222 protein-coding genes and 3 tRNA genes (2 of these 225 only partly in view) are annotated in these 230,686 nt (G+C 40.9%); 108 read left to right on the forward strand and 117 right to left on the reverse strand.

Features of this window, described 5'->3' with window-relative positions; translation table 11 throughout:
• The 9 genes from L0657_RS07250 to L0657_RS07290 form a co-directional block, all read left to right on the forward strand.
• Nucleotides 1–975, forward strand: partial view of a TldD/PmbA family protein gene (locus L0657_RS07250; RefSeq protein ID WP_235149762.1) — the 3' portion only. 363 nt of this gene lie to the left of the window's left edge; only the last 975 of its 1,338 coding nucleotides appear in the window; its start codon lies beyond the left edge, outside the window; the stop codon is at nucleotides 973–975.
• Between the two features lie 54 nt (nucleotides 976–1,029).
• Nucleotides 1,030–1,647 carry a DUF4159 domain-containing protein gene (locus tag L0657_RS07255; RefSeq protein ID WP_235149764.1) on the forward strand — a complete coding sequence of 206 codons (618 nt, stop codon included), beginning with the start codon at nucleotides 1,030–1,032 and terminating at the stop codon, nucleotides 1,645–1,647.
• 3 nt (nucleotides 1,648–1,650) lie between these two features.
• Nucleotides 1,651–2,634, forward strand: a complete 984-nt coding sequence (locus L0657_RS07260) for a MoxR family ATPase (protein WP_235149765.1) — start codon at nucleotides 1,651–1,653, stop codon at nucleotides 2,632–2,634.
• 237 nt (nucleotides 2,635–2,871) lie between these two features.
• Entirely contained in the window at nucleotides 2,872–3,780 is a 909-nt protein-coding gene (locus L0657_RS07265; RefSeq protein WP_235149766.1) for a DUF58 domain-containing protein, read from the forward strand.
• Nucleotides 3,780–4,997, forward strand: a complete 1,218-nt coding sequence (locus L0657_RS07270; protein WP_235149768.1) for a BatA domain-containing protein — start codon at nucleotides 3,780–3,782, stop codon at nucleotides 4,995–4,997. Before L0657_RS07265 ends, L0657_RS07270 begins: the two co-directional genes overlap by 1 nt.
• Nucleotides 4,990–7,206 carry a hypothetical protein gene (locus tag L0657_RS07275; protein WP_235149770.1) on the forward strand — a complete coding sequence of 739 codons (2,217 nt, stop codon included), beginning with the start codon at nucleotides 4,990–4,992 and terminating at the stop codon, nucleotides 7,204–7,206. Before L0657_RS07270 ends, L0657_RS07275 begins: the two co-directional genes overlap by 8 nt.
• A 29-nt stretch (nucleotides 7,207–7,235) precedes the next feature.
• Nucleotides 7,236–8,906 (forward strand): hypothetical protein, encoded by a 1,671-nt coding sequence (locus L0657_RS07280; protein WP_235149771.1) that lies wholly within the window; start codon nucleotides 7,236–7,238, stop codon nucleotides 8,904–8,906.
• Between the two features lie 206 nt (nucleotides 8,907–9,112).
• Complete coding sequence (locus L0657_RS07285; protein WP_235149773.1) at nucleotides 9,113–9,910, forward strand: HipA family kinase; 798 nt, start codon at nucleotides 9,113–9,115, stop codon at nucleotides 9,908–9,910.
• Entirely contained in the window at nucleotides 9,888–10,271 is a 384-nt protein-coding gene (locus L0657_RS07290) for a DUF3037 domain-containing protein (protein WP_235149775.1), read from the forward strand. Before L0657_RS07285 ends, L0657_RS07290 begins: the two co-directional genes overlap by 23 nt.
• A gap of 110 nt (nucleotides 10,272–10,381) precedes the next feature.
• Here L0657_RS07290 and L0657_RS07295 read toward each other — a convergent pair whose 3' ends face one another.
• Together L0657_RS07295 and L0657_RS28145 are read right to left on the reverse strand one after the other, a co-directional pair.
• Nucleotides 10,382–10,867, reverse strand: coding sequence for a thioredoxin fold domain-containing protein (locus L0657_RS07295; protein ID WP_235149776.1), 486 nt, complete (start codon nucleotides 10,865–10,867; stop codon nucleotides 10,382–10,384).
• A gap of 114 nt (nucleotides 10,868–10,981) precedes the next feature.
• Nucleotides 10,982–11,275: a putative toxin-antitoxin system toxin component, PIN family gene (locus L0657_RS28145; RefSeq protein ID WP_409015026.1), complete on the reverse strand. Its 294-nt coding sequence runs from the start codon at nucleotides 11,273–11,275 to the stop codon at nucleotides 10,982–10,984.
• A gap of 553 nt (nucleotides 11,276–11,828) precedes the next feature.
• Here L0657_RS28145 and L0657_RS07300 point away from each other — a divergent pair.
• The 3 genes from L0657_RS07300 to L0657_RS07310 are packed head-to-tail and all read left to right on the forward strand — an operon-like array spanning nucleotide 11,829 to nucleotide 13,417.
• A complete protein-coding gene (locus L0657_RS07300) occupies nucleotides 11,829–12,002 on the forward strand; it encodes a hypothetical protein (RefSeq protein WP_235149778.1) in 174 nt (57 codons plus the stop codon).
• Nucleotides 12,003–12,017: 15 nt separating this feature from the next.
• Nucleotides 12,018–12,476 (forward strand): hypothetical protein, encoded by a 459-nt coding sequence (locus L0657_RS07305; protein ID WP_235149780.1) that lies wholly within the window; start codon nucleotides 12,018–12,020, stop codon nucleotides 12,474–12,476.
• Between the two features lie 41 nt (nucleotides 12,477–12,517).
• Entirely contained in the window at nucleotides 12,518–13,417 is a 900-nt protein-coding gene (locus L0657_RS07310) for a helix-turn-helix domain-containing protein (protein ID WP_235149781.1), read from the forward strand.
• A 58-nt stretch (nucleotides 13,418–13,475) separates the two neighbouring features.
• Here L0657_RS07310 and L0657_RS07315 read toward each other — a convergent pair whose 3' ends face one another.
• Nucleotides 13,476–15,191: a GMC oxidoreductase gene (locus L0657_RS07315; RefSeq protein ID WP_235149783.1), complete on the reverse strand. Its 1,716-nt coding sequence runs from the start codon at nucleotides 15,189–15,191 to the stop codon at nucleotides 13,476–13,478.
• A 12-nt stretch (nucleotides 15,192–15,203) separates the two neighbouring features.
• Entirely contained in the window at nucleotides 15,204–15,812 is a 609-nt protein-coding gene (locus L0657_RS07320) for a gluconate 2-dehydrogenase subunit 3 family protein (protein WP_235149784.1), read from the reverse strand.
• Between the two features lie 343 nt (nucleotides 15,813–16,155).
• On the opposite strand from L0657_RS07320, the gene ytxJ reads away from it, so the two are divergent.
• Both ytxJ and L0657_RS07330 read left to right on the forward strand, forming a co-directional pair.
• Nucleotides 16,156–16,497, forward strand: a complete 342-nt coding sequence (ytxJ, locus tag L0657_RS07325; protein ID WP_235149788.1) for a bacillithiol system redox-active protein YtxJ — start codon at nucleotides 16,156–16,158, stop codon at nucleotides 16,495–16,497.
• A 43-nt stretch (nucleotides 16,498–16,540) separates the two neighbouring features.
• Nucleotides 16,541–17,104 carry a DUF4468 domain-containing protein gene (locus tag L0657_RS07330; protein WP_235149789.1) on the forward strand — a complete coding sequence of 188 codons (564 nt, stop codon included), beginning with the start codon at nucleotides 16,541–16,543 and terminating at the stop codon, nucleotides 17,102–17,104.
• 12 nt (nucleotides 17,105–17,116) lie between these two features.
• Here the strand turns inward: L0657_RS07330 and L0657_RS07335 are convergent, their stop codons facing one another.
• Nucleotides 17,117–19,474 carry a mechanosensitive ion channel family protein gene (locus L0657_RS07335; RefSeq protein ID WP_235149793.1) on the reverse strand — a complete coding sequence of 786 codons (2,358 nt, stop codon included), beginning with the start codon at nucleotides 19,472–19,474 and terminating at the stop codon, nucleotides 17,117–17,119.
• Nucleotides 19,475–19,748: 274 nt separating this feature from the next.
• Between L0657_RS07335 and L0657_RS07340 the strand changes: the two genes are divergently transcribed.
• From L0657_RS07340 to L0657_RS07365, 6 genes are all read left to right on the forward strand, one after another.
• Complete coding sequence (locus L0657_RS07340; protein ID WP_235149795.1) at nucleotides 19,749–20,189, forward strand: N-acetyltransferase; 441 nt, start codon at nucleotides 19,749–19,751, stop codon at nucleotides 20,187–20,189.
• A 114-nt stretch (nucleotides 20,190–20,303) separates the two neighbouring features.
• Nucleotides 20,304–21,830: a SulP family inorganic anion transporter gene (locus tag L0657_RS07345; RefSeq protein WP_235149797.1), complete on the forward strand. Its 1,527-nt coding sequence runs from the start codon at nucleotides 20,304–20,306 to the stop codon at nucleotides 21,828–21,830.
• Between the two features lie 125 nt (nucleotides 21,831–21,955).
• Nucleotides 21,956–22,987, forward strand: coding sequence for an aldo/keto reductase (locus L0657_RS07350; protein WP_235149799.1), 1,032 nt, complete (start codon nucleotides 21,956–21,958; stop codon nucleotides 22,985–22,987).
• A 202-nt stretch (nucleotides 22,988–23,189) separates the two neighbouring features.
• Nucleotides 23,190–23,756: a TetR/AcrR family transcriptional regulator gene (locus tag L0657_RS07355; RefSeq protein WP_235149801.1), complete on the forward strand. Its 567-nt coding sequence runs from the start codon at nucleotides 23,190–23,192 to the stop codon at nucleotides 23,754–23,756.
• Between the two features lie 72 nt (nucleotides 23,757–23,828).
• Nucleotides 23,829–24,581 (forward strand): SDR family oxidoreductase, encoded by a 753-nt coding sequence (locus tag L0657_RS07360; RefSeq protein WP_235149802.1) that lies wholly within the window; start codon nucleotides 23,829–23,831, stop codon nucleotides 24,579–24,581.
• Between the two features lie 192 nt (nucleotides 24,582–24,773).
• Nucleotides 24,774–25,508, forward strand: coding sequence for a TlpA disulfide reductase family protein (locus L0657_RS07365; protein ID WP_235149804.1), 735 nt, complete (start codon nucleotides 24,774–24,776; stop codon nucleotides 25,506–25,508).
• Between the two features lie 80 nt (nucleotides 25,509–25,588).
• On the opposite strand, the gene L0657_RS07370 is transcribed toward L0657_RS07365, so the two are convergent.
• Nucleotides 25,589–26,530, reverse strand: a complete 942-nt coding sequence (locus L0657_RS07370) for an NADP-dependent oxidoreductase (RefSeq protein ID WP_235149807.1) — start codon at nucleotides 26,528–26,530, stop codon at nucleotides 25,589–25,591.
• A 103-nt stretch (nucleotides 26,531–26,633) separates the two neighbouring features.
• Here L0657_RS07370 and L0657_RS07375 point away from each other — a divergent pair, with 103 nt between their 5' ends.
• The 5 genes from L0657_RS07375 (at nucleotide 26,634) to L0657_RS07395 (ending at nucleotide 32,316) form a co-directional block, all read left to right on the forward strand.
• Nucleotides 26,634–27,494: an AraC family transcriptional regulator gene (locus L0657_RS07375; protein ID WP_235149809.1), complete on the forward strand. Its 861-nt coding sequence runs from the start codon at nucleotides 26,634–26,636 to the stop codon at nucleotides 27,492–27,494.
• 113 nt (nucleotides 27,495–27,607) lie between these two features.
• Complete coding sequence (locus tag L0657_RS07380; protein WP_235149815.1) at nucleotides 27,608–28,768, forward strand: DUF3095 family protein; 1,161 nt, start codon at nucleotides 27,608–27,610, stop codon at nucleotides 28,766–28,768.
• 172 nt (nucleotides 28,769–28,940) lie between these two features.
• Nucleotides 28,941–29,402, forward strand: coding sequence for a (2Fe-2S)-binding protein (locus L0657_RS07385; protein ID WP_235149817.1), 462 nt, complete (start codon nucleotides 28,941–28,943; stop codon nucleotides 29,400–29,402).
• Between the two features lie 2 nt (nucleotides 29,403–29,404).
• Complete coding sequence (locus L0657_RS07390; protein ID WP_235149824.1) at nucleotides 29,405–31,549, forward strand: molybdopterin cofactor-binding domain-containing protein; 2,145 nt, start codon at nucleotides 29,405–29,407, stop codon at nucleotides 31,547–31,549.
• Nucleotides 31,550–31,713: 164 nt separating this feature from the next.
• Complete coding sequence (locus L0657_RS07395; protein ID WP_235149826.1) at nucleotides 31,714–32,316, forward strand: NTP transferase domain-containing protein; 603 nt, start codon at nucleotides 31,714–31,716, stop codon at nucleotides 32,314–32,316.
• Between the two features lie 16 nt (nucleotides 32,317–32,332).
• On the opposite strand, the gene L0657_RS07400 is transcribed toward L0657_RS07395, so the two are convergent.
• Nucleotides 32,333–32,689 carry a hypothetical protein gene (locus tag L0657_RS07400; protein ID WP_235149828.1) on the reverse strand — a complete coding sequence of 119 codons (357 nt, stop codon included), beginning with the start codon at nucleotides 32,687–32,689 and terminating at the stop codon, nucleotides 32,333–32,335.
• Between the two features lie 134 nt (nucleotides 32,690–32,823).
• Between L0657_RS07400 and L0657_RS07405 the strand changes: the two genes are divergently transcribed.
• Complete coding sequence (locus L0657_RS07405; protein WP_235149830.1) at nucleotides 32,824–33,006, forward strand: hypothetical protein; 183 nt, start codon at nucleotides 32,824–32,826, stop codon at nucleotides 33,004–33,006.
• Between the two features lie 122 nt (nucleotides 33,007–33,128).
• Here the strand turns inward: L0657_RS07405 and L0657_RS07410 are convergent, their stop codons facing one another.
• Together L0657_RS07410 and L0657_RS07415 are read right to left on the reverse strand one after the other, a co-directional pair.
• Nucleotides 33,129–34,352 (reverse strand): XdhC family protein, encoded by a 1,224-nt coding sequence (locus tag L0657_RS07410; RefSeq protein ID WP_235149831.1) that lies wholly within the window; start codon nucleotides 34,350–34,352, stop codon nucleotides 33,129–33,131.
• A complete protein-coding gene (locus L0657_RS07415; protein ID WP_235149833.1) occupies nucleotides 34,353–35,528 on the reverse strand; it encodes a cysteine desulfurase family protein in 1,176 nt (391 codons plus the stop codon). It abuts the gene before it with no gap.
• Between the two features lie 184 nt (nucleotides 35,529–35,712).
• On the opposite strand from L0657_RS07415, the gene L0657_RS07420 reads away from it, so the two are divergent.
• Both L0657_RS07420 and L0657_RS07425 read left to right on the forward strand, forming a co-directional pair.
• Nucleotides 35,713–36,690 (forward strand): hypothetical protein, encoded by a 978-nt coding sequence (locus L0657_RS07420; protein ID WP_235149835.1) that lies wholly within the window; start codon nucleotides 35,713–35,715, stop codon nucleotides 36,688–36,690.
• Between the two features lie 82 nt (nucleotides 36,691–36,772).
• On the forward strand, nucleotides 36,773–37,423 hold the full coding sequence (locus L0657_RS07425; protein ID WP_235149837.1) for a bifunctional 4-hydroxy-2-oxoglutarate aldolase/2-dehydro-3-deoxy-phosphogluconate aldolase: 651 nt from the start codon (nucleotides 36,773–36,775) through the stop codon (nucleotides 37,421–37,423).
• 47 nt (nucleotides 37,424–37,470) lie between these two features.
• Here L0657_RS07425 and L0657_RS07430 read toward each other — a convergent pair whose 3' ends face one another.
• Nucleotides 37,471–38,430 (reverse strand): EamA family transporter, encoded by a 960-nt coding sequence (locus tag L0657_RS07430; protein WP_235149841.1) that lies wholly within the window; start codon nucleotides 38,428–38,430, stop codon nucleotides 37,471–37,473.
• Between the two features lie 5 nt (nucleotides 38,431–38,435).
• Entirely contained in the window at nucleotides 38,436–38,912 is a 477-nt protein-coding gene (locus tag L0657_RS07435) for an Lrp/AsnC family transcriptional regulator (protein ID WP_235149843.1), read from the reverse strand.
• Between the two features lie 186 nt (nucleotides 38,913–39,098).
• Between L0657_RS07435 and L0657_RS07440 the strand changes: the two genes are divergently transcribed.
• The 4 genes from L0657_RS07440 to L0657_RS07455 all read left to right on the forward strand — a co-directional run bounded on the left by L0657_RS07440 (nucleotide 39,099) and on the right by L0657_RS07455 (nucleotide 45,662).
• A complete protein-coding gene (locus L0657_RS07440; RefSeq protein ID WP_235149845.1) occupies nucleotides 39,099–40,283 on the forward strand; it encodes a putative sensor domain DACNV-containing protein in 1,185 nt (394 codons plus the stop codon).
• A 262-nt stretch (nucleotides 40,284–40,545) separates the two neighbouring features.
• On the forward strand, nucleotides 40,546–41,109 hold the full coding sequence (locus tag L0657_RS07445; protein WP_235149846.1) for an RNA polymerase sigma factor: 564 nt from the start codon (nucleotides 40,546–40,548) through the stop codon (nucleotides 41,107–41,109).
• A 12-nt stretch (nucleotides 41,110–41,121) separates the two neighbouring features.
• Nucleotides 41,122–41,457, forward strand: coding sequence for a hypothetical protein (locus tag L0657_RS07450; protein WP_235149848.1), 336 nt, complete (start codon nucleotides 41,122–41,124; stop codon nucleotides 41,455–41,457).
• Between the two features lie 323 nt (nucleotides 41,458–41,780).
• The gene (locus tag L0657_RS07455; protein ID WP_235149851.1) at nucleotides 41,781–45,662 is read left to right on the forward strand and encodes a PAS domain S-box protein; all 3,882 of its coding nucleotides are present in this window, start codon (nucleotides 41,781–41,783) and stop codon (nucleotides 45,660–45,662) included.
• 21 nt (nucleotides 45,663–45,683) lie between these two features.
• Here L0657_RS07455 and L0657_RS07460 read toward each other — a convergent pair whose 3' ends face one another.
• On the reverse strand, nucleotides 45,684–46,598 hold the full coding sequence (locus L0657_RS07460) for an AraC family transcriptional regulator (RefSeq protein ID WP_235149854.1): 915 nt from the start codon (nucleotides 46,596–46,598) through the stop codon (nucleotides 45,684–45,686).
• A gap of 315 nt (nucleotides 46,599–46,913) precedes the next feature.
• Here L0657_RS07460 and L0657_RS07465 point away from each other — a divergent pair, with 315 nt between their 5' ends.
• The 3 genes from L0657_RS07465 (at nucleotide 46,914) to L0657_RS07475 (ending at nucleotide 51,217) form a co-directional block, all read left to right on the forward strand.
• Nucleotides 46,914–48,023, forward strand: a complete 1,110-nt coding sequence (locus L0657_RS07465) for a glycoside hydrolase family 26 protein (protein WP_235149855.1) — start codon at nucleotides 46,914–46,916, stop codon at nucleotides 48,021–48,023.
• A 112-nt stretch (nucleotides 48,024–48,135) separates the two neighbouring features.
• Nucleotides 48,136–49,086, forward strand: coding sequence for a GTP-binding protein (locus tag L0657_RS07470; RefSeq protein ID WP_235149857.1), 951 nt, complete (start codon nucleotides 48,136–48,138; stop codon nucleotides 49,084–49,086).
• Nucleotides 49,087–49,309: 223 nt separating this feature from the next.
• A complete protein-coding gene (locus L0657_RS07475; RefSeq protein ID WP_235149859.1) occupies nucleotides 49,310–51,217 on the forward strand; it encodes a CocE/NonD family hydrolase in 1,908 nt (635 codons plus the stop codon).
• Nucleotides 51,218–51,293: 76 nt separating this feature from the next.
• On the opposite strand, the gene L0657_RS07480 is transcribed toward L0657_RS07475, so the two are convergent.
• On the reverse strand, nucleotides 51,294–51,569 hold the full coding sequence (locus L0657_RS07480) for a hypothetical protein (RefSeq protein ID WP_235149860.1): 276 nt from the start codon (nucleotides 51,567–51,569) through the stop codon (nucleotides 51,294–51,296).
• Between the two features lie 280 nt (nucleotides 51,570–51,849).
• Here L0657_RS07480 and L0657_RS07485 point away from each other — a divergent pair, with 280 nt between their 5' ends.
• The gene (locus tag L0657_RS07485) at nucleotides 51,850–52,221 is read left to right on the forward strand and encodes a hypothetical protein (protein WP_235149861.1); all 372 of its coding nucleotides are present in this window, start codon (nucleotides 51,850–51,852) and stop codon (nucleotides 52,219–52,221) included.
• On the opposite strand, the gene L0657_RS07490 is transcribed toward L0657_RS07485, so the two are convergent.
• Nucleotides 52,184–52,981, reverse strand: coding sequence for a TSUP family transporter (locus L0657_RS07490; protein ID WP_235149862.1), 798 nt, complete (start codon nucleotides 52,979–52,981; stop codon nucleotides 52,184–52,186). The genes L0657_RS07485 and L0657_RS07490 overlap by 38 nt on opposite strands.
• A gap of 107 nt (nucleotides 52,982–53,088) precedes the next feature.
• Entirely contained in the window at nucleotides 53,089–53,322 is a 234-nt protein-coding gene (locus tag L0657_RS07495; protein WP_235149863.1) for a hypothetical protein, read from the reverse strand.
• 258 nt (nucleotides 53,323–53,580) lie between these two features.
• On the opposite strand from L0657_RS07495, the gene L0657_RS07500 reads away from it, so the two are divergent.
• Entirely contained in the window at nucleotides 53,581–54,795 is a 1,215-nt protein-coding gene (locus L0657_RS07500) for an MFS transporter (RefSeq protein ID WP_235149864.1), read from the forward strand.
• Nucleotides 54,796–54,798: 3 nt separating this feature from the next.
• Here L0657_RS07500 and L0657_RS07505 read toward each other — a convergent pair whose 3' ends face one another.
• Nucleotides 54,799–55,152, reverse strand: a complete 354-nt coding sequence (locus L0657_RS07505) for a hypothetical protein (RefSeq protein WP_235149865.1) — start codon at nucleotides 55,150–55,152, stop codon at nucleotides 54,799–54,801.
• 253 nt (nucleotides 55,153–55,405) lie between these two features.
• Between L0657_RS07505 and L0657_RS07510 the strand changes: the two genes are divergently transcribed.
• From L0657_RS07510 to L0657_RS07525, 4 genes are read left to right on the forward strand one after another with little or no spacing between them, the layout of a single operon-like run.
• Nucleotides 55,406–56,281 carry a UbiA family prenyltransferase gene (locus L0657_RS07510; protein WP_235149866.1) on the forward strand — a complete coding sequence of 292 codons (876 nt, stop codon included), beginning with the start codon at nucleotides 55,406–55,408 and terminating at the stop codon, nucleotides 56,279–56,281.
• Nucleotides 56,282–56,337: 56 nt separating this feature from the next.
• On the forward strand, nucleotides 56,338–57,360 hold the full coding sequence (locus L0657_RS07515) for a type III polyketide synthase (RefSeq protein WP_235150432.1): 1,023 nt from the start codon (nucleotides 56,338–56,340) through the stop codon (nucleotides 57,358–57,360).
• Entirely contained in the window at nucleotides 57,353–58,048 is a 696-nt protein-coding gene (locus L0657_RS07520) for a methyltransferase domain-containing protein (RefSeq protein ID WP_235149868.1), read from the forward strand. Before L0657_RS07515 ends, L0657_RS07520 begins: the two co-directional genes overlap by 8 nt.
• Nucleotides 58,041–59,177, forward strand: a complete 1,137-nt coding sequence (locus L0657_RS07525) for an NAD(P)/FAD-dependent oxidoreductase (RefSeq protein ID WP_235149875.1) — start codon at nucleotides 58,041–58,043, stop codon at nucleotides 59,175–59,177. The genes L0657_RS07520 and L0657_RS07525 overlap by 8 nt, the downstream gene beginning before the upstream one ends.
• On the opposite strand, the gene L0657_RS07530 is transcribed toward L0657_RS07525, so the two are convergent.
• The 5 genes from L0657_RS07530 to L0657_RS07550 form a co-directional block, all read right to left on the reverse strand.
• Complete coding sequence (locus tag L0657_RS07530; RefSeq protein ID WP_235149879.1) at nucleotides 59,174–59,680, reverse strand: sterol desaturase family protein; 507 nt, start codon at nucleotides 59,678–59,680, stop codon at nucleotides 59,174–59,176. The genes L0657_RS07525 and L0657_RS07530 overlap by 4 nt on opposite strands.
• Before the next feature lie 8 nt (nucleotides 59,681–59,688).
• Nucleotides 59,689–60,204: an isopentenyl-diphosphate Delta-isomerase gene (gene idi / locus L0657_RS07535; protein WP_235149880.1), complete on the reverse strand. Its 516-nt coding sequence runs from the start codon at nucleotides 60,202–60,204 to the stop codon at nucleotides 59,689–59,691.
• An 81-nt stretch (nucleotides 60,205–60,285) separates the two neighbouring features.
• Nucleotides 60,286–61,122, reverse strand: coding sequence for a phytoene/squalene synthase family protein (locus L0657_RS07540; RefSeq protein ID WP_235149881.1), 837 nt, complete (start codon nucleotides 61,120–61,122; stop codon nucleotides 60,286–60,288).
• 2 nt (nucleotides 61,123–61,124) lie between these two features.
• Nucleotides 61,125–62,633 (reverse strand): NAD(P)/FAD-dependent oxidoreductase, encoded by a 1,509-nt coding sequence (locus L0657_RS07545; RefSeq protein WP_235149883.1) that lies wholly within the window; start codon nucleotides 62,631–62,633, stop codon nucleotides 61,125–61,127.
• On the reverse strand, nucleotides 62,617–63,522 hold the full coding sequence (locus L0657_RS07550) for a MerR family transcriptional regulator (RefSeq protein WP_235149885.1): 906 nt from the start codon (nucleotides 63,520–63,522) through the stop codon (nucleotides 62,617–62,619). Before L0657_RS07550 ends, L0657_RS07545 begins: the two co-directional genes overlap by 17 nt.
• A 252-nt stretch (nucleotides 63,523–63,774) precedes the next feature.
• Between L0657_RS07550 and L0657_RS07555 the strand changes: the two genes are divergently transcribed.
• Nucleotides 63,775–64,578, forward strand: coding sequence for a helix-turn-helix domain-containing protein (locus L0657_RS07555; RefSeq protein WP_235149893.1), 804 nt, complete (start codon nucleotides 63,775–63,777; stop codon nucleotides 64,576–64,578).
• A 62-nt stretch (nucleotides 64,579–64,640) separates the two neighbouring features.
• On the opposite strand, the gene L0657_RS07560 is transcribed toward L0657_RS07555, so the two are convergent.
• From L0657_RS07560 to L0657_RS07600, 9 genes are all read right to left on the reverse strand, one after another.
• Entirely contained in the window at nucleotides 64,641–66,059 is a 1,419-nt protein-coding gene (locus L0657_RS07560) for an SDR family oxidoreductase (RefSeq protein WP_235149900.1), read from the reverse strand.
• A gap of 607 nt (nucleotides 66,060–66,666) precedes the next feature.
• Complete coding sequence (locus L0657_RS07565; protein WP_235149902.1) at nucleotides 66,667–67,089, reverse strand: hypothetical protein; 423 nt, start codon at nucleotides 67,087–67,089, stop codon at nucleotides 66,667–66,669.
• A 426-nt stretch (nucleotides 67,090–67,515) separates the two neighbouring features.
• Nucleotides 67,516–69,141 carry an NADP-dependent glyceraldehyde-3-phosphate dehydrogenase gene (locus tag L0657_RS07570; protein WP_235149904.1) on the reverse strand — a complete coding sequence of 542 codons (1,626 nt, stop codon included), beginning with the start codon at nucleotides 69,139–69,141 and terminating at the stop codon, nucleotides 67,516–67,518.
• 192 nt (nucleotides 69,142–69,333) lie between these two features.
• Complete coding sequence (locus L0657_RS07575; protein ID WP_235149906.1) at nucleotides 69,334–69,918, reverse strand: chemotaxis protein CheB; 585 nt, start codon at nucleotides 69,916–69,918, stop codon at nucleotides 69,334–69,336.
• Entirely contained in the window at nucleotides 69,900–70,712 is an 813-nt protein-coding gene (locus L0657_RS07580) for a protein-glutamate O-methyltransferase CheR (RefSeq protein ID WP_235149908.1), read from the reverse strand. Before L0657_RS07580 ends, L0657_RS07575 begins: the two co-directional genes overlap by 19 nt.
• 1 nt (nucleotide 70,713) lies before the next feature.
• Nucleotides 70,714–71,079 (reverse strand): response regulator, encoded by a 366-nt coding sequence (locus L0657_RS07585; RefSeq protein ID WP_235149909.1) that lies wholly within the window; start codon nucleotides 71,077–71,079, stop codon nucleotides 70,714–70,716.
• 49 nt (nucleotides 71,080–71,128) lie between these two features.
• Nucleotides 71,129–74,734, reverse strand: coding sequence for a response regulator (locus L0657_RS07590; protein ID WP_235149913.1), 3,606 nt, complete (start codon nucleotides 74,732–74,734; stop codon nucleotides 71,129–71,131).
• A 4-nt stretch (nucleotides 74,735–74,738) separates the two neighbouring features.
• A complete protein-coding gene (locus L0657_RS07595) occupies nucleotides 74,739–76,346 on the reverse strand; it encodes a response regulator (RefSeq protein WP_235149916.1) in 1,608 nt (535 codons plus the stop codon).
• Nucleotides 76,347–76,546: 200 nt separating this feature from the next.
• Complete coding sequence (locus L0657_RS07600) at nucleotides 76,547–76,915, reverse strand: hypothetical protein (protein ID WP_235149918.1); 369 nt, start codon at nucleotides 76,913–76,915, stop codon at nucleotides 76,547–76,549.
• A 211-nt stretch (nucleotides 76,916–77,126) separates the two neighbouring features.
• Here L0657_RS07600 and L0657_RS07605 point away from each other — a divergent pair, with 211 nt between their 5' ends.
• A complete protein-coding gene (locus L0657_RS07605) occupies nucleotides 77,127–77,396 on the forward strand; it encodes a hypothetical protein (RefSeq protein WP_235149920.1) in 270 nt (89 codons plus the stop codon).
• Nucleotides 77,397–77,560: 164 nt separating this feature from the next.
• On the opposite strand, the gene L0657_RS07610 is transcribed toward L0657_RS07605, so the two are convergent.
• Both L0657_RS07610 and L0657_RS07615 read right to left on the reverse strand, forming a co-directional pair.
• Nucleotides 77,561–78,136 carry a hypothetical protein gene (locus L0657_RS07610; protein WP_235149921.1) on the reverse strand — a complete coding sequence of 192 codons (576 nt, stop codon included), beginning with the start codon at nucleotides 78,134–78,136 and terminating at the stop codon, nucleotides 77,561–77,563.
• 97 nt (nucleotides 78,137–78,233) lie between these two features.
• Nucleotides 78,234–79,421: a class I SAM-dependent RNA methyltransferase gene (locus L0657_RS07615; RefSeq protein ID WP_235149924.1), complete on the reverse strand. Its 1,188-nt coding sequence runs from the start codon at nucleotides 79,419–79,421 to the stop codon at nucleotides 78,234–78,236.
• 199 nt (nucleotides 79,422–79,620) lie between these two features.
• On the opposite strand from L0657_RS07615, the gene L0657_RS07620 reads away from it, so the two are divergent.
• The gene (locus L0657_RS07620) at nucleotides 79,621–80,199 is read left to right on the forward strand and encodes an O-methyltransferase (RefSeq protein ID WP_235149925.1); all 579 of its coding nucleotides are present in this window, start codon (nucleotides 79,621–79,623) and stop codon (nucleotides 80,197–80,199) included.
• Nucleotides 80,200–80,269: 70 nt separating this feature from the next.
• Here L0657_RS07620 and L0657_RS07625 read toward each other — a convergent pair whose 3' ends face one another.
• From L0657_RS07625 to surE (L0657_RS07635), 3 genes are all read right to left on the reverse strand, one after another.
• On the reverse strand, nucleotides 80,270–82,591 hold the full coding sequence (locus L0657_RS07625) for a c-type cytochrome (protein ID WP_235149930.1): 2,322 nt from the start codon (nucleotides 82,589–82,591) through the stop codon (nucleotides 80,270–80,272).
• Between the two features lie 90 nt (nucleotides 82,592–82,681).
• Entirely contained in the window at nucleotides 82,682–83,983 is a 1,302-nt protein-coding gene (locus L0657_RS07630) for an MFS transporter (protein ID WP_235149933.1), read from the reverse strand.
• A gap of 248 nt (nucleotides 83,984–84,231) precedes the next feature.
• On the reverse strand, nucleotides 84,232–84,969 hold the full coding sequence (gene surE, locus L0657_RS07635; RefSeq protein ID WP_235149937.1) for a 5'/3'-nucleotidase SurE: 738 nt from the start codon (nucleotides 84,967–84,969) through the stop codon (nucleotides 84,232–84,234).
• Between the two features lie 83 nt (nucleotides 84,970–85,052).
• Here surE (L0657_RS07635) and L0657_RS07640 point away from each other — a divergent pair, with 83 nt between their 5' ends.
• Nucleotides 85,053–85,952: a diacylglycerol kinase family protein gene (locus L0657_RS07640; RefSeq protein WP_235149939.1), complete on the forward strand. Its 900-nt coding sequence runs from the start codon at nucleotides 85,053–85,055 to the stop codon at nucleotides 85,950–85,952.
• A gap of 68 nt (nucleotides 85,953–86,020) precedes the next feature.
• Here L0657_RS07640 and L0657_RS07645 read toward each other — a convergent pair whose 3' ends face one another.
• Nucleotides 86,021–86,590 carry a helix-turn-helix domain-containing protein gene (locus L0657_RS07645; RefSeq protein WP_235149941.1) on the reverse strand — a complete coding sequence of 190 codons (570 nt, stop codon included), beginning with the start codon at nucleotides 86,588–86,590 and terminating at the stop codon, nucleotides 86,021–86,023.
• Between the two features lie 141 nt (nucleotides 86,591–86,731).
• Nucleotides 86,732–87,424 (reverse strand): SGNH/GDSL hydrolase family protein, encoded by a 693-nt coding sequence (locus L0657_RS07650; RefSeq protein ID WP_235149942.1) that lies wholly within the window; start codon nucleotides 87,422–87,424, stop codon nucleotides 86,732–86,734.
• Between the two features lie 325 nt (nucleotides 87,425–87,749).
• Between L0657_RS07650 and L0657_RS07655 the strand changes: the two genes are divergently transcribed.
• Complete coding sequence (locus tag L0657_RS07655; RefSeq protein WP_235149944.1) at nucleotides 87,750–89,327, forward strand: glycoside hydrolase family 32 protein; 1,578 nt, start codon at nucleotides 87,750–87,752, stop codon at nucleotides 89,325–89,327.
• Nucleotides 89,328–89,389: 62 nt separating this feature from the next.
• Here the strand turns inward: L0657_RS07655 and L0657_RS07660 are convergent, their stop codons facing one another.
• Both L0657_RS07660 and L0657_RS07665 read right to left on the reverse strand, forming a co-directional pair.
• Nucleotides 89,390–89,941 carry a DUF2911 domain-containing protein gene (locus L0657_RS07660; protein WP_235149946.1) on the reverse strand — a complete coding sequence of 184 codons (552 nt, stop codon included), beginning with the start codon at nucleotides 89,939–89,941 and terminating at the stop codon, nucleotides 89,390–89,392.
• Between the two features lie 54 nt (nucleotides 89,942–89,995).
• Entirely contained in the window at nucleotides 89,996–90,460 is a 465-nt protein-coding gene (locus tag L0657_RS07665; RefSeq protein ID WP_235149948.1) for a nuclear transport factor 2 family protein, read from the reverse strand.
• Nucleotides 90,461–90,698: 238 nt separating this feature from the next.
• Between L0657_RS07665 and L0657_RS07670 the strand changes: the two genes are divergently transcribed.
• Complete coding sequence (locus L0657_RS07670) at nucleotides 90,699–91,433, forward strand: peptidase (RefSeq protein WP_235149950.1); 735 nt, start codon at nucleotides 90,699–90,701, stop codon at nucleotides 91,431–91,433.
• A gap of 77 nt (nucleotides 91,434–91,510) precedes the next feature.
• Here the strand turns inward: L0657_RS07670 and L0657_RS07675 are convergent, their stop codons facing one another.
• The 7 genes from L0657_RS07675 to pdxA form a co-directional block, all read right to left on the reverse strand.
• A complete protein-coding gene (locus L0657_RS07675) occupies nucleotides 91,511–92,896 on the reverse strand; it encodes a M28 family peptidase (RefSeq protein ID WP_235149957.1) in 1,386 nt (461 codons plus the stop codon).
• A 46-nt stretch (nucleotides 92,897–92,942) separates the two neighbouring features.
• A complete protein-coding gene (locus L0657_RS07680; RefSeq protein WP_235149962.1) occupies nucleotides 92,943–95,267 on the reverse strand; it encodes an RND family transporter in 2,325 nt (774 codons plus the stop codon).
• Nucleotides 95,268–95,441: 174 nt separating this feature from the next.
• Nucleotides 95,442–96,626, reverse strand: a complete 1,185-nt coding sequence (locus tag L0657_RS07685; protein WP_235149964.1) for an SAM-dependent methyltransferase — start codon at nucleotides 96,624–96,626, stop codon at nucleotides 95,442–95,444.
• Nucleotides 96,627–96,744: 118 nt separating this feature from the next.
• The gene (locus L0657_RS07690; RefSeq protein WP_235149965.1) at nucleotides 96,745–98,538 is read right to left on the reverse strand and encodes a sensor histidine kinase; all 1,794 of its coding nucleotides are present in this window, start codon (nucleotides 98,536–98,538) and stop codon (nucleotides 96,745–96,747) included.
• 188 nt (nucleotides 98,539–98,726) lie between these two features.
• On the reverse strand, nucleotides 98,727–99,350 hold the full coding sequence (locus tag L0657_RS07695) for a DNA-3-methyladenine glycosylase (RefSeq protein WP_235149967.1): 624 nt from the start codon (nucleotides 99,348–99,350) through the stop codon (nucleotides 98,727–98,729).
• Entirely contained in the window at nucleotides 99,351–100,238 is an 888-nt protein-coding gene (locus L0657_RS07700; protein WP_235149968.1) for a YicC/YloC family endoribonuclease, read from the reverse strand. It abuts the gene before it with no gap.
• Between the two features lie 68 nt (nucleotides 100,239–100,306).
• Nucleotides 100,307–101,413, reverse strand: a complete 1,107-nt coding sequence (pdxA, locus tag L0657_RS07705; RefSeq protein WP_235149969.1) for a 4-hydroxythreonine-4-phosphate dehydrogenase PdxA — start codon at nucleotides 101,411–101,413, stop codon at nucleotides 100,307–100,309.
• Nucleotides 101,414–101,618: 205 nt separating this feature from the next.
• Between pdxA and L0657_RS07710 the strand changes: the two genes are divergently transcribed.
• Entirely contained in the window at nucleotides 101,619–102,554 is a 936-nt protein-coding gene (locus tag L0657_RS07710; protein ID WP_235149970.1) for an NAD(P)-dependent oxidoreductase, read from the forward strand.
• Here the strand turns inward: L0657_RS07710 and L0657_RS07715 are convergent, their stop codons facing one another.
• The 7 genes from L0657_RS07715 to L0657_RS07745 all read right to left on the reverse strand — a co-directional run bounded on the left by L0657_RS07715 (nucleotide 102,555) and on the right by L0657_RS07745 (nucleotide 106,869).
• Complete coding sequence (locus L0657_RS07715; RefSeq protein ID WP_235149971.1) at nucleotides 102,555–102,941, reverse strand: DUF421 domain-containing protein; 387 nt, start codon at nucleotides 102,939–102,941, stop codon at nucleotides 102,555–102,557.
• Nucleotides 102,942–103,171: 230 nt separating this feature from the next.
• Nucleotides 103,172–103,738 carry a 50S ribosomal protein L25/general stress protein Ctc gene (locus tag L0657_RS07720; protein ID WP_235149972.1) on the reverse strand — a complete coding sequence of 189 codons (567 nt, stop codon included), beginning with the start codon at nucleotides 103,736–103,738 and terminating at the stop codon, nucleotides 103,172–103,174.
• Between the two features lie 34 nt (nucleotides 103,739–103,772).
• The gene (locus L0657_RS07725; protein WP_090338211.1) at nucleotides 103,773–104,717 is read right to left on the reverse strand and encodes a ribose-phosphate pyrophosphokinase; all 945 of its coding nucleotides are present in this window, start codon (nucleotides 104,715–104,717) and stop codon (nucleotides 103,773–103,775) included.
• Nucleotides 104,718–104,755: 38 nt separating this feature from the next.
• Entirely contained in the window at nucleotides 104,756–105,331 is a 576-nt protein-coding gene (locus L0657_RS07730) for a phosphatase PAP2 family protein (RefSeq protein ID WP_235149973.1), read from the reverse strand.
• Nucleotides 105,328–106,305: a tryptophan--tRNA ligase gene (gene trpS, locus L0657_RS07735; protein ID WP_235149974.1), complete on the reverse strand. Its 978-nt coding sequence runs from the start codon at nucleotides 106,303–106,305 to the stop codon at nucleotides 105,328–105,330. Before trpS ends, L0657_RS07730 begins: the two co-directional genes overlap by 4 nt.
• A 52-nt stretch (nucleotides 106,306–106,357) precedes the next feature.
• Nucleotides 106,358–106,645, reverse strand: a complete 288-nt coding sequence (locus tag L0657_RS07740) for a type II toxin-antitoxin system RelE/ParE family toxin (RefSeq protein ID WP_235149975.1) — start codon at nucleotides 106,643–106,645, stop codon at nucleotides 106,358–106,360.
• The gene (locus L0657_RS07745; protein WP_235149976.1) at nucleotides 106,642–106,869 is read right to left on the reverse strand and encodes a hypothetical protein; all 228 of its coding nucleotides are present in this window, start codon (nucleotides 106,867–106,869) and stop codon (nucleotides 106,642–106,644) included. Before L0657_RS07745 ends, L0657_RS07740 begins: the two co-directional genes overlap by 4 nt.
• Nucleotides 106,870–107,024: 155 nt before the next feature.
• Here L0657_RS07745 and L0657_RS07750 point away from each other — a divergent pair, with 155 nt between their 5' ends.
• The 4 genes from L0657_RS07750 to L0657_RS07765 all read left to right on the forward strand — a co-directional run bounded on the left by L0657_RS07750 (nucleotide 107,025) and on the right by L0657_RS07765 (nucleotide 112,360).
• Nucleotides 107,025–107,714 carry a DUF2461 domain-containing protein gene (locus tag L0657_RS07750; protein ID WP_235149979.1) on the forward strand — a complete coding sequence of 230 codons (690 nt, stop codon included), beginning with the start codon at nucleotides 107,025–107,027 and terminating at the stop codon, nucleotides 107,712–107,714.
• A 57-nt stretch (nucleotides 107,715–107,771) separates the two neighbouring features.
• On the forward strand, nucleotides 107,772–111,410 hold the full coding sequence (gene dnaE, locus L0657_RS07755; protein ID WP_235149981.1) for a DNA polymerase III subunit alpha: 3,639 nt from the start codon (nucleotides 107,772–107,774) through the stop codon (nucleotides 111,408–111,410).
• Nucleotides 111,411–111,499: 89 nt separating this feature from the next.
• Complete coding sequence (gene trxA / locus L0657_RS07760; protein WP_235149984.1) at nucleotides 111,500–111,832, forward strand: thioredoxin; 333 nt, start codon at nucleotides 111,500–111,502, stop codon at nucleotides 111,830–111,832.
• 315 nt (nucleotides 111,833–112,147) lie between these two features.
• On the forward strand, nucleotides 112,148–112,360 hold the full coding sequence (locus L0657_RS07765) for a HigA family addiction module antitoxin (RefSeq protein ID WP_255717802.1): 213 nt from the start codon (nucleotides 112,148–112,150) through the stop codon (nucleotides 112,358–112,360).
• A 19-nt stretch (nucleotides 112,361–112,379) separates the two neighbouring features.
• On the opposite strand, the gene L0657_RS07770 is transcribed toward L0657_RS07765, so the two are convergent.
• The 8 genes from L0657_RS07770 to L0657_RS07805 all read right to left on the reverse strand — a co-directional run bounded on the left by L0657_RS07770 (nucleotide 112,380) and on the right by L0657_RS07805 (nucleotide 120,928).
• On the reverse strand, nucleotides 112,380–113,270 hold the full coding sequence (locus tag L0657_RS07770) for a serine hydrolase (RefSeq protein ID WP_235149990.1): 891 nt from the start codon (nucleotides 113,268–113,270) through the stop codon (nucleotides 112,380–112,382).
• A gap of 3 nt (nucleotides 113,271–113,273) precedes the next feature.
• Nucleotides 113,274–114,149 (reverse strand): aldose 1-epimerase family protein, encoded by an 876-nt coding sequence (locus tag L0657_RS07775; protein WP_235149992.1) that lies wholly within the window; start codon nucleotides 114,147–114,149, stop codon nucleotides 113,274–113,276.
• A 48-nt stretch (nucleotides 114,150–114,197) separates the two neighbouring features.
• Nucleotides 114,198–115,406 carry an aspartate aminotransferase family protein gene (locus L0657_RS07780; RefSeq protein ID WP_235149996.1) on the reverse strand — a complete coding sequence of 403 codons (1,209 nt, stop codon included), beginning with the start codon at nucleotides 115,404–115,406 and terminating at the stop codon, nucleotides 114,198–114,200.
• Between the two features lie 68 nt (nucleotides 115,407–115,474).
• Nucleotides 115,475–116,668, reverse strand: a complete 1,194-nt coding sequence (locus tag L0657_RS07785) for a hypothetical protein (protein WP_235149997.1) — start codon at nucleotides 116,666–116,668, stop codon at nucleotides 115,475–115,477.
• A gap of 45 nt (nucleotides 116,669–116,713) precedes the next feature.
• Nucleotides 116,714–117,562 (reverse strand): type 1 glutamine amidotransferase, encoded by an 849-nt coding sequence (locus tag L0657_RS07790; RefSeq protein WP_235149998.1) that lies wholly within the window; start codon nucleotides 117,560–117,562, stop codon nucleotides 116,714–116,716.
• 164 nt (nucleotides 117,563–117,726) lie between these two features.
• Entirely contained in the window at nucleotides 117,727–118,827 is a 1,101-nt protein-coding gene (locus tag L0657_RS07795; RefSeq protein WP_235150000.1) for a carboxylate-amine ligase, read from the reverse strand.
• 29 nt (nucleotides 118,828–118,856) lie between these two features.
• Nucleotides 118,857–120,182 carry a glutathione synthase gene (locus L0657_RS07800; protein ID WP_310588263.1) on the reverse strand — a complete coding sequence of 442 codons (1,326 nt, stop codon included), beginning with the start codon at nucleotides 120,180–120,182 and terminating at the stop codon, nucleotides 118,857–118,859.
• A gap of 38 nt (nucleotides 120,183–120,220) precedes the next feature.
• Nucleotides 120,221–120,928, reverse strand: a complete 708-nt coding sequence (locus L0657_RS07805) for an esterase family protein (protein WP_235150003.1) — start codon at nucleotides 120,926–120,928, stop codon at nucleotides 120,221–120,223.
• 209 nt (nucleotides 120,929–121,137) lie between these two features.
• On the opposite strand from L0657_RS07805, the gene L0657_RS07810 reads away from it, so the two are divergent.
• Entirely contained in the window at nucleotides 121,138–122,019 is an 882-nt protein-coding gene (locus L0657_RS07810; protein WP_235150005.1) for an esterase family protein, read from the forward strand.
• Nucleotides 122,020–122,057: 38 nt separating this feature from the next.
• On the opposite strand, the gene L0657_RS07815 is transcribed toward L0657_RS07810, so the two are convergent.
• The gene (locus L0657_RS07815) at nucleotides 122,058–123,077 is read right to left on the reverse strand and encodes an acyl-CoA reductase (protein ID WP_235150007.1); all 1,020 of its coding nucleotides are present in this window, start codon (nucleotides 123,075–123,077) and stop codon (nucleotides 122,058–122,060) included.
• 132 nt (nucleotides 123,078–123,209) lie between these two features.
• Between L0657_RS07815 and L0657_RS07820 the strand changes: the two genes are divergently transcribed.
• The 3 genes from L0657_RS07820 (at nucleotide 123,210) to L0657_RS07830 (ending at nucleotide 126,522) form a co-directional block, all read left to right on the forward strand.
• Nucleotides 123,210–123,557 (forward strand): 4Fe-4S binding protein, encoded by a 348-nt coding sequence (locus tag L0657_RS07820; protein ID WP_235150010.1) that lies wholly within the window; start codon nucleotides 123,210–123,212, stop codon nucleotides 123,555–123,557.
• A gap of 349 nt (nucleotides 123,558–123,906) precedes the next feature.
• Nucleotides 123,907–125,154, forward strand: a complete 1,248-nt coding sequence (locus L0657_RS07825) for a porin (protein WP_235150012.1) — start codon at nucleotides 123,907–123,909, stop codon at nucleotides 125,152–125,154.
• Between the two features lie 48 nt (nucleotides 125,155–125,202).
• Nucleotides 125,203–126,522, forward strand: coding sequence for an ammonium transporter (locus L0657_RS07830; RefSeq protein ID WP_235150014.1), 1,320 nt, complete (start codon nucleotides 125,203–125,205; stop codon nucleotides 126,520–126,522).
• Between the two features lie 84 nt (nucleotides 126,523–126,606).
• Here L0657_RS07830 and mtaB read toward each other — a convergent pair whose 3' ends face one another.
• Together mtaB and L0657_RS07840 are read right to left on the reverse strand one after the other, a co-directional pair.
• Nucleotides 126,607–127,935 (reverse strand): tRNA (N(6)-L-threonylcarbamoyladenosine(37)-C(2))-methylthiotransferase MtaB, encoded by a 1,329-nt coding sequence (gene mtaB, locus L0657_RS07835; RefSeq protein ID WP_235150018.1) that lies wholly within the window; start codon nucleotides 127,933–127,935, stop codon nucleotides 126,607–126,609.
• A 39-nt stretch (nucleotides 127,936–127,974) separates the two neighbouring features.
• Nucleotides 127,975–129,813 (reverse strand): LTA synthase family protein, encoded by a 1,839-nt coding sequence (locus L0657_RS07840; RefSeq protein WP_235150020.1) that lies wholly within the window; start codon nucleotides 129,811–129,813, stop codon nucleotides 127,975–127,977.
• Nucleotides 129,814–129,972: 159 nt separating this feature from the next.
• Between L0657_RS07840 and L0657_RS07845 the strand changes: the two genes are divergently transcribed.
• The gene (locus L0657_RS07845) at nucleotides 129,973–132,159 is read left to right on the forward strand and encodes a glutamine synthetase III (RefSeq protein ID WP_235150021.1); all 2,187 of its coding nucleotides are present in this window, start codon (nucleotides 129,973–129,975) and stop codon (nucleotides 132,157–132,159) included.
• A gap of 42 nt (nucleotides 132,160–132,201) precedes the next feature.
• The gene (locus L0657_RS07850; RefSeq protein WP_235150022.1) at nucleotides 132,202–132,750 is read left to right on the forward strand and encodes a hypothetical protein; all 549 of its coding nucleotides are present in this window, start codon (nucleotides 132,202–132,204) and stop codon (nucleotides 132,748–132,750) included.
• Between the two features lie 73 nt (nucleotides 132,751–132,823).
• On the opposite strand, the gene L0657_RS07855 is transcribed toward L0657_RS07850, so the two are convergent.
• Nucleotides 132,824–133,834: a glutamine synthetase beta-grasp domain-containing protein gene (locus tag L0657_RS07855; protein WP_235150023.1), complete on the reverse strand. Its 1,011-nt coding sequence runs from the start codon at nucleotides 133,832–133,834 to the stop codon at nucleotides 132,824–132,826.
• Between the two features lie 397 nt (nucleotides 133,835–134,231).
• Between L0657_RS07855 and L0657_RS07860 the strand changes: the two genes are divergently transcribed.
• From L0657_RS07860 to L0657_RS07870, 3 genes are all read left to right on the forward strand, one after another.
• A complete protein-coding gene (locus L0657_RS07860; RefSeq protein WP_235150024.1) occupies nucleotides 134,232–134,939 on the forward strand; it encodes a 16S rRNA (uracil(1498)-N(3))-methyltransferase in 708 nt (235 codons plus the stop codon).
• Between the two features lie 71 nt (nucleotides 134,940–135,010).
• A complete protein-coding gene (locus L0657_RS07865; protein ID WP_235150433.1) occupies nucleotides 135,011–135,640 on the forward strand; it encodes a DUF4159 domain-containing protein in 630 nt (209 codons plus the stop codon).
• A gap of 141 nt (nucleotides 135,641–135,781) precedes the next feature.
• Nucleotides 135,782–136,528 (forward strand): acyl-CoA desaturase, encoded by a 747-nt coding sequence (locus L0657_RS07870; protein ID WP_235150026.1) that lies wholly within the window; start codon nucleotides 135,782–135,784, stop codon nucleotides 136,526–136,528.
• Nucleotides 136,529–136,833: 305 nt separating this feature from the next.
• Here the strand turns inward: L0657_RS07870 and L0657_RS07875 are convergent, their stop codons facing one another.
• From L0657_RS07875 to L0657_RS07895, 5 genes are all read right to left on the reverse strand, one after another.
• Complete coding sequence (locus tag L0657_RS07875) at nucleotides 136,834–138,207, reverse strand: HAMP domain-containing sensor histidine kinase (RefSeq protein ID WP_235150028.1); 1,374 nt, start codon at nucleotides 138,205–138,207, stop codon at nucleotides 136,834–136,836.
• 3 nt (nucleotides 138,208–138,210) lie between these two features.
• On the reverse strand, nucleotides 138,211–138,888 hold the full coding sequence (locus tag L0657_RS07880) for a response regulator (protein ID WP_235150034.1): 678 nt from the start codon (nucleotides 138,886–138,888) through the stop codon (nucleotides 138,211–138,213).
• Nucleotides 138,885–139,418: a 5' nucleotidase, NT5C type gene (locus tag L0657_RS07885; RefSeq protein ID WP_235150035.1), complete on the reverse strand. Its 534-nt coding sequence runs from the start codon at nucleotides 139,416–139,418 to the stop codon at nucleotides 138,885–138,887. Before L0657_RS07885 ends, L0657_RS07880 begins: the two co-directional genes overlap by 4 nt.
• Nucleotides 139,418–140,713, reverse strand: coding sequence for a dihydrolipoamide acetyltransferase family protein (locus tag L0657_RS07890; RefSeq protein WP_235150036.1), 1,296 nt, complete (start codon nucleotides 140,711–140,713; stop codon nucleotides 139,418–139,420). The genes L0657_RS07885 and L0657_RS07890 overlap by 1 nt, the downstream gene beginning before the upstream one ends.
• Nucleotides 140,714–140,785: 72 nt before the next feature.
• Nucleotides 140,786–142,054, reverse strand: a complete 1,269-nt coding sequence (locus tag L0657_RS07895; RefSeq protein WP_235150037.1) for a competence/damage-inducible protein A — start codon at nucleotides 142,052–142,054, stop codon at nucleotides 140,786–140,788.
• A gap of 164 nt (nucleotides 142,055–142,218) precedes the next feature.
• On the opposite strand from L0657_RS07895, the gene L0657_RS07900 reads away from it, so the two are divergent.
• Both L0657_RS07900 and gldC read left to right on the forward strand, forming a co-directional pair.
• A complete protein-coding gene (locus tag L0657_RS07900) occupies nucleotides 142,219–142,893 on the forward strand; it encodes a DUF4197 domain-containing protein (RefSeq protein WP_235150038.1) in 675 nt (224 codons plus the stop codon).
• 63 nt (nucleotides 142,894–142,956) lie between these two features.
• Nucleotides 142,957–143,298, forward strand: a complete 342-nt coding sequence (gldC, locus tag L0657_RS07905) for a gliding motility protein GldC (RefSeq protein ID WP_090338242.1) — start codon at nucleotides 142,957–142,959, stop codon at nucleotides 143,296–143,298.
• Between the two features lie 61 nt (nucleotides 143,299–143,359).
• Here the strand turns inward: gldC and L0657_RS07910 are convergent, their stop codons facing one another.
• The 6 genes from L0657_RS07910 to L0657_RS07935 form a co-directional block, all read right to left on the reverse strand.
• Nucleotides 143,360–143,716, reverse strand: a complete 357-nt coding sequence (locus L0657_RS07910; RefSeq protein WP_235150039.1) for an MmcQ/YjbR family DNA-binding protein — start codon at nucleotides 143,714–143,716, stop codon at nucleotides 143,360–143,362.
• Complete coding sequence (locus L0657_RS07915) at nucleotides 143,713–143,892, reverse strand: DUF6728 family protein (protein WP_235150040.1); 180 nt, start codon at nucleotides 143,890–143,892, stop codon at nucleotides 143,713–143,715. The genes L0657_RS07910 and L0657_RS07915 overlap by 4 nt, the downstream gene beginning before the upstream one ends.
• Nucleotides 143,893–143,920: 28 nt before the next feature.
• A complete protein-coding gene (ispG, locus tag L0657_RS07920) occupies nucleotides 143,921–145,936 on the reverse strand; it encodes a (E)-4-hydroxy-3-methylbut-2-enyl-diphosphate synthase (protein WP_235150042.1) in 2,016 nt (671 codons plus the stop codon).
• 227 nt (nucleotides 145,937–146,163) lie between these two features.
• Nucleotides 146,164–147,249, reverse strand: coding sequence for a galactokinase family protein (locus L0657_RS07925; protein ID WP_235150046.1), 1,086 nt, complete (start codon nucleotides 147,247–147,249; stop codon nucleotides 146,164–146,166).
• A 3-nt stretch (nucleotides 147,250–147,252) separates the two neighbouring features.
• Nucleotides 147,253–148,506, reverse strand: a complete 1,254-nt coding sequence (locus L0657_RS07930; protein ID WP_235150047.1) for a sugar MFS transporter — start codon at nucleotides 148,504–148,506, stop codon at nucleotides 147,253–147,255.
• 34 nt (nucleotides 148,507–148,540) lie between these two features.
• On the reverse strand, nucleotides 148,541–149,899 hold the full coding sequence (locus L0657_RS07935) for a Gfo/Idh/MocA family protein (protein WP_235150048.1): 1,359 nt from the start codon (nucleotides 149,897–149,899) through the stop codon (nucleotides 148,541–148,543).
• A gap of 294 nt (nucleotides 149,900–150,193) precedes the next feature.
• Between L0657_RS07935 and L0657_RS07940 the strand changes: the two genes are divergently transcribed.
• Together L0657_RS07940 and folE are read left to right on the forward strand one after the other, a co-directional pair.
• Nucleotides 150,194–150,610, forward strand: a complete 417-nt coding sequence (locus tag L0657_RS07940; RefSeq protein WP_235150049.1) for a 6-carboxytetrahydropterin synthase — start codon at nucleotides 150,194–150,196, stop codon at nucleotides 150,608–150,610.
• Nucleotides 150,570–151,259 carry a GTP cyclohydrolase I FolE gene (gene folE / locus L0657_RS07945; RefSeq protein WP_235150050.1) on the forward strand — a complete coding sequence of 230 codons (690 nt, stop codon included), beginning with the start codon at nucleotides 150,570–150,572 and terminating at the stop codon, nucleotides 151,257–151,259. The genes L0657_RS07940 and folE overlap by 41 nt, the downstream gene beginning before the upstream one ends.
• Nucleotides 151,260–151,347: 88 nt before the next feature.
• Here the strand turns inward: folE and L0657_RS07950 are convergent, their stop codons facing one another.
• Nucleotides 151,348–152,277 (reverse strand): sugar phosphate isomerase/epimerase, encoded by a 930-nt coding sequence (locus tag L0657_RS07950; protein WP_235150051.1) that lies wholly within the window; start codon nucleotides 152,275–152,277, stop codon nucleotides 151,348–151,350.
• A 43-nt stretch (nucleotides 152,278–152,320) separates the two neighbouring features.
• Complete coding sequence (locus tag L0657_RS07955) at nucleotides 152,321–153,334, reverse strand: cation diffusion facilitator family transporter (protein WP_235150052.1); 1,014 nt, start codon at nucleotides 153,332–153,334, stop codon at nucleotides 152,321–152,323.
• 38 nt (nucleotides 153,335–153,372) lie between these two features.
• Between L0657_RS07955 and L0657_RS07960 the strand changes: the two genes are divergently transcribed.
• Both L0657_RS07960 and L0657_RS07965 read left to right on the forward strand, forming a co-directional pair.
• On the forward strand, nucleotides 153,373–153,927 hold the full coding sequence (locus tag L0657_RS07960) for an NUDIX hydrolase (protein ID WP_235150053.1): 555 nt from the start codon (nucleotides 153,373–153,375) through the stop codon (nucleotides 153,925–153,927).
• Nucleotide 153,928: 1 nt separating this feature from the next.
• Nucleotides 153,929–154,543: a LysE family translocator gene (locus L0657_RS07965; protein WP_235150054.1), complete on the forward strand. Its 615-nt coding sequence runs from the start codon at nucleotides 153,929–153,931 to the stop codon at nucleotides 154,541–154,543.
• 68 nt (nucleotides 154,544–154,611) lie between these two features.
• On the opposite strand, the gene L0657_RS07970 is transcribed toward L0657_RS07965, so the two are convergent.
• From L0657_RS07970 to surE (L0657_RS07985), 4 genes are all read right to left on the reverse strand, one after another.
• Nucleotides 154,612–154,869 carry a Txe/YoeB family addiction module toxin gene (locus L0657_RS07970; protein ID WP_255717759.1) on the reverse strand — a complete coding sequence of 86 codons (258 nt, stop codon included), beginning with the start codon at nucleotides 154,867–154,869 and terminating at the stop codon, nucleotides 154,612–154,614.
• Complete coding sequence (locus L0657_RS07975) at nucleotides 154,860–155,069, reverse strand: DUF2683 family protein (RefSeq protein ID WP_235150056.1); 210 nt, start codon at nucleotides 155,067–155,069, stop codon at nucleotides 154,860–154,862. The genes L0657_RS07970 and L0657_RS07975 overlap by 10 nt, the downstream gene beginning before the upstream one ends.
• Nucleotides 155,070–155,134: 65 nt before the next feature.
• Nucleotides 155,135–156,718, reverse strand: coding sequence for a GH3 auxin-responsive promoter family protein (locus L0657_RS07980; protein WP_235150057.1), 1,584 nt, complete (start codon nucleotides 156,716–156,718; stop codon nucleotides 155,135–155,137).
• A gap of 22 nt (nucleotides 156,719–156,740) precedes the next feature.
• A complete protein-coding gene (gene surE, locus L0657_RS07985; RefSeq protein WP_235150058.1) occupies nucleotides 156,741–157,508 on the reverse strand; it encodes a 5'/3'-nucleotidase SurE in 768 nt (255 codons plus the stop codon).
• A gap of 130 nt (nucleotides 157,509–157,638) precedes the next feature.
• On the opposite strand from surE (L0657_RS07985), the gene L0657_RS07990 reads away from it, so the two are divergent.
• On the forward strand, nucleotides 157,639–158,139 hold the full coding sequence (locus tag L0657_RS07990; protein ID WP_235150059.1) for a GNAT family N-acetyltransferase: 501 nt from the start codon (nucleotides 157,639–157,641) through the stop codon (nucleotides 158,137–158,139).
• Nucleotides 158,140–158,147: 8 nt separating this feature from the next.
• Here L0657_RS07990 and L0657_RS07995 read toward each other — a convergent pair whose 3' ends face one another.
• Nucleotides 158,148–159,125 (reverse strand): rhodanese-related sulfurtransferase, encoded by a 978-nt coding sequence (locus L0657_RS07995; RefSeq protein WP_235150060.1) that lies wholly within the window; start codon nucleotides 159,123–159,125, stop codon nucleotides 158,148–158,150.
• Between the two features lie 205 nt (nucleotides 159,126–159,330).
• Between L0657_RS07995 and L0657_RS08000 the strand changes: the two genes are divergently transcribed.
• The gene (locus L0657_RS08000) at nucleotides 159,331–159,945 is read left to right on the forward strand and encodes a deoxynucleoside kinase (protein ID WP_235150061.1); all 615 of its coding nucleotides are present in this window, start codon (nucleotides 159,331–159,333) and stop codon (nucleotides 159,943–159,945) included.
• A 67-nt stretch (nucleotides 159,946–160,012) separates the two neighbouring features.
• Here the strand turns inward: L0657_RS08000 and L0657_RS08005 are convergent, their stop codons facing one another.
• From L0657_RS08005 to L0657_RS08020, 4 genes are all read right to left on the reverse strand, one after another.
• Nucleotides 160,013–160,366: a hypothetical protein gene (locus L0657_RS08005; RefSeq protein WP_235150062.1), complete on the reverse strand. Its 354-nt coding sequence runs from the start codon at nucleotides 160,364–160,366 to the stop codon at nucleotides 160,013–160,015.
• Nucleotides 160,367–160,441: 75 nt separating this feature from the next.
• Nucleotides 160,442–160,514, reverse strand: a tRNA-Thr gene (locus L0657_RS08010).
• Nucleotides 160,515–160,889: 375 nt separating this feature from the next.
• Nucleotides 160,890–160,962: transfer RNA gene (locus L0657_RS08015), tRNA-Thr, on the reverse strand.
• Between the two features lie 112 nt (nucleotides 160,963–161,074).
• Nucleotides 161,075–162,979 carry a DUF349 domain-containing protein gene (locus L0657_RS08020; protein ID WP_235150063.1) on the reverse strand — a complete coding sequence of 635 codons (1,905 nt, stop codon included), beginning with the start codon at nucleotides 162,977–162,979 and terminating at the stop codon, nucleotides 161,075–161,077.
• 105 nt (nucleotides 162,980–163,084) lie between these two features.
• Here L0657_RS08020 and pdxH point away from each other — a divergent pair, with 105 nt between their 5' ends.
• A complete protein-coding gene (gene pdxH / locus L0657_RS08025; protein WP_235150064.1) occupies nucleotides 163,085–163,726 on the forward strand; it encodes a pyridoxamine 5'-phosphate oxidase in 642 nt (213 codons plus the stop codon).
• A gap of 70 nt (nucleotides 163,727–163,796) precedes the next feature.
• Here the strand turns inward: pdxH and L0657_RS08030 are convergent, their stop codons facing one another.
• The 6 genes from L0657_RS08030 to L0657_RS08055 all read right to left on the reverse strand — a co-directional run bounded on the left by L0657_RS08030 (nucleotide 163,797) and on the right by L0657_RS08055 (nucleotide 169,594).
• Nucleotides 163,797–165,080, reverse strand: coding sequence for a citrate synthase (locus L0657_RS08030; protein ID WP_235150065.1), 1,284 nt, complete (start codon nucleotides 165,078–165,080; stop codon nucleotides 163,797–163,799).
• 334 nt (nucleotides 165,081–165,414) lie between these two features.
• Nucleotides 165,415–165,861: a hypothetical protein gene (locus L0657_RS08035; RefSeq protein ID WP_235150066.1), complete on the reverse strand. Its 447-nt coding sequence runs from the start codon at nucleotides 165,859–165,861 to the stop codon at nucleotides 165,415–165,417.
• A gap of 50 nt (nucleotides 165,862–165,911) precedes the next feature.
• Nucleotides 165,912–166,862, reverse strand: coding sequence for a tRNA (adenosine(37)-N6)-dimethylallyltransferase MiaA (miaA, locus tag L0657_RS08040; protein WP_235150067.1), 951 nt, complete (start codon nucleotides 166,860–166,862; stop codon nucleotides 165,912–165,914).
• Nucleotides 166,863–166,886: 24 nt separating this feature from the next.
• Complete coding sequence (locus L0657_RS08045) at nucleotides 166,887–167,732, reverse strand: hypothetical protein (protein ID WP_235150068.1); 846 nt, start codon at nucleotides 167,730–167,732, stop codon at nucleotides 166,887–166,889.
• Nucleotides 167,733–167,914: 182 nt separating this feature from the next.
• A complete protein-coding gene (locus L0657_RS08050) occupies nucleotides 167,915–168,526 on the reverse strand; it encodes an OmpW family outer membrane protein (RefSeq protein ID WP_235150069.1) in 612 nt (203 codons plus the stop codon).
• Between the two features lie 213 nt (nucleotides 168,527–168,739).
• Nucleotides 168,740–169,594, reverse strand: coding sequence for a methylated-DNA--[protein]-cysteine S-methyltransferase (locus L0657_RS08055; RefSeq protein WP_235150070.1), 855 nt, complete (start codon nucleotides 169,592–169,594; stop codon nucleotides 168,740–168,742).
• 162 nt (nucleotides 169,595–169,756) lie between these two features.
• On the opposite strand from L0657_RS08055, the gene L0657_RS08060 reads away from it, so the two are divergent.
• Both L0657_RS08060 and L0657_RS08065 read left to right on the forward strand, forming a co-directional pair.
• Nucleotides 169,757–170,401 carry a cysteine hydrolase family protein gene (locus L0657_RS08060; RefSeq protein WP_235150071.1) on the forward strand — a complete coding sequence of 215 codons (645 nt, stop codon included), beginning with the start codon at nucleotides 169,757–169,759 and terminating at the stop codon, nucleotides 170,399–170,401.
• Nucleotides 170,402–170,510: 109 nt separating this feature from the next.
• Nucleotides 170,511–170,822, forward strand: a complete 312-nt coding sequence (locus L0657_RS08065) for a hypothetical protein (RefSeq protein ID WP_235150072.1) — start codon at nucleotides 170,511–170,513, stop codon at nucleotides 170,820–170,822.
• A gap of 269 nt (nucleotides 170,823–171,091) precedes the next feature.
• Here the strand turns inward: L0657_RS08065 and L0657_RS08070 are convergent, their stop codons facing one another.
• Nucleotides 171,092–172,096, reverse strand: coding sequence for a Gfo/Idh/MocA family protein (locus tag L0657_RS08070; RefSeq protein ID WP_235150073.1), 1,005 nt, complete (start codon nucleotides 172,094–172,096; stop codon nucleotides 171,092–171,094).
• 96 nt (nucleotides 172,097–172,192) lie between these two features.
• Between L0657_RS08070 and L0657_RS08075 the strand changes: the two genes are divergently transcribed.
• The 4 genes from L0657_RS08075 (at nucleotide 172,193) to L0657_RS08090 (ending at nucleotide 175,293) form a co-directional block, all read left to right on the forward strand.
• Nucleotides 172,193–172,414 carry a VF530 family DNA-binding protein gene (locus L0657_RS08075; protein WP_235150074.1) on the forward strand — a complete coding sequence of 74 codons (222 nt, stop codon included), beginning with the start codon at nucleotides 172,193–172,195 and terminating at the stop codon, nucleotides 172,412–172,414.
• 212 nt (nucleotides 172,415–172,626) lie between these two features.
• Entirely contained in the window at nucleotides 172,627–173,511 is an 885-nt protein-coding gene (locus L0657_RS08080; protein WP_235150075.1) for a DnaJ C-terminal domain-containing protein, read from the forward strand.
• A gap of 6 nt (nucleotides 173,512–173,517) precedes the next feature.
• Complete coding sequence (locus L0657_RS08085) at nucleotides 173,518–173,817, forward strand: chaperone modulator CbpM (protein WP_235150076.1); 300 nt, start codon at nucleotides 173,518–173,520, stop codon at nucleotides 173,815–173,817.
• Between the two features lie 240 nt (nucleotides 173,818–174,057).
• Nucleotides 174,058–175,293 carry a DEAD/DEAH box helicase gene (locus tag L0657_RS08090; RefSeq protein WP_235150077.1) on the forward strand — a complete coding sequence of 412 codons (1,236 nt, stop codon included), beginning with the start codon at nucleotides 174,058–174,060 and terminating at the stop codon, nucleotides 175,291–175,293.
• 69 nt (nucleotides 175,294–175,362) lie between these two features.
• Here the strand turns inward: L0657_RS08090 and L0657_RS08095 are convergent, their stop codons facing one another.
• Nucleotides 175,363–176,073: a hypothetical protein gene (locus L0657_RS08095; RefSeq protein ID WP_235150078.1), complete on the reverse strand. Its 711-nt coding sequence runs from the start codon at nucleotides 176,071–176,073 to the stop codon at nucleotides 175,363–175,365.
• Between the two features lie 96 nt (nucleotides 176,074–176,169).
• Here L0657_RS08095 and L0657_RS08100 point away from each other — a divergent pair.
• From L0657_RS08100 to L0657_RS08125, 7 genes are all read left to right on the forward strand, one after another.
• Nucleotides 176,170–176,242 (forward strand) — tRNA-Lys (locus tag L0657_RS08100).
• A 548-nt stretch (nucleotides 176,243–176,790) separates the two neighbouring features.
• Nucleotides 176,791–177,369 (forward strand): Crp/Fnr family transcriptional regulator, encoded by a 579-nt coding sequence (locus L0657_RS08105; RefSeq protein WP_235150079.1) that lies wholly within the window; start codon nucleotides 176,791–176,793, stop codon nucleotides 177,367–177,369.
• A gap of 84 nt (nucleotides 177,370–177,453) precedes the next feature.
• Nucleotides 177,454–178,071 (forward strand): hypothetical protein, encoded by a 618-nt coding sequence (locus L0657_RS08110; protein WP_235150080.1) that lies wholly within the window; start codon nucleotides 177,454–177,456, stop codon nucleotides 178,069–178,071.
• Between the two features lie 201 nt (nucleotides 178,072–178,272).
• Nucleotides 178,273–178,647, forward strand: a complete 375-nt coding sequence (locus L0657_RS28035) for a hypothetical protein (RefSeq protein ID WP_310588264.1) — start codon at nucleotides 178,273–178,275, stop codon at nucleotides 178,645–178,647.
• A gap of 4 nt (nucleotides 178,648–178,651) precedes the next feature.
• Nucleotides 178,652–178,900, forward strand: coding sequence for a hypothetical protein (locus L0657_RS28040; protein WP_310588265.1), 249 nt, complete (start codon nucleotides 178,652–178,654; stop codon nucleotides 178,898–178,900).
• Nucleotides 178,901–179,362: 462 nt separating this feature from the next.
• Nucleotides 179,363–180,223 (forward strand): AraC family transcriptional regulator, encoded by an 861-nt coding sequence (locus L0657_RS08120; RefSeq protein ID WP_235150081.1) that lies wholly within the window; start codon nucleotides 179,363–179,365, stop codon nucleotides 180,221–180,223.
• Nucleotides 180,224–180,304: 81 nt separating this feature from the next.
• Entirely contained in the window at nucleotides 180,305–181,183 is an 879-nt protein-coding gene (locus tag L0657_RS08125; protein WP_235150082.1) for an SDR family NAD(P)-dependent oxidoreductase, read from the forward strand.
• Between the two features lie 28 nt (nucleotides 181,184–181,211).
• Here the strand turns inward: L0657_RS08125 and L0657_RS08130 are convergent, their stop codons facing one another.
• Nucleotides 181,212–182,462, reverse strand: a complete 1,251-nt coding sequence (locus L0657_RS08130) for an exo-beta-N-acetylmuramidase NamZ domain-containing protein (RefSeq protein WP_235150083.1) — start codon at nucleotides 182,460–182,462, stop codon at nucleotides 181,212–181,214.
• A gap of 337 nt (nucleotides 182,463–182,799) precedes the next feature.
• Here L0657_RS08130 and L0657_RS08135 point away from each other — a divergent pair, with 337 nt between their 5' ends.
• The 7 genes from L0657_RS08135 to L0657_RS08165 all read left to right on the forward strand — a co-directional run bounded on the left by L0657_RS08135 (nucleotide 182,800) and on the right by L0657_RS08165 (nucleotide 194,018).
• Nucleotides 182,800–183,459, forward strand: a complete 660-nt coding sequence (locus L0657_RS08135; RefSeq protein WP_235150084.1) for an RNA polymerase sigma-70 factor — start codon at nucleotides 182,800–182,802, stop codon at nucleotides 183,457–183,459.
• 46 nt (nucleotides 183,460–183,505) lie between these two features.
• Nucleotides 183,506–184,513 (forward strand): FecR family protein, encoded by a 1,008-nt coding sequence (locus L0657_RS08140; protein ID WP_235150085.1) that lies wholly within the window; start codon nucleotides 183,506–183,508, stop codon nucleotides 184,511–184,513.
• Nucleotides 184,510–188,100 (forward strand): TonB-dependent receptor, encoded by a 3,591-nt coding sequence (locus tag L0657_RS08145; protein WP_235150086.1) that lies wholly within the window; start codon nucleotides 184,510–184,512, stop codon nucleotides 188,098–188,100. The genes L0657_RS08140 and L0657_RS08145 overlap by 4 nt, the downstream gene beginning before the upstream one ends.
• A gap of 40 nt (nucleotides 188,101–188,140) precedes the next feature.
• Nucleotides 188,141–189,544 (forward strand): RagB/SusD family nutrient uptake outer membrane protein, encoded by a 1,404-nt coding sequence (locus L0657_RS08150; protein ID WP_235150087.1) that lies wholly within the window; start codon nucleotides 188,141–188,143, stop codon nucleotides 189,542–189,544.
• A 51-nt stretch (nucleotides 189,545–189,595) separates the two neighbouring features.
• Nucleotides 189,596–192,103 (forward strand): PIG-L family deacetylase, encoded by a 2,508-nt coding sequence (locus L0657_RS08155; RefSeq protein ID WP_235150088.1) that lies wholly within the window; start codon nucleotides 189,596–189,598, stop codon nucleotides 192,101–192,103.
• 203 nt (nucleotides 192,104–192,306) lie between these two features.
• Nucleotides 192,307–192,726, forward strand: coding sequence for a hypothetical protein (locus L0657_RS08160; RefSeq protein WP_235150089.1), 420 nt, complete (start codon nucleotides 192,307–192,309; stop codon nucleotides 192,724–192,726).
• A 431-nt stretch (nucleotides 192,727–193,157) separates the two neighbouring features.
• Nucleotides 193,158–194,018, forward strand: a complete 861-nt coding sequence (locus L0657_RS08165; protein ID WP_235150090.1) for an alpha/beta fold hydrolase — start codon at nucleotides 193,158–193,160, stop codon at nucleotides 194,016–194,018.
• Between the two features lie 135 nt (nucleotides 194,019–194,153).
• On the opposite strand, the gene L0657_RS08170 is transcribed toward L0657_RS08165, so the two are convergent.
• The 3 genes from L0657_RS08170 to L0657_RS08180 all read right to left on the reverse strand — a co-directional run bounded on the left by L0657_RS08170 (nucleotide 194,154) and on the right by L0657_RS08180 (nucleotide 197,025).
• Nucleotides 194,154–194,909 (reverse strand): DUF2490 domain-containing protein, encoded by a 756-nt coding sequence (locus tag L0657_RS08170; RefSeq protein WP_235150091.1) that lies wholly within the window; start codon nucleotides 194,907–194,909, stop codon nucleotides 194,154–194,156.
• Nucleotides 194,906–196,102 carry a chromate transporter gene (locus L0657_RS08175; RefSeq protein ID WP_235150092.1) on the reverse strand — a complete coding sequence of 399 codons (1,197 nt, stop codon included), beginning with the start codon at nucleotides 196,100–196,102 and terminating at the stop codon, nucleotides 194,906–194,908. Before L0657_RS08175 ends, L0657_RS08170 begins: the two co-directional genes overlap by 4 nt.
• A 77-nt stretch (nucleotides 196,103–196,179) precedes the next feature.
• Complete coding sequence (locus L0657_RS08180; RefSeq protein ID WP_235150093.1) at nucleotides 196,180–197,025, reverse strand: chromate resistance protein ChrB domain-containing protein; 846 nt, start codon at nucleotides 197,023–197,025, stop codon at nucleotides 196,180–196,182.
• A gap of 259 nt (nucleotides 197,026–197,284) precedes the next feature.
• On the opposite strand from L0657_RS08180, the gene L0657_RS08185 reads away from it, so the two are divergent.
• The gene (locus L0657_RS08185) at nucleotides 197,285–197,674 is read left to right on the forward strand and encodes a VOC family protein (protein ID WP_235150094.1); all 390 of its coding nucleotides are present in this window, start codon (nucleotides 197,285–197,287) and stop codon (nucleotides 197,672–197,674) included.
• 108 nt (nucleotides 197,675–197,782) lie between these two features.
• Here L0657_RS08185 and L0657_RS08190 read toward each other — a convergent pair whose 3' ends face one another.
• From L0657_RS08190 to L0657_RS08200, 3 genes are all read right to left on the reverse strand, one after another.
• Nucleotides 197,783–198,622, reverse strand: a complete 840-nt coding sequence (locus L0657_RS08190; RefSeq protein ID WP_235150095.1) for an AraC family transcriptional regulator — start codon at nucleotides 198,620–198,622, stop codon at nucleotides 197,783–197,785.
• Nucleotides 198,623–199,594, reverse strand: a complete 972-nt coding sequence (locus tag L0657_RS08195) for an aldo/keto reductase (protein WP_235150096.1) — start codon at nucleotides 199,592–199,594, stop codon at nucleotides 198,623–198,625.
• 119 nt (nucleotides 199,595–199,713) lie between these two features.
• Nucleotides 199,714–203,223, reverse strand: coding sequence for a carboxypeptidase-like regulatory domain-containing protein (locus L0657_RS08200; protein WP_409015027.1), 3,510 nt, complete (start codon nucleotides 203,221–203,223; stop codon nucleotides 199,714–199,716).
• 715 nt (nucleotides 203,224–203,938) lie between these two features.
• Between L0657_RS08200 and L0657_RS08205 the strand changes: the two genes are divergently transcribed.
• On the forward strand, nucleotides 203,939–204,418 hold the full coding sequence (locus L0657_RS08205) for a YdeI/OmpD-associated family protein (protein ID WP_235150098.1): 480 nt from the start codon (nucleotides 203,939–203,941) through the stop codon (nucleotides 204,416–204,418).
• 393 nt (nucleotides 204,419–204,811) lie between these two features.
• On the opposite strand, the gene L0657_RS08210 is transcribed toward L0657_RS08205, so the two are convergent.
• Nucleotides 204,812–205,381, reverse strand: coding sequence for a DJ-1/PfpI family protein (locus L0657_RS08210; RefSeq protein ID WP_235150099.1), 570 nt, complete (start codon nucleotides 205,379–205,381; stop codon nucleotides 204,812–204,814).
• Between the two features lie 571 nt (nucleotides 205,382–205,952).
• On the opposite strand from L0657_RS08210, the gene L0657_RS08215 reads away from it, so the two are divergent.
• Entirely contained in the window at nucleotides 205,953–206,528 is a 576-nt protein-coding gene (locus tag L0657_RS08215) for a Crp/Fnr family transcriptional regulator (RefSeq protein WP_235150100.1), read from the forward strand.
• A gap of 67 nt (nucleotides 206,529–206,595) precedes the next feature.
• Here L0657_RS08215 and L0657_RS08220 read toward each other — a convergent pair whose 3' ends face one another.
• Together L0657_RS08220 and L0657_RS08225 are read right to left on the reverse strand one after the other, a co-directional pair.
• On the reverse strand, nucleotides 206,596–207,501 hold the full coding sequence (locus tag L0657_RS08220) for an AraC family transcriptional regulator (RefSeq protein WP_235150101.1): 906 nt from the start codon (nucleotides 207,499–207,501) through the stop codon (nucleotides 206,596–206,598).
• Between the two features lie 21 nt (nucleotides 207,502–207,522).
• Nucleotides 207,523–208,263: an SDR family oxidoreductase gene (locus L0657_RS08225; protein WP_235150102.1), complete on the reverse strand. Its 741-nt coding sequence runs from the start codon at nucleotides 208,261–208,263 to the stop codon at nucleotides 207,523–207,525.
• A 259-nt stretch (nucleotides 208,264–208,522) separates the two neighbouring features.
• On the opposite strand from L0657_RS08225, the gene L0657_RS08230 reads away from it, so the two are divergent.
• From L0657_RS08230 to L0657_RS08240, 3 genes are all read left to right on the forward strand, one after another.
• The gene (locus tag L0657_RS08230) at nucleotides 208,523–208,897 is read left to right on the forward strand and encodes a hypothetical protein (RefSeq protein WP_235150103.1); all 375 of its coding nucleotides are present in this window, start codon (nucleotides 208,523–208,525) and stop codon (nucleotides 208,895–208,897) included.
• 176 nt (nucleotides 208,898–209,073) lie between these two features.
• Nucleotides 209,074–209,967 (forward strand): oxidoreductase, encoded by an 894-nt coding sequence (locus L0657_RS08235; protein WP_235150104.1) that lies wholly within the window; start codon nucleotides 209,074–209,076, stop codon nucleotides 209,965–209,967.
• 98 nt (nucleotides 209,968–210,065) lie between these two features.
• Nucleotides 210,066–210,887, forward strand: a complete 822-nt coding sequence (locus L0657_RS08240; RefSeq protein ID WP_235150105.1) for an AraC family transcriptional regulator — start codon at nucleotides 210,066–210,068, stop codon at nucleotides 210,885–210,887.
• A gap of 133 nt (nucleotides 210,888–211,020) precedes the next feature.
• Here L0657_RS08240 and L0657_RS08245 read toward each other — a convergent pair whose 3' ends face one another.
• On the reverse strand, nucleotides 211,021–211,842 hold the full coding sequence (locus L0657_RS08245; RefSeq protein ID WP_235150106.1) for an SDR family NAD(P)-dependent oxidoreductase: 822 nt from the start codon (nucleotides 211,840–211,842) through the stop codon (nucleotides 211,021–211,023).
• Nucleotides 211,843–212,003: 161 nt separating this feature from the next.
• Between L0657_RS08245 and L0657_RS08250 the strand changes: the two genes are divergently transcribed.
• On the forward strand, nucleotides 212,004–212,927 hold the full coding sequence (locus tag L0657_RS08250; protein ID WP_235150107.1) for an AraC family transcriptional regulator: 924 nt from the start codon (nucleotides 212,004–212,006) through the stop codon (nucleotides 212,925–212,927).
• 185 nt (nucleotides 212,928–213,112) lie between these two features.
• On the opposite strand, the gene L0657_RS08255 is transcribed toward L0657_RS08250, so the two are convergent.
• A complete protein-coding gene (locus L0657_RS08255) occupies nucleotides 213,113–213,712 on the reverse strand; it encodes a DUF2306 domain-containing protein (protein ID WP_235150108.1) in 600 nt (199 codons plus the stop codon).
• A gap of 308 nt (nucleotides 213,713–214,020) precedes the next feature.
• On the opposite strand from L0657_RS08255, the gene L0657_RS08260 reads away from it, so the two are divergent.
• Nucleotides 214,021–214,218: a hypothetical protein gene (locus tag L0657_RS08260; protein ID WP_235150109.1), complete on the forward strand. Its 198-nt coding sequence runs from the start codon at nucleotides 214,021–214,023 to the stop codon at nucleotides 214,216–214,218.
• A 277-nt stretch (nucleotides 214,219–214,495) separates the two neighbouring features.
• Here the strand turns inward: L0657_RS08260 and L0657_RS08265 are convergent, their stop codons facing one another.
• A complete protein-coding gene (locus L0657_RS08265; RefSeq protein ID WP_235150110.1) occupies nucleotides 214,496–214,912 on the reverse strand; it encodes a helix-turn-helix domain-containing protein in 417 nt (138 codons plus the stop codon).
• Nucleotides 214,913–215,010: 98 nt separating this feature from the next.
• Between L0657_RS08265 and L0657_RS08270 the strand changes: the two genes are divergently transcribed.
• The gene (locus tag L0657_RS08270; protein ID WP_235150111.1) at nucleotides 215,011–215,874 is read left to right on the forward strand and encodes an SDR family oxidoreductase; all 864 of its coding nucleotides are present in this window, start codon (nucleotides 215,011–215,013) and stop codon (nucleotides 215,872–215,874) included.
• A 673-nt stretch (nucleotides 215,875–216,547) separates the two neighbouring features.
• Here L0657_RS08270 and L0657_RS08275 read toward each other — a convergent pair.
• From L0657_RS08275 to L0657_RS08285, 3 genes are all read right to left on the reverse strand, one after another.
• Complete coding sequence (locus L0657_RS08275) at nucleotides 216,548–216,994, reverse strand: hypothetical protein (protein WP_235150112.1); 447 nt, start codon at nucleotides 216,992–216,994, stop codon at nucleotides 216,548–216,550.
• Nucleotides 216,995–217,534: 540 nt separating this feature from the next.
• The gene (locus tag L0657_RS08280) at nucleotides 217,535–218,245 is read right to left on the reverse strand and encodes a pirin family protein (RefSeq protein WP_235150113.1); all 711 of its coding nucleotides are present in this window, start codon (nucleotides 218,243–218,245) and stop codon (nucleotides 217,535–217,537) included.
• 4 nt (nucleotides 218,246–218,249) lie between these two features.
• Entirely contained in the window at nucleotides 218,250–218,606 is a 357-nt protein-coding gene (locus tag L0657_RS08285) for a DoxX family protein (protein ID WP_235150114.1), read from the reverse strand.
• A 93-nt stretch (nucleotides 218,607–218,699) separates the two neighbouring features.
• Here L0657_RS08285 and L0657_RS08290 point away from each other — a divergent pair, with 93 nt between their 5' ends.
• The gene (locus tag L0657_RS08290) at nucleotides 218,700–219,041 is read left to right on the forward strand and encodes a helix-turn-helix domain-containing protein (RefSeq protein ID WP_235150115.1); all 342 of its coding nucleotides are present in this window, start codon (nucleotides 218,700–218,702) and stop codon (nucleotides 219,039–219,041) included.
• Here L0657_RS08290 and L0657_RS08295 read toward each other — a convergent pair.
• The 5 genes from L0657_RS08295 to L0657_RS08315 all read right to left on the reverse strand — a co-directional run bounded on the left by L0657_RS08295 (nucleotide 219,009) and on the right by L0657_RS08315 (nucleotide 222,889).
• The gene (locus L0657_RS08295; RefSeq protein ID WP_235150116.1) at nucleotides 219,009–219,239 is read right to left on the reverse strand and encodes an alpha/beta fold hydrolase; all 231 of its coding nucleotides are present in this window, start codon (nucleotides 219,237–219,239) and stop codon (nucleotides 219,009–219,011) included. The genes L0657_RS08290 and L0657_RS08295 overlap by 33 nt on opposite strands.
• The gene (locus tag L0657_RS08300) at nucleotides 219,240–220,595 is read right to left on the reverse strand and encodes an FAD-dependent oxidoreductase (RefSeq protein ID WP_235150117.1); all 1,356 of its coding nucleotides are present in this window, start codon (nucleotides 220,593–220,595) and stop codon (nucleotides 219,240–219,242) included.
• A 369-nt stretch (nucleotides 220,596–220,964) separates the two neighbouring features.
• The gene (locus L0657_RS08305; RefSeq protein ID WP_235150118.1) at nucleotides 220,965–221,216 is read right to left on the reverse strand and encodes an AraC family transcriptional regulator; all 252 of its coding nucleotides are present in this window, start codon (nucleotides 221,214–221,216) and stop codon (nucleotides 220,965–220,967) included.
• Between the two features lie 79 nt (nucleotides 221,217–221,295).
• Complete coding sequence (locus L0657_RS08310) at nucleotides 221,296–222,027, reverse strand: hypothetical protein (RefSeq protein ID WP_235150119.1); 732 nt, start codon at nucleotides 222,025–222,027, stop codon at nucleotides 221,296–221,298.
• Between the two features lie 37 nt (nucleotides 222,028–222,064).
• Nucleotides 222,065–222,889 (reverse strand): oxidoreductase, encoded by an 825-nt coding sequence (locus L0657_RS08315; RefSeq protein WP_235150120.1) that lies wholly within the window; start codon nucleotides 222,887–222,889, stop codon nucleotides 222,065–222,067.
• Between the two features lie 328 nt (nucleotides 222,890–223,217).
• On the opposite strand from L0657_RS08315, the gene L0657_RS08320 reads away from it, so the two are divergent.
• The 8 genes from L0657_RS08320 (at nucleotide 223,218) to L0657_RS08355 (ending at nucleotide 230,274) form a co-directional block, all read left to right on the forward strand.
• Complete coding sequence (locus L0657_RS08320; protein ID WP_235150121.1) at nucleotides 223,218–223,640, forward strand: SRPBCC family protein; 423 nt, start codon at nucleotides 223,218–223,220, stop codon at nucleotides 223,638–223,640.
• Between the two features lie 147 nt (nucleotides 223,641–223,787).
• Nucleotides 223,788–224,261 (forward strand): Dps family protein, encoded by a 474-nt coding sequence (locus L0657_RS08325; protein ID WP_235150122.1) that lies wholly within the window; start codon nucleotides 223,788–223,790, stop codon nucleotides 224,259–224,261.
• Nucleotides 224,262–224,304: 43 nt separating this feature from the next.
• Nucleotides 224,305–225,258 (forward strand): heme-binding domain-containing protein, encoded by a 954-nt coding sequence (locus L0657_RS08330; RefSeq protein ID WP_235150123.1) that lies wholly within the window; start codon nucleotides 224,305–224,307, stop codon nucleotides 225,256–225,258.
• Between the two features lie 2 nt (nucleotides 225,259–225,260).
• Entirely contained in the window at nucleotides 225,261–225,746 is a 486-nt protein-coding gene (locus L0657_RS08335) for a hypothetical protein (RefSeq protein WP_235150124.1), read from the forward strand.
• A 195-nt stretch (nucleotides 225,747–225,941) separates the two neighbouring features.
• Nucleotides 225,942–226,637 carry a LytTR family DNA-binding domain-containing protein gene (locus tag L0657_RS08340; protein WP_235150125.1) on the forward strand — a complete coding sequence of 232 codons (696 nt, stop codon included), beginning with the start codon at nucleotides 225,942–225,944 and terminating at the stop codon, nucleotides 226,635–226,637.
• A gap of 116 nt (nucleotides 226,638–226,753) precedes the next feature.
• Nucleotides 226,754–228,949: a hybrid sensor histidine kinase/response regulator gene (locus tag L0657_RS08345; RefSeq protein ID WP_235150126.1), complete on the forward strand. Its 2,196-nt coding sequence runs from the start codon at nucleotides 226,754–226,756 to the stop codon at nucleotides 228,947–228,949.
• 20 nt (nucleotides 228,950–228,969) lie between these two features.
• Nucleotides 228,970–229,494, forward strand: coding sequence for an antibiotic biosynthesis monooxygenase (locus L0657_RS08350; protein WP_235150127.1), 525 nt, complete (start codon nucleotides 228,970–228,972; stop codon nucleotides 229,492–229,494).
• Between the two features lie 99 nt (nucleotides 229,495–229,593).
• Nucleotides 229,594–230,274: an SOS response-associated peptidase gene (locus tag L0657_RS08355; protein ID WP_235150128.1), complete on the forward strand. Its 681-nt coding sequence runs from the start codon at nucleotides 229,594–229,596 to the stop codon at nucleotides 230,272–230,274.
• Nucleotides 230,275–230,347: 73 nt separating this feature from the next.
• On the opposite strand, the gene L0657_RS08360 is transcribed toward L0657_RS08355, so the two are convergent.
• Nucleotides 230,348–230,686: the 3' portion of an alpha/beta hydrolase gene (locus tag L0657_RS08360; protein WP_235150129.1), read on the reverse strand. The gene runs 657 nt beyond the window's last position; 339 of the gene's 996 nt are visible here — the last part of the coding sequence; the start codon falls outside the window, past its right edge; the stop codon is at nucleotides 230,348–230,350.

Consider the following 230,686-nt stretch of genomic DNA (forward strand, 5'->3'; position numbering starts at 1 on the left):
ACGCCTGATTTTCGTGCAGGTGCCGTTGCCAAAAGTCTGGAATTGTCGAGAGCACAAAACCTTGCAGCGGCTGGTTTCTGGGAAGATCAGCATGGATATTCTGCAATGCTTAATTCTAAGCAGCTTTTTGCCTATTATCCAAGCACGAATGTCAATTTTTCACTAACCGTAAGGACGCCCGACGGAACAGGTTCAGGTTATGTTGCCCGCGGTTATAGCGATGTATCCAAACTGGATATCGAGGCTGCGACCAAAATAGCGATTCAAAAATCGAAAGGTTCGTTGGGAGCGAAAGCCCTTGAACCTGGAAAGTATACCGTTATTTTAGAACCAACAGCAGCGGCTGTTTTATTGGAAAATATTTTCTTCAATATCGACGCCCGCAGCGCTGATGAAGGCCGGTCTTTCCTTAGTAAACAGGGTGGAAAGACGAAGCTGGGCGAAAAAATAGTGGACGAGCGGATTAATATTTATTCCGATCCGGCACATCCAGAATTGCCATCTTCACCCTGGGCTGGCGACGGACAGGTGATGGAAAAGACCAGTTGGATAGAAAAAGGCGTTGTGAAGAATATGGCTTATTCACGTTACTGGGCTCGAAAGAAAGGTGTCAAACCTGTTCCATATCCAAACAATATGATTGTTGAAGGCGGCACGGCCACGCTGGAAGAAATGATTGCTTCCACGAAACAGGGAATTCTGGTTACGAAATTGTGGTATATCCGCGAAGTTGATCCGCAGACTTTATTGCTTACCGGACTGACGCGGGATGGGACTTTTTATATTGAAAATGGAAAGATCAAACATCCGGTCAAGAACTTCCGTTTTAATGAAAGTCCTGTGATTATGCTCAATAATCTTGAAACACTTGGAAAATCAGAAAGGGTGGTCAGTACGGAAACCAATCAGAATTATCTGATTCCACCGATGAAAATCCGGGAATTTACTTTTTCGTCACTTTCGGACGCCGTTTAAATTCTAGTTTACAGTGAAAATTTGATTTTCGCTGTAAAGATATTTCTCCAACTTATGAAACCGTTTTTCTTTACCCGTCTTCAATATACCTCAGGGAACTGGGATACCGATCAGCGCATGCCGTCGAATCTGCTGCATTCGCTTGTGGAGTATACGACGATTCCGATTGACGAGAAAGAAAAAGTGGTATTGCTTAGCAGTAATGAAATTTTTAAAAGTCCGTTCTGTTATCTGAGCGGACACAAACTCGTTGAATTTTCTCAGCAGGAACGTGACCATTTCAAGCGTTATGTGCAGAACGGCGGTTTTGTTTTTGTTGATGACTGTAATCATGACATTGACGGATTGTTTGCCAAAAGTTTTGAACAGGAAATGTCCAGAACGTTCGGTCCAAAGGCTTTACAAAAAATCCCGAATAACCATCCGATTTATAACAGTTTCTTCCATTTTGAAGAAGGTCCGCCAACGACCTCGTTTGAACTGAATGGCTGGGGAGACGATTTGGTGCATGATTATCTGAAAGCGATTACGATCAACGGACGGATTGGAGTGCTTTACAGCAATAAGGATTACGGCTGCGAATGGGATTATGATTTTAGAAATAAACGTTTTTTGGCAGTCGACAACACCAGGTTTGGTGTCAATATTGTCATGTATGCTTTAACCGCTTAACGATTGGAAACACAGGAACTAACCCATTATAAAGCGTTGGTGGCGAAGCTGCCACTTCTTAAAAAAGAGATAGGAAAAGTTATTGTAGGGCAGGAAGATGCTATCAATGAAATTCTGATTTCTCTCTTGGCTGGCGGTCATTGTTTGCTTGAAGGCGTGCCGGGACTCGCAAAAACACTGATGGTGAAAACGATGTCGGAGGCTCTGCATATGAGTTTCAAACGGATTCAGTTCACACCTGATTTGATGCCCGGAGATATTGTCGGAACAGAAATTCTTGAAGAAGATCACGACACGGGCAAGAAGTTTTTCAAGTTTAACCAGGGGCCGATTTTTGCCAATGTGGTGCTTGCGGATGAGATCAATCGAACTCCACCAAAAACGCAGGCGGCACTTTTGGAAGCCATGCAGGAAAAAAGTGTTACCTACGCCGGGACAAATTACGCTTTACCAAATCCATTTTTAATCATTGCGACCCAAAATCCGATCGAACAATCCGGTACCTATCCGTTGCCCGAAGCTCAGCTCGACCGTTTTCTATTGTATATCAAACTGAGTTATCCAAGCGAGCAGGAAGAATTGGACGTATTGAAAAATACTACCGGTTTTCAGAGTATCGAAATTGACCGGATCTTAAATGATATCGATATCGTCCAGCTTCAGAAACTGACACGCCAGGTCCATATCAGCGATGATCAGATCAGCTTTATTAACAGGTTGGTTCGCGCGACAAGGCCTGAAGGCAGTCCTTCAAATTACGTAAAACAATGGTGTGATTGGGGGGCGGGTCCTAGAGCAGGACAGGCGCTTGTCCTTTGTGCAAAAGCGAGAGCGGTCTTGAACGAACGATTTTCTGTTATTCCCGAAGACATTCATACGCTTGCCTATCCCATTTTAAGACACCGAATTTCAATGAACTTCCGTGCGGAAGCAGAATATATTACTTCGGATCATGTAATTGCAGATTTAATTAAAAACTTGGAATGACTTCGGCGGTCGGCTTTCGGCAATCGGCTTGCTGATAATTCAGCGTTGGAAAGCCAACAGCTAAATCTTAAACGAAACAAACGGTCTGAAAATACTATCAGTTTGGTTACGCCAAAATCTGACCGCCGAAAGCTAAAAGCTAAATTCAAGTAAAATCCCGGCCCGACAGTAAGCTATCAGTTTGGTCATGCCAAAATCTGACAGCCGATCGCCGACCGCCGAAAGCCCAAAAAACCTATGTCCCAGAAACGTACTGGTCTTCTTGCCGCCGACTTGATCAAACTCGGGAATCTTCAACTGGTTGGAAAACTGGTGAGTGAAGAACTTATGCTTGGTGTGCATGCCAGCAAGCGATCGGGTATGGGGACAGAATTTGAGCAGTACCGACATTATGAGCCCGGCGATGATCCTAAACGGATCGACTGGAAATTGTTTGCCAGAACGGATAAACATTTGGTGAAAGAATCTTCGGCTGAGAGTAATCGTCAGATCCGATTTTTGCTAGATCTTTCAGGTTCAATGAATTATGCTGAAAACGGGATGAGCCGTCTGGAATATGCCAAGCTTTTAATCGCGTCGCTCGCTTATTTGGGATACATCCAGAACGATCAGATGAGTTTATATGCTTTGCAGGACGGTAAAGTGAACAGTCTTGCCAGTGGTGCTTCGACTTCCGGGAAACAGTCGTTCAACAAAATTTTGTTTGGTTTACAAAAAACATTGGCATCAGGAGAATGGCGTTCAGCAAATGCCGATACTGGAAAGTTACAGTTTCCTGAATTTGCGACAAAAAGTAAAGAACAGCTGGTTTTTGTTACTGACTTTCTTCAAGTGGGTGAGGAGTGGCTGACATTGATCAAATCCATTGCAAGTCCGCGGAGGGAAATTGTCATTTTTCAGATTTTGGGTGATAATGAATTGAATTTTAATTTGACTGGATTCTTCCGTTTTCGGGATCTGGAAACGGGAAAAGAAATCGAATTGCAGGCGGAAGCTGTGCGGGATGAATTCCAAAAATCATCAAAAGCATATTTTGATATGCTGGAAGAAGAACTCCGTATCCCACATGTAAATCTGGTTCAGGCGAGACTAAGTGATCCGCTGGGGATGGTTTTAAAAGAATTTTTAACGAAAAGAAAGGGCTGATGACTTTTTTACAACCTTTCATGTTTTGGGGTGCTTTGGCAATTGTCATTCCGGTTTTTATCCATTTTTGGCATCAAAAAAAAGGGAAAGAACTGGACTGGGCTGCTATGCAATGGCTGATTGACAAAAGCCAGCAACAAAGCCGCGGGTTTCGCCTTGACAACCTGCCGTTGTTAATTGTTCGCTGTCTGTTGGTCTTGCTTCTCGTATTTTTAATGACCCAGCCGGTTTTGGAATGGTTTAAAAAAGCAGAACATTCAGAAAGGATACATTTGGTCGATCCATCAGTTTATCTGTCTGATCATTACCGTTTTGAACTGGAAGAAGCGTTAAAAAATGGTGAGAAGGTTTACTGGATAAATGACTCCCGTGAAGAAATAAAAGATTTATCTTCGGTTAACAATCAACAAAATAGTGGGGTCCGGTATTTGCAGGATGTTGTTAACAAAGTAGGTAAGCCCGGTGCGACGCTTGATATCTACTTGCTTAATAACCAGAAAATATTCGATCAGCCAAAAATTTACATACCTGGCGATTACACAATACACACAGCCATTGATTCTTCGCAAAGTTATATTCATAATTACCTGGACTTAGGAAATGACAGAAAGCTCTTTGTCGATAATGGAAAATTGCATACTTCTGACGCGAAGTCTGGGAACTTACCAAAATTGGCGTCCTATCCGGCACATTCGGGAGAATTAAAAATTTTGATTGACTATAAAGACAAGGCTGAACGGCAGACGGTGCAAGCAGCGTTAGGCGCTCTTGGAGCAGTTTATTCTTTGCCCTTTAAAATTGATGAGGTAGCCGATGCCCGTAAGAAATACGACTGGATATTGACGGATCAAAAAATAGAAAAGATTATTCCGGACGCGCTTTATGTATTGTCAGGAAAGGGTGCCAGGTGTTTATCTGTTGATCTTCCCAATGTTGCTGTCTTGGCCGATTCGCTTCGTATTCAGACATCAGAAATGGTAAATTCAGGCCAACTGCCCGAATATCTTGGAGAATTACTTACTAAACATTTTGGTCTTGGCGATTCAAACGGAATATTAAGCAATCAACAGATTAATTCGTTTTTTGTTCGGGCAAAACCTTTGGACGGAAATGTTGAAGGTAATCTGAGACCCTGGTTTCTGATCAATTTTCTAATCTTACTAATTCTTGAACGCTGGATGGCGTTAAAGAAAACGATACAGAAAAGTTATGTATGAACTAAGAAAATTAATCAATTCTGTAACGACACAGCTCTATGCAAACGCCTTCATCAGGTGTATGTTGCTGGCTGTTTCGGCATTTGTCCTCGCATCTGTTTTTGAAAAATCTTCTGTTGTTTGGCCCGTTATCGCGGGATTAGTCGGGCTTTGTATCGGTGCTTATCTGACGAAATTGTATCAAAGTAAAAAACCTCAGGCCATAAACTGGATACACAGAACCGTGAATGAGTCGGAGTACAGTCTACATTTGCTGGAAAAGGAGGAACTCAATATTGCTGAACAATTACAGTTGGAAAGGCTTAATAAAAATATTTCCGCCACAAGTTTTCACTTTCGGAATCTTTACGACGGAACAATGATCTATGCAGTCATGTTTCTGTTCTCACTGGTTTTTTATAACCTATATCCGCAACTTAACTTTTCGACAAATAGTCCCGGTGATATTTTAAATAAAACAAAAAATGGAGAAAAGGCAATTGTATCAATTCCGCCCACTTTTGAATCAGCTTCTGTCAGTATAAGTCCACCAGCATATACGGGCTTACCGAAGTTAAAAAGCGAAGATTTGAATGTCAGTGCAATTTTCGGCTCATTTTTGAAATGGGATGTTACGTTCAGCCATCAGGAAAATTTATCGGTTCGGTTGGCCAATAGTCGAGGAGATGAGCAGTTATTTAGGAAATCGAATGGATTATTTTCATATCAGGATAAGTTGGCTGGTTCAGGACTATATTCGATCAAGGCGTATTGGAAAGATTCATTAGTATACCAATCAGACTTTTACAAACTGGAAGCGAAGCCGGATCTTGCTCCAAAAATAGAACCGGCTTCAAAAGAATTATATCAGTATCATTTTTTGAAAGACAATAAAACGATTCAAGTTTCAGCAAAGATTTCAGATGACTTCAAGGTGAAACAAGCTTTCATTGTCGCAACTTTGGCACGCGGGTCCGGCGAAAATGTCAAATTTCGGGAGATGAAATTTCCGCTTACACCTTCTAATTTTAAAGAAGCAAAACTGACTCAATCCATCGATCTGAAAGCATTGAATTTTACACCTGGCGACGAACTCTATTATTATTGGGCAGCTATTGATAACAAAGAGCCGGAAGCCAATTTCACAAAATCAGATACTTATTTTATTGTTTATAAGGACACCGCGCAGGTCGAGGAATCGCAGCTTGCAACAATGTCGGTTAACACAGTTCCGGAATATTTCAGAAGTCAGCGCCAGATTATTATCGATACTGAAAAACTGATTGCCAGACGCAAGAAAATTAAAAAAGAAGAATTTAATAGTGTTTCGAATGAAATAGGTTTTGACCAGAAGGTTTTGCGGTTACGCTACGGTCAGTTTTTAGGAGAAGAATTTGAACAAAATATTGGCGGCGGGGGAGGTGATGCTCCACACGACGAAGGTCATCAAGAGAATATTCTGGATAAATTCACACATAAGTCAGATTCAGAAGGAGAGGCGGCTGAAAATCGAAAGTCACAGCCTGAAGAGCATCATCTTGAACATGAAAGTCACGCCGATGCAGGTTCAAAGGACGCCATTGCCGAGCTTATGGAGCAATATGTGCATGCCCATGACGATGCAGAAGTCAATACTTTTCATGAACAGTCGACGAAGAGTTTACTTAAAATGGCCTTGGAACAAATGTGGCAGTCGGAGTTGCATTTGCGTATGTTTGAACCGGAAAAGGCCTTGCCGTTTGAAAATAAAGCACTCGAATACTTGAAACAGGCCCAACACAAAGCGCGTGCATTTGTGAAAAAAAGCAGCTACGACCCGCCTCCGATTAAAGAAAAGGAGAAGCGGTTAAGCGGAGAATTGACTGATTTAAGCAAGAGTTTTAATCAGGAGAAAACGGTAGACAAAATCCGGACAGAGCAATTGGTGGCTGAGGTTTTGGGTTATCTGGAATATGAAAAAATGAATACTGCACAACAAGCTAAGTTTCAAAATGCCGGAACCCGCTTATCAAATCAATTAATCAACAACGGCCCGTTTAACGGCGGGATGCAAAACTGGCCGGTACTTAGTTCCTTGCAGAAAGTGATTGGTGGAAAAGTGATTTCGGCAAAAGAAAAACAGCAGCTAAAAACGGAACTTTATAAGAGGGCAGGCACTGGTTTACAAAGCACCCGTTCTTATGCCAGTGAAAAAAAGCTGGAAAATATATTCTGGAAGAAACTTAAATAAATTGGGTGAATCCGACCCGGTGACAACGTATGATTGCATTTGATTTTGACTGGTTCGCTCCACTCAACCTGGTACTGATCCTGCTTCTTTTCCTTCTTGGTGGCTTGCAGGCCTGGCTTCTGTCGCGGAGCTCAGGGCAAGTTCTCAGGCGAAAATTGAATGTCAAAATTGGGCTCAACCTTTTGTTATGGTTGGTTATCGCTGCATTTATTTTTCAACCAATTTTCAAATCAAACGTCTTATCAAACCAAATTCTCGTTGTTGGAAATGATTTTCCTGAGAAAGAAATTGCCAGGATAAAGGATAGTTTGCGGGTCAGTAAAGTTTTTTCGGAAAGTAATTTCAAAGGGAAATATTTTGATACGCTGACCCTGGTGGGGCAGGATTTCAGTCCAACCTTTTTTGCCAGACTTAGCCAGTCATTGCCAACCCGAAGTCGTATTAACTGGATTCCTTATTTCCCTGAAAATCAGATACAATCAATTTCATGGAAAGGTATACTAAGAAAAGGCCAGCTTCAGAAAATTACAGGGGCTCTACGTTTGTCTGATGTCCAATGGGTCAAAGTCAAATTTGGTAACCAGGTTTTGGATAGTTTAAAACTTGAAAAAGGACAGCAATATTTCAATCTGTCGTTTCCGGTCTTTACCGAAAGGCGGACAAATGTAAATCTATTTTTGGGCGACAAGAATCTTGGCGAAATTCAGTTTTTTGCTCAGTCGCTGCCAACCTTGACGTTCAAATTCATATTAGATAATCCTGATTTCGAAAGCAAAACCTTGGCAACCTGGCTTGCCAATCAAGGTCATGCTGTTGAAATTTCTACCAGCCTTTCAAAAGATATTAGTAGTAAACTGACTATCAATAAAACAGGGAATCCGGATATCATCATCACCGATCCAAAAAACGCAGGAAAGGCTGAGATTAAAAAAGCTTTTAATGCAGGAAAGAGCATTTTACTTATAAATCTTACCAATCCTTCCACAGAAATTACTTCCATAAATTCTGCTTTGGGAACGAAGTTACTGATTAAAAAAGTCTCAAATGAGGAGGCCTTGCCTGTAACTGGGGAACTTACGAAATTGCCATTCGACTTTGCTAAATCAAATAGTTATATCCATTTGCCAAAATATCCTGTTGCTATTGAAAAAAGTGCTGGAAAGGTTGCTGTGAGCTTGTTGAACGAAACTTTTCCTACCATGCTGAATGGCGATAGTTTGCTCTATGGCAATATCTGGACTTCCGTTTTAGCCGCTATTCATCCTGCTTATAAGACAAACATTGAAGTGTTGGCACCTGTTTATAAAGGGATTCATACAGAATTGAAATTTAATAATATGGCAGGAAATCCTGGCTCAGTTGAGATTGGGAAGGATACCTTATTTTTGAATTATTCCGCGATTAACGGCCAAACAGCCGACGCAAGTTACACACCTGCAAAATCTTCCTGGGTAACGTTAGCGGACGATTCGGAAATTTCAGTTAGTGACAGCTTAAATTTTAACCCAATTTATCAAAGTAAGCTGGTTGAAGATTTCGTGAAATCCCGCATGAATCTGCAATCAAATCTTTTAGATTCGGCACACTTATCTGATCCGAAATCTCAGCCATTAAACGAAAGTCGTATCCCGGATTGGATATGGTTTCTGGCTATTCTGGGAAGTCTTACTGCACTTTGGTTAGAGCCGAAATTTAATTAGAATTTTTGTCTGCAAATAATTGCGCCATTGCCTTTCCAAAGGTGGAGCGCACCGAAATGAAAATCCAGACAATTAGGCTGCCCATAAGCAATCGACGTTCATTTTTTTGACATTTAAAATCAAAAACACCTACTTTTATGATTTGCGAAATATTGCTTTCCATCATTTGAATGGAGATTACGCATCATTTTGAAATTATAAACGATATGAGTGAAAACGGACCTCAATTAAGAACCGTCAATGTAATACGTTATGTCACACCTTTGCGAGAAGGGGGTTCACTGCCTGCCATTGCTGAGGCGGACGATGACTTTCTTTACGTCTTGAAATTTCGTGGCGCCGGACAAGGTGTAAAAGCTTTGATTTCTGAAATAATCGGTGGCGAAATTGCCCGTGCCCTGGGACTGAGAATCCCGGAAATAGTGTTCGCAAATCTGGACGAAATGTTTGGCATGACAGAACCAGACGAGGAAATCCAGGATCTTTTAAAAGCAAGTACAGGCCTCAATCTTGCCATGCACTATTTGTCCGGCGCGATCACATTTGATGCACAAGTAACCACCGTGGATTCGAAGCTGGCCTCTCAAATTGTTTGGCTGGACTGCCTTCTCACCAATGTTGACAGAACCGCGAGAAACACCAATATGCTCATGTGGCATAAGGAATTGTGGTTGATCGATCATGGTGCTGCGCTATATTTCCATCACTCCTGGACCAATTGGGAAGAGCAGGCCAAACGACCGTTTGTTCAGGTGAAAGATCATGTTTTGCTGAAGCAGGCTTCTGAACTGGAAGCCGTTGACGAAACATTTCGGGAAATATTGACAGACGATCTTATTTACTCGATTTGTTCACTTATCCCGGACGACTGGTTGCTGCGCGACGCTCCTTTCGAGACAGCAGACGAGCACCGTCAGGCTTATGCAAGATTTTTAATTTCAAGAGTTTCAGTGTCAGAAGTATTTGTAAAAGAAGCACAGAATGCAAGAACATCACTTATTTGAGTACGCCGTCATTCGCGTCGTACCCAGAGTCGAACGTGAAGAATTTCTAAATGTTGGCGTGATCCTTTATTGTCAGAAACAAGGTTTTTTACAAAGTAAATTTAATCTCGATTCTGGCCGTCTCCATGCTTTTTCAGGCTCTCTTGACATATCGGAAGTGGACGAATATTTATTTTCATTGAACAAAATATGTATCGGAGGAACGAAATCAGGGCCGATTGGAAGTTTGCCAATTGCTTCTCGTTTCCGCTGGTTAACTGCAACACGCAGTACGGTTGTACAGACCTCAAAAGTTCATCCCGGTTTTTGTAAAGATGCGGGTGAGACGTTAGATAAGTTATTTCAACAGCTGGTGCTTTAAGATTTTGGATGGACAGTCTGGTATTGATATCGTTAGTAGAGTCAGGAACCAATAAAAAAGCTTCGTCCAATATTTTTGGCGAAGCTTTTTTTGTTTTACATAAGATTATCTTAAAAGGATTTTAATGCCTTAAATATTTCAGTATAAGGCTGTTCTCCTTCAAAAGTTCTCACGTGTTTTCCACTTTTATCGTACATCGCGATGTATGGAAATGATCTTATCTGATAATATTTTTGTACCAGGTAAGAAGTTCCTTCTGTCCCGATTTTAATATTTGGATATGCAGCAAGATTGTAGTCTTTTTCAAACTTTTTTATCATTTCCATCGACTGAAAAGTAATCATTACCAGTTGCTTATTACTGATGACCGTGTAGTTTTTTAATAATGCTTTTGTGAAATCCTGACAATGCTCACAGTCAGGCGAAAAATACATCAGGACAACCGGCCCCGGCATTAGTTGTGCAAAATTGTAAGGTTTTCCGTTTGTCAGCGTCATCTGAAACGGTGCAATTTTCTTTGTGCCAACCCCCGTTTGGCTAAATGCAGAAACCGAAAGGAGTATAAACAGGAATAGAGGAATTATTTTTTTAGACATCTGAATTATGATTTATAACAAAGCTGCAAGATAGGATTCTTTTTGATACGTAAAATTGATCTAACGGAAAGACTTTCCTTAAACCGAGCAGATTCATTATGATTAAGAACGACATTATTGAAGTCTTAAAACTTCGAGGAACGAAATTAGATCGATAACGCGAAGTTCAGGAAAAGCTATCCGTTTAAACACATCAAAATCAGTGTCGTTACTGACTAAATAATCACAGCCGCAACTTATTGCAAGGTCAGAAAATTTGTTGTCATCAGGATCGTTCAAAACTAAACCCCATTTAAATGCAGGTTCAGTGAAAATTACGTTTGAAACAATTGCAAGCTGGTGTAAAACCAGCTGTGAACTTTTAGAGGAATATGTTTTAGTGAGTATTTCGTCGTATTCCAGAAGTATTTACGTGCTGACGAACCACTCAAATTTGCCAGCCTTAAAATCGACGTAAAGTTGGTAAAACGGACTTTTCGGAGGTATTGAAGCACGCAAACAATTCGTATCAATTACAACACGGATCATTTGGTTTTAAAGTTATCGTCAGAGAGCATTTTTATGTAATCGTCTTCTGAATAGGACTTTTTACTTAATACATTATCAAGTTCGGCTTTCAAACGTTGGTCAAAAAAGTCCATCAATATCCTACGAACTTCAAGTGTTTCAAGTTCGCTTAAATTTTGATCAAACAGTCGTAACATGCTTATCTGCATGTCATTAAGTTTGCGATTGCTTATTTGCCTGTTACTTGACGGGATCATGATATGAATTTACTTGCATTTCCAAAGCTTAACAAAAATAAAAAATTTTGGGCGTAAATCTGAATTAGTAAAAAAACTTCCACCATTTACATTTCCATAACAATGTTTTACAAGCCTTTTACCAAAGCAAATTTTGCCTTTCCTACTTTTGGTCATGCATTGAGAGTTTAATTCATTTACATTTAAAACAACAAATCATGAGAAAAGGCAGTCTTTTGGTAATCACGTTCCTGCTGATGAGCAGCGGAATTTCAATCGGACAAAAAGCTTTCGGCAATTGTTCGGCAGTGTTTCTAAACAACAAAATGGTGGCCAGTGCGTATAGTGACAATGGTAAAAGTGAACTCGGGAATAAAATTCTTGTTTTATAAAATAAATTAGAACCCATGAAAAACAAGATCCAAAGAATTTTAGTGATTCTGATTTATATATCGACGGTTTCAATTTCCGACGCTCTACCTAAAAATACTACGAACAATGGTATTTCATTGCTTCTTAATGGAAAATTGACAAAGCCGGAAAATTTTGTTCACGTAAGAAATGGGCGTTTGACATTGATCGAAATAAATTCAAAATCGGGCACGAGAACCGGATTGCCATTTTTCGCTTATCTTAGACGAGCTGGAAAAATCGTCGACGTAAATGCCTATACACATAATTTTTCAGTCCGTAGTATTGATTTGAGTCAGATTTTAGAATCGGCGAAAGTGGGGGATGATATCATTATTGAACCTGCGGACAAGACGAATATTTCGGGTAGAAAAATAATATATGTTCGTTATTCTATGCTGTTCCCGGCATTTAACTGGTTTCCATTTTTGAATAAAAACAAGGGAGGATGTTAGTTGAGTTTGTTTTGATAATTTTATAATAAAATTTTGAAGGGATGAATTTAAGAGCTGTCAGACCGAAAACAACATCGACAGTCACTTTTTTAGTGATGATCTTTCTGATATTTTCAGCGCTTGAAAAAGTAACAGGAAACAACGATGCTGTCCGGTTTTCTGAAAAAGTCAATCTTGCTTTGCGTCGCACTGCTCATCTTTTACTTGTCGAAAATGGAGATTCTATATCTACAATTACGCCGGTTCAACAACTGGACGCGAACACATTTGCAGTAAGGATTGATAAGCTTTTTGATTATGACAACCTTCCTGATTTATTGCAGAAGTCATTGAAAATTCACGGAATAGATCAGGGCTACGATGTTTCGGTACTCCATTGCGAAAACAGCACGATTATTCTGGGTTATAGTTTTCAGGATTTAAATCAAAAAGAAGGCGTACCGTGCAATGGAAGAAAATTAGATGGCGGTTGTTATGTTTTGCAGGTAAGTTTTTATCCGGAATTGAAAACGGCGTCTGCAACCAGTAACTGGTGGATTTTGCCCCTTGGAAGTTTGCTTGCAGGATTGGGTTTTGTTATTTGGAAAAGAAACAAGAAGGATACAGGCTCGGATAGTGATTCACTTCATGATTATATCGATAACAAGATAAATTTCGGGAGTTCTGCATTTGATATGAACAAATTAATTCTAATCTCAGAAAGCAAAACTTATAATCTGACTTACCGGGAAGCCAAGCTTCTTCACCTGTTTACCAGTAATCAAAACAAAATTCTTGAACGTGACTTTATTCTAAAATCGGTTTGGGAAGACGAAGGTATAATTGTGAGCAGAAGTGTTGACGTTTTTGTTTCAAGACTGAGGAAAATGCTAACCGAAGACTCCAAGATCAAAATCGCCGCGGTGCATGGAATAGGTTACCGGATGGAGGTAACCATGTAGAATCACACAGTCAGACTGCAAAATCTGACTGTGGGATTTTTTTCTTAAAAGCGATATCCTACAAATTCTGTTTTTTCAATTCTTCAACCGCATGGTTAGCTGACCTTGCAGTCATCGCCATATAAGTGATTGATGGATTTACGCAGGAAGAAGAAACCATCGCGGCGCCATCCGTAACGAAGACGTTTTTGCACTCATGAATCTGGTTGAACTTATTCAGAACCGAGGTTTTCGGATCTTTCCCCATTCTTGCCGTTCCCATATCGTGAATTCCTAAACCTGGATGAGTGTCTGTCCGGTTAAATCCCGAGACATTTTTAAAACCCGCGGCGTCAAGCATTTCCACGGCCGAAGCCATCATATCTTTGCGCATGGTCAATTCATTTTCTCCGAAAGCAGCGTCAAAAACGATCATCGGAATTCCCCATTTATCTTTTCTGTCTTTATCCAAAAACATCCTGTTGGATGGATCCGGGAGTATTTCTCCAAAACCGCCAAAACCCATTGTCCAGGTTCCTGGCTTTGTCATATCTTCTTTAAAACTTGCGCCAAAGCCATCGGTCGTGATGCCCCGTTTCCAGTCACTTTTGCTTGCGCCGCCCTGATATCCGTATCCACGAAGAAAATCTCTTTTGTCATTTCCCCAGTTTCGGAATCTGGGAATGTACAGCGCATTTGGTCGTTGTCCAAAAATATAGTCGTTCTCAAATCCATTGACGGTAGCGTTTGCACCGACGCCAAGATGGTGATCCATAATATTTCGCCCAACCTGATCACTGTCATTGCCAAGTCCGTTTGGAAAACGTGAAGATTTAGAATTAAGGAGCAAGGCAGCAGAATTCATCGAACCTGCGTTCAAAAAAATAATTTTTGCAAAAAACTCTTCAACTGCCATGGTGTTCTGGTTGATCACCCGGACACCTTTTGCTTTTTTTGTTTTTTCGTCATAAATAATTTCGCTGGCGATGGTATCATGCAAAACCGTTAATTTCTGGGTTTTCCTTGCAGCCGGAATTGATCCCGATAAAGAACTGTAATAGCCGCCATAAGGACATCCCCGGGAACATTTACTTCGGTATTGGCATGATGCCCGGCCTAATTCGGTATGCCAGGGCTGCGGTTTGGTAAGATTGGCAACCCTTCCGATCGTTACCGGTCGGTTAAGTTTTTTCATCATCGTATCCTTAAAATACACTTCCGGCGCGCTCATTGGCATGGCTGGAAGATAATGACCGTCCGGCAAAACTTCCCATCCTTCGGCCTGCCCGCTGATACCTACAAATTTTTCAACATGTGCATACCAGGGTTCGAGATCTTCATAACGTATCGGCCAGTCGATCGCGATGCCCTCTTTTGCATTAGCCTCAAAATCATTTTTATTCATCCGGTAAGACTGCCGGCCCCAGTGCATGGATTTTCCACCCGTATGATATGCCCTGATCCAGTCAAAGGGACGTTTTTCTATGTATGGATTTTTCTTATCGTCAGTAAAAAACTCGGCTGTTTCCTCATTCGCCAAACTTCCGAACCGGCTGTTTGCCCAATACTCTTCTGCTGACTGGATCGAAACTTTTCCCCGGTGATCAAATTCCCAGGGGCCTTTCATGGCGGTATCGTAGTCTTCAATATGTTTCACTTCCCGTCCGCGTTCGAGCATTAAAACCTGCAAACCGCGTTCGGTAAGTTCTTTCGCGGCCATACCTCCGGTCATTCCCGAACCGATTACGATGGCATCGAATGTATGTGTTTTATCTGATTTTAGATTTAAATTCATGGTGATCTGACGTTAGTAGGCGAAAGATTTCTGATTGGGTTTCAACTTGATCATTTCCAGTTTTCCAGGAATCGGTACATAGTCAAAAGATGATTTTATTCCTTCTTCCGAAGTAAAATACCCCAACATGGTAAGTTCTTTCATCAGACGCCAATAGGGCACACCCTTAGCCTGGGCTGACATCTGTTCACGGTCTTCATTATCACCCATCTTGGTTTGCTGCACCTGATACGCCTTCATTTGGTCAACAGTGTCACTTTCCACTTGTTTTAGCGTCTCAGTTTTCTGAGAAGCGGTAAGGGCAAGAAAATCTTTTTGTTCCAGATTTTTGATACCTTCCAAAAAGCTGGCCTGTTCAGGTGTTTTATAACAATCTTTAAGCATCATCACAATGAACGCAGGCACACCAACATCCTTCGCACCGGGCGTGCTGGTTTTGGGAATGATGATTTCAGCAACTTCTGCAATGATCAGTTTCTGATTGTCTGTCAATACAAAATCAGCAGTTAGGGTCAGGCTTGTTTCAGGATTCTGCCACCGATTCATAGCCAGCAGTGTCGGCGCAGAAAATGTCCCTCCAAGCATGAGCGCAACACTTTTTATGGCATCTCTTCTTTTCATCAGTTATAAATTTATATTTCAGTATCGTGTTTATCAGAACAAATACAAAATGGCTGAATCGTCAATTTGTCAACCAGAAAACGTTAGATATGTATTTGAAAATAACCTGAAACGGTTGACCGTCAGATACTCATCTGTGGTCCTGATACTTAAAGAAAATCTTTTGTTCGAAATACTGAGTGAATTTAAAGACTCTGTCTGCGAGATGGAATTGGGTAATAAAAAAGCCGTTGCAGTGTGTTTTTGATGCAGTTTTTGTATTTATTTATAATATTTTTAAACTGCAAACGGCAGTTATTTGTTGTTACTTTGTTAACCAAATTAGAAATTAGAATTTTTAAGCATGAACTGGAAATCAGTAAAATCAGAAGCAGACGTTCAAGAACTTTTTAAGACCAACGAATATTCCCTAATTTATAAACATAGCCCGCGCTGCATGACAAGCCTAATGGCTTTCAGAAATATGAAATCAGGTGCGGAGTCAGATTACAGTATTCCATTCCACATCGTGGACGTGATTCAGGATCGCGAAGTTTCTGGCCTGATCGCTAAAACCTTTTCTGTAAAACACGAATCACCTCAGGTCTTAATCGTGAAAGACGGTGAGTGTATTTTTAATATTTCCCACGAAAGCATCGTTTTAAAGGATATTGTTAAAAAAATAAACGCTTTGACAGAAGCATAGTATTTATCATTTCTGTTCAGTTTCCCACACTAACTTTTTGCGCGTGAAAAGAATATTGGTTGCCTTCCTGTTACTTACTTCGGTTAATTATTTGAGTTTTGGGCAGGAAGGCATTTTGCCTCTGGACAGCAAGAATAACGCTGTTTATTCTGACGTTGGCGCAGTGCAGCACACCAGAGATGTACTTTTTACGAATGCGCAAAAGTGGGTTGTCAAAACTTTCGGGAACTATGAAAATGCTGTGGTTACCGAAGACCGGTCAAATGGCAAATTGGTGCTTAATACCTACGCGCCCATATCGAGTGCGGCGTATGAATATCTTCGTTTAACGATAACCATTGATTGTCAGGATAATAAATATTCTGTCTTGATGACAGATCTGGAAGGCATTGCCAAAAGCCAGACAATCAAACGCCTTGGAAAAAGGCAAAATGACGAAATTCAGGAAAAGTCGGTTCTGGTCAAAACAGAGTCCAACCGTAAGCAAAAAGCTTTGGCTGAGAATGAGCTGAATGAAATGAAATCTGATAACAACAGCGTCAACAACGCAGTTTACGGCTTATTAGCTTCGCTGAAACAAATGATGCTGGCTGAATCGGAAAATTGATCAAGGCGATTTTCACATCACTTTGATATTGTTTTCTTTAAAACTCCGGTAAAGCGTTTCGAGCACATAACTTTTGAAAACCGGTTCTACATAAACGCTTTTTACCCACACCAGAATTTTTAACTCAACATTATCTGCACCAATACTGTTGAAAAGAATCTGACTTGGTGCATTTTTTATAATATCTTCCGACTTAGCGATTGTTTCGGTTACTAACTTTTTCACAAGGTCAAGATCAGATTCTACGTTTACCTTAAAAACAATCTCGCTTTTAAGCTGGGAATTTTTCTGAGTGTAATTTGTCAGCCTTCCCGAAAGTAAATCGCCATTTGGAATGATTACCCGAGAACCCTGGGAAGTCAGCATTTTGCTGGATCTGATACCAATATCAAGCACTTTTCCCTTCTTGTCAGCCAGTTCAATATAATCTCCAATATTAAAAGGTTTTTCAAAAATCAGGATAATTCCTGAAACGAAGTTGTTGATAATATTTTGCAGACCAAGTCCAATCCCGACACCCAGCGCACCAATCAAAACCGTTATTTTGTCAAGCGGAACGCCGGACGCTGTGATAGCAAAAAGAAATCCTATAATAATGATGACCAGACGGATCAGTGCAAGTTTTGAATTTTTCTCCACCACGCTGCTACCGAAACTGCTGTCAGATTCTCCAAATAAAATTCCTATATTTTTTTGGAGAATATTAGATAGATAAAGTATGACCGCGAAAAATAGGATGTTACCTAACGAGAAAGTAATATTTCCAAAAGTACGGGGTTTTAAGAGCAGTTCCTGCAACAGATTCTGAATGGCGTCGATGATATTCAGATTGATCGCGAACACCAGAATCCATAACAAAACTGAAATGAATGAAAGCATTTTTCGAAACTTGGATCGGCTGCTGGCCACATTGATTCGTGAGAAAATGCCTCCCGAGCAGGAGCTTACCCGGATTTGTAATTCCATCGCTTCTGCAACAATCTGCACAAAAACGGCCAGACTTAAAATCTGGACCAATCCGCTGATCGCGGTTAAGTGAAATGATTTGGCCAGACTAATTCTTCCAAATGCATTCAACATAATGGCTAAAATATTAAGTATAACATAGATGACCACCACTGGCTTTATAAACCTTTTATGGAATTTGGCTTCCTGCATCTTGCGATAAAGCCAGATACCAAAATAAATGGATATGGCGTTCAAAAGAATCAATAAAGAACGTAGCAGAAGCGATTCATTGACGAATGCGTTTGTGAAGATAACCAGTACGTACAAGCCTAAAATTGTGAACCAAACGCGTAATTGACTTTTAGGTAACCGTCGATATAAAAATATGCTTAGTGTTATCAGCAAAAGAAACTGGTTCAGCTCGATATAGATGGAAGGAGAATCAGGTTCGAAAAGTGGGGTAAGGTTGAATAATACAACAAGAGTGGAGAGTAGCGGAATTCTGGCTATGTAACTAAACTTTAATTCTCCGATATCGGCCGCAAGTTTTGGCTGAGACGCCAGCCGGAAATTGATATAGACCCACCAGAAAAATACGGCGCACATGATCAATAAAAAAATCCGGTTATCCCAGGTAGAGTTGAAGAAGTAGCGTAAAATTTTGTCCTGACCGAGGTACGAAGTTTTAACTAATGTTCCGATGTTGTCAGAATTGTTGGTTTTCGGCGCGTTCCAGAGGTAATTATATTCCTTGCTCAAAACGTTCCTTCCAGATTCCCTCACATAATCATCTACTACGGTTTGTAAGTCAATGGTTTTAAAATAAATTGTGGATGCATCAGCAAGCAGCCTGCTGACGGTATCAAGATTTGCGACAGTAACCTTTCCGGTGTTTTGCAGGCGGACTCTTAGATCATCAATTTGCGCTTTGTACAGTTTTCGCTGCGTAGTGTCGCCGACATCAACCATCAGCAGTGAATCTCTCCCAAACTGAATAATCTCCTCCGACATACGTTGCAATTCAGCATTATATTTCGAAAGGGATTTTCGCCACATGGCCGTTTTTGTCTGGGCGTCGGTGAGCATCAACCGATAATTCAAAAGTGTTTTATTATCAGGAATTGTTTTATTTAACTGCATCGCAGAATCAATCTGAGCAACGTTTCTTTGAATCTGGTTCAGATCGTGCCTGATGTTTGGACCATCATAGCCTTTTTTATTGGCACCGTTCATCTGAGTTATTGCTGCCTGATATTTCTCCAAACGAAACAATAACGTATCGGGAATAACGACACTGGAATCGACGGCAATTGGTTTATTTTGCCCCCAAACTACTTCACAGGATATAATTAGCAGGAAAAATAATGCAGTACAGAAGCGCTGATTAGATTTGAAATATTTAGATATAATGAATTTCTTCATATCAATTTTTAAAATTAACAGATGCGGCCAACCTGCAAATAACATGCCTGATACGGTTAGTTATTGCAATTAAGCGTTTTTGTCTCCAATATCTGTAATTTTAATATCGCGTTTTGAAGTATTTCTATTCAGTGATTTTTAAGATTATGATCAAGGCAACCGCAGCGAATAAAGATTTAGTAGTGAAGATTTTGACTGCTGCTTTTTTGGAAAACAGGAGCGTAAATTACATCATCAAGCAGGATGGATTTAAACAAAAAGAATAGAAGCGTTGATGGAGTATTCTTTTGACTATTGCAAACTTTTTGGCCAAATTTACCTGTCTGACGATAAAAAAGCTTGCGCGCTTATTTCATTTCCGGATCGTAAAAGGACAAATTTTAGATCCGTCTTGCTCGATATAAATCTGATCACGAAATCTGCCGGGATTAGTAATATTTCAAAAATTCTAACACGGGAAAAGTTGATCGAGCAAAACTATCCATCTTCGGAGATCTATTATTTATGGTTTATCGGCGTTGCTCCCGAAAATCAGAATCAAGGTTTGGGAAAGAAACTTCTGACGGAAATCATCCATGATGCCAATCAAATGAACCGCCCTATTTATCTCGAAACATCTACTGAGAAAAATTTGTCATGGTATCAGAAAGCAGGATTTGAGATTTACAATCAACTGGATTTTGGGTACCCATTATTTTTGATGCGACGAAAATAACTCTTGGTTTGCTAATCAAATTTTCTGATATGCCAATGAAGCCCTGGATTCCACAAAAAATTAAAAGGTATGCCGGCTTAATTTCTAATTTTGCAGAAAACTTCATTCTGCAAAATGACCGGGTACCTTAATTTATTTGATTTTAAACAAAAAGTAGACTATAAAAACGAAATCTTAGCCGGTCTCACAGTCGCCATGACGATGATGCCGGAGTCGCTTTCTTTCGCTATTCTGGCCGGACTTCCGCCATTGGCAGGTCTTTACGCCGCTTTTATTATGGGGTTGGTCACGGCAGTTTTCGGCGGCAGACCCGGAATGGTTTCCGGTGGTGCGGGTGCCACGGTTATTGTTTTGATTTCCCTGATGCAGTCAAACGGAATTGAATACGTTTTTGCAGCGGTCGCAATGGCCGGAATTTTTCAGATTTTAGTAGGCGTTTTCAAGCTTGGAAAGTTTATTCGGCTCGTGCCGCAGCCGGTAATGTATGGGTTTGTCAACGGACTTGCCGTAATTATATTCATATCACAGTTTGAGCAATTTAAAACGGTTTCCAATGGACAGATTTCCTGGCTAATCGGAACACCGCTTTACATTATGGCAGGCTTGGTTGGGCTGACGATCGCTATTGTCCTGATTTTACCAAAAATCACAAAAGCCGTTCCCGCGTCGCTGGTTGCTATTATCGTGGTTTTTGGTCTGGTTCTCGGTTTTGATATTGACACCAGAACGGTTCGTGACATAGCTTCTGTGAGTGGAGGATTCCCACCTTTTCATATCCCTGCTGTGCCTTTTAATTTCGAAACACTCCAGATTATTTTTCCATATGCGCTGATCATGGCGGGAGTCGGTTTGACAGAAAGTTTATTAACCTTAAATCTAGTTGACGAACTGGTTGGAAACCGCGGAAACGGAAACAAAGAATGCATCGCGCAGGGAAGTGCGAATATCCTGAACGGTTTCTTTTTTGGCATGGGCGGTTGTGCTATGATCGCGCAGACGTTTGTTAACATTTCCGCAGGTGCCCGGGCGAGGCTGTCCGGAATCATCGCGGCATGCACGATCCTGATTGTCATACTTTTCGGAGCTCCGGTTATAGAAAAAATTCCAATGGCTTCGCTGACAGGCGTCATGATTATGGTTGCCATAGGCACGTTCGAATGGGGAAGTTTCAAGATTATTAACAAAATGCCAAACAAGGATATTTTTGTCGGTATACTTGTCGCGCTCATCACGATCTGGCTTCACAATCTTGCGTTGGCGGTACTGATTGGGGTAATTATTTCTGCGCTTGTTTTTGCATGGGAAAGTGCAAAGAGAATCAGGGCTCGAAAATACGTTGACGAAAACGGTGTCAAATATTATGAAATATCTGGTCCGTTATTTTTTGGATCGACAATGGCTTTTACGGAAAAATTCGACGTAGCGAATGATCCCGAAACTGTGGTTATTGATTTTAAAGAAAGTCGTATTGCTGATATGAGTGGCATTGAAGCGCTTAACAAATTGACGGAACGTTATAAAAAGGCCAACAAGAAATTGCAGCTTCGCCACCTGAGCGAAGATTGCAGACTGCTTCTGAAAAATGCAGATTCAATTATCGATGTAAATATCATGGAAGATCCCACTTATAAGATTCCATAATTTTCTATCTTGTCTGGAACAGAAATTGTTCTTTTCCAATTCTGTTAAGAACGGAGATCCGCTCCGATTCTACGTCAATTCAAATTGGGAATTGTTTTCAATTTTAATCATAAAATTCAGATAATATGGAATACAGGCAATTAGGTGCTTCCGGCATTAAGGTTCCGGTTTTAAGTTTTGGTACTGCCACTTTCGGAGGTGGAACCGAGTTTTTTAAAGCATGGGGCGAAACCCAGTTAGAAGAAGCAAAAGGACTTATCAATATTTGTCTTGAAGAAGGCGTAAATCTGTTTGATACGGCCGACGGATATTCCAAAGGTATGGCTGAGGAAATCCTGGGGAAAGCACTGGGTGGTTTACGTAATCAGGTTTTAATTTCTACCAAAGCAACATTTCCCACCGGCGACGGACCAAATGATTATGGTTCGTCACGCTTCCATTTAATTCATGCCTGCGAAGAGAGTCTGCGACGCCTGAACACTGATCATATAGATATTTATCACATGCATGGTTTCGACGGAAACACTCCGGTCGAAGAAACACTTCGCGCTCTGGATGATCTGGTTACCAGTGGAAAAGTGCGCTATATCGCCTGTTCTAATTTTTCCGGATGGCATTTGATGAAATCGCTGTCGGTTTCTGAGCGATATGGGTGGGCGAAATATGTGGGACATCAGGCTTATTATTCCTTGTTAAACAGAGAATTTGAGTGGGAATTGATGCCTTTGGGACTGGATCAAAAAGTGGGGACAATTGTGTGGAGTCCGCTTTCTGCGGGTTTGTTAAGTGGAAAATTCAAAAGAAATCAGCCGAATCCGGAAAGCAGCCGTTTAAGCCAGGGCGGGTCACACGGACCTGAAACGAATTATGAACTGCTTTATAACATTGTTGATGTGTTGGAAGAAGTAGCCGAGGAAACAGGCAAATCAGTAGCTCAGGTTTCTTTGAACTGGCTTTTGCAGCGCCCGACGGTTGTTAATATCGTCGTCGGTGCCAGAAATGAGGAGCAGCTAAGACAAAATCTAGGTTCTGTCGGCTGGAATCTGACGACCGAGCAGATCAAAAAACTGGACGAAGCAAGTGAAGTGCCACCTATTTATCCTTATTGGCATCAACGCGGCAACACAACCCTGAATCCAATTCCGAAATTTTACTAAACTGTTTTATGCTACGAACGCACAAATTTTCACAAATACTTTTTGATAAGTTTTCGTGAAAATTTGTGCGTACGTGGTATTAAAGGCGGTTCTAGGATTTTTCTTTATTCGCTGTCAATAATTTTGGATAAAATATTTTCTTAAAAATTTGTTTACTTACTTATAAGTAAGTACCTTTGGCTCGTCGATTACTAATAACAAAATGAAAGCAAGAACAGATACCAAAGAGAAAATCATGGAACTGGGAACAGATCTGGTCGAATCGATTGGTTATCCATCTTTAAGTTACCAGCAGATTTCTTCCCAATTGGGGATCAAAAATGCTGCGGTGCATTATCATTTCCCAAGTAAAGAAAGTTTAGGACTTGAAATCCTGAATACTGCGATTGGCTCTTTTGAAAAAATGATTTCAAATATTTCTAGCCTCGGGCTATGGGAACAGCTGGACACATTTTTCAAAAGTTACAGGAAACATTTAGAAAGCAACAACAAAATTTGCCTGATTGGGGCAAGCGCCTCTGACTATCAGGAATTACCAGAATCCATGCAGGCCGCAGCGTCTGAATATCTTGTTCTGGTAAAAGGCTGGTTTGTTGAACTTCTTAGAGAGGGTAGGGAAGAAGGCGTTTTTCATTTTAAAGGAGAACCGAAGCATAAAGCAGCAGTGATTGTCTCAGCCCTGGCGGGCGGATTGCAACACGCACGTCTTGTAGGGAATCTCCATTATGACGAAATCGTAGAACAATTAGTAGAAGACTTAAAACCTTAAAAAAATTTGCTATTTTAACTTACTTATTAGTAAGTAATTAACTAATTTTAATTTACATCAACCATAAAAATCATGTCAACACAAAAAGTAGCGTTCATTACCGGAGCCAATCGCGGAATTGGGTTTGAAACAGCTAAGAAATTGGGAAAACTAGGTATTTTTCCTGTCATCGGTTCAAGAAACGAGGTTTCCGGAAAGGAGGCCGTTGATAAGTTAAAGGCCGATGGAATAGAAGCAGACTCGATTGTCTTCGATGTGACAAATAAGGCAGATCATGCAAAGGCGTATGACTACTTCGAAGACAAATTCGGTAAGCTTGATATCCTGGTTAACAACGCTGGCGTGTCACTGGAAGGAGATCCTGTTTCTTCTTTTTCGACTGGCAACCCCACAACGGGTGTTTCGGAAGAGACGCTTCGCGGCACTTTGGAGGCAAACTTTTTCGCTCAGGTTTTTAGTACGCAGGTACTTTTGCCACTGATCCGAAAATCGGAAGCGGGTCGTATCGTTAATGTTTCAAGTACATTAGGTTCTTTAAACCTTCACTCGGATCCTACTTCGCAAATTTATGCAATTCAAATGTTTGCCTATAATACCTCAAAAACTGCATTAAACGCCTTCACTGTACATCTTGCATACGAGTTGAGAGATACAGCGATCAAGGTAAACTCAGTACATCCTGGCTGGGTGCAGACAGAACTGGGGGGCTCGTCGGCTCCGTTGAGCCCTGAGGATGGCGCTGAAAGCAGCGTACGCTTAGCAACAATTCCTTCCGATGGCCCAACGGGCGGCTTCTTCTATCTGGATGATATTATTCCCTGGTAGAAACAAAGGAATCTGATATTCCGGTTGTAAAGTTTTTTTGTTATTTGCAGACATTACCCTATACATACACAAGGCTTGGTTATTTTCAACCAGGCCTTGTTTTGTCTTAACTCAGAATTTCACAAACTAAAAACTTATGTCTTGTGAAATATTGAAGCAGGCAATTCAGTTATATATCAAAAATAATTTTCTATGAATTTCAGATTTATCGGGTTGCTTCTTTTCATTTTAGTTGTCGGAACTTGTCATATTTCACTGGCTCAGGTCGTGCGGAGTAAAGGGAAAATGAACCAGCAGTTTGTAATGAATGATGAAACTGTGATTGTAAATCAGGCGACAGGAAAACGCATCAGCTACAATGCCTACGATGAATTGCTTAAAAAAAATCCAGGCAGATACCGGACGCAGCCGGTTTTCGATAAATACGGAAAAGCATCCTCTTTTGCCTTAATTCCTAAAACAAAATCTGAAATTGAAACAGGTATAACGCTGACGGTTGACGAAGATGGTATGCCTGAAATTGGCCAGCCGCTTCCGCCATTCGTCATGACGGGACTGGATGGAAAAACCTACGATTCGGAAAAACTTCGCGGCAAATACATTCTTTTAGGATTTTGGGTGAAGTATGAAAAGCCGATGTATACCTGGGAAAGCACTAAAATCATCTCCAATTTTATACAGGAAAACGAAGACAAAGGCATCGAAATCGTGTCACTTGGAACAACAATAAATACAGATGAAGAATGCCGGAAATTTATTCCAAAACGCAATTGCGGATTTGTCCCAGTACCTAATTCATACGGTTTCAACCACCGCTACAAAGTGACCGAAACTCCATTTTTCGTGCTTGTCGACAAAAAGGGAATCGTAAGAGCAATGGCACCGCATACTGAATTCGATAAAATCAGTGAGCTTTCGTTGCGCTGATTGTTTACAATACTTCGAAAAGTTAAATTTTAAAAAAGATCAGGATGTGATAGTACTACACATCCTGAATGATTGGGTGGTTACAAAGTAACAACAACTTTGCCTTTGGTTTTTCCTGTCTCAACCTGTAAATGCGCATTGCCCATTTCCTCAAAAGGGAAAGTTTGAGAAACATGCGCTTTGACAATTCCTTTTGACAGAAGATCCGCAACTGACTTCATATCATCACCATTTGAGCTTACCAGGAAGAAAAAGCCATTGATGCCCTTCGCCTGCGCTTTTTCAGTAATAGACTCGGCCATACCGGAGGGAATTGTGATCAGCATTCCACCTGGTTTGATCGTCTCTAATGAACGGTCCATATTATCACCACCAATCGTATCTAGCACAAAATCAGCGTCTTTTACAACTTCTTCAAACTTTTGCGTTTGGTAATCGATATGCTCATCTGCGCCAAGTGAGAGAACGAAATCTTTGTTTGCCGCAGAAGACGTCCCGATGACATAAGCGCCCAGATGTTTAGCCATTTGGACGGCAAAATGACCAACTCCACCAGCAGCTGAATGAATTAAAACTTTTTGACCAGGCTTGACATTTGCATGAGTCGTTAATGCCTGGATTGCGGTTAGCGCGGCCAGTGTCGCAGCTGCGGCTTCCTCGTGTGAAATATCTGCCGGTTTGATAGACAGTTGTGAAGCGGGTGCTGCAATATATTCCGCGTAGGCCTGACCATGTCCGGGAAAATTAACCATACCAAAAACTTCGTCGCCAACTAAAAATTCGGTTACCGCAGAACCCGTTTCAACAACGACCCCTGAAATATCCCAGCCCAGGATCAATGGACTTATCTCTTTCAAACGGCCATACATTCCTTTTCCCTGGCGTGTTTTGACGTCGACGGGGTTTATACTGATAGCCTTTACCTGGATCAAAACTTCATTTTCGCCGAATTTTGGCATATCTATGTCTGATATAACCAGATTTTCTACGCTTCCCGGGGTTTCTAAAACAAATGCTTTCATAAGATTTTCTGATATTTTAATATTTTTGTTGATGCAAAATTATACTGTAACCGTCGCTAGATTCAGGTACAAATTTGCCATTATTCAGTAAATTGCGGATGTTATGAAAGAAAACATATATCAGCCGTTCGAGATTCTTTTTAAAGAGCTTGACCATAGTCCAAAAGATGGACACAGCCATAATTTCTTCGAACTGGTTTACATCATTTTCGGTACCGGAAAACAGTGTATCAATAAAAGTACGTTTAATTATCATGCCGGGCATATGTTTCTGATAACGCCGGAAGACTGCCATTCTTTCCACGTTCTTACCACCACGAAATTTTGTTTTATCCGCTTTAACGAAGATTATATTAAATCCAGCTATGCCAATACGGACCGTGCGTCAAGAACGGAACGTGTTCAAAAACTTGCATTTATTCTTCAAAATGCCAATCATCAACCGGGTTGCATTCTCCGTCAGCCGGGTGATAAGGCACTTGTAAAACCGATGGTTGAAAGCATCCTCAGGGAATATGTCAACAGAGATTTGTATAATCGTGAGCTGATTGAGCAGCTGGTCAACACACTGATTATTGTTGTTGCCAGAAATATTGCGAAAATTTTACCGGAACAGGTTAACCAGGGAACGGAGGAAAGAGCAGTTAACATTCTGCATTATATTCACCAGCATATCTTTGAACCAGAGAAAATCAGAACAGAGCTGATCAGCAAACATTTTGGAGTTTCTGAACATTACCTCGGCAAGTATTTTAAAAAGCAGACCGGAGAAACATTGCAGCAATATGTGATCAATTATAAATTGAAAATGGTCGAAAACCGTCTTTTGCACAGCGAAATGAGAATCGGAGAAATTGCAGCCGAAATGAGTTTTACTGACGAAAGTCACTTGAATAAATTATTCAAAAAGTACAGAGGTGTGAGTCCTACGGAGTTTAGGAAGAATCAATTGGTCCTGGAATAATCACGAATTTCTGGAAACCGGGTTGGAATAATTTCTTGATGTTTACTTGCTGAAATTGGTAAAACATTACTTCAATCCTTGTAAATTGGTACAACAATCAGGAAGCAAGACACATGACAATAACCAATACGAACGACCAATTTTATGCTGGTTTGCCCATAAATGAAAGTCCGCTGAGCGATTTACTAGTGGCTGATCATTTGTTTTCCCAGGTACCCGAAGATTGGTTTATTGTGGTTACAGATGTGAAAAATTCAACGCTTGCTGTACAAAATGGTTTGCATCAAACCGTGAATCTGATTGCTACCGGATGCATTGTAGCTGTCCTTAATATTGCCTATAAAAACCACTTGAATATTCCTTTTTTCTTCGGCGGCGACGGCGCGACCTGCATCATTCCTTCATCCATTTTGAATGCGGTTGTTCAGTCATTATTAATACACAAGGAAAATACTTTTAGCAATTTTGAACTTGACCTCAGAGTAGGGTATGTTCCTGTTAATGAGGTTTACAAGCAAGGTTATGAACTGAAATTAAGCAAATTCAAAAGCTCGGCAACTTTCACTATTCCGATCGTTTTGGGAGATGGGTTAATGTTTGCTGAAAAATTGATCAAAGGAGAAGATCACCGGATTTCCATTATAAAATCAGAAGAAGAAAATCTTGATCTGGAAGGAATGCAGTGCCGTTGGGACAGGATTGCGCCGCCTGAAAACTATGACGAAGTAATCAGTTTACTGGTCGTCGCGATGAACGAAAAGGAACAGGGGATTGCATATAGTAAAGTTGTAAAACTCCTGGACCAGATTTACGGAACTCCGCAAAAGCGCCAGCCGATTTCAGTTGCAAGGTTAAAACTAAAAGGAACGATGTCCCGGATGGATCTTGAAATGAAAGTTAAGTTTGGGCATAACCGCTTTATTTACGGCCTGTATAATACTTTGATGACCTGGTTTGGCTGGTATTATTTCAGAACCAAGGAGGGGAAAACCTATTTGAGCAGCATTGTAGATTTTTCAGATACACTGGTAATCGATGGAAGAATAAATACCGTTATATCAGGTACCGGTGCACAACGGATCACTCTGGAGAAAGAGCTCAATGAACTGGAAAATGCAGGTGAAATCAAGTATGGTTTATTCGTAAGCAAAGAATCAGTAATGTCTTGTTACGTTCCCGATGCTGATAAAGCACATATCCATTTTGTAGACGGAGCAGAAGGCGGATATACAAAAGCTGCGGGAGTTTTGAAATTGAAAAATCGGTATAGCTAAATGATCATATAATATTCAGTTAACTCCGTTGGCTCTTACTGTTGTTTTTATGTATCTTAGAATCATATTGTTTCGTTCTTCTGATTTCTAATACCATTTCAAAAAAGGCTTCCGGATTTTGATTAGTTTTTGCTAAAAACTGCTTTGATAAATATAACAAACACAATTCACCATGGCGTTATTAAAATTACAAATCAATAACCGCAGCTATGAGGCGGATGTCGACGGAGATACCCCGCTTTTGTGGGTATTGCGCGACAATCTTGGCCTCGTAGGGACCAAGTATGGTTGTGGAATCGCCCAGTGTGGCGCATGCACTGTGCATGTGGACGGAGAGCCCGTACGTTCGTGCGCCTTGCCGATTTCAGCAGTAGGCAAAGCGAAGGTAACAACCATCGAGGGATTATCTGAAAAAGGCGACCATCCGGTACAGAAAGCCTGGGAGGAAGTGGACGTAGCGCAATGTGGTTATTGTCAGGCTGGTCAGATCATGACTGCCGCGGCATTTTTGAAAAAAAATCCTAAACCGACCGACGCCCAGATTGTCGAAACGATGAGCGGTAATCTTTGCCGCTGTGGAACATACCACCGTATAAAAGAAGCAGTGAAATCGGCAGCCTCCAAAACTAAATAATCATGCAGAGTGTAGAACAATCATCAAGGAGAAACTTCCTGAAAATAGCTGCTGCAACCGGTGGAGGGTTATTTTTAGGTTTTAACTGTTCGAATGCGGCAGCACTACCAAGCATTGTAAATCCGGAAGCGTTAGCTGCCGGAGCTGTAAATTTTAACAGTTTTCTTACCATTGGTAATGATAATATAATAACAATATTTTCACCTAATCCAGAGATCGGGCAAGGCATTAAAACCGCATTTCCGATGATCGTGGCTGAGGAGCTGGATGCTGACTGGACGCTTGTGAAAACGGTTCAGGCAAATCTGGATACCAATAAATATGAACGTCAGGTGACTGGCGGAAGTGGAGCTGTACCTCATTCATGGGAGCGTTTGCGCAAGGCGGGAGCAACCGCGAGGTATCTTTTGGTAGAAGCTGCATCAAAGCGCTGGAACGTTCCGACGTCAGAAATTACCACAGAAAAAGGTAAGGTGTTGCATAAATCGTCCGGTAAATCTTTAACCTACGGAGAGCTCGCAGACGAGGCATCGAAAATTGCTATTCCCAAAGAAGTAAAACTAAAAGACGAAAAAAGTTTTACCTTAATAGGACAAAGTGTCCGGAACGTTGATAATAAAAATATCATTACCGGAAAGCCGCTTTTTGGGCTGGATTTTTACAGGGAAGGTATGCTGTTTGCGTTAATCCAACGTCCAAAGGCTTTTGGCTTAAAACTGAAATCCGTGGATTCGGATGCGGCGAAAAAAATGCCGGGGATTGTGGATGTGGTAACATTCGGAAATAGCGTTGCCGTTGTTGGGAAATCTACCTGGCAGGTGAAAAAGGCCCGTGAGGTTTTAAAAATAGATTACGAAAAAGAATTTGATCTGGAAAGTTCGGCAGACCATAACCGTATTTTTAAACAGCTGCTCGAAAATGGGGAGGCGACCGTTCGAAGGAAAAACGGGAATGTTGAGGAAGCGTTTAAAAATGCAGCCAAGGTGATAACGGCCGAATATCAATGCCCGTTTTTGCCGCACAGCCCTTTGGAGCCGATGAACTTTTTTGCGCATGTTCGAGAAGACGGTGTTGAGCTGGTAGGACCAACACAAACGCCGGATCGTGCCCGCAATGAAGCTGCGAAAATAACTGGGTTTCCGCCAGAAAAAGTTACGGTTGAAATTACCCGGCAAGGTGGTGGGTTTGGTCGGAGGCTGTCTGCTGATTATGCAATCGAAGCAACGCATGTTTCCAAAATGGTTAAAGCTCCCGTAAAAGTTGTCTGGACACGCGAGGATGATATGACCGGCGGAACCTATCGTCCGGCAGTGCGTTACCGATTTGAGGCTGCATTGGATAAATCCGGCCAGATGATCGGTTATAAACTTCGGGGCGTGGGTATGAATTCCGGGAATCCAACCCGGGAAGATAATTTCCCGTCAGGCGCTGTTGATAATTTATTGATTGATTCAGTAGAACATAAATCTCCGATAACCACTGGCCCATGGCGTGCGCCGATTACCAATTTCCTTGCTTATGCTGAACAATCTTTTCTCGACGAAGTAGCAGAGGCGGCCGGGAAAGATCCGATCCAGTTCCGTCTGGAATTATTTGAAAAAGCGAAAAAATCTCCCGCTGGCGAAGTGAAATATGATGTCGACCGGATGATCGCTGTAACCAAACTGGCGGCTGAGAAAAGCAACTGGGGTAAGAAAAAAGGTGTTCATCAGGGTTTCAGCGTTTATTTTTCACACCGTTCTTATGTTGCCCAGGTGGGAGAGGTGGTTGTAGAAAAAGGAAAACCGGTTCTGAAAAATGTGATTGCAGCGGTTGATTGTGGTATCGTCATCAATAAAAGCGGCTCTTTGCAGCAAGTACGGGGCGGCGTTGTGGATGGTGTTGGCCACGCGATGTATGGAAATATGACTTTTAAAGACGGAGCGCCAGACCAGACTAATTTCAACGGATTCCGGCTAATCCGGATGAGTGAAATTCCGGAAGTTGATGTGCATTTTGTAGACAACGGCATTTCGCCGACTGGACTTGGTGAGCCAGCTTTACCGCCAGCCGGTGCCGCGGCAGCCAATGCCTTTTATAAAGCAACGAAGAAAAGATTACGTAATCAACCGTTTATTGAGGAGGAAGCGTTCAAGAGTATTTCTTAGTTATAAAACGCTTAAACGTCAGGTTTCAGGTTGGTGTAGTTTTCATCAGCTGAAACCTTTTGTTTTTTGCTACTCGTCGGAAGTTTAATGTTACAGTTCGTGGCTTGATATTTATACAATTATACATAAGTCAAAAGATCGTCAAACCTTAAACTTGTCGGTATATGCACACAGAAACTGCCATCGTTATTCTTGCTGCCGGGCGATCGTCAAGACTGGGCCAGCCAAAACAATTATTGCCATTCAAAGGGAAAAGTCTGCTTTTACACATAGTTCAAACGGCAAAAAAGGTTTCTGATAAAGTTTACGTAATCCTCGGTGCGAATAGTACGCGAATTCAAACCGATATCAAAAGTTGTGGTGCCAAAATAGTATTTAATGAAGAATGGGAGGAAGGTATGGCATCTTCAATCCGGTGCGGCCTGGGTGTTTTAAAAAGCGATTTGCCGGAGTTGAAATCGGCCATTTTTATGGTATGCGATCAGCCATTTGTTACCAGTGATTTGCTCGAAAGTTTGATAAAGGAAAAAGATTTGTCAGGAAAGAGTATTATCGCCAGCTCCTATTCAGAAATCGTAGGAACTCCGGTTTTATTCGATGAAAGTATTTTTTCTGAGATGATGGAACTCAAAGGAGATATCGGGGCCAGAAAAATCATTCTAAAAAGTAAAGATCGTCTGGCGACCGTTGATTTTCCTTTGGGTAATGTAGACATGGATACCGCTGAAGATTACAAAAAGTTGCTGGCTCAGAAGGACTTGATGTAATTGAAATCAATTATCATTACTCATGCAATACTGCTTTGAGCTTTTTGCTTTCCTCAGCATTAAAAGTAAAAGATCGCGATGAAATTTTGTCCCCAAAAACAGAATCTGCCAACATTAATTTGATAACAAGATTGTCGCTTTTCAGCCAGATTCCGCGATCTCCTGAATAATCACCCTTTCGGAGAATTTCCTCAAAGTCATAAAACGGTTCTTGGAACGCAACTGAAATGATTGGTGCTTCGTGATTGAAATCTATCTGGACAGTGACCGTTTTTATTTCGTCTAATAGATCATCTTTAAAATGGGTATTTTTCAATATCACATTCAGCGAATTCTCGGACGGTATCAGCCGGGTATACTGGGAATAGTCCATGGACATTTGACATGTGGGATAAAAATTGGGGAGATAATACCAAGGAATGAATTGCCAATTTGGGATTTGTAACCGAGGTCAATTTAGGCACGGTTTTATTATTTTATGACCTATATCATCAAAAACCAAAAATCATGAAATCATCAGCAGAACATATTCAGACAAATAATTTCAACGCAAACGACGGGTTCGAACAATTCCAGGACAGCACGAATCCATTTATGCCGCAAGTGAAAATGGCAGAAGCAACAACTGCTAATAAACCTGGAAAACGTCGTCGGATTCTGAAACCTTTGTATAGTGTAAGGCTTAGCTAATATAGTCTGATTAAAGGCAGTTTTTTCGCGTATTTCGCTGTCTACCTATTCTCACACCTTAAAGGTTTTACTGAAAAGTACCCGCATCTCGATTTATTCGATGTTCGGATACTTTTTTATATTTACATCGGTCCAATTCCACAAAAATTAGAACCTTCTTCCTCTGCCAGAACTTTGCTCGTGGACGTGGTTCGGACTGAAACAACCGGGTCTTTTTCGGGACGGCTGTGAATTACATCTTTCTTGTTGCGGAGTGATGTCCCTGGTTTTTTGTTCAAAACAGCCTTAATTTCCGCAAGGACCGATAATGCAATTTCTTCCGAAGTTTCAGCTCCGATATCCAGACCAACCGGACCATAAATCCTTGATTTTTGTTCTTCGGTAAGCGTGATGCCCTCTTCACCTAATTCCAGAAACATTTTCTCCAATTTCTTTTTCGGTCCGAGGCTTCCGATATAGACAGGATGCTCGGTTGAAATAAATTCCCTCAACACACCTAGATCGTAATTATAATTATGCGTCATCAAAACGAAAACTGTTTGCGAATCACACTCGATTTGGGAAACTAAATCGGCAGATTTTGTAACCAGAATTCTGTCAGCCATAGGAAAACGTTCCGCCGTCGCCTGATTTGCCCGACCGTCTGCCACAGTAATAGTCCAGCCCAAAAGCGATGCCATACCGGCCAACGGAATTGCGTCATTTCCAGCTCCGACGATCACCAGCGATACAGGAGGCTTCAGGAACTCTATAAAAGCAGTCAGTTTTTTCTGATCGAAGGAATTTGTTTTAAAAACGGATTCCTGATTTATAAATACAGTTACGGCGTCTTTAAGAAATGTATCGACATACTTTGAAAATTCATCCGCTAAGAATATTGTCGATTCGTGATCAGCCAGTAATATGCCTGTTCCTGGTTGATTTGTCCGTTCGGTCATTGAGAATAAAGTAACCAGAACCGAGTTAATTCTTTCTTTTGTCGCTTTAATCAGAAGCGCAATCGGGTGATTTTCTTTTTCTGAATCAATAGGTTCAAATAAAATATGAACAATGCCGTTACAGCCCAACTGAACGCCGAATTTTGCATCATCGTCGTCCATTGTGTCATAAGTCACCAACTTATTACTTTGCTGGGAAATGGCCAATAATGCTTTTCGCAAAGCATCTCCTTCCAGACAGCCGCCACTGATTGCACCAGTCAGCTGCCCGTCTTCGGTAACCAGCATCCGCGCTCCAGGCCTCCTATACGAGGAGCCTTCAACATGAACAACTGTTGCCAGTGCCATTCTTTTTCCCTCGCCAAGCGCCCGATGGTAGGCCTTTATGATATCTGTAATTTCTTTCATCTATATATTGACAGCAGAAAGCTTCAAATTATTCCGGTGTTTTTCGACAATTTCTGCAAAGGCTTTACAACTATATTCAATTTCCGAAAGCGTTGTGAATCTTCCTAGACTGAACCGGAAAGAACTTAAGGCAAGCTCGTCCGGAACATTCATCGCCATTAAAACATGACTTGGTTTTGAAGTGACAGACGAACAAGCAGAACCTCTCGATAAGGCAATTTCATTACATATTTCCAAAAGCAAATTATCACCGTTTATACCATCAAAAGACATATTTGTGATATTTGGTAACCGATTTTCTGTGGTTCCATTAACTCTTGCCCCATCTATCGCCAACAACTTTTGTTCCAACAAATCTCGAAGTTGTGTTACAATTTCACTCTCATTATTAAGATTTGCCATGCATAAGGCGCAAGCCTTTCCGAAACCGACAATACCAGGAACGTTCTGCGTTCCGCTCCGCATATTTTTCTCATGACCACCTCCATGAATCTGTGGAAAAATGGTGACTTTTGGATTTTTCCTACGGACATATAACGCGCCGACACCTTTGGGGCCGTATAATTTATGGCCGCTCATTGAAAGTAGGTCAATGCCATCGTCTTGGACGTTTACAAGGATTTTTCCTACTGCCTGGGTGGCATCGGTAAAGAAAAGAACACCATGCTTTTTAGCTATTGCGCTAATTTTCTCGATGGGTTGAAGGACGCCCGTTTCATTATTAGCATATAAAATCGAAATAAGAATGGTATCATCTGTTATCGCATTTTCCAGATTTTGCAGGTTGATCAAACCAGTTTCATCAACGGGAAGATAAGTGACCTTGCCACCATTTCTTTCAATCCATTCGCAGGAATCAAGAACAGCGCGATGTTCCGTGACGCAGGTAATTATATGATTTCCTTTACCAAAGTGACTTTCAAATGTTCCCTTAGTGGCAAGATTTATAGCCTCAGTAGCGCCGGACGTAAAAACAATTTCGGTTGGATGTGCGCCGATAAGATCTGCTACCTGCTCGCGTGCGATGTCAACAGCCTCTTCCGCAGCCCAGCCGTATACATGCGAACGGCTGGACGCATTACCGAAATTTTCCAGAAAGTAAGGGAGCATAGCTTCCAGAACTTTTGGATCCATAGGCGTCGTCGCGCTATTATCCAGGTATACGGGTAGTTTCAAAATTTAGATATTAACTTTTTAATTGTAACGAATCAATCAAAAACTTCATTCCTGAATTTTAGATAATCCTGAAAAACAGTTTGAATATTTAATCAAACGTGTTCCTAAGCTGTTGATCCGGGACGCTTTTCCAGGTGACAATATTTTGTTTACTTTTATTGGTAAACTTAGAAAATACAAAATAATGAAAAAGAAATTTATATTCCTGGGTTTAGTAATCAGCTTGTGCAGTGCCGTTTTCAAAGTTGCGGAATTTCCGGAAGCAGATATAACCAATGGTATCATTAAGGCTAAATTATATTTGCCCGACGTAACCAATGGCTATTATCAGGGAACACGATTTGACTGGGGCGGCGTGATTCCAAGTCTGGAATATAAAGGACATACTTACTTCGGAAAATGGTTTGATAACTATGATCCAAAAATCCACGACGCGATCTGTGGCCCTGTTGAGGAATTTACGCCGCTGGACTATATGGACGCAAAACCCGGATCAGAATTTGTCAAAATAGGTGTGGGGATTTTGAAAAAAGCGGACGAAGAACCGTATTCATTTTCGCGGAATTACGAAATTGTTGATAACGGCAAATGGACAGTGAAAAGAAGAAATGATGTGGTCGAATTTAAGCAGGAATTGGCGGACAAATCCGGTTATGCTTATATATACCTTAAAACGGTCAGGCTGACGAAGGGAAAACCGGAACTTGTATTAGAACATATTCTGAAAAATGTTGGTAAAAAAGCAATTTCTACGAGTGTCTACAATCACAATTTTTTCATGATCGATGGCGAACCAACTGGTCCGGGAATTAAAACGACATTCACGTTTGATGCCTCGGCTGAGGGCAAAGGATTTGGTACAATTGTCAATATCGATAACAGATCACTACGTTATACCCGGACCCTGGAAAAAAAAGAAAACGTTTTTACGGCAGGAATTCAGGGACTAACCCAATCACCAAAAGATTACGATTTAAAAATTGAAAATATCAAAACGGGAGCCGGCGTTAGAATTACAAGTGATCAGCCGATTGAAAAACTTGTATATTGGGCTTGTTCAACAACCGCTTGCCCGGAACCTTATATCAAATTGAACGTTGACCCAGGGAAAGAAGTCAGGTGGACAATCAATTATGAATTTTTTGAAAAAGTGAAAAAATGAGCCGTTTTTTTTGAGTTTCATTTCACACAACACACAAAACTCTTGATATCAACATTATTCATTTAAAAATACAAATGAAGTTATGAGTCAAAATTCATTCTCGCAGGGATTATTTCAAAAAGCGCCAATCGTTGGTATCATCAGAAACCTCTCTCTGGAAGATTTAAAACAGATATTGCCCATCTACCGGGAGGCTGGTTTAACGACGATTGAAATTACAATGAATACGCCCGGCGCAGCTGATATGATTAAATATGCGCTGGAAAATGACAGTGAGGGCTTGAATATTGGCGCAGGAACAGTTTGCACGAAAGAAGATCTGAACGATGCACTGGATGCAGGTGCTCAATTTATTGTGACGCCTGTGATCAGTAAAAAGATAATCAAACGTTGCGTGAAAGAAGGAGTTCCTGTTTTTCCGGGTGGTTTTACGCCCACGGAGTTGTACAATGCCTGGACGTATGGCGCCACGATGGTTAAAATCTATCCCGCCACTTCGCTCGGTCCGGACTATATCAAAGATTTGAAAGCACCGTTAAATCAATTAAAAGTACTTCCGACGGGCGGTATTAATCTTGAAAATATGGATCAGTTTCTGAAAGCAGGAGCCGACGGCCTGGGAATTGGAAGCCAGCTTTTTGATAAGAAAATGATACAGGAAAAAGATTGGGCAGCGTTAAAAGCTTACTTTGAAAAGTTTGTTGAAAAACTCAAATTTTTTACAAAGGCCTGAGTTATTTGCTTGCTGAAAGTTTTTATTTATCCAACTTTATATCGATGTTATCGCGCGTTGGCAGTTCTTATAGCCTTCGCTTCTTTTCGGTATTTATCAAGATTTATCAAAACGACGCTTCCTAAAATTACAACAAGACCGATGACCTGAATAGAGGATATTGTTTCCTTGGCAAAAAATACACCAAGTAAAACCGCGATTACAGGATTTACATAAGCATAAGTACTCACTTTCGTGGACGGCTGAACTTTAAGCAACCACACATATGCGCTGTATGCCGCAATTGATCCGAAAAATATCAGGTAAACGATTGAAAGCCAGGCGCTGGTTGGTATGTTAGACCAGTCAATTAACGTAAACTCTCCCTGAATCAGGCTACCAGGAATAAATGCAACGCCGGCAATAAGCATTTGCCAGGAGGTGTTTACCATCGAAGAACCGCCTGTTGTATTGTATTTTGAATAAAGTGAACCGCCTGCCCAGGAAATTGTCCCGATTACGAGCATGGACAAACCGATCAACTCGGAACCGTTTTGAATGGACGAAAATGCGGCAATAAGGTGTTCGCTGAATAACAGAATGACCCCTGCGAAACCAATCAAAAGCCCGATAATCGTAGATCGGTTGTTCAGATTTTCCTTCCATTTTGGCTTGTCCAGCAAGATAAACCAGATAGGGGAGGAAGAGATCATGATCGCGACCATCGCACTTGGAAGCGTTTGTTCTACCCAAATAACCACTCCGTTTCCGACAAAAAGTAAAAGTAAACCAGTGACTGCCGCCGTCTTGATACTTGGGAAATCGAATATTTTTTCACCTTTAATTACGCACCAGCCCATCATTAGCAAACCTGCGGCAATAAACCTGAGAACACCAATCATAAACGGAGGGAATCCGGTAAGTGCTTTTTGAATAAAAAAGTAAGTGGATCCCCAGACGATATAAACCGTTGCGAAAGCCAGTACCACCATGGCTGTCGAGGCACTTTTGTTTGGGTTAGATTCCATGATTGTTATTTTTCAGGTATTACCAATTGTTGTTGCTCTTTCACAGTTTCCAACACAATGGTTGTTCTGGTAGACAGGATATTAGGGATTTTACTGAATGAATTTCGCATCAAATCCATCAGCGTTGAAGAATCTGCCGTCCGCACTTTTATCAGATAACAATCCTCTCCGGCGATATGATGGACTTCCTGCACTTCCGGAATTTTTGCCAATTCCACCGCAGCATTATTGCTTCCAAGTCCATCTGCTGCTTTCATTGAAATAAAAGCCAATAGTTTTTGCTGCAATGCGACAGGATTTAGCCGCGTCGTGTATTGCAGGATCACGCTTTTCTGTTCCAATTTTTTTACCCGCTCCAAAACTGCCGAGGGAGCCATTTCCAGTTCACGTGCCAAATCAGCATTGGAAATGCGTGCGTTTTCTTGCATCAGCCGCAGGATGCTTAAATCCACTTTGTCTAATATAATTTCTGATCCGTTCATCGTTCTGTAAAACTATTTAAATTCAGAATTATATTCAATATTTATTGAATAATTATTTATGATGTTCGATTAATCGGTCGTTCTTGTGTATGTTTTAATTATCGAAACTCTGGAATTTTCTTGGAGTAACCATCGTTTGTATTGTAGTTTCTCAATGATTTTAATTACAAGTTGCCCATCAATCTCATGGCCGGTATTTTTAATGAAGAAGTGAAAATAGATAGTAAAGTTTCTGGATCGACGACATATCAAGCTGCACAGGCGGTGGCAAAGACGGTTGAGGAGCATTTTCTTTACCATCACGAATCAGCAAAACAACACAGTATAGATGATTTTGCACCCAGGCCGAGCGCAGAAGTGATTGAGGCAATTATTGATACCACTTTCTGGGCAAGTCTTCGCAGGGAAGAAGGGCATTCTCCCTCAGTTTCCCTGGCTTTTCTTCCTCCGGAACGATCGGGACAACCTTTGATTTTCGAACAACGACTTAATTTTTCGCCCGCAATCCTGACCAAACTCGCGCCGGCGGTAGAGCGTTCGGGCATACATTTGGGTATCTGGATTGAAAATGGTGAGCTTTATATCTGGGGAACTACACGTATTATTCCCAATTTATGTTTCGTACTTGAAGTAATCGAGCCGGGCATGCTGGTAATCAAACACCGCCGTATCGATGGTTTTGGTAAGTTTGTGAATGTGGCAGTTCTTAAAGGCGACCAGATAAAAATTGTGGATGATATAAGCGGAAAAATTCCTGATTGTCCGAATCTGGTAACTTCGCTGATTGGGTTTAATTCTTCTTCGCTCTGGAATGATTCACTGAATGTGATGGTGCAACTGGCCGTTTCCATGCGCGATCACAAACGCGGCGGAACTTTGCTGGTTGTTCCGTCCGGGAAAGAAACCTGGCGCGACTCGATTATCCATCCGATATCCTATTCCGTAACGCCAACTTTTACGGAGCTCGCCGATCTTTATAAACAACATGAAACGGAATCGGAACATCCGGTTTGGTTGAACAAAATTACCAGCGCGGTAAATCACATTGCCGGCTTAACAGCTGTCGACGGTGCAACGATTATCAATGATCGCTTTGAATTACTTGCCTTTGGTGTAAAAATCGGTCGCTCTGCATTTTCGTCACGGGTTGATAAGATTATGGTTACAGAACCTATTGTAGGAAACGTAGCGTCTGTGGTTCACCCGGTTCAAAATGGCGGAACACGGCATTTGTCTGCTGCGCAATTTGTTTATGATCAACGCGATAGCCTTTCCTTGGTTGCTTCCCAGGATGGTCGTTTTACGATTTTTTCTTGGTCGCCATGTGATAATATTGTTCAGTCGCACCGGGTTGATACGTTGTTGTTTTGATACACTTCGACAAGTTTTCGTGACCCGGTTTCTTACCCGTCGGACGGTGAAAAAACCGTCCGACGGGTGGCTCGAAAATCACTATTTCTTATTTATAGTTTTGGACTTATTTTAAAGTCCTCAATCTCTTTCGATTGAACTGTTCGTATAGCTGCTTCCGTGTTGGCTACACGTTTTTTCTTTGAATATTATTTTATTCAAAATATTTAAAGAATTTTAAAGTAATCTTGAAAATCATCCGTCTTCCTGAAAAAATTGGGAAATGCTTAGCCAGGGAATGACAACAGATACCGGAAATACAATTGGGGATACGATCAAAGAATACGGGAAACGTCTCTTTGGTTTTATTCGCAATAAGGTGCGTTCGGAGGAAGATGCTGAGGATATTTTACAGGACGTTTGGTATCAGCTGAGCAATGTGATCAACATTGATGAGATTGAGCAGATGAGTGGCTGGTTACATCAGGTTGCCAGGAATAAAATAATTGATAAATACCGAAAAAAGACTCCCGAGCTAATCGAAGACTTCAACTATGAAGACGACGATGACGGTTTTAATATGGGTGAAATTCTCCTTGCAGATAATTATACACCGGAAACTGAATATATAAGAGAGGCTTTCTGGAAGGAGTTATTTCTGGCTTTGGAAGAATTACCGGAAAATCAGCGTCAGGTATTTGTGTGGAATGAACTGGAAGACCTTACTTTGCAGGATATAGCAAACCGCACGAATGAAAATCTAAAAACAATTATTTCGCGGAAAGGGTATGCTGTGAAGCATCTGCGCAAGCGGATGAAACGCTTATATGAAGAATTTTTTAATTAAAAGAATATAATAATGTACAACGGTCCGAAGGATTTCCGAAGAAACAAGGCCAAATTTTTGCTGATTGTTCCACTTATCATTTGTCTTGTAAGTGGTACTGTGATGCTCTTATGGAATGCAATTTTACCCGAGCTTCTTGGCGTGAAATACATTAATTTTTGGCAGGCTGCCGGATTGTTAGTGCTTTGTAAAATACTTTTTGGAGGTTTTGGTTTTGCTAAACGTCATGATGGTGGGGGTATGGGTTTTCGGGAGAAATGGCAGAGAAGTTCAGAAGAGCGAGAGAAAATAAAGGAGGAATGGAAAAAGAGATGCGAACAATGGCGAGACAAAACCGCCGGACGATAGGGGACAGGAAAATCACAAATTAATTTCCTGCCAATTTATATATATTGAATTAGAAAAATAAGTGTGAAATTTGGAAAGGTGGTCCGGTATATGGATTACCTTTTTTTGTTTTTCAGACGAACTTTCAGATTTTTAATGTTTTCGAACTAATTCGCTTTTTGTGGTTATATAATTTGAAAGTATACTGATTAAAGTACTATTTTCGATATATTATGACGAATTTTGACATATCCCAAAAGTAAGCTTCTGCCGGATTTTGAGAAAATAGTAATTTTTGTAGATAATAGATTGCCAGAATTTAATTAGGAAAGGTAAGCTCAGCGATGGACTATTTAAAGAAGGAATTTTACAGTTTAATTAGTAAACGTGAGGATATATTTGATTTCATTCAGCAATTAGGCCTGGATGGATTCTGGTATTGGGATTTAGAAAATCCGGATAATCAATGGGCTAGCCCCAAATTATGGAGTAGCCTTGGTTACACGGCACAAGATCTTCCACTTTTCAGAAATAATTTACAAACCATCGCATTTCAGTCAGATATTGAGAATTTGGCGGAGGTAGCCTTGTTGTTTTGCGATACTCCTGGTGCAGTTTTTAAAAAAGTAATCCGATTCGTGCACAAGACTCAGTTTACGGTTTGGATGCGTTGTCATATCAAGTGCATTTGTAATGAGCAAGGTAGGCCTATCCGTTTTGTTTGCGGAGCGAATGTTATCACAAATGAGAATGACGGGAATCTTTATATTCGAGAGGAGACGCGTTTTCATCAATTGGTCCTGAATAACCAGTCCATATACATCACCAGGATAAACTGGGAGGGTAATTATACTTATGTAAACGAATACTTTTGTAAAGCTTTTGGAGTGAGCCGCGAAGAAGTACTTGGTACTAGCTCAGTAGCAACTATTGTCCCGGAAGATCATCAAAAGTGTTTTGATGTGGGTAGATTCTGTTTTGAAAATCCAGGAGAGCCCCACAAGATTATACTTCACAAGTACACCAAAGACGGTAAGGTCCAGGCCAGTGAGTGGGAGTTTACAGGAATTCTTGATGATCAGGGAAATGTTAGCGAGATTCTTAGTGTGGGTTTTGACGTAACAGGAAAAGTCAAAATGGAGAGGGATTTTTCAGCCCTGGTTTCTAATATGACTGACGTTCTATTTATAATAAATCCCGAGGGCATTTTCACTTTCGTTTCGCCAAGCTGGACAAGATTATATGGGCATGAGATTTGTGAAACGATCGGTCGCAGTTTCACCGAGTTTGTGCATTCAGATGATATAAAACGCTGCTTTGCTGCTTTGAAGGCTACGGTTGAGCAAGGAGATTCTGTACCGCAGGTTGAGCATCGGATTCGGCACAAGGACGGAAGGTGGTTCTGGAGCAATACCAGAGCAAGTCTGGATCCCAGAAATGGCGAAATTGTTTTAACGAGCCATGATATTACACAAAGGAAAATTAATGAAGAGAAGCTGAAAGAGCTTGCACTGGTGGCCTCCAAAACCACCGAGATGATAATTATTGCAGATGCCAACGGGGTTATTACCTGGGTTAATGAGGCGTTTGAAATACGTTCAGAATACAAATTATCGGAGGTTATCGGGAAAAAACCCTCGGACTTGGTTCATGGGCCAGAAACTGACAAAGAGACCAGAACAAGAATTGGCAAGGCAATACGTGAAAAATTGCCGGTAAACGAAGCTATTTTAAATTACAGCAAATCAGGAATTAAATACTGGATCGATTTAAATTTGAATCCCGTCATTGATGAATTTGAAAAATGTACCAATTTTATCGCTGTCATGCGGGACATTACCGTTTTCAAAGAGGCCCACGAGGAGTTGAGCCGTACGAAAGAGCTCTTGGAACAAACGAGTAAAGTAGCAAAAATAGGAGCATGGGAATACGACGCGGACAAGGATCTTCTTACCTGGTCAGCACTGACAAAAGAAATTTATCATACGTCTCAGGATTTTATACCAACCATTGAAAACTGGTTTAGTTTTTACAAAAACGAATCTACCAGGGCCAAGGTTTTCGATGCATTTCACGATTGTCTTGAAAATGGAACACCGATCCATATTGATGCAACAATTATTATAGATAATCAGGAGGAAATCTGGATACGGATCATTGCAAAGGCCGACTTTGAAAACGGAAGAACGAGCCGCGTGTTTGGTATTATCCAAAATATTGACGAATTAAAAAAAGCTGAAAAACTAAGTCAGAAAAATGTCATATTACTCCGCAAATTATCGGCACAGATACCCGGAACGTTGTTTCAATTTCAGGTATTCCCGGATGGTTTGATGACCTTCCCTTATGTATCGAAGGATTCTTTAAGTTCATACCACCTATCCAACGGTCTAATTTTAAAAGACAGAGCAGATCTTTTTCATGGTGTGCATCCAGATGACGTTGAATTATTCAGTACCTCTATTGCTCATTCAAGAGACACGCTTGAAAAGTGGAGTTTGGACTACAGGGTTGTTGATGACACTGGGGAAGTGCATTGGCTGAATGGAGAAGCTGTGCCCGAACAATTGGATGATAGTTTGATTTGGCACGGTTATTTGCAGGACATTACAGATCGCAAGCTGGCTGAACAGGAGATTTTGAATGCACGTGAGCAAGCGGAAGCTGCCAGTAAATCAAAGTCAGAGTTTCTGACGAATATGAGTCACGAGATCAGAACACCGTTAAATGGCGTTATCGGTTTCACTGATCTTTTGATGAAAACAGATCTTGATGAGACACAGCATCAATATCTTACAATGGTTTTTCAATCAGCAAATTCGCTTTTGGATATCATAAATGATATTCTGGATTTTTCTAAAATAGAAGCCGGGAAATTGGAATTATCCATTGAAAAAACGGATCTGCTTGAAATTTGCGGACAGGTTACAGACATGGTAACTTATCAGGCACATCAAAAAAATCTGGAAGTGTTGCTGAATATTTCGGCTGATGTTCCTCAATTTGTATGGGTAGATCCTGTTCGTTTGAGACAGATTTTAATCAATCTTCTGGGTAATGCAGTCAAATTTACCGAGAGTGGAGAAATTGAGCTTAAAGTAGAGGTTGAGCGGGAGACAGAAGATGGAGAAACAACATTCTGCTTCTCTGTCCGCGATACCGGAATTGGAATCAATGAGAAAAATCTGCTTAAAATATTTGAAGCCTTCGCACAGGAAGATGCGTCGACTACGAAGAGATTTGGAGGCACAGGGCTCGGTCTGCCGATTTCAAACAAGCTTTTGGCATTAATGGATAGTCAATTGCAGCTGGAAAGTAGGCCGGGAATAGGAAGCAAATTCTTTTTTGAAGTTACTTTCAAATCTTATCAAAGCGCATTGCCAGACTGGTCAAATATTGAATCGGTTCATAACGTTCTGATTGTTGAAGATAACGTGACAAATGGCATCATTCTTAGAGATATGCTGGCGAACCGACAGATTGAATCGGAAATTGCTCACAGTGGTGAAGAAGCGATTTTCAAATTAAACGCTGGAAAGAAATTTGATGTCGTGCTTATCGATTGCCATTTGTCAGATATGGAAGGAATCGAAACTATTCGGCAGATAAGGAACAGCGATAATTCGGCAATAAATGTTCAGCATATAATCTTGATGTATGAATCGACTGATGACGAACATATTTTCGCATTGAGTAAGGAGCTTGATATCATTTACCAGCTTGTGAAGCCAATAAAAATTAAGAAACTTTTTAACGCCCTGCAAAAATTGGATAATAGTGAAAAACCGGAGTTGCTGCCGATAACAAAACCAGAAGCTTCCGAGATTCCTGAGTTGGATCGTGGAGAAATTACGATTCTGGTTGCAGAAGACAATAAGATCAACATGATTCTGGTTAAGACATTTCTGACAAAGATTGTCGCAGAAATCAGAGTTATAGAGGCTTTAAATGGCAAAGAAGCAGTATCGCTATTTATAAAAGAACAGCCGGATCTTGTCTTAATGGATGTGCAAATGCCGGAAATGAATGGTTATGAGGCGTCGATAGAGATAAGGAAAAACGAAAATAATGGAAAACGAACGCCTATCATTGCGTTAACTGCCGGAACGCTTAAAGGCGAGCGTGAGCGTTGTGTAGAGGCCGGAATGGACGATTATCTGACGAAGCCAGTTTTAAAAGAGACACTTCAGGCGACTTTAGACAAATGGCTTGTCAAGCAAGTTTAATATAACACCAGGACATTTGCACTAAACGAATGTCCTGGTTCCCGCATAATTCTCACGGAATTCTTTTGGTGTGCAACCGTTTTTGTTTTTGAAAATCCTGTTGAAATACGATAGATTATTAAAGCCGGATTTGTAAGCGATTTCGGAAATCGTGTTGGTAGTGTCAATCAGCGATCTTGAAGTATGCCCAAGCCTGATCTCATTTAAGCTTTCAATAAATGTTTTGCCCGTTCTCTTTTTTATAAATCTGCTGAATGAAACTTCCGTCATTCCTGCCAGCTTCGCTACGCCTTCCAGTGTGATTTCTTTATCATAATTGTCACGCATGTAAGCAAAAACTTTCTCAATCCTTCTGCTGTTGAAGTTGATATTTTCATCCGTGAAGGTACTGTTTGACAATATGCGCATGTTCCGAGAAATCGATAGATCATGTAAAATTGACATCAATTCCAATATGGAATCAAAGCCGCTTTTCTGATTCAGCGCTTTCAACCGGGGCATGATTCTCTCAATCGTATCCCTGGAAAAAGAAATTCCTTTGACTGCCTTTTCCATTAAAGAGCGGATGAAAAACAATTGATTCCGGCGAAGCAGTTTGTCATCAAACAAATCACGGTGAAATTGCAATGTGATTTCCTCAATTTCCGGCATACCCTCTTCCCATTTATACTGATGCGTAAACCAGCCATGCGGAAGATTATTTCCCACCAAAACCAGCTCCGCATCTTCGATGACTTCGGTATGGTCACCGACAATTCTTTTCACGCCCTTTCCTCCCATGATCAGGTTGAGCTCAAACTCGTTGTGGTTGTGCAGAGGAAAGTCGAAAGTCTTCTTTTTTCTGGAAAAAACTGTAAAGCAATCGTATTGGGTCAAAGGCGTAATTTCCCGGTAAACTTCGATCATCTTGATGTCAGAGATTAATATTTTAATCAAATATACAGATTAAAGATTAATAATTGTATCAGATATATTTGATTAAAATATGAATATTATTTATACGATTAACGTAATAATAGGCGCGTAATCTTTGTATTTTATTTCTTATATACAATTATTACTCTGAATAGACATGTCGGCCCGTTTTTATTCGCGTAAACATTGATAAAATAGTATTACAATCGGGTGTAGTATTGTACATAATTTTGCATGATTCGAGGGAGTTGTCGTCGTTGGTATTTCTCAACATCAAATCTCAGATTTCACAGTTTTTCAGATACGATTTTTACAGCTTTTTATAACCGGTTATTTATGAGAAAATTATTTTTATTGACAGTTATTTCCTTCTCACTAAGTCATTTTAGTATTGCTCAGATTGACGCCAAAGCCACGAAGGAAACCAAAGCTTTGTACAAAAATCTTGATAAATTTTCCAAGACAAATATTCTCTTCGGGCACCAACACGCTACCGAGTATGGACACGGTTGGTCTGGCGATGCTGATCGTTCTGATGTGAAGTCTGTGACAGGCTCACATCCGGCTGTTATTGGTATTGATATAAGTGGATTATCTGGCCGACCTGTTCAGGAAATTGAAAAAAACAGCGAGTCACTTCGGAAAAATGTTGTCGAAACCTACAATAGGGGAGGTGTCACGACCATCTCGTGGCATTTTTCAAATCCGGCATCGGGTGGAGGTTTTTATTGGAAAGATTCCGTTTCCGTTCGTGCGATTGAGCTTATAAAGCCGGGTGGATCTCACCACGAAAAGTATAAGGAAATATTGAAGACCGTTGCTGATTTTACCAAATCGGCGAAAGGGAAAAACGGTGAGGCTGTCCCGATGTTATTTCGCCCATATCACGAATTCGACGGTGACTGGTTTTGGTGGGGAAAAGGTCATTGCTCACGCGAAGATTTTATTTCCGTATGGCAATTTACAGTTTCATATATGAGGGATTCTTTGGGCGTTCATAATTTTATCTATGTATTTTCGCCGGACTGTAAATTCAATTCTGAGCAGGAATTTTTAGAAAGATATCCAGGTGATCAATTTGTTGATATGGTCGGTATGGACAATTACGCTGACTTCGGCAGAGATGGAAAGTACAATTTGAAAGCTGGTGTGCAGAAATTAAAGATCATTTCAGATTATGCAAAAAAAGCGAACAAACTCGCTGCGTTCACTGAAACCGGCTTGGAAACGATTCCTGATAAAAACTGGTGGACTGAGTCTCTTTTAAAATCTTTAAAAGCGGAGAAAATAAATCTTGCTTATGTTCTTGTTTGGAGAAATGATACCAAAAGTCCAACACATTACTACGCGCCGTTCCCGGGTCAGATAAGCGTTCCTGATTTTATGAATTTTTATAACGATCCGTACACTTTATTTGAAAAGGATCTTAAAAATATTTATCGGTAAACATTTTAAGAGTAAACCGGATTGTTGAATTTTTCTTGTTTGCAATTGTTATCAGGCATATCACTGCAATGAAAATTGTATATTGCAACCTCGATGCAAATGAGAATTTAATATGGAATCAAAATCGCCGATTAACGTATATTTAATCACCGGGTTTCTTGGAGCCGGGAAGACAACGTTGTTGAATCACATTTTGAAAAGTCTGGAAAAGACCAGAAATGTGGTTATTGAAAATGAATTTGGCAAAGCGTCTATTGATGGAAACCTGATAACAAAACAGTATAGTCAGCTTTATGAATTGAGTAATGGTTGTATCTGTTGCTCTCTGGATGAAGAATTATATGATGTTTTGAACGTCCTGGCTTTCAATGAACAACGCCCGGACAATCTTTTTATAGAAACGACGGGTGTTGCAGATGCCGGAACGGTAGCAGAAATTTTCAAAAGGGAAGACGTTGGAAAAGTCTTCAAACTGAGAAAAGTAATCTGCGTTACAGATGCGGAAACGGTGGAAGATTATATCACCGAAACCGAAGAAACTATTCGTCAGATCGTAATTTCAGATTTGATTATCATCAATAAAACGAGTTTCGTCTCGCCTGAATATGTTACGAAACTTGAAAGTTTGATGGCGTCGTTGAATCCATTTGCAGAAATTATTTTATCATCCGATGGTAAAATTTCGCTTGACGCGTTGGAAGGTGAAAGGCAGGAAAAGACAGAGAATATTGGAGAGATTAATTGTAATTTCACGCATACCAACGTCCATAAAATCAAAACCGTTACGTATAAAACGGAAAATGTTTTCTATCGCGATTACCTGATGCACACGTTGAATGTGTCGCTTATGTTACATTACAAGCAGATTTACAGGATCAAGGGCTTTGTTAAGTTCGAGGGAAGTAATGAAAAGGTGCTTGTGCAATCGACCGGAAAGCGACTTACTTTTGAAAACTACGGAACTTGGGACGATGAAGATCCTATCTCTGAATTGGTATTCATCGGTGTCGGACTGGAAACAGCTGCAATCCAAAGGATTCTTCGGCCCGCGATTAAAAAGTAACTAATGAAAAGTTAAAATCCATGCGACTTGCTATTACCAAAGGCGGCATATGATCTTTCCGCGAATACGTGAAAACATTCTCTCTGACATTCTAATATTTGTTAAATCGGATTAGTGCAATTCGTGTATTCGTGGCAGCTTTTCACTAAATTAGCTTTGAAACTCACTAAGCTATTTAATTTTGAAAACAACTGCCTTTTCCCTCAACTGGCCCAACCTGAATATGGCAAAAAAACACAATTCTTTCGAACTGATTGTTCTGTTCTTTTTTCTCCTTTCTACTTCGCAAACTTTATTTGCGCAAAAAGGGAAAGTGAATGAAGATTCGCTCTACATCCGGGAGCACTATACCAAAATCGAACGCATGATTCCTATGCGCGACGGGGTTAAATTGTTCACTGCGATTTATGTCCCGAAAGACATTTCGACTTCAAAAAAATATCCAATTCTTTTGAACAGAACACCATACAGTTCTGCACCCTATGGAGAAAATTTCTTTAAAACAACATTAGGACCTTCAATGCATTTTGCTCGCGACGGTTATATTGTTGCCTATCAGGACGTTAGGGGAAAATATATGTCGGAAGGAGACTTTGAGGCCTATCGTCCTTTTATTCCAAACAAAAAAAGTAAAACTGATATCGATGAAAGCTCTGATACTTTCGACACAATCGACTGGCTTCTAAAAAATATTCCGGACAATAATGGAAAAGTAGGAAGCTGGGGAATTTCGGCACCCGGATACTATGCGACAATGACCGCAGTGGATGCCCATCCGGCGCTGAAAGTAGCGTCTCCCCAGGCGCCGGTAACGGATTGGTTTATGGGCGACGACCGTCATCATAATGGCGCTTTTTTTCTGATGGGCACATTTTCTTTTATCTCCTCCTATGGCGCACCAAGGCCGGTGCCAACGCCAAAAGGAACACCGGCTTTTTCGAATTATGGCACGCCTGACTCCTATGAATTTTATAAAAAGCTCGGTCCGCTGAAAAATGTTAATGAGAAAATCTTCAAAAATGAAAACCGTATATGGAATCAATTGATGGAGCATGAAGTTTATGATGAATTCTGGCAATCGCGCACGCCGGTTCCGCATTTGAAAAACATAAAACCTGCCGTTATGGTGGTAGGTGGATGGTTTGATCAGGAAGATTTGTATGGACCCTTGAAAACATACCAGGGCATAGAAAACAACAAACCAAAGTCTCCGAATTTGTTGGTTATGGGCCCATGGATTCATGGAGGCTGGGCGAGAGGAACAGGCGAATCGTTGGGGAACATTCGTTTCGGATCAAAAACGAGTTCCTTTTATCAGTCAGAGATCGAGCTTCCTTATTTTAATCATTTTTTGAAAGATAAAACTGATCCTAATCTTCCTAAGGCCTATATTTTTGAAACAGGTTCCAATGAGTGGAAAAAATATGATCAATGGCCACCGAAAAATACGGTTGAAAAAAAGTTGTATTTTCATCCAAATGGTAAGCTCTCCTTCGAACCTGCGGTTGCAAAAGCTGCTTCTGCGTTTGATGAATATACCAGCGATCCGGCCAAACCAGTTCCTTATACTTCTGAAATAAGAATAATACGGGGCAGTGACTATATGTATGAAGATCAGCGCTTTGCTGCTACCAGACCGGATGTTTTGGTTTATGAATCCGATATTTTGAAAGAAGATATTGCGATCTCTGGTAATGTTTTTGCTGACCTCTTCGTGTCTACAACCGGAACGGATGCAGACTTTGTTGTCAAATTGATCGACGTTTACCCAGGTGATGCACCAAACGACAGTCCGGTGAATCCATCAATGAAAATGGGCGGTTTTCAGCTTTTGATTCGGGGAGAGGTAATGAGGGCAAAATTCCGAAACAGTTTTTCAAAACCGGAGCCAATGGTACCAAATAAAGTGGAACATGTGAAGTTTGACATGCAGGATGCTGCGCATCGTTTTAAAAAGGGGCACAAGATCATGGTTCAGGTTCAAAGCTCTTGGTTTCCATTGGTTGACCGCAACCCTCAAAAGTTTGTGAATATTTATACGGCAACTGAGGCAGATTTTCAGTCAGCGAAACATAGAATTTATACGTCAGGCTCAAACGCTTCGTATGTTGGTTTCAGGGTTTTCGAATAAAAGAAATTTGACCCGAACATAAGTATCCGCTGTCAGGTATATCCCTGATAGCGGATTTTTTATAAAATCGACTTCTTTAATTTTCTTCATGCGTTAATTTGTTCAGCCGATCAATCAAACGAATCAGATCTTCTTCGGCATCAGTCAATTCCTTTAATTCACCCTTGTCGATAGCATTTCCGGCAGGATCATTAAAATTTTTGAATTCTTCACTCACGTCAGGATTTTCACGGTTTTCTGATGCAAATTCTGCTGTAAGATCAATGTCGGTTTTGTCAAACTCGACCTCCTGTCTTTTGGCCATAATCTTTTCCCGTAGCTCTTTTATTTCCCGTTCTTTCTGATTTTCCATTTCTGTATTTTGTTTCTTAATGATGCATTTTCTTTAAAAAACCAGGCCAGTTCAGTCTGTTTCATAAACCGATTGTAAGAAGATGACAATTAAATTGTTGTGAATATTCGTTTTTTAAGGGTTATCAAGTTGATACAATTCATATCATTTTGATAGTAATTAAAAGTCCATAGAAGTAAGTGTGTAATTTGTAATTATTTGTGCCACAAAAGGTTAGGAGTTATATCGCTTGAAAGGAACAAGAATGATATGGTTATTGTCAGGATTTAATTTATTGATTATGATCACACAATTTCAGGTTATCGGTTTATTGAAAGAAGAGCTGCCCAAAATGAGTGTTAAGGATTACTTTTCAGAAATTCCAAGGGCATTTTCATCCATCCACGCTTCAATTTATTGTCTGTCCGATTTTACCAGGAAAAATCTCGAATCAGAACATTTCATCACTGCACGGAAATGTTTTGTGCTTGCAGAAAGAATTTACATAGAAGGAGATATTATGGTGCAGCTATTGATCGAGCAGGTTTTTATCGACTCACTAATTCTGGCGAAAACGATCAAAGGGAAAAATCATCTGGAAATACTCATTCCGCCTGTCCTTCAAAAAATCTATATCAAACACCAGGAGCAAATACCTCCCAGCCATATTTAAAAATCATCAGAGAGACAACGACCAGGAAGATTATTCTGACGAAATCATTCCCTTTTCGCAGCGCGAGTTTGCTCCCGATTATGTTTCCGGCGATATTCATTGCTGCCATAATCAGGGCGAGTTCAAGCATATAATTTCCCTGACGGATAAAAACGATCAAAGCGGAAATGTTAGTAATACAGTTGACTATTTTTGCATAAGCAGAGGCCTGTACAAACTCAAATCCAAGCACCACAACGAAAGCAAGTACAAAAAAACTACCTGTTCCGGGACCAAAGAAACCATCATAGAAACCAATAACAAGGCCAATCAACCCGCCGTAAAACAGCTGTTTCTGAAAAGAAAGCTCCTTTGTTTTTATTGATCCAAGATCTTTCTTGAAAAAAGTGTAGACCGCGATAGCAATCAGAATAAAAAGGATAATTGGTTTGAGCACATTTACATTGATCAAACTGACAATTCGGGCACCGGTGAAAGAGGAAATAGAACAGCACAAAGAAATGACAAACAAGAGTCGGAAATCGAACACGATTTTCCTGGCATAATTGAAAGCCGCCACCGAAGTTCCAGCCAGCGCCGCGATTTTATTGGTACCAAAAATCGTTGCAACGGGAGCATTTGGAAAGGCGATCAGTAAGGCGGGAATTTGAATTAATCCTCCACCGCCAACTACCGCGTCTATGAATCCGGCAACGAAGGCGAGGGCGCTAAGTATAATTAAAGTGGAAGTGGTGTAGTCGGCGAAAAATTCAGAAAACATTTGATAATTTTAAATCGATAGCAGTTTGTACGAAACTAATACGCTGCCGTCGAAGAAAAATCGTCCGGTAAGATTATATTATTGAAGGATTACGAATTAAGAAAGATTTAAAGTAAAATCACTTTGTGCGGTTCGGGAAAGCTTTCCATGGGCGCTTCCGGGTATTCAAGCGAGATACGCTTCCCGGACTTTTCTGCTTCCTCCAAAAGCTGGAAAATTTTTTCTTCACCCTCAATTTTTAACGCCTGATACAAGAGGTTTCCATATTGAAATTCATTAGAACCGAAACCGTGTACTTGTGCAGCGAATTGGTATTGATCGAACAATTGTTTTCCTGTCATGGCTATTTGATGTTTTGGAGTGTTTCTTTTCCTGAACAACAGATGTAATTAATAAATCAAAGGTTGCACGATAATTACTTATCCAAAATAAAATTATGAGCAACGGCAAATATTGATCGAACAAAGCGAGATTTCCAGGTTACAGCGCCATTCAATATGATTCAATAAGAAATCATAGATTCAGTGAACCGTGTTATGTGCCAGACTGTTCCTTAAAAACTCCGGCCGCCACCGCGTATATATTCCGGATTCAAGTTTATGGTTCAAAAAATTATACACAACTACAAAGTTTCATTTAGCGGACTCAGCAAAGAGACCTGGTTATTGAGTTTCGTAATCCTGATCAACCGTTGCGGCTACATGGCTGTGCCGTTCATGAGCATGTATATCACCCAGAGTATGCACAGGAGTATAGCGGATGCTGGACTAATCATCACGCTATTTGGCGTTGGTTCGGTGTTAGGTGCCATGGCTGGCGGATACCTGACAGATAAAATCGGTTTTCATACCGTGCAGATCGTTAGTTTGATGACCAGCGGATTATTGTTTGTCCTGTTCGGCCACATTGATGATTTTAACGGTTTATGCGTTCTTACGGTTGTGCTAAGTTTTTTTGTTGAAGGTTTTAAACCTGCCAATAATACTGCCGTCGCTGCCTATTCCGCTCCTGAAAATCTGACCCGTTCCTATGCTTTGAACCGGCTGGCGCAAAATGTTGGTTTTGGGTTTGGGACTTCCGTAGGCGGAATTCTGGCTGCTATCGATTATCATTTATTGTTCTGGGTTGATGGGGTAGTTTATTCACTTGCCGGTTTACTAATCCTGTTTCTCCTCCCAAAAGGAAGGAAATTACCAGTGAAATCAAAGGACGACAATGCGGAAATCCTGGTCTTATCGCCCTGGAAAGATCCATTTTTTTCTCGATTCATATTTTTGGTTACAGTTTATATGATCAGTTTTGTACTACTGTTCCGATTGGTGCCCGTTTATTGGAAAGAACAGCTAAATATCGGTGAATCTACGATCGGGATTCTTTTGGGGATGAACGGAGTGATCATTGCACTTGTCGAAATGGTCCTTATACAAAATCTGGCAGGTCGAAAACCAGAGACTTTTTATATTGTCACGGGCGTCTTTTTTACAGCGATAGCCTACGTTTTTCTCGTGCTTCCCGGCGTTAGCCCATTAGTCATCGCTGCCGCCACGGTCTTGTTTTTTACAACTGGTGAAATGTTGACTTTGCCTTACATCAGCACCATGATCATGAGCAGGGCCACTGAGTTGAACCGTGGGAAATATTCTGCGGCATATTCCTTGTCATGGGCAGTCGCCCAAATTATTGGCCCCGCAGGAGGAGGATATATTGCAGCGCATTGGGGTTACAACACGCTCTGGATCGTATTGGTCGTCTTTTGTGTCGTTACAGCCATTGGTTTCCGGTTTTTGTTTCAGAAACAAATGCGCTTTGGCTGACCGTCATTTCAGCTCCGTAGTAATAAATTCCAGAATCCCGTCTCCTGTGTTTTCAAGGTCGTGGATTGCGCTGCCGTTTGCCAGGATATTTTGAAAGGAGGTTTGGTTTTTTGTGAAAGTAAAACTAACTGTACTGCCATCTTCCTGATGAGAAATACCTTTTCCATCCTGTAATACAACCCAGAAATAATCATAATTGTGACGGTGATAATGAATTCTTTCACCCGGTTGCAGGCCAATGTGCCAGACCTTTACTTTGTCATTTTCAAAAAGTAACGTGTCACCCACATTTTGATTTTCGTTATTTTGAAGAAGCTCTTCTTGCAAGCCTTCCGGAGATAACGATGTTCTGGACATAGTATTGAAAGGTTAAATGGTGTATGGATAATTGTTGTGTCACATCAAAAAGTCTTAAAATTGTTAAAATTACTCTTAAACGATGAGGCATTTAGCTGTCCATTTATTTTGAATTCCCAGGCAACCAATGTGTAGTAGCTGACGTATGTTATAGGACGACAGATTTAATTGCATAAAATAATCCCATCAATTTGTTCGCTTCGTAATTACTTTATAAACTAGTGAAATAGTTCTATCAGGTATTTAAACTTGTATGTTAATCGACAGAAACACTCTAAAATTGCTGAGAATTCCTTTCTCGTTTTTCCTGATGCCATTGTTTTTATTTGCCCTCAGTCAGGCCGAAACAATATCCATTACCAAAGCCATCATATCATTTTTAATCATTCATTTGCTCGTTTATCCTGCAAGTAACGGCTACAACAGCTACATCGATCGTGACGAAGACAGTATAGGCGGTATCGAAAAACCACCTTTGCCGACAGAGAAACTTTTTTTTGTTACCGTTTTTCTGGATATACTGGCGCTTATCCTGGCGTCAATTTTAATAAGCTTTTTGTTTGCATGTTGCCTCGCTTTGTATATAGCCGCTTCCAGAGCTTACAGTTCAAAACAAATTCGGCTTAAAAAATATGCAGTTCCCGGATTTCTCGTAGTTTCCATTTTTCAGGGCGCTTTTACATATTACATGTCAATTGTCGGAATTACCGGGAAAGGATTGCCGTTGGACTTGCCAACACTCTTTATTTTACTAGGTTGCTCATTTCAAATTGCAGGCGCATATCCCTTGACTCAGATTTATCAACATAAACAGGATTTGCAAGACGGCGTTGTCACGCTTAGTTATAAGTTGGGATATCGCGGGACGTTTATTTTCACAGCGATCATGTTCGCCTTGTGCAACGGATTTTACTATTTATACTTCGAACAAAAGGACTCTGGAACAGTTTTTTTTGTTATTCAGATGTTCTTTCTTCCAATCGTGATTTATTTCTGTTATTGGTTCTATCTTGTAAATACAAGCGTTGCGAATGCGAATTTTAAAAATACGATGCGCATGAATTGGATTGCCGCAATTTGTATGAACAGTTGTTTTTTAGTACTCATTATTATCAATTATTTCCTTTGAGTTATATCACCGCTATTGAAACCGCAGTACCTGAAAATTGTTTTTCGCAAGAAAGATTGAGTACTTTTTACATGAACTCGACGAACGACGAGCTTTCCCAACGGAAGATTAAGATTGTTTCTGCGAAAACTGGTATAGAAAGTCGGTATTCCGTTGTTAAGGATTTTGAAGAGGACGTGAAGGAAATCGAATTGTTTGACCAATATTTTATGGGCGAGCTAGGTCTTTCTGAAAGGATGCAGGTATATAAAAAATACGCCACTGAACTTTCAATTAAGGCCGTTCGAAAAATTGAAAATTTTGATCAACGCAAGCATGGCATTACGCACCTGATCACCGTAACCTGTACTGGATTATTCGCGCCTGGTCTGGATATTGAAATGATCCGGGAACTTGACCTGAACCCAGCAACGCAGCGTAGCAGCATTAATTTTATGGGCTGCAATGCGGCTATCATAGCCTTGAAAAGCGCGGATGCCATTTGCAGAAGCCTGGCAGACGCAAATGTCCTGATCGTATGCACGGAGCTTTGCACCATTCATTTTCAAAAGAGATTCAACGATGATTACCTGCTTTCTAACTTAATATTTGGTGACGGATCAGCGGCTGTGATTCTTAGTTCTCAGCCCAATCAGGAGTTCTCTGAAAAGAAAATTCAGGTAAACAGATTTGATTCGATGATCCTTCACAACGGCTACCGTGATATGGCCTGGCAATTATCTGAAACCGGTTTTATTATGAACCTGACTTCTTACGTTCCGGGGTTAATAAAGGAAAATATTCTACCAATGTTAGATAAAATCAGGCTTTCTCCCTCTTCCATTGCGCATTGGGCGATTCATCCTGGCGGAAAGAAGATTGTCGACGACTTTGCCCTGGCACTGGGTCTTGATAAATCATCGCTTTCAGAAACTTATGAAGTTCTTAAAAACTACGGAAATATGTCTTCACCGACTGTTTTGTTTGTATTGAAAAAAGTGCTTGATAAAGCGGAGCAGGCTAATCTTGGAGAAAAGATTTTCACCGCAGCTTTCGGACCTGGATTAAGCATTGAAACAATGCAGCTTCAATATGTTTAAGTTTAGAAGTAAGGACAAAGAACTGCTCGATCAGGAGGAAATTCCGGAAAAAGATTTATTTCAAAACCTGCGTGAACTTGATTTTATAAACCATTGGCTAGGTGGCTATGACATATCCTTTTCAGGTTTAAAAAAAATAATTAAATCAGAAAAAAAATATACAATCGTAGATATCGGATGTGGAGGAGGAGATACGTTAAAGCGAATTGAAAAATGGCGAATGAAACATGGATATGTCGTTGATTTGTATGGAGTTGATTTGAAACCGGTATGTATTCAGTATGCAGAGAAAAACTCTGGAACGGCGGGAATTACTTTTATTTGCGACGATTATAGAAATATATATCAGCATGTTGAAAAAATCGACATCGTTCACGCCTGTCTTTTTTGTCATCACCTCACAACCGCAGAACTGGTTGACCTTATTAAATTCGCGATTAACAACAGGACAGTCTTGCTGATCAACGACCTGGAAAGGAATCCGCTGGCTTACTATGCAATTAAAATTTTAACAGGTCTTTTTTCAAAATCCTATCTTGTGAAAAATGATGCACCGTTATCAGTTCTCAGGGGTTTTAAGAAAAAAGAGTGGGTTTCAATTCTCGAAAAATCTGGCGCTGTCCGTTATACCGTTAAAAACAAGTGGGCGTTCAGGCATGAAATAATAATTTATGGAACCGATGTCTAACACCTATGATTGCGCGATTATTGGTGGTGGTTTAGCCGGACTTTGTCTATCTATTCAACTGGCAGAGCATGGTATTTCAGTTGTTTTATTTGAGAAAAATCAATATCCTTTTCATAAAGTTTGCGGTGAATACATTTCCATGGAAAGCTGGGATTTTCTTGCGCGTTTAGGTATGCCGTTAAACGAACTTGATCTGCCCATTATCAATGAACTGGGAATAAGTTCTGAGAAAGGATTTATGCTCAACCATCAACTCGGCTTAGGAGGTTTTGGTATCAGCCGTTTCACGCTTGATTCGCAGCTTGCAAAAATTGCAGCTGATAAAGGAGTGGAAATAGTACAAAATTGCAAGGTATACAACGTATCCGGGAGCGGTGTCGGAAATCGTCGAATCGAGACAACGCGGGGTTTGTTCGAATCGAAGATAATTTGCGGAAGTTATGGCAAATATACTCCGGCGTTTATCAATAGTGATCCGGATTTTAATAAAACCAAACAATCTGAATCTACAAAATTTATCGGTGTTAAATATTATATCAATACTAACCTAGCCGCAAATCGCATAGAGCTGCATAATTTCCAAGATGGTTATTGCGGCATATCAAAAGTTGGCACCGGGGCATACTGCTTATGTTATCTAACCACTGCGAAAAATCTGCGTGAGAATGGGAATGATATCAAACAAATGGAAGGACAAATTCTATATAAAAATCCGTTGTTGAAACAATATTTTACTGAATCTGAGTTTGTGAATTCTCAGGCTATGGTTATTAGTAATATTCAATTTCAAAAGAAACAAACCTTGGTAAATGAAATATTTCTGCTAGGCGATTCGGCAGGTTCGATAACACCCTTGTGCGGTAATGGAATGAGTATGGGAATGCGGGCTTCCAAATTGTTGGCAGATCTGTTGATTCCCTATTTTGACGAAAAAATTACTTTAGGTGCCGCAGCTACGAATTATCAAAAGGCCTGGGATTATGCTTTTGAGAAGCGAATTAAATCAGGTTATTATCTTCAAAATCTGTTTGGCAAAAAAAATACAACGGATATTGCCCTGCGCGCGCTGAGCAAGTTTCCGTTGTTGATGAACAAATTGGTTTCCCTGACGCACGGGGAAAAATTTTAAGCGCGCATCTGCGTTTTAGCACCTTGTTTCTGCTTATCAAGCGATGCTTTGGCTTCTCTGAAATATTTGAACGATACCCATAACATACCGAAACATTCTCCCTCATGTTTGCCCAGATGTTTGTGGTGCACTTTATGCGCCCTTCTGATCGCTTTTAAATAAAATGATTCGGTATTTCTGAAAATCTTAAATCGCTGGTGAATGAAAACATCATGAACTAGAAAATAGGCCATACCATAAAGAGTGATTCCTGTACCGATCCAGAAAAGTGCGTTGAAATCGTTCTGTACGCCGAGTAACAAACATAGGATTCCTGGGGTAGCGAAAATTAGGAAAAAGAAGTCGTTTTTCTCAAAAAAATCACCGTCATCTCTTTGATGATGATCATGGTGTAAAAACCAGAACAAGCCGTGCATCAGATATTTATGTGCAAGCCAGGCAACGCATTCCATACCAACAAAAGTGGCAATCACAATCAAAATGTTAACAAAAACAGGACTCATAAAATCGTCTATAATTTAATTTTACTCAAAACTTCATCTAAACAAATTTTGAACCATTCGGTGTAACTACCGGGGTTTTTTATCATATCAGCCCGAAGTTCCCGAGGGCTGATATATTTATAATTCAATACTTCCTCCGCATTAATCTCAGGTTTTTCGTCTGAAACCGCCCAGAAAATATGATCGAGTTCATGTTCGATCAGGCCATTGTCCACCGCCGCCTGATATTGGAACGAGTATAAAAAGTTCAAGGGAGAATGTATTCCCATTTCCTCATATAGTCGCCTTTTGGCGGCATTCACCGTACTTTCATTCGGATAGGGGTGGCTGCAACATGTGTTTGACCAAAGACCTTCTGAATGATATTTTCCAAATGCCCGCTGCTGAAGCAGGATTTCTCCCTTTGTATTAAAAATGAAGATTGAAAATGCACGATGCAAAGCACCTTTTTGATGTGCTTCGAGTTTCGGCATTAAACCGATTTCATCATCATTCTCATTTACTAAAACAACCTGATTACTCATTCTGATCCGGATTTAGGTGTTATAAAAGCTAGGTGATACCTGACCTGCTTTTATATTACTGATTATAACAACAAAAAATTGTCATAAAAGATCAAATTGATGACGAAATAATGACTGAAACATTAACCCGATTTTGTTATAATCAGGAATTCGGATCCGGGCTGTCATCACTTTTTCTGGTGGACATTCTTTGATACGGAGAAATAGTTTTTTGTAATAAAAATAAGCGAGATAAACGCCACGCCTCGCTCCGGCAGGCAGCTGTTTGATACCTATTAGCGCCTGGTCAAACTCTGCTTCAATTTCATCCTGAATTTTTGTTTTATCTTCAAATGTAAAATAGCGGAAATCGATATCCGGGAAGTAATTTCGACCAAGTAATTGATAGTCAGCCATTAGATCACGCAAAAAGTTGACCTTCTGAAAAGCAGATCCAAGCTTCATCGCATACGGATGTAAATCATTGTAAGTGACATAATTGCCTTCTGTGAAAACTCTTAGACACATTAACCCTACTACTTCCGCCGAGCCCATAATATACTGATTGTAGGAATCAACGGTATGCGTTGTTTTATATAAATCCATTTCCATACTTTTCAGAAAAGTATCGATCAATTCCCACTCAATATTATATTTATGAACTACTTCCTGAAAGCTGTTAAGAATTGGATTAATACTGATTTTCTGTTCTATTGCCTCAACTGTATCTTTCCTGATTTTATCAATTAAAAAATGTTTGTCATAGTCGTGAAAGCTGTCCACGATCTCATCAGCAAGGCGTACAAATCCATAAATGCCATAAATTGGTGCATGAAATTTCTTGTCAAGGAAGTTAATTCCCAAAGAAAAGGACGTGCTGTATAATTGAGTTGTTTTCTTACTGCACGAAGCGGATAACGTATCAAAAATCACTTTCATGGTTATTTATTTAGGAATTTAATAAGTTCATGAGCAGCGATCCTGCCCGATATTATGGATGGAGGCACGCCTGGTCCCGGCACTGTCAACTGGCCGGCATAGTATAAATTATCAACTTTTTTGCTCCTCATTTTTGGCTTGAAAAACGCCGTTTGCATCAGCGTATTTGCCAAACCATATGCATTCCCTTTGTAAGCATTATAATCGTTTACAAAATTTGACACCGAATAACTTCTCTTGTAAACAACATGCTCTCGCACATTCTCGCCTACAAATTTTTCTAGGCGTGTCATCAAAGTATTGTAATATTCTTCCTTAATTTCTTCTGTTTCAGTTAAACCAATGGCAATAGGCATCAAAACGAAAATATTCTCGCAGCCTTCCGGCGCTACGGACGGATCCGTTTTAGAAGGGCAACAAACATAAAATAACGGCTTGGTTGGCCATTTTTTCTCTTTGTAAATTTCAAAAGCATGCTGTTCGAAATCTTCGTCGAAAAATAGATTGTGATGCCTTAGCTTATCAATTTTCTTGTCAATGCCCAGATAAAAAAGCAGGCAGGACGGAGCAAAAGTCCGGTCCTCCCAATAATCTTCTTTGTAAGATCGAAAAGATTCGGGTAATAAACTATTTTCTATATGTTGATAATCAGCACTGCCAATGACGCCGTCAGTTGAGATAGACTTTCCGTTCGTATGAATATGGCTTATAGAGCCGGATTTGATTTCCAGGGAATGAATCGGGTGCGAAGTCTCAAATTTCACTCCGCAATCTTCAGATATTTTTTTGAAAGCCTCGACTACTTTTCCAAATCCGCCCATGGGATAGAAAGTGCCTTGTTTGAGACCTGCAAAATTCATTAAACTATATAACGCCGGGGTATCTTTTGGCATGGCACCCAGGAAAAGGACCGGGAACTCAATGATCGCAAGCAATCGTGGATCCTTGAAATACTGTCTGACGTGTTTGCTAAACGAGGAGAAAAGCTGAATTTTCAAGGCGTCGCGAAACAGTTTCAGGCTAATAAATTCGGTGATAGAATGACTGGGCTTGTAGACCATATCACCCATTCCAACCAGATATTTAAACTCTCCTTCGTCTATAAACTTGCGGAGTTTTGCAGCGCTTCCGGGTTCAATACTTTCAAAAAGCTCGCAGACGGACTCAAAATCGGCCGGGATGTCAAACACCTCATTTCCACCAAAAACTACCGCAAATCCCGGATCCAACTGTTTTAGGTCATAAAAATCAGCCGTTGTTTTACCGAATAAATTGAAATAACTTTCGTAAACGTCCGGCATCCAATACCAGCTCGGGCCCATATCAAATACGAATCCATTACTTTCGAAGGAACGGGCGCGCCCGCCGATCGTCGCGTTTTTTTCGAAAATAGTAACGTCGATACCGTTTTGCGCCAACACTGCCGAGGCTGCCATTCCTGCAAAACCGGAACCAATCACAGCAATTGTCGACTCTTTTTTATGCATGGAATTACTATTTCCCTGACTCATTTTGTGTTTTTAAAATTTGAATTAAACTTTCAATTGTGTATATCATTGTTATTCCTTTCCGTTCTGCGGTTTTGCCCATCACTTCATCCGATCCTGATATCAGAATTGAACAATCGGCAAAGTCCTTTGCCAGCTGGGTCAATAAGTTGTCAAATTCATTTTCAGGCTGATTTCTCACGAAAAATGAATACATATGAGTTGGACTGCACCGTTGGGCAACATTAGATAAATCATCATACGGAACACGCTGCCCAAGATAAACAACCTTTTTTCCATACTGCCTGATTAGGTAATAGGCGAAAAGAAGCCCTATTTCATGATCCTCCGATTCGTTTAAAAATAATATCCAGGTCTGATCTGCTTTTTCAGGCAACGGTAATTCTTCAATCGCTGAAAAAAGTTTCTGTTTGATCAGATTTGTCAAAAAGTGTTCCTGCGACGGAAGCAAATCATCCTTTATCCACATTAGTCCTGTGCGAACAAGTAGCGGATACATGATTTTAGTGTAGGTTTTGACCATACCAAAACGCTTAACCGAGTTGGAAAATAACTGATCAAAAAGTACTTGGTCATAGGTTGTTATTGCAATCAGTGCCTGATCGATGATCACTTCAACGTGTTTTTCGCTTTGAAATGACTCGGCAATTATCTTATCGATTTCCTCTGATAACTCATTATCGCTGAGTTTACTAATGTGGGATATTTTTCTGCCCCGCGTGATAAGCATACAAACATTTAGCAGTTTTTTTAGCTGCTGATCATCGTAAAACCGAATATTACTTTGTGTTCTTTCCGGCTCCAGCAGGCCATAGCGCTGCTCCCAAATCCGGATGGTATGTGCCTTCTGGTTGGTAATTCTTTCCAGATCTTTGATAGAATACAGAGCCATAATTCTGTTTAATGTTTTTTAAAAATAGTTAAACGAATTATATAAATCAATTTTATTTTATGAAAACAGAAGCTTTCGGGCACAGGGGAAAATCGTTCGAGAACTATTTGTATGCTTCCTTTTCCTTCGTCTATGTCACGCGTTAACAGATTTGAAAAGATTTTTTTAGTGTGGAGTAGGTTTTTTATAAAAAGTTGCTACATTTGATATTGAAAATATCTATTGATTGATTTCAAAAGTATCCGATACGTTATGGCAGCTCAGCAATTATTTTGGTCAGGAAACATCAGGCATCTCCGTCTTCGTAAGAAAATGAGTCAGGAGACATTGGCCGAAAAACTGGGAATTTCCCGTGTAAAGCTCAATGCCCATGAAAGTGGCCGGACGGTGAACCCCACGGTGGAGGATCTGGTCAACACTTCCGAGTTTTTTAAAATGAGTATCGATTGTCTTCTCAAAATAGATCTGACTACGCTTACCGAGCAGAAGTTGCAGGATCTCGAAGATGGGAGTGAGGCCTATATGTCAGGTAGTAAAATCCGGGTACTGGCGATCACCGTAGATAAGGAAGAGGCAGAAAATGTGGAATATGTTCCGGTAAAAGCGAAAGCGGGATACCGTTCCGGATATAATGACCCGGAATTTCTTGCAGGGCTGCCAAAATTTAACCTGCCGAACTTACCAAAAAACGGGACATTCCGTATGTTCCCGACGGTCGGGGATTCGATGTTGCCTGTTCCGGAAGGTAGTGATGTAATCACGCGGTACGTTCAGGATTGGCGGTTACTGAAAAAAGAAACGCCTTGTATCGTCATCTTAAAAGGCGATCAGGATTTCGTATTCAAGCAGGTTACGATTAACGACGATGGAACCATGCTTCTGCAATCTTTCAATAAACAATATTTTGCTTATACGGTCCCTGTTTCCGATGTCATTGAGCTTTGGGAATATTATAGTTTCCATAGTAAACAGCTTCCTGAGCCGCAAACCGATATGCAGCAGTTATTAAAAATGTTGCAGGAAGTTCAGCATGAAATCAAAGATTTGAAAAAATAAAGTCCATATTGGGTGTAGTATTAACGAATAGAAGCTCAGGGCTGATGACAGCCTTTGAGCTTCTATTTTGTGATGGCCGTGATCATCCCTCTGAAAATGAAGAAATGAAATGGTAATGATAAGTACCAGTATAGTCTTCCATAAAGTCCTTTTGGTCTAAATGTTGCCGTTTGCGTAAGGCGGTCGCCGTCTATCTTAAATTCGAGCCAGGCTTCTCCCGGCAATTTCATCTCAGCAAAAAGTAACAGACGTCCTTGTTTTTTATCTGCCAGTAAGACCCGCCAAAAATCGAGTGTATCTCCGGCGTTGATATCTATTCCGGATGTTCTCCCTCTGCGCATACCAACGCCTCCGGCCAGTTTATCAAAATATCCCCTAAGTTGCCAAAGCCAGGTTGCGTAATACCAGCCAGTATGGCCGCCAATCGCCCAGATCCTTGATTGCGTATCCAGCCGGTTTTTAAATTTAAAGTTTTTTACATCTTTGAAACATCCGTCAACCGGAACCTGCACATATTGAGAGAGTTTGGTATTAATTCGTCCGCTGATCAGAGAATCTTTCCAGCTTGATATAATTGCATTTTGCTCGATTTTGGTAAAAGCTGCGGCAATGGCGTCATGATAGGACATGGGGTGCATGTCCAGCAACGTGGCCAATCTATTGTCATGGCAAACAACTTCCACGGTCATACTGTCAACAAGTTTTGTAGCGAGCGAAAACGTGGTTGACGTCACAAAATAAAGCCAGTAAGAAGAAAGTCTGGGTGTCAGAACCGGCAAAGTAATAATGTATCGTTTCAGCTTTCTGATCTCTGCATATTGCAGGAGCATTTGTCTATAGGTCAACACATCCGGGCCGCCGATGTCAAAACTTGATCCAAACGTTTTTTCATTAAATAATACCTTCTCCAGCATGGTGATCACATCTCGTATGCCGATGGGCTGCGATTTGGTTTGCAGCCATCTCGGCGTGATCATGACTGGAAGTTTTTCTGTGAGGTCACGAATAATTTCGAAGGACGCACTGCCTGAGCCAATGATAATGCCGGCGCGCAAAGTCGTAAAGTTATAAGTTCCGCTTTTTAAAATATCCTCAACATTTTTCCGTGAGGCAAGATGTTTGGATAAATTCTGATCATTTATAATCCCGCTCAAATACACGATATGTTTTACGCGCGTCTTATTCATCCGGTTACGAAAATTTTCGGCGGACTGATCTTCCAGCTGCGCAAAATTTTTAGAGTTGGAGGACATCGAATGGATTAGATAATAAGCCCCGTCGATATCCTCTGGAATTTCATTCAAACTGGCGGGATTAAGAAAATCGATTTCTATAACGCTCACCTGATCGTGGTGTAAGTCCGGAATGGCAAATCTGCCTTTATCGCGTACACAGCAAACCACATGGTGCCCGTTTTCCACCAGCACGGGGAGTAATCTCTTTCCAATATATCCGGTAGCGCCTGTTAAAAGTATTTTCATATGATCACTTTTTTTACTGATTATTGCGAAAGATCTTATCAGCCATACCTACGAAATCTTTGTCAAAAAAGATTTGATGTTTAAGCAGTATTAAATGTTACTAATCTGAGATAATGCCGTCTAATATTTGCTTTATTGGAACAATAATGTAACGTTGGATAAGTATTTTAACAATTTTCCATTGAATTGTCCGATATTTTTATAATTTAAGTTATTTTTATATCAGCAAAATTAAAGACAAGATAGCCATGGTGCATGAGAAGGTATTCACGTTAAAAAATCGGAGAGAAGTAAAGGTTATTTTTAAATCAATTCCGAATCCGATTACACAGAAATTAAAATTTGAATATGAAATTTTGATCCGGGAGCCGGGAGAAAAATCATTCCGAATTCCGATTGGGATCAGTCATCCTAAATACTGGAAATTACAGAAATCATCCAAAGAACAGGGCTTTGAATTGATATTAACGTATAGCGGAATTAGCCGCAGGCATCTGCTTGAAGTGGAGAGGGAATTTAACAGCCTTTTTTTGATACCAGCCTGATCACTAGACTTCAATTTATTTCACCAGCTTCTTTCCATGAAAGAAGCTGGTTTTCTATTTTTTTAGTAAATACGCTTTACAACAACTTTGCTATTAGTAAGCTGCGCCGCATAAGCGCGGGCGTTCTCATTAGGAAGAGAAATGAAAGTTTGTTTCTTTTTCTTTCCGTCTGTGGTAACCCAGTTTGCAGAATAAATTTCAAACGGAGGAGCTCCGGCATAAATCGGGCGATTGTCTGAATGCACAAAATTATCTTCTTCTTCATAAGCCAGTTCAAGATCACTTCCTTCCAGCACTTCACAAATAATTCTCAACTTCCCAAATTCGTCATCTGCCAGGCCTTTGATACGAGCTTTTCCAAAAAATGGTTCTTCTCCAAATTCCCAACGGTCGTAGTATTCTATGATATTTCCAATCTGAGAATCAATATAATCTGCACTCAATTTTGTGTCCTGGTCCATGGTAGTAACGGCTTTGTTTAACATTTCTTTATCGGGGTAATCTAATCACGGATTTAGTGATTTAGACTTTTAAGTACTGATATTATTTAAACCATTTCAATCAAAAACTTGACTTGCGGTTTTATGAATATTTGCAAATATAGGAACGCCCGTATATCTACAACACAAAGAGCGATTTTTATTAGCGTATTTGAAGTTAAAATAGAAATAAATTTTATTATTCGGCATTCATCAGAAAAATTTATTTGCCGGACACGTTAAATTGATCTTTGTAAGTTATTTTATATCAGTAATTTATGGTATAAATTTTAAAAAATAGTTCTAGGAAATCATTTAACGTTGACTAAATCTAAATAGCAGTATAAAACAAAAGAATCCCGCAGTTACCGGATATTTTCAGACAATTTCTGAGTTTCCGGTGACTGCGGGTGTTGTTAATGCGTGGTTTTATCAGAAAATAAACTTCGTGCTTAAAAAATTCGAGCTGTCACTTTTGACGATAGCGTTGATCAGATTGGTGTTACTTTCATTCATTTTAAAAGCGACTAGTGAGCGGATCGAAAATGAGCGAATGGCGTCAGGAATAGAAAGTGTACCCTCCGCGCTATCCTTCCGGCCCGTGAACGGAAACGCATCAGGTCCGCGTTGTGACTGCGTATTAATGTTTACACGACTTACCAGATTTACCAGCGGGTCTATCAGCCAGGCAACTTCGTCCGCGTTTTCACTGAAAATGCTAACCTGTTGTCCGTGTGTCGATTCAATCAAAAAATCGATGGTTTCTTCCAAATCGTCGAAAGGCACAATCGGGATGATCGGACCAAATTGTTCTTCGCGATACAGTTTCATTTTATCGTTCACAGGGTAAACCACAGCCGGATAAAAGAAAGAAGCCGCAGAAGTTCCCCCATTTTCGTTCATTATTTTCGCGCCATTTGCTTCTGCGTCAGCGATACAATCGTTCAGGTATTCGATTTTGTTTGGCTCAGGCAGCGGAGTCAGCGAAACACCTTTTTCCCAAGGCATACCAAATTTCAATTCTGCCACAGCTGCACTAAATTGCTGAATAAATTCATCAGCAATACTTCTGTGAACCCAGACGATTTTCAGAGCGGTGCAGCGTTGTCCGTTGAAAGACAAAGAACCTGTTATTGTCTCTTTCACTGCAAGACTAATGTCTGCATGTTTGGTAACAATTGCCGCATTTTTCGCATCAAGCCCTAAGACGGCGCGCAGGCGGTTAACTTTTGGATGCTGTTTTTTCAACTCATTGGCAACCTTGCTGGATCCGATCAACGTCAAAACATTGATCTTTCCAGACTGCATGAGCCCTGGAACAATTGCGTTTCCACGTCCATAGATCACATTCACAACACCCTTTGGAAAACATTCTCTGAACGCTTCTTGTAACGGATAATGCAACAACGTACCAAATTTCGGGGGTTTGAATAAAATAGTATTACCCATGATCAGCGCGGGGATCAAGGTCGTAAAAGTTTCATTCAACGGATAGTTAAACGGACCCATACAAAGAACGACCCCAAGCGGGGAACGTCGGATTTGTGCCGCTATTCCATCGACAATTTCAAAACCTGAAGAATCACGGTCCAGATGTTTCAGCGAATCGATTGTTGCATAAATATATTCAACCGTCCGATCAAATTCTTTCGTCGAGTCAGCGAAAGATTTTCCAATTTCCCACATGATGAGCTTGACGATAATATCTTTCTGCTCGATCATTTTTCCGGTAAATTGCTCGACATGTTTGATACGGTCGGACACACTCATCGTCGGCCAGGCGCCACGTCCATTGTCATATGCAGCCACGGCTGCGTTGAGGGATTCCTGGGCTTCTGCTTCGGTACAGACCGGATAACTTCCAATCAGTTTTCGTTCTAATCCGTTTTCAGTTTTAATACAGATCGGTGAAAACACCTCATGAACAGGTCCGTCCCATTGCTTCATTTCACCGTTGCTCAGGTACTCGCGCTGATGAACTTCGGAGGGCAGTGAGAATTCTGCCGGAACATCTTTCGCTTCCACAAAGAGGTTCTCTAAAATAGTTTTGAAATCCATTGTCTGACTTTAAATAGTTGTTATTTACAATTTGCAATAAATTTACATGTCTTTTTGACAATTATTAAATAAGATAAAATATTCCCCTTGCGAGCCTGTTCTTTTTACCATATCTAAATAGTTTGTCCCAAAACTATTCTTAAATATTAACTATTCCAATGAACAATATGTATTTATTGAGAGTGTTGTTGCCTATTTTACCAGCGAGTTGATAAAGTTGGAAATTTCTTCGACATCCAGAACCAGGTCAATGTCCACTTTGGCTATGGCGTGTTGAGGCATATAAGGCATTTGAGCAGATTCAGGTTTCTGTGCAACGACAAAGCCGCCAGCTCGCTTCACCGCAATGAGCCCTTCTGTACCATCATCATTAGCACCGGAGAGCAGGATAGCAACCAGTTTCGGACCAAAGACGTCGGCTGCAGATTCAAAAGTTACATCGATGCTGGGGCGGCTAAAATTGATTTTTTCAGAGGAGTCGAGTGAGAAAGAACGTTTTTTTTCAATTAATAAATGATAATCAGCGGGTGCGAGGTAAATGTTCCCGGGTATCAACGGATCCTTATCTTCAACTTCTTTGGTTGGAATCAGCGTTTTAGTCGACAACAATGAGGACAGTGAGGAATCTCCTGAATTTTTACGATGCAAAACTATAATAATGGCTACGGATAAATTGGTCCGTAAATTAGGAAGCATTTCAAATAACACAGACAGACTTCCCGCTGAGCCTCCGATTACGACCGCTTTAAAGGTTTTTTTTATATCATTTTCTTCCATATTTTTTCTTTATCCAGCTGTCTGAATCTTGATTGTATGGTTGAAAATTTTAATGTTTCTTTTGATCCAAGTGCCAGAAAACCTAACGTTCCGAGGCTATCATCAAATAATTTCAAGGCTCGCTCTTGCAGATCTTTATCAAAATAGATGAGCACGTTTCGGCACAGAATCAGGTCAAACTCATTGAAGGATCCATCGGAAACCAGATTGTGCGTCGATATAATAATTTTATCAGATAATTCCTGATTAAGTTTTGCCTGCCCATAATTTGCGGTATAATAGGTAGAAAAATCTTTGGTACCCCCCGCAGCAATATAATTTTCAGAATACTGCTTCATTTGAGTCAACGGAAAAATTCCCTTCCTTACTTTTTCTAAAACACTTGGGTTTAAGTCTGTGGCATAAAGCAGAGATTTTTTTAGCAGATCAGCCTCTTGCAACATGATTGCCATAGAAAAAACTTCCTCCCCAGTAGAACATCCTGCATGCCAAATCCTTATAAATGGTTTCGTGCCGAGAATGGGTAAAATGTCTGTTCTTAAAACCTTAAAAAAGGATGGGTCCCGAAACATTTCTGTTACGTTCACCGTAATTTCCTCAACAAATCGTTTTAAATAGTCCTCTTCTGTGCGTATTCGGTATCGCAATTCTGCAAAACTGGGGAATTTGTCCAGGGCGCATAGCCTTATGATTCTCCGTTTTAACGAAGCCCGGGAATAACTATTAAAGTCATATCCGTAAATTTCGAGAACGTCATTTAGAAGTAAGTCTATTTCCTCATCCTCAATCGTCATATCAAACATCTCTTAACAATTGCAACAAATTGTCTACATTAATTGGTTTTGATATATAACCATCTGCACCAGCCTGCAAACATTTTTCCCGATCACCGACCATTGCCTGTGCTGTCACTGCAAATACAGGTGTCTTCTTTCTGGATTCAATACTTTTGATCAATGGAATGGCTTCATAACCATCCATATCCGGCATCATCATATCAATTAGTACGGCATCGATTACCTCATCTTTTCGTAATATTTCCAACGCTTCCCGGGCTCCGGAACATGAAATACAGTCAAATGATTTCGCACGCAGGGTAGCAGAAAGTGCAAAAATGTTTCTGGCATCATCATCAACGATCAACACCCTTTTCTTATGCATATTTATTAGTTATTGTCGAATGTGTAAATTCTTTTAAATTAAATATTTTCTACGATTTACCGTAAAGCCAAACGCGCAATAGGGACATAAGTTGGTCAATATCAACAGGTTTGGTGATATAGTCGGACGCGCCAGCATTGATACATTTTTCCCTGTCGCCCGTCATAGCCTTGGCAGTGACTGCAATAACAGGCAGATTTTTCCATTGATAATTTTCTCGTATCCTCCGGGCAGTTTCATAACCATCCATCTGCGGCATCATCATGTCCAGCAAAACTACATCGATTGAAGGATTTTCATGCAGCTTTTGAAGTGCTTCCTTACCATCCAGCGCAGTAATCACGTTCATTTTGTAATTCTCCAAAGACTTTGAAAGAGAGAAAATATTTCTCACATCGTCATCTGCAATCAGGACTGTTTTATTTTTTAAAATTTGTTCCAGAGCTCCCAGTTTTTTAAAATCTCCGTCGCGAACGGCAGGTTTTTTGTTCTCTTCAACCACATGCAAAAACAGCGAGACCTCATCAAGCATACGCTGATATGAATGTGCCGTTTTGACAATAATAGAATCGGCATATTGCTTTATCCGAAGCTCTTCGGAGAGTGACAAACTTTTTCCGGTGAATATAATGATTGGCAAATTTTCAAATCCAGGATTTTTCTTGGCCTCTTCCAGCATTTCATATGCGCTTTTATCGGGAATTCCCATATCGAGGATTACACAATCTACTTCTTCGGTTTTAAGTGCTTCGATGCCCTCTGAGACGTCACTTTTAAGTTCGGAATTAATGTTAAACGTTTCCAGGAAGTAGGCGAGTGCCTTGGCGTGCTGCGGATTGTCTTCCACAATAAGGACTTTTTTGGACTTCTTGCTTAACACGTATTCAATCTTTTTGAATATCTCCTGCATTTTTTCCAGAGCCATCGGTTTATCAATAAAATCGACGGCGCCTTTTATCAGGCTTTCGTTTTTCAGCTTGTGGGAAGACATGATATGAACCGGAATGTGTCTCGTTTTCGTGTTCGCTTTGAGTCTGTCCATTACTTCCCAGCCACTGATGATCGGCAGCTCGATGTCAAGCAAAATTCCCAGCGGCTTGAACGTTTCGGCAAGTTCCAGGCCTTCGTCTCCCCTAACTGCAACAATGCCTTTGTATCCTTTTTTACGTGTATAATCAAGAAGAGATTTTGCAAAATTTGTGTCGTCTTCGATGATCAGGATGGATTTGTCATGCTCAGTAATTGCGCTTCGATCATCCGGGATGCTTTCCGGAATGAGGCTACTGAGGTATCGATAATTAGGCTCATCGACTTTTTTGATCGCGACTTCCTCCTCAGCATGTTGGAAATAGTTGTTATTTTTAGGTTCAGTAGTAATTGCAGATTGGAAAATCGGAATGTCTAAAGTAAACTCACTCCCTGCACCAACAACACTCGCCAGCGATATTTCTCCGCCTAACAATTTAACTAGTTCGCGACTTATAGAAAGTCCCAGCCCAGTTCCTCCATACTTCCTTTTCGTTGAGCCATCCGCCTGTTGAAATGCTTCAAAAATTAATTGCTGCTTTTCTGGCGGAATACCAATACCGGTATCTTTGACAACAAAACAAATTGATTTTTTATTGACAGGACTTGACTTTACGGTCATTTCCACTGAGCCCTGGGAGGTAAATTTGAGAGCGTTGGAAATAAGGTTTTTCAAAATCTGTTCAAGACGCATTCTGTCTGTCTCGATAATCGAGGGAATACTTTCCTCAATAATAATTCGAAAATCTATGTTCTTCTGACGGGCAACAGGGCTAAAAAGTCCGTTCAATTCAGAGGCAATATCTTTTATCGAAACATTGGCATAGTCAAGATCCATCTTCCCGGCCTCGATTTTGGAAAGATCCAGAATTTCGTCGATCAAACCTAAAAGGCCGTTTCCGGACGACTGGATAACGGTTGCATACTCTACCTGATCGCTGTTCAGATTTTTCTCGTCATTCTCTGCAAGTAAGCGGCTCAACAACAAGATCGAATTGAGAGGCGTTCTTAATTCATGAGACATATTGGCCAGAAACTCGGACTTATACCTTGTTGTCAGTTCCAGTTCCTCAGCTTTTTTCTGAATTTCAATATTTTTTTCTTCCAGCAGTCCGCTGCGCTCTTCCAGTTCCTCGTTCGTTTGCTGTAATTCTTCTTGCTGAACCCTCAGTTCTTCTTCCGAAGCCTGGAGTTTTTGCGCTTGCGCTTCCAGCTCAGCGTTCAGGTTTTCGAGCTCGTTATGCTGTGTCTGCAATTCTTCTGACTGAGCCTGAGTTTCTTCAAGGAAATCCTGAAGTTTCACATAATCCAGCGCAGCATTTACGCCTATCGAAAGCATTTCAAGATTGTTGGTCAGGAATTGCATTTCAAGATCGTTCGGCTCGCGAAGCAGTCCCAGCTCGATGACGCCGATACATTCATTTGCATAAACCAAAGGCAAAATTACAAGACAAACCGGAGGGGTTTGACCAATGGAGGAATTAACCTTCACATAGTTTTCAGGCAGGTCACGAATAATAACCGGCGTTTTGTTTTTGATAACCTGTCCTGAAAGTCCTTCTCCTGCTTTAATTGATTGCGGTGCATTTGTCGCAGCAAAACAGCCTGCCAGCTTATAATTCCAGTCTCTGTCCAAAATATAAACAGTTCCGAGCGGAGCATTTATATAGCTCGTTATGAGTTCAATCAGATTCTCAGCGAGTTTATACAGAATCCGTTCGCCGCGTATCGCATCGCTTAGTCTGACCGTACCTGCCTGAAGCCAGTTTTTATTCGACAAATCCTTGAATGTCTGTTCAAGGGAATTGGTCATAAAATTTAATGCTGTCGAAATTCTTCCCAATTCATCGTCGGTATTATCTGTGCTTCTTACAGTATAATCACCCTCTGACACCATCTTTGTAATTCCTTCGATTACGGTAATCCGTTGATTGGTTTCCTGATATAAGGCCTCCGCTTCTTTTTGTTTTCTAATACGACTGTCGAGATCTTTTTTGATTCTAATATAGGCAAAGCCGGTGATCAGAATAGAAATCAAGGCTGCAAATAAAAGCAAAATAGGTGTGTAGGTAATATAGACCTGCTGTGCTTCGGTGCGCTGCTTTAAAATTCTGTTTTCTTCCACATTTATTCGCTCAACCACACTACGCAGCTGATCCATGACCTTTTTTCCATTGATCATTTCCTTCTGACGTTCCGAAATGTTATAGGCATATGCATCATTCCGTTTTGTCCGGTCGATGATCTTTTGCATTTGGATAAACTTCGCTTCATAAAGTTTCTTCACCTCAGCCAAATTTCGCTGTTGTGCAGGATTGTCGCTCGTCAGCTGAACCAAAGCCTTATAACTAGCCGTGGTTTTTTCGTAGGCTCCGTTATAAGGTTCCAGAAAAGATTCGTCCAAAGTCACAAGAAAGCCGCGCTGTCCGGTTTCTGCATCCTTCATATTGGACATAATATTCTCTGCTTCAATCAAAACCTCGTTGGTATGATTGACTAGCTTGGAATTTTGTATTAGTTTTTGGGTACTGTAAAACGAGGCGAAAAGACTCAGAACCAATAATAGTACTGAAAAAGAAAAGACAATCTGTAACTGCTTGATAATGGAGTTGGAAGAGGTATTTGGCATGGTCTTATTGATAAAGCTCGTCTGTGTTCAAGGACTCTGAGGGCTGTCCCTTTTGGGATAGAGGTAAAACTAATATAAAACTGGCGCCTTCATTTTCACTGCTTTTTGCAGAAATAATGCCGTTGTGTTTATCCATAATTTTTTTCGCAATCGCCAATCCTATACCGGTACCTTCGTAGCTGCTTTGATTATTAAGCCGTTGGAAAATCACAAAAATGCGGTCCAGAAATTTTTCGTCAAAACCAATTCCATTATCGCTGATCGTGATACGGCAAAAATCTCCTGTTGATGAAACCGGGGAATCTTCACTTTTGTATTCAATAATTTCTCCGGTGATGGAAATAACGGGTGAAGTATCGGGCTTGGAAAATTTCAAAGCATTACTGATCAGATTTTGGAATACCTGGCGGATCTGGCTGGGAATTGTTTCCAGGAGGGGCAAATGACCAACCTTCACTACGGCATGTTTTTCATGGATATTTTCTTCAAAATCTTCCAGAATCTCGTCAATCAGCTCATTTAAATTTGTCAGGATGAAATTGGCCGAAATTGATAAACGCGAATAGTCCAGAAGATCACTGATCAGGCTGGACATCCGTTTTGATGAACTGATAGATCGGTTCAGATAGGATTCCGCTTCAATATTGCCAGCGAGAAATTTGTCTTTGATAAGATGATTGAAGGTCTGAATTTTTCGTAGCGGTTCTTTCAGGTCATGCGAAACCACCCAGGCAAATTGCTGAAGTTCGTGATTGGTCGTTTCCAGTTCCGAATTTTTCACGACGAGCTCTTTGGTTCGTTGCTCAACCTTCTGTTCCAGAACCTCATTGGCCATTTTTTGCTGGTGAATATCGGTATAACTCCCAACCCATCGAATCACATTTCCTTGCTGGACAACAGGAATTATTTTTAAAAGAAAATAACGGAACTCTCCGGTAGAACGCTGCTTTAAACGTAGGTCGCACGAAAATTCTAAACCGTTTCGCAACGAATCTTTCCAGCTCTCGCAAAGATGATCGTCCGGATGGGTCTCTAATAAATTTTTTGTGTTGTCTGAATATTGAAACCAGAGCTTATTCACATATTCGATATTCCCGTCGGTTGACATCGTAAAAGCGATCTGGGGAAGTGATTCCAGAACAAACTGCAATTCCTGCATATGAGCTGCAAGGTCTTCCTGTGCCTGTTTGCGGGTTTCTATCTCACTTTGAAGTGACAACTGGATTGCTTTGAGCTGTTGCTGTTGTTCGTATAACTTATGGAAAGTTTTAACTTTCAGAAGGAGAATATCCGGATCAACAGGCTTCGTCAAATAGTCAATACCGCCGGAGGTGTATCCTTTTGTGATAAACTTTTTCTCTTTATTCACCGCTGAAAGAAAAAGAATTGGCGTGTCTTTTGCTTTATTGAAGCCGGAAATAGCTTCGGCCACTTCAAATCCATCCATACCAGGCATCTGCACATCCAGAATTATGAGCGAGTAGCTGTGGTTTAGGATTTTTTTCAGAGCCTCTTCCCCGGACTCCGCACTGTCAGTTTTGAAGTTATGCAGTTCAAGAATTTTTTTCAGAGGGAGAATATTTTCGGATCTATCGTCAACAATAAGAATCATAGACAGAAAGCGAATTTTTCGAGCGACCAAACGTGGTATATATCAATACTATTCATAACGTAAATTCTTTTCAAAACTAAATAATTCAAATTTAAACGTGTATACGTAAATATCATACCTGTAATGCGAATTTATTCGAAAATCTGTCTTGTCAGTAGGCAGAAACGATCTGGTGTAAGTTGGAATTTATTAAGCGGCTGCTATTTTATCAATCCATCTTCTTTCAAGTAAATTATGAACTGACTTACGTCATAACCGTTCATTTCTGTAATCTTTTTCTTGAACAAGGAATGTCTGCTGCCATATGTGATATCGTTTATCGCTTCATTTGTAATGAGTTTCAGTTCTTCAATCCATTTTTGAATCGTGATCAACGGATGAATATATGTTTTCTCAAAATCCTGGATGATCGGCATTCTCCCTTTTACTCTTGCAAGCTCTATGATCGCATTCACAATATATTCCTGGTCAGACGAATACTCCGTATCCTCATTACTTTCTTCTATTTTTAATAGAAACGCGTGAATTTCGTCCAGCGACGTTTTTTCTGATTTAATGTTGTGCGGCATAATTTTGACAGTTTATTATATAACTGGGGAATTTATTCCCTTATAAATCAAGGATTATAGCAAATTTGATATAAGTCAATTCACTCTGTTACAAAGTTTTATAAAAGATAAAAACTGAGCCGATTTATTAGCGCTTTGGAACGAAGTTTGTAGTAGAAGGGGAAACAACTAATATTGTTTTAATTATATTAAATATTAACTTATTAAAATTATGGCCAGAGAAAGTCAACTTAACGGCCTTGATATGACAACAAGGCGAAAAACTTCAACCCGTGCGTTCGAGGATATGAAAGCTGGGAAACGAGAAGAGGTTGCCAAGATAATGAACCCAATTATTCAGGAAAGAAAATTAGAAAAAGTGGGAACAGGCAGTCGTGAAGTAAAAGTAACAAAGGAGGAGCCTTATTTTAAACCGAGGTTAACAGTGCGTGCCAGAAAAGCAGGCAGATTAAATACAGGTGTAAGTATATCTGATGAATAGTTTAAATGAATAACCCAATATGCGGAACGAGCGGTCATGAAAATGGGCGCTCGTTTTTTTGTTTAATAGCAAGTAAAATGATGACTAAAAAGACTTAAATTCTAATAATGAATTATCAGGGAGTGCAGTTGCGCATCGAATTGTTTAAAACCGGTTGAACGGATTTATTCAATATTTCTGATTTTTATGTTAATATCCTGAGGAGCAACTTCATCGCCACCAAAATAGGGGAGAAGTTTATAGGATATTCCTAATCCGCCCGAGCAATGACGTGGCATAATGGTCGAATTTCCATTCAAAACAAAAACGTAGGTATCGTTCAGTGTGCTAAGCTTGTAACTTGACGATTTCCCTAGTTCGACGGTTCCTAATTCTTTCTCTTGTCGCTGGCCTGCAATATATACGTAGGCATAAATCCGTAAGGCATTTTCGCGCCAGTTCCAGCCAAAGCGGGCGCTGTTTACATGATGCTGCGTATTACAATCCGAAAATCCGAGCAGTTTATTAATGTCATGCTGATTTCCGGGATTCGCTGTCTGGTATATGCAAGTGCTGTCAAAAATTGCCTGGAATTTCAGTTCATTTCCTGTAAAAAGTCCATTGGAGTTATTATCAATTTCGTGATTTCCCTTACTTATTTTATAAGTAATATAATCGTCTCCAAAACTCGGTGTATTGCCAACCCATTGACAGGAGGACAAGCAAACCAAAAAGAAGATTACGACAAAACTTATTTTCATTGGATCCGATTTATGGCGCACAAAACAAAAATATGAAGTTTCCGCTTTATTGAAAACTTCATATTAACTATTGTGGAAAGTAACGTTTTAGGAATGCTTATATTGAATCGGGAACAACATTTTTCACCGCACGGGTTCCTTCATACAGCTCATATTCCAATAAGCGGCAGTCGATCGTGCTGGTATAAAACTCAATTCTGCGTTTTGCTTTCAGGCCAATTTTTTTGGCAAGATCTAGGTTTCCGGTGAAAACGTATCCAAAATAACCTTTGCATTTCTGCTTCATAAAATCACCGATCCTGGCATAGGTTTCTTCCAGTTCATCAATTTCACCAAGTCTGTCGCCATATTCCGGATTTACAAAAAAGACACCTTTTGCGCCTTCCGGAACTTCGGTATCAGCAAAATCGCAAACACCGAATTCAATCATATCGGCTACGCCGGCAGCAATAGCGTTTTTCTTAGCATTGTTGACAGCAAGCTCACTTAGATCTGTGGCAAGAATCCGGAGTCCAGGCACTTCCGCGATCTGATCTTCGAGTTTGTACATTTCGTTGTAATAAACCTCTTTATCATAACCCTGAATATGCATAAAAGCAAAATTGTCACGGAACAATCCCGGCCGTGTATTACTCGCAACTAAAGCAGCTTCAATCGCCAGCGTGCCCGATCCGCACATAGGATTGACAAATGGAGACTTTCTGTCCCACTGGCTCGCAAGAATTGTTGCGGAAGCCAATGCTTCGAGCATCGGAGCCCGTCCGGGTATTTTTCGATAACCGTGACGAGCAAGCGAATCGCCGGAGGTATCCATGAAAATTTCAGCATTTTCATGTTTCCAGAAAAGATGTACAACCGCACCTGTCAATTCAGAACCTGTTGACGGGCGCGTTCCCCGTTTTTCTCTTAACCGATCCACAACAGCATCTTTAACGCGTAGATTAGCAAACATTCCGTTATTGATCGTCGGATGCTGAACATTGCTTGTTACCGAAAAATAACCTGGATCAGGAAGAATATTCTCCCATTCCATTTTTAGTAAATGGGTGTAAACTTCATCGGGATTATTTGCCTGAAATTTTTCCAAACTGTACAACACCTGGCTGGCGCAATACAAATTCAGGTTAAGAACAATGCAGTCGTTCATGGTTCCTTTTACGCGGACACCAGTAACAAAAGCCTCTTCGATTGTAAATCCGAGATCCTTCACTTCCTGTTCCAGATAAGGCGCAAGACGTTTATTGCAGGTAATGATAATCGAGGATTCGGTTGTATATAATGACATAAAACTTTGTTCAATGCTAAAAGTAAGGCCGCAAAGGTAACGGTTCGCCTCGGAGTTTTGATGCGTTTCGGGGAAATGTTTGGATTGAATCTTCGTGGAAAGTTACCTGATAGTCAATAATATTTCAAATTTGAACAGTACAGCGTATGATTTCGGTAAAATTTTATCTATTTTTCCATCTGAACGAAACATTCTTCTGATGACACAGGAAATTAACAATCCCTTACCAAATGCATACGAGGCCATTGATCTGGCTACCAAAGCCTCCGGCTTTAACATGGCGTCTGATATTCAGACTTGTTCATTGCTGAAAACACTGGCCGCTTCAAAGCCATCAGGTAGGTTTCTGGAACTCGGAACAGGTACGGGATTGTCGACCTCGTGGATTCTTGCGGGTATGGATAGAAATTCCACGCTGCTGTCAATCGATAATGATGAGAAGTTTTTAGACATTGCCGATCGGTATTTGTCACAAGATTCTCGCCTGGCTTTGGTACTTGCGGACGGAGAAGAATGGGTAGAAAATAATCTGGAAATGAGATTTGATTATATTTTCGCAGATACCTGGCATGGAAAATATTTGCTGCTGGATGAGGTTTTAGAAATGTTGAACAAAGGTGGAATTTATATCATCGATGACATGATGCCGCAGCCAAACTGGCCGGAGGGACATGACCAAAAAGCAAAAAATCTGATCAAGGATTTAGAAGCGCGAAAAGATCTTGCAATAACAAAACTGGTTTGGGCGACGGGAATCGTGATAGCTGTAAAATTATAATCTGCTATAAAACAAAAAGCCTGAGATGGATTTTATTCCGATCTCAGGCTTTTTTCTTCAATTATTTATATCACATTCCGTTCAACTCTTCAACAGTAAATGCCTTTTGACGGCTTGATAATTTCTGTCTTGCTGAGGCAACTTCCTCAGTACTGATTTTATCGCCATTATTTCGCCAGGATTTGCGGATAAAACTAAGTAGCTGAGCTACGTCTTCACTTGGCATTTCCTTATCATATCCAATTCCGGGCATATCGCCGCTAACTTCCGGGGTTTTGTAAATATGGCCATTAACCTTCACGGGACCGGTCAACCCGAATAAGACAATTGAAATGAGTTTATTCTTATCACCCGTAACCCACTCAGACTGGTTCAGAGGAGGGCCAAGCGACTTAACGCCGTTTCCATCCGGACCGTGACATGTTTGGCATACCGTATTAAATAATGCTGCTCCTTTTGGATAATCCTTCAATAAAACCTTTGGGTCTCTGTTGGCTTTGGTATTAGCTGCCTGAGCAATAATCTTGTCCAACTGCTTTTTTATTAACACGTTGGAGTCAGGTAAGGACGCTGCAAGTTCATTTTTGAAAACATCTTCTGTATCCTGCAAATTACTGATCACCGCGTCCGTCACATACTTGTTTCCAGGATACTTTTTAGCGACACTGACTAAAAGATTATTCGCAGCTGTGTTGTCATATGGTTTTATATAATTTGCCAAAAATGCGACATAAGGCGCTGCTAAGGTATCATTTTGAGCGATCATCTGGTTCAATGCGGAGGTATACTTGCTGGCAGTCTGCTCATTTATTAACGAAGGCAAAACAGCGAGTGCTTCCATCCGCAAAGGCCAGGCAGTTTGTTTTAACTGAGCCAATACGTCATCTGTTTTTAAGGCACCTAAACCTTCCAGAGTCCATAAAGCATGAATGGCGAGCAATTGATTTTCTGTCTGTTTCGCAGCGGATTCCAGGGCTGGTATTGCCTGTTTGAATTTTCCATCAATCAATGCATTTTGTGCGTAATCACGAACCCATCCATTTTTACTACTCAATAATTTTACAAGACCATCAGCGTCCGTCGCCAGCGCAGGAGCCTTCGGATTAGTATTTTTTGGAACAACTTTGTAAATCCTGCCGGCAGAAAGTGGCTGTGTCAAGTCTCTTTTTCCAATTTGTCCTTTTAAATAAGGAGTAAGGTAAGTCTTGTGCTGAATGATTCCGCGGTACATGTCAACGATATACATTGCTCCGTCAGGCGCGTTATACAAACTTACCGGACGAAAACGCTCATCGGTACTTGCCAAAAACTCTTTCCCTTTATACGCCTGTGCACCTTTAACAACATACCCTTCATCGTTCAGAATGTTGCGTTTGATAAGATTGGCAGACGGTTCAGCAACAAAAACGTTTGATTCATAAGCTTTTCCAAAAATATCTCCACGATAGACGAGCGGGCTACATGCTGCGGTAAAATCCACAAGGCGAAGACTATCATCAATCACGCCTTTCATGTATGCTCTGTTCACGCCAGGAGTAGGACGAATTGGGTAAACCTTATTATTTGCGACCGACTTCTCATTAAAACCTGCCAAAATACGCTGATTTTTATTGTTGGCACCAAGGCCAGGCATGAAGAAATCACTCAACAGGTTTTGCGAATTGTTGTTGTAATACAGACGACCATAATTATCCTGAGAAATTCCCCATTGCCCGCGAAAATGCGTTTGTTCAATCAACCATTTATCACCTTTACGGCGGTAGCGTTTGCTTGATTTTGCATTGTAAATCCAGTTATCCATCGCCCGAAGCAAACCATTTGGCTGATGCTCCACATTACCTCCTTCGGTATATTTATCGTCAACCAAAGTCTTATTAACTGGTTTATCATTTTTTATTTCGTAAAACCACAGGTTGGTCGGTTCGCCGATCAAAACACCGTTTTCTATCAGGCATAGTGCTCTTGGAAGAACAAGTGAGTCAAGAAAAACTTTACGGTCGTCCATGACGCCGTCCTTATTTTTATCTTCTAAAATGACAATCTTTCCATTAGGAATGTCCTCGCCGGTACCTATCGTATCGGGCATATAACCAGTCATTTCAATCACCCACATCCGGCCTTTGTTATCAAAAGAAAAGGCAACCGGAGTACTTATCAATGGCTCTGACGCTACCAGCTTCACCTCAAATCCATCTTCAATCCTGATTTTTTTCATGGATTGCTCGGCCGTTAAAAACGGAGATTTGCTGAAATCAGTTTGTTCAGGTTCTGTATTCGAAACTTCTGTTGTGGAAGCTGCCGATATGGTTGTTCCACCTTGCTTATTAGACTTGCAGTAGAATAAGCTTCCGGCAAGAACAATCAGCAAAAAGGGGTAACGTAACTTTTTCATTTTTAAGATTATACAGTTAATTTGCTATATGTAATGTTACAAAAAACTTACCAGAAAACAATAGTACAAATTATTTAAAGAATAGTTCAACTACAGGTCCCTCAGTGCTTCTTCAACCGATGTCATTTTCTTGGTCAGGAAATGAATACAGGTCCAGGCGATGAAATAAGTACATCCGCAAATGATAAAAAGAATGTTGTAACCCGCTCCAATATTTCCGGCAGCTTTATAATAGTCAAGCAAAGCACCCACCAGAAGCGGGAACAAGGTGGAGCCCATTGAACCAACAAATCCACCCATACCGACTACCGAACTTACTGCACGTTTCGGGAATAAATCAGAAACGATTGTAAAAATATTTGAGCTCCACGCCTGATGCGCAGCCGCGGCAACACTGATAATCCCGACAGCCACCCAAACATTCGTAGCATACTGAGCAAGCATGATTGGTAAAACTGCAAAAGCAACGATCAACAGCGCAACTTTTCTGGCACGCAATGGAGCCCATCCTTTTCTAATCAGATAAGATGATAAATAGCCGCCGCCGATACTACCAAATGTTGTTGCAGTGTAAACCACAACCAAATGGATACTTGGTTTTTTCAGATCAAGTGAGAATGTCGTCGCAAAGTAGGAGGGCAGCCAGAAAAGAAAAAACCACCAGATAGGATCGGTAAGGAATTTTCCAATAATAAACACCCATGTTTGCTTTAATTTTAATAACGACGCCCACTTGATCGGTTTATCGGTGGCGGAAGTATCAGCCTCGTTATCACTATGAATATATTCGAATTCAGCAGCTGAAAGTCTTTTTTGCCTTGAAGGGATTTCGTATAGGAACCACCAGAAAATCAGCCATATAAAACCTAATGCACCTGTGATGATAAACGCTTCCTGCCATCCATAAGCACCTAAAAGCCAGGGTACCAAAATAGGCGCGGCGACTGCTCCAATACTCGTTCCTGAATTAAAAATCCCGGTGGCCAGCGCGCGTTCCTTTTTAGGAAACCATTCCGCAACGGCCTTTACGGCCGCGGGAAAATTTCCCGCTTCGCCAAGTCCTAAAACCGCCCGGGCAGCGCCAAATCCGAAGGTACTTTTCACAAATGCATGTGCAATCGCAGCGACGCTCCAAATAATTATGGATACAGAATAACCAAGTTTTGAACCGATTTTATCAATAAAATTCCCGAAAATAATATAACCAAATGCATAACAGGCAGCGAAAATCGTGACAATATTAGCATAGTCAGACTCGGTCCAGTTAAATTCTACTTCCAGCGTGGGTTTAAGATAACCAAGTATTTGACGGTCAACATAATTAATGGTGGTTGCGAAGAAAAGCAGGGCGCAAATAACCCAGCGGTAATTACCGGTTTTTGTGTTGTCCATGGCGCGAAATAACTGTATTTACTGGAATTATGGGGTTTGGGATAATATCTTTCTTTCAGAGTAAGACGGTCAAAACTAATTTCTACCCCTTATTGGTTATGCAAACGTTTTCATAATTCATATAAAGTTTGTTCAAAAACACAGAAACCTATCGCTGGGATATCATCCTCGCGATAGGTTTCTGTATTTTTTTGCTGTAATCTACTACGTGTGGTAGCAAATTAAATTGACAAATTATCGGTTGATCACTAAGATATCGGATACTTTAACTGCGCTTTTACCAGTTCAGCTTCGTTAGTAAGGTCGAGTCTCAGAGGTGTTATTGAAACAAAATCGTTTTCAATCGCCCATCGGTCTGACCCTTCCTCAGCGGCTTCAAGCGGAACGACTGTAAACCAGTAACTTTTCCTTCCCATAGGATCCAGAGCCGGAACAATTTTATTATCATATAACCTCACCGATTGTCTGGTCCAGCGCACGCCTTTTGGGTTTTTGGGAAAGTTCACATTAATCAGGTTCAGATCAGGATTTTTAAGCAAAATATCGAGTGCCTTTTCCACAAACGGATCGAGCAGATCAAAGTCAGGTTCTGTGTCGCCAACCGGAGTGCTTAGCGCGATACCTTTCATGCCGAACAAAACTGCCTGCTTTGCTGCCGCTAATGTCCCTGAATGCCACATAGCGTTCCCCAGGTTTGGTCCCATGTTGATGCCGGATAGTACAACATCGGTTTTTTCCCATAAGTGCTGTCCCAAGGCAACGCAGTCGGCCGGCGTACCATTTACCCGATAAGCATCAATACCATCAAAAGCAATCGGCGATTTTTTATAGGAAAGCGGTCGCGAGGCCGTAATGGCATGACCCATAGAGGATTGTTCCACGTCAGGCGCGACTACCCTCACTTCACCAAACCGTGAAGCAATTTTTGCCAGGGCCGCAATTCCCGGGCTATATATCCCGTCATCATTTGTCACCAGAATTCTCATAAGCGTAAGATTTTTTCTTTTTGGGTTAAAAAAATGGTGCCTGGTCTATTTTTTTTAGGATTGTTTTGACTTAAATTTTAGCTATGAAACGTGCTCAGTTATTACATAATCCAGGTGCCGGAGAAAAAGATTTTTCCAAAGAAGAACTTACAAAGATAATAGAGAACGAAGGATTCGACGTTACTTATTCGTCTGTCAGAAAGGACGGCTGGGATAATTTTAAGGATGAAATTGATTTTATTATCGTTGCCGGTGGCGATGGTACGGTTCGGCAGACGGCGAAAGCGCTTGTGAACAGGAAGGTGCTCGACAAACAATTTCCGATCGCATTACTTCCCCATGGAACGGCAAATAATGTGGCAACTACCTTGAATATTTCGGGCGAAGTTACGGACATCGTCAGATCCTGGCATAAATTCAAGTTGAAAGAATTCGATATTGGAAAAGTTTTGGGGCTAAAAGAAGAAGTATTTTTTCTGGAAGGATTTGGTTTTGGTGTTTTCCCAAAACTCATGAAAGTGATGCAAAAGCTGGAAGACGAGTTGAGTGACGACAGGGATGAGAAAATTAAAACGGCACGTGAGGTACTGCACGATGTGGTGTTAGCCTATGAGCCGCGGCAGTGCAAAGTGATTGCTGACGATGTTGATTATTCGGGAAAATATATCCTCGTTGAGATAATGAATACCACTTCAATTGGTCCGAATCTGGGACTGTCCGGTTCCGGAGATCCTGGTGACGGCGTCTTTGAATTAGTTTTAGTCTCAGAAGACAATCAGAGAAAGTTTGAGAAGTTCCTTCTAAACCGTATTAGCGGTCAGGAAGATAATTACTCATTTTCGAAGATAACAGCAAAGAAAATCCAGATATCCTGGGAAGGAAAAGACGTTCATGCAGATGATGAGCTTCTTAAAATTGATAAAAAGAGTGAAGTGTCGGTTGAAATAATGCCAGGTGTTTTTGAATTTATGATTCCGGAATAAGATCGGACTCTGCCCATCAGCTCACTTTCATCCGACACTGATAAGCGTCCGATTATTTCAAAAACCACTTATTTTTGAAGAAAGAAATATACAATAAGCATATGGCAGCTTTCCTGATGTTTATTTTTTGGTACGTGTGCAAGTCGCCCGTCGAAGAACAAAGAATCTCCGGCGCTTAGGCTGTAAATATCGCCATTGATCAGATAGTCAACCTGACCGCTTAAAATGTATTTGAATTCAAAAGCTTCGGTATATACTTCCTCGCGGTGAGAATTTGGCAATAATTCCAGTAAAACAAAATCTATCGTTGTAGCCTGAAGGCTTTTGGTAAAGATGCGCTGATAGTTGAAGCCTTTTGTGTTTTCTTTCTCGAAGGCTTCATAGTTTTCCTTTTTTTGCAGGATAATTGTTGGCTCCATCAGGTTCAGATCTTTGAAAAAATCACCAACATCCATTTCCAGAGACTGAATTATGCTAAACATTACAGGTAAGGAAGGTATGCTTCTGCCATTTTCTATCTGCGAAATAAGTCCTTTGCTGACGCTGGATTTATCAGCCAGTTCCTGCAATGTGAGTTTCTTTTCAATTCTTTTCTCCTTGATCCTCCGGCTTACTTCTAATAAAAATGCACCTTCCATACTGTTTCGCTATTTCTCTGGATTCATTATATATCCCAAAGTTAAAGTCTTCCCTGATTTACGCGCCAAATTTCTGAATACTTTACATAAAAGTAATCTTAGAAAAACATCTGGCGTCCGAAAATTCTTATTAAAAAATTTTCAAAATAACATTTTAACCGCCGGGATTGCCTGGTCCGCCCAGATCTGATGCATTTTTCCAGAGTAATGTAGGCCGTCAGTCGCAACGAGGGAAAGGTCTGTTAATGCTCTTTTGGAGCTGGGCGTAATATCGATAAAAACAATTTTCTCTTTTGCACATTCCTCCTTTGCAACTTCGTTATATTGGTCAATTTCTTTGGCAATTATATCTCTGGCACCGGAACCTGCCGGCGTGCTGCCCCAATCGGGGATGGACATGACAAAAACGCGATTGGCCCTTCCTCCCGCAAGGCTAATACTTTTCTGTAATAATTTGACGAATTCCAAGCGGTATTGCTCCAAACCAAGGCCTTGGTACTGGTTGTTTACGCCAATCAATAACGATACAAGATCGTAGGGATTTTCAGCATTCAGGGAATTGACATTACTCAGAAGATTAGCGGTTGTCCAGCCTGTTTTCGCGATGATTTCAGGTTCGGCAACTTTTAAGCCGCTGGCGCTCATGCTTTTAGCAAAAAGTACCGGCAATCTTTCTGCTTCGGTTACGCTTTGACCGATTGTGTAAGAATCGCCGAGTGCGAGATAAGTCAAGCCATTTTTCGTCTCCGGGTTGGTGTTAATAGCCTTTTCATCATCCTTCATGCACGCAAAACACGAGCTTATTAAAATGAGGAAAACAAGATGAAGTTTCATAATATATATGTTTCGTATCGTCGCATTTCGCAACCTGATTCTTTTAACTATATACCTGAATTTTCACTATTTAGATTGATAAGCCATTTTTAGTTTGAAGTAATTTGGATTAATGATTTGGTTATGAGTAAGATAAGTACCGTTGTCAGATATAATTTCTCGGTCTTTTTTGTAGGGTCAATAATTATTAAACTAATAATGAAACAAGACTTTCCAGTTACAAATGAAATAAAATGCCCGGCACTGTTATTTAATACTTTTAGAATTAATCGAAAAATGATTAACTAACAGACAAATTAAGACCCTGCTTAACAGAACGGTAATTATGACCATATTAAAATCGATATTGACGATCACACTGGCGTCTGCTTTTTGTCAAATTGTGAATTTCACCGAAGCACATGCACAATCTGTTGATTCTACAAGCGATCTGACTTACAGGCCGATATATCATTTCACACCTCCGCAAAACTGGACCAATGATCCCAACGGATTGGTTTATTATGGAGACAAGTATCATATTTTCTATCAATACAATCCTGAGGGAGATACCTGGGGGCATATGTCATGGGGCCACGCGACAAGCACGGATATGATGAAGTGGGAGCACGAACCGATCGCTTTGCAGGATTATCAGAATGGCGACGGAACGAGTACTATGTTTTTCAGCGGAACAGCAGTTGTTGACAAAAATAATACATCCGGATTAAGCAAAACGGATGGCGAAATTCCTCTGGTTGCCATATACACGGCGCATATTGATAGTGCCGGAACAGGTATTTCACAAAGTCAGAGTATGGCGTATAGCCTCGATGGAAAACAATTTACACGTTACGACCATAATCCTCTGATTAATTTAAAAACGACGGATTTTCGCGACCCAAAGGTTTTTTGGAGGGAAGAATCGCAGCAATGGATCATGATCGTTGCTTTACCGCTAGACTTTCGTTTGCAATTTTACAGTTCGCCTGACCTGAAAAGCTGGACATTGTTGAGTGAATTTGGAGATAAACTCGGGGATAAAAGCAAGATTTGGGAGTGTCCTGATATTTTTGAGCTTCCGGTAGAAAATGAAGCTGGGGTGAGCAAGTGGGTCATTACGTTATCGGGCGGCCATCCTCAGCAAAACGGAAATCTGGGTATGCAATATGTCATCGGAAATTTTGATGGAAAAACTTTTACAGCAGATCCTTTGCCATATCCGCTTTATCTTGACAACGGAAAAGATTTTTATGCCGGGATCATTTTCAATAATCTTCCTGAAAGTGACACTCGTAAAATAATGATTGGCTGGGAAAATAGCTGGGAGTATGCAGCAACAACTCCGTCAAAAGGTTTCCGGGGACAGATGGCGGCCCCACGCGAACTGACACTTTACAAAGATGAAAAAGGGGAGTACCGGATCAAATCATTCCCGATCAGAGAAGTGAACAATTATCGTGGCAACCTCTTGGCGAAACAAAGTTCAGTTGCGGTAACGGGCAGTAAATTGTTAAACTCAGTGTCCGGAAATGCTCTCGATATTGAATTTATTATCAAAAGAAGCTCGGCGGAACAGGCGGGGATAAAACTGCTGAAACATGGTAATTATGAAACGCTGGTTTATTACAACAAAATTGACAACACGCTGAAAATTGACAGAACAAAAAGTGGGAATGTGAGTTTTAGTGCGAAGTTTCCAAGTATCGAATCCGTTCCTTTGCCAGACGACGGCGGCGATATTGCCATCAGAATCCTGGTTGACAATAACAGTGTCGAGGTTTTTGCAAACAGCGGTAAACAGGTTTTAACGGATCTTGTTTTCCCGGTATCTGAAAAGGTAACTTATGAATTATTTTCAACAGAAGTTGCCACGACGTTCAAGGATTTGAATGTGTGGGAAATGAAGCCTTCGATGCAGTAAAATCAGCTTTAAATGTATGGGTGAGCAGCGGATCAACTGCAACTCACCCATTTTTGTTTTTATCAAAACGTGATCGGGACACTTACAATGGTGTTTTCCCATCCAAAATTCATCACGGCACCTGCTGCCTCTTTTGCAAATTGCAGCGAAAAGTTTTCAATTGTCGTATCTGATTTTTTCGCTGGCGCTTTTACCCGCAGCACATCGTTTTCTTCTTTGTATTTATAGGCACCCCAAAAGTCAAGGTCCTTATTCAAAATGATCGTCCATTCTGTTTCTCCCGGAATAGCGAACAGGGAATAAACACCCGCCTTCACTTTTGTTCCTCCAAAAGTTGCATCCTGGTAAAATTTGATTTCCGGAGCTTCGTCGGCACCCATACGCCAGACTTTTCCAAATGGCACGAGTTTACCGATCACTTCACGGTTGTTTTTGGCGGGACGGCTATATGTCACTTTGACCAATGCTTTTTCATCTCCCTTGCGATCGTGAGCAAAATTATCTGGATAATAAGCAATGTCGGCAGGACTTTTATCGAGCCCTCTAAAAGTTTGTGCATGCGCAGAAAGAGCTCCTATGAATAACAGGGAAGATAGTAAAATTGCTTTTTTCATTTTTCTTTTCGTATAGATTGGGAATAGTACAGATATTGTTATTAAAAATTGAAATTATTCTTTTGTCATAAATTTAGCCAGACTTTCACGGGCAGTAGTCTGTACTTTGTTTTTGAAAAAAGGTGTCCACCCAATCAAAAGCCCGGTTAGTCCGAAGGCTTGTTTTGCCCATATATAAAAATCAAAAGTGTCGGTGTGTTTGATAATTTTGCCATTTTCAATGAGAAAAATGGCGTGGATATTATTGACAACAGTTTTTCCAGTTCGGGAAAACAGATAAGAGGCTGTCCATTCCGCAGTTGCCCCGCTGGCTGTTTCGGATATGTTACCAAAAGTGAGTTTAAGCTCTTTACCCGTCTTACAAAGCATTTCCCACATCGCTTTTACCTCATCACTATTCAAATTTTTGAATGCCTCGTCATTAAAGACTGCCTGGTCTGCATAACAGTCTTGCATACTTTGGTAGTCTTTTTGCTGAAAACTGGTGTAGAAATGGGTAATTAATTCTTTGTTGGACATTTGAGATGATGTTTTTTAACGTGTGTTTTTTGAAAGCCAAATGCCGATTGCAGCCGATACTCCCATAAATGTACAAAATGCGGGCGCAAACCCAAATCGGGACGGTCGTATAAATTACAAGATAAAACTCAAAGCAGACTTTTGGATTTGTTATTTTTGTTGAGAATTGATTTATTGCGGAATGGGAGGGATTCATTTAATGACAAATCCTTCCATTACTTAAAGTTGACACAGTATTATGACTTATTGCTTAGGTATTAAAGTAAAAGAAGGATTGGTTGCCATCGCGGACACACGTATTACGGCGGGTACCAATACGACCACAAAAAAGAAAATGTATATTGCTCAGAAAGATAATTATTCACTTTTTATCATGACAAGCGGGCTACGTTCTGTAAGGGATAAGGCGGTACATTATTTTGAGGAATTGATCGACGAAGGTGTTGTTTATAATAAGCTTTATAAGGCAGTGAATGCCTTTGGAGAGCAGGTCAAGCGGGTTGCCGTTGAAGATAAAGAGGCCCTGGAAAGAGCCGGACTTAAATTTAACCTGAATACGATTGTTGGCGGTCAATTAAAAGATGATGCCGAGCATAAATTGTTCCTGCTTTATTCTGAAGGTAACTGGGTCGAATTGGATGAGGGTTCTCCTTATGTGATCATCGGGAATTCAGGGCAGGGGAAGGCTATTTTAAACCGTGTTCTGGAAGATGATTCGACGATGAAACAGGCTTTGAAAGCTGGATTTTTATCCTTCGACTCGACCCGGGTAAGTAATAACGACGTTGAATTCCCAATCGATGTGGTGCTTTACAAAAAAGACAGTTTCGCGATTGTTGAACATCGTTACGAGAAAAAAGATATGGAGAAAGTTTCGGAACTCTGGGCGCAAAAACTGAAAGAAGACCTGGATGAAATCCCGGAAGACTGGATGGACGTTTCGTTTGATAAAATCAAAGAAAAGCAGAATTAAAGATTTAAGTTTATAACACAAGAGGCCGGAACAAAATTTTGTTTCGGCCTCTTGTGTTATTTAGATTTTAATTATTTCTACTCCACGCCATATTTATCTATCAGATACATCATCGCAGCCATAGCCGCTCCGCCAAGTTCAAGCTCGCGTTTGCTGATCGTGTCGAAGGTATCGTTTGACGCATGATGATAGTCAAAATAGCGCTGAGAATCCGGGATCAGACCCAGCAAAACTGTTCCTTGCTGGGCAAGGGGGCCAATATCCGCGCCACCGCCGCCTGGCCCAAGTTCATGAATTCCATAGGCTGCGAACAATTTACTCCAGGATGCAATTTTGGCCTTTTGAGCAGGCGTTCCTACAACACCGAAACCAAGTGGAGTAAACCCGCCACGGTCAGATTCAATGGCTGCAATATGTTTTTCCTTTTTTGATTTTGCAGAATCAGCGTATGCCACGCCGCCTCTTAAACCATTTTCTTCATTCATAAACATCACTGCGCGCAAGGTATTTTTAGGCTTATATCCCAGATCTTTCAGCAAACGAACAGCCTCTATCGATTGAACGCAACCGGAACCATCGTCATGTGCGCCTTGTGCGAAATCCCAGGAATCAAGATGCCCGCCAACTACAATATACTGGGCCGGATTTTGAGATCCTTTTAATTCACCGATCACATTGTGCGAAGGAGCGTCTGGAAGTGTTTCTGAGAATTGTTCGAAAAATATTTCTGTATCAGCATTTTCCTTAATAAGCTTACTTAAAAGTTCAGCGCCGTTGGTGCTGATGGCAGCTGCCGGAATAATAGGAGCTCCACTTGCATAACGCATACTGCCCGTGTGAGGAGTATCATCAAGTCGGGTAGTCATGGAGCGAACGATCGCGCCAATTGCACCCAGTTTTGCTGCTTCGCTGGCTCCGGCACCGCGTTGGTCGACAGCACCGCTATAAGCCTCGAAAGTATTAATTTTGGTCGGATCCATGGGACGATTGAAAAACACAATCTTTCCCTTTACTTTTTCTGTTCCCAGCGCACGCAGCTCCTGAAAGTTTTTTACTTCAATAACCTTCGCTTTTGTTCCGCCTTTTGGTGTTGCCACCGAGCCGCCAAGTGCCGCAATCGGCACGTTGATTTTTTGTTTTCCTGAAATAATATATGCCTTTTCTTTTGCTCCGCGTACCCAGTGAGGAACCATCACATTTTGGAGAAAAACATTGTCAAACTTGGCATTGACGATTGCGTCCCTCGTATACTCGACGGCTTTCGCAGCTCCCTCAGAACCACTTAATCTTGGCCCAACTTTCTGAGTAAGATCACGAAGCCACTCGTAGGAACGACCGTCACTTAAAGCCGAATTGAAAATCTGGCGGATGAAAACGGAATCGGCCTGGTAATCCGTCTGGGCATAGGTCATACCTGTCGAACCCAACGCCAGCAAGGCAAGGGAAAATAAAGTTTTTTTCATTTGTTAGTTACAGGAGTGTTTTTGTTTACGGTAAAGCTATCAAAAATCAGGATGGTTTCTCACCTTTTTTCTGCCATTTTGAAATAGTCAGAAGCAATGCAGGCAGCAAAATTAAGTTTGTACACATTGCAACCAGTAAAGTAATCGAAACCATTACGCCCATGGCTGCCGTACCACCAAAACTCGAAGCAGAGAAAATTGAGAATCCGCAGAAAAGAATCACCGCCGTATAGATCATACTAAGCCCTGTACCAAAAATAGAATTCGTAACCGCCTGTGAAGCATTCAGACCCTTATCATAAATCTCCTGACGATATCTGGTCAGAAAATAAACAGTGCCGTCCGAAGCGATACCGAACGTGATACTAAATATCAGAATCGTTGTTGGCTTGAAATAAATCCCGAAATATCCCATGATTCCTGCCGTTAAAGCAAGCGGGATAAGGCACGGTAATTTCGATAAAAGAATAATCGGGATCGATCTGAAAAGTACCATACCAACAATCGCAATCAGCGCGATGGCGATCAATAAACTTTCATATAAATTGCCTAACAGATAATCATTGCTCTTCAGAAACACAAGGCTGTGCCCCGTCATGCTCACTTTGTATTTTTCAGGACTAAAAATGGAATCTACTTTCGGACGAATCTGATTCATCAAAACCTTGATGCGTTCTGAACCCACATCGGCCATTTGAAAACTAACCCGCGTGACACTCTTGTCATCGTTCAGAAAAGTATTAATTTGTTTGGAAGCACCCGTCTCCTGGCCCTGAACAAAATTTGTCAGTTTAGATAATTCGAGTACACCGGGTAAAGCATAATATTTTGCGTCGCCGCCACGATAGGCTTGATATAAAAACTTGGAAGCCTCAACAACCGAAACTGGCTTTGAAAACTCTTTATATTTTCCTAGTTCATTTTGAAGCGCTTTTATTTTATACAAAGCAATCGCCTGATCTTCAAAAACACCATTTTTTTCCTTGGTATTAATCATCACCTCAAAAGGCAACACACCGTGGAAATTTTTCTCTAAAAACCTAAGATCTGTATAAACCGGATCATTTTTGGGCAAATCATCTACAACATAGCCGATCGCCTTGATTTTCGTCATTCCATAAGCAGAAACGATAATCATAACGACCATTGCAATGTAAATTTCCCTGCGACGGTTATGTACCAGGTAATTTATTTTTGACAGGAATCCAAATGCCCATTTTCCATCCAGATGTTTCAGATGTCGAGCTTTTGGCGTGTCCATGTAATACAGGGTAATCGGCAATAAAAGCAGACAAAGCACATACGTGATCATCACGCTGATCGCCGCCACAATTCCGAATTCAACCAAAAGGGAGCTGTTTGTAAAATAAAATACCCCAAAACCAATGGCGGTGGTTATGTTGGCTAAAAAGGTTGATAAACCGATTTGCCGCACCATTTCCAAAATCGAGTCATTTTTGTCCCGGTTTGCTTTTAATTCTCCCTGATATTTATTGATAAAAAATACACAGTTCGGAACGCCTATGACGATAAGTAATGGCGGGATCAAGCCAGTAAGTGCGGTAATTTTATATCCAAATAACTGCAATAACCCGACTGAAAAAATCACTCCAATCAATACGACAACAATCGAAAGTAATGTAAGTCGGAAAGATCTGAAAAAGGCCCATAGTATAAACAAGGTTACCAGAACCGCCAATCCCATAAAAAGCTCCATTTCACCGGAGATCTTTTTCATGTTTACCGTCCTGATATATGGCATACCAGAATAATGAAGATCTGTTTTATATTTTACAGCAAACTTTTCTGCCATCGCCTCAATATCCGTTACGATCGAAAGTCGGCGTTTGGAATTAAGTGATTTGTCGTTGAAAGTGATGACAATAAGTGTCGCGTTTGTTTTGGAATTCAATACCAGCCCTTCGTAAAATGGCAGGTTCAGTATTTCTTTTTTTAAGCTGTCTACTTCTGTTTGTGTTGTTGGAATATCCCGAATGATCGGAACGAAATCGAAGCGTTGAAGACTGTCATTTCTAACAATTTTTTGCAGATTCGCCAGTGATAATACGTTTTTGATACCTTCCGTATTTTTGATCTCCTGCGACAGTTTGCACCAGTCCTGGAATTTATCTGCCTGAAAAAGCCCGGGATCCTGCCAGCCAATTACCATGACACTTCCGTCTTCACCAAAGAGTTTACGGAAATCCTGATACTCTTTTTCAACAGGGTCATCGGAAGGAAGAATACGGGCAAACTGGTAAGAAAGCTCAATCTTGCTTGCCTCATAGGCCATAAATACCGTAGAGACTAATACGAATGCAACCCACCAAAGCCGGTAGCGGATTATGTAAGTTGCTAATTTATTCCACATATTTAAATCAGTAGGTTTCTGCAAAAAGCTGCAAATATAAGCAGCATGTTTAGGAAATGGCCTGTTTCGGCCTTGTAATCGTTAATTTTGATATGTCAAAAAAAGTTTGACAGCAATTAAATTGCTCTAACTTACTTTAAGACAAGAATTAATGTAAATTCCCGTGCCACCAGCTCAAATGCCAAGCATTCTTTCCAAATGATGATATTCGATGCCGAAATAAGCCTTCGCATATTTTATTTTTTTCAATAGCTCATCCTTGTCAGACGTTGATCTATGATTTTTTATCCCGACGATCATTACATTTTTGGGCGTATGAGCATCTGAAATAAATTCGAAAATCTTAGTTTTATATCCTGCATATTCCAGAATCATTGCCCGTATTCCATCGGTTACCATCTCTGCCTGACGCTCCAAAAAGATGCCGTATTTAGTAAGAAAGTCTACATCATTGTGTGTTTTGTGTTTCTCAATTTCACGTCGTATCTGTTTATGGCAGCATGGTGCAACAACGATTAGCTCAGCTTCCGCTTTTATACCTTTAAAAATCGCATCGTCGGTTGCTGTATCGCAGGCATGCAGTGCGATCAGAATATTAGTACCGGCACTGTCGTAAGATTCAATTGTACCTTCAACAAAATTCAGATTCTGGAAAGATGCATTTTTCGCAATGGTATTGCATAGGGTTACGAGATCTTCTCTGAACTCGACACCTGTCACCGTTGCTTCGCGGTTCAAAACGTTTTGAAGATAATCGTACAGAGCGAAAGTCAGATAACCCTTACCGGAACCCATATCCACCACATTTATTGGGCCATTATTAGGAATTTCCTTAATCAGTGAACTCAGTATCTCTACGTAATGATTGATTTGTCTGAATTTGTCCTGACCATTCTTGAAAACATTGCCTTCTGAATCTGTGATTTTCAAGTCGGTCAGATACTTTTTATGATTGGCACTGATCAGGCGTTTTTTGTTTTTGTCATGATCAAGCGAGGGAGTTTCTTTGGTCGTGGGATCTTTCTTTTTCAGAATGATCTTGTTACTGTGCTGAATTTCAAACAGAACATCAAATTCAGTGGAAAACAATGTGGAGACTTTGAACCCGTCATTTAAATAATTCTGGACAAGAACGATACCTTCTTCGATTGAATAATTTTTTACAATATCGCGGGTTTTGTAACGGTATGTGAAGCTTAGTTTTTCTTCTTTTTTAATTAATATTCTTTTGGCGTATAAATTTTTAAGATTTTCTTCCTTGCCCTTATAGTTACCAAGCGATATGCTGATGAAAGTTTGATTTGAAATGGTCTGTGCAAGCGTCGAAACAAATTCCTGCACTTTATCTGAAATATTCATTAGATCTGTTTATGATTCACCCTTCAAAGTTAACGCCGCGAAGAGCTATACAGTTTAAAAACGAGGATTATTTGTTTTAAATTACGTAATAAAATCGAGAAACGTTACGGAAACTGGACTAATTAACGCCTGTTTTAGGTATTTCAATTTCAATTTTAGTGCCCGGATTCTCCTCCGTTGATATCTTGATTTTACCCATCAAACTCTGGACGCGGCTTTTTACATTCCCAAGTCCAACGCCATGATTTGCCTTGTTTTTCATTCCGGAGCCATTATCGATAATCGATAGATTGATCGTTTTTAAATTTTCAGCAAGATTAATGCTCGCCGAATTTGCCTGGGAATGTTTCAGGATATTATTTGTCAGTTCCAGTACGATACTGTATAATTCAAATTCAACTTTTTTGCTTAATCTGTTTTCCAAACCGCTGATATTAAAAGTGAATTTGATCGAATTGTTTTCGTTCAGTTTTCCCACCAGGCGATGCAACGCAGTAACGAGACCATTTTCTTCCAGCTCCAAAGGCATCAGATTGTGAGACAAACTCCGTACTTCCCTGTATGCTGCGCCTACCATTTGATGGACGCTGTTATATATTTTTTGTTCTTTATCAGATAGCAGATTTTTGTCCATTCCGTAGAGATACCAGTTCAGTGAAGCAAGCGTGCCGCCAAGATGATCGTGCAATTCAGCTGCTACACGCTTTCTTTCGATCGTCTGTCCCTGAATCATTGCTTCTTTTATGGCAGCGTTTTTCTGACGGAGTTTTTTGTTATTTAACCAGAGAAATGCTGCAAAGGCGACGATAAGGCAGGAGAATCCAACCAGAAATCTTTGTATAATGGTTTGCTCACTAATAATTTTTTGCTGGATTTCTGAATCCATTTGCTGATTTTCATAAATCAGCTTATACATATTGTATTCACGGGCAATGTTCTCAATATGCCTTGTTCTTCGGTTATAATCTACTTTTTCAAGATAATAAAGTGCCGTTTCAATATCATTTTGAGCTTTAAAAGATCTGTACAGGCAAATGAGCGCCCAATTAGTCTGACGGGTAGATTTGTATAGATGCGAAATTTCAAGAGCCTCTTTCTCCGTTTCTATCGCGTTGTTATAATCTTTTTTTAAATAATAAATATTTCCAATTTCATTAAGGCCGTTGAGAATGCCATAGCGATTGTTCATTTTTCGAAATAAAACGAGCGCCTCATTTACATATTTTTCAGCATTATCAAGCTCGTCTTTCATGGCATACATGTAGCCTTTATTTTGTAATGTAGTTGCCATACCCCACTGCGAACCTATCTTTTTATACGCATCAAAAGCCTGGCTGTAATACCGTAGAGCTTTGGGATATTCAAATTTTTCACGATGAAAATTGCCGAGTGTTTCCAGACAAACTGCCCTTAGACTATCCTGGCGTAAAGTGGTATAAATCTCCATAGCACTTTGAAGATTTACCTGGGCTGCATCAAATTGTTTGTACTCAGCACTTGCTTCTGCCAAAAATCTCTTTGCATTTGCGGTGTAGAGCGGCATGTCCGTCTTTTTCGAAAGCGACAATATTTCATTGGATACCTCCCTCAATATATCATAACTGCCATCGATAAGATAATAACTGCTCATCAAATCATAGGCCATCACTTTGCCCTTATTCCATTGATGCTTTTGCGCAAGTCGTAAAATTTGCTGTGCATATAGCATAGATTTTTCTGAATCATAATACAAATTTGACCAGGCCAACTTGTAATATTTGTGAACCAGAATGGTATCGAAAGGAAAGATCTTGTTGTGCCTTGAAACAACATGATCTGTTTCTGAAACAGAAGTTTGTGCCAGACCTTCATTATTTCCGGTCTGGAAAAAACAGAGAAAGATGAAAAATAGAAATCTGTAAAATTTAGCCATAGAAATATTCAGCATGCATGGCAAGACACGAGGCGAAACCATTATTGTAAGTTGCTGGATTCAATAAAACGCTGAGTATTTTTTACTAGATTTCAAAGATAGAAAATCGTAGGTCAAAAAGGTAAGATGTAGCTATATCTTTTGCCTTTTTTGTAGAATAAATTTTGGATATTATTTGACAAGCTGAATTATCTGCTAACAAATCTATTATTTGTGATAGCGTAGCGATACAGTAGGTCAGCGCCTTGTGTAATTCCGATCCGGGTAGAAATTGTTACTTCAAAACCTCTAATGATCTGAGGGCGAATATATAAGCTGCTCGTTGCCAGAGATTCAGCATTGTGGACGGATCTGTCAATTCCCATGGCCTGCACGAGTTTTGCGGGTCCTTTGCATAAGTCGCGAAGCGGTACTGGTTTTGGAGGTATACCAGGTAAATTTTTTCTACTGTTTTGACGGCGCAATTCCATTAATTCTATACCATCCGTAGGTTGCAATGCCCGGATTAAAACCGCTTCTGCGCAACCGTCTTCTCTGGTAACAACGTTGACGCATTGATACATCCCATAAATCAAATAAACGTAAATTGTGCCGGCAGCAGAATACATCGGCTCCGTTCTAACTGTCCTTCTTCGGTATGCGTGGCAGGCAGGATCATCCTGTAAATAGGCCTCTGTTTCAACAATAATCCCGCTGGTCAGACCATCGGGACTATTGTGAACAAGCTCACAACCAAGCAGTTTTTGTGCAAGTGTGCAAGTATCGTATGCTTCGTAAAAGGAAAGTGGAAGTCTGTTTTCCGCTTTTGACATTTAAATAATATTCATGGTTTGTTCCTTGATCTTTTCAAGTTCATCTTTCATCTGAACCACGAAACGCTGGATACCTGAATCGTTCGCTTTTGAACCGATCGTGTTGATTTCCCGCCCGATTTCCTGAGCAATGAAATTTAACTTTTTTCCATTACTTTCTGGCGACTGCAATGTTTCTTTGAAGTAATTCAAATGATTTTCAAGACGAATTTTTTCCTCTGAAATATCAAATTTTTCTATATAGTAGATCAATTCCTGCTCAAAACGATTAGGATCAAAATTGTCGTCAGACAAAAGATCTCGGACTTGTTTTTCCAGACGCTCGCGAACTGCCGGTATCCTAAGTTTATCCTGTTCTTTTACATCTTCCAAAAGTGATGAAATTGTTCCGATATAGTCAGCGAACTTATCTGCAGTCATTTTTCCTTCCTGCTCGCGGAAAATATTACATTTTTTCAGAGCCTCAAAAACGGCTTCTTTTATCTGCGCCCAGTCGTTGTCGCGGTTTGTTTCACTGACAGATTCAGTATTGTAAGCATTCGGCATTTGAAGAGCCATTCTCAGTAAATCAGTCGAATCTCCTGCAAAACCCAGATCGTTAGCCGTTTCAGACAAATCAGAGAAATAGGCTTTCACCAAAGGACGGTTCACGGCTGTTGTCGCAATTGCTTTTCCAACAGGCTGCACAGTTAAGGAAACTTCAACTTTTCCGCGTTCCAGGGATTGTGTTACGAGATTACGAATTTCAATTTCGCGTTCTGAATAGTTTCTCGGAACACGGCAGTATATGTCTAAAAACTTGGAATTCAGTGTTTTTATTTCAACAGTGACGTTGATCGATTCGGATTCGATGTTTGCTACACCGTAGCCGGTCATAGATCTTAGCATGTAGGGCTTTATTAAAGTATAAATTCAGAAGTATCATCAGGAGTTACTTCTACTTAATTATTTTAAAATCAATTATTATGTCTCGGTTTTCCGGATTTGGCCGGATGCTGACTTTCGGATTGCTGCGGTTTCCCGATCAAAGCGTTTTTGTCTATTTCCTGGCTATCCGTTCTGTATTTAAAAACATCGCAGGCAAGATAAACGGCCTGTAAGAGTGAGCCTGGTTCAGCCTGGTTTTTTCCTGCAATATTATAAGCAGTTCCATGATCGGGAGAAGTCCTTACGGCAGACAATCCTGCTGTAAAATTCACTCCTTCGTTAAAGGCAAGTGCTTTAAAAGGGATGAGACCCTGGTCGTGGTACATAGCCAAAACGGCATCATATTGCTTGTATGTTCCTGCTGCAAAAAATCCGTCTGCCGGAAATGGCCCGAAAACGAGATTGCCCTTTTCTTTAAAAGTTTTCAAAACCGGATTGATCACGTCGATTTCTTCGCTTCCTAACAAACCATTTTCTCCCGCATGGGGATTTAAACCTAAAACAGCAAGTCTTGGTTTTTTTATACCAAAATCACCTTTGAGCGATTGAAGCATCTGCTCAATTTTGGCTGTCAGCTTTTCAGACGTTACATGTGCTGCAATTTGGTTTACGGGAATATGTCCGGAAAGGACGCCAACACGCAGATCCTCTGAAACCATAAACATAAGGCCTTCCTGTGCGCCAAATGCTTCTGCTAAATATTCAGTATGGCCAGGAAACTTGAAATCTTCGCTTTGAATATTGTCTTTATTAATTGGGCCAGTCACCAGTGCATGAATTTTTCCTGCTTTTAGATCCTCAACCGCTCTTTTTAACGAAGATAAAGATGCTTGCCCGGCTTCCGGCGTAATTTTTCCAGGCTGAATTTCAGTCTGATGATCGTGCCAGCAGGTGATAACATTCGTCAGTTTATGATTGGCCTGTTCAGGGCGCTGAATGCCGTGCAAAGTCCAGTCTTTCATTTCCAAAAGATTCCGGTATTGATTCAAAACGCGAAGGGAGCCGTAAACGATTGGTGTGCATAATTTTGCTAACTGATTTCCTTCCAGAGCTTTTAAAATTACCTCAGGACCAATGCCATTGTAATCTCCCAAAGAAATGCCTATTAGCGGTTTATCTGTTGATAGTTCACTCATTTAATTGATATTGTATTGATTGTTATTTCTCATTTTCTGAAAATTACTTCGCAAGGTACTGATATTAATAATTTTGTCTCGGTTTGACATAATTTAAACTATCAAATTGCTGGCAAATGTTGGTTTTTAGCTCCCCTTGTCTGTATTTCTGATTACTTTTGTTCAAACTAATCAATCGGCAAGTTACAAAAATTCCGTTGCTCCTATGAAAATCCTGATCGCAGACTCAATGCATCCTTCACTTTTTACCATGTTAGAGTCGGAAGGCTGGGAATATGCCTACCATCCGGAATACAAGCGGGAGGATATCATAAACGCACTTCCGGAATTTGAAGGACTATTTATCAGAAGCAAGACTTTTGTAGATCGGGAGGTGATGGAAAATGCGAAGAAGTTGCGTTTCATTGCACGTGCAGGAGCTGGTCTTGATTTGATTGATCTGGACGTGGCCAAAGAGATCGGTATTGAAGTTTTTCATGCGGGGGAGGGCAACAGAGATGCAGTAGCTGAACACATGCTCGGTATGTTACTTGGATTGTTGGCTAACATCGTCAAAGCTGATAAGGAAGTACGAAATGGTATCTGGGACCGCGAAGGGAACAGGGGCGTGGAGCTTATGAAAAAGACGGTCGGTTTGATCGGATATGGAAATAATGGCGGTGCCACGGCGAAAAGACTAAGTGGTTTTGGCTGCAAGGTTTTGGCATACGACAAATACCGTGAAAACTATGGCGACCAGTATGCCGAAGAAGCTTCTCTGGAAAAACTTATGCAGGAAGCCGATATCATAAGTCTTCATGTTCCGTTGACGGAAGCAACTAAATACTTGGTCGATAAAAAGTTTATCGAAGATTTTTCAAAACCTTTTTATCTGCTGAATTTATCAAGAGGAAAAGTAGCCGATCTTGCCGCAGTGGTGGAAGGCTTAAAGTCTGGCAAAATAATCGGAGCATGCCTTGATGTATTGGAAAATGAGAAGTTGAAAACGCTTACCGAAGATCAGCAGGCGGTTTTCGATTATCTTACCAATTCGAACCGTGTTGTTTTGACTCCTCATATCGGCGGCTGGACACATGAAAGTTATGTCCGTATCAACGAAGTGTTGCTTCGACAGATCAAAGACTGGCTGGTAGTAAATTAATCATTCTTTCAGGATCACACTGATATTACCTGTTGCCTCGAGGTAGCAGGTTTTTACTTTTTTATAATCATCCACATCTTTCTCCCGAAGCAGCCCGATTAATTCATCTTCGTCTATCAGTTCTTTTTCCATGTTCTTATGGAGGAGTCTGCCGTTACGCACCAGCAGTACTGGCTCAGGTTTAGCGAATTTGCCGAAGATCACTTTTTTGTATCCCATCCAGTCGATGGCATAATCCCAGAATACGAGTGTGAGAATTAGTACGGCTCCCTCGCTGACAGAATTGTATGTTCCCGCCATTGCATTCTGGGCTGCATCTGAGATCATTGTGATCAGTAAAAGATCGGCAATACTTAGTTGTCCTGTCCCACGCCGAAACAGACGCATACAAAGATAGATGATCCAGTATGTTAGTGTTCCTCTTATAAATATTTCTAGGAGCGATAGGCTGGGAATAAACATCGAATGCCAATCAACACTGAAAAGCTTGTCCATCGGGAGAACAATAATTAAGGTTATTTCTCTGTAAGTTATAAAAACAAATTACCCGTATAACAAATATGCCGACCAAAGGTCGGCACGTTTGCATCTATTAGCCATGAAAAATAAAATACTTATTATTTACCCAAAGTACCGCGAAGTGCACGTGGGATTTCTACTGATGCGATCGGATTGCTGATCGAGCTTAGGATTGTAAAACCTTCTGGCTTGATAGCACCAACCTTAACAGATTTTCCAAGATCAAGTTCAGTTACATCAACTTCAACATAATCAGGAATGTTTTCTGCTAAACCTTGTACACGCAATTTACGCAATTTTTGATTCATTTTACCACCTTTCATTACACCTGATGATGCACCAGTCAATTTAACGGGTACGTCCACTTTAATTTCCTTACCATCAATGATCTGAAGGAAATCTGCGTGCAACAACATATCATTTACAGGGTGGAATTGTTTCTCCTGTAAAATAGCATTATATAAAGTTCCCTCGATATTCAAGGTAACGTTAAAAACATCCGGAGTGAAAAGCAATGTGCGGAACAACATAGCAGGTGCATAAAAATGCACTTGTTCGGTACCACCATACAGCACAGATGGAACATAACCCTGAGCACGTAACTCCTGAGCTTCCACCTTGCCGAGATTCGCTCTTCTAAACCCTACAATCTCATGCGTTTTCATAAGAATAATTATTAAAGTTAAAAAAAATAAAAATTTACTGATAATTTATAAACAAAGAACTAATAGATTCATGATCTCTGATACGCCCGATCGCTTTTGCAAATAACTCTGCAACTGACAATACGCGTATTTTATCATTCTGTTGCTTCAGAGGAATTGTATCTGTAACAATTAACTCTTCCAGAACAGAATTTGCAATATTTTCGTGCGCCTTTCCCGACATGATCGGGTGCGTACTAATTGCTCTTACTGAATTGGCTCCTTTACCCATGATAATTTCAGCCGCCTTACATAAGGTTCCCCCGGTATCGATAAGGTCATCAACCAAAACCACATCCATTCCCTCAACCTCACCAATCACCTGCATACTCGCAATTTCATTTGCTCTCTTCCTGTGTTTGTCACAAAGGATCATATCCACATTCAGGAACTTGGCGAAATTACGGGCTCTTGCGGCGCCACCCATATCCGGTGATGCAATCAAAAGATTTTTTAGTCCGAGTGATTTGATGTAGGGAACAAAAATCGAAGTTCCTTCCAGGTGATCAACTGGCAAATCGAAAAATCCCTGAATCTGACCTGCATGCAAATCAACAGTCATTAAACGATCAACGCCCACGGATGTCAACAAGTTAGCGACCACTTTTGCTGCTATGGCAACACGTGGTTTGTCCTTTCTGTCCTGACGTGCATATCCAAAATAAGGAATAACAACGGTAACATAGTGTGCAGAAGCCCGGCGAGCTGCATCAACCATTAACAATAGTTCAAGCAGATTGTCGGCCGGTGGGAAAGTTGACTGAATCAAAAATACGTCACAACCACGTACCGACTCTTCAAAGCTTGGGGATAATTCACCATCGCTGAATTTGCGAAGTGTATACCCTCCTAACTCCTTGCCATAATACCGTGCAATGTCTTTTGCCAGGTATTCTGACTGACTTCCCGAAAATATCTTTACTGTATTAAAAGAGCCCATGGCCAAACTAAAATTTGCGCAAAATTAATAAAAATCAATCAATTAGGGTAGTATTTCTTTAAAAATATTAAATAAAGTTGAATACATATCCATCCAATAATCAGCCCAACCACTGCGCCGACGAATATGTCTGAGGGATAATGTACACCAACATATACCCTGCTGTAAGCATAAATTGCTGCCCATACGAAGAGCCAGCCCATATTATTTATCTTATCCTTAGTCAGTTGAAACCAGACTATCGCCAGCGAGAAACTAGTGGAAGCATGTGCCGACGCAAATCCATAAAGTCCTCCACAGCCTCCGACATTATGTACCAGATCTTTCAAAGCAGGTTCATGACAAGGTCTGAAACGCGCAAAATAGGGTTTCATCACGCCCGAGGTTAATTTATCTGCAAGGATCACAGCTGCCAACACAGTGATGATAATGGCAATTGATCTCGTTTTTTCTGCTTTAACTGTCAGAAAAAGCAGGATCGCGTACATGGGAATCCAGGTATATTTAAAAGTGATCCAATACATTATCGAATCCAGCAGCGGCGTATTTTTCCCGTTAAGCCATAAAAACAATTCCTGGTCTCCGTGAACAATAATGTCTATTGTGGAAGTCATGCTCCAAATCCGAGTACACGGCGAACTTTTGAAATGGTCTGGCGAGCAATGATACGTGCCTTTTCTTCACCAGCCATAAGAATTGATTCCAACTCGTCATTGTTTTCCATATAGTAATTATACAGTCGACGCGGTTCTGCATATTTTTCAAGAATGATCTCGAAAAGTGCCTGTTTTGCATGTCCGTACCCATATCCGCCATTCAGGTAATTCTGACGCATTGTTTCAATTTCGGACTCAGATGCAAGCAAAGAATAAATTTTAAAAGTGATATCAGTTTCCGGATCCTTCGGTTCTTCAAGCGGTGTGGAATCAGATACAATCTTTTTTACAACATTTTTCAACTCTTTTTCCGGCAGGAAAATATTGATGTAATTGTTGTAAGACTTGCTCATTTTCTGGCCGTCAATGCCGGGAATGATCATCATTTTTTCATCAATCTGTGGCTCAGGCAAAACCAGAATATCTTCTCCCGCAAGTAGATTAAAACGTGACGCGATATCTTTTGCCATTTCCAGATGCTGCTTTTGATCTTTGCCAACAGGAATGATGTTGGCATTGTAAAGCAAGATGTCGGCAGCCATTAGCACAGGATATGTAAATAATCCTGCATTTACATCTGCAAGTTTATCAGATTTATCCTTGAAAGAAGTTGCATTGGCAAGCATCGGAAAAGGTGTAAAGCAGCTTAAATACCACGAAAGTTCTGTATGTTCCTGAACACGGGATTGTCTCCAGAAAACATTTTTATCGGTGTCAAAACCAAAGGCAAGCCAGGTTGACGCAATTGAGCGGACATACAACTCACGTTCTGTTGCGCTTTTGAGTGTAGTCAGCGAATGAAGATCCGCTATGAAAAGAAATGATTCGTTGTCTGGATTTTTGGATAGTTCGATAGCAGGCTGGATTGCCCCCAAAAGATTCCCCAAATGAGGAAGTCCGCTACTTTGTATCCCGGTAAGAATTCTGGCCATTTAATTAATTAACAGATTTACTGATATCAAATTTTGTTGTGGATATTATCTTTTACAAACGTGGTTTTCGTCGATTATCCCAGAAATAAAGCAGTACAACTACGTCATTTTCAATTTGATAAAACAGTGTGCAACGTTTGTTTACGAAACCTCTTCGAATAGAAGAATTTGAAGCGGATGCCTCGAAAATATAAGGAAAATTAGCAATTTCAAGTATCCTTTTATTAGCGGTTCTAACAAATTTTTGCGCTTGTTTTTCCGATCTGTGTTCCTCTATGTAGTGTGTGATTTGACCAAAGCTTTCTTGTGCTTCTGTGGTCCAGCGGATGGAAAAAGTCATAGATACTTTTTGTAATTTTCCATAACTTCATCGTTGGATTTAGTTTCTCCAGCCAAAAACTGCTTCTGAGCCTTATGTATACCATCCTTAACATGTTCGGGTAAATCTCCCCAGAAATCAGGTGATTCTACTTCGAGTTGCTGTTTGATCTTGTTCCAATACTCTATTGGTATCACCGCAGCTGTTTTCTCACCCTTTTCATTTGACAAAAATTGAACGTTCATAACTTTCGTTTGATTATGAGTTTTATGGAAACTTCGTTCTTTCAATTTGTAAAATTCGTTAAATTGATTCAGAAAAACGTGGTAAATTTGATATTTGTAAATTGTCTAAGGTTTACGAAACGTGAAAAACAGATTCTTATCCCAGAATATATTTTATGCTTCAACCATCAACACTGAAATTTCTAACTGACTTAGTCCAAAATAACAATAGAGAATGGTTTCTTGAAAACAAAAAACGATATGATGATTCAAAAGCAGACCTTGAAAAACTGGTCGGGACTTTGATATCAGAAGTCAGTAAATTTCATGATTTGGGAAATTTGCAAGTGAAAGACTGCATTTTCAGGATTAATCGTGACGTCCGTTTCTCTAAAAATAAAGCGCCTTATAAAAGTAATCTGAGTGCCGGAATCGGTCCGGGCGGGAGAAGTTCCGGAAGGGTCGATTATTATCTGCACATTCAACCAGATGGAGAATCATTTCTGGGCGGAGGGATGTGGGATGCAACGGCTGAACAATTGGCAAAGTACCGCCAGGAGGTTGACTATAATGCTGACGAACTAAAAAGGATTATTTATGATAAAGAATTTCGAGAATACTTCCCTGAAATTTCCGGTGAGTCTTTGAAGACAGCACCAAAAGGTTATCCAAAGGATCACCCCGAAATTGAGCTACTGAGGAGAAAACAACTTTTCTTCATTCATCGTTTTTCAGATAAAGATGTGACTTCGAAGGGTTTCGCAGATTCGATAGTAAAAGGCATGAAATTGCTGAAACCTTATACCGATTTTATGAATTATATATTGTACGATGCCAATCCGGAAGCGGAAGATATTCAATTATAATGATTGAATGTTGTAATGATTGAATCATAGAATTGAGCGAATCTTCAAAATAAAAATATGCAATTTTCCCACTTACACTGCCACACCCAATTTTCACTGCTGGACGGCGCTGCTGATATCAAAAAGCTTTTCAAAAAAGCCAAGGAAGATAACATGCCGGCCGTTGCCATTACCGATCATGGAAACATGTTTGGGGTATTTGAGTTTGTGGCTGAGGGTAACAAACAAGGGATAAAACCAATTGTTGGCTGCGAGTTTTATGTGGTCGAAGACAGGCATATCCGACAATTTACGAAAGAGAAAAAGGATGTTCGTCACCATCAGCTGCTTTTGGCGAAGGATGAAATCGGATACAAAAATCTGGTTAAGATGTGTTCGCTCGGATTTATCGAGGGAATGTATGGAAAGTATCCCAGAATTGATAAAGAGCTGATTGTCAAGTATCACAAGGGGCTTATTGCTACAACTTGTTGTATTGGTGCGATCATTCCTAAGACGATTATCAGAAAAGGAGAGGCGGAAGCGGAGAAAGAATTTAAATGGTGGCTGGACCTTTTTGGAGACGATTTTTATGTTGAATTGCAGCGCCATGAAATCCGGGATCAATATATCGTCAATGAAGTACTGATACGTTTCGCCAGAAAATATAATGTTAAAATTATTGCTTCCAATGACTCGCATTATGTGGATCAGGAAGACTGGAATGCGCATGATATTTTGCTGTGTATCAATACCGGTGACAAACAAAGCACGCCTTCTGCGAAAGATTTTGACGATGATAAAGGAATTCCGAAAGGCTCCCGGTTTGCATTTTTCAACGATCAGTTTTATTTCAAGAATACCAGTGAAATGATGAAATTGTTTAACGACTTACCTGAGTCGATAGACAATACAAATGAGATCGTTGACAAGATTAAAACGCTAAACCTGAATAAGGATATTTTGCTGCCAAACTTCCCGATACCGGAAGAGTTCAAGACACATACGTTGTCTGAAATGGTTGGGAATAAGGAGCTGACGGCAGACGTTTTGAATCAGTGGGAATACCTTCGGCATTTGACATTTGAAGGTGCAAAGTTCAAATATGGTACGATAACGCCGGAAATTGAGGATCGCCTGAATTTTGAGCTGAACACGATCCGAAATATGGGTTTTCCGGGTTACTTCCTGATTGTGGCCGACTTTATTGATGCGGGCCGGAAAATGGGCGTGTTTATCGGTCCCGGCCGTGGTTCTGCTGCCGGCTCTGTGGTTGCCTATTGTACCGGAATTACGAATATTGACCCGATTAAATACGACCTCCTTTTTGAGCGTTTTCTGAATCCCGATCGTATATCACTACCTGATATTGATACGGATTTCGATGATGAAGGCCGGCAAAAAGTGATCGATTATGTAGTTAAAAAATATGGATATAATCAGGTTGCGCAGATTGTGACCTATGGTACGATGGCCGCAAAGTCGGCGATAAAGGATGTGGCGCGTGTGATGGATCTACATCTATCTGACGCCAACATGCTTGTAAAACTGGTTCCTGATAAACCGTCCTACAACATGACTTTGGCCAGGATTTTCTCTGCGCCACTGGAAGGAGAGGGAAGTTTGACGAAGAAGGAAGGCATTGCGCCTGAAGAATTGGACAATGTTAAAAAACTTCGTGCGATAATTGGTGGTAATGACTTGCAGGCGAGTGTGTTACAAGAGGCGCGTAGATTAGAAGGTACGGTTAGAAATACAGGTATCCACGCTGCCGGTATCATTATAGCACCAAGTGATTTGACAGAAATTATTCCGGTAAGTACTTCAAAAGAATCTAATTTCCTGATAACCCAATATCAGGGCAAGATTATTGAAGATGCGGGAGTAATTAAAATGGACTTTCTAGGTCTTCGAAACCTGACTATCATCAAGGAAGCACTGCGTCTGATAAAGCGTAACCATAATGAGGATATTGTCATCGACGATATTCCATTGGATGATCCGAAGGTGTTTGAACTTTTCCAGCGAGGTGATACCAACGCGATTTTCCAGTTTGAATCCGATGGGATGAAAAAGCACATGAGGGATCTAATTCCCGACCGCTTTGAGCACCTTATCGCGATGAACGCCTTGTACCGTCCAGGGCCGATCGCTTATATCCCTAACTTTATCCGCAGGAAAAACGGACATGAAGAAATTACTTACGATTTACCTGAATTGGAAGAGTATCTGGCTGATACTTATGGAATTACGGTGTATCAGGAACAGGTAATGCTTCTGTCACAAAAACTGGGGGGATTTACAAAAGGCCAGGCGGATACATTGCGTAAGGCAATGGGTAAGAAACAGATTGAAACCCTGAACAAAATGAAAGGGTATTTCATGAAGGGTGGGGAAGAAAAAGGTCTGGATTTAAAGAAACTTGAAAAGATCTGGACGGACTGGGAAGCGTTCGCGTCTTATGCCTTTAACAAATCTCACTCAACTTGTTACGCATTTGTTGCTTACCAGACAGCTTACCTGAAAGCACATTATACGGCTGAATATATGTCGGCTGTATTGACGAGCTCACTGGGCAATATTGATAAAATTACATTCTTCATGGAAGAATGCAAGAGCCAGGGAATTACGGTTTTAGGGCCGGATATCAATGAATCAGATCGTCAGTTTAATGCAACTGGTAAAGGGGAAATCAGGTTCGGCCTCGCCGGTGTGAAAGGAAGTGGCGACGCCGCTGTTGAAGCAATTATTGAAGAAAGAGATCTGAATGGTCCATTTAAAGATATTTTTGATTTTATAACCCGGGTTAATCTAAGAACTGTTAATAAGAAGACACTTGAAAGTTTGGCTTATGCCGGCGGCTTCGACTGTTTTACGGATTATCATCGCGCCCAGTATTTTGCCGTTGAGCCAGGAGGTAATGGTACTTTTATTGAAAAGCTTATCCGATATGCGAATAATTATCATGCAGATTCGGCTCCGAATCTGTTTAGCAATTCTGGTGGCGGTGGAGATATCGTTAAGCCAAAGGCAATTGAAATGGAGCCATGGGATGATCTGGCCAAGTTGCGTTATGAGCAGGAAGTGGTAGGTTTCTATATTTCGGGTCACCCGCTTGATACATTTAGAATTGAGCTGGACAATTTTTGTAATGGTACGCTGAACGAGCTTATGGTTATTCCGGAAGGGGAACGGGCTCCAAAGAATTTCGGAAAAGATATCAGCGTGGGCGGGATTGTGACAAGCGTAATGGAAAGAATGTCGAAAAATGGTAACCCTTTTATTATTTTCAAAATTGAAGATTACAAGGGTTCAATAGAAATGCTTTTAGGCGGAGAAGATTGCGTGAAATTTAAAAACTACCTTGAAGTTGGCAGGTTTTTATATATTAAAGGAAAAATTCAAAATCGATGGAAGCAGGAAGACCAGTTTGAATTTAAAATTTCTTCTATTCAATTATTAACTGAAATCCGGGATAAGATGTGCAAAAAGATTAAAATCAACCTTACGCTGGATCAGATAGACGCCGAATTTATTGAATTGTTAAGCAATACATTTAGCAGTAATCCGGGGCAATGTCCTGTAAATATGACGGTTAAAGATCCGGATACTCATTTGGAGGTTGAAATGGCTTTACGGAACTACCGGGTTTCTCCAACCAACGAATTATTTAAAACTTTGAAGGGCTTTCCGGGGGTAGACTTTTCCCTTAATTAGAACGGAAATTCAAGAATTTAGGAACTTTTATACCACTTATTTCCTTATTATCTCAACTAATTAATATCAAAAAATAGACACTTATTGACATGGGAAAAGCACTTGAAATTACCGATAGCACTTTTGAAGAACTTATTCAGGGCGATCAGCCTGTACTTGTTGATTTCTGGGCAGAGTGGTGCGGTCCTTGTAAAATGATCGGGCCGGTTGTTGAGCAATTGGCTGGTGAATATGAAGGAAAAGCTGTTATTGGTAAAATGGACGTAGATATGAATTCGGCAATCCCGGCTAAATTTGGTATCCGTAGTATCCCTACTTTGATGATCTTCAAAAATGGTCAATTGGTAGATAAAGTAGTTGGTGTAGTACCAAAAACTACTTTGGAAGATAAATTGAACGCTCAGATATCAGCGACTGTTTAATTTTAACAGTTTCAGAAATTATATAAAAAAGGCTCCTGATGGAGCCTTTTTTATGGTTTTACTTATTAAATACTGTTGATTCAATTGAAGATATTCAACAGATGGGTTCTGGAATTCACAAATTATCAGGTAGAATGGCTGATTTCTGGTTACTTACTGTGACTCCAAATTACCGTCTGATTTAGATTTGAAAACGGCAATGTCTATGATATTGATTACATTGATTATCACTGAAATATGAATATGATGAAATGCAATTTACCTCCGGTACATCCCGGAGAAATTTTAAGAGAGGATTAAATAGAGGAACGCAATCTGACGATTGTTGAGGTTGCCCAAAAACTGGGAATAACGATCACGAAATTGTCGGATATTTGTGAGGAGCGTGAAGGAATAACTTTTGAGCTGGCAGCCAAACTTTCGGAGGTATTTGGAAATACTCCACAGTTCTGGATTAATCTTCAAAAAAATTACGAATTATGGTTAAAAGAAAAACGGGGAAATCTATACAATGTTACTATTTCATAATTTTCTCATCGAGAAGAGCTTATTTCAAATGCAAATAAATCATCTCAGAAATTTCAGCTAACATGTTTTTTGTTGTTTTTTCTTCATCCCAGCCTTTTGATAACAAAACTAATACATATTTTTTTCCGTCAGGCAGGAAAATAATGCCGCTGTCGTGATATACCTTGGATATCGATCCGGTTTTGTGTGCAACTTTGACTTCTTTTGGTAGTTTACCTGGAATAACATCATTGAATTTTTGATCAAGCAAAATTTTGATCATCGCATCACAGGACTTTTGATCAACAATTTTGCCGGCCGCAATTCCTTCGAACAATATTCTAAGATCATTGGCTGTGGTCGTATTATTCAAGCCCTTTTGATATGCCTTTGCATCTTCAACACCGCGCAGAATCTGGATGTCTTTTGCTCCCAGTTCCTTCATCGTTTTTGAGACATTTTCAGCACCAACCAGATCGATGATAATGTTTGTCGCGAAATTGCTGCTCACGATAATCATCTCATAGACCAGATCTTTGATCGCCCGTTTTTGCCCAATCTTCCGGTAAAGAAGATGGTCGCTATCCTGAATAGAATCGAGGCTATATAAACTCCCATCGACGATACTCTTAAACTCATTTTTTATGATGATTGAGTCCGTCAAAGCGAATTTTCCTTCGGCCGCCTGTTTGAAAACTTCAACCATGACCGGCGTTTTCATCGTACTTGCCGCATGAAAGGATTCAGATTCATTGATCAGCAGCGATTCCCCGGTCGCAAGATCTTTGAAGGCAACTGCATACGTCCCGGTGTGTTTTTGAAGTTCAGTCGAGATTTTTTGCCGGAGATCACAAATATTCTGCTTGGGCTGGGCCAATGCAGAAATTTTGACAAAGCAGATTAATACAACCCAAAGGCACAAATGCTTCATAAACTATTCTATAATTTCGATAGTGTAGGAAGCAGCAAAGGTCTTTCCGGCCGAAAGACTCAAAATTCCTTCTTTTGTCTCAAAATTCTGATCGCTGTCGGCTGTGTCCGCAATGCCCAGCCAGGGTTCAATGCAGACAAAGTTTGCGTTAGGTTTAGCCCAAATCCCCAGGTAGGGAAATCCTGTGTAGTCAATATGCACCACCTGAGACGACTTTTTGCTTTTCAAACTTACGCTTTTCGAATTTAGATTTTTGAATATCAAAGCGTCGTTATCGAACATTTCAGGGTCCAGCGGGAGAACATTACTGTTTACAATCATCGGTTTGGTTTTGTTTCCAACCAAACCTCCTTCTGCCAGAAGCCAGGTAGATGCAGTTTCGGTTTTCGCAAATTCCAGGTAATAATCTTCATAAATCTCGCCATCATTCACCGGACATTTAAACGCAGGATGGCCGCCCAGAGAAAAAAACATCGTTTCCTCACCATGATTGATGACTTCATGCGAAACGACGATCTTATTATTTTCCAGTGAAAAGGTGATCATAAACTCAAATTTGTACGGGTAGATCAGCAGCGTTTTTTCGCTGAATTTTAAACCGTAAGTCAAACTTTTTGCAGTCTCTTCAACCAGTTTCAAATTTGGATTATTTCTAATAAAACCATGTCTCGGCACTTTGTATTCTTTGCCTTTTATCAAAACAAAACCATTTTTGACAGCACCGATAACCGGGAAAAGTACAGGCGCATAACTACCCCAGATATCGGGGTTAGCATCCCACATGTATTCTTTACCCGAAGATTTGGACTGGATCTGACAAAGCTCGGCGCCCAGTTCATTGACGCCTACTGTTAGTATATCGTTTTCTATAGTAGCCATGATTTTATCGATTCATAATGTTGGTATATATGCAAACTAAACTTGAAATTAACCCAATACTTCTAAAATAACAGCGCAGCCCTCACGAATTTGTTCGTCTGTAATTATTAAAGGTGGAGCGAGACGCATGGAATTGTCACAAAACAGGAACCAATCGGTGATCACACCGTTTTCAATGCATCTGTCAATGGTTTGCTTCAATGCTTCAAAAGATTCCATTTCTGCTGCAAGCATAAGTCCTCTTCCGCGCACTTCTTTTATTTTTGGATGTACAAGAAGAGACTTGAAAAGTTCTCCTTTGGCAATGGCATTTTCCGCCAGATTATCTTTTAAAGTTACTTGCAACGCTGCAAGAGACGCTGCGGAACTTACCGGATGTCCGCCAAATGTGGTAATGTGCCCAAGAATCGGATTGTTTTTAAAAACACTCATAATTTGCTGGGAAGCCATAAAAGCACCTATCGGCATACCACCTCCCATACCTTTGGCGCTTAAAAGAATATCCGGATAAATATTATATTGTTCAAAAGCCCAAAAAGATCCTGTGCGGCCAAAACCTGTCTGAATTTCGTCAATGATTAATAATGCACCAACCTGCGTGCACCGTTCCCTTAATGCTTTTACATATTCAAGTGACGGAACCCGGACGCCCGATTCGCCACCAATTATCTCAATAACAACAGCTGCTGTTTTTGAAGTGATATGCTGTAAATCGTCAAGGTTTCCGTGTATAATATTTTTAATTTCAGGCAAAAGGGGACGGAAACCCCGTTTAAAATGTTCCGCTCCGGAAAGACTTAGTGCGCCTTGTGTTGCGCCATGGTAAGCATTAAAACAAGAAATAAATTCAGCGCGACCCGTAAATCGTTTCGCGAGCTTCATAGCTCCTTCCACAGCTTCGGTGCCGGAATTTGTGAAATAGACATTGTCAGTTTTGCCAAATGGAGAAGGCGTTCCGGACTCAATATCCAAGGTGTCTACCAATGCTTTTGCAAGCTGAACTTGCGTACTTTGAACAAATTCACCGTAAACCAGCAAGTGCATGTGCTTGTCGAGCTGCTTGTGAAGCGCAGCCAAAACTTCCGGATGGCGGTGGCCAACATTACTTACGCCAATTCCGGAAATTAGATCCAGATATTGTTTGCCGTCCGTATCATACATGTAAACGCCTTCCGCTCGCTCAATTTCCAGTGCAAGCGGGTAATCTGATGTTTGTGCTAAATGGTCAAAAAAATGTTGTCGGTGTGAAATATGCATTTACTGTTCTGTATACTTTTAATAATTTCTATATATCTGATACTTTCAATAATTTTAGAAAGTGTGCTTTAATCTTCAAAAAAGCATGCAGTTCCGCCAACCCAGGTAAAGTCTTTATTGAACCGGACACCGATCATTTCTCCGCGACTTAACCTACTTAAACTGGTGATTAATACTGGTCTGGGGGCATTATCAGGCCAGATGTACATCATTCTGATCTCACATTTTACCAATCCGTCCGGTGCCTGAACGACAGGTTCATAGACTACTTTTTTTTGCAAAATATAATTATCAGGATCAGGAATATTATCTAAAATTTCGCGCGTTACATGTAGTTGAACACCTGTTCCAGCGAAAGAAAAGAGGGGTTTCAATACATAATTTTCCAGATCATCAGGAAAATCACCCTGGTAATCAGAGATAAATCTTGTTTCAGGAATATACTTGCTTTCGAGAAACGGCAACGTAAACTTACTGATCCTGAAAAACCAATTGGGATGGCCAACCCAGGTGATGTCAACATCATCCGTGAAATGGAAGCTGGTTTTCAAATCGGGATAATTAAGCAGATCGTCGAATATAAGCCGGTTGTAAATCCGCTTTATCTGGATTTTTCGTCCCTCATTTTCGTAGTACAAATTTCGCCCTTCTTTAATTATTTTGGTATAACACACAGCCTTTACACCCAGCAAATTTTCGGTCAAGGCAAAATCAATTCGTGTTTTTTGCTTTTCAGGAAATATTTCAAGCAGGATAACCTGCTCCGGATTTTCGCCGGCTAGTATTAATTTTTTCAGTTTGTCTACATAGGCGTTTAAGTCGTTTGCACCGAAGACATAACGGAAATTTTCCGGGACCGGGAAATTCTCCTTGAATTTTTCCGACAGAAACCCTTGATAGGCGTAAATTGAAGCGAATCCTTGAAGTTCAATTAGTTGTGGAATTAATTCTCCATTTTGATCTTTGCAAACTGCAAAGTCAATAGCCAGAAATGAGGAATGATCATTCTCTCCCGGAACGTGCTGGTCCGTAGGGATAGCCCGATCGGTTTTTGTTTTGAAGTCATCGGATACAATGGTATCTATAATCTCCTCACAAGCCTCAATCAATTTATCTTTCAACTCTCTTGGGACAAAAACCGGAGTTTCAGCTACCCGAAAGTCAAGCGCACCAGGAAAGTCCGAATCGATTGACGCTAAAAAATTTCTATACTTTTCTTCGGTAAAAGACTGATTATAAGCCTGCCGTGCTTCTTTGTGCATTTTACTGAATTTAGTTGTCGTGAAGTTGAAGCGATAGATTACAGTTTAGACTGGGACAGTCGGAGATACCGGCATTTTGTCCAAGGCAATTTTCAGGAATGACGGGATGATTGTGGCCTCCGTCATTCGAATCTTATCCGGATCGTTCAGATGCTCGATCATATCATTGTATTTTGCTTCACCATGATTCGCAATGATACTGGTCTTTTTGTCTTCTCTTAAAAAGTAGCGCAGCATTCCCTCAGCGTCTGCTTCCGGATGAAACTGTGTTCCAACGATTTCTTTCGAGAAACGAATGGCCATTATGGCACGTTCAAGATTTACATGTGGACGAATTTTTTCAAGGCAAAGAATCTTCGCTCCCATGTTATCTATCACCTGCTGGTCAGGCTGGATAACCTGAAAATCCCTTGAATCAACAATCCAGAAGGGATCGTTCAACAGATTTAAAACCGGATCTTTTCGGCCGCCGGATGTTTTGTGGACAGGAAATGTTCCGAATGAAGTTTTTCTTCTTCTTCCAACCATTCCAATCTGCCAATGAATACAGGCCATTTGAAAGGAGTGGCAAATCAAAAAGAGGTGTTTCTTGGTTCTGTTATGTCTGCTTGCATTGTATTCAGTCAGTTTGTCGAGAAACCGGAAAAATTTCCTTTCCCAAGCTTCACCGGTAGGCGACGGGTTTCCCGGTCCGCCTGTTGAAATGTATGCGTCGAAGTCCATTGCCGGAATTTCCAGTTTCTGGCGCACATCAAAAATCTCGTAACTCAGAGTCAGTGATTCCTTCTCACCAAATTCGGTGATAATTTTTTTTATACAACGCATCCCCTCATTTTCAAAGCCGTTGTACATATCCAGAATTGCAATCCTGAACTGTTTCTTATCGTTGTCCATCTTGTTTTCGGGCCAAAAAGTTGATTGTATTAACCTTGGTATTCCCTTTGTTGTTATATTTAAAAACGCAAATTTCCTGATTTGATTCAATAAAAAGAAGAATTCTCTTCGTGCAAGCCAGAAAAGAATTCTTCTTTATTGTCAAAAAACAAAAAAATCCACTTTTAAGCGATTCCGATTTTTGTCTCGGAAACGATATAATCTACAACTGCTTTCAGGTCATTTGTTTTCTCAAAAACCGCCAATTGCCTGTCAGCTCCGCTTCCCATTTCGAGGATCTGGTGGATGTATTCAATTTCGTGCCTGCTCCCGAGTTCATCCACAACATCGTCAATAAATTCGAGCAGCTCAACGACCAGAAGTTTGTAGTCAACTTCCTCTTGTTTTCCGAAATCGATTAGTTTTCCCTGAATCCCGTACCTTGCTGCACGCCATTTATTTTCGTTAATCAACATTCGGTGATAAGGACGGAAGCCGAGATTCATACGGTGAAGTTTATGGATTTTTGCAACCAAAGCCTGCATGATCGCAGCCAGGCAAATGGTTTCATCCGTCCTCATCGGCACATCGCACATCCTGAATTCAATGGTATTAAAGAAAGGATGAAGCCTGATATCCCACCAGATTTTCTTCCCGTTATCAATACATTTTGTCTTAATCAGGAGGTTCACATATTCATCGTACTCCGCCGCGCTGGAAAAATAGTCAGGTATACCTGTCCGGGGAAATTTATCAAAAACTTTTGAACGGTAAGATTTAAAACCCGTATTCCTACCACACCAAAAAGGCGAGTTCGTAGAAAGCGCATAAATGTGCGGAAGAAAGTATCTGACTGCATTCATGATCTCGATTCCCTCATTACGGTTTTCGATACCCACATGCACGTGCAGACCAAAAATTAAATTACCTCTGGCAACATCACGCATTTCATCGATAATCTCGTCGTAACGCGGATCGGGAGTGATAAGCTGTTCTACCCAATCAGCAAAAGGATGTGTTCCCGCTGCCGCCACGTGCAAATTTTGCTTGGCCGCCAGATCCAGAATCATTTTTCGCAGATAAGTTACTTCCTCCCGGGCCTCCTGGATATTGTGACAAATGTTTGTACCAACTTCTACTACCGCCTGGTGCATTTCCGCCTTTACCCGTTCTTTCAGCGTTATTTTTCCGTCCTCGACCAGTTTGGACATGTGGGAACGCAGATTTCTTGTATCGGGATCGATTGTTTGAAATTCCTCTTCAATTCCCAGTGTGAAAGTACGCATACAATGAAGCTTGGGTTAAATAGTTAGCCTTATTTTTTCTTGGTCGCCGTTGTTCCAGCCTTTTTTGCTGACTCAGGCGCAGGAGTTTTCGTTTTACCTGCTTTTTTAACTGGTGCCGGTGCGATAGCCTTTGCCTCAGCAGGTTTCTTAGCAGGTGTTTTTACTTTGGATTTAATAGCTGCTGGCGAAATCGATTCTGCTTCTTCCTTATTTTCTACTTTTTCTTTCTTCGGAATGTCTTCAAAAGGAACCGGTGCCGGTGCAGCTTCGGCTTTTGAAGTTTTAGCTACCTGGGCAGCAGGCGCGGAGGACTTAGCTGTCGCCGTTTTTTTAGGGGCGATTTTTTTGAGTTCAACGGGCTCAGAAACTTCAATTTCTGCGGAAGGTTTTGGTGGAACTAACACCGAAGAAATCGAATCCTTAACGAAAGTACCCCAGGTCAAATTTGTCTGGCCATCTTTATGTTGCTTGGCCCTGTCAATTGCCATATTCGCGGCAGCTTCTACAACCCATTCAAAATTCTCGGCACCAACAGAATTGATATCTGCATCGGGAGCCGGATTGCAAAAATCAATGGCAATAGGAATACCGTCACGAACAGCAAATTCTACGGTATTGAAATCATAGCCCAAGGCCAGGTTCAACTTTAAGGTGTATTCCTTAACAGTGGCCAGAAGTTTTTCAGCTTCTTCTCCCTGTGCTTTTATTTCGGAAGCGTAGCGCAAATGATGCGGATTTCTTGGCTCATAAGGCATGATTAAAACGTCCTTTTGACCGATGCAATAACAACGGAAATAATCTGTAAAATGAATTTCTTCCTGCAACATCATGATCAGCTGGCCGGTTTCTTCGTGTTTTCTCCACATATCATGCGGATCGTTTACCTGATATACACTTTTCCAGCCACCACCATCATGTGGTTTCATATAAGCCGGGAAGCCAATATATTTGAACATTTCTTCCCAGGCCAATGGAAAAGCAAGGTTTCTGAACGAAGTCTCGGAAGTATCCGTCGGGCGCTCTTTTGAAGGAATCAGAACAGTTTTTGGAACAGGAACTCCAATTTTTTCTGCTAGGGCGTTGTTGAAGAATTTTTCATCAGCACTCCACCAAAAAGGATTATTTATCACAGCAGTTCCGCTTAATGCCGCATTTTTAAGGTAAGCCCGATAAAATGGAACATCTTGAGAAATTCGGTCGATAATAACGGCATACTCTGTTGGATCCGCCTGAACTACTTTTTCTATGGTAACTGCTTCTGCAATAATTCCCTTTTCTCCTTTACTATTGACGCGATCTATAAATGCTTGTGGAAAGGTATTTTCCATTCCAAAAAGAATGCCTATTTTTTTCATGATCAATTATTGTTAATGAATTATTTACGTATTGTTGATTACATCATTTTACTTAAATACTCAGGAAACATATTATTCCAAAGCGGCCAGTCATGTTTTTCCCAACCTCTTATATCAAGCCAGTGATCTATCCCTTTTGAACTCAAAATACCTGACATTTTAATATTACTAGTCAGACAGATATCCCACTCAGATGTTCCGAGAATTATTTTCATATGGTTAAACCGCCAGCTTTGTTCATTTGGCATAAAATCCACTGGATTGCTAAAATATACATTGTCGTCGTAATAGCCATCCATGAAACTTCTTACGTCAAAAGCCCCGCTCATACTAACAAGATAGGCTACCGCGGCTGGGTGTCGAAAGGCAAAATTTGCTGCATGAAATCCTCCAAAACTGCATCCGCTTACGCCAATCCTATCCACATTGCACTCGTGTTTAATATATGGAACCAATTCGTTGGCCAAAAATTTGTCATATTGAATGTGGTTCAAAACCCGTGCCTCAGGATTTAGATGTTTGGCATACCAGGAATCGGCGTCCACAGAGTCAATACAGTAAATTTTATATTTTCCCGATTCCACCAGGCCGCGAACGGATTCCATCAGACCCATGTCCTTTGCCTGGTAATAACGCCCAAGCGTAGTAGGAAATAGTAAAATAGGGTAGCCCCAATTTCCGAATACCAACATGTCGATATCACGACCGAGGTGGTGCGAATAGTATTTAATGTGCTTTTCCTCCAAAGTGATCTGTTTTAAGTTGTTTCTGAAATATACGAAACATATTATAACAAGCAAATAATACTGAAAAGAGGTTTTTGAAGGAAAGAAATGTGTTTTTAAGGTTTTCTTTTAATAGTTATAAATGAGAACTTCTGGTTTGAAATTTACTTTCGGATTAATAAATAACGGGAGACTTATGAAAAACTTTCAATCATAATTGAGACCATTTCATGCATCGAAATGACGTCAGCTTTTATAAGCTACACATTTACATTATCTTGCGCTTTTATCTTGATATTCTTGTTTTGCTTTCATCCGATCCTCAACTTTTGTCCATCGAACAAAGTATTTCTTCTTTGTTTCTGCACCGGGAAGTTTTAATTTCTGTCCGGTTGCCTTTTCATTACAACGATTCTCAAGTTTATCCATTATTGCTGATCAACGACGGGCAGGATTTTGAACGCCTGAACCTGAATACTATTCTGACCGATTTGCAAAGGGAAAAAGCCATTGAGCCAATCCTTGTTGTGGGGATCCATGCCGGAACGGATCGATTGCAGGAATATGGTACGGCACACAAGCCTGATTATGCCCATCGCGGAAGTAAAGCGGGTGATACCACAGATTTTGTGCTCAAAGAATTGCTTCCGTTTCTGGAACAGCACTACGCTCTCAGCCTTTCCAATATTACATATGCAGGTTTTTCGCTCGGCGGACTTATGGCTTTGGATATGGCGTGGAATCATGACGCAGTTTTTTCAAAAACCGGAGTCTTTTCAGGGGCGTTATGGTGGAGACAGAAAGCACTTGATGCCGGTTATCGTGATGCCGACCGGATTATGCACGAGCAAATCCGGAATTTTCCTGTCAAACCGGATTTGAAATTCTGGTTTCAGACTGGTACCAATGATGAAACCGATGACAGAGACGGCGATGGAATTATCGATTCCATTCAGGATACCTTGGAATGCATCGCGGAGCTGGAAATTAAAGGATATAATTGGGGAACCGATATTATTTATAGCGAAACGGTCGGCGGGGAACATAATCCGGAAACCTGGGCTTTGGCTATGCCGGAATTCTTGAAATGGGCCTTTGGGAAGAAAAGTTAAAGAGTGAAAGCTTCATATATCTTTCACTCTTCGCCTAATTATAAATTTGTCAAAAAGGCCATTGTATCCACGGAATCTGCGTAGTCGGAAATTTCAGGCTGCTGCGTTTTTCCAAAAGGTACTGCATTCGGAATGGCTTCCGAGGTGCTTACGATACATTGGATCTTTTCAGCATTTTCATTCAAAAATTGTTTTACAGTCTCAATGTCATCATAGGTTTCATAATGTACGACGCTTATAGGTGAGACCGGAGCCGAACTTTCCATTAACATTAGAAAACCATTATCATAATGCGGAACACCATTTATCAACATAATTGACTTGTTGTATTCGTAATTGTTAAAATACTTATGGTGATTAAGATACAGATGATCAGCCGATTGTATCGCCTCGAAAAACTTGGTAAAGTCATATCCCTCGGGTACAAACAGCTTTGAAACATTGCGGCATCCTAACCCGTAATATTGCAACATATCCTTTCCCAGTGCCGTCAGTTCATCCACACTTTCGTTCCCTGTGATGACTGCCAAAGACGTCCTGTTCTTACGAATGATGTTCGGTTTCTTAGAAAAATAGTAGTTGAAATATCGTGCAGTGTTATCGCTGCCAGTAGCCACATATGCGTCAGAATCATTAAGCCTGTCGACAAAATGTATGTAATCGCTGTAAGCTGGCTCTATTTCAATCAGCTTTTGCAAAAGCGCCGGAATAAGCACGGGATCATCTGAGCTTGTCTTTGCCAATAACGTATGTCCGGTTATTAATACACATAATACATCATGAAAGCCGACGGCAGGAATATTTCCGGCCATAATAACCCCGATCTTCTGAGATGATTTCAGTTCCGGATATTGATTTAGCCAAGTGATCAGATTTTCTTCTGCAAGGAATTTTTCACCGATTGCTTTTAAAGATTCGATGGTGTTTTCGGGTGTAAACCAGTTATTTTTACGGTTGGCTAACGTTGCCAATTCTTCCAGATAATCCGCGTTGAGAGGATCTGAGATAAATTTTCCCAGATTAATAAAGGCATTTATTCGTTGATTTCTTGATATCATTCCAGGGTAACTCAAAATAATTAAATTTAAGAATGTGTTTTTATTTTTCTGATTGTCGGGAAACTATAAATAGTTATATTTGTTAGTCTATTAAGAAGAAAAATAGGAACAAATATAAACAATCCGGCGACTATGGCTATAATGATAACCGATGAATGCATAAATTGTGGGGCGTGCGAGCCAGAGTGTCCCAACACGGCTATTTATGAAGGAGGTGTAGAATGGACTTGGGGAGATGGAACGAGTTTGGACGAAGTAGACTTTGGTGATGGCACCGTTATCAGCGGTAAGGAAAAACAGTCACCAGTTTCTGACGAATTCTATTATATAGTAACAGATAAATGTACAGAGTGCGTGGGTTTCCATGAAGAACCTCAATGTGCTGCTGTTTGCCCGGTAGATTGCTGTGTACCCGATCCGGACAACGAAGAAGAAGAAGACACTTTATTGGCTAAGAAAGCGTGGATGCATGGTGAATAGTTAATACAAACGCATTTAATTTTTGAAAGACCTGCCGATCGGCAGGTCTTTTTTTGGTGCCATATTTTTTTCGAATGGTAAAATTATGATAAATAATCTCTAATGACTTAGATTATTTAAGTTAAGAAAATTTTGCATAAAGGATTAAAAACAGAATAAATTAAAATTTATTAAAAATTAAAAATTGAGCTAAATATGTTCATATGTTAATACAAAAGATTAAAAAAACAGGATTTTTATGTTTTTTATGATAAAAAGTGACTATTATATTTGATAAATATAATTTTAATACAATATTTGATCCTGTAAATGTCCGGATAAGTAACAATAACGTAAACAGAAGAAAATTATGAAAAAGGTCTATTGTACAGTATTATCTTTAATGATCCCTTTTTTGGGTTTTAGTAAGTCGCAGTTGGAAGAGGAGAAAAAAACTAATACAACAGAAACTAGTAAAATTGAAGAGGTCAAGGAAGATGAAGAAGGCAAAGGATCTTTTGCATTTTCAGGCTATCTGGACTCTTATTACATGGCTAATTTTAATAAGCCGGCGTCACGTTCTAACATGGGCGCGGCAAGTTCGGCGAGGGTTTTTGACCGTAAATCTGGTCAGTTTTCCTTAGGTTTGGTTCAGGCCAAAGTGGCGTACACCAATTCGAAATCAGAAGCGGTAGTGGATTTGACTTTCGGACCGAATGCTGATTATGGTAATTATGGCAACCTGATGAGTCCTTTAGACGGATCTTACACCGGGACCGCTCTTGCAATTAAACAAGCTTATTTTACTTATAAGTTCACTGATAAATTTTCCATGACGGCCGGGCAATTCGGGACACATATCGGATATGAAGTGATCGACGCGCCAGCAAACTTTAACTACTCACTCTCAAATTTATTTAACAACGGACCTTTTTATCATGCTGGTTTAAAGGCGACTTATGCATTTAGCGATAAAGTATCATTAATGGCAGGTATCGTCAACAATGTTGATGGTCTTGGAGATAACAACAGAAAAAAAGGAATTATTTCGCAGTTATTCGTTTCGCCTGTTGCAAACTGGAACGTATATCTTAACTTTATTAACAGCAATGAGGCAAATCCCGATTCGCAAGGCGATAGTCCGGATGCTCATTACCGCGTATTTGACGTCACCACCAGTTACCAAGTTACGCCAAAATTCCTTGTCGGTTTAAATGCGGCATATGGCTCTCAAAAAGGAGATTACCAAGGATTTGGCGGGCCGGTTGGATCAGAAACATGGGGCGGAGCTGCCTTTTATTCCAATGTAGCACTAACAGACAACTTTGCGATCGGCGCACGTTATGAGTACTTTAATAACGATAATGGTGTCAGAGGTCTTTTGGCTTTCCCCCAAGGAGATGACGGTGATGCAGTTGGTACCAATGTAAATTCGGTTACCCTAACTGGCAACATTAGCCTGGCAGATGGTCATATCTTGTTAAAGCCTGAATTTCGTCTGGATGCATATCCGAAAGCTTCGGGTGCAGGCGCTTCTCAGCAGTTTGAAGACTCTGATGGAAACTTTACCAAAAGCAGTCAGACTACCTTCGGGATGGCGTTCATTTATAAATTCTAATTTATCTAATACCTTCTTAAATCAATAAAACAATCTCTACAAAAAACAATGGAAAAACGTAATTATCTACCACTAATTATTTTGCTGGTGATTGCTCTTCTCGGAGCTTTTGTTCCCAGCGTGCCGACCAAAATTGTTACGGAAGGCTTAAATTCAGGTGATATCGCCTGGATGTTAGTATCATCCGCACTGGTACTATTAATGACTCCCGGTCTTGCCTATTTCTACGGAGGAATGGTGAACAACAAAAACGTTATTTCAACAATGCTTCAGAGCTTTATTGCGATGGGTGTGATAAGCGTTCTTTGGGTAGTTATTGGTTTCAGTCTTGCATTTGGTGAGGATATCGGTGGTTTTATTGGTAATCCAATGACTCACTTTATGTTCAAAGGTGTATTGGACGGCCCGGCTTTCGGAACTATTCCTTTCGCTTTGTTTGCAATGTTCCAAATGAAGTTCGCTGTGATTACGCCTGCGCTTATCACAGGTTCTATGGCTGAACGCGTGAATTTCCGTTCTTATGTATTGTTCATGATCTTGTTCTGTGTTTTCGTTTATGCGCCGCTTTGTCACATGACATGGCATGCAGAAGGAATTCTTTTCAAAATGGGTGTACTTGACTTTGCTGGTGGTACTGTTGTTCACATGTCTGCCGGTTGGGCCGCATTAGCTGGCGCTATTTACTTGAAAAGACGTAGATCTGTTCTTGATGCTCACGTATTGCCTCCTGCGAACATTCCTTACGTTCTTTTAGGTACGGGGTTACTTTGGTTCGGCTGGTTCGGTTTTAACGCCGGTTCTGCTTTGACTGCTTCTCCTTTGGCTGTTTCTGCTTTTGCTGCTACTAACACCGCTGCTGGCGCTGCTGGGTTGGCTTGGGTATTGTTTGATGTTGCAAGAGGCAAAAAAGTTTCTGCGCTTGGTTTCTGTATCGGTGCGGTTGTTGGTCTAGTTGCTATCACGCCAGCTGCTGGTTTCGTAACGGTTCCATCTTCAATTTTCATCGGTGCTGTCGCAGCTTGTATCAGTAACTACGTTGCTCACTTACGTACACGTTCAACTTTGGACGATACACTTGACGTATTCCCTTGCCATGGTGTTGGCGGTATGGTTGGTATGTTGATGACCGGTATTTTTGCAACAAGTGCGGTGAACCCGTTGGTAACTGATCAGGGACTTGCATTTGGTGAAACTACACTTTTCATCAATCACGTTATTGCTTTGGTAGGTGTTTCTGTATTCGCTTTTGGAGGTTCTTTCCTTCTTTTGAAAATTACAGACCTTATCATGCCGCTTCGTGTATCTGAAACAGATGAAAAAGCTGGATTGGATATCAGTCAGCACGATGAGTTTCTTGTAGAAGCGTAGTATTTCAATATATAACAAAAAACACCCGGCAGAACATTCTACCGGGTGTTTTTTGTTATATCTGTATAAATAGTCAGACCTGAATTAATGCGCAGGCTCGTAACTTTCTGATTCCATAACTTCCATTAAACCATTTTCATTCTGGAAAACATATTGAACTTCTTTGGTTTCATTAATTAATAACGGATCATACTTTACAGCAACACGGATATAGTTTTCTGTAAAACCAAGCATCTGTCCATTCTGAATTTCGTCCTCAAACAAGACCGTTCCGGTTTTTCCGACTTGTTCATCATAAAAATGGCGTTTTTTCTTTTCTGAAAGAATGTGAAGCATTTTAGAACGCTCGGCTCTTTCTGATTTTGGTACTACGGGTTTAATGGATGTAGCCAAAGTGTTTTCTCTTTCTGAATACGTGAAAACGTGCAGATAAGAAATGTCAAGCTCGTTCAGGAACTGATAACTTTCTAAAAACAATTCCTGTGTTTCCCCCGCATGGCCGACGATGACATCAACACCAATGCAGCAATTTGGCATCAGAGATTTTATCTTCGCAACACGTTCTACATAAAGTTCACGTTTGTAACGGCGTCGCATTAATGAAAGAACTTTATTTGATCCGGATTGTAACGGGATATGGAAATGCGGTACAAAACGCTTGGACATCGCAACAAATTCAATGACTTCGTCTGTCAATAAATTAGGTTCGATTGAAGAAATCCTGAATCTTGAAATTCCTTCAACCTCATCTAGCGCCCTGATCAGGTCTATGAATGTCTCTTTTCTTTCACCATTCTGGATTCCGAAATCGCCGATGTTAACACCTGTCAGAACAAGTTCCTTGACATCTCTTGCGGCGATTTCTTTTGCCGCATTGACAATATTTTCAATAGTATCGGATCTGCTTTTGCCACGTGCGAGCGGAATCGTGCAATATGCACAGGGATAATCACAGCCATCCTGTACTTTCAAAAATGTACGTGTCCTGTCATTTAAGGAGTAAGAAGTGTGATAATCCACGGCGTCTTCAATCGGAGAGGCCAATATCTTTGCTGTCTGATTAACAGGTTCTTTTTCAAAAGTATCCAGCAATTCTACAAGACGAAATTTTTCAGCAGCACCAAGGACAGCATCTACGCCAGGAATTTCTGCAATTTCTGCCGGTTTCAGTTGAGCATAACAGCCAATGATCGCAACATATCCGTCAGCATTAATTTTCTGAGCTTCGCGAACAATCTTGCGGCATTTTTTGTCTGCATTTTCGGTAACAGAACAGGTATTAATTATAAATATATCCGGCTTATCGTTGAATTCAACTTTTGAATATCCCTTATCTTCAAACATTCTCCCAATGGAAGAACTCTCGGAGTAATTCAGTTTGCAACCCAGCGTATAAAAAGCAACTTTTTTCATAGTATTGACAATAAGGGTGCAAATTTACACCTTTTCCAATTAACGCTTCAAATAATCACCAAAAGATGATTGTAAATAGGATTTTCCGTAGTTGAGGTCGTCGGAATTTAGGTTTCCGCCTTTCTCGGTAATGTTCCCTCCAATATTGTCGCGCACAATAAATCCATTCGGTCGCATCCAGCCAAAGCCATTGGTAAACGCGAAATATGCAAATGGGACGCGGTTTGGCATAAATATATCATTGCTCCAACTAAATGCTTTCGAAGGCAGGTTTAATTGATTTAACAAGGTTGAGGCCAAGTCAGTCTGGGAACAAAGCGAATCAATTGTGATATTCTTTTTTTCTAAAACACCACCCAGCCATAACATCGGGATATGGAATTCGTTCGGTTTTGTAGCTGGCTTTTCCGGCAATGGATGCCCGTGGTCTGCCAGGATGATAACCAGCGTATTTGCCCACCAGGATTTTGTTTTGGCTTGTTTAAAAAATTCTCCAATTGAAGCATCAGAATAATGGTGCGCGTTTAAAAACAGGTGCTCCTGATCGTTTCCGGGAATTACGGTTTTTACAGGAACTTCAAAAGGTTCGTGGCTGCTTAACGTAAAAATTGTTGTGAAAAAAGGTTGTTTCTGTTTATCTAGATCCGAGAGTAATCGGTTCAAAACAACGTGGTCATGAGCTCCCCATTTTGAATTCATATCCTTCTCCTCAAAAGCATTTTTGTCAACAATGGTATTAAAACCTTGTTGCAAAAAATAGGTTTTCATGTTGGCAAATTCCGTTTCGCCGCCATAATAGAAAGATGTATGGTAACCCGCATTTTTGAATTCCCTGGGCAATGAAGGAAGAGAAACCGTTTTGTTCGGGATTTTGATGATTGAAGTAGTAGGTTGGGCCGGATAACCGCTCAGTATGGCAACCATTCCTTTGTCGCTGCGGTTTCCGCTCGCGTACATATTGGTGAACAATATTCCGTCTTTGGTCAGCGCATCAAATTCGGGTGTTATTCCCGGCACACCATTTAGTTTTGAAACAACTTTCGCAGTAAAACTTTCCCAGATAATAACCAACACATTGATTGGCTGGTCGCCGATCTTAATGATCTGCTGGTGAACAGGATTGTGGTGGTACAAGGATGCAACGGTCTCGTTTGCTTTTTTATCTTCAAAATAAACAAAAGGGTTCTTTTTGCTATAACCTTCATTGAGAACAGAGCGGCTATAATTCCAGGGAACGTTTACTGCGGCATAATTGGCAAAACTTTTGTCTGAAAAAAATACTGTGCTTTCATTCATCGGGGCCAACTGAAATCCCCCGCGGATCGGGATGATTAATGTTGCAGTTAAGAATACAAAAAGCAGTGCTGTGAAGATGGGGGAGGATCTTTCGAAAAAAGGAATTATTCTTTTCTGAATCGTTATCAGCGTTTTAAACACAAGGATATAAAGACCGATCAGCAATAGCAATAGAGGTAATACGGGCGCAGCGCCCATGGATGCCAAGGCTTCTTTTGGGGTTTTTAAATAAATTAATGAGGATGCATCAATCCGGTATCCCCACGCTCTGAAAAGTTCAAGGTCAAATATGGTCAGAATTACCATCAAAAATGCTACAATTCCGCTAAACCAAACCATCGTCTTTTGGTACCAATGCCACTTTATACTCGTTGCACCGATAAGTAGCGCGGGCATAACCAAAATGTATCCGGCGAAAGAAATGTCCATTCTCAAACCGTGCAGCATGCTTTGGATCAGCAGATTACTGCCTAACTCGATTGATTTTTGTAGATGGTAGGCAAGAAATATTATTCGAAAAAGCTGAAAAAATAATATCCAGCATATTCCGTACAAGGCCAGAAACTGAATTCTCTTAAACATGTTAGGGGGTATATAATTTACAAAAATCCAAAAAATATATTGAAATTGGGTTGTCAGTGAACTTATAAAATGAAAAATCAGAAAAATTCATGCAGATTTGACGGTTAGTCTGCTGAAATAAATAATTTTGGCAAGAAATAATATAAAATCACCATCCTTATGACATTTCGTTCAAAAGCTTTTGAGATCGCATTAAATCGAGTTGCACCAATATTGACCCCTCCGACTGAGAAGGTGGCAGATCTTTATGGGAGCAACACGTTCAGTGACGATGTAATGAGAACTTTACTTTCTCCGGAAGCTTATATTAAAATTTCAAATGCCATCCGATCCGGTTCTACAATAGACAGGGAAGTTGCCGAAGAAGTTTCCGCAGCGATGAAATCTTGGGCAATTTCTAAGGGCGCGACTCATTATACGCACTGGTTTCAGCCACTTACGGGTAGTACCGCCGAAAAACACGATTCATTTTTTGATCTAACGATTGACGGAAAAGCAGTAGAGAAATTTAAGGGAAGCGCATTAGTACAACAGGAACCAGACGCTTCTTCTTTCCCGAGCGGTGGCTTACGTGCCACTTTTGAGGCAAGAGGTTACACTGGCTGGGATCCGAGTTCTCCGGCATTTTTGATGGATAATGGGGCAGGCGGAAAAACGCTTTGTATTCCTTCTGTATTCATCTCATACACAGGCGAAGCGCTTGATTACAAGGCGCCTTTGCTACGTTCTCTGGTTATGCTGGATAAAGCAGCCACGTCGGTTTGTCAGTTTTTTAATCGTGATGTTGACAAGGTAACACCAACTTTGGGCATCGAGCAAGAATATTTTCTGGTCGACAAAGCATTATATTATGCCCGTCCGGATTTGCTGATGACAGGTCGGACCGTATTTGGACATAGCCCGGCACGCGGACAGCAGCTTGACGATCACTATTTTGGGTCAATTTCGCCGCGGGTTAATGCCTTTATGGTAGACTTTGAATTTGAAGCACTTAAACTTGGGATTCCGGTAAGGACCAGACACAATGAGGTGGCTCCGGGACAATTTGAATGTGCCCCGACTTTCGAGGAAGTTAACCTGGCCATCGACCATAATGCGCTGCTGATGGATCTGATGCAGAAAATCGGTGAAAAACATAACTTTCAGGTTTTGTTCCATGAAAAACCATTTGCGGGAATTAATGGAAGCGGTAAACATAATAACTGGTCGTTGTCAACTGATACCGGAATTAATTTACTTGCTCCGACGACAAAGCCAAAAGAGAATCTTCGCTTCTTGACTTTTTTGCTCAATGTTGTCAAGGCGGTTCATGATCATGCTGATTTGTTACGTGCTTCGATCTCTTCTGCCGGAAATGAGCATCGTTTGGGAGCTAATGAAGCGCCACCGTCAATAGTTTCTGTATTTTTAGGGGGAGAACTGACGAGTATGCTTGAAGAATTGGTAAATAAGGGCGAAATTACACTTGAAAAGGGAGAGAACTTTTATTACAAGTTAGGAATTACCCGCATACCCAACTTACAAAGAGACAATACAGACCGAAACAGAACTTCGCCGTTTTGTTTTACAGGAAATAAATTTGAATACCGCGCGGTTGGAAGTGCCTTGAACAGTGCTTCTCCGATGATTGTTTTGAATACGATTGTTGCTAATCAGCTGGCCGAATTCAAACGTGAAATGGATGAAAGGCTGAGCTCTGGTGAAGAAAAGAAAGTAGCAACGGTGGCAATTCTGAAAAGATATTTTACAGAATCGAAAAAAATATTGTTCGAAGGAAACGGATATTCAGAAGAATGGGTTGAAGAGGCTAGCCGAAGAGGGTTAACCAACATAAGTGCAACCTATGATGCACTTTATGCCTATGTGACCGAAAGTACGATTAAGGCCTTTGAAAAAACAGGCGTGTTGACTTCGAGGGAATTACATGCGCGATATGAGATTGAGCTTGAAAATTATGTTAAAAAATTACAGATAGAATCACGGGTAATTAGTGACCTGGCACTGAATCATGTCGTCTCTACGGTTGTAAAGTATCAGTTTAAACTTGCACAGACGGCCCGGGCTTTAACGGATCTGGAAATGTTGGAAGAGGCTGAGCCGATTAAAGAGATTATTAAAGATATTTCATCTCATGTGGTAGTTATAAAAAAACTCGTGCATGAAATGACGGAAAAGAGAAAGGTTGCTAACAATGTTGAAGATTTGTACGAACGTGCTAAAATGTATGGTTCGGAGGTAAAAGGTTTTTTTGAAGAGATCCGTTACCACGTAGATAAACTTGAATTATTAATTGATGATGAAGATTGGCCTTTGGCAAAATACCGCGAAATGCTATTTTTGGAATAATTTTACCGATTGCTTAAAGGAACAATAATCAAATTAAAAACTATGAATCCGGGATTCGATCCAGAAGAAATTGCACAGCTTAAACGGGAATGTAAAGCTGAACGATTGAACTTTGTGTATGTGACAGACGAGTTCGAAGACGAAGAAGAAAATAATGAACATGCCCACATTCAATTTGTCGGATATTACAAAGACAAAGAAGTGGTTTATGACGCATTAATTTATACTTTGAGATTACATCATTCAACATTGGTTTATGATGCGGCACTTGAAAAACTGAAACTTCAGATGCCAGATTACATTTCGCCAGATGAAAGAGAAGAAGGTGATGTAGTTGATTTCGAAAAGGATGAAGAAGCGGAAATTCTTCTAACGGAATTCATTGAAGAAATCGAAGAAAACGAGGAAATCAGTGTGCGTGAGCACGTTGAGGTTGATGATAAATTTGACTATGGTGTCGGTTTGGAAGTCGGTCTGAACAAAACAGAAATTAATGAAAAGATCATTAATGATTTTATCATTCGTTTCAACTCCGGACGTTTGCAGCTTGACCCGAATGTTTATTCATTCACAACAGAAGACGAAGAGTAGATTGAACTAAAATACATCGATAATAAAAAAACCACCGAAAGGTGGTTTTTTTATTATCGATAATATGTTTCTCTTAAAGAGCTCCTTTTACAGTTTTGATGATACGAGCCGCCACTTTGTAAGGATCAGCCGCTGAATTAGGACGACGATCTTCGAGGTATCCGCTCCATCCTTTTTGAGGAACAAGAACCGGAATACGGATAGAAGCACCACGGTCAGAAACTCCGTAGCTGAAATCATGAATACTAGCAGTTTCATGTTTTCCTGTCAAGCGAAGGTGATTGTCTGCTCCGTAAACTTCAATATGTTCTTTAACAACAGGACGGAAAGATTCGCAAACTTTGTCGAATACTTCTTTGCTGCCGGCAGTTCTCAAAGCTGTGTTTGAGAAGTTAGCGTGCATCCCGCTACCATTCCAGTCAAGATCGCCCAAAGGCTTGCAATGCCAGTTGATAGAAACACCATATTTCTCACCGATACGTTCCAATAAATAACGTCCCAACCAGATTTGGTCACCAGCTTCTTTCGCACCTTTTGCGAAGATCTGGAATTCCCACTGACCTGCTGCAACCTCGGCGTTGATACCTTCAACGTTAAGACCTGCTTCAAGGCAAGCGTCCAGGTGTTCTTCAATAATTTCACGGCCATATGCATTTTGTGCACCTACTGAGCAGTAGTAAGGACCTTGTGGTGCTGGGTAGCCGTTTGCCGGGAATCCAAGAGGTTTATTTGTTTCAATATCCCAAAGGAAATACTCCTGTTCAAAACCGAACCAAAAATCATTGTCATCATCTTCGATAGTAGCTCTGCCGTTTGTAACGTGAGGCGTTCCGTCAGCATTCAAAACTTCGCACATAACCAGGTATGCATCTTTACGCTGCGGATCCGGGATAATGTAAACAGGTTTCAAAAGACAGTCAGAAGAACCGCCAAGTGCTTGTTCGGTAGATGAACCATCAAACGACCAGTTGCTGCAATCTTCCAGTTTACCACTAAAGTCGCTTTCGATTTTTGTTTTGCTGCGTAAACCTTGGGTTGGCTTGTGGCCATCAAGCCAAATGTATTCCAGCTTAGATTTTGACATAATAATACTAGATAAAGTGGTGACGAATTGATATTACGACACAATATTAATGCTAAATTGTATTTCTAAAAAATAAAATCTAGGAAAATTTAGTCAAATACCGAATATAATTGTGTTTATGGTAGTATTGTCAGTAAATAATGTATTATTTCAATAAAATAAGCTGAGATTTGAAAATAAACCTTTCGAAACACAATTTTTCAAATACCAGAAAAATGCGTTATTATAATAACGTGAATAATTAAAAAAATTGAAAAAATACAAAAAACAGGTTTTTATAGATAGCTTGTTAATTCTTGGTATTGTCACTTTTTGTATTTAAGCGAATACATAATATTTACTTACATTTGACAGACCGAAACAGGTGACCAGTATCATCAGAAATTAATTTATTTTTATGCATTTGTTTTATCAGCCGGATACCAGAATTCTTGAATTAGACGAAGAGGAATCCCGGCATTGTACGAAGGTGTTACGGCTCTCAACAGGCGATATTATTCATGTAACAGACGGGAACGGCCTTTTACATAAATGTCGTCTTAATATTGGAAAGAGAAATGTCACATATGAAAAAGTCGAATCTATACACATTCCAAGACGATCTTATGCTGTAAATATAGCAGTCGCCCCAACCAGAAAAGCCGAAAGAAATGAGTGGATGGTTGAAAAAATGACAGAAATGGGTGTGGAGCGGATTGATTTTATTGTCACTGAACATACGCATAAAGAAACGGTTTCACGCGTTGTTAATCTTGGAAGATTGAAAAGAATTGCAGCGTCTGCTATGAAACAATCCCAGCAATATTATATGCCTGAAATTTCGATCATTACGGCTTATGAATTGTTTGTAAAAAATTCGAAAGAAAAAACCCGGTTAATCGCATACGTTCCGGACAATCATCTGACGGAACATGTTGTGAAGAAGGTAATTAAAGATTCGGATACACTTTTATTGATTGGGCCCGAAGGGGATTTTACGCCGGAAGAAGTTTTATTGGCAACAGAATATGGATTTGAAGCAGTGTCTTTAGGAGCAACCCGTTTGAGAACGGAAACAGCGGCGGTTGCGGGCTGCCACGCGATTAACCTGGCACAACTATTATAATTGTTTTGCATAAAATTCGATGTATTATGAGACGGAACATTTTCAGGATTACATTTTATATTTTGACTTTCATGCTGATATCCATCGTAGGAAGTCAGGCTCAATCGTCACTGAAAATTGCGAAGCTGAAATATGGTGGAGGAGGGGATTGGTATGCAAATAAAACGTCTTTGCCAAACCTGATCAGTTTCTGTAATTCCGAACTGAAAATGAATATCAACCCGGCCGAAGACGTGGTGGAAGTTGGTAGTCCGGATCTATTCACCTATCCGTTCGTCCATATGACAGGTCATGGAAATGTCGTTTTTACGGATGCTGAGGCCAGAAACCTGCGAAATTATCTTTTATCAGGAGGTTTTTTGCATATAGATGACAACTACGGTCTTGATCCATTTATTCGCAGGGAAATGAAAAAGGTTTTCCCCGAATTATCTTTTGTTGAGCTTCCGTTTGATCATCAGATCTACCATCTCAAATATAATTTTACCAATGGCCTGCCGAAAGTCCACGAACATGATGGAAAACAACCGCAAGGTTTTGGTTTGATTTATCAGGGAAGGTTATTATGCTTTTATTCTTTTGAAACCGACCTTGGAAATGGTTGGGAAGATCAAAGTGTTTATAAAGACCCTGAGGAACTGAGGAGAAAGGCACTCCAAATGGGAGCAAACTTACTCGATTATGCATTTACAATTTTGTAATTTTCTACGTTGTATATAGCACTTTTAGGGTATTGTAGAATGAATATAAATAAGTCTATAAATAAACGCTGAGTATTATTGAATTTTAAGTTCTTGGCATTATTTTTGTGTAATAGACGTTTTTTAACATTACACTTTTTCATGTATATAGTTCTTGCCGTATTTGTTGTACACTGGTATTTGTCTCTTTTCTGCCAAACATTCTTTTTGCACCGTTATTCCGCTCATAAAATGTTTATCATGAGCAAACCATGGGAACGGTTCTTCTACCTTCTAACTTACCTGTCCCAGGGTTCTTCGTATTTGAGTCCGCGTGCCTACGCGATATTGCATCGCATGCACCACGCTTTCAGCGATACCGAGAGAGATCCGCACTCGCCACACCATACAAAAAATGTTTTTACAATGATGTGGGAAACAAAGGATATTTACAATGCAGTTCTGAACCGTAAAAGAGCGATTGAAACACAATTCGAACGAAATTATCCGGAGTGGAATTTTATTGAAAAATTGGGTGATTCGTGGTTATCAAGAGCGGGTTGGGCAATCCTCTATTCAGCTTTTTATATCCTTGCTTATCTATATCTGGATATGCACTGGGCATTTTTCTTCCTTTTGCCGATACACTTTTTAATGGGGCCGATACATGGCGCTATTGTGAATTGGAGCGGCCATAAATATGGTTATCAAAATTTCGACAATGATGATAAATCCAAAAACTCGTTGATCTTTGATTTCCTTATGATGGGAGAACTGTTTCAGAACAACCACCATAAACGTCCTAATTCAATCAACTTTGGGTCAAAATGGTTTGAGGTTGATCCAACCTATCCTGTAATTAAAATGCTTAACAAGCTTAAAATTATTGAGATCAGAAAGAAGAATTAAATAAAGATATTTGTGTTCAGAAGCAGTGGGCGGCGATCGTTCACTGCTTTTTTGTTTATAATAAATTTAAAACAATCCTGCACAAATTGAGAATATTAACATTGATTATACCCTAAAATACATGATAACAATAGCTACATAAAAACTTTGGCAGGTGTGAGATACACCTGCCAAGTTTGCTTATTAACACCACAAAAAATGAAATCTAATTTTACGCGTTCGATCTATTAGTCTGACGCTTAAAAGAACAATACAAATAAATGACGTAATGCTTAAGATGAGCTTAATAAAAAATTAGAATTTACTTAGAGGCGTGAGAAATTTAGGATGAAGGTGGTTCCCTTCGGCAGGTTGGTCTGAATGGATACATTTCCGTTGTGCAGTTTAACAATTCTTTCAACCAGTGACAGTCCGATTCCATATCCTTTCACATTTGCCGTATTGTCACCCCTGTAAAATGGCTGAAAAATAAGGCTTTGATCCTGAACTGGAATTCCTTTGCCGCTATCAGAAAATTGAAGAATTAGCTTCTTTGCTGATGCACGCAATGTTATCCTTACGGTTTGATTCTCAGAGAATTTGCAGGCATTGTCCATCAGATTTAAAAAAGCAGTTTTTAGCAAAGTCGAATTTCCCGCGATCTCGAGCCAGGCGTCGTCTTCGGGTAATTCTTCCAGATCGACCAGAATATTATACGATGGATTAGCCTGACTAAGTCCCTGACGGCAGTCCCAGAGCAAATCATCAATACGGACAATTTCAGTTAAAAGATCACGCTGATCCTCACTAACCTTTGCCAGTTCCAGCAATGTATTGGAAAGTTGTGCCAGCTCCTGAATATCTTCCAAAACTGACTTTATCGTAATTTTATATTCTTCCGGGCTCCGCTCTTTCAACATACTTACTTCCAATTGCGACCGGATTTTAGTCAGCGGATTTTTAAGTTCGTGGGAAACATTGGCCACAAAGATCTTCTGCATTTGAAAAGCCGTTTCAATTCGGTCGAGAAGTTTATTAAACGTCGTTGACAGGCGGCCAATTTCATCTTTTTGGTTTGGTATGTCAAGACGGATATCTAGCCGTTGTGGCAGAATTCCCTCCACTGCATTCATTACTTTGGAAATCGGGCGAAGCGCGCGTTTGGCAAACACCCATCCGGCAAGTCCAACGATGATCACAACTATAAAAAATATTACGGTCAGCAATGTTTTTAAATTGGAAAGATTCGCTTGGCCGTATAGATCCTGGGCTCCTAACATTACCACAGCGCGTGTAAACGGATATTTATAATAAAGTCCAACTACCTTATAATCCCCATCCGTGTAACGTATTTGACCCGACTTGCGGATTTCATCAAGCCAATAATTAGACACATGAATCGATTTGGTCTGCGCAGTAGTGTTCGTGTAGATAAGCCTGTTGCGCTCGTCAAAAATCAGAATGTTCTCGTTATAAATAAGATCCCGATTAGAGCCCTCAAAGGCTCTGAGGACTTCCGGGTTCACTTGCGGGACTGTCGACAGAAGCTCAGTTGTTGACCTGGCTTTTGACCTTAGCCGATCATAGAAATCTTCTGTGACGTTGTAGTAAGTAAAAAAGTAGATTGCAAAAAATGTAACCGCCAAAATACCGCTTACCAGTAGAAGGAATTGGATAGTAAGACGGGTACGGATCTGCATAATTTACTCGATTTTAAGAACGTAACCCATACCAAACTGCGTATGAATAAGTTTTACAGGATAATCTTTATCGATTTTTTTACGCAGATAATTTACATAAACTTCGATAACATTTGTTCCCGTGTCAAAACCGATATCCCAAACCTGTTCTGCGATTTCCACTTTTGAAATAACGCGTCCCTGATTCCGGATCAGGTAAACAAGCAGATTAAATTCTCTGGCTGTCAGGTTAATTTTGTTATCAGAACGATGAACCGTTTTTGCATCCATCGATACCTCCAAATCTGCAAATCTTAGTATCTGGGCTGTTTGCGAAATCGTTGAACCGCGTTTTGTGAGTGCTCTCACACGCGCCAGCAGTTCCTTAAATTCAAAAGGTTTAACCAGATAATCATCGGCACCAGCATCCAGACCTGTTACTTTGTCGTCGGTAGAACCGAGGGCAGTCAGCATCAATATTGGAGTTTCATCGCCCCAGTGACGAATTTCGCGACACAGTTCAATGCCGTTTATACCGGGAATGATGATGTCACTGATGATCAACTGATAGCCGCCTTTTTTTGCCAATTGTTTTCCAATCAGGCCATCGTATGCAATATCCACCTCATAACCGTTTTCTTCCAACCCTTGTTTCAGGGATTGAACAGTTTTCGGTTCGTCTTCTATCAGTAATAATCTCATTTGTTTGGTAAAAATAATTCAGCAACTTCTTTCCAGTTCGCTACTCTCCGATGTGATTTATCGTGTAGGTTATGTGTTGCCGAAAATAAAATCCCTTCCCCTTTAAAAGCATCAAGATTCCGGACCTGGTCATCGATTAGATAGTCAGAATGAATTATGCTTTTATGGCCGCAAAAGACAATATTGGACCAGGGAATGAAATCAAAATGTTTTTGTAACCAGTCAAATTTATCCTTAAATGAGTTGGGAAATTCCATTGCAGCTGTGGCAACGTAAATTTCGTAATAATGTGATAGTTTGTATATAGTTTCCCTGGCGTCCTGCTTCACCTCGATATCCGCAAAAAAACCGGGCTCATTCATTATTTTCCTGAGCCGGGTCAATTGTTTGGGATGAAGCAGCTCCCTGATGGGTGTTGAAACAAAATCTTTTTCAAATAACGTTGTATTGAAATCTTTCAGGATAATGCTGACCAATTTCTTGTGTGTGTCGGCCATCACATCATCCATATCAAGTGTTAATCTCAGCATTATAGTAACGTTCTATGAGCGTCATAACCTTCAAGATAATCCGAGACTCTTTTCAAAAACATTCCACCCAGGGAGCCGTCAACCACGCGGTGGTCATAGGAATGAGAAATGAACATAAGGCTTCTGATTCCTAACAGATCACCTTGCGATGTTTCGATAACAGCCGGTTTTTTCTTGATTGCACCAAATGCCATAATTGCTACCTGCGGCTGGACGATGATTGGTGTCCCCATAAGATTTCCGAAAGCGCCAATATTCGAAACCGTGTAGGTCCCTCCGGCCAGATCGTCCGCTTTTAATTTATTTTCACGGGCCCTTTTCGCAAGCTCATTTACTTTCTTAGCAAGTCCAGCCAGATCATATTGATCTGCATGGTGAATAACTGGAACAATCAAATTGCCATCTGGCAAAGCAACGGCCATGCCAATGTTAATATCTTTTTTCTTGACAATATTGTCGCCTTCAACAGAAATGTTGATCATAGGAAAATCCTTGATCGCCTTCACAACGGCTTCGATAAGGATAGGCGTGAAAGTGATACTATCACCGGATTTTTTCCTGAAATCATTTTTGACTGCCTCGCGCCATTTAACAATCGTCGTCATGTCAGATTCGATAAAAGACGTGACATGCGCGGAAATGCGTTTCGACTCGATCATGCGTGAAGAAATCATCTTGCGCATGCGATCCATTTCAATTATTTCAGTTGCTGCTTTGACCGCAGGCGCCTTTGCAGGAATTGCTTCCTTTTTCGTTCCTCTGGTGCTTAGATAAGAAATGATGTCGTTTTTGGTAACGCGGTTATCAGCACCCGTTCCTTGAATATTCGCGAGTTCCTGGGCATTTAGATTTTCTTCACGTGCGATGCTTAAAACCAATGGCGAGTAAAAAGTATTAGAATCAGCATCGCTTTTTAAATCGGCGAGTGAAGTTTCTTCAGGTGTTCTGTGAACCGCATTGTGTATATCTTTTTCAAGAAAAGCCACAGCGTCAAACTCAGGAGCTTCAATATCCAGCACCGGCTCAGAATCGCTGCTTTCCTGATCAACCCCATCTTGAACCTGAAATTTTGCGACCGGACTACCGATTGCCACAACGTCGCCTTCCTTGACCAGCCATTCAGTTAACACGCCGGAATAAGGGGAGGGAACTTCGGTATCTACCTTATCAGTGGCTACTTCCAAGACAGAATCGTCAGCCGTTATATCGTCGCCAGCTTGTTTCAGGCGCGTCAGAACGGTACATTCCATGATACTCTCACCCATCGGGGGCATTAACATTTCAACTATTTTCATATTTTTCTATATTTCATCCCAAACTTCCGGCCCCTCGATACGAATACTATATCTACAAATAAAAATAAATTATCAGATTTTTTCAGCTACCGTTTTTAAGATTGTTTTTCTCAAAAGGTTTAAAACGTACGAAGAAGTCAGCTCGATATTTACTTTCCTGATACTTCTCAATGTCAACAACTGCGTGACGGTTTCGGTTGGTGTCGCGCATGCAATCCAAACCGTTCCGACTGGTTTTTCAGGCGTGCCGCCATCAGGACCTGCGATTCCGGTTGTGGATATAGCGTAAGTTGTGTTCAGCACTTTACGTGCGCCTTCTGCCATTTCCCTGGCTGTCTGCTCACTAACTGCGCCAAAGTTTTCCAGTGTATCTCTTGAAACACCGAGGACATTCATTTTGACCGCATTGCTGTAACTAACTACGGATCCCTCAAAATATTGAGAAGATCCCGGAATACTGGTAAGCTGATTGGCAACAAAACCTCCTGTGCAACTTTCCGCCGTACCAATCGTCGCACTTCTCTCTTTTAGCAACCGCCCGATAACGGATTCAAGTTCATCCGCATCATAACCGAACACAAAATCTTCTATTAATGGAAGCAAAGAATCAACCTGGGTTTTCAATTCGCTATCCAGTATTTCCTGATTATTTCCCGTGGCAGTCAGGCGCAATTTTACTTGTCCGAAATGTGGTAAGTAAGCCAGTTTAATATGAGCGGGTAGGGCATTTTCCCAATGTTCAATCGTTTCGGCAAGAAAAGATTCCCCAATTCCGATCGTCCTGATAATTTTGTGCTGAATAATATTGAAGGAAAAACGATCTTTCAGTCTCGGCAGAATTGCGTGTTCCATCAGACTTTTCATTTCATACGGAACACCTGGAAGCGAAACGTAAATTACGTTATCTTTTTCAAACCACATTCCTGGCGCTGTTCCCCAAAGATTTGGTATGTAAGTACAATTAGTCGGAAGCGCCGCTTGCTGAATATTAAGTTCAGTCATTTCACGGCCTCTTTTTGCAAAAAACTCCGTTAACAACGCAAGCGCGTCTTCATTTATTTTTAATTCTGATCCAAAATATTTGCAAAAAGTGTGTTTTGTGATGTCATCTTTTGTTGGTCCAAGACCGCCGGTTACAATAATTACGTCCGCTCTTTGGCTTGCTTCCGTCAAAGCAGATATGATATCTTCCTGAAGATCGCCAACCGATGTTTTACGAACAGGCCGTATTCCGATGTTAGTAAGTTCAGCGCCAATCCATTGCGTATTTGTATCTGTGATTTGTCCAAAAAGAATTTCATCACCGATGGTAATAATTTCGGCCCTGATAATGGGATTCATAAATGCGATTGAAGTTGAATTGAACCGTTTATTTTTCCAAAAATAAGTAAAATTAATCGTTATTGATTACGTTTGAAACATAGTGTGAATTAAACAGAGTAACTGTAATGTATAAAAAAATAACGTTAATAATCTTTTTAGTGGTATCATCGAGCTGTGCCTCAATGGCTCAGTTCAATCTTGGAAAGGTGCTGGACTCATTTAAAAAACCGGAAGGCAATACTTCATTGTCGGAGGGGGATATAGTAAAAGGTTTGAAAGAAGCATTAACTGTTGGAATAAGCAATGGCTCAGCGGAAGCTTCAAAAACGGACGGCTTTTTTAAGAATGAACTGATCAAAATTGTCGTGCCGCCGGAGGCACAAAAAGTGGCTGAAACACTGCGTAAGCTGGGGTTAGGGAGTGAGGTCGATAAATTTACGCTGTCTTTGAACCGGGCTGCAGAAGACGCGGCTAAAAAGTCAAAGCCGATTTTTGTGAAAGCGATTACTTCTATGACAATTACAGATGCTGTCAGTATTTTGAAAGGTGAGGATGACGCGGCAACGAAGTATCTGCAAAAAACGACTAATACTGATCTTTATAATACATTCTTTCCGGTTGTCGACAGTACGCTGAGTCTGAACAAAGCGACCCAGTATTATGGTGATATGGTGAAAACTTACAATGCGATTCCGTTGGTCAAGAAGGTAAATCCTGATCTCAAATCTTATGCAACGCAGAAAACAATTGATGGCCTGTATCTATTGATTGCTCAGGAAGAAAAGAAAATCAGGAAGGATCCGGTTGCCAGGGTAAGCAGTATTTTAAAAACTGTTTTCGGTCAATCGGGAAAGTAACGAACCTGAAATTGTCAGTAGTTGTTACTTTGTCTTACTTTTGCGAAAAATATTAATCCTTTTATGAAAAATTCTGAGATACATTTCACCGTAGAACTCGACAATCAAAACATACCTGAAAAAATTCACTGGAACGCTACCGACAATCCAAACGAAGGAATTAACGACACACGTGCCATTGCTATCGCGGTTTGGGATCATTACCACAGAGGTACACTTAAAATCGACCTTTGGACGAAGGATATGGAGGTGTTCGAAATGAAACGTTTTTATATTGAAATCATGAGCGGCATCGCAGATACATTGCTTACCGCTACTAACGATAAAGTGATGGCAGACGCCATTGAAGGTGTATGCGAAACATTAAGTAAAAAGTTGGACGAGGAGATGAAGGCTGCGAAGTAGCTTAGTGTACATGAGTTATAAAAATAAAAGCGATCGACGAGATCGCTTTTATTTTTATAACTCATAATCCTTTCAAAGCACTCTTGTCCTTTTTCGGTAAGCTATTGACAACCAGCTCGTAAGAATCTTTAACCCAGCTGAATAAGAGTTCAGACGGAATGTTTCCCGTGATGTAAACCGTATTCCAGTGTTTTTTATTCATATGATATCCGGGAACTACATCGGGAAATTTCTCTCTTAATTCTTCCGCTTTTTCAGGATCACACTTGGCATTAAACTGAGCTTTCGATCCGTCAATGGGTGTTAAAAGGAATACTTTCCCCATAACCTTGAACACCAGCGTATCCGGCCCGAAAGGTAGTTCTTCCGTAACGCCAGGGAGTTCCAGACAAAAATCACGAAGGGTTTCCAGGTTCATCTTGTAAAAGCGCGTACGATCATTACAATTAAACAAAACAGGAACATGATGATGGAAATCCGGTTGATTCCGTGCATCATCCTTAAATTGAATGATGTAGGATCGTTTGGGTTTGGCTTCTTGAATACCCGGACGAAGTAATGAAATACATCTCCAAGTTGAAAATACTTTTTCATATCAATGATTTTTAAATATGAGATTCGATTAAGAAAGATTGTAGGTCTCGTCCGTGCCGGGTTCAATCCATCGACCGTCTTCACGTATAAGTTCTATTAATTCTTCAACCGCTTTCGCTGCTGTTACTGAACGCTTGATCACTTCCTGACCGCGGTATAAAGCAATTTTATCTTTTCCCATCCCGACATAACCATAATCTGCATCAGCCATTTCACCAGGCCCGTTAACGATGCAGCCCATGATACCGATCTTGATCCCTTTTAAATGCTCTGTATGTTTCCGGATCATGGCAGTAGTTTCCTGAAGATCAAACAAAGTTCGGCCGCATGATGGACATGAGATATATTCTGTTTTTGACATTCTAGTCCTTGCCGCCTGCAAAATTCCAAAAGTGATGCTGTTGTAGGCCGCCGCTGATTGAAGTTTTTGTTTATGCGAAAGCGGATATTGAAAATCAGGAGAAAGTAGAGTCCCGTCGCCAAAACCATCAACCAGTAATCCGCCTATATCTGTTGCTGAATATAATGTAAGGCTGTCACCAAGATCTGTTTCATAAGTACGCTGAATAATCACCGGTGTTTTTATCTTCATTTCAACCAGCCGGTAAAAGAAACGTCTCATTTCCGGCATTGCATGGTGATTTTCAGAATGGATCAGTAGAACGATGTTATTTGCAAAGCGAAGTCTTTCAAGAAATTCAACGGTAAAATTATGTATCGTTCCTTTAATAAAATTCAATTGTGAAGATCGCTCCGACTGATCACCGCTTTCCCATTCCTTAACGGTAAACGCCGGGAATTTATTTAATTTATCATTCTGGTCAAGCCATTGCTTAAAATCGATAATTTCTTTCAATCCATTCGGAAGCATAAATGGAATAGGCGTTTGTCCCGAATAAATAAAATCAGCACCCTGATCATTCATCGCCCATTTATCAGGAACGGGCAGGAAAAAGTGGCCAATACTTTTCAGATCTTCATGTTGTTCTACCGAAAGATCAGAGTAATCCGCAATGACGCGGGGAACATTTAGTCCGCCGATATTATAAACTTCCTGCGTTTCTCTTCTTGTATACTGAAATGGATTAATCGGGCAGTTTTCAACAGGGTTGATAGGAGCGTGCGGAGCACGGTGTTCGTAGCGTTCCACCAATGCTCTTGCAACGGGCGCTTCTTTTTCCGGCGCTTCTGTCAAGGAAACACGAACCGTGTCGCCAAGCCCATCCTCCAAAAGTGTTCCGATGCCGACAGCGGACTTTATCCTTCCATCCTCAGCTTCGCCTGCTTCGGTCACACCCAGATGTAACGGATATGGTTTCAAACCTTCCTGATCCAGTCGCTGAACCAGCAAACGATAAGCTTCCACCATCACTTGCGTGTTGCTGGATTTCATCGAAAGCGCAATATTAAAATAATTAAATTCCTCGCAGATCCGTAAAAATTCAAGCGCAGATTCAACCATTCCTAACGGCGTATCACCATAACGACTCAAAATACGGTCTGATAAAGATCCGTGGTTTGTGCCGATGCGCATGGCCGTTCCATATTCCTTGCAGATTTTTATCAGTGGAATAAACTTTTCACGGATGCGTTCAAGCTCGGCGGCATAAGAGGCATCGGTGTAATCGATTACCTCAAAACGTTTTCTATCGGCGTAATTTCCAGGATTAATCCGAACCTTTTCAACAATTCGCGCGGCGAGTTCTGCCGCATTTGGCGTGAAATGTATATCTGCAATCAGCGGAACAAAGATTCCTTTTTTATGCAGCCCGTTACGGATATTTTCAAGATTCTGCGCTTCTTTAACACTAGGAGCAGTGATACGAACATACTCACAACCCGAATCGACCATGCGAATTACTTCATCAATCGAACCCTGTGTATCCATCGTGTCCACAGTAGTCATGGACTGAATCCTGATCGGATAATCAGAACCCATCGGGATGTCGCCAATTTTAATGGTAATTGTTTCCCTGCGTTTATATTCCGTCAGAGAAGGGCAATAGATATTCAATTTATTTTCAGGCGCTGTCAGGATGGACATCTTATTTTGTTGTTTTGCTAAGGCATTTTCAATTATGCCAAAATAATTTCACTCATATCTTGATGATTCAGGATTTCTCTAAATCAAGGTACAAATTACACAAATCTAAAACACAAATGGAATTACAATCGTGCATTTAAGTCAAAATCAGAAAGATTCTTCATAAAAAAGTCGGCCCGGAAAATAATTTCCAAGCCGACCTTATTATTCAAAATTTTCAGAATTTATTATAAATCTTCGACCCGACTTCCGGAATCAATATTGATGATATAACTCTTACCTCCCGCTTTTTCAATAGCCTCCGCTACTTCCTCTGCTTTTGTCGGCGCGTAGACAAACATACAGCCACCACCGCCCGAACCATTTATTTTCCCTCCCAGTGCACCGGCAGATAACGCCGCATCCATCATAAGTTCGATTTTCGGTGTAGAGGTACGCTTATGATCGCGTAGGTTTTTGTAATGTTTGTAAAGTAATTCCCCTAAATTTTTATCGAATTCGGCCGCATTTACCTCGTCAACATTTTGAGACAAAAGATTTTTTCCCGTCATAAGGATATCACGATCCTCAACATTGGCTTGTAAAAGGCTGAACTCATCCTGGGAAAGCACCTTTTTATAATCAGAGATCTGCGCCAGCTGTGTTTTAAAAATTGAAAAATAAGGATCAAATTGTGTGACTTTTTTGATCACATCTTCCATTCCATAACGGCATCGTGCCAATATTCCCAAAGTGTCTTTCGGTTCCAGAGAGTCTCCAAGGACAAATGTTCCTAATTTTGGCGTTAATGTTTCAACATAAATCTGAGGCTGAGATTCTAGATAAATCACGTTTCCGATCGCTGTTGAATAATGATCCATCATTCCGCCAGGCTCACCAAATTCGAGAACCTCTGCTGCGTTGGCAATTTCCCCCAATTCTTTTAATGAAAAATGGAAAGGATTGTCACTCATCTTATCCAGAAAATGTGCCCAGGAGACAATCAGCGCCGAAGAACTTGATGTGCCCGAATTAATCGGAATATTTCCTTGAATGACACAATCGAAACCTTTGGAAAAACTCAGCCCTTTTCTTTTTAAAACATTTATGGTGCTTTTGAAATAATCCCTCTGAATGGTATAGGGAAAGGTCTCGTTTAAAGAAAACGAGACTTTCTGGTCCAGGTCAGGAAGATTAAGGATATTCAGATCATCATTTCTGTGAGCTCCATCGATACTAATCCTCCTTGAAATGGCCGCAGCTATGACCGGAAGCCCAAGATAATCCTGATGTTCTCCGAAAAAACAGATGCGGCCCGACGTTGAGATTCTCATGGACTACCAGCTTTTCTTTTTGTGGCCAATCATGGCATAATAGAGAATATAAGCGTAGCATAGGATAATTACCCAGAAACCTCTTTGTGGATTGGCTTCGCCACCAATCATTGCATATAAAAGGGGAAGCACTCCACCTCCCGGCCCGATTCCCATAATCAATAATGCCGAACCAACTTTCGTAAAAGTGCCAAGGCCATTAATAGCCATCGGGAAAATTGCCGGCCACATTAATGCATTTGCAAGTCCTAACAAGGCAATAAAAAGGATTGAAGTATAACCTGTGGTAAAAATTGCAATAAGACAGAACACTATACCTACCAAAGCTGAATATTTCAGTGCTTGCTCTTGTTTAATGTATCGCGGAATAGCGATAATTCCTACAACATAACCAACAAGCATCGCCGCCATAGTATAAGAAGTAAAATGCTTTGCATCGTCCAAACTGATTCCGATATTTTTTCCGTACTGCCCGATTCCGTCACCAGCAATTACTTCTGCACCAACATAACAGATAATAGCAACTACGCCTAACATCAAATTAGGAAACGCAAAAACACTTTTTTTCTGATCTTTTTCTGCTGTTATAGAAGACTCTGTCTGTATTTCAGGAAGTTTTGAAAAGAAAATTATGACTGCAACAACAATCAGAACGATTGCTAGCGCAATGTAGGGTGTCTGGATTCTTGAAGCCATTTCGGCTAATATGACTTGTCTGTCGCCTTCATCCGTGATGGTTACCAATTTCTTTTCCAGATCCCCGGCACCTTTCAAGAGAATTCCACCTACGATTAAAGGGGCAAGAATTCCGGCAGCCTTGTTTGCAATACCGACAATACTAATTCTTTTGGCTGCCGCTTCGATCGGTCCCAGGATACTGATGTAAGGGTTAACGGCAGTTTGTAGCAATGCAAGTCCTGAACCCTGCATAAATAGGCCGGTAAGGAAAATCCAGTAAGTTCTGGAATTAGCGGCAGGAATAAACAGCAGAGAGCCTAGCGCAATAACTACCATACTAAAAATGATTCCATTCTTGAAACCAAGTTTTTCCAGCACAACCGCAGATGGCAGTGACATAAAAAAGTAAGAGAAATAAAATGCTGATGTTACCAGAAATGCCTGAACGTCGGTTTCCAGGTTACAGACAATTTTGAGATAAGGGATAAGAGGGCCATTTGTCCAGGTGATGTAGCCCATCATGAAAAATAGCAATCCCATCACCAGCATTGGGCCTAAATAATTGTTCTTGTTGTTCATTTAAAAAGTAGTTATAGGGTTATTTCTTGTAAAATTAAAATTCATCTGTCAGGCCGAAAATTGGTTTATTAGTCCTCCATTTCCCTCTGGTAAAATCAGGAATTTCTACCGGCGAGCTTCCGCGTGCTACGGATAATTCTGAAAGCGGGCTTATTGCGCTCCATACTGCTGCATCATAAACATCAATCGGGGGAGCGACTTGTCTTTTTACGGCTTCAATAAAGCCTCGGAAAACGAAATAATCGATGCCGCCGTGACCAGCGTTTTCGGCCTCTTTTTCATATTTTTTCCAAAGTGGATGATCATATTTTTTTAGGTATGGCGCATCCGGTTCCGCTTCATGACGTTTCGGAGATACATCTTCAAGATAAATACTGTGTCCGTCGTTCATCCATATACCTTCCGTTCCTTGTGCCCGGAACCCAAGCGAATAATGCCTGGGAGAATTGGTATCGTGGACCAAAACGATATTCTCTCCATTGTGACATTGAATTACGGTGGTCACCACATCGCCCAACTTAAAATTCACTTTGGCATTCGGATGTTTTTCACCGCCGTGATCAACAATATACTTGTGCAGACCGCGCGACTTCGTCGAAGTTGATGTTAGATAATTGAATTTATTACCTCGATTGATATTTAACCAGTGCGCAACCGGACCCAAACCATGTGTCGGGTAAATATCTCCGTTGCGGTCTATGGAATGCTGTGTACGCCATTTGGCTTCTGAATATCCCTTCTCTCCAAATTCGACACCAAAGCCTTCGTTGCTTTTACCGTTGTTCAGTTTAATTCCGCGTAGGTCGTGCTGGTAACCACAATGTGCGTATGTCATTTCTCCAAACATTCCTTCCCGGATCATTTTCAGAATTGCCATCACATCCCTGCGGTAACAGACGTTTTCCAGGATCATGCAATGCGAACCTGTTTTTTCATAAGTATCGACAAGGTCCCATGATTCCTGCAAAGTCACGGTTGCGGAAACTTCGACGGCCGCATACTTTCCTGCATTCATTGCAGCGATTGTCATGGGAACGTGCCATTGCCAGGGAGTGGCAATCAAAATCGCGTCAAGATCATCCCGTTTTACCATGTTTAGGAAATCCTCGTCGCCTTTGGAATAAACGGCTGGCTCTTTTCTTCCTGCCTTACTTATTAAATCCTTTGCGAAATTGATGGAGGCCGAATCGATATCACAAATTGCATTCACCTCAACATCGGCGCGATACAGAGCTTGCTGAAGATGGTTACGACCGCGCAGACCTACACCTATAAAACCGATTCTAACTTTATCTTTTGGTTTCGCTGCTTCTTGTTTAAGTAGAACAGAAGGCAGAAGTCCCGTAGCTGATCCTGCCAAAGCTGCCTGTTGAATAAAATTTCGTCTATCCATAAGAATGCCTACGAATATATTATAAGGTTTAGGTATTTGTACTGTAACCGCGCAAGATACGACCAAATACCATATATTTTAAATTATTTTATTAATTAAAAAATAATATGAAATACCGGCTAAGATGAACCTTTCCTGATAATATTGTCGAAAATTGAACATTTTGAATCAATATCGTGTTGCTAAAAAAGTACGCTCCGATGGGTAAAAAGGATCCCGCCCGACGGCTTTAAGTGTGTTGGACACATACTTTGTTACGACATTTAAAGCATTTTTTTAACGTTATCAATATTTATGGCTCATAAAGTGGCTGTGTTTCGTAAAGAACACTTCAATGCGGCTCACCGACTTAATAATCCGGCATGGTCGGACGAAAAGAACGAAGAGATTTTTGGCAAGTGTAACAATCCGAATTTTCATGGACATAATTATGAACTTATCATTCAGGTGATAGGCGAATTGAATGAAGAAACGGGTTATGTGATCGATATGAAGGCATTGAGTGTGCTGGTTAAAGAACACATTCTGGACCGGTTTGATCATAAAAACCTGAACGTTGATGTTGAGGAATTCCACCATTTAAATCCATCGGCTGAGAATATTGCTATTGTCATATACAACATTCTCAGACCAAAAATTGATGCAGAGCATGCTCTGAAAATTAGATTATATGAAACAGAACGGAACTTTGTTGAATACCCGGTCGATTGAAAATTTTGATATTGAGGAGATTGGTGACGAGCATCTTCTTTCTTCTATTGAAACTCCCATGCGTCCCGATGCCTTTGCGTTGGAAGACGATGTGAAAATTGAACTGATCGAGAAACATTTTCGCCATATCATGGAGATAATGGGTCTTGATCTGACGGATGACAGTTTGCAGGGAACTCCAAAAAGGGTTGCAAAAATGTATATCAAGGAAGTTTTTAGCGGACTCGATCCTAAAAACAAACCGAAGGTTACGTTGTTTGACAACAAGTATAAGTATAACCAGATGCTGGTTGAAAAGGATATTGCAGTATTCTCCAACTGTGAGCATCACTTTGTTCCGATTTACGGCAAAGCGCACATCGCATATATTTCCAGCGGGAAAGTAATTGGTTTATCCAAACTGAATCGCATAGTGGAATATTTTTCAAGGCGCCCACAGGTTCAGGAAAGGCTAACCGTGCAGATTGCTAATGAGTTGAAAATTGCTCTGCAAACCGAAGATGTTGCAGTTGTTGTCGACGCTAAACACATGTGTGTGCAGTCCCGCGGGGTGCGTGATGCAGGGAGTTCGACGGTTACTTCTTATTATGGAGGTAAATTTGAGGAGGAAGCTACGAGAAAAGAATTCCTGGCATACCTGGGAATGTAATTACATTCCTTATCGAAATCAGGTATTATAAAAAAAGTTGAAAGTGAAATGAATGCAGGCATTCTTCCACTTTCAACTTTTTTTTATTTTAAACTAATGGTCCGAGTCTTTCCAGAAGTGCTTTTGTTGCCTTAATTCCTTCGCGTTCCGATAGTTTGCTTCCTTCGTACTCAATTCCTGCAATGCCTTTAAACCCACTATCCTTTACAATTTTAAGGATTTTTGTGTAATCGGTTTCGATACAGTTTCCTTTTTCATCAAAATCATACGTTTTAGCACTTACACCTTTTGCAAACGGCATAAGTTCTTTCGTGCCCTGGTAACGGTCATAAGATTCTTCGCATTCATAACTTCCTTGTTTTCTTTTAATACAGAAGTTACCAAAGTCAGGAAGTGTTCCTACATTTTTCATGTTTACCTGCTTCATTACGCCCGATAGCCATTTTCCATTCGAAGAAGAGCCACCATGGTTTTCAACGATCACGTTAATACCGGTTTTTTTAGCAAACTCTCCAAGTTTACCTAATCCTTCCACAGCCGCTTTCGCTATTTCTTCATCACTTCCTTTTCCAAACGCGTTCACACGGATCGTTTTGCAGCCCAGATATTTCGCACATTCTACCCATTTGTAATGGTTTTCAACTGCTTTATTACGAACCGCAGCATCAAGCTCCCCAAGACCACCTTCGCCATCGATCATAATAAGGTTATTTGTTACGCCATTGTCCTTGCATCTCTGCAAAAGCTCGTTCAGATACGTTTTATCTTCTGCCTTATCTTTGAAAAACTGATTCACGTATTCGACGATAGAAATACCAAACTCTTTTTTGGCAAGTTCAGGGAAATCCATGTTAACGATCTTTTTCGCGAACAATTCCTTATGCAATGACCATTCAGCCAGAGAAATTTCAAAAAACATTTTTTTTGCAGCAGATTCTGCAAGAAGGTCTGTAATCGTTGTTGCTGCAAGCGCAGTTGCACCGGCTTTTTTTAGGAAATCGCGTCTTGAAAAATTCATTTTCGGTTAGAATTTAGATTTAGATATTAGAATTATGAATTGGTTATACTTTGAGTTTTAATTGGGCTTCTTCGAAAAGTTTTTGGTTTTTGACAAGATTTACGGCATCCCAGTCAATCTCCTGAACAAAGGCATACTGCCGGACGGGGCAGCTACTCATTTTGCAAAAATAACAACATTGCGGAATGCACGGGTCTGCATGAACGAATATCTCCGTTTCCCCAGTATGATTTTCTTTCAGGATATTCTCAAATTCATGAATTGCCTCATGCGCCTTCTGTAATTCCCAATAGTATGGTAACGTAAGGTGACAATCAATATGCAGGTCGGATCCATATTGCTGAACCCTCAAATTATGCACATCAACCCAGTGATCTTTTCGGTTGTCCCGAATGGAATGTACGACTTTTTTCAGGAGTATTTCATCTGATGCATCCATCAGCCCTGCAACAGATTTGCTTACAAGCTGAAAACCGTTGTAAGTAAGAAATAATCCGAACAATAATGAAGCCGCGCTATCAATCCAGATTTGCCCTGTAATTAAAATCAACCCGACACTGACTATCAAAACGACGCTGCTGACGCTGTCGGAAATTAAATGGCGCCCGTCGGCAGTTAATGCAAGTGAATTCGATCGTTTGCCTTCCTGAATTAATTTATAACCAATCAGCGTATTGACTATGATGGTCACGGTAATAAACAATGCGCCTTGACCCAGATTTTGAATTGGAGTCGGTTTCATCATTCGGTTAATGGCTTCAACAATGATGAAAATTGAGGCAATCACAATCAAGGCACCTTCAAAACCTGCCGAAAAAAATTCGATCTTTCCGTGGCCATAAGGATGGTTTCGGTCTTTGGGCAAGGCAGATAGGTAAATGCTGTAGAAAGCAAAGCCACTTGCGATGACATTGATAATCGATTCGAGCGCATCACTCAAAATTGCGTTGGAATCTGTAATAAAATAAGCAAAAAACTTCAAGCCCGTCAAAACGATACTTGCTATAAAAGATAGCAGAATGAGACGTTGTTTACGCTTATTTTGGTTTATTTGCATCACTTAATGAATGATCAGAAACCAAAAATACTAAGAAAATGCGGGTTATAACCACAGAAAATAATTGGAAAACGCTTTCTTCTGAAACTGTTTATGAAAACGCCTGGCTCGAAGTCAGTCATCGCGAAGTGATTAACCCAGCTGGAAAAGACGGTATTTATGGTGTCGTAAAATTTAAAAATAAAGCGCTAGGAATTATTCCAATTGACGAAAACGGAAATATTTATCTGGTTGGTCAATTCCGGTACACGCTGAATGAATATTCCTGGGAAATTCCGGAAGGCGGTGGTCCCTTTGATGAAGATGTGCTTGACGCGGCAAAACGTGAGTTAAAAGAAGAAACGGGTCTGCTGGCCTCCAACTGGACAAGTTTGTCTAGAATCCACACCTCAAATTCAGCTACGGATGAGGAGGGGTTTCTTTTCCTGGCAGAAGGATTGAGTCAGACGGAAGCGGAACCGGAAGAAACAGAAGAATTACAAGTTAAGAAAATCCATCTTTCCGAAGCCGTTGAGATGGTTATGCGGTCTGAGATTACCGATGCTATTTCCATTGCAGGTATACTAATGGCAGCGCGGCTGAAAGGAATTTAAAATGATCGGATCTTTATTTTATGGTATCCTGACGGGTGTTGCGCTGTGTCTTACTTTTGGTACCGTGTTTTTTTCTTTGGTACAGAATAGTATCGATAATGGATACCGCACAGGGATTAAGATTGCTTTTGGCGTTTTTGTTTCAGATGTAATTTTTGTGTTTTTTGCCATTTTCGGTACATCGTTACTGCCTGAAATCCATAACTTTCAAAAGTATATGGCTGGGGCAGGGGTACTGTTTTTACTAATTTTAGGAGTGTCAAATCTGGTCAAAGGGCAGCCCAAAATTGCTTATCCCAGATCAAAATTGGGTAATCTGCTGTATTACGTTACAACGGGTTTTTTGTTAAATGCATTAAATCCGGTGAATTTTATCAGCTGGGTAACAATCGCATCTTACATCCGGTCTACTTTACATTATAACTATGATCAGGTGTTGGTCTTCTTTGGCGCAAGCGTTATCGCAGTGTTTTTTGTTGAGTGTGCAATTGCTGTTTTTGCACATAAATTGAAGAAGGTTTTCACTCCCAAAGTGGTGACTATTTTCAATAAAGTTACGGGCGTCGTTTTCATTCTGATCGCTTGCCAGATCGCTTATATTAATTTTTTAAAATAGAGCAAAAAGCCGTTGTAAACAAAAAGCGGATCTAACTTGTCCAGATCCGCTTTTTTTTAATATAAAAATTAGTAATGTCCTTTAAATGATATGAAGTAAATAGTATTATTTTCCACTTTGTACACAATTCGATGTTCTTCATTTATTCTTCGTGACCAGTATCCACTAAGTTCATATTTTAGTTGTTCAGGCTTCCCGATTCCTTCATACGGCGACTCCAAAATAGAATCAATCAGTTTTTTTATCTTGTTCAAAATCTGTCGATTCCCTGTCTTGTTCCAAAAATCGATATGGTTCTTCGCTTGCGGACTTAATACTAATTCCAAAGGGATCTGAGCTCCTCAGCAGTTACCTTAATGCCTTTGCCTTCCGCAATTTCCTTGTCTCCTGCTTTAACCATTTCGACGAACTCTGGATCGTATGGGCTTTCACTCCTCTCGTTAAACGACACTTTAAAGCCTTTCAGCAAAGCTTTTACTGCCTTAATTACCTCTTTGTCCTCTGTCTCAATTGCTAGGATCGTCATATCTAATAATTTTATCAACGTAAATTACCAATAATTCGTTAATTTCTCACGTAGGTTGTTTTAGCTCAGGGGTTTAGAGCGACTTCATCCACAACATACCCCTTATTCTTTAAATAATCTTTCCAATCTTGTATCAAAAAGTTTTTCAAGACCCTTGGGAATTTGTGCTGGCCTCCCATTTTTCCTTTCGACTCCATCCAGCCATAGAACGCTTTGTTTGGCAGAACAGTCACGAAAACATCTTTAAGTGCATGTTTACGTTCGACTGCATAATCGTCATTTAATTCACAAAGTTTCTCGTCGATTTTATTTCTTAAAACCTCAGTATTAACGTTCTCTTCCTCAACGCCGATATACCACTGATGTGCAAAGAGCGAGTCATGCTCAACCCCGCAAACCGTAAATTCTTTCACGGTAAGTCCCAGTTCATCAGAGATAATATCAATCGCCTTATTCATATTATCCACAGAAAGATGCTCGCCGCAGAGACTTAAATAATGTTTTGTTCTTCCTGTGATGACGATTTCAGCTTTTGCTTTATCTACGAATTTTAAGGTATCGCCAATCAGATATCGCCATGCACCTGAACATGTTGATAACAACAGCGCATATTCCTTTCCTTCTTCCACCTGATCAACCATTAAAGTCTCAGGGGAGGGCAGGAGTGTTCCTTCTGAATCAAAATTATCCTGATTAAACGGTACAAATTCAAAGAAAATGCCATTGTCTAAAACAAGCTCCATTCCTAACGCTCCCGGTCGGTTCTGATAGGCGATAAATCCCTCGGAGGCCAGATACGTATTGATATAAATCAGCGGCCTGGCAAGCAATTTTTCAAAACCCTTTCTGTAAGGTTCAAAGGATACGCCGCCGTGAGCGAAAACCTGCAAATTAGGCCAGATATCATGGATTGTTTTAACCTTATAATGCGAAATTATTTTTTCCATTAAAAGTTGGATCCATGCCGGAACACCGACAATAAAGCCAATGTCCCATTCATGTGCTTTCAGCGTGATTTCTTCCAATTTAAGTCCCCAGTCCTTTTCAGAAGCGATTTTCTCGCCCGGCTTATAATAAGGTCGAAACCAGGCCGGAATCTGACTGGCCGTAATACCACTTAAATCTCCTTCATAATGCGAATCCTGATTGTTCAGGTTAGTGCTGCCGCCAAGCATCAAAAAGCCTTTTTCATACAAATCGTCCGGCAGATCCCTGTAATGACCGAGCGACAAAATCTGGCGGATACTTGTTTTCTGGATTGCCTTCGACATTGCTTTTGTGACAGGAATATGCTTTGTCGCGGCCTCCGAAGTGCCGGAACTTAATGCATAATACTTGATCTGTCCAGGCCAGCAAATATCCTTTTCTCCATTCAGCGACCGGTGCCACCATTCTTTGAAAATGGCATTGTAGTCATATACTGGAACAGACTTCTTGTATTGTTCATAAAATGAGCCTTTTTCTCCGAATAAAATCGTCGATAACAACTCATCGAAATTATATTTCTCTCCAAACTCCGTATATCTGGCCTTGGCGAGCAGTTTTGCTAATGTCTTCTTTTGTTGCTGATGAATAGTTGCCTTTCTCCGGTTGGCAACGATATTGCTTATCCGGATTCCTCTCTTGAGCAAACTTCCTACAAGGGCCATAGCTAATTTTTCTAACGTGGGTTTATAAATCCCAAGTTTCCAGCTCTTTTAAAGCTTTATACTCGGTTAAATCATATTGACAGGGAACAACGGAAATGTAATTGTGATCCAATGCCCATACGTCCGTATCTTCTTTCTCGGTATCAAAATTTACGAATTGGCCAGCCATCCATAAATAACCGCGGCCATTCGGGTCAACGCGATAATCAAACTTCTCCTGCCATTTCGCATGCGCTTGTCTGCAAACCTTGATTCCTTTTATAGGTTCATCAGACTTCGCCGGAATATTAACGTTCAATGCAACGCCTTTTGGTATACCGTGTTTAAGAGCCGACTCAGTTATTGATTTTACAAAAGGAATTCCATGGCTGAAATCGGCATCTTCGCGGAAGTCGGATAACGAAAAACCAATGGCAGGAATACCCTCAATCGCTCCCTCTATCGCTGCTGACATCGTTCCGGAATAAAGAACGCTGATAGAACTGTTGCTTCCGTGATTAATGCCGCTAACGATCAGATCAGGTTTTCTGTCATGCAGGACATAATTTTTGGCCAGTTTGACACAGTCTGCCGGTGTCCCTGAACATTCATATTCAGTAATACCTTCAAAAATGTGTGTTTCATAAAGTCTTAAAGGCTCACCGATGGTTATCGCGTGGCCCATTCCTGACTGCGGACTGTTGGGAGCTACGACGATCACATCTCCCAGTGTTTTCATAATGTCAACAAGCGTGCGGATTCCCAAAGAAGTTATTCCATCATCATTTGTAACTAAAATAAGTGGTTTCATATATTAATTCAAAATTTATGCGGCTTTTAATCCGTAAAGGCGTATTTCAGTACGGAAAATATGTCGAAGAATTTTATTTAGTTTGCGAATAAAATGAACTTACAGCTCTGAAAAATCAAATTTAAGCAATATGCCTTCATTCTCAATAAAGCATGGTAAGCTGTCGGATATACCTACTGTGATCGGAATTCAGGAGAAAACATGGGAACCTACTTACCGTGAAATCCTTACCCCTGAACAAATCGATTATATGTTTGAAAAAATATATTCTCCCAAGGCCCTGGAAAGTCAGATGACGGAGGGAGGACAGCAATTTTTACTTTTATTTGATGCGGAAATTCCTGTCGGATTTGCAGCGGTTGCCCAGGAAGAACCCAGATATTTCAAGTTACATAAGATTTATGTACTTCCCAACATGCAGGGCACAGGTGCAGGTAAATTTTTACTTGCCGGGGTAGAACACTATGTCAAATCTGTTGGTGGCAAAAAACTAGCTCTTAATGTCAACCGTTACAATAAAGCAAGATCGTTTTACGAAAAAATGAATTTCAAAACGATTCAGGAGGTAGATGTTCCAATTGGTCCATACTGGATGAATGATTTCATCATGCTGAAACAATTGGAACCTTAACTATCAGGTCAGGCTTTTTCCGCTAATTTTAGTTTTTTAAGCGTCTTTTTAAGGCTTTTCATGCCTTGCAACGGATTATAGTGATTACTGTTGCTGACATAATATCCCGTTCCGTCATAAATCCTCTTGTTCGGATGTGCTTTGCATTCCGGTGAGCATGCACCTTCCATTTCTTCCCCGCACTTATGGCAAACAGGAACGTGGGTATTACACTCTGCATTAGCGCAGTTGATCATCCTGTCGCAAGGTTCATCGCAGATATAACATTTGGAAATCACTGTTGGATTGACCTGATTAACGTCCACGGTGATGCGGTTATCAAAAACATAACATTTACCGTCAAAATCCTCACCGCCCTCTTCCAGGCCATATCGAATAATGCCGCCATGAAGTTGGTAAACATCTGTAAATCCTTTTTCCAGAAGGTATGCACTCGCTTTTTCGCACTTGATTCCCCCGGTGCAATAGGTGACAATTTTCTTATTTTTTAAATGTTCGATCTCATGGACGTGGTCCGGAAGCTCGCGAAGATTATGCATATCAAAAGTGATAGCACCTTTAAATTTTCCAACTTCGTGCTCATAATCGGAACGCATATCAACCAGAACAACATCAGGATCCTGCATCATCTTTTTCAATTCGGATGGTTCCAGATGTTTTCCGGTGCGCACAAGCGGATTGACGTTTAAGTCCGAATTTACAATTTCATCTTTAACACGGACGTGCAACTTTTGAAACGCAATTTCATCGTGATCGTCCACTTTAAATTGCACATCTTTAAATCTTTCATCCGAGCGGACATAATTCATATAAGCCTCGCAGTCTTTACGAGTACCCGAAACTGTTCCGTTTAAACCTTCCGGTGCTATGATAATGCGACCTAAAAGATTATTTTCTACGCAAAACAAATGATGCTCATCGCGATACACTTCGGTGTTTTCGATGGGAGCGTAATAATAATAAAGTATTACTTGGAAAGGTTTCATTAATTTAATTTTCAAGGACTGAATGGGAGCAGAGCTATTTTTAAGTTCGTTCCCTTAAAATCAAGTTCAAATATAAGAATATCTGAAGTTTAACGGAAATCTGAAAAACTAACTTTCGTCAGACTTAGATTTCTATTTCATTTACATATTTTTGCACATCAACGTTATGCTTAATCATTAATCTACTTCTTTAAAAATTAATTCCATGCACATAGCAATTATTGGAAATATCGGCGCCGGCAAAACCACGCTGACGCAAATGCTTGGCCAGCACTATGGATGGGAAGTAATGTATGAAGCGGTGGAGGGAAATCCATATCTGGCAGATTTCTATGAAGACATGGAGCGCTGGGCTTTTAATTTGCAAATATTCTTTTTGAATAATCGCTTTGCGCAGGTTCAGACGATCCGTTCCACGACCTATGCTACAATCATCCAGGATCGGACGATTTATGAGGATGCTTTCGTGTTTGCCCGCAATCTTTACGACTCGAAGATTATGACGGAAAGAGATTATAGAAGTTATCTGTTGCTCTTTGAGTCGATCATGAAAACGGTATCGCAACCAGATCTTTTAATTTATCTGAAAGCGGATATTCCCAAATTGATGTCGCAGATCAAAAAAAGAGGGAGAGAATTTGAAGCGGATATTTCGGAAGACTATTTAAAAAACCTGAATCGCTATTACGAGGATTTCGGGCAAAACTACGATCATGGTAAATTAATTACGATCGATGTGAATGAAATGGATTTTGCATCAAATCCGGACGATTTTGCTGCGATCGTGAAAACACTGAATAAGGAATTGTTTTACGTTTAACATAAAAAGCAAGAATCGCCAGCAAATCCGGATTTGCTGGCGATTCTTGCTTTATGCGTTATGGTAACTAAAACCGGTCGGTAATGGCTAAACCTCGCTCAACCACGGCAATTAAATCTGTTGAATTTTTAGCTTTCTCAACGGCTGTTTTCATAGCCAGGAATTCGAACTTTTCTTTTTTGTCCAAATTCATTTTTAGAAACTTCCCGATCGCTTTTGCGAGATAACCTTTTACCTTATCAAGCTGTTTGATATTTGAAGCAGCAAGTTTGCTCAGATCTTTTCCCTCTTCAATATCGATCAACGTCGTCATCTGTATGCTGTGTTCGCCGTTTTTTCCTTCTGAGGTCACATTTTTAAAGGCACGACGAATGAAGGTCTCATACGAGTATCCATCGTTGTATGCATTTTCATTCGTCATTTTCTTATTGATTTAATATTGTAAAATTTAAAAGCAAAAAGGACTTATCAAATCTGATAAGTCCTTTTTGCTAAGAGCCTCCAGTCGGGATCGAACCAACGACCTACTGATTACAAGTCAGTTGCTCTACCAGCTGAGCTATGGAGGCCTCTTTTCTCATGATGCCGTTTGTTGTTCCGTTATCATGGTGCAAAAGTAGAAGAATGAAATATATAACGCAAGTATATGGGTAATTATTTTTATGGAATTTTATTTATTATTAAAGTCGGTTTTCCGAAACGGCTGATTTATAGTTGGTTTGGTCAGGTGAATTTTTATAACAATTGAAACCCAATGTAGTCAATACCTATTCCAATCTGAAAATCAGATTAATAATTAATAGAAACAAGAACATGTAATGTTCACTCCACAATTTTGGGTTGACCCCAACGCTCAGCTTAATCCCACACCATCCAACGAACAATTTTAAAACCTCAGAAAACAAAAACACCTAACTATAAAAGTTAGGTGCTTGAATTTTCAGAGCCTCCAGTCGGGATCGAACCAACGACCTACTGATTACAAGTCAGTTGCTCTACCAGCTGAGCTATGGAGGCCTCTTTTGCATTGCGATACCGTTTGTTATTCCGTTATCGTGGTGCAAAAGTAGTAGAATATTTAGTTCTACATCTATTTTAGTGTAATTATTTTAAAAATAATTTTGCCTGACTATATAGCTTCCTGAATGATAGATAGTTGGTGTTTCAACTCTTCCAACTGTGCTTGCGCGCTGCTTATCTTTCTTTCAAATTCTGCTTTCAAACGATCCGATGTTTTCGATTTTGCAAAGAACTCGATGTTGTTCTGCCACAAAGAAATATCATTTTCGAGCTGAGAAACTCTGCGTTTAATATCATTTTCTTTACGGAAAAGTCCGCGGCTGCTTTCGCCGTCACGCACCAGTTCAACTTCGCTTTCCAGAACTGCCTGCTCTTTTTCTTTGGAAGATAATTTTCCAATCGCACTTACGTACGTGTTAACAGCCGCGATATAGCGCTTTTGGGTCGCCTGCATATCCTTTTTCGGGACGAAGCCAATTGAACTCCATTCACTTTTGAAAGCACTTAGTAGATCAAGTGAAGATTCATCCTTATTCGCTGCGGCTATTTCAATCCGCTCGATTAAATCAACCTTGCGTTTCAGATTTTCTTCGAACTCAACTTCGACTTCCTTGTTTTTAGCGCGTTTCTGATCGAAATAAGAATCACATGCTTTTTTGAAACGGTCATAAATAGTATCCTTGAATTTCTCAGGCACCTGACCGATCGCTTTCCACTTCTTCTGAAGCTCAATGATTTTCTGGGTATTTGATGCGTTGTCTTCGCCAGTTGCCAAAATCGCCTCAGCGTCCGTACAAAGCTGGTTTTTCAATTCTAGATTCTGTTCACGTTTTGATTCAAGCTGACGGAAAAATTCTCCTTTGTTATGGAAAAAGGTTTTCAGTGTCGCCCAGAATTTTTTACTTAACTCTTTACCTTCCTCGCGGGGCATAATGCCTTTTAACGCAACCCACTGATCCTGGAACGTCATAACCTCTTTGGTTTTTGCGTTCCATTCTTTTATGCTGCCCGAGTTGTATGTAGTGAAAGGGACGATTGCTTCGTAAATTTTCAGCTTTTGATCGTAGTTTTCCTGCATCGATTTTTTCTGCTCAGCAAATTGACCTCGCTGGGCATCATACAGGTGATCCAAAGCAACTTTAAAACGCTGCCAAAGTTTTTCCTGCTCTTCTTTCGGCGCAGGTCCAAGGTGTTTATAGTCTTCAAAAATATGGTTAGCCTCCGCAAGAATCTCTTTCGTCATAGGACGCGATTCGAGCGATTTAACTAAATCTTCCACTTTTTCACATAGCTCCGCCTTCAAATCCGCATTACGGCGGCGATCAAGTTCCTTTAGTTCAAAGTAAATATTTCTATTACTGAAATACCGGTCGATCAATGCATTGTAAGTCGCCCAAAGCGTACCATTATGCGGAGAAGAAATATTCCCGGCGGATTTCCATTCCTCCTGGATTTTTTTAAACTCTTCCCAGCTGGTTTTCATCCCGGAAGCATCGGTTTCCCGTGTTCCCTCATCTTCCAAAAGTGTGCGCAGACGTTGTATCAAGGAAGTTTTCATATTGAAATTCTTCTCTTTGTCCTTTTCTACACTTTGGTAATAAGTATTTTTCATCCCCCGGATTTCTCTGCTGAGGGCATCAATTTTCTGCGTTTCCGCGTCATATTTAAACTCGAAACCATCTTCACTACCAGAATCAGCAACAAAAGCTTTCAAAGCATTTTCGCGATCTGTTTGCTTGATATGATCCAGAACAGGACGGATTTCACGAGCCAAAGCCTCTGCCTTCTTCAATGACGACGGTTTTACACCTTCGCTATTGATCAGTGATAATTCGTTTTCCAGTAAGTTAACGAGTTGTTCCTTAGATAATTGGCTATAATCTACATCTGGCGTCTCCTCTTCCAGTTCTTCCGTCAACTCATTGTTAAGATCAATTTCAAGGGTATCAATCGTTTTTTGTGTCAGGTCTTCCTGCGCATTGCTTTCGACCCCTTCTTGTTGTTCTTGTGCCATCGTGATTAATGTTTCGTAAGTACGTCCTGTTATAGAATACAAATCTAACAATCTTTCCTATGAATTGGCTAATTTTGAGGCCGTAACATTGATATATTACAGACAATGAATCATAAAATAGCAAATATCAGGTGCGAGTACAGCCTGAAAGGGTTACATGAGTCGGATTTGGATTCAAATCCCTTAATTCAGTTCAATAAATGGTTTGACGAAGTCCTTAAATCGGAGCTTTCAGAACCCAACGCGATGCTGCTGAGCACTGTTTCCAATGGCCGTCCAACGGGTAGAATTGTGCTTCTCAAAAGTGTAGACGATACCGGATTTTCTTTCTATACCAACTATGAAAGTAAGAAGGGAAAGGAGATCGAAGAAAACCCGCATGTTGCGATAACTTTTTTCTGGAAAGAGCTCGAACGTCAGGTAAGAATTGAGGGGAAAATTGAAAAAACGTCTGCAAATGATTCAGATGAGTATTTTGCAATCCGTCCACGTGGCAGTCAAATTGGTGCCTGGGTTTCTCATCAAAGTGAGGAGATTGAAAACAGAGAGTATCTTGAAGAAAAGCAAAGGGATTTTGAAGCTAAGTTCGAAGGGCGAACAGTTACTCGTCCGCCACATTGGGGTGGATACCGCGTCATTCCTGATTATATAGAATTTTGGCAGGGGAGACCCAGCCGTCTCCATGATCGGCTTGCGTATACATTATCCGAAGGCAATGTTTGGAAAATAGAAAGACTTTCGCCGTAAACGACTCATATATACTAAAAGAGGCCGTATCAAATTTTTGATACGGCCTCTTTTAGTATTTTTTTAAATTCTATCTTTCGCTCATAGCAACATAATCGCGACGCGGAGCTCCTACGTAAACTTGACGTGGGCGGCCTATTGGCTCTTTGTTCGCACGCATTTCTTTCCATTGCGCTATCCAGCCTGGAAGACGACCAATAGCGAACATTACTGTGAACATATTAGTCGGGATACCCAAGGCACGGTAGATAATTCCCGAATAGAAATCTACGTTTGGATACAACTTGCGTGACACGAAATATTCATCCTCCAAAGCAGCTTTTTCAAGTTTCTGTGCGATTTCAAGAACAGGATCATTAATACCAAGCTTGTTCAAAACGTCGTCAGCAGCCTTTTTGATGATCTTAGCACGAGGATCGAAATTTTTATAAACGCGGTGACCAAACCCAAACAAACGGAAACCGCTTGATTTGTCCTTCGCCATATCAATGTATTTCTGAACATCTCCGCCATCATTTTTGATCGCTTCCAGCATTTCAATCACTTCCTGATTGGCACCGCCGTGAAGTGGTCCCCAAAGTGCGCTGATACCAGAAGAAATGGATGAATAAATATTAGCCTGAGAAGAACCAACCAGTCTTACCGTTGAAGTAGAGCAGTTTTGTTCGTGATCAGCATGAAGAATCAGTAACTTATTCAAAGCAGCAGAAACGACTGGATCAACCTTATATTCAGCAACCGGCAAGGAGAACATCATGCTCAGGAAATTTGAACAATAATCCAGGCTGTTTTTTGGATAATTAACAGGATGTCCCTGTGATTTTTTATAAGACCAGGTTGCAATTGTAGGCAATTTTGAAAGCAAACGAATGATATGAAGTTCTGTCGTTTCAGGACTGTCAAGGTCAAGTGTTTCAGGGTAAAATGCGCTCATCGCACTTACCAGGGAAGATAACACACCCATCGGATGGGCATTTACCGGAAAACCCTCAAATATTTTACGCATGTCCTCGTTGACAAGAGTATGCGTTGTGATCTCGTGTTCAAAAGCAGTAAATTGTTCCTGAGTTGGTAATTCGCCGTATATCAAAAGATAGGCAACTTCCAGAAACGATGACTTGTCAGCAAGTTCCTCAATCGAGTAACCGCGGTAATTCAAAATACCTTCCTCTCCATCCAAAAAAGTGATTGCACTTTTCGTCGCACCTGTATTTTTATAGCCCGCGTCAATGGTTATATATCCTGTTTGATCACGCAGTTTTGCAATATCAATTGCCTTTTCTTTCTCACTACCTTCTATGACTGGGAATTGGTAATTTTTACCTTCAATGATCAATTCAGCTATTTCTGACATATAAATTAAGAATAAAATTAAAAGGTTAGTTTACTGTATATATGTTGATGACGGTTGATAAGGCCAAAGACCCTTCATACCTCTGATATACTGTGACGATATATTAAATTAAAAATAATTTTAAAAAACCCAGTCCAATCGCCGTAAGACCCGAGGTGCAATATCTTAAAAAAGCTCGTACTTTCTATTATTATCAATGTTTAATTTGTGTGAATTCAAGATAGAAATCTCAAATTTTAACAATTTAAAGTATAAATGATAAAATTCTATGGATTTGTACTGGCTGTTCTTTTGTTATTAAAAACAGATTAGAGTGGATTTTCATCTTCTGAGGTTATTTCTGACTCACTTCAAACAAAACCGGGCTTGGCTTCTTGCGCAAATGTAATTGGGCCTTGACCAAATATCTTCCAAAAAGGCCCATCAGAATAATTGGAAGCAGATGTGCGCCATAAATAAATGCTTTCCCTGTGATCAGGTAACTGAATGAAGAAAAGGTTATAAACACATAACCAAACCAAAAAACACTTACAGCTAATAGGAGACCATAAAACAAGGTTGCCTTTTTATAGCCGACAAAACGATACAGAATTTCAGCCAGAATAACAGATATTCCGACCACTAGTAAAACGGTGATAAGTGCTCTCGGAAAAGTTTTGATGTAGGAATGTTTGTAAACGAGCACTCCGATTTTTCCGATTATATTAGGATGTGCGAGCAAATAAGCGTCGGTGACACTTAGTACTAATAAAAGCAAAACACTGCTTAATTTAAGATTCATAAAGGTTGATAAAATAATTTCGAGAGCGATTTTGTCGCTTGCTCGATTAATCAGTTTTGGTTTGTTTGTTTAAATAAATTGTACTCTTGAATAATACGGTCAACATTTTCCTCTTCTGTTTTTGAATGTTCCAGCCAATTGATTGACATTCCATCTTTCTCCATTTTTCTAAAAAATGTCATTTGTCTTTTTGAAAACCTGTGAATTTCGGTTTCGAGCTTTTTCATCATGTCTTCATAATCCGAAACCCCAGTCAGATACTCCGTGACGTATTTATATTCTAATCCATAATAAATCAACTGTTCTGGCTCCAAACCTGAATTTAAAAGTGACTGAACTTCTTCGATCAGACCGTTTTTTAGTCTATAACTTAGCCGGCGACTGATACGTTCACGTCGAATCTCGGATGGCGGATTAAGTCCAAAAATAATCGGAGTATATTCAAAAGAGGAACGTTCTGAAATCTGGTTTTCAGTTTCAGGATTTTCTGTCAGGTATGTAGAAATTTCGATCGCTCTGATAAGTCGTTTTCTGGTTGAGGTATCTGCGAGATCCAGATAGGAAGTTTCCATTTTGATAAAAAAAATCCTCAGTTCTTCGTTTGTTAAATCCTCCAAAGATTCACGCAACGTTTCATTAACCGGAATTTCCGTATACCCTTGACTATTCAACAAGGCATAAAAATAAAAACCTGTTCCGCCACAGGCGATCGCAGCCTGATTTTGACTTTTTATTGCCTGATAAGCCGCCTGGAAATCCTGTTTGAAAAGACTGACATTATATTTTTCGCCAGGGTCCAGAATATCAATCAGGTGATAGGGGGTAAGTTTTCCATTAATCTGATATTCATCGAGATCTTTTCCTGTCCCGATATCCATTTTTCTATACACCTGCCTGGAATCCACACTGATAATCGCCCCGTTGATTTTTGCCGCGACTTGGGTCGCCAAACGGGTTTTTCCGGATGCTGTGGGACCTAAAATGATAAGTAATGGATTCAATGGAAAACGGGTATGCAGTGACAGTTATTCAGATAAAGGCGGTGTAACAATTTCTTTGACAAATTTACGACTTCCACCGTTATAAACAGTTATGAAATGTTGTTCTTTGGTAATTTTTGATTGAGGAAAACGCTCATTAGTCTCGGTATTTAGCCAAAATGCCATAGGATCTTTATCCGAAACAGCTTCAAAGCCGAGGCGTCTGTAGCTTGCGCCATCCGACCAGTCCAGATCTGCATAAGTCATGATGTCATCAGGTTTGCATTCCTTTTCAAAATACGTCAAAAGTTTATCGAAACCGCCAATCACTGTTGTATTTAATAAATTGGCAAATCGGATCAGTTCGTATGATCGAAAGGGTTTGTCGCCTCGCTCAAAAATACGCGGATGGCTAAACGTTGCAACAGCTACAAGTATCTCAGAAACGCACAAATCTGGTTGAAATTCAGGTTTTAGAACACGAAAATATTGTTTCGGGAGAAACAATCCATATTTCAGTTTTGCAGAAACCGTATGCTGTAAATGATTTTGATCCAGAAATTTATCTGCCATTGGTTTATCAATTCGCCGGGCCTTGGTCATTCTTGCTGGGATTCGTTGGGAAATTCCAAGTAGGGCGCTCAATCTCGATTTCACAATAGTATTTTCTGTCAACCAGATATCTTCCCAAAGCGTGACAAATGAAACGCCGGACTTCCGGATTTCGTCACGGCTCTTGCTCAAATCCTGATATTTGTTAGCTGTATTTTGCAGGGAAAACGTCCAGTTTTTAATATCGATCAATTTAATAATCAGAAGCAATTTCTCATTTTGTATTATTTTTATTGAATCGAATGAATCTGTATTATCCGTGACCACAACAAAGCTCATATCCAGCGATAACAGCCAAGTTTTAACTTGTAATGAAAAGTTGTGGTTAGTATTCAAGATTCTTTGCCCTGGTGTTTTAATTGGACGCAATTTATGAACCTTGTCAGTTTGAAACAAAAAATAAGACGTGGCCGATTCAGCCACGGCTTATTTTGAATCTTTTATTTCTTAAATATTAAAAACTACTTTCCGCCGCCAAGACCGATAATCAGTCCGACGTTAACACCTCCGAATTGTTTAGTCGACTCGAAATCAGCATTTCCTACGTTTCCGGCATTCGCGGTGTTATCTTTGTTCCCAAAAATAAAGTGATAAATACCTTCAACCTGAAGACCAATATTGTCGTTGAGCGCGAATATTACTCCGGCACGGGGCGCTGCTCCGAAATTACTGTGGTTTTTAGATTCAGCTATTTTTTCACCGTTGAATTTAGCATTATACTTTGAGAAATAAACACCAGCGTCACCTCCAACATATGGACGAATAAATCCGGTGCCGAAATAGTAATCCAAGGTACCAGTAACCGGAACAAGGTTTCCGGTATAACTTAAAGTTTGCCCTGCTACACGATAGTCGGTTCCGTCAGAATAAATCTTTCCTGCAACCCCAATTGCGAAATTAGGAGAAGCGAACACACGTAAATTGATACCACCACCGGCGATGGTTTTGGAATCTTCAAGATCTGATTTTGCAATACCTCCTTGCAAACCCAAAGAAAATTGCGCGAAGCTAACTGAATTAATTACCAGCATCAATGCTGCGACTCCTGTCAAGCGAACCAAAAACTTTTTCATGTTTCAAATTGTAGTTATGTGGATTATTAATCTACATTTTACCAATATTGAACCATCATAAAATTGTTGTATAACAAGACACGAAAATTGCTGATAATCAGAATTATGATTCCTGTTGACGTCTATTTCAATGTATTGATAGTTTTTAAGAATTGTGTAATTCGATGCAAATTTTCATCAACCTGGGGCACTCGGAAACAGTTTTTGAATTTTTCAAAGAATCAAACCAGCATCGATCCTGGCAGCTTCCCAGCCGATCAATGCCTTTTTTCTCAAACTTCCCCAGCGGTATTCTCCCAAACTTCCCTCTTTTCTGATCACGCGGTGACAAGGGATCAGAAAGGCAATTGGATTGTCGCCAACGGCCGTCCCGACTGCCCTCACCGCCCTTGGATTTCCGATACTGTTTGCGATTTGTTGGTAGGTTGTCACGGCGCCTTGCGGAATTGTCAATAATGCCTCCCAAACTTTAAGCTGAAAATTCGTTCCCTGAACCATCAGCGGCAGTTTATCCAGCGAACTTAGATGAGGATAGAAGATTTTGTGGATGTAATTTTCAGTAATAACCTGATTTGATTCAATCGTGGCAAAATGCCATTTTTTTGCCAGTATAATCAACTGCTGATCTTTCGAGTATTCATCTACAAAAGCCATCGCACAAATGCCACGTTCAGTCACTGCGATGAAGCATTCACCAAAAGGAGTTTGATGAAACCCGTAGCTGATATGCAGTCCTTTTCCTCCGGTTTTGTATTCCTGCGGTGTCACGGCTTCGATTCCTGTGAATAGATCATAAACACGACTTTGGCTTGAAAGTCCAGCTGATTCCGCTAATTCGACCAGGTTGGCGGATTCTTTAATTTTGTCTTTCAGATAGTCCGCTGTGATATATTGTAAAAATTTCTTTGGACTGACGCCTGCCCATTCCGTGAACATCCGCTGGAAATGGAACTGGCTGATGCTCACTTCTTCCGCAACTTCAAACAACGAAGGTTGCTTTTTTACGTTTTCAGATATGTATTCAATTGCTTTTGCAATCTTTTCATAATTATAGTTTTCCTGTTCCATTCGATGATTAATTTGTTGCACAAAGTTGCTCTGAAATGACCATTAGCCCAACCCAGAACTTGCTGTTTGTTTTTTAAAATTACCTGAAACGGGCATACGGAATCCTGACAGATTGTAGTTATATTCACGTACAAGTTTTAATAATTTATTAAAGAAAACACAATGGAACTAAACCCGAAAGAAACCGCTCTTGTTTTGATTGAATTTCAAAACGATTTCACCTCGGAAGGAGGCATATTTCACGGCGCCGTCAAAGGTGTGATGGAAAACAACAATATGCTACAAAATACCGTAGACACGGTAAAGGCTGCGCGCGAAGCAGGCGTCAATGTTATGTTCGTGCCGATAGCATTTACCGAAGATTACCGCGAAATTACAACGAAACCTTACGGTATCATGAAAGGCGTGATCGACAATGGGGCGTTTAAGAAAAATACCTGGGGAACTGAAATAATTGATGTCCTGGCGCCTGAAAAAGAAGATGTGATCATTGAAGGAAAACGTAGCTTCTGCGCTTTTGCAAGTACCAATCTGGATTATATATTACGAAGTACCGGAATTAAAAATGTTGTTTTAGCAGGATACCTTACCAATTGTTGCGTGGAATCAACCATGCGTACTGCCTATGATAAAGGTTATAATGTGATTACACTTACCGATTGTTGCGCCACTTTAAGTCAGGCGGAACATGATAATGCACTCAAAAGTGATTTTCCTATGTTCAGCCAGCCAATGTCGCATACAGAATTTATTGCAGTTATGGAAAATGAGAAAGAGTTAGAATTGAAGGGAAAGGGATACGAATAATAGTAATTCAAGTCGAAAATAATCAGTAAATTTTTCATAAATTATCGTTTCGTTTTGAAACAGGTACGGTTTTAAAATAAATCAGAATTGCAACAAACGAATGGATAAAATGAAATCAACTTATGTTTTTTCGGCTTTGACGTCTTGCTTTATCACACTTTCATCTGATCTTTTTGCACAAAACTTCAAAAGTGAACAGCGCAAGTTAGACGCAACTGTAAACACAGCTTATAAAAGTAAAAAACTAACTGCTCTCGAATATTCAAAACTACAACGCGAGCAGGAAATCATAAAAGGCACCATTGAGAAGGCGGAGGCGGACGGTGTGGTAACGCCGGATGAAAAAAACAGGATAAACTCGAAGCTTGTGCGGTCACGGAAGCGGCTGGCAAAATATAAGACCAACAGTGAAGTATATTAGGATAACAAAAAAGCTCTTTTGCAGTGATGCGAAAGAGCTTTTTTTTAAATTGATATCGGGATTGAATGACGGGTAATCAATAGTCCTTTTTTCCATCTTTTTTGGCCTTTTTCTCAGCACGTTTTTCTTTCAGATTCTTTTCAGGATCTTTTTTGGTACTACCCTTGTCAAGATTTTTACCCTTTGCCATGACTATGAAGATTTATATTTAAGATGTGTAAATAACAGAAATAACAGCATATTTTGTATCGCAAGCTACCTAATTTTTTTCAGTTTGTATAACCCGATGATTTCTCACCTTTCGTGATCCAGTCCATGATCAGATTGGCACGCGCACCTGTCATACCCGGACTTGGACTAGTGCCTTCACCTCTCAATTCTTTAACAATAAGTTCAATAAGAGGTTGCTGAACGTGTTTTGGATAAGGAATATTATAAATTTCTGAGCCAGATTCTGTTTCAACAACAATATCAAATTTTTCAAAAAATGAAAAATTTATTCTTCCTTTTGAGCCGACAATCTGTGCTTTATCCTCGCGTTGTTCCTTGTTTATGGTAAAACACCAAACACCATTACCTAAAACGCCGGACTCAAATTCAAAATTGGCAACAGTAATATCATCAGCTTCATAAAACCCAGCCTGATTTTTGGCAATGCCTGTTGCCGTTTTGACAGGACCCAGAAGATTTTCCAGAAAATCGAACTGATGCGATGCCAGATCGTGAAAGTGGCCTCCACCGGAAATTTCAGGTTGAACGCGCCATTTGGGTTTGCGCAATTCACCTATTTCTTCGTCGTAGGGCTGCCATTGCAGACAAATATTTACATAACGTATATCGCCTATAATGTTGCTGTCGATAAGCTCTTTAAGTTTTACAAAATAAGGTAGTGCGCGCCGATAATATGCAACAAAAAGTGGAACGCCCGTCTCCTTGCTGACGGCATTCATACGGTCACACGCAGCAGCACTCATCGCCATTGGTTTTTCCACGTATACCGGTTTACCGGCGCGCATCGCTTTTTTTGCATACTCTTCATGTACATTTGGCGGCGTCGCAATGTAAATCGCGTTTACATCCGGATCATTTATCAGCTCGTCCACATCACTATACCACTTGGGAACGTTATGGCGCTTTGCATAATCTTCTGCCAATGCGGCGTCCCGGCGCATCACTGCGACCAGTTTTGAGTTTGGTATTAAATTGAAAGCAGGCCCGCTTTTAACTTCTGTTACGTTGCCGCAGCCAATTATTCCCCATTGTATTTGATCCATATTATCCGAATTTACATTGAACTTCTAAGTAAGCACAATAAGTATTTATTCTAATCGAATTTCCTTTTACCTTTAACATTATACTAAATTTTAAGCATGGAAGGCCAACCGAATAACCCGCTTCATGGTAAGACACTTGAAGCGATTTTGAATGAGTTAGTTGAATATTATGGGTGGGAGCAACTGGGATTTCATATCAACATTAATAGTTTTCAACACGAACCGAGTGTGAAATCAAGCCTGAAATTTTTGAGGAAAACGCCTTGGGCGAGAAAAAAAGTTGAGGATCTGTATTTAAAAATGATGGATCGGAAGTAAATACTGATTCCGTTTTATTTACGAGATGATGTATATGTTGAAGTTCTTGCAAATCAACTTTTCCGAATATTCGTATTGAACTGAAAGGATCAAATTCTAATCCAAAACGGTTATATTTAAAGATCTTACATCCAAGGTTTGATCTGTTTGTTTTAGAAAAAGAAAAAATTGTAAATAATATTTTAGTAACGGATAATTTCATCAAATAAAACATGGCTTTCGTTGATTATTATCAAATATTGGGGGTGCAGAAAAGTGCTACGGAAAAAGATATCAAAGCTGCTTACCGGAAACTGGCCCGGAAATATCATCCTGATGTCAATCCAAACGACAAAGAGGCCGAGAAAAAATTTCAGGAATTAAATGAAGCCAATGAAGTATTAAGCGATCCTGAAAAAAGGAAAAAATATGACCAGTATGGAAAGGATTGGGAGCATGGTGCTGAATACGAAAAGGCTCGCCAGTCGCGGGCTGCAAATCAGGGAGGGAATTACTATGGCGGCGGCGACGATAATTTCTCGGATTTTTTCGAGTCAATGTTTGGAGGAGCTTCAGGATTTGGTGGCGCCCGTGGCGGCAGACAAACCCGTTTTCGTGGTCAGGATTATCAGGCAGAAGTACATCTGACATTGGCTGAGGCATATGAAACGCACAAACAGACGTTAAACGTGAACGGAAAAAATATCCGTATTACCGTGCCTGCGGGTGTTGAAAATGGTCAGAATATTAAAATTCCGGGACACGGCGGACCAGGAAGCAACGGGGGACCTAACGGCGATTTGTTCATTACTTTCACAGTTGCGAATGACGAAAAATTCAGACGCGCGAAAAATGATCTTCATATTAACGTTGATATTGATCTGTATTCGGCGGTTCTGGGGGGAGAAATCATTATCGAAACATTAAGCGGAAAAGTTAAACTTCCTGTAAAGGCAGAAACGCAAAACGGCAGCATAGTCCGGCTGAAAGGAAAAGGCTTCCCGGTTTATAAACAGGAGGGGCAGTTTGGAGATTTATACGTGACTTTCAACGTCAAAATCCCTACGAACCTGACCGATAAGCAAAAGGAATTATTTACGGAATTATCTAAATCCTGATCAAAAATGGAAACTGACCAACTGATCGCAATCGATATTTTTTGTACGAATTATAACGTTGAATATTCCTTTGTTCAGTCGCTTGGAGAGGCTGGATTAATTGATACGGTTGTCATCCAGGAAACAAAGTACATCCATATTCCTCAACTGCAAAAGCTGGAAAGTATCATACGTTTACACGATGATCTTGATATAAACCTGGAAGGTATTGAGGTTGTGCACCATTTGCTGAAACGAGTGGAAACGATGCAAAATGAAATATTAATGCTCAAAAACAGACTGCGATTCTTTGATGGAAATGTCTGACTTATTTTCGCATAGGAAAAATTGTTACAGGCGATTGATTTGCAATGACGTTTGTGCCTGATTTTTTCAAAAAATATAATACTGCAAAACTGTTAAAAATATTGCTTATTTAAGCAGTTTAGGTATTTGGACTTTGCTCTGTTCGAATCAAAAAAATATGAATGCAAAATAACGGCGTATCTTTGCACCATGTTAAATGAGGGCTCATGAAGAATTGTTTGCCCGATCATACCCGTATTTATGAAATTCGAAGATTATCAAATTGTTCCTGAAATAAAAAGAAGTCTGGAAAAGGCCGGATTTAAGAAACCGACAGATATACAATTTAAGGCCATCCAACCAATAATGAAAGGGGAGGATGTGCTTGCCATAGCGCAGACAGGGACAGGAAAAACAGCAGCTTTTGCTATACCTGTAATCGATATTTTACACCGCAGGAAATCGACCGGAAGACCAGACGGAATCAAATGTATCGTCATGGTCCCAACGCGGGAACTTGCCATCCAGATCACCGAAGTTTTCGATCGTATCGGACAATACACAAAAGTAAAAACGTTCAGTGTTTTCGGAGGAGTGGAACAGGGCCCGCAGATAGCCCAATTGGAAAAAGGAATTGATATCCTGGTAGCCACACCGGGACGAATGTTTGACTTGGTAAGCCAGGGGCATATAAAACTTAACAGAATTGAGATTCTGGTTTTGGACGAAGCGGATCACATGCTGGACTTAGGGTTTATAAAAGATATTCAGGACCTTATCAAATTTTTGCCAAATACACGGCAAACTTTGTTTTTCTCGGCCACGATTAATGAGAAGATCAAGAAGCTGGCTTATTCCTTGGTGAGGAATGCGATCCGTATCCAGATTTCTCCGAATGATAAGGTTGCAAAAAACATTACGCACTCTGTTGCTTTCATTGGAATGGATGACAAGCGCTTTTTTCTTGAACGTGTCGTAGGTGAAAATCCGGAGAGCAAAATTCTGGTTTTTGTCAGAACTAAGGTTCGCGCGGAAAGAGTTTTTAAGGCACTGGAAAGAATGGGTATTAAAAGTATTACCATTCACGGCGATAAAGTGCAGGATGACAGGCTGGAAGCGATGAGCCAGTTTAGAAAAGGGGATATCAAAATTTTGATTGCAACGGATGTTAGTGCAAGAGGAATTGATATTGCCAGTGTTGATTTTGTGGTCAATTACGATCTCCCTGACCAGGCAGAAAATTATGTGCATAGGGTGGGGCGTACTGGACGAGGTACGCAAAAAGGTATTGCAGTATCATTTTGTAGTCCGGAAGAAAAGCCGATGCTTGATGAAATTCAAGGCTTCTTAGGTAAACCAATTGAGGTTTTAAAAATCACCGCAAATGACTATACAGAAACCATTGATTTCAGTGCAGAACCCAAGGATGACCTTAAAGCGTTGATGCAGGAGGTTGAAGAATACCAAACTAACAAGAAGAAAAAGAAGAAGAAATAATAAAAAGTAATAGATAAAAAAGGAGCTCGCAAACTTTTACTTGCGAGCTCCTTTTTGCTTGTGGCGATTTTAAATATTCCACAAATCACTTTGTCTGACATAAACAATTTTGTTATCCCATATAACCCTGTCCCATTGATCGACAGATCCTACAATGATCAGTTTATGTCCCTTTCCTATTTTTTCTACCACTTGCGAAGCAGACGACGGCTCATCTCTTAAAAAGGTATTTTCGTTGACGATGATACAGGTCTTGTAAAGTGACGGAATATTCAGCAAGCCCAATAACGCCCCTAGATAAAAAATAATCGAAATTTTGTGAATTCTGAGGATAGGTTCTTTTCGACGGACTTTCATAACCATGATCAAAACAATATAGGCACCTAGTGTGAGCAGCAGTATCGGAATATAATCGCCATACCGGCGATAAAAGATGATGAAATAGTTATAATCGTCGAATTCGTATCCTTTCAGATTTTGCTCGGAAGCGAGTTTGTCCATTTTTTCAAATAGTTTTCTGGACGGGCTTATGAGGGCGAGTTTGCTCAAATAATATAGGCAATCAGTATAATCATTTGACTTCTCAGATAGAAAAGCGAGCTTTAAAAGCAGGCTCTGATTATTTTTTTCATCATTTCCGAAATTTTTTTTGTAGAGTGTTGAAGCCTCCGCATATCTCGCCATAGCGAACAGAGAATCAGCTCTTTTTAACTCATTTCTATTCGCAGAAAACGCTTCATATTTAGGTAATATTAGGGCCAGAAAAAGCCATAAAAACATCTTTTTATTCAACTGGGCTTGCATTTGACTATTAAGAATTCTACTTTTGCATCGCAATTACGGAAAACGCTTCGGCTATTCCAACTCAAATTGTCTGATTCCGTAGCTCAGCTGGTAGAGCAATACACTTTTAATGTATGGGTCCTGGGTTCGAATCCCAGCGGGATCACAAAAGGCACACGAAAGTGTGCCTTTCTTGTTTAAAATGCATTGATTTTCAGCACAGTTAACAAAAAAGCAGGTTATTCTGAATCAAGATAAATCAAACCATTCGGTCACCTATTCGGTCACCATTTGGATTTGGTAAATTAGGTGACCGAATGAATGTTTGATTGAGGCGATTTGATTTAAGGTTCTCCCAGAGCATTTATTTCTAACCTTAAAATGTGTTGAGAATGAAATTCAAACAAAATTTATCCCTGCTGCTTTGGCTTTACCGGGGAAAAGCATCCAAAGACGGAAAAGCTCCCACTGACACTTGCCCGCTCAAAATTACAGACTTTTCATGATCAGATAACGAAGTCCAAAACTTACGATGGCTTCATGCCAGCACAATGACAAAACCTGACAACTCCTCCTGTAACAGTCGTATTCACCATGTTTTCACGTGCAGCAGCTTTTCGTATATTTACTTGCACAACCCTCAAAACGACGTAGATACGTTAAAGCTAGCGGCAAGTGTAATGGAAGTTGATAACATTATGACATATAAAAACAATGCAGGACATACTATTTGACTTCATATCAAAATACATTTCTCTGACCGAAGATGAAAAGAACGCAATCGTTTCTTTAGACCTGTTTCGTTCTGTTAAGAAAGGGACGACTTTACTCAGAGAAGGACAAAAGTCACAAGATTGTTATTTTGTTTTAAAAGGATGTATACGAAAATATTACATCATAGATGGTGAAGAAAAGACTACCGCCTTCTATACAGAAATGGACGCCTTAACACCTCATTGTGTTATCAATAAAGCTCCATCCGAATATTTCATCGGTTGTGTTGAAGACAGTATTCTTACAGTTTCCAATTCGGATATGGAAGCAGAGATAAATGGTAAATTTCCCAAATTTGAAATAATGTGTAGAATAATGTCGGAAGAATTATTAGCCAAACAGCAAATCAATTTTGATGAATATAAGACTTCTTCACCTGAACAACGATATCTGAATTTAATACAAAATAGACCGGACCTTATTCAGCGTGTTCCACAACACCAATTAGCGAGCTATTTAGGTATCAAACCTCAATCACTAAGCAGATTAAGAGCAAGAATTCTCGAAAAAAAGAGCTGAAAGCCATTTCTTAACTTAAGTGAACGATTTTAAGTCTATTGCCAATCCATTTTTGCATGATCGTTTAACCTCAATTAAAAAGATATGCAAAAGAAAATTTTATGGATTGGACTTGCCTTCGTGTTGGCAAGCAGTTTACGTGGAAATGCACAAATTGCCAAAACAGACAGTACTTACAAAAAGTGGTTCATTGGGAGTTCATTCTTTATGTTAGGTAATTTTTCCAAAGTCAACAACCCGGAGTATGTACAATTAAATGTTGGGTATAGGATAACAGCTAAGGATGTCGTTTCCTTTGAATTTAAAAGGTCTATTTATTCCTGGCCAATAGGTATCCCTTTTGGACCATCATTTGATGCCCCCGGAGAAAACTATCCCGGTCATGCACGCATACTTGCACCGACATTAGGATACCAGCGTTTCTGGTGGAAAGGCGTTTATACATCCATTCACGCATTGAATGCTTTTGAAAAATATATGGATGAGAATAGAAAAAAGGTAGGAAATGGATATACATTATATCTGAACTTCCATATGGGCTACCAATTTAAATTTTTTAAAAACCGATTCTTTTTTGAACCAGCCCTTGGATGTAGTTATTGGCCTGTAAGAGCGAATGTTCCTGAATCTTTTAAATTAGTAGAAAAAAAATGGCCGAACTACTTTATCCAACCAGGGCTTCATTTTGGGTTTAATTTTTAGTAGTTAAACTGACAATCCGAGCATCTTGATAACATCAATCGGCGAGATTTAAGGTATAAAATAACAATCACTATGTAGTTTCAAGGCCAAAAATTTTGTAAAAGAAAACAGATTGCAGGTCTGTTTATTAACTTAAGTGAACGATTTTAAGCCTATTGCCAATCTACTTTCGCATTATCGTTTAACATAAAAGGGATAGAAATGCAAAAGAGAATATTATTCATTGGTTTTGTCTTAATGATGACAAGTACGCTCCAACTTAAAGCACAATATGCTAAAACAGACAGCACTTACAAACGATGGTTCGTTGGCAGCACTATTTTTCTATTGGGCAATTTGGCTACTACTAATCCTCCCAACTTCGCTCAACTTAATTTAGGCTATCGAATTACGGGAAAAGATGTGATTACAATAGAACCAAAAACCTGGAAATATGCCTGGCCGAATGGAATTAACCCGTTTTTTAACAAATCATACGGAAAGCAGGAAGAAAAATTTCCGGGGTATGTCCGTGAATATGGCTTATCAGTGGCTTACCAACGATTTTTTTGGAAAGGTTTTATATGCCGAACTTAATGTAATGCCTTCTTTGCAAGATTTTGTGAAGGAAAGCGGCAAAAAAAATGATAAAGGTTTTCAGATTTTCAATACTTACCGTGTTGGGTATCACATCAAACTTTTTAAAGACAGATTTTTTATTCAACCATCAATTGCAATTACCCACCGTGCCTATCACACAAAATTGCCTGATGGATTTAAACAGATGGATGATAAATGGTCTAAATTCATCTTCGGAGAACCAGGATTTCACTTTGGGTTTAATTTTTAGTTAGTATTTTATGGATAAATAAAAATATCAAATATCGCGCTGTAAAACTCCTGCCGATCAACAGTTTGCAGGAGTTTTCTTTTTGTCGAATACCAAATATTCTTCAATTATTGTTAATAATGGGTGAGTAATTCAGTGCATAAAAACGACAGTATTCGAGACCATCTGAATGATTTTTAATGCGTTGAATAATCAGTTGTTCGTGTCGCTTGCATCTGATTAATTCCTTCTAACCGAATAAGGCGATGGTCACATTATTTTACTATATCTAACTGCAGAGCAGCCGATCTCCACACAGCTCTATGGATAGATCATTAACGTATCGATACTACCGGCAGCACTAACCAACAGATAGTTGAGTTGGATAGCGACTTTTGGTAATGTAGGGCAACGCCTGAAAAACTTCCGGGTGTAAATCAAACCATTTTCTGGCTACCTTGCCGCTTGGTTATTATCATGATAATGAAGAATCAAAAAGAAATTCCAATTCTCTTTCTGAAAGAAATTACCCGAAACGGGCTGAGCGTTACGAGATTCCAACAGGCAGATGATCAGGATATGTTGTTAAAAGCTGCCCACCGTGATGACCATTACGTATTTGTTTTCCAGCTTCAGGGCCAAAGCAGGATTATGGTTGATTTTAGCGAGGTAACGCTTAACGGCTGCTCAATACTTTGCATACTACCCGGACAGGTTCATCAGGGGATATCAGCAAAAAATGTTGAAGCTCTGTTCATTGCCATTGAACCAGCATTGATCAAGGGTTCCATGCAATCTATATTTGAAGAAAAAGTCCCGATACAAGGAATTGTCACCTTGAGTGCGACTGATGCAATTCTTTTGGAGAAGATTATTGAATTGCTAATAGAGATAATATCCAGAACTGCAAAAGGCAATGTTCAAACAGAAATCAGCCGTTCTCTGACCGATACCTGTATTGCTCTGATTGCAGGTGCGTTTGATATGGATGATGATTCTACGCACGGTAGCCAACTTCGGCCGGTAATTATAACCAAGCAGTTCAGAAGACTTTTATCTCAATTGTACAAAACGGAGCGGGCGCCTTCGGGGTATGCCGGATTAATGAATATCTCAACGTCCTATCTTAACGAGGCAGTAAAACGGGTGACAGGTTTTCCGGCAAGTTACTGGATACAGCAGCAAATTGTCATCGAGGCCAAACGGATTTTGTTCTATACGGATTGTTCCGTAAAGCAAATTTCTGCTATACTCGGTTTTGAAGATCATCATTATTTCTCACGCTTTTTCACAAAAGGAGCAGGTATGTCTCCGATGTATTTTAGACAGATGTACCGCGAATAGTCCACCGCTTACAATCATTTTGCCATTGGTACGGGGGCGCTTGTATTGTTGTTTTGCATTTGTAACAATAACAACGCAACTATGCATCAAATCACACCAGGTTATATTGTAATCGGCATAGGGCTACTTGCCTTAACTAACCGGCTTTATCTTCTTTTGAAATTCCTCTATACTTATATAAAGCCTTCTTCCATTATGAAATATAAAACGGATGGAGCTTACGCAGTTGTCACGGGTGCTACCGACGGAATAGGCAAAGCCATAGCATTAGCACTGGCTTGTAAAGGATTTAATTTGGTACTGCATGGCAGAGATGTAAGTAAATTAGAAGCAGTGAACAGGAAAGCTTTGGAAATAAATCCTGCATTGGAAGTCCGCTTACTCATTCATGATAGCAGTTTGAACAACCTGCCGGATATCTCCGCAATCAAAAATCTTCCGATCACGGTGCTTGTCAACAACGTTGGCATTGGGCCGATTAAAGCGTTTTCTCAATTTTCTAAATCCGAAATTGATGCGACCATTAATGCGAATATTCTTTTCCCTACCCATTTGACCAACAATCTGATTCCCTTTTTTTTCGGACCAGCACTTATACTGAACATATCCTCTTATGCCGGGATTTATCCACCGCCATACCTTGCCGTTTACGCAGCAACGAAGGCTTACAACAATGCATTCTCTAAATCACTTTCAGTAGAATTGGAAAATGTTGAAACCATTTCGATACTAACAGGTAGCGTCCATACTGGCTCCAACAAAAAACAGATCAGTTTCCTGAGACCATCCAGCGAGGTTTTTGCTAAGAAAGTTTTGGGTGTAGTTGGCTGTGGCAAAAAAAGTGTGATCCCTTACTGGCCACACGCCGTTCAGACTTATTTAATCTCATTGCTGCCCGAACGAATGATGGACAGGGCTATGAAAAATGCCATGCAACAGGAAATGAAGATTAACAGTTAAGCAAGACAAGTTGGTTGTCGCATCTTACTTATTTATAGAGTAAATACTTTTCACGCATTTCTTTGTAGGCGCCTAGTCCGGGCTCCCAACTGGCACGGATTTCCGCTTCCGGCGTGCCACTAGCGATTTGCTGCCTGAATGTCCCGACACCAATCTGCTGTTCGATGGTATTCATTTCCTTGCTTAATTTAGAATCGAAGAACTTTTCTTTGTACGGATAAGCATTATAAAGTTCGATTATCCACTGAAGATTAATTTTTCCACTTTTTCGAAGCTTGTCTACATCATAATCCCGAAGATCAATTCCATAACAGATTTGATCCATATGCAGCGGCGTTTCAGCCATACCTTTGATGCTGGTAGGGGTGTAGGAAAACTTATAGATGCCTTTCAATTCAGGACTGCCAAAAACCGTGAAAGGAAAAAGGGTTCCTCTGCCGTGATTGAGATAGGTGCCTTCGAACATACATGTTGATGGATACAAAAGCACTGCCTGCTGGGTATTCAAGTTTGGAGAAGGGCTGACGGGCAGGGTATACGGGGTGTCATGTGTGTAGTTGCGTACCTTAATGATTTTAAGCCCGCACTTCACTTTGTTTGTCAGCCAACCTTCGCCGTTAGCCATTTGCGCAAACTCTGCAACAGTCAGGCCGTGCGACATCGGTATTGGAAACATGCCAATGGCAGACTTGAATTGCATGTCCAGGATTGGACCGTCAACAAGGTAGCCATTTGGGTTGGGCCTGTCCAGTATAAGCAACTGCTTACCATTTTCATGACACACCTCCATTAAACGTGCCAGTGCATTTATGTTGGTATAAAATCTAACCCCGACGTCTTGCAGATCATACACGATCATGTCTACGTCGGCCAGGTCCTGTTTGGTCGGCTTATTTTTTTTGCCATACAACGAGATTATGGGGATCCCGGTTATGGCGTCAGTTTCGTCATCTACATGTGCGCCTGCACTGGCATTTCCGCGAAATCCATGCTCTGGTCCGAATACTTTTACAATATTAACGCCGAGAATTTTAAGGCTGTCCACCAGATGTTTCTTCCCAATGATGGTAGTAGGGTTTGCGACAACGGCAATTCTTTTTCCTTTTAACAAATGTAAATATTGGTCGACCTGCTCAGCACCGGTAACGACTTTTTTTTCAGAGATCTTCTTGTTAGGAGCAGAACTGGAAGAAATCCAGATTGCGATAGAAATGATTAGTACTGCACTTAACAGGTTTCGCATGATAAGAAAATTATCGTCAGGTTGCCAATCACTCATCGATTGCCTTGTAAAATTAACCGATTTTTCTGATTTCTATTTCTGACTCCAAACAATTGTAGCCACTACATCTGGTAAAATTCCGGGCTTTATATTTTAAAATTCGATTCAATGCGCTTTGCGGCTTGAATATCCTGCTACCCCCAAAATCGAGAATTGTATTTATTAATTAAATTGGATAATTACTTAATTAAATTTTGTTAAATAAATATTGTTCAATTTATTATTTTGTATTATTTTCTTAATGCCAACTTTTTTATAAGTTGAATATAGGGGAAACTATCAAAAACTTGTCTGATAGGAGTGACCCCATTAACTCGTAACAGACACCTGCCGGATGACTAGCAAAACATCGAGTGATTTCGAGGAATTCAGATCTGAAACGGATCAGGGCATTCCGTTTTTTACTGATAAAATAGTCATTACCACTGACGATGAACGAATCCTTCGAGAGACATTTGCTGTCAATCCAAAAATGGGTTGCTCGCTGCTGTTTTGTCGATATTACGAAAGTCTCTGCAGTCATGCCATTCGGTTTGTCCATTCAAAGGAAATTGCAGAAGATATTGTTTCAGAGCTATTTGCCTCCTTCTGGCAGGAGCGAAGTTTTGATCATGTCACCTGCTCATACCGTGCTTACCTTTACAAAGCGGTTCGGCACAGGGCCTACAATTATCTGCGCTGGAAGGTTCAATTAACAGAACCTCTTGATTCAGTTAGTCTAACAACTGCCTCTAAGATCGTCAATCCCGATGACGCGCTTTTGTATTCTGAGCTTCACATCAAAGTAGAATGGATTATTCAGCAGCTGCCTCCGCAATGCCGCAGGGCATATCTTCTCAAACGGGTAGAAGGCATGAAGTATGAGGAAATAGCGGCAGAAATGCACATCAGTATCAAAGCAGTAGAAGCGCTTGTGAGCAGGGCACTGCTAAGGCTTCGTGCCGAACTAAGAGATAATTGGTTTCTGGTTTTTTTGCTGGTTCCCATTTTCTGAAACACGATCCCATCTTTATATTCCGATTACTATACATCAACTTTTCATGAAAGAATTAATAACCAGGGAGTTTTTGTTTGCTTTTTTCGATGGGAAGACAACCTCTATCCAAAGGAAATTGATTGAAGAATGGCTTGAAAACAGCGCTAATGAAGAGGTGTTTTATAGCTGTGTAGACGAATGGGAAAGATTGCATCCTCAATTTTCCCCTGACCGGCAAAAGGCACAGAAAGATTTTGATTTGTTGCTAGATGGAAACGGCGAATACATACCGAAACATATTGCGATCTCAGAAAAGAGAATAGTCCGTTCATTTTTTACAAAATCCATTTGGTGGTTAGCGGCTGCCGTATCTCTTTTGCTGCTGACAACATTTATAATCAGGGAGCAAGTTTTTTTTAAGATTTACACCGCACCGATTGGACAAACTTCGAGTTTTTTGTTGTCTGACAGTACGCAGGTTATACTAAATTCAAATTCAACACTGAAAGTCCCCCGGTTTGGTTTTGGAAATGAAGCCCGTCAGGTGCAGCTTCTGGGAGAAGCGGAATTCAAAGTGAGACACTTGCAAAATAACCGAAGGTTCCGGGTATTGATGGGTGATGGCTATCAGATTGAAGTGTTGGGTACTGAGTTTACAGCCTTTTCAAGAGAAAGCGGGAAAAGGGTATATCTCACAAAAGGGAAGGTGAGGCTTGAACTACCCAAGGGCGAACGCCTCTATATGAAGCCTGGGAATTATTTCTCAGCAAACGCTGACGGAGATTTTAAAGTAACAGTGCCCAAAGAAACCCTGGCCATTACTGCCTGGAAAGAACAGACCTTCTATTTTGACAATACGCAGCTTTCAGAAGTAGCCCGGCAAATACAGGAAAGATTTGATGTTAAGGTAAAAATACCAGACAAGAATCTGGCTAAAACATGTATTGGAGGCATCTATAAAGCCAGGGATGCCGATGAGCTTTTTGAGATTTTATCAGCACTACTTGAAATAGAAATTACCCAAAAATCAGATTATATAGAACTGCGTACTACCAAATCTTATGAATTATGAACTCTACATTTCTACGAACGTGGCTTGTATGTACCGGCATTTTGATTGCCAGCATCGGAGCTGCTCAGGATATCGCGTATGTCCGAACATCAGGAACCGCTGCAATGGTGCAGCAGAACACCCAGATTACCCTTAAACTTAAAGACGTCTTGCTCGACCTGGGTAGAAAATATCAGGTGAGTATCGTTTTCGAGGAGTCCACCCTTCATGGAGTTTCTGTTACCATAAATAATAGGACGAATGAAGCAAAATTGGAGCAGCAATTGGAAACCTTGCTGGCCCCAAATGGACTGGAATTTAGGAAGGCTGGTAAGAGGGCTTATGTTGTCAGAAAGAAGGATTTGAAAGAAAAAATAGAATCAGCCTCTGGAAGTCCCGAACATGTTTCAGTAGAGGCGGATTTAGTAAGTTTGGTAAGCCGGACAAATATGCAGTCAAGGCCTTCCGACCTTGTGGTAAAAGGTAAAGTCACCGATGAAAAAGGTGAAGTGCTGCCCGGAGTAAGTATCCTGATAAAAGGAAGCAGCAAAGGAACGGTTTCTGATCACGATGGAAACTATTCAATTGAGATTGTCCAGCCGAATTCGCTTCTGGTTTTTTCTTTCATCGGCTATGAAACCAAAGAGGTTGCGGTCAATAATCAGACCGCATTGAATGTGCGGCTCACTGCGTCGGTAAGCAGTTTAAGTGAAGTTTTGGTTGTAGGATATGGTACGCAGCGCAAAGGCGATATCACAGGTTCAATCGGCTCTATATCAGCTAAAAATATAAAAGAAATTCAGGTAACAAGCTTCGAGAATGCCATTCAGGGGCAGATAGCCGGTGTGCAGGTTCAGGAACCAAGTGGAGAGCCTGGAGCGGCTACTACTATCCGGGTGCGTGGCCTGGGATCGGTATCAGCTGGAAATGAACCGTTGTATGTAATTGATGGATTTCCGGTAACCAAAAATATGGATGCAGGGATCCAAGGCGATATAACGCGCCGGACCACCGCATTTGCGCTACCGGCTTCCAATCCACTAGGAACAATTAATCCGAATGATATTGAATCCATCGAAGTTTTAAAGGATGCCTCAGCGGCAGCCATTTATGGATCAAGAGGATCTAATGGTGTGATTTTGGTCACAACCAAAAAGGGAAAACGAAGCTCTAAACCCATCATTGGTTTTGACGCCTATTACGGAGTGCAGTCGGTTGCCAACAAGGTAAAGCTGATGAATTCGGCGGAGTTAACCTCTTATGTATTTGACTCGAAAAATAACGCCTATCTCCAGGACGTCACTGGTGCTAATATCAACGACAGCAATGCCACACGTTATACCAAAACTACAAACGGAAGTTATTTTATACCGGACGATTATGCAAATCCTGACGGCACAGACACAGACTGGCAGAAATTAATTTTTCATTCAGCTCCGGTCCAAAGCTATAATGCATCAGTATCAGGAGGAAGCGACAATGTGAACTATTATTTTTCAGGAGGTTATTACAATCAGGAAGGCATTATCGACAGAAGCGGCTTTAAGAGATATAGTTTCAGGGCCAATCTGGAAGCCAGTCCTGTGAAAAAATTAAAGGTTGGTTTTGGATTAAGTCCATCTTTTACCAACACCCAACGTTCTCCAGCCGGAGCACCTTATTTCGCTGATCCCCCGGGAATCGTTTATTCAGCACTTGTAACCTCCCCGACAGTAAAACCTTACCTTGCTGATGGGACTATCAACCAGACCGATAACCAGTCGCACTTGTTGACCGCCGATGGGCGCGGAGCCAATATGACTGCTGCAAGCAATCCGCTGGCAATTATAAAATACGTGACGGATGAGCTTCGCCAGTTTAGGGTTTTTGGCAATGTTTTTGCAGAGTATGAAATTCTGAGCGGGCTTAAATACAAGCTGTATACCGGTGTCGATGTGAATAGCTATAACCGTTCTTTTTACATGGCACGGGCATTTTTGAACAGAAATGCAACGGTTGGAGATCCTTATGCACAATCTAATGCCTCACTAAATTACAACTGGCTCGTAGAAAATACAATTTCATACGATAAGAGATTTGGTAAAGATCATAGTGTCTCAGCTGTTATAGGATATAGCGCGCAGAAAGATAGATTGGATGCAAATCAGGTTTATGCCCAAAATCACCCGGATGATCTTTCGCCAACGATCAGCGGAGGTCAGGTAACCAGTGGTGGAGACAACCGCCAGGAATGGTCCTTGGTATCAGCACTAGCCAGGGTAAACTATTCTTTCAAAGACAAATATTTGCTTACTGCAACGATCCGCTCTGACAGATCTTCGCGTTTTGGAGCTGGAAATAAAACCGGGACATTTCCTTCATTCTCGGCAGGATGGAGATTGTCGGAGGAGTCTTTTATGAAAAGTATAGCCTTTGTCAGTGACTTGAAATTGCGTGGAAGCTGGGGTAAGACTGGCAACTTTCTGATTCCTAACTATGCGGCAATCGGCCTGTTAAGTCCCTTTAATTATGTACTTAACAATGTGCTTGTCAATGGTATCGCGCCGATAACAATCAATAACGATAAGCTGACCTGGGAAAAGACGACGCAGGTTGATTTAGGTTTTGATCTGGGCTTATTTCGCGACCGGTTGTTTGTTTCTGCAGACTGGTATAAAAAAACGACGTCCGACCTTTTGTTGAATGTCCAGGTTCCGGCTTCCGTAGGTTTTACAACTGCTCTTCAAAACATTGGCGAAGTTGAAAACAAAGGTGTAGAGCTGACCATTTCAAGTCGCAATATCGTAGGCGGTTTCACATGGACGACTGATCTCAATATTTCTGCCAATAAAAATAAAGTATTGAAATTAGGGCCAACCGGTGATCCGATCCTGAGTACTGGTGGCGCGGGTATCCGCCATGTTACGCAAATAGGCGCACCAATCGGCAGCTATTATGGGTATGTGGTGGAAGGTATATATCAGACTCAGGACGAAATTACCGCAGCGCCAAAAGATGCGCTGGCACCAGCGGCGCGTCCCGGAGATTTTAAATTTAAGGATGTCAACGCTGATGGAAAGGTAGACGCAAGTGATCGCACGGTTATCGGGAATTATATGCCTGATTATATGTGGGGTATCACCAACAGGTTTAGTTTCAAAGGGCTCGATCTGAGCGTGTTCTTTCAGGGTGTACAAGGATCCAAAATTCTTAACCTGACCAGAAGACATTTAGGGAATGGAGAGGCTGCTACAAACTCTTATGCGGACTGGACGGAAAGATGGATCTCAGCTGAAAATCCAGGAAACGGTGTAATTCCACGAGCGGACAGACTAACAGATTTACATGGAGGAAATAACCGTCCTTCATCATTCCAGGTTGAGGACGGGTCTTACATCAGGTTGAGAAGTATTACTTTGGGCTACACGTTCCCTAAAAGCATTTTAGGTTCTAAATTCCAGTCTCTCCGGGCATATACCTCAGCAACCAATTTATTTACTAACACCAAATACATCGGTTACAATCCGGAAGTCAACAATCAGGCAGGGTTGACTGGCGTACAAGGTGAAGACTACGGCGCATATCCGTTATCACGCAATTTCACCTTCGGGCTTAACGTAACATTTTGATTTCACTAATGCCAAAGTTTACCTATAAAAGTCTACTGATATGAAATTCAAACATATTTACCTGATACCATTTCTGGCCATTGCACTGGCATCATGCAGTGAAGATTTTACTGATCTTAATCCTGTTTCCCAGCGTAATGTTAATGGTTTCTATCTAACCGCAAATGATATGAATACAGCCATTAATGCAGCCTACAAGGTGCTTCAGAACACCGGCGCATACAACCAGAGTTATTGGATTATGCAGGAAATGCGTTCTGACAATACTGACCAGGGGCCGGATGGTACTGGTTTGGGGGCGGACCTGACTGTTATTGATAATTTTTCAGAGATTGCAACGAGCGAAATTATCACCGCAGCCTACACGGATTCTTATCTGGGAATTGCCCGCAGTAATATTGTGCTGGACCGCATCGAACCGATCACCATGGATGGTGCCTTAAAAGAACGGATAAAGTCGGAAGCTCTTTTTCTCAGGTCCTTGTTTTATTATAACCTTGCGATTTCGTTTGGTAACATTCCGATGCCGTTGAATGAACCTGCATCTGTTTCAGAGGGAGGTGCACTCCCACAGCTCCCGGCTTCTGAAATATACAAACAGATCACGGCGGATCTAATCAAAGCAGAAGCAGGACTTCCAATCAAATATACTACAACAGCAGATATAGGAAGAGCCACCAAAGGAGCTGCTGCTGCCTTGCTTGCCAAAATATATCTTACCATGGGAGACAAAACCGCTGCAATCCCAGTACTTCAGCGAATTATAACTTCCTACGGTTATTCGCTGCTGCCAAATTATGCCAATCTGTGGGGTATCGCTAATAAAAATAATGCAGAATCCATTTTTGAAGTTCAGTACAAGGGAGGCGGAACAGGTACGGGAAATACTTTTACCAATGCCTTTTCGCCGCTTTTAAGGCAAACAACCGGAGCATATAAAAATCGTCCGACGGTCAATATGATGCGCGCCTACGAACCCGGTGATGACCGTTTTCTCAAATCTATGGACAGCAGCTATGTCAATGCACAGGGTGTTTTAATTTCCAGCTCAAAAAATGATATGCGGTTTATCACCAAATATGGCAAAGAAAATGCGTTCAACGAAAATGATGCTTCTTACAATTTTGTCGTGCTTCGTTATGCCGATGTATTACTGATGCTTGCCGAGGCACTTGGAGAATCCGAGGAAGCTTATGGATACATAAATCAGGTAAGGGCACGGGCAAAACTTTCACCTATTAATGCCGCAACGGCCGGAACATTTGAAGACAAACTGCTTCAGGAGCGCCGTGTGGAACTGGCCTTCGAAAATCACCGCTGGGCAGACTTACTGCGGTTTGGTAAAGCTGCCGAAATCCTGAAAGCTCAGGGAAAGACCGCCAGGCTTTTGTATCTGATTCCGCAGCGTGAACTGGATATAAATGGATCCTTCAAACAAAACTGAGTACTGATATTCCTAAACCCGTAATTTATCTCTTCATCTTACTGTTTATCCATGCATCTTAACTTCAAAAGAGCGGTGTTATGCCTGTGCCTATGGCTTGGCTACGGCGCTGTACAGCGGGTTTGTTGGGCTCAAATGCCTGCTAAACCCTCCTCATCGAAAATTTTACAGGACATAAAAAAGCTCAATGTACTGGGCAATGTCCTTTATATGGCTGCGCATCCCGACGATGAAAATACCAATTTCATTGCTTTCATGGCTAATGAAAAATTATATAATACAAGTTATCTGGCACTGACCCGGGGTGATGGAGGGCAGAACCTGATTGGTCCGGAGATAAGGGAACAGCTGGGAATGATCCGTACCCAGGAGCTACTTCAGGCACGCCGCATTGATGGCGGTAAACAGTTTTTTTCTCGGGCTAATGACTTTGGCTTTTCAAAAAATCCTCAGGAGGTTTTTACGATCTGGGAAAAGGAGAACCTGCTTGCCGATGCAGTATGGATAATCCGCAATGTAAAACCAGATGTGATCGTCACACGTTTTCCACCTGATTCCAGGGCGGGTCACGGGCATCACAGCGCGTCATCCATTTTGGCGGAGGAGGCGTTCGATGCCGCCGCAGATCCTAAACGTTTTCCTGAGCAGCTGAAATATGTACAGCCCTGGCAGGCAAAACGGCTGCTTTGGAATATTGGGATGTGGGGTATGCTTAACAGAGCTGAATTTGTCAAAAACGCAAAAGAATGTCTTCAGATCGACGTGGGTTCTTACAACGCCCTTCTTGGGAAATCTTATGGTGAAATTTCAGCAGAAAGTCGAAGCATGCACAAAAGCCAGGGCTTTGGATCCATCGGAAGCCGTGGGATTTCGGTTGAGTATCTTCAACATACTAAGGGAGAGAAGACTTTGACTGATTTGTTTGAAGGTGTTAACACTTCCTGGGGTAGGGTAAAGGGTGGTGAAAACATAGAAACGATGGTACAGACTGCTATAAAGGAATATGATCCGGCCGTCCCGGATGCCAGCCTAAGCTCACTGCTTAAAATCAGGACAGCGATACAAAAGCTGCCGGATGGGTTCTGGAAAACCACCAAACTGAAAGAAGTCAACGAAATTCTTAAAAACACCCTCGGTTTGTTCCTTGAAGTAACAGCTGGCGATTATGCCTACACACCGGGTGATGAAATGACCATGTCAGTAGAAGCAATAAACCGCTCAGCAGCGAATGTCATCCTGCAAAAAATCGTATTTCCTTTTAAATCCAAAGACTCTGTGGTGGCTGCTCCGCTGAAAAATAATGATGGTTTGTCTTTTAAAATTAAAGCAGAAATTCCTGCTGGGACAGAGATTTCTCAACCCTACTGGCTTCGCAAGGAAGTTGGCTACAAGGGTCTTTTTACTGTTGACGATCTGCTTGAAATAGGATTGCCTGAAAATCCTCCTGTTGCTAAGGTACTATTTGAATTAACCGTTCAAGGGCAACCTTTGCAGTTTGAAGTGCCGGTTGTTTACAAGAAAAAAGATCCTGTGATCGGGGAGGTGTACCAGCCTCTGGTGGTGACGCCGCCGGTATATGCCAACATCGATCAGGATGTTTATATGTTTGCCGATGAAAAACCAAAGAAGGTGATCGTTGGAATTAAGGTGGGAAAAGACAATTGCCGAGGAGAGGTGACGCTGGAAATTGCCGCAGGATGGCGGACAGTACCACAAAGTATTCCCTTCAACCTGACCCAGAAAGGTGCTGAACAGTCAGTGGAATTTCAACTTTATCCCCCCGCAGCTTCACAGGAAACACAGATTAAAGCACAGGCAAAAGTGGATGGTAAAACGTATGACAAAAGCTTTGCGATCATCAGCTACGGTCACATTCCTGCCCAGGTATTTTTTCCACCAGCTACGGCCAAGGCAGTAAAGCTTGATCTTGTGAAAAAAGGAAATAATATAGCGTATCTGATTGGCGCTGGGGATCTTATCCCGGAAAGTCTGCGCCAGATCGGCTATTCAGTTACTGTACTGGAAGACAAGGATATGACATTGGATAAACTTACGCAATTCGATGCTGTGGTGGTAGGCGTGCGTGCTTACAACACCAATGAACGGATGAAACATTACCAGGCAACACTGATGAATTATGTTAAAAACGGCGGAAATCTGGTCATTCAATACAACACAAACATGGACCTGGTAATGAAAGATCTGGGGCCATATCCATTTGAGCTCACCCGCGACCGAATCACCGTCGAAGAATCTGAAGTGCGTTTTCTAATGCCATCAAGCCCTATTTTAAATTCGCCAAACAAAATTACGCCGAAAGATTTTGATAACTGGGTACAGGAACGGGGCCTATATTTTCCACAGAAATGGGATACGAAGTATCAGGCCGTGATCTCCTCCAACGACCCCGACGGTCCGCCCCTAGATGGTGGAATTCTGGTCGCCAAGTATGGCAAAGGAAATTATGTATACACAAGTTTGTCATGGTTTCGCGAGTTACCGGCCGGCGTTCCCGGGGCGTATCGTGTTTTTGTAAATTTATTATCCCTTGGTAAATAGGATTGATGAAATAAAAACAAACTAATTCTTTTACAAAACCATTAATTTCTTTCTGAGGTTTTTTTGGGGCGTTCTTTGAATAGTGCACTTTGTCTAATCGTTCCTGTTATGCAGTAGCCATACATTCCGTTCCAAAGTAGTAAATGAAATTTAACATTCAGGTAATGTCTCATATGTTTTATTTGTGTTAAAACTGAAATTTTATGAGACTGACAGCTTTATTTCTTGCCATTTTGACTACTTTGTTTGCTTGCCAAAAAGATGCTGATGAGATAGTGTTGCCGGAGATTTCCGGGGTTTATCAAATCACTACCCTTGATAACATGGAAGGTGAGAAGCTCATCTTTCCTGAACTGGGCGTGGATGGTAAGGTAGCAATCACATCAGAATTGGAGATTACAAAAGTGGATGAGTACCAAATTAGTATTTTAAGAAAAGGAGTTGCAATGGGAACACCATATACAGATCCTTTGGGTTTATTTGATATCAGAAAAGGCGAAGGTGAATACATTGTCTATAAGGATGGTTTATACATTGGCAGTGTTAATGGTAGCAAGTTGTACCTGAATTTTGCGGGTAAAAGCAGGAATACTATGATTGCATCAATCCGGGCCAGCAAATAATGTGAGTCGACAATACTATCACGCAACTGCTTCTTGCAGCAATTTCTTGATAGTATTTTCGATTTTACATACGAAATTTAAAAATCAGGTTCACATCGCTTTCGAGCATGAACTTGAACTGTCTGGCTCAGGCTCTTTTATCCACTTGTTTCTTTCTGACGGTCGAGTCGGCCTTGCGTTGGCGAGCCAGGTTTCCCAAGAACCTTTGATAGGTAAAATTTGCTCCAATATTTAAGGTTTATGTTGTTGACCAACACAATACAAGGCGGTCGGATGTCCCATAACCGTCAAATACTGCGTTGGCCAAGGAGGTGATCGTATTTTTATGTAACATATTATAGACTTTCGTAGCAACGCAACATTTTTCACAAAAAATGCGTATCGAATCTTGAGATGTACCTATTGTAGTTACATGATTTAGACACATCAAGATGAGACAACTCCTATGTTTTATTGTATTTAATTTCATCATTGCTTCTTGTAATCAGGTAGAAAATTCTGATAAGCGGACAGAAATACCTATTAATTATGGGTCAAATCATGGGAAGTATGTAACCATACACAATACGAAAATTTATTACGAGGAATATGGAATAGGAACTCCTTTGTTGCTTTTGCACCAGGGGCTGGGTTCAATAGAAAACCTTGCTGGTATCATACCCAAACTTTCAAAACATTTTAGGGTTATAGCGCCTGATGCGCCGGGACACGGCCGCTCCAGCCACGCTGACAGTTTAAGTGGAGAATTGATGGCTGAATATTGCTCGCAACTTATTGACCAATTAAAACTGGACAGTGCTTATGTGATGGGCTGGAGCTCGGGTGGTAACACTTCGCTGTTGCTCGCGGCCAATCGGCCCGACAAAATAAAGAAAGTGGTGAGCGGTGCTTCGAATTCGAAAGCCAGTGGACTAACACAAGAAGCGCGCGATTTGTTAAAAGGATATACAGTTGATGCTGTGAAAGAAGATAAAGATTGGTTAGAAAAGTATCAGCGGATGAATCCCGAACCTGAAAAATGGATCAAGTTTTGGGAGGATAACCAAAGAATGTGGGAAAGAGAAATTAAAATTCCTGACGATAAAATCGCCAGCATTAAGGTGCCAGTTCTATTGATCCGGGGTGACAAGGATATGATTAAACTGGACCATACTATATCGATTTTTGAAGCGCTCCAATATGGGCAATTATGTGTTTATCCTAACGTCGGGCACGAAATGCCTGACGAAAAGGGTGAAGTGTTATGCAAGATTGCCATTGAATTTCTGAATGAAAAAAGCCCAGCTAAATAACGCAAATTTTGAATAGTAATTTTGATTGTTGAAAGTCAAACTTTTGGCGGAAGCAATAACTATAATCTCAACCCAACCTCCCGGAAAGCCAAACTGCCAGCAAGTGAATTTGGAGAAAAGGAGTTTTGAAATACATCACTTCTTTGCCCGCAGATCCAGGTTATGAAAGACAAAAAACCTGAGCACATTGTTGCTGTTGAAATGATTTCCGGAAGGGAGCTGCTGAAACTGGTTCATGTAACCGACTTGTAAATTCAGCCCCTTTGTAAACTGGTAACCAAACCCGACAAAAAAGCGATTCTGGTCAAAGAGGTTATAGGTAATTTGTTTGCCCGCATTGATATGAATTTCGTCATTGAAGGCAAAAAACAAAGTTTTGGGTTCAATAAAATCCCTGTTCAACGGTACCATAAGATTTAAAAGATAACGGAACCTGAAATTAAAGTTCGAACCGTCGAGCAGCTGATCGTTGGCAATTTTGCGGTTAAAACGTTCTTCAAGACGGATCCATTGCTGGGTTTGCAGGCGCTTCTGACGGCTGGTCCAAAGTATCTGCTGCCAGAGTCTGTTTTCCGGACGGACCGTGTGCAGGCCAGCAGCTGGATAACTTCGGGCATAGGCATAACCGGCCGTAAATCGAAGGTGATCATTTACAAAATAGGTTATTCCCGGGCGGATGATTTGCGTAGACCATCGGTCAAGAAAATCTGTTCTTCTGGCGTGGACATCCAGCCAGATACCCCATTTATCGGTGAGCCTGGTCTGGTTGAAATAGCCAAGCCAAACGCCGCTATGCCTATTGATCTGCTTTTGACCCCAGGATGGAATTGAAAAAAGGACCAGCATTATTAAAGTAAGTCTCTTCATGAAAGCAGGTAACAAAATATTCATAGATAAGTTTTGATAAAAAAGCCGAGAATTGCGGCAATCAGAATAATATATGGTTCTTGTAATTTTTTGATGTAAATGAGTGCCAGTATGGTGACAATTGCAATAGCAGCTGATGCAGTATCGACAATTGAACGTGTGGCAATGACGAAGACCGATCCTACCAGCGCACCCACCACGGCTGACGAAATGCCATCCACAAACGCTTTGATACTGGTGTTCTTTGAGATCTTTTTAAAGTATGGCGCCGGTAAAACGGTAAAAACAAAACAAGGTAGAAATACGCCCAAAGCTGCTACAACCGCCCCTGCAAATCCGGAAACCAAAAAGCCGATAAATCCGACTGTGATGACAACCGGCCCGGGCGTGATCATGGCCACAGCAACTGAATCCAGAAACTGCTGTTCATTTAGCCAGCCCATTTCATTAACTACGCCAGCCTGTAAAAATGGGATGATCGCCAGTCCGCTCCCGAAAACAAATGCGCCCGCCTCGGCAAAGAATAGTCCAAGTTTGACAAGTTCCCCTGGCTCGTATTGCCAGAATCCGGTTCCTGCCAAAAGAATAATTGATAAGGATGTATCTTTTCTTCGAAGCCATTTGGGAGGTGCTTTTACTATCATGTAAATAAAGCCCAAAATCAGAAACAGCCATACTTCCTCTCTTTGTGTGATAGCAGTAACAATGGCCATAATTACAAAGAATAGCCAGAGCATCCATCTGCTTTTGATTGCTTCGATTTCGAGTTTACTGACCGATTTTACCGTTAGTTTATAACAGCTCAAGGAAATAATACCAATAACAGCAGAGCCTACCCCATAAAACACAGACTGCATCCAAGGGAGTCCGCCATAAAGTTTGTAGGCCATACCCAGCAGAACCACCATAATAAAGGATGGAAGTACAAAAGCCAGCCCTGAAAGCGTAGCGCCCCAGACACCGTAGTGTACATATCCGAGATAAATGCCCAGCTGGGCAGCTAATGGTCCGGGTGCAAGCTGCGCAAGTGCCAGCCCCTCACGGTATTCATCTTCACTGATCCATTGGCGGTCTTCGACCAAATCCCGGTGCATATAACCGATCAGGGCCACCGGACCACCGAAGCCGAGTGTTCCCAGTTTAAGAAAGTACTTAGTTAGGGCGAGCAGGCTATAAATACTCCGCTGATTCTCTAATTCAATATTTTGACTGACCATACGAATTGCGATTTCATTGCAATACTACGTCAGACACTTTTTAAATAATAGAATAAAAATGACGATTTGTACAGAAATTACTTTTTGATCAAACTTTTTCTAAAATTCGATGGATTCTGGCCAGTATGCGCCTTGAAAATCCTGTTAAAGTGGCTTTGATCAGAAAATCCTGTTAAATAGGCGATCTCAGCCAAGGTATGATCATCATTTGCAAGCAAATCAACCGCTTTCTCGATCCGGAGCTTGCGGATATATTCCCCAAAGGACAGGTTACTAAAATACTTGGAGAATTCTCTGGACACGTATGAAGGATGAATCTGTAATCCTTCTGAAATTTCTTTCAGACTCAAACTTAAATTTGTGTCAATCTGGTCCTGTATGATTTCTTTGAGCTCCTGAGCCCATTTCGGGGTTCTAACCTCTTCCGACTTTTGTTTATCCAAATACGTATTAAAAACGTCCAGAAGCAGTTTCTCAGTGGGATTTTGCGTATGCTTTTGTTTTTGCAGATGCTTTGCCCAGCTATACAGGGAATCATAAATGAGCATACCTTTTTCCAGCAGTTCCTGGTCATCGGTAATGTTATATGCCAGTCCTGCCGAGATTGCCCATAATCCAGCCGACTGGCTTGCAAGTGAATGGTCATCCGTATCAGCGCCACGGATGATTGTTGCCATATCCTTTAAAGCCGGATCTTCTATTTCATATTTTTCCAGAAAAAAATCAAAAGTGCACCGGTCTTCGTAATGCGTAAATTCTGTGTCAGGAATATCAAATGGTGTAGCATCAAGTTCGCGAGCTTTGGTTCTTACCTGGTCAAACGGAACATAAAAAATCTGCGCCTCCGGATCGATAAATCTTTTAATCAGCCAGGGGCATGCGATGCGGTCAATCTTAGGACGCTCCCGGGTGATCCAGTTCATTTTTGTATTTCGCTTTCTGATTTCATCAAATATAGTGTTTTGTGAAATATAAAATGGGGTCCAATAGGCAGTTACGTGAGACCTCGATCAGCTGTCTTTGAAATTTCAGTGCGCATTAACACATTAACAGGAAAATACAGACAGTGCTACTCCGTCACCAAATGTTTCCGGTGTTAGAAAAAATGGTTCATCTCTACTGACATACTGTTGTCAATGCCGCCTGCTATTTTTGAGGAAATCAACCAAAACTTTGAATCCTATGAACTTCGCATCCATTCGGATTATCACATCAGATATTAGGGTACTAATTCAGTTTTATGAAAAAATTACAGGCTTACCGATCACCAAGTACACCGAGGATTTTGCAGAACTACGAACCCCATACTTTGTATTAGCCATCGGCAGTGCCCGGACTTTACAACTTTTTGGTGGCGCTCATCTGGCCGCACCACAAACGAACCGCTCAGTAATACTGGAGTTTCGGGTAGAAAATGTTGATGCAGAATATGATAAGCTAAAAGAGCATTTGGGAAATGATCTTGTCCAACTTCCAACTACAATGCCTTGGGGAAATCGTTCAATGTTGTTCCGTGACCCGGATGGAAACCTCGTGAATTTTTTTACACCAGTCACCGATCCTTCAAAATGACCTAAGAATGATCTCAGGTCATAAATGGATTAATTACGTTTAGGTTGAAAGGGCGCGAATGAATCGCTCTTGTCGAACAGAAGTTATCGGTATAAAACCACGGTAGTTTTAGTGTTGTAAATCATTTGTTGAGAGACGATAATTCAGTGCAGTAGGTGAAAAGCCGAACTTTTTCTTGAAGGAATATGAGAAGTGTGACAAGCTTTCAAAGCCTAAGTTGAGATAAATGGCTGAGGGTTTCTGATGTTTGGTTTCGATCAGGTGCTTTGCTTCGGTCAGTCGTTTCTCTTGAAGCCATTGACGGGGCGGAGCACCGAATGTTTTCATGAAATCGCGTTTGAAAGCAGCGTGGCTGCGGCCGGTAAGGTATGCGAATTTTTCTATGGGAATATTGAAATGAAAGTTATTAAGCATGAACTTTTCCAGATCGATTTTGAAAGGTTCTGAAAAATCGAATAGATGGTTACGAAGTTCAGGCAGGGCCAATATCAGTAATTTAACTCCTTCGGTGACTTTTAGTATGCCCATTTCATCAGTCATTGCCGCTCCTGAGCTGCGCGCATAAGGGATGATGGATTGGAAATATCCTTCTAGAAATTCGTTTATAGGAATCAGTATATTTGGCTGGCCTGTGTATTTCCGGTCTGCTTCAAGTTTTTCTTCTAGTACTATTTTACGAAGCAGGTCCTCCTGTAACGATATTACGATTGTTTCATAGTTTCCACCCGGAATCGGCGTTTTAGTGAGCGTACCTAAATGATTTTTGCCAATCAGCAGCAATTCTCCTCCGCTTATCGAAATGTTTTGTTCAGATGTTTCCAGAATTAACTGGCCTGAAACCTGAAGTATCAGGGTGTGGTGGTTCCATAAACATACCTTTTCCTTCCGCTCCGTGGAAAGGTATGAATAGAAAATTACTCCCGGAAGAATCTCTGCTGGACTGGTCATTTAACGTTGTAAGTAAGTGCTTCCAAGTATTTCGCCTATGGCAAATTTAGTGTTTAAGAAGTTCATTTCTTCTGGTGTAAATATAATATCCATCGCTTTGATATTTTCCGGCAAACGCGACCTGCGACTCATGCTTACCAGAGGCACGATATGATTGCCCTGATGATTAACCCAGGCGATGGCAATCTGTGTTGATGTATAACCTTTATCGCTCGCCAATTGCTTCAAGGCTTCAACTTTTTTCAGATTATTGATTAAATTATCACCTTGAAAACGAGAGAAATGGTTACGGTAATCGTTTTCTGAGAGCGGCGTTGTTATTTCTCCCGTCAATAAGCCCTCAGCAGTATTGGCGAATGCTATTATGCTGATCCCTAATTCCTTTGCAACAGGCAACAGTTCAATTTCTATTTGGCGGTCGGCCAGCGAATAGCCGATTTCTAGAGCGCTGATAGGGTATATACTATTGGCTATTCGAAGCTGTTCTGCCGTAATCTCTGACACGCCGATATTTCGCACTTTACCTTCCTTAATCAGATCAGCAACAGTTCCGATGATATCTTCCACCGGCACACTGTTATCCATCCGGCTGGGCTGATAGAGATCTATGGTTTCTATACCCAAACGGGTCATAGAGTAATTGATGAAGTTTTTGATAGCGATCGGTCGTAGATCCATTCCCAGTGGCTGACCGTTGTGAAAAATGGCGCCGAATTTAACGCTGATGAAGGCATCCTTGCGCCGTCCTTTGATCGCTTTGGCTATCAGCATTTCATTATGGCCGGCACCGTAAAAGTCGCCGGTGTTCAAAAAGTTAATGCCATTATCCAGCGCTTCTTGAATCGTGGCGATACTTTCTGTTTCGTCAGGTCTAGTGCCGCCCCAGATTGAAGACATACGCATGCAGCCTAAACCTAGTTTGGAGACAAACGGGCCGTTTTGACCAAGTTGGATTTTTGTGATATTTTTCATGTCACAAATATCAGCCTTGAAAACCTACAACACTTTCTTCTATGGCTCAAATAATTTTCCTGTAAGGCTCATCTAAGCATAAAACTTGATTAAATGATTTTTTATTAACAACGGCTATGTTACTGAACCCGGACTAACTGAACGCCAAGAACAGGACGACCGTCAGCTGTAATCCCCTGAATCACTACGCGAAGTGTTTTTACTACGTCAGACAGCGGAAAGCGCAGCTGGCTGTTTCCCTGATTATCAGTCAGTATCATTGGTTTCCAATATAGCACATCCCGTTGATCAACGGGGCCAGAAATAGTGCTGGCGGTTGTCTCGGGATCGTAACGTGGTACATAAAATTCACGCTGGACTGACGGATAACCGATGAATTGAATCGGACTCAAACCTTCATCCGGTTTTTTACCTGCCTGCATAGATCGGGCACTTTTTGAGTAAAATGCAATCACACCGTTACCTCCCCTAGCTCCATACATGCCCGCCGTGGCTGCATTTTTAAGCACTTCAATACGTTCGATGTCGCTCGGATTGAAGTTCATCAAAACGGTTCCGTCAGGATCCTGAATGGGCACGCCGTCCATAAGAAATAGCGGTTGCGTACCACTTTTATAACTACTTATGCCCCGAATAGATACCTGATATCCGGGAGGCGATGGCGGGCCATTTGGTGTTGGAGTCCTTCGTACTACTGTCACGCCTGCAAATCGCCCTTGAATCATTTCATATAAATTTGGATAATTTGGCGATTTTTCATTGAACGTGATCACTGCATCAGCATCATTGTGCAGACTCCGCATTCGAATATCATCAGGCCTTTCATTGTATTTTTGTGCTCGAACAGTAACTTCATTTAGCAATTCAGCGGATTTATCGCGGTAAAGCTCGGTGTTGGCCTCTTGCCGGATCCGGGCGGCTTCCAGTTGAGCGTCCAGCATTGGCAATTTTGGTGTAGCAGTCATTTTAACGAAATCCCATAGTTTTCCAGGCCCTTCCAGAAACAGTGAGGCTTCTGTGGCAGACATCTTTTTTGCATTAGGCCCCGTGATTTGAACCATTAATTTTACTGTATCAACGATAGCCAACCCCGCCATTCGAAAGCGTCCTTGTCCATCAGCATCTGCCGATTTTATGAACGATTGCCGGGACTCCGTCGAGGCCACAATAATCTGCGCGCCGGGTATGGGTTGATTTTTTGCATTTAAAATGCGGCCGCTCAGCGATACCCCACCGAGTGAATCCGTTGCCGGCGTTCCACTAACCCGTCGCCATCCCTGCGTCAGCAATAGATCATCCAGCGCTTTACGCGTCTCTGCGGAGTGTTTCATGACATATTGGTTAGGGTTTTCAACATGTCCCCGCAGTTCTCCCGTTAACAACAAGTGGGCAAGCAAAGTGGCGTCAGCCGTGTCTTCAGGCACTTTGCTAACATCTGTGATCGACGCTGATAAAGCTGCTGACACAGGAGATCCGTTATCTTTCAGATTGACACTAAGGATCACTTGTTCACGGGGCTGATATGTGGTTTTGTTCATTTTCAATGTCAACCGGACCGGCGGAATAAACTCCGGTACAAAAAATAATCGCTCACCTTGTGGCTTAGCTGTGGCATCGTAAAGAGTGACTTGGGAAAGACCGGGTAACCAGCCAACCATTGGCAAGTTTATCTTCGCAACCCCATTTTGCAGGACAATCTTTCGCTGGTCAACTATCACTCCGCGTTGCTGAATGAGAATGTAGACGGGGTCAGTAGCGGCCCGGTTAGAACTCATGATCGTCAATGCCAGGCGGGTTGTATCGCTGATCGCATCTGCTGCCAGCAATAGTCCTTCGTTTTCGGGTTTAGGCAAAGGCACGTGTTGGCGTTGGTTGTTATAAGTGACATCTGCGTAATATGTCCGCTTCGCCTTCGGCTCCATTGATACACTGGTCATTCCCTGGGAATTGGTTTTAAAACGAACCACCTCAACGCCCAAATCATCAACAATACGTCCTTCAATAGGCAAGCCCCGACCATTAGGCTGTACAATTTTTACGCCCAGACGCGCTGGCATTCCTGAAATCCAGCGACCGCCTTCCGGCAAAACCTGAACGTCTGGTTGCTGAACAACAGAATCAACTGAAATTGGCAGGTCTTTTCGCACCAAATTGTAGATCGCCACAGATCGCTCGAAAGCGGGACGTCGCTGGAATTTATCTTCATCGGTATAGGCGCGTAATCGATACATTCCTGTCATGAGGGTATCAGACAGACGAAAATTTCCCCGGCCATGTCCGTCTGCAATACTTACCCACTGGTGTTGAACCAATTTTCCAGTTGAAGTAAGTAGGTCAACCTGCATAGCTGTTTTGCCACCGATCTGCTGGTGACTGGTAGCGTCGAGCAAATAAGTGCTCATCCAGAGCCGGTCCCCAGTGGCATAAAAAGGTTTATCAATGTGCACAAACAATGTAGGCGCCAATAACTTAAATCGCTCGTTGAATGCAGAATTGAGACTTCCCAGGCATGAGTCAGTTGGCGCAAAATTTCCCTGTATGGCCAATACACCGATAGAAGATGACTCCGTTTCACCCCCTTCGGGTATCCAGTCGCCGGGCAACATGGTCGATAGTCTGTCATCACCCATTGAGCCTTCCGCTTCCATACCTTCGGGCATCGTTATGATTCCATCGACAGTCATTTGCATTTGCCCGGCGGGTAGTTTCATTTCGGTAAAAGCGTAGCGGGCATCTGGATAGGGCGAAAAACCCGATGTTGCTTTGGTATAAAATACGATTAGTTTCGTGGCTGAAACCAGTTTGCGTTCGTTCGGTAACAGACCGGGTTGAATCAACTTAGAAACCTGAATTGGAACCAAACGTTTGTATTCGCTTATTGCAGCGGCAAGCGTAATGACCCGGCGTTCCATGGAGAATGCCTTGGTAACATCTTCCTGATAAACCAGAAATCCGGCCTGCTCGAAAGTGCCTTCTATCAGGCTGGCCATTAAATGGCGCGTAGATCCTCTGTAGGCAGTCAGCCGGTTGCGCCGGAATCGGTCAGCCTGTCGTTCGTTTTCGGGTTTGAGTTCTTCGAACCGTGCAGTTCCTGCAAAATAAACCTTCCCCGATGGAGTCGCATCGTAGTGTTTTAAATCATAGATTAACCTATAACCAAGCGCCCGGTTATCAATAATTAAAGGCTCGTTCACCTTCGCATACAGATGACCTTTGTCTTCTTTAAAGTTAAGAACTTCGGGATTCACGAGCAGGCACTGTCCGCCAAACGGTTCGCCAAAAAGTTGCTTTTTAAACTGGCGTAAATGTTTTTCTGACCGTTTAGAATTGCCTCGTACTGTTACGGCATCCAGCATTTGTTCGCTAACTTGCAAACGGAAATCGGCTTTTTGGGAAGACGCATTTTCAAATCGGATTTTTTGAGTAGCGGGCTGATATCCAACAAATGAAGCAGCTATCTCGACCGTACCAAATTGCACACCTGTCAACTTATAGTATCCGTTTTCGTCGGTTATTGCACCTTGCGTTGATCCATTTACATAAACGTGCGCGAAAGGCATGGGTTTTCCAGTCGCCGCATCGGTGACCTTTCCGGTAAGTATAGCGGTCACCTGTCCATAAGACAGCAATGTTGACCCCAGAAAAAGAAGAACAATAACACAGCAAATTGAGAACCGGTAACGCATAGTTGACAAATAGCAATACGTCGATGATACCTTTAACTCGTAGATTCTGACGTCTAACGACTTCCTATTTTTTCTTTCCAAAACCTTTCCAAATTACCATTAATTGGTTTAAGAAAAATACACTCAAAGTAACTGGCAGTTATAAATCAAATAATAATAACGCAAAGTGTTTTCTATGACGCATAGTCATGGGATTGCCCTCTAAAAAGAACTAATATTATGTAATTATACTTGTAGGAATCTTTAAAAACGCGTGAATTCTGAAAACTTGCAAGTCATTGCTGATACATTTGGACATAATAAGGCAACTTCCTATAATCCACCCCGACTAATTAAAAGCAATAAGTTTATCCGAGCTTCGGGCTGATCTGCCATGCAGCCTCGCGTTAGCGCATGTCCGCCACATTGCGCAACCAATTCTAAAATATCAAGTGCCTTAATAATTACCTGTCCTATACTTTATCATGATGAGAGGAAATTTTATAAATTAAGTAAACTAAACAATCCTCTCTAAGATTTTGCAAACAAACGCTTACTCTGTATTTTCAAATATTAATTTGACATATTCAACTGGTTTTTAGTTTATTCAAACATATTAAATGAGCTTAATTTGGTGTATATATCAACATTGTTTTTGTAGAAATAAAAGCGCGCTATAATGAATGTATTCGCCGATGAACAAGTTATTGGACAATTGGAAAAACGAAAAGGAGGATATTTTTATCTCATCGTTCCGGCTGACGCTGTCGATAAATTAAAAAACAAACGCTTAACCCGTCTGCTATGTACCGTAGACAAGAAACTAACCTTTCAATGTGGCTTGAATCACCTTGGAGACGGTAATTTCTTTGTTATATTAAGTAGTAAAAATGTTAAAGCGCTTAATAAAGTTGCGGGGGATACGGTCTATTTCGAATTAACCGAAGACCCTGACCCACTGGGCGTTCCTATGCCGGAAGTACTGGCAGCCTTAATCGAGCAGGATGAAGTTTTAAAATCATCATTTGAAAAAATGAGCCTCGGAAAAAAGCGTAGTATAATACATGCAATCACGCGCATCAAAGACGTGGACAAGCAAGTGAGCAATGCAGTCAAACTCATTAACGGCGGTTTGCAGCTAAGAAGAAAAAAGGAATGATAATATCAGTGATTAAAAAATTACTCGGACAAAAACGAGAAACAGGAGCAATAATCTTTTTTTACACTTTGGGTCAGGAGGAGTTACCTTCGCATTCAGAATTTCTCGATTGGGTTAGCTTCATACATTCTCCGATAATCACTGCTGCTAACAGCACACCATGTTTTTAACTGCGCCAACTAGAAGATACCAACAAAGGGCAGATGTTTTATGATTTAGGATTCGATGACTGGACCTTTGAAATCAACGATTCTACTGGCTCGTGTTAATTTCCATGCTCATCTGGATTTAGAATAACCCAACGCCCCAATTCGAGGCGTTGGGTGGCAATCATCTCTAAAAATGACTGGCTAAAAGGTAATAATCAAAAAAATAGTATATTTCGTCAACCCCTTATTTTTCTACAAGTTCCGCTTTGTTGAGAGAGGCAAATACTTCGCGGTAGAAATCCGGGTGAGATTGCCAGGTCTGTCCGGTAATTATATTTTGGTCGCGGACGGCTTGCTCCGTACAATAAGTGCCGCCACCCATTTCAATTTCAGCACGCACATGTTCGTAAGCGGTTAGTTTTCTGTTATTAGCCAATCCGGCCGTAACCAGAATCTGGATGCCGTGGCAGATAGCAAAAATCCATTTATCCTGCCGGTCAAACTCACGCACTACTTCTAAAAGAGGGGCGTGGTTACGCAGGTATTCCGGAGCGCGGCCTCCCAAAAGCAGAATGGCGTCATAGTCATCTACGACTGCCTCTTCAATCGTCAAATCAGAATCCAGGCAATAGCCGGGTCTCTCCACATAAGTATCCCAACCAGGTTCGAAATCGTGCATCACAAGGTTAAGGCGGCGTTTACTGGGAGCGGCAATCACGGCAATATCGCCCTCTTCCTGAAAGCGGTGAACGGCGTAAAGAGTTTCGTAACTTTCACCACCATCTCCGGTGACGATTAAGATTTTGCGATTCATGGTGTAAAGAATTATGGAATGTAGTTATACAAAAACGATTATAAGCTAAAAGTCGGAACAAGACTCGTCCTACCTGCTAAGTTTGGTTTGCTTTTTGACAAAAAAGGACTGACAAAAGAATTTAATAGGTAAACGAGACTTATGAGGGCACAAAATTACCAGATTTACCAGCAAGAAGATAGCAAGCATTACACCGATTATAGTGGTCACTTTTAGATTCCTTGTCTACAAACAAGAAGATAATTTCTTCCGCCTCTCGAAACAATAGGTGGATGATTTGTAAAACTCGCATCGTTAACTAACTCGTATCCCTAAAATAACACGAATCTTAGCTATTTTGATCGTTGTTTGCTTCCCCAATGATTAAGCTTAATAAATATTATTCACACGGGGAGAGCTACTATAAGGATGTTAGGTTGAAATTTAACCTTAACAGCTGTTCGAATGTTAACGAACTGTTGGTGAAATATTACGACTGTATAAGCGTAGCGTTAGAAATTGTAATAAAATAATTATTTCTGCTACAATTACCCATTAACTTGTTCTTTTGTTTTTTACTGTAAAACCGATAATGATACAGCAATTACATAACCATATCAGTAAAACCTGTCCGATTCAACCGGCTACGGTCAGTTTGATTGAGCCATTTTTTGAACATAAAGTATATAAAAAGAAAGAGCTGTTATTATCCGAAGGCCAGCGGTGCTTTGAAAAGTTTTTTATTTCCAAGGGCTGTGTTCAATTATGTTATCTTAAACAAAATGGTACCGAGCAAACCATTGATTTTGCAATAGAGAACTGGTGGATATCGGATTTTATGGCATTTTCTGCTGGTGGCATTGCGCAATTTTCTATTCGTGCAACAGAGAATACCGATGTGTTATGTATAAGTGCTGACAAACAATTTCAACTTCTTAGCGAAGTCCCGGAAATGGAAGCGTATTTTCATTTAGTGTTCCAGCGCGCATACGCAGCGTCCCAGATGAGAATAAGATACTTATACGAATTTTCGAAAGAAGAATTATACCTGCATTTTCTCGAAAGATTTCCCGCATTTACTCAGCGGGTTCCTCAATACCTTCTTGCCTCCTTTTTAGGGTTTACGCCTGAATACCTCAGCGAATTGAGAAAAAAATTTCTTTCTTAAACCAGTTTGAAAGCGTCGAGGACTATTGCCGATAACTGGATAGATGACTTTTCATTCAAGACTGAATCTAGTTTAAAGATTGCCTGAATGCGCGGGGTGAAATATTCGTATACCGCTTAAATAATTTATTAAAAGATTGAGGATGTTCAAAGCCCATTTGGTATGCGACTTCTGCAATTGATAGTCTGGTAGCGGCAAGCACAACTTTGGCCATTTCAATTAATTTCGCATGGATATGTTGCTGAGTATTTTGACCTGTCAACGATTTTAGCATATCGGTCAGATATCTTGGCGAAACCCGGAGGTAATCAGCCACTTCTTGGACAGTGGGTATCCCGTTCTGATATTCTTCAAAGCGAGATGTCAGGAACTGGTCCATTTGATTTATTAAATCGTTGTTAACGGCTTTTCGGGTTAGAAATTGCCGGTTATAAAAACGGTTGCTGTGATTTAGCAAAAGCTCAATTTGTGAGACGAGAACATCCTGACTAAAAGCGTCAATATTATTTTCCAGCTCAGCTGTTATGGACTCAAACAAGTTGGTTACAATCTTTTTTTCTTTATCTGAAAGAAAAAGCGCTTCATTGACGGCATAGGAAAAGAAGCCATAATGATGGATGTTCTTGCCCAATTGATAACCGCTGATCAGGTCGGAATGGAAGTATAGGGTAAAACCGTCGTAGCTGCTTTCGTCACCCGACATGGTTACGAGTTGATTTGGCGCCAAAAAAGCCAGTCCTCCTTCCTCAAAATCATAATAGCCTTGTCCGTATTTTACCTGTCCCCTGAAATCCTTTTTGAAGGATATTTTGTAAAAGTCGATCAGAAAACTGCGTCCAAAGTGTTCACGACTTATTTTTGTGATGTCGTATTTCACTAATGCCACCAAAGGATGCACAGGTTTAGGCATATCCATCCCGCGCATCAACTCAGAAATACTTTTGAAAACTAATGGCTGAGATATGGCTTTCATGTTTTTTGAGCAAAGTTAAAATTAATCCTGCACAGTTGGACGGATCACAATATCTCCAACATCCACATGGTCTGGCTGGCTTATAGCATAGGCCACCGCACCGGCAATTGCGTCCGGAGTAATCGCAATTTTGGCTGCCTTTTCCTTGATGGCAAATCTGGCCGTTTCATCTTTAATATGATCGGATAGTTCTGTATTCACAAAACCAGGCGAAATTCCGGTGACCCGATATTTTCCATTCGATTCCTGCCTTAACGCTTCGGTAATTGTTCGTACTGCGTTTTTGGTCCCTGCATATACGCCTTGAAGCGGAACAATTTTAATGCCTGAGGTTGATATAATGTTGATGATATGGCCAGAGCCTTGCTTTTTAAAAACGGTTAAAGCAGCGGCAATTCCATAAAGTGTCCCTTTAAGATTGACGTCGATCATTTCTTCCCAGTCGTCTATCTGCAAATCATCTATTCTCGAAAGTGGGCTGATTCCTGCATTATTTATCATCACATCCAGACGTCCATAAGTTTCCGTAGCTAAATTAACCAGCTGCTCCAAATCCTTGCGTCGTTTGATATCAGTTACCAGACTAATGGCTTCGCCATCTGCTGCTTTGATACGTTCAACAAGCTTATCCAGGCGGTCACCGCGACGTGCCCCTAATACTACTTTTGCACCAAATCCTGCCAGCATGATCGCTGTGGCTTCTCCAATGCCGCTGCTGGCTCCTGTGATAGCTACTACTTTACCTTTAATGTTATTTTCCATACGACAAAGGTCAGTTATAACGGATACAAAAAGTTAGCCTCAAACGTCAATTTTGTATCCTAAATAGCGGTGGGCGGTTAGTATCAAACAGCAGCAATTATTTCAATACCGCAAAATTGATTATGATTGAGACCCCTTCTTGTAACGAGAGCACAATTGCTTTCAATTGACATAAATCAATTCTTTTTCTTGACTTAACTCAATTTTAAACTGTTTTCATTGATGTACCTTTGAACCGTACAAAAACAAGCAATCAAAAATGGAAACATCCGCTAAACTTTTGGAAGATAGCCTTTTACTTATTTGGAATGAAAGGAATGCAGAGCGCAGATTAGAGGTCATGAAAGAAATTTACGCCCCTGAAATTGCTTTTTATGAATCCAATAACGATGAGGCGAGTACCGGTTATCAGGCGATAAACGATGTTATTTCGTCCTTGCAAGCTCAATGGCCGTTAGAATTTAATTTTGAGTTGACCGGCCCTGGACAAGTTAACCACCAGATTCAACACATTGCATGGACGCTGGGTATTCCCGGACAAACACCGGCTGCTTCCGGAATGGACGTGGCACTTATCGAAAATCACAAGATTGTTTCGCTCTTTCTATTTTTGAATTTGCCGGAAAATCAATAGGTTGAGTTTGGTAGCCAACAGTTTGATTGAGACATTATATTTTTTTAAATCCGGCTCATCGTTTCCGGCGAAATACCGGGATAATGATGAGCTTTTTAACAAACCAACATTGAGCCTTTTAACAAAGTGGTAATTGGATTTACAAGCGACCTTTGTTGAAACAAAATTTAGACAGAATGGCAAAAGTTTGGTTCATTACAGGCAGCTCAAAAGGACTTGGCAAAAGCCTTGCGGAAGCAGCGTTAGAAAAAGGTGAATATGTAGTGGCAACTGCCCGGAATCCGGAGCAACTGCGTGAGTTGGCTGAAAAATTTCCGGATAGAATTCTCACATTAGCGCTTGAAGTCTCTGACAAAGACCAAATTCACGCAGCTGTCACGGAAGCAGTAGCAAAATTTGGCAGGATTGACGTATTGGTCAACAATGCTGGTTTTGGTATCACAGGTGCGGCAGAGGCATTCACTGATGAGCAGGTTCGGAGCCAGTTGGAAGTAAATTTGTATGCGCCGATAGAAATTACCCGCGCTGTATTACCGATCATGCGCAGACAAGGGTCAGGACATATTTTGCAGATCAGCTCGATCGGCGGGCGGGTGGGGAATCCTGGGCTTACGATGTATCAGGCTGCAAAATTTGGCTTAGCCGGTTTTACAGAAGCATTGAGCAAAGAAGTTGCACCATTAGGAATCAAAGTTACATCCGTTGAGCCGGGAGGTTTTCGTACCGATTGGGCTGGTGCGTCCATGAGTTTTGCGGAGGATGTTGAGGGTTATGAGAGCACGGTAGGAGGGATAAAAACGTTTATACAATCAGGAAATTTCGTTCCCATTGGAGACCCCGCAAAAGCTGCGCAGGTGATGCTCGATCTTGTTTATCATGCTGATCCTCCGGTGCATTTGGTACTGGGAAGCGAGGCCACAGCGATTTTGAGAAACGCCGATAAAGACAGAAAAGCAGAATTTGAAAAATGGCTTTCTGTGAGCAATTCAACAGACCATGACGATGCCACAGATATGCTTGCGACGGAGGAAGGGAAGATGTTTTTGTCCCAAAAGGGCATTAAACTTTAATGAAAATGCTGATCAAAAGCTGAACTTTTTTGATCAGCATTTTTTTGAATAAGCCGGCTCGGCTTTGATGAAATTTTGTTTAGTATTTTAGCAGGTAAATGAAAAACACCGACGAAATCAAAAGATCCGATGCTATTGTCTATTCCTGCTACTACCAAAAAAGCTGGGAAGGTGAACAGTTTGTGCAAGACCATGTTTTGAACTATTTGATCTCTGGATCTTCTGTGCTGAACGATGGGGTAAATGAATATATCTGTGGTGAAGGTTCAGTCCAATTGATACCCAGAAACCAGTTGATGAAGTTCGTAAAATATCCTCCCAGGGAAGGTGATTTTCAATCGCTTTCGATTTATCTGGATCAGCAAATACTAAAAAAATTCTGTTTCGAATATGATATGTCTGCCACGCACCGGCTGTATGATAAACCAATTGTTTCGATTCCAGCAAATCCTCTATTAAAAGCTTATATGGATTCGCTGCTGGCCTACCATCATAATGGAAATCTGAACGAAGGTAAGCTAATCGGTTTAAAGCAAAAGGAGGGAATTATGCTTTTGATCCACTTGAAACCGGAGCTTAAAAATATCCTGTTTGATTTCAATGAACCGCACAGAATCGATTTGGAGGCGTTTATGAATAAGAATTATCATTTCAATGTGCATCTGGATCGTTTTGCCTATCTAACCGGCAGAAGCCTCGCGACTTTCAAGCGGGATTTTGAGAAACAATTTAATATCACACCCGGTCGCTGGATACAGCAAAAACGCTTGAAACAAGCTCATTACCTGATCTCCGAAAAGGGTAAACTAGCTTCCGATATATACCTTGACCTCGGTTTTGCGGACCTTTCCCATTTTTCATATGCGTTTAAAAAAGCATACGGAGAAGGTCCGTCAAAAATCAGCCGGCATAACGTATAACTAAGAATCACATTGAAAATCATGTTTGAAAAGTAAACCAAAAAAAGAGAATATCCGGTTTGAATTTTTCCGGATACTCTTTTTTTAAGTTAAAACAGATTAATCCTGAGGTTCGGCAAATGTTTCAGCCATTTCATCCATGAGCAGCAATAGACACATCATTCCACGATTCCCAGGTTTGTAATTTCTCAGCGTATACGCGTTTCGTTTTTTCGTAACCAAGTTTACCCAGGAAGAGGCGCAGCGGTGGCTGTTCACTATCCACTAATTTCAGAATCGCGGGAACGGTTGCCGCAGGTTTTCCATAGTCTTCCGGCAACAGACCTTCTGTATTGCCAAGCCCTTCACGAATTTGATCATAAGCGGCGATAGGCTGACTTTGTACCGCCGAACTGCCTCCGAAATCTGTCGTGTAGCCATTGGGTTCTACAAGCGTTACATGAATTCCAAACGCATTTACTTCGCTCGCCAGCGCCTCACTTAAACCTTCCACAGCAAATTTTGTGGCGTTGTAGATCCCCAACGTAGGTAAAGTCCATACGCCCAATACACTGGAAAGCTGTATGATATGACCGTGTTTTTGTTTTCTGAGGATTGGTAAGGCAGCCTGCGTGATCCATAACGTTCCAAAAACATTAGCCTCAAAGTTATCCTTAACCTCCGTTTCACTTGCTTCCTCGATTGCTCCAAAAACAGCGTAACCCGCGTTGTTTATTACCACGTCCAGGCTTCCAAAATACTGGTGTGCTTTGTTTATCGCAGCTATACTTTGATCCCGGTTTGTAATATCCAGCGCGATCGGTAAAAAACTGTTCGGATATTGATCTGCCAGGTCATCAAATCCCGCAATGTTCCGGGAAGTTGCGGCAACGTTATCGCCACGATTTAAAAATGCTTCTACCCATAATCTTCCAAATCCTCTGGTTGCACCGGTAATAAAAATTGTCTTTGTCATGATCAGAAATTTTTGTTATTGTTTTGATATGACAAAAGTATAATAGCCCTCAGCGGCCGGATAGCTCATTTGTCGGAAAGAATAGCACAGAAATACGGCATTACTTTTATCTTTATGGAAAGAAAGGTAAAAGCCTGCCCGAAGTTGTTTAATATCTGTTTATGGACAAAATCACCCATTACAAGACCATTTCGCAGTTGCACGAAAAAAGCGGTTATCCGCCTCCAGCGCACCCGTTAATAAGTCTGATGACCTGTAAAGAGCTTATGAGTTATTCGCTCGGTGAATCCCGTTTTACCGGTGATTTTTATATGATCGCATTAAAGAAAATAATGTCCGGATATGTGCTTTATGGAAAGACCAGGTATGACCACCATAACGGTTCCATGGTTTTTATGAAACCAAGGCAGATACTTGAAGTGAGCAATGTTCAGTTTGCCGAAAAAGGTTTTGTAATTTTTGTTCATGAGGATTATTTGTCCGGTCATGCGCTGCATGAACAGATCAAAAAATACGGTTATTTTGATTATGAGATCAACGAAGCCCTGCATGTTTCCCCATCTGAGGAAACAATTATCTGGGATTTATATGATAAAATCAGATCCGAGTATGATGGAATTCAGGATGAGCTGAGCCGGGATATTATTTTGTCTCATATAGATTCCATATTGAAATATTCCAACCGATTTTATAAAAGGCAATTTATTGATCGAAGCGCGAACGTTTCAACAGGCACGGTAAAGAAATTTCAGGATGTATTAAAACATTATTTTGAAACCGGACAGCAACAGACTCAGGGGCTTCCTACAGTTAATCATCTGGCGGGAGATTTGTTTTTATCGACCCGTTATCTGAGCGACGTACTCAAACAGGAAACCGGGAAAAATGCACTAGAACATATACATCTTTATCTGATCACGGAGGCTAAAAATCAGTTGCTGAGCAGTGATGAGAATGTATCTGGAATTGCCTACCAGCTTGGCTTTGAAAGCCCTTCTTATTTTACCAGACTATTCAAAAAAGTTGTTGGCGTAACGCCGGTTCAGTATAAAGAACAGTATACCGGCGGACCAAAAATTGCGTAGTAAAAAAATACAAATATTGTTTTAATCATTCCGGAGGTGGCACCGAATTATTCGAGGTTTTCCAAGAGCAATAAAGACGAATTATTTTCCATACAGACTGAAAACGGTGCTGATCTGATTCTTTTTTGTCGCACTGAATAGGCAGCTGTTTTAAAAGCTCTTTCTCAAAAGTATTAAGGTGAATTTTAAGAATAAGGCTGCATCTCAGACTTATTCATATCTCGGGTTAACAGATATGCAACAAACATATTCGGTACCCAGCACAGCCAGGCCACAAGCACGTAAGCTTTGATGAAATCTCCGTAAATAACTACCAGCAAAGGTAGCCACAGGCGCAGCGTTACGGCTGCAAAACATGCGGAGTAGCTGAAAATCATGAATTTTTGATGTTGAGTTACGCGCCCCTTTAGAATGCTGGTGTATCCCATGAACGTGCTGATAAACCAGACAAGGGCCAGGCAAAAAAATCCCGTTGCAGCGATCAGGCCGCCGTTTGCATGAATTGCCAGATATGCAGCGGAAACTGAACTAAAAAGAGCAAATAACAGATAAAGTTTCCCAAGTTGGCGGTGCATGACAGGCGAAGATATTCTGATCCTTTCATTAAACTGAACCCAGCCGATCAGCAAGGCCAGCCCGCCGGCAGTAATGTGCATGTAGAATGCTGAACTCCATACCGCACTTGCCAATAATGCGCTGTTTTTGTTGCCCAATATTCCAAAGTTATGCTGAAAAAAATAGAACAAAGGATATAGCCCGATGAGCGTAGCCAGTATGGCAATCATAACCCGCGAGATTTTATTACTTGGCAACTTAGTTGATTTTGGTGGCATGGATATAGATTTCCTACTGGATGCTTTTTCGGGGAGTTTGGTTGCTTCTTAAATGCTCTTGCGAAGATATGGGCCTAATCTTGTAAATTTTGGTTATAAGAACAAATTCTTTTGATTCAACTATGTCCAGGGTATGCCGTTGTATTCACAAGCATGCCCTATGTATTCTTCGTAAAGTAAAGTATGCATGCATTTCTTCAGACAATCATTGGCATGAGATTTTAAAAGCATAAGATTAAATTACATAAATCAGAATAGTTATGCAAAATCATGAAGATGAGGGGCGTGAAGTAAAAAATGCCGAGCCTGATCGTGAAGACCAGAACGCTACTAATGGCAAAGCAGGGAGCGAAGAAATGGGATCGATGCCGAACGATCCGGCAGAAAATGCTAAAAAGACTTCACCCGAAGAGGATGCCGGCGAAAAGGAAGATACGAGATTGTCAGCAGATAATTAATCGGCTAAATGCGCGTGCAAGTTGTGTGTTTGAGGCTTTTAGCAATAACAATGCATTTTAAAGTAGTTGCAATTGCCTCAAACACAAACCATTTTAATACCGTTACAGATCGTCAACACAATTAAATGCAGTTTGTAAAATTGTGTCAAACACAGGATTTGCAAAAATCTTTCCATATCAACTTTGATAGGCGTATCAATTTTTACTTTTTCGTCCAACTCCAATCCTGGTATCACTGCCGAAATTTCTGCAACAATTTCAGCCGCACCGCTGTCGCTCAAGCCTGGGAATTTTCCCGGGCATTCCGTTGAAACTTTTCGATGGCCGCTTCTTTATTAGCCTGAATTTCTTCCAGCAGCATGGGGCTGGCGACAGTCGCGAGATGTTTGGTTCCCCACAAAACAAGTTCCACAATAATCGGGATGGTTTCTGCGCCTTTTTTCGTAAGGCGGTAGGTGAACTTCGATTTTTTGTCCTCAGCCACGGCCTTGGTTAAGATGCCTTGTAATTCCAGTGCTGCCAGGCGGTCGGCCAGGACGTTGGTCGCTATTTTTTCTTCTGATTGCAGAAATTGCCCGTAAGTTGACTTCCCAGCAAACACCATATCCCTGAGAATGAGCAGTGTCCATTTGTCGCCCAGCACGTCTAGCGATGTGCTTACCGGGCATGTAGATCGCTGTTTTAACTCTTTCATAAAAACTATTTTATTTCACTTGCTTTTTGCAAGTAATATATTTAACTTTGTACTTGCAAATTGCAAGCAAATATACGCGAATTTAATTTCCTTTTATCATGATTTTAGTAACTGGAGCCACTGGTGGATTAGGCCGCCAAACCATAGACTACTTGCTTAATACCACTCCGGCCGAAAAAATTGCATGCCTTGTGCGCGACGTAAGCAAAGCCACGGAACTCGTTGAGAAAGGTGTGGACGTAAGGCAAGCCGATTACCTCGACTACCCTGCGCTTGTGCAAGCCTTTCAGGGCATTGATAAAGTGCTGCTGGTTTCCGCCATAGCATTTACCGACCGGGTACGCCAACACCGGAACGTCATCGATGCCGCGAAAGAAGCAGGGGTTACGCATCTTTTCTACACCAGTATCCAGCGCAGTACAGATTTTGTGATGACGGAGGTCACGGAAAGCGACCTGGCTACCGAAGCCTATCTCAAAGCTTCCGGGCTGATATACACCATTCTCAAAAATAACTTCTACTTTGAAGGCCTTGGCCACCTGATTGGTAACGAGGTGCCAGAGGCGGAGATTCTTGTACCGGCTGGCGATGGCAAGATAGCTTTCGTTCAACGGACTGAACTCGCTGCTGCTACGGCTGCCCTGTTGACGAGCGAAGGGCATGAAAACCAGGAGTATAACATGTCAGGGAGCGAAGCCTATTCGTTTCACGACATCGCCCGGGAATTGTCCTCTTTGGCAGGCCGCCCTATAACATACAAAAACAGCGAGCTGGCGCCCTACATCGCGCAGAAAGTAGCCGCCGGCTTCCCGGAATTCGTCGCAAACTTCCTTGCCCAGTGGGCTGTCGCCGCCAAACACGGGATGCTCGCCGGGACAGACGATACCGTTGAGCGTCTGCTTGGCCGTAAGCCAACTTCGCTGCGGGAATATTTGAAAACGACTTATTTTCCTGGTGCCTGACCGCTTGTAGCGGCGGTGATAGATAGCATGTTGTTGTCGTTTCAAACTTCTTTTTACTGAGACCAGAATGGGGTGAGGTTTGACTTTCATTATTTATTCTCGATTCCCCGTCGTGCGTAGTGTTTTTTGCACTGCGCACTTCTTTTAGTATCCGTTTGTAATAGCTTGAAGTGACATTTAAGATGTTATGTATTTATTTCAAATGGAATAATAGGAGTTCGTCCTGAATGTTTTTGCTGCAACTCGGCCAGATTTCTTGAATTTGGATCTGACGAATTTTGTATTTTTGGGGACTTTCTTGAGTATTTTTAAATTTGTAAAGCTTGTTTTTATGGTGTCTTGGGATGGCCCTGTTGGGACGCGGGCCAATAAGAAGATAATTATTTTGTCAACCGTTAAGAGTAGAGTGTATCCGAAACAGATAACGTTCAATGTTTTACGACTGCAAGAAGATGGCAGTTTCTAAGTTGAAAAATTTTTCCCAGCACTAGACTTGCTACGAAGCACGAATGCTTATTTCAGCACGTAACCGGCATTTACTTCTAGGTGCTGTTATAGGCAGTGTTTCTTTTTTAACGGTCGATATAGTCCATTTTTTAATGTTGTTCATGTTGAATAACGAATGGTCTTGTTTCGGAAAAATCTTCTCGTAATGATATGATTGGCGAATATTTCATTTCTCTGTCAATTTCTTCTTTAATTCAAGTGATAAGTTTTCATCTGTCAAAACCATTTTTGCTTCCTGGCAATATTGCGTTTTACCGATATATTGTTCGTATCCAGATGTTTTAATAGTTGTAAACTCTTTCCACTCCTTATTCTCCTGAGATAAAAATTCTCCACATAAGAGAAAAGTCTTTTCACTGTTTGGTGATTTAATATAGCCAATTTTTACATTCCGGAAATCAATAGGTGTCGGTGGTTGATGATTAAGAAAATCATTGGAAGCCGAACTAATTAAAAACTTAACAACCGAATCCGGAATGCTTTCATTTTCAGAAATTGTGGTTGAATTTACTTTCGTATCTGCTTTTTTGTTAAAGTTACAGCAAATCATTGCTACTGTAAGTACTAAGAAAGCATATGCTTTTAGTGTGTTTTTAAAGATTAGTTTGGTCATATCGTAATAAAATTTATTGTTTTGTCTTATTGTTGAATGATTGTCCAAACATAGCCTATAATTGTATAACATGAGAAAGTTTAATCGTACTTTTTATGATATTGGTACTAACCAAAGAAAATAAGGAAACGTAGCTAAATTTTTTTATTCGCTCGCTCTTCCAACGCAGAGCAACGAAAGTCCCGAAAGCGAACCCTACGATAGAGCCCTACTTCGCATTAACAAACAACTAAATGAAAATTAAAAACGGACGATTCAGAATTTTTCCGAGTGCAATCTGCAAAAAGACGATTCTATAAAATTCAAAAATAACGTTGTCAAATTCATGGAAGGTTTATATTATTTCTACAAGTAACAAAATTCGTGTTTCTATTCGGGCAGAATCAAAAAGAATACTTATTAACCGGTAGATACAACCAACAATCCAAACCACAATCTAAAACAAAAAATACCCCAAAAGCCAATGCCCGCAGGAGATTTTTCCTAACTAAATATAACCAACCGGTTCTGTCGATGCAAAGAAGCATCGTCGACCTCCTATCAAAGAACCGTTTCAATCAGAAAAATTTCGGAGCTGTCAACTTGCGCACTGATTTCCAGTACGTCAGATTCGGTAATTAAGGCAGTATCTTCTTTTTGTACTTCAACACCATTGATCAGTACGCCCCCATGCAAAACATAAATTAATACCCCGTTATGATCTTTATGTAACGAGTAAGTGTAAGCCTGGTCCTTTTTAATATGCATCTGATACATCCAGACATCCTGTTGAATTTTCAGTGAGTCGCCGTCGCCATCCGGAGAAACCAGAAGTTTCGAAACGGTATTTTCAGCGATCTGACTGGCGTTCAATACCTTGACAGACGGTGTCAGGTTTAATTCACGTGGCGCTACCCATATTTGCAAATGGCGGGCGTTGTCTGTTTCTGAAACATTGCCGCCTTCATGATACAAACCCTCTCCGCTACTGATCAATTGCACATTGCCGGCGTGGTATTCTTCATGTGCGCCCAGGGTGTCCCGGTGCGATTCGGTACAGGAAATCATAACAGTGACAATCTCAACGTTTTTGTGCGGGTGCATACCCAAATGACTTTTAGGGTACAGAATGTCGTCGTTAAAAACATAGAGTGCTCCAAAACTTTGTGGTAATATATTACTAGCCATTCCATTGCTGAAAAGGGTGCGGCCTTCAAATTCATCATGCTTCATTTGCCCGCGGTCTGCGGATTTTAATATTTTGATTTTCATGTATTTATAAGTTTGCGATGGCGAGGAGGACAGATAGTATCAAAGCGAAAAACAACACAGGTAGTAGCTTCCATTCCTTTTTTCTGGCATGGACAATAATTGCCCCGACCATCACAATGGCAAAGCCAATGGCTGCGATCCCGGCCAGAGTTTCCAATTCTTTAAGCCAGATCGACAAGAGCATCACTACCACACCGCACAGTTCGGCTACACCAATAAACCGCGGAAAATATACCGACTGATCCTCGGTGATATTGCCCTTTCTGACCATTTCTTCTTTTGACATTTTAAGTTTCATCACCCCAGGCATGATAAAAAACAGGGCTAAAATTATTTTAAAAATCCACGTGTAAGTTTCCATATCGATCTGTTTTTAAATGATATGCAAAAATAAGATGCCTATGCTATACTTTTGTTATTGGTTACATATAGTATACCGATAAACATGGACAACATGGAGCAGATAAGCAAACAGGAATGCGGCCGTAACAGAATGGCTGTGCGGGATACACTCGACTTGATCGGGGGTAAATGGAAAATTCTGATCCTGCTGACCCTCAACGAACGGCCTTACCGTTTCAAGGCTCTGGCGCAGGAAATCGGAATTTCGCCGCGGATGCTTTCCAGAGAGTTGCAGGATATGGAAACAAATAAACTACTGAATCGCACCATCATCGACGCAAAACCCATTGGTGTTGAGTATTCCATTACCGATTATGGCCGAACCTTCGGTCCGATTATTGAGGCGATGCGGGATTGGGGACTAAACCACCGAAAGGAGATTTTTCAACAGTAAAAGTGAATAATCGAATAAAATCACCTGGTAGTCAGCTGCCAGCGCATCAAGAAAGAGCGGATTCCAGGTATCCATAACGCCTCTGAACCGGTTGACCAGAAGCAGTGGTTCAGCGGTTCCGAACTGCCGGTAAGCGATCTTTGTGTCGTTTATAAGCTCAATATTTGTTTGAGCGGCCAATGCTAATGCATTCATCATTTAAATTTTGCCAAAAAGATCGTTGAATATTTCACTGCTGGAAGGATGCGTATAAATCGTATCGCGTAATACTGTGTAGTCTAACCCGCCCTGCATAGCCAGTTGTACTTGGTTAATCAGTTCGCTGGAATTGACGCAAAACAACGTGCAGCCAAGAATTTTGTTCGTGTCCGCATCGACGACGGCTTTCAAAACACCTTCTGTTTGTCTTAAAATCTGAGCGCGCGTGCTGGCTGCTGCCGGAATACTGGCAATTTTTATCCGGTAACCCTGTTTAACCGCTTCATGCTCACGCAGTCCAACTTGTGCCAGAGGTGGTGTTATGAACAAAGATGACGCTACGTATTTTCTGTCGAACGTTGTATGCGGTTCAAATTTCGGGAAAAGCTGGCTACGGATAATGCGGAAATCGTCTAGGGATATGTAGGTAAATTGCGGTCCGCCATTCACGTCGCCAATTGCCCAGATGTTTTCAGCCGTCGTTTGGAGATGTTCGTTTACGCGGATATAACCTCTGTCATCCTGCTGCACGCCGGCAGCAGAAAGGTTCAGGTCTTTTGTTACCGGCCGGCGCCCGGTAGCAACCAGAATAGCGGTGGCTGAAACTTCTTTTTGTATTTCTCCCTGATGGTAAATGATGGTATCCGCGGTTTCGCCGGTAATAATTTTCTCAATCTGTGCAGCTTGTTCTATCCTGATTCCTTTGGCAGATAAAACCGTCTGAATCGAGTCTGCAATATCCCTGTCTTCATTCGGCAGAAATGTGGCGGAGCGGTCAAGCAATGTTACCCTGGAACCGAACTGGGCATACATACTGGCGAATTCGAGCGCAATATAACCTGCACCAATAATCACCAGTTCCTCAGGAAGTTTCGTCTGGTCAATCAGCGTTGTGCTTGTGAAAATACGCTGACTTTGCTCGATACCCGGAATGGAGGGAACAACGGGTTTTGCACCTGTATTGATAAATATTTTCTCCGCTTCAATAAGTACTTCTTCAACTATATCTGCTAGACGAACAGCGACTTGCCGGTGCGTGACAAAAGTTGCAGTCCCGGTAATCACCGTCGCGCCAGGCTGGTTGTCAACCATCTCAAAGTTCCGCTGCCGGAGTGAACTTGTCAAACGATTTTTCTCATTAACAGCTTCATGATAGGGTACATTTGTTTCTGCGCTATGCACCAGTGACTTGGTCGGAATGCAGGCAATATTGATACACGTTCCCCCGTACATCAGCGCCGACTGTTCGATGACCGCAACAGTCCAGCCTTCTTTGGCCAGAAAAGCAGCCAGTGTTTTGCCACCTTTTCCGAAACCGATTATCAATGCGTCGTAACTTTTTTGAATGGTTTTCATGAGCACAAATATGAGATTACTATGGTAGATATACGTTTATTCTTAAAAGTGCAGAGGCCATGATTTCTTACTGATCCACGCCTGCAAATACACGCCACATCACTGCTTTGAATCTTCCATAGAATTCGATTTTATCAACCGGTTTAAGAATGCTAATCCTGACTATTGGAAATATGGTTTGCAAAATTCAGTTCAAGTTCTCCATTTTGCTGCAAGCCCTTTCCAAACAGCGTTTAATTCGAATCAGGAATAAAGAAGCAGTAGATAGTCCGGGGAATAGAAAAATTTGCGCACGTCCGGGCATCTCGTTTTGTTTTTCTAAAACTAGACAGACCTAGTGCTGTATACTAACACAAAACCCCGGACTGCTTATACTTTTCCCTGATTCCTGATTTCAACCGGTGTTTTGCCTTTTGCTTTTTTAAAAAGTCTTGAAAAGTATGAGATGTTGTCAAAACCTAATTGGTGGGCGACGTCACTGACATCCATATCCGTTTGCAGAAGCAGGATTTCAGCTTGTTCAATCACATATTCATGAATAAGGCCAATAGTACTTTTCCCCGTTTCCTGGCGAACAAGGTCCGTAAGATAATTTGGAGACAGATTAAGCCGGGCCGCCAAAGCCGCAACATTAGGTACTTCTCGGACCGGTTGCGACAGATCTTGATAGTATTATATTTGACCGGACTTGGGTCTGACATTATTCAAAGTTTACGTTCAGTATATCAATTGAAACCAAAACCGGATCGGACTGGTAGCTGTTATCAACGTCATTAAGGATATAAATGCGGCGTTTGGTGCCGGTGACGATTCCGTCAAAAGATTTATGATCTTGAATGATCTGCGTGGCTGATGTACCGCCCAGAATTTCAGGCCAATAATCGTGACGTTTTAACAAACCATTTTTATCAAAATAAAAAATCTGGAGTTTACTGTGCGTGGCAAATCCATCCGGATAAATAACTTCCAGGCGGCTTAATGTCTCTCCATTTTCTACCCAATCTTCCAACTCATTTAATTCGGTACCCGGCACTTGAAAATTGAATGGAGCTGTTGCATAATTCCAGGTAGCGTAACTTGAAAAATAAATCAATTGCACTCTCGACCACGGAGTTTCGATCACTTGTCCCTTGAAAGATTCCCGGGGGTTTTTCAATTCTTCCAGCAGGGTTCCATTTTCGTCAAACAATTGCACTTTTCCCGTTTCAAATATAGAAGAGTATCCGGGTTGGAAAGGATTTTTCCAGTGAGCTTTTTGCTCGGTTAATGAACCGGTAAATTCAACATCTGCCAGTGCATTTTCATGTCCCTTGATGGCCCAGGTAACGCCTCCTATGTTCGCCCTCAATTTTACTGATTTGAATTTAGCTATATTTTCACCCCCATGGGCTGTCAATATTTTATCCAGTAATTGTCTGGTTGAAGTCTTCATTTCGTGTTCGTTTTAGTTAATGAAATATTGGAGTCAATCAATGCCCATGTGCGGTAATGCTCACTTCTCTCCAACGCTCTATATCTTTAATCCGCTCGGTATAGACTTGATGAACAGTGTCGTATGCGACTCTTCCAAGCAGTAATCGCGCCGGTGGATTAGGAATTTCAGTAATCGTCAGGATTGCGTTTACTGTTGCTTCCGGTTTTCCCCAGGTTTCAGGATTATCGCCCGATTCTGCAAAAGCGGTACGCACTGGGTTGTAATCTTCAATATCGGATGAGGTTTGAATTGCAGAATTACCTGCCCATTCGGTTGCAAATCCATTTGGCTCAATCAGTGTTACCTTGATACCCAGATGTGCAACTTCCGAAGCGATGGTTTCACTTAAACCTTCTACAGCAAATTTCGAAGCGTTATATAAACCCAGCATTGGCAAAGTTGTCAGACCCAGAAAACTCGATACCTGAATAATATGCCCGCTTTTTTGATCACGCATAATCGGTAGTACTGCCTGCGTTACCCAAAGCAGCCCGAAAAAATTGGTTTCCATTTGTGCTCTTGCCTGTTCCTCAGTCGTTTCTTCAACCGTACCAAAAAGTCCATAACCGGCATTATTGATCAGGATGTCAATACTCCCAAAATGCTGTTTTACCTGATTTGCTGCATCCAGAACCTGCTGACGGTCATTCACATCCAGCTTGATTGGAAGAAGGTTATCACCATAAACCGTAGCCAGGTCTTCGAGGGCTGTTAGGTTGCGGGCCGTTGCGGCCACCTTGTCGCCGCGTTTCAGAAATGCCTCGGCCCAAAGTTTCCCAAAGCCTCTTGATGCACCAGTTATAAATATTGTTTTTGACATGACAACTTTTTTTTGATTGTTACTTGATAAGACAAAGATATCCCGACCGGCGTCGTTGGAATAGTCTATTTGAGCGGAAGAATAGCACATAAATACAGAAGAGGAAGAAAACAGGAAAAGGGATTCAAGAAATCCGGCGTCTGGCTGTCTCCTTTGAAGACACTCGGATTTACTTGCAACCGAATGAATTTCAGACATCTGCATACCAAGATCGGTTTGTTTTTGAAGCAAGAAATTGTTTCCTTGTTCTATAAAATGCTAATCATCCGATCATAAAATTGCATACACGTAACTTTCTTATTGAAATTAAACAAGGCTCAAAAACATCATGGCATCAAACATATCGGCAGTATCAATCAACGCACCCATAGCAAAAGTCTGGCAGGCTTTAACTCAACCCGAACTGGTAAAAAAATGGCAGTTCGGCAGCGATTTAATTACGGATTGGACGGTTGGTGGTGAGATTCGTTTTAGAAATAACTGGGAAGGCCAGGTCTTTGAGCAATGGGGGAATATTTTAGAATTTTCACCGTATGAAATTATCCGCTACACATTATTTTTTCCCAGACCTGATTTGGAGGACAGACCTGAAAATTATTTTATTATGAGCTATCTTCTCTCTGAAGACGAGGGGGTGGTCACGCTTGTTGTGAACCAGGAAGATAACCGGCCGGGATCTGTTCAAGATACTCCCAACGGAGAAGAAAATCAGGTATTGAATGGCTTGAAAGCTTTTTTGGAAGCGGAGTAACAAAAAGTTTTACAAGCGATATAGGTTATCTAAAGCTTTCATCGATCACATTTGCCTGTTCACCGAATATAAGATCAGCTTCTTTCACAAAGCGTATACTTTTAAATCATCAAACAGAATCTAAAATATACCTAAAACGATTGGATCATGAAAGCGAACATTGGAATCTCCGAGGAAAACAGAAATGCAGTTGCAGCTCAGCTTGCGAAATTGCTGGCTGATGAATTTGTATTGTATACCAAAACGCGTAATGCGCACTGGAACGTTGAAGGTGCTGACTTTCATGCCATGCATTTATTTTTTGAAAGCCAGTATCAGCAGCTCGACGAAGTGATGGAAAGCGTTGCCGAACGTATACGCAAGATCGGGCACTATGCACCAGCCACATTATCGCAACTTTTAAAACTGACTCACCTGACCGAAGCCACTGCTAATAAAAATGACAGCAACGGATTTTTAAAGGAGTTACTTGAAGATCACGAAAGTATCATCACCTTCATTCGAGGTAATATTAACCCATTTGCAAACGAATATCATGACGCCGGAACCAGTGATTTTATCACCGGACTTTTGGAAACACATGAAGAAATGGCGTGGATGTTACGCGCGCACTTCGCCTGATTAAAACTTAACGGCAAATAAGTTAAGCATTAACAAAAAGGCTATGAAATTAGACTTTGAAACCAAAAAAGTTTTAGCAGGTATGGTCGCAATACTGACCATGGTTTTTATTGGTATTCAATTTACCGGGCCAAAATTGGAAAACCCCATAATAACTGGTGATTTTCAGGCACCACCAGCGGTAAAAGACATTGTCAGGCGGTCTTGTTACGACTGCCATTCTAATGAACCCAATTTGAGGTGGTACGATAAGGTTGCTCCGGCTTACTGGCGGGTGGCTGAACATGTCAGGCAGGGCAGGAAAGGGCTAAATTTTTCAACGTGGGACAGCCTGGCCCCGGCTGACCAGAAAGCCAAACTTTGGGAATCGCTTAACCAAATTGTGGCAGGGGCGATGCCACTTAAAGATTACGAACTGGTTCACCCGTCTGCCAAACTTTCTGGTTCAGATATTGGTGTTTTGAAAAAGTATATCAGGTCGTTGCGTGTTCGCAATATACCGGGAGATACAGCGAAGATCAACGCACTTGCGAAGCAGACTATGCAGGTGAAAGCATTAAAAGCGCCGATGGATTTACCGAAAGCTTTGAATGGCATCAGCTATATCCCGGACTATAAAAACTGGGAGGCCGTCAGCAGTACGGAGCGTTATGATAATGGAACGATGCGTATCATTTTTGGAAATGACGTGGCAGTAAAAGCGATCCAGGAAGAGCATACCAACCCATGGCCAAACGGAACGATTTTGGCGAAGGTTGCCTGGGATGAGGTGGAAGATAAATCCGGAAATGTATCTAGCGGTGCATTCAAACAGGTTGAATATATGATCAAGGATGACAAGAAATATGCGTCGACAAAAGGCTGGGGATTTGCAAGATTCAAGACGCCAGCCATGGTTCCTTATGGAAAAACGGAAACTTTTGCGACCGAATGCGTCAATTGCCACCAACCCATGAGCGCAAATGATTTCGTGTTCACTACGCCAATAAAGCACTGATTATGAAACGGACAATAATTATTTTTTGCCTTATCTCCCTGTTTTACTTTTCAGGATGCAGTCCTGCGCCAGACTCAGGCGAACGAATTAACAGCCATGCTTCATTACCTGCGTCTTTCGGATTTTCAGAAATGAATTTGAAGGTGATCAGTTCATTAATAAACAAAAAAGACGGTACTATGTCCATTTTATATGGTAACGAAAAAACGGCTTTACGCCTTCGTGAAAATGTGGATTCCGTCATGTCCGGTGAACAGCTCACTCTGCTGACTTGGAAACAGAAAGAAGATGATCATTGGCTGGGTGCGAAAATTCCCGATCAGCTGCTATTTGCCGAAACCGTTAGAGCGGAACATGATGATAAAGGTGAAATGCAGGTAAAGTATGAAAAATTTAATGGCAGTGAGCTTGTGAGGGACGTGGATACATTGGGTAATGCAAGCAGAAAAGCATTCCTGCTTGCTCAAAGACCATCAATCATGCCCTAAAATAATTCATTCACAATCTTCTTTGTAATAAAGCCATTGAACCGCTGTACTTTTCAGCGGTTTTTTTGGTGTATTCCGGTTTACGTTATGATTCCCGTTCGGATGTCGGGCGATTTGTTTCAAATTTGATAACTTAGCTTTTAGAATCCATCTTCCCGGATCAAATAATCTGATAAAAGTTACTCGCCCGACTCGATGAAATGTTTAATTGTTGATGACAACCTGATTGCCCGTGCGACGTTAAGCCAGCTGGCCACGCATGTTTCCGATCTGACTGTGGTTGGAGAATGCTGCGATGCCATGGAGGCTTATCAATATCTTCAGAACAATCAGGTAGATATCTTGTTTCTGGATATTGAAATGCCAGAAATGACCGGACTGGAACTGACCAGAACCCTGAAGAATAAGGATATGGTCATTATTTTTACGACATCAAAAAAAGAATACGCTGTGGAAGCCTTTGAGTTGAACGTGGCCGATTATCTGATCAAACCCTTCACACCTGCACGGTTTTTACAGGCTGTCGGAAAGGCGCGCGAGATACTGGGAAGTAAGAATGACAAGGTGCAGCAGATTAATGATGAGTTCATTTTTATTAGGGATTCCAATGTTATGCGTAGGCTGAAATTTGATGATATTTTGTATGCAGAAGCCATGGGAGATTATGTCAAATTTTACACCACCCAGACTTTTTATGCCATACACGGGACATTGAAGTCGGCCGAGGAAAGGCTGCCAGGTTCAAAATTTATACGGGTCCACCGGTCGTACATTGTAGCCGTTAGCAAAATTGATACGTTTCAGGAAGGCGGATTGGTGGTAGGAGGAAAATACGTGCCGGTGGCTGATGCTTACCGCAAAACGCTCAATACACGGATCAATATTTTCTGATCTTCTGTTGTCCTGATTTTTCGGCGACTTATCTTGCCTGTTCGGCGATTCGCGGCATTTAGTTTCATCTTTTCAGCGCTATTTTGTTGCAGAACATTGCCTTTATCAACATGAATATGGCTAACAAATATTTTGTACATTATATCCTTGTCGCATTTATCGCCGCCGCGGTTGTACTAACGATCATGCGATACAATTCATCTGAAAACCTGACCTCTCTGCAAAACGGGAATGATCAACTGCTACGGGAGCTGGTCATTAGTAACCATCTGCGCACTATAGACCGTGATTTGTTGGGTGTGGAAAGCCGTATCCGCGCGGCCATTGCCACCGGAGATACGTCACATCTGGAAGGTGTTGACCAAAAAATAAATGAGGTGAACGGATTTTTGGATACATTGAAATCAAGCAATCACGATGCCAAAACGACGCAATACCTGGACAGGCTGGAAGTACTTGCCAGCGAAAAGATACGCATCAAACACCATTTAATGGCCAGATTTCTCAGGACTGGCGAAATGAACGATACCAGTCTGATCGCCAATCCGCGGGCCAGAATGATTTCAAATGAGATCATGGTTGCGACGCATCAGATATACGATAGTCGTCAAAAAACAATGCAGGCACTGAGTAACAGGATCGGAGAGGGTGGAAGAAAAGCCCGACTGTTCGGGAATATCTACATTACGCTGCTGCTGCTCAGTTGCGGGGGAGGATGCTGGTTTATTATCAGCCAGTTTCGAAAACAGAACGAGCTTATTTCAAAGCTGGATATTTCAGAAAAAACCGCGAGAGAGGCTCTGCAGATTAAGGAAAATTTCCTTGCCAACATGAGCCATGAAATAAGGACACCACTCAATTCGATACTTGGTTTTACCAATCTTTTGAAAAGAAAAAAACTGGATGCCGACAGCACCGAGTTTGTTAATTCGATCCAGTCGGCCGGAGAAAATCTGCTGGCGATTATTAATGATATCCTCGATCTTTCGAAAATCGAAGCGGGGATGATGCGCATTGTTGTGAACCCTTTCAGCGTGCGGGGACTGATTCTTTCCATTGAAACATTATTTCGTGAAAGAGTTAAAGAAAAGGGTCTGACTTTAATGAGCCGGATCAATGCAGATATACCGGACACGCTTATCGGTGACGCCACACGGCTGACACAAATTCTGGTTAATCTGATTGGTAACGCTTTGAAATTTAGTGAGCAGGGCGTGATTTCAGTGGATGTGCAGTCTAAGAAATGTTCCGAAGATAAAATACATCTCGGCTTCACGGTATCCGATCGCGGAATCGGGATTGGTAAGGAAAAACTGGAAAGTATTTTTGAGCGGTTCAGTCAGGCGGAAGATTCCATCACCCGGAATTATGGCGGAACGGGGCTTGGTTTGTCCATTGTCAAAAACCTGATCACGCTGCAAAATGGCGAAATCGAAGTGAAAAGTGAGGCAGGAAAAGGAACTTCATTTACGTTTTTTATTCCTTATCAAATTGCCCCGGAACAAATTACTGCGTCGCCAACACCGGATCTGAACAGCCTTAAAAACAGCATGGACCGGTCGGTGAAAATTTTGGTTGTGGATGATAATGTAATGAACCAAAGCCTGATGAAACATCTGCTGACCCAGTGGAATACCTCATTTGAGATCGTTTCCAGCGGTGCATCGGCCATAGATTATTTGAAACAAAAACATTACAATCTGGTTTTGATGGATATTCAGATGCCGGAAATGGATGGTTATACGGCCGCGGAAATTATTCGGGAGGATCTTGGTTTGCAATTGCCGATCATCGCCATGACGGCTCATGCCATGGCTGGCGAAAGGGAAAAATCCCTGAGCCACGGTATGAACGAATATATTTCCAAGCCGATCAACGAAAAGGATCTTTTCGAAATGATCCGGAAATTTGTGCCTGGTATTAATAATCCCGTTCAATCTGAAAATCGGATTGAAAACACAACAGGACACCAGTATATTGATCTTCGAGGTATGGAGGAAATCAGCCGCGGCAATGTTGATTATGAAAAAATTGTCATCGGCCAGTTCATTGATTGTATTCCGAAAGATCTTGATAATCTTCAAAAGGCTCTGGATCAGCAGGATTTAGCGAAATTGAGCGATATTGCGCATAATATGAAAACAAGTATCGGCATTATGGGGCTGACTCCCGTTTTAGAAAACCATCTGGATAAACTGGAAGAATTAGATGCTGGCTCTGATGATTTGCAAAATTGTATTTATACCGTTCAAGATATTTGCAACCACGCTGTCCAGGAAGCCAAAGAAGTTTACAGCAAATTGACCACCTGACCCAATTAAGATTTGAACTCATGCCTATACACGTAGCGATCACCCGCAAGGTTTTACCGGGAAAAGAAAAGGAATTTAAGGAAGCACTCCGCCATTTTCTTGGTGAGTCATTCTTGCATGGAGGCGTGCAGGGAGCCGGAATGATATCGCCTTTACCCGGAACAGACAGCCAGGAAATCGGCATTCTCAGGACTTTCGCCGACGAAACTGAACGCGACGCGTTTTACAATTCACAGCTTTTCAAAGATTGGGAAGCCTACGCCTCCACGCTCACCGAAGAGCCAAATTACCGCCAGCTGAGTGGGTTGGAAGCATGGTTTCGGTCGCCCACGCCGCCTCCGCGCTGGAAAATGGCTATTGCGACCCTATGCGGTGTTTTTCCGACCAGCTTGTTTTTATCCTTCACCATCGGCCCGTTTGTTCAGCCGCTGCCAGTCATGCTCCGCGTATTGATCATTGCAGCCAGCATGGTTACGCTGCTCACCTGGGTCGTGATGCCGCAGGTGATTAAGGTATTGAAACCCTGGTTGCAAGATAGAGGATAAGTGCTCAATGGCGCGGCGGCAGAAACAAAAATACTTAACAATAGGATGGATTTTACATGTTAAAGTTTCATATTTAACATACAATTAATTGTTGTTGCTATGTGCTACCATACTGCTTTAACCGTAGAAGAGAATGACATTGCGAGGGCAATGAATGCGGAATTTCTTGAAAAAGACAGGTTTACGCCTAAGAAGGAATTTAATGGATTTGAAAATCCTGATTATCCAATTGTGAGATGGGACGAGCGAAATATCATTCAGTATTTTGAATGGGGCTTGTTGGCAGACTATCTGAGTTTTCGGGGTCTGGGGAAAAATGATAAAGAGGCAAAAAAAGCAAGAAATAATTGTTTGAATGCGAAGATTGAAGAACTTCAGGATAAAGTTTCCTTCAAAGCCAAAATCGGGAACCGCTGTCTGGTACCGATGAACGGTATGTATGAGTGGCAATGGGCAGATGTGAATAATCCCAAGTGTAAAAAAACAAAGTATCTGGTCAGCAAACCTGACAATTCCGTTTTTTGCTGCGCCGGATTATTTAATGAATGGATCGATCCGCTGACCGGGTTTACGACTTACTGCTATACCATCTGCACTGCGGAGGGGAATGAACTTATGAAGGAGATCAAAAACGAGGGCCAGCGAATGCTCGTGGTACTTGATCCTTCTGAATACGAACACTGGCTCAATCCAAAAACACCTGTTATGGAATTTGCAGACCGCAGCCAGATTGAATTGAAGGCGGTACTGGCGGAGCCCATGCAGCTGGGGTTATTTTAGAATGAAAAACCCGACATGTTTATCGCAAATCATTTGCAGTAACATGTCGGGTTTCCTTTGTAATCAGGAGTTACTAAACAAACAGATATTTTTTAAGCTCCGCAGAGGCGTGCAGGATCAGCGAACGGACAGGCGGCACAGTAGCCAGCGCATTCAGCAAGCCAAAATCGTGGATCATTCCATTGTAACGGATAGTTGTTACCGTTACGCCTGCCTCGTTCAATCGGCGTCCATAAGCCTCTCCCTGATCTCTCAGAATGTCATTTTCGGCCACCTGTATCAGGGCAGGAGGCAAATCGCTCAACTCTTCCAGAGAAGCCTGCAAAGGAGATACCAGTTTTTGCGCACGTTCTGCCGGATCTGTGGTATACTGGTCAAACATCCATTTCATTAATGGCGTTGTTAAAAAACG

This window comes from Dyadobacter sp. CY345, assembly GCF_021502725.1.
Taxonomy (GTDB): Bacteria; Bacteroidota; Bacteroidia; order Cytophagales; family Spirosomataceae; genus Dyadobacter.

Bases quoted from the DNA above. Each gene is read 5' to 3' on its own strand.
- L0657_RS07565 (WP_235149902.1), bottom strand. From the start codon at position 67,089: ATGTTAAACAAAGCCGTTACTACCATGGACCAGGACACAAAATTGAGT.
- L0657_RS08095 (WP_235150078.1), bottom strand. From the start codon at position 176,073: ATGTTTTTATGGCTTTTTCTGGCCCTAATATTACCTAAATATGAAGCG.
- L0657_RS07710 (WP_235149970.1), top strand. From the start codon at position 101,619: ATGAAAATCCTGATCGCAGACTCAATGCATCCTTCACTTTTTACCATG.
- L0657_RS07570 (WP_235149904.1), bottom strand. From the start codon at position 69,141: ATGGATTTCAAAACTATTTTAGAGAACCTCTTTGTGGAAGCGAAAGAT.
- L0657_RS07255 (WP_235149764.1), top strand. From the start codon at position 1,030: ATGAAACCGTTTTTCTTTACCCGTCTTCAATATACCTCAGGGAACTGG.
- L0657_RS07455 (WP_235149851.1), top strand. From the start codon at position 41,781: ATGGACTATTTAAAGAAGGAATTTTACAGTTTAATTAGTAAACGTGAG.
- L0657_RS07975 (WP_235150056.1), bottom strand. From the start codon at position 155,069: ATGACGATCCTAGCAATTGAGACAGAGGACAAAGAGGTAATTAAGGCA.
- L0657_RS07910 (WP_235150039.1), bottom strand. From the start codon at position 143,716: ATGAACCTGGAAACCCTTCGTGATTTTTGTCTGGAACTCCCTGGCGTT.
- L0657_RS07990 (WP_235150059.1), top strand. From the start codon at position 157,639: ATGCCTTCATTCTCAATAAAGCATGGTAAGCTGTCGGATATACCTACT.
- L0657_RS08035 (WP_235150066.1), bottom strand. From the start codon at position 165,861: ATGAATCTTAAATTAAGCAGTGTTTTGCTTTTATTAGTACTAAGTGTC.
- L0657_RS07670 (WP_235149950.1), top strand. From the start codon at position 90,699: ATGACTTATTGCTTAGGTATTAAAGTAAAAGAAGGATTGGTTGCCATC.
- ispG (WP_235150042.1), bottom strand. From the start codon at position 145,936: ATGTCCATCCTGACAGCGCCTGAAAATAAATTGAATATCTATTGCCCT.
- L0657_RS08065 (WP_235150072.1), top strand. From the start codon at position 170,511: ATGAAATCAACTTATGTTTTTTCGGCTTTGACGTCTTGCTTTATCACA.
- L0657_RS08245 (WP_235150106.1), bottom strand. From the start codon at position 211,842: ATGACAAAGACAATTTTTATTACCGGTGCAACCAGAGGATTTGGAAGA.
- L0657_RS07275 (WP_235149770.1), top strand. From the start codon at position 4,990: ATGTATGAACTAAGAAAATTAATCAATTCTGTAACGACACAGCTCTAT.
- L0657_RS07685 (WP_235149964.1), bottom strand. From the start codon at position 96,626: ATGAATATTTCAGATAAAGTGCAGGAATTTGTTTCGACGCTTGCACAG.
- L0657_RS07400 (WP_235149828.1), bottom strand. From the start codon at position 32,689: ATGGACTATTCCCAGTATACCCGGCTGATACCGTCCGAGAATTCGCTG.
- L0657_RS07300 (WP_235149778.1), top strand. From the start codon at position 11,829: ATGAGAAAAGGCAGTCTTTTGGTAATCACGTTCCTGCTGATGAGCAGC.
- L0657_RS08110 (WP_235150080.1), top strand. From the start codon at position 177,454: ATGCAAAAGAAAATTTTATGGATTGGACTTGCCTTCGTGTTGGCAAGC.
- L0657_RS08330 (WP_235150123.1), top strand. From the start codon at position 224,305: ATGAAATTAGACTTTGAAACCAAAAAAGTTTTAGCAGGTATGGTCGCA.
- L0657_RS07865 (WP_235150433.1), top strand. From the start codon at position 135,011: ATGCTGATATCCATCGTAGGAAGTCAGGCTCAATCGTCACTGAAAATT.
- L0657_RS07770 (WP_235149990.1), bottom strand. From the start codon at position 113,270: ATGAAGCATTTGTGCCTTTGGGTTGTATTAATCTGCTTTGTCAAAATT.
- L0657_RS07780 (WP_235149996.1), bottom strand. From the start codon at position 115,406: ATGCATATTTCACACCGACAACATTTTTTTGACCATTTAGCACAAACA.
- L0657_RS07305 (WP_235149780.1), top strand. From the start codon at position 12,018: ATGAAAAACAAGATCCAAAGAATTTTAGTGATTCTGATTTATATATCG.
- L0657_RS08350 (WP_235150127.1), top strand. From the start codon at position 228,970: ATGCCTATACACGTAGCGATCACCCGCAAGGTTTTACCGGGAAAAGAA.
- L0657_RS07550 (WP_235149885.1), bottom strand. From the start codon at position 63,522: ATGGCTCTGTATTCTATCAAAGATCTGGAAAGAATTACCAACCAGAAG.
- L0657_RS08070 (WP_235150073.1), bottom strand. From the start codon at position 172,096: ATGGATCAAATACAATGGGGAATAATTGGCTGCGGCAACGTAACAGAA.
- L0657_RS08320 (WP_235150121.1), top strand. From the start codon at position 223,218: ATGGCATCAAACATATCGGCAGTATCAATCAACGCACCCATAGCAAAA.
- L0657_RS07265 (WP_235149766.1), top strand. From the start codon at position 2,872: ATGTCCCAGAAACGTACTGGTCTTCTTGCCGCCGACTTGATCAAACTC.
- L0657_RS08145 (WP_235150086.1), top strand. From the start codon at position 184,510: ATGAACTCTACATTTCTACGAACGTGGCTTGTATGTACCGGCATTTTG.
- L0657_RS07555 (WP_235149893.1), top strand. From the start codon at position 63,775: ATGGCAGCTCAGCAATTATTTTGGTCAGGAAACATCAGGCATCTCCGT.
- L0657_RS07815 (WP_235150007.1), bottom strand. From the start codon at position 123,077: ATGATATCAAGAAATCAACGAATAAATGCCTTTATTAATCTGGGAAAA.
- L0657_RS08050 (WP_235150069.1), bottom strand. From the start codon at position 168,526: ATGAAAAAGTTTTTGGTTCGCTTGACAGGAGTCGCAGCATTGATGCTG.
- L0657_RS07775 (WP_235149992.1), bottom strand. From the start codon at position 114,149: ATGGCTACTATAGAAAACGATATACTAACAGTAGGCGTCAATGAACTG.
- L0657_RS08280 (WP_235150113.1), bottom strand. From the start codon at position 218,245: ATGAAAATCAAAATATTAAAATCCGCAGACCGCGGGCAAATGAAGCAT.
- L0657_RS08160 (WP_235150089.1), top strand. From the start codon at position 192,307: ATGAGACTGACAGCTTTATTTCTTGCCATTTTGACTACTTTGTTTGCT.
- L0657_RS07435 (WP_235149843.1), bottom strand. From the start codon at position 38,912: ATGAACGGATCAGAAATTATATTAGACAAAGTGGATTTAAGCATCCTG.
- L0657_RS08215 (WP_235150100.1), top strand. From the start codon at position 205,953: ATGATACAGCAATTACATAACCATATCAGTAAAACCTGTCCGATTCAA.
- L0657_RS07430 (WP_235149841.1), bottom strand. From the start codon at position 38,430: ATGGAATCTAACCCAAACAAAAGTGCCTCGACAGCCATGGTGGTACTG.
- L0657_RS08125 (WP_235150082.1), top strand. From the start codon at position 180,305: ATGCATCAAATCACACCAGGTTATATTGTAATCGGCATAGGGCTACTT.
- L0657_RS07375 (WP_235149809.1), top strand. From the start codon at position 26,634: ATGAAAGAAAACATATATCAGCCGTTCGAGATTCTTTTTAAAGAGCTT.
- L0657_RS07280 (WP_235149771.1), top strand. From the start codon at position 7,236: ATGATTGCATTTGATTTTGACTGGTTCGCTCCACTCAACCTGGTACTG.
- L0657_RS28035 (WP_310588264.1), top strand. From the start codon at position 178,273: ATGCAAAAGAGAATATTATTCATTGGTTTTGTCTTAATGATGACAAGT.
- L0657_RS07315 (WP_235149783.1), bottom strand. From the start codon at position 15,191: ATGAATTTAAATCTAAAATCAGATAAAACACATACATTCGATGCCATC.
- L0657_RS08335 (WP_235150124.1), top strand. From the start codon at position 225,261: ATGAAACGGACAATAATTATTTTTTGCCTTATCTCCCTGTTTTACTTT.
- L0657_RS08055 (WP_235150070.1), bottom strand. From the start codon at position 169,594: ATGGAACAGGAAAACTATAATTATGAAAAGATTGCAAAAGCAATTGAA.
- trpS (WP_235149974.1), bottom strand. From the start codon at position 106,305: ATGGCCAGAATTCTTACCGGGATACAAAGTAGCGGACTTCCTCATTTG.
- L0657_RS07720 (WP_235149972.1), bottom strand. From the start codon at position 103,738: ATGAAAACGCATGAGATTGTAGGGTTTAGAAGAGCGAATCTCGGCAAG.
- L0657_RS07475 (WP_235149859.1), top strand. From the start codon at position 49,310: ATGGCAAAAAAACACAATTCTTTCGAACTGATTGTTCTGTTCTTTTTT.
- L0657_RS07995 (WP_235150060.1), bottom strand. From the start codon at position 159,125: ATGAAACCTTTCCAAGTAATACTTTATTATTATTACGCTCCCATCGAA.
- L0657_RS07270 (WP_235149768.1), top strand. From the start codon at position 3,780: ATGACTTTTTTACAACCTTTCATGTTTTGGGGTGCTTTGGCAATTGTC.
- L0657_RS07380 (WP_235149815.1), top strand. From the start codon at position 27,608: ATGACAATAACCAATACGAACGACCAATTTTATGCTGGTTTGCCCATA.
- L0657_RS07675 (WP_235149957.1), bottom strand. From the start codon at position 92,896: ATGAAAAAAACTTTATTTTCCCTTGCCTTGCTGGCGTTGGGTTCGACA.
- L0657_RS08045 (WP_235150068.1), bottom strand. From the start codon at position 167,732: ATGAGCTTTGTTGTGGTCACGGATAATACAGATTCATTCGATTCAATA.
- L0657_RS07590 (WP_235149913.1), bottom strand. From the start codon at position 74,734: ATGCCAAATACCTCTTCCAACTCCATTATCAAGCAGTTACAGATTGTC.
- L0657_RS08235 (WP_235150104.1), top strand. From the start codon at position 209,074: ATGGCAAAAGTTTGGTTCATTACAGGCAGCTCAAAAGGACTTGGCAAA.
- L0657_RS07660 (WP_235149946.1), bottom strand. From the start codon at position 89,941: ATGAAAAAAGCAATTTTACTATCTTCCCTGTTATTCATAGGAGCTCTT.
- L0657_RS08220 (WP_235150101.1), bottom strand. From the start codon at position 207,501: ATGAAAGCCATATCTCAGCCATTAGTTTTCAAAAGTATTTCTGAGTTG.
- L0657_RS07870 (WP_235150026.1), top strand. From the start codon at position 135,782: ATGTATATAGTTCTTGCCGTATTTGTTGTACACTGGTATTTGTCTCTT.
- L0657_RS07900 (WP_235150038.1), top strand. From the start codon at position 142,219: ATGGCTCAGTTCAATCTTGGAAAGGTGCTGGACTCATTTAAAAAACCG.
- L0657_RS08260 (WP_235150109.1), top strand. From the start codon at position 214,021: ATGCAAAATCATGAAGATGAGGGGCGTGAAGTAAAAAATGCCGAGCCT.
- L0657_RS08225 (WP_235150102.1), bottom strand. From the start codon at position 208,263: ATGGAAAATAACATTAAAGGTAAAGTAGTAGCTATCACAGGAGCCAGC.
- L0657_RS07480 (WP_235149860.1), bottom strand. From the start codon at position 51,569: ATGGAAAATCAGAAAGAACGGGAAATAAAAGAGCTACGGGAAAAGATT.
- L0657_RS07915 (WP_235150040.1), bottom strand. From the start codon at position 143,892: ATGAAAAAGTATTTTCAACTTGGAGATGTATTTCATTACTTCGTCCGG.
- L0657_RS07630 (WP_235149933.1), bottom strand. From the start codon at position 83,983: ATGGACAACACAAAAACCGGTAATTACCGCTGGGTTATTTGCGCCCTG.
- L0657_RS07410 (WP_235149831.1), bottom strand. From the start codon at position 34,352: ATGAAAGAAATTACAGATATCATAAAGGCCTACCATCGGGCGCTTGGC.
- L0657_RS07285 (WP_235149773.1), top strand. From the start codon at position 9,113: ATGAGTGAAAACGGACCTCAATTAAGAACCGTCAATGTAATACGTTAT.
- L0657_RS07890 (WP_235150036.1), bottom strand. From the start codon at position 140,713: ATGAAAATAGTTGAAATGTTAATGCCCCCGATGGGTGAGAGTATCATG.
- L0657_RS08190 (WP_235150095.1), bottom strand. From the start codon at position 198,622: ATGACCAGTCCAGCAGAGATTCTTCCGGGAGTAATTTTCTATTCATAC.
- L0657_RS07880 (WP_235150034.1), bottom strand. From the start codon at position 138,888: ATGAGATTATTACTGATAGAAGACGAACCGAAAACTGTTCAATCCCTG.
- L0657_RS07420 (WP_235149835.1), top strand. From the start codon at position 35,713: ATGAAAAAGAAATTTATATTCCTGGGTTTAGTAATCAGCTTGTGCAGT.
- L0657_RS07745 (WP_235149976.1), bottom strand. From the start codon at position 106,869: ATGAACGTTCAATTTTTGTCAAATGAAAAGGGTGAGAAAACAGCTGCG.
- L0657_RS07395 (WP_235149826.1), top strand. From the start codon at position 31,714: ATGCACACAGAAACTGCCATCGTTATTCTTGCTGCCGGGCGATCGTCA.
- L0657_RS08250 (WP_235150107.1), top strand. From the start codon at position 212,004: ATGGACAAAATCACCCATTACAAGACCATTTCGCAGTTGCACGAAAAA.
- L0657_RS08275 (WP_235150112.1), bottom strand. From the start codon at position 216,994: ATGACCAAACTAATCTTTAAAAACACACTAAAAGCATATGCTTTCTTA.
- L0657_RS07335 (WP_235149793.1), bottom strand. From the start codon at position 19,474: ATGAAGAAATTCATTATATCTAAATATTTCAAATCTAATCAGCGCTTC.
- L0657_RS08255 (WP_235150108.1), bottom strand. From the start codon at position 213,712: ATGATTGCCATACTGGCTACGCTCATCGGGCTATATCCTTTGTTCTAT.
- L0657_RS07340 (WP_235149795.1), top strand. From the start codon at position 19,749: ATGGAGTATTCTTTTGACTATTGCAAACTTTTTGGCCAAATTTACCTG.
- L0657_RS07860 (WP_235150024.1), top strand. From the start codon at position 134,232: ATGCATTTGTTTTATCAGCCGGATACCAGAATTCTTGAATTAGACGAA.
- L0657_RS08285 (WP_235150114.1), bottom strand. From the start codon at position 218,606: ATGGAAACTTACACGTGGATTTTTAAAATAATTTTAGCCCTGTTTTTT.
- L0657_RS07310 (WP_235149781.1), top strand. From the start codon at position 12,518: ATGAATTTAAGAGCTGTCAGACCGAAAACAACATCGACAGTCACTTTT.
- L0657_RS07795 (WP_235150000.1), bottom strand. From the start codon at position 118,827: ATGCGTACTTTCACACTGGGAATTGAAGAGGAATTTCAAACAATCGAT.
- L0657_RS07575 (WP_235149906.1), bottom strand. From the start codon at position 69,918: ATGGAAGAAAATGATATAAAAAAAACCTTTAAAGCGGTCGTAATCGGA.
- L0657_RS07715 (WP_235149971.1), bottom strand. From the start codon at position 102,941: ATGCGTCTGTTTCGGCGTGGGACAGGACAACTAAGTATTGCCGATCTT.
- L0657_RS08030 (WP_235150065.1), bottom strand. From the start codon at position 165,080: ATGTCAGAAATAGCTGAATTGATCATTGAAGGTAAAAATTACCAATTC.
- L0657_RS07730 (WP_235149973.1), bottom strand. From the start codon at position 105,331: ATGACTTCCACAATAGACATTATTGTTCACGGAGACCAGGAATTGTTT.
- L0657_RS08155 (WP_235150088.1), top strand. From the start codon at position 189,596: ATGCATCTTAACTTCAAAAGAGCGGTGTTATGCCTGTGCCTATGGCTT.
- pdxH (WP_235150064.1), top strand. From the start codon at position 163,085: ATGAATCATAAAATAGCAAATATCAGGTGCGAGTACAGCCTGAAAGGG.
- L0657_RS07545 (WP_235149883.1), bottom strand. From the start codon at position 62,633: ATGAGTCAGGGAAATAGTAATTCCATGCATAAAAAAGAGTCGACAATT.
- L0657_RS07405 (WP_235149830.1), top strand. From the start codon at position 32,824: ATGAAATCATCAGCAGAACATATTCAGACAAATAATTTCAACGCAAAC.
- L0657_RS07485 (WP_235149861.1), top strand. From the start codon at position 51,850: ATGATCACACAATTTCAGGTTATCGGTTTATTGAAAGAAGAGCTGCCC.
- L0657_RS07840 (WP_235150020.1), bottom strand. From the start codon at position 129,813: ATGTTTAAGAGAATTCAGTTTCTGGCCTTGTACGGAATATGCTGGATA.
- L0657_RS07450 (WP_235149848.1), top strand. From the start codon at position 41,122: ATGTACAACGGTCCGAAGGATTTCCGAAGAAACAAGGCCAAATTTTTG.
- trxA (WP_235149984.1), top strand. From the start codon at position 111,500: ATGGGAAAAGCACTTGAAATTACCGATAGCACTTTTGAAGAACTTATT.
- L0657_RS07895 (WP_235150037.1), bottom strand. From the start codon at position 142,054: ATGAATCCCATTATCAGGGCCGAAATTATTACCATCGGTGATGAAATT.
- L0657_RS07885 (WP_235150035.1), bottom strand. From the start codon at position 139,418: ATGCTGAGATTAACACTTGATATGGATGATGTGATGGCCGACACACAC.
- pdxA (WP_235149969.1), bottom strand. From the start codon at position 101,413: ATGAGTGAACTATCAACAGATAAACCGCTAATAGGCATTTCTTTGGGA.
- L0657_RS07665 (WP_235149948.1), bottom strand. From the start codon at position 90,460: ATGTCCAACAAAGAATTAATTACCCATTTCTACACCAGTTTTCAGCAA.
- L0657_RS07505 (WP_235149865.1), bottom strand. From the start codon at position 55,152: ATGTCCAGAACATCGTTATCTCCGGAAGGCTTGCAAGAAGAGCTTCTT.
- L0657_RS07965 (WP_235150054.1), top strand. From the start codon at position 153,929: ATGATCGGATCTTTATTTTATGGTATCCTGACGGGTGTTGCGCTGTGT.
- L0657_RS08265 (WP_235150110.1), bottom strand. From the start codon at position 214,912: ATGAAAGAGTTAAAACAGCGATCTACATGCCCGGTAAGCACATCGCTA.
- L0657_RS08170 (WP_235150091.1), bottom strand. From the start codon at position 194,909: ATGAATATTTTGTTACCTGCTTTCATGAAGAGACTTACTTTAATAATG.
- L0657_RS08310 (WP_235150119.1), bottom strand. From the start codon at position 222,027: ATGAAGACTTCAACCAGACAATTACTGGATAAAATATTGACAGCCCAT.
- L0657_RS07820 (WP_235150010.1), top strand. From the start codon at position 123,210: ATGGCTATAATGATAACCGATGAATGCATAAATTGTGGGGCGTGCGAG.
- L0657_RS07360 (WP_235149802.1), top strand. From the start codon at position 23,829: ATGTCAACACAAAAAGTAGCGTTCATTACCGGAGCCAATCGCGGAATT.
- L0657_RS07495 (WP_235149863.1), bottom strand. From the start codon at position 53,322: ATGACAGGAAAACAATTGTTCGATCAATACCAATTCGCTGCACAAGTA.
- L0657_RS07790 (WP_235149998.1), bottom strand. From the start codon at position 117,562: ATGGACAACGATAAGAAACAGTTCAGGATTGCAATTCTGGATATGTAC.
- L0657_RS07585 (WP_235149909.1), bottom strand. From the start codon at position 71,079: ATGCATAAGAAAAGGGTGTTGATCGTTGATGATGATGCCAGAAACATT.
- L0657_RS08345 (WP_235150126.1), top strand. From the start codon at position 226,754: ATGGCTAACAAATATTTTGTACATTATATCCTTGTCGCATTTATCGCC.
- idi (WP_235149880.1), bottom strand. From the start codon at position 60,204: ATGAGTAATCAGGTTGTTTTAGTAAATGAGAATGATGATGAAATCGGT.
- L0657_RS07830 (WP_235150014.1), top strand. From the start codon at position 125,203: ATGGAAAAACGTAATTATCTACCACTAATTATTTTGCTGGTGATTGCT.
- L0657_RS07700 (WP_235149968.1), bottom strand. From the start codon at position 100,238: ATGCTAAGATCTATGACCGGCTACGGTGTAGCAAACATCGAATCCGAA.
- L0657_RS08340 (WP_235150125.1), top strand. From the start codon at position 225,942: ATGAAATGTTTAATTGTTGATGACAACCTGATTGCCCGTGCGACGTTA.
- L0657_RS07425 (WP_235149837.1), top strand. From the start codon at position 36,773: ATGAGTCAAAATTCATTCTCGCAGGGATTATTTCAAAAAGCGCCAATC.
- L0657_RS08060 (WP_235150071.1), top strand. From the start codon at position 169,757: ATGGAACTAAACCCGAAAGAAACCGCTCTTGTTTTGATTGAATTTCAA.
- L0657_RS07925 (WP_235150046.1), bottom strand. From the start codon at position 147,249: ATGAGAATCTCAACGTCGGGCCGCATCTGTTTTTTCGGAGAACATCAG.
- L0657_RS08325 (WP_235150122.1), top strand. From the start codon at position 223,788: ATGAAAGCGAACATTGGAATCTCCGAGGAAAACAGAAATGCAGTTGCA.
- L0657_RS28040 (WP_310588265.1), top strand. From the start codon at position 178,652: ATGCCTTCTTTGCAAGATTTTGTGAAGGAAAGCGGCAAAAAAAATGAT.
- L0657_RS07655 (WP_235149944.1), top strand. From the start codon at position 87,750: ATGACCATATTAAAATCGATATTGACGATCACACTGGCGTCTGCTTTT.
- L0657_RS07295 (WP_235149776.1), bottom strand. From the start codon at position 10,867: ATGTCTAAAAAAATAATTCCTCTATTCCTGTTTATACTCCTTTCGGTT.
- L0657_RS07615 (WP_235149924.1), bottom strand. From the start codon at position 79,421: ATGTCATTATATACAACCGAATCCTCGATTATCATTACCTGCAATAAA.
- L0657_RS07600 (WP_235149918.1), bottom strand. From the start codon at position 76,915: ATGCCGCACAACATTAAATCAGAAAAAACGTCGCTGGACGAAATTCAC.
- gldC (WP_090338242.1), top strand. From the start codon at position 142,957: ATGAAAAATTCTGAGATACATTTCACCGTAGAACTCGACAATCAAAAC.
- L0657_RS07850 (WP_235150022.1), top strand. From the start codon at position 132,202: ATGAATCCGGGATTCGATCCAGAAGAAATTGCACAGCTTAAACGGGAA.
- L0657_RS07605 (WP_235149920.1), top strand. From the start codon at position 77,127: ATGGCCAGAGAAAGTCAACTTAACGGCCTTGATATGACAACAAGGCGA.
- L0657_RS07875 (WP_235150028.1), bottom strand. From the start codon at position 138,207: ATGCAGATCCGTACCCGTCTTACTATCCAATTCCTTCTACTGGTAAGC.
- surE (WP_235149937.1), bottom strand. From the start codon at position 84,969: ATGAGAATTCTGGTGACAAATGATGACGGGATATATAGCCCGGGAATT.
- L0657_RS07930 (WP_235150047.1), bottom strand. From the start codon at position 148,506: ATGAACAACAAGAACAATTATTTAGGCCCAATGCTGGTGATGGGATTG.
- L0657_RS08295 (WP_235150116.1), bottom strand. From the start codon at position 219,239: ATGATGAATGCATTAGCATTGGCCGCTCAAACAAATATTGAGCTTATA.
- L0657_RS07530 (WP_235149879.1), bottom strand. From the start codon at position 59,680: ATGAGTCCTGTTTTTGTTAACATTTTGATTGTGATTGCCACTTTTGTT.
- L0657_RS08355 (WP_235150128.1), top strand. From the start codon at position 229,594: ATGTGCTACCATACTGCTTTAACCGTAGAAGAGAATGACATTGCGAGG.
- L0657_RS07740 (WP_235149975.1), bottom strand. From the start codon at position 106,645: ATGACTTTTTCCATCCGCTGGACCACAGAAGCACAAGAAAGCTTTGGT.
- L0657_RS07950 (WP_235150051.1), bottom strand. From the start codon at position 152,277: ATGAATTTTTCAAGACGCGATTTCCTAAAAAAAGCCGGTGCAACTGCG.
- L0657_RS08300 (WP_235150117.1), bottom strand. From the start codon at position 220,595: ATGAAAACCATTCAAAAAAGTTACGACGCATTGATAATCGGTTTCGGA.
- L0657_RS08240 (WP_235150105.1), top strand. From the start codon at position 210,066: ATGAAAAACACCGACGAAATCAAAAGATCCGATGCTATTGTCTATTCC.
- surE (WP_235150058.1), bottom strand. From the start codon at position 157,508: ATGAAACCACTTATTTTAGTTACAAATGATGATGGAATAACTTCTTTG.
- L0657_RS08130 (WP_235150083.1), bottom strand. From the start codon at position 182,462: ATGAGTGATTGGCAACCTGACGATAATTTTCTTATCATGCGAAACCTG.
- L0657_RS08120 (WP_235150081.1), top strand. From the start codon at position 179,363: ATGAAGAATCAAAAAGAAATTCCAATTCTCTTTCTGAAAGAAATTACC.
- L0657_RS07625 (WP_235149930.1), bottom strand. From the start codon at position 82,591: ATGAAAAAGTTACGTTACCCCTTTTTGCTGATTGTTCTTGCCGGAAGC.
- L0657_RS08210 (WP_235150099.1), bottom strand. From the start codon at position 205,381: ATGAATCGCAAAATCTTAATCGTCACCGGAGATGGTGGTGAAAGTTAC.
- L0657_RS07955 (WP_235150052.1), bottom strand. From the start codon at position 153,334: ATGCAAATAAACCAAAATAAGCGTAAACAACGTCTCATTCTGCTATCT.
- L0657_RS08085 (WP_235150076.1), top strand. From the start codon at position 173,518: ATGGAAACTGACCAACTGATCGCAATCGATATTTTTTGTACGAATTAT.
- L0657_RS08080 (WP_235150075.1), top strand. From the start codon at position 172,627: ATGGCTTTCGTTGATTATTATCAAATATTGGGGGTGCAGAAAAGTGCT.
- L0657_RS07725 (WP_090338211.1), bottom strand. From the start codon at position 104,717: ATGGGCTCTTTTAATACAGTAAAGATATTTTCGGGAAGTCAGTCAGAA.
- L0657_RS08005 (WP_235150062.1), bottom strand. From the start codon at position 160,366: ATGACGAATGAAAATGCATACAACGATGGATACTCGTATGAGACCTTC.
- L0657_RS07825 (WP_235150012.1), top strand. From the start codon at position 123,907: ATGAAAAAGGTCTATTGTACAGTATTATCTTTAATGATCCCTTTTTTG.
- L0657_RS07370 (WP_235149807.1), bottom strand. From the start codon at position 26,530: ATGAAAGCATTTGTTTTAGAAACCCCGGGAAGCGTAGAAAATCTGGTT.
- L0657_RS07650 (WP_235149942.1), bottom strand. From the start codon at position 87,424: ATGAAACTTCATCTTGTTTTCCTCATTTTAATAAGCTCGTGTTTTGCG.
- L0657_RS07935 (WP_235150048.1), bottom strand. From the start codon at position 149,899: ATGGATAGACGAAATTTTATTCAACAGGCAGCTTTGGCAGGATCAGCT.
- L0657_RS08000 (WP_235150061.1), top strand. From the start codon at position 159,331: ATGCACATAGCAATTATTGGAAATATCGGCGCCGGCAAAACCACGCTG.
- L0657_RS08105 (WP_235150079.1), top strand. From the start codon at position 176,791: ATGCAGGACATACTATTTGACTTCATATCAAAATACATTTCTCTGACC.
- L0657_RS08185 (WP_235150094.1), top strand. From the start codon at position 197,285: ATGAACTTCGCATCCATTCGGATTATCACATCAGATATTAGGGTACTA.
- L0657_RS07510 (WP_235149866.1), top strand. From the start codon at position 55,406: ATGTTAATCGACAGAAACACTCTAAAATTGCTGAGAATTCCTTTCTCG.
- L0657_RS07845 (WP_235150021.1), top strand. From the start codon at position 129,973: ATGACATTTCGTTCAAAAGCTTTTGAGATCGCATTAAATCGAGTTGCA.
- ytxJ (WP_235149788.1), top strand. From the start codon at position 16,156: ATGAACTGGAAATCAGTAAAATCAGAAGCAGACGTTCAAGAACTTTTT.
- L0657_RS08135 (WP_235150084.1), top strand. From the start codon at position 182,800: ATGACTAGCAAAACATCGAGTGATTTCGAGGAATTCAGATCTGAAACG.
- L0657_RS07470 (WP_235149857.1), top strand. From the start codon at position 48,136: ATGGAATCAAAATCGCCGATTAACGTATATTTAATCACCGGGTTTCTT.
- L0657_RS08090 (WP_235150077.1), top strand. From the start codon at position 174,058: ATGAAATTCGAAGATTATCAAATTGTTCCTGAAATAAAAAGAAGTCTG.
- L0657_RS07390 (WP_235149824.1), top strand. From the start codon at position 29,405: ATGCAGAGTGTAGAACAATCATCAAGGAGAAACTTCCTGAAAATAGCT.
- L0657_RS07645 (WP_235149941.1), bottom strand. From the start codon at position 86,590: ATGGAAGGTGCATTTTTATTAGAAGTAAGCCGGAGGATCAAGGAGAAA.
- L0657_RS08020 (WP_235150063.1), bottom strand. From the start codon at position 162,979: ATGGCACAAGAACAACAAGAAGGGGTCGAAAGCAATGCGCAGGAAGAC.
- L0657_RS07365 (WP_235149804.1), top strand. From the start codon at position 24,774: ATGAATTTCAGATTTATCGGGTTGCTTCTTTTCATTTTAGTTGTCGGA.
- L0657_RS08075 (WP_235150074.1), top strand. From the start codon at position 172,193: ATGGAAGGCCAACCGAATAACCCGCTTCATGGTAAGACACTTGAAGCG.
- L0657_RS07640 (WP_235149939.1), top strand. From the start codon at position 85,053: ATGAAACGTGCTCAGTTATTACATAATCCAGGTGCCGGAGAAAAAGAT.
- L0657_RS08290 (WP_235150115.1), top strand. From the start codon at position 218,700: ATGGAGCAGATAAGCAAACAGGAATGCGGCCGTAACAGAATGGCTGTG.
- L0657_RS08150 (WP_235150087.1), top strand. From the start codon at position 188,141: ATGAAATTCAAACATATTTACCTGATACCATTTCTGGCCATTGCACTG.
- L0657_RS07595 (WP_235149916.1), bottom strand. From the start codon at position 76,346: ATGATTCTTATTGTTGACGATAGATCCGAAAATATTCTCCCTCTGAAA.
- L0657_RS07750 (WP_235149979.1), top strand. From the start codon at position 107,025: ATGCTTCAACCATCAACACTGAAATTTCTAACTGACTTAGTCCAAAAT.
- L0657_RS07610 (WP_235149921.1), bottom strand. From the start codon at position 78,136: ATGAAAATAAGTTTTGTCGTAATCTTCTTTTTGGTTTGCTTGTCCTCC.
- L0657_RS08205 (WP_235150098.1), top strand. From the start codon at position 203,939: ATGAATGTATTCGCCGATGAACAAGTTATTGGACAATTGGAAAAACGA.
- L0657_RS07540 (WP_235149881.1), bottom strand. From the start codon at position 61,122: ATGAAAGTGATTTTTGATACGTTATCCGCTTCGTGCAGTAAGAAAACA.
- L0657_RS07500 (WP_235149864.1), top strand. From the start codon at position 53,581: ATGGTTCAAAAAATTATACACAACTACAAAGTTTCATTTAGCGGACTC.
- L0657_RS07695 (WP_235149967.1), bottom strand. From the start codon at position 99,350: ATGTCAAAAGCGGAAAACAGACTTCCACTTTCCTTTTACGAAGCATAC.
- mtaB (WP_235150018.1), bottom strand. From the start codon at position 127,935: ATGAAAAAAGTTGCTTTTTATACGCTGGGTTGCAAACTGAATTACTCC.
- L0657_RS08270 (WP_235150111.1), top strand. From the start codon at position 215,011: ATGATTTTAGTAACTGGAGCCACTGGTGGATTAGGCCGCCAAACCATA.
- L0657_RS08315 (WP_235150120.1), bottom strand. From the start codon at position 222,889: ATGTCAAAAACAATATTTATAACTGGTGCATCAAGAGGCTTTGGGAAA.
- L0657_RS08165 (WP_235150090.1), top strand. From the start codon at position 193,158: ATGAGACAACTCCTATGTTTTATTGTATTTAATTTCATCATTGCTTCT.
- L0657_RS07620 (WP_235149925.1), top strand. From the start codon at position 79,621: ATGACACAGGAAATTAACAATCCCTTACCAAATGCATACGAGGCCATT.
- L0657_RS07680 (WP_235149962.1), bottom strand. From the start codon at position 95,267: ATGTGGAATAAATTAGCAACTTACATAATCCGCTACCGGCTTTGGTGG.
- L0657_RS08195 (WP_235150096.1), bottom strand. From the start codon at position 199,594: ATGAAAAATATCACAAAAATCCAACTTGGTCAAAACGGCCCGTTTGTC.
- L0657_RS08230 (WP_235150103.1), top strand. From the start codon at position 208,523: ATGGAAACATCCGCTAAACTTTTGGAAGATAGCCTTTTACTTATTTGG.
- L0657_RS07465 (WP_235149855.1), top strand. From the start codon at position 46,914: ATGAGAAAATTATTTTTATTGACAGTTATTTCCTTCTCACTAAGTCAT.
- L0657_RS07490 (WP_235149862.1), bottom strand. From the start codon at position 52,981: ATGTTTTCTGAATTTTTCGCCGACTACACCACTTCCACTTTAATTATA.
- dnaE (WP_235149981.1), top strand. From the start codon at position 107,772: ATGCAATTTTCCCACTTACACTGCCACACCCAATTTTCACTGCTGGAC.
- folE (WP_235150050.1), top strand. From the start codon at position 150,570: ATGAAACAGAACGGAACTTTGTTGAATACCCGGTCGATTGAAAATTTT.
- L0657_RS07345 (WP_235149797.1), top strand. From the start codon at position 20,304: ATGACCGGGTACCTTAATTTATTTGATTTTAAACAAAAAGTAGACTAT.
- L0657_RS07290 (WP_235149775.1), top strand. From the start codon at position 9,888: ATGCAAGAACATCACTTATTTGAGTACGCCGTCATTCGCGTCGTACCC.
- L0657_RS07940 (WP_235150049.1), top strand. From the start codon at position 150,194: ATGGCTCATAAAGTGGCTGTGTTTCGTAAAGAACACTTCAATGCGGCT.
- L0657_RS07350 (WP_235149799.1), top strand. From the start codon at position 21,956: ATGGAATACAGGCAATTAGGTGCTTCCGGCATTAAGGTTCCGGTTTTA.
- L0657_RS07520 (WP_235149868.1), top strand. From the start codon at position 57,353: ATGTTTAAGTTTAGAAGTAAGGACAAAGAACTGCTCGATCAGGAGGAA.
- L0657_RS08180 (WP_235150093.1), bottom strand. From the start codon at position 197,025: ATGAACTGGATCACCCGGGAGCGTCCTAAGATTGACCGCATCGCATGC.
- L0657_RS07800 (WP_310588263.1), bottom strand. From the start codon at position 120,182: ATGAAAAAAATAGGCATTCTTTTTGGAATGGAAAATACCTTTCCACAA.
- L0657_RS07385 (WP_235149817.1), top strand. From the start codon at position 28,941: ATGGCGTTATTAAAATTACAAATCAATAACCGCAGCTATGAGGCGGAT.
- L0657_RS08140 (WP_235150085.1), top strand. From the start codon at position 183,506: ATGAAAGAATTAATAACCAGGGAGTTTTTGTTTGCTTTTTTCGATGGG.
- L0657_RS08175 (WP_235150092.1), bottom strand. From the start codon at position 196,102: ATGGTCAGTCAAAATATTGAATTAGAGAATCAGCGGAGTATTTATAGC.
- L0657_RS07980 (WP_235150057.1), bottom strand. From the start codon at position 156,718: ATGGCCCTTGTAGGAAGTTTGCTCAAGAGAGGAATCCGGATAAGCAAT.
- L0657_RS07445 (WP_235149846.1), top strand. From the start codon at position 40,546: ATGCTTAGCCAGGGAATGACAACAGATACCGGAAATACAATTGGGGAT.
- L0657_RS07690 (WP_235149965.1), bottom strand. From the start codon at position 98,538: ATGGCTAAATTTTACAGATTTCTATTTTTCATCTTTCTCTGTTTTTTC.
- L0657_RS07355 (WP_235149801.1), top strand. From the start codon at position 23,190: ATGAAAGCAAGAACAGATACCAAAGAGAAAATCATGGAACTGGGAACA.
- L0657_RS07560 (WP_235149900.1), bottom strand. From the start codon at position 66,059: ATGAAAATACTTTTAACAGGCGCTACCGGATATATTGGAAAGAGATTA.
- L0657_RS07960 (WP_235150053.1), top strand. From the start codon at position 153,373: ATGCGGGTTATAACCACAGAAAATAATTGGAAAACGCTTTCTTCTGAA.
- L0657_RS07785 (WP_235149997.1), bottom strand. From the start codon at position 116,668: ATGCACAAAGAAGCACGGCAGGCTTATAATCAGTCTTTTACCGAAGAA.
- L0657_RS07810 (WP_235150005.1), top strand. From the start codon at position 121,138: ATGCATCGAAATGACGTCAGCTTTTATAAGCTACACATTTACATTATC.
- L0657_RS07525 (WP_235149875.1), top strand. From the start codon at position 58,041: ATGTCTAACACCTATGATTGCGCGATTATTGGTGGTGGTTTAGCCGGA.
- L0657_RS07320 (WP_235149784.1), bottom strand. From the start codon at position 15,812: ATGAAAAGAAGAGATGCCATAAAAAGTGTTGCGCTCATGCTTGGAGGG.
- L0657_RS07855 (WP_235150023.1), bottom strand. From the start codon at position 133,834: ATGTCAAAATCTAAGCTGGAATACATTTGGCTTGATGGCCACAAGCCA.
- L0657_RS07440 (WP_235149845.1), top strand. From the start codon at position 39,099: ATGGCCGGTATTTTTAATGAAGAAGTGAAAATAGATAGTAAAGTTTCT.
- L0657_RS07580 (WP_235149908.1), bottom strand. From the start codon at position 70,712: ATGACGATTGAGGATGAGGAAATAGACTTACTTCTAAATGACGTTCTC.